The 216,864-nt window shown below is 60.2% G+C and carries 247 protein-coding genes, 2 tRNA genes, 4 pseudogenes, 1 CRISPR repeat array and 1 riboswitch (1 of these 255 only partly in view); of the genes and pseudogenes, 139 read left to right on the plus strand and 114 right to left on the minus strand.

Features of this window, described 5'->3' with window-relative positions; translation table 11 throughout:
• Positions 1-263 precede the first annotated feature (263 nt).
• The 4 genes from CAER_RS0103255 to CAER_RS0103270 are packed head-to-tail and all read left to right on the plus strand — an operon-like array spanning position 264 to position 3,398.
• A complete protein-coding gene (locus CAER_RS0103255; protein ID WP_154667629.1) occupies positions 264-1,046 on the plus strand; it encodes a hypothetical protein in 783 nt (260 codons plus the stop codon).
• A gap of 60 nt (positions 1,047-1,106) precedes the next feature.
• Positions 1,107-2,153 (plus strand): hypothetical protein, encoded by a 1,047-nt coding sequence (locus CAER_RS0103260; RefSeq protein WP_154667630.1) that lies wholly within the window; start codon positions 1,107-1,109, stop codon positions 2,151-2,153.
• A 13-nt stretch (positions 2,154-2,166) separates the two neighbouring features.
• Positions 2,167-2,817 (plus strand): hypothetical protein, encoded by a 651-nt coding sequence (locus CAER_RS28730; RefSeq protein ID WP_051357661.1) that lies wholly within the window; start codon positions 2,167-2,169, stop codon positions 2,815-2,817.
• 8 nt (positions 2,818-2,825) lie between these two features.
• Positions 2,826-3,398: a GNAT family N-acetyltransferase gene (locus tag CAER_RS0103270; RefSeq protein ID WP_154667631.1), complete on the plus strand. Its 573-nt coding sequence runs from the start codon at positions 2,826-2,828 to the stop codon at positions 3,396-3,398.
• A gap of 45 nt (positions 3,399-3,443) precedes the next feature.
• Here CAER_RS0103270 and CAER_RS0103275 read toward each other — a convergent pair whose 3' ends face one another.
• Genes CAER_RS0103275 through CAER_RS0103285 form a run of 3 tightly spaced genes read right to left on the minus strand, consistent with a single transcriptional unit; the run spans position 3,444 to position 6,243 of the window.
• The gene (locus tag CAER_RS0103275; RefSeq protein WP_027234072.1) at positions 3,444-4,508 is read right to left on the minus strand and encodes a hypothetical protein; all 1,065 of its coding nucleotides are present in this window, start codon (positions 4,506-4,508) and stop codon (positions 3,444-3,446) included.
• Positions 4,509-4,528: 20 nt separating this feature from the next.
• Positions 4,529-5,776: a thioredoxin fold domain-containing protein gene (locus CAER_RS28735; protein WP_027234073.1), complete on the minus strand. Its 1,248-nt coding sequence runs from the start codon at positions 5,774-5,776 to the stop codon at positions 4,529-4,531.
• A gap of 14 nt (positions 5,777-5,790) precedes the next feature.
• On the minus strand, positions 5,791-6,243 hold the full coding sequence (locus tag CAER_RS0103285) for a helix-turn-helix domain-containing protein (protein ID WP_084299366.1): 453 nt from the start codon (positions 6,241-6,243) through the stop codon (positions 5,791-5,793).
• A gap of 159 nt (positions 6,244-6,402) precedes the next feature.
• On the opposite strand from CAER_RS0103285, the gene CAER_RS0103290 reads away from it, so the two are divergent.
• Both CAER_RS0103290 and CAER_RS0103295 read left to right on the plus strand, forming a co-directional pair.
• Positions 6,403-6,588, plus strand: a complete 186-nt coding sequence (locus CAER_RS0103290; RefSeq protein ID WP_027234075.1) for a hypothetical protein — start codon at positions 6,403-6,405, stop codon at positions 6,586-6,588.
• 37 nt (positions 6,589-6,625) lie between these two features.
• On the plus strand, positions 6,626-7,420 hold the full coding sequence (locus CAER_RS0103295; protein WP_027234076.1) for a thymidylate synthase: 795 nt from the start codon (positions 6,626-6,628) through the stop codon (positions 7,418-7,420).
• Positions 7,421-7,474: 54 nt separating this feature from the next.
• Here the strand turns inward: CAER_RS0103295 and CAER_RS29520 are convergent, their stop codons facing one another.
• Complete coding sequence (locus tag CAER_RS29520) at positions 7,475-7,933, minus strand: hypothetical protein (protein WP_154667633.1); 459 nt, start codon at positions 7,931-7,933, stop codon at positions 7,475-7,477.
• Positions 7,934-8,091: 158 nt separating this feature from the next.
• On the opposite strand from CAER_RS29520, the gene CAER_RS0103305 reads away from it, so the two are divergent.
• Positions 8,092-8,487: a hypothetical protein gene (locus CAER_RS0103305; RefSeq protein ID WP_027234078.1), complete on the plus strand. Its 396-nt coding sequence runs from the start codon at positions 8,092-8,094 to the stop codon at positions 8,485-8,487.
• A 174-nt stretch (positions 8,488-8,661) separates the two neighbouring features.
• On the opposite strand, the gene CAER_RS0103310 is transcribed toward CAER_RS0103305, so the two are convergent.
• Entirely contained in the window at positions 8,662-9,705 is a 1,044-nt protein-coding gene (locus tag CAER_RS0103310; protein WP_027234079.1) for a hypothetical protein, read from the minus strand.
• Between the two features lie 341 nt (positions 9,706-10,046).
• On the opposite strand from CAER_RS0103310, the gene CAER_RS0103315 reads away from it, so the two are divergent.
• Positions 10,047-10,811 carry a hypothetical protein gene (locus CAER_RS0103315; RefSeq protein ID WP_027234080.1) on the plus strand — a complete coding sequence of 255 codons (765 nt, stop codon included), beginning with the start codon at positions 10,047-10,049 and terminating at the stop codon, positions 10,809-10,811.
• Between the two features lie 302 nt (positions 10,812-11,113).
• Here the strand turns inward: CAER_RS0103315 and CAER_RS27305 are convergent, their stop codons facing one another.
• From CAER_RS27305 to CAER_RS0103390, 15 genes are all read right to left on the minus strand, one after another.
• Complete coding sequence (locus CAER_RS27305) at positions 11,114-11,848, minus strand: DsbA family protein (protein ID WP_036796860.1); 735 nt, start codon at positions 11,846-11,848, stop codon at positions 11,114-11,116.
• A gap of 16 nt (positions 11,849-11,864) precedes the next feature.
• On the minus strand, positions 11,865-12,299 hold the full coding sequence (locus tag CAER_RS0103325) for a J domain-containing protein (RefSeq protein ID WP_161631052.1): 435 nt from the start codon (positions 12,297-12,299) through the stop codon (positions 11,865-11,867).
• A 58-nt stretch (positions 12,300-12,357) separates the two neighbouring features.
• The gene (locus CAER_RS0103330) at positions 12,358-13,539 is read right to left on the minus strand and encodes a TerD family protein (RefSeq protein ID WP_027234082.1); all 1,182 of its coding nucleotides are present in this window, start codon (positions 13,537-13,539) and stop codon (positions 12,358-12,360) included.
• 49 nt (positions 13,540-13,588) lie between these two features.
• A complete protein-coding gene (locus CAER_RS0103335; RefSeq protein ID WP_027234083.1) occupies positions 13,589-14,836 on the minus strand; it encodes a VWA domain-containing protein in 1,248 nt (415 codons plus the stop codon).
• 81 nt (positions 14,837-14,917) lie between these two features.
• Positions 14,918-15,442 carry a TerD family protein gene (locus CAER_RS0103340; RefSeq protein WP_027234084.1) on the minus strand — a complete coding sequence of 175 codons (525 nt, stop codon included), beginning with the start codon at positions 15,440-15,442 and terminating at the stop codon, positions 14,918-14,920.
• 97 nt (positions 15,443-15,539) lie between these two features.
• Complete coding sequence (locus CAER_RS0103345; protein ID WP_027234085.1) at positions 15,540-16,118, minus strand: TerD family protein; 579 nt, start codon at positions 16,116-16,118, stop codon at positions 15,540-15,542.
• Positions 16,119-16,198: 80 nt separating this feature from the next.
• Positions 16,199-16,780, minus strand: coding sequence for a TerD family protein (locus CAER_RS0103350; protein WP_027234086.1), 582 nt, complete (start codon positions 16,778-16,780; stop codon positions 16,199-16,201).
• A gap of 27 nt (positions 16,781-16,807) precedes the next feature.
• Positions 16,808-17,788, minus strand: coding sequence for a calcium/sodium antiporter (locus tag CAER_RS27310; RefSeq protein ID WP_051357663.1), 981 nt, complete (start codon positions 17,786-17,788; stop codon positions 16,808-16,810).
• 64 nt (positions 17,789-17,852) lie between these two features.
• The gene (locus tag CAER_RS0103360) at positions 17,853-18,302 is read right to left on the minus strand and encodes a tellurite resistance TerB family protein (RefSeq protein WP_027234087.1); all 450 of its coding nucleotides are present in this window, start codon (positions 18,300-18,302) and stop codon (positions 17,853-17,855) included.
• A 12-nt stretch (positions 18,303-18,314) separates the two neighbouring features.
• Positions 18,315-18,908 (minus strand): TerD family protein, encoded by a 594-nt coding sequence (locus CAER_RS0103365; RefSeq protein ID WP_027234088.1) that lies wholly within the window; start codon positions 18,906-18,908, stop codon positions 18,315-18,317.
• Positions 18,909-18,989: 81 nt separating this feature from the next.
• On the minus strand, positions 18,990-19,952 hold the full coding sequence (locus CAER_RS0103370; protein ID WP_084299371.1) for an HpcH/HpaI aldolase/citrate lyase family protein: 963 nt from the start codon (positions 19,950-19,952) through the stop codon (positions 18,990-18,992).
• A 1-nt stretch (position 19,953) separates the two neighbouring features.
• Entirely contained in the window at positions 19,954-21,075 is a 1,122-nt protein-coding gene (locus tag CAER_RS0103375) for a cysteine protease StiP domain-containing protein (protein WP_027234090.1), read from the minus strand.
• Positions 21,076-21,091: 16 nt separating this feature from the next.
• Positions 21,092-21,832 carry an HAD family hydrolase gene (locus CAER_RS0103380; protein WP_027234091.1) on the minus strand — a complete coding sequence of 247 codons (741 nt, stop codon included), beginning with the start codon at positions 21,830-21,832 and terminating at the stop codon, positions 21,092-21,094.
• The gene (locus CAER_RS0103385; RefSeq protein ID WP_051357664.1) at positions 21,829-23,067 is read right to left on the minus strand and encodes a phosphoribosyltransferase domain-containing protein; all 1,239 of its coding nucleotides are present in this window, start codon (positions 23,065-23,067) and stop codon (positions 21,829-21,831) included. Before CAER_RS0103385 ends, CAER_RS0103380 begins: the two co-directional genes overlap by 4 nt.
• A gap of 102 nt (positions 23,068-23,169) precedes the next feature.
• Positions 23,170-23,565, minus strand: coding sequence for a hypothetical protein (locus tag CAER_RS0103390; protein WP_027234093.1), 396 nt, complete (start codon positions 23,563-23,565; stop codon positions 23,170-23,172).
• A gap of 428 nt (positions 23,566-23,993) precedes the next feature.
• Here CAER_RS0103390 and CAER_RS0103395 point away from each other — a divergent pair, with 428 nt between their 5' ends.
• From CAER_RS0103395 to CAER_RS0103415, 5 genes are all read left to right on the plus strand, one after another.
• Positions 23,994-25,925: a DUF4139 domain-containing protein gene (locus tag CAER_RS0103395; RefSeq protein ID WP_027234094.1), complete on the plus strand. Its 1,932-nt coding sequence runs from the start codon at positions 23,994-23,996 to the stop codon at positions 25,923-25,925.
• 133 nt (positions 25,926-26,058) lie between these two features.
• Positions 26,059-26,319: a hypothetical protein gene (locus CAER_RS0103400; RefSeq protein ID WP_027234095.1), complete on the plus strand. Its 261-nt coding sequence runs from the start codon at positions 26,059-26,061 to the stop codon at positions 26,317-26,319.
• Entirely contained in the window at positions 26,319-26,924 is a 606-nt protein-coding gene (locus tag CAER_RS0103405) for a hypothetical protein (RefSeq protein WP_027234096.1), read from the plus strand. The genes CAER_RS0103400 and CAER_RS0103405 overlap by 1 nt, the downstream gene beginning before the upstream one ends.
• Positions 26,925-26,941: 17 nt before the next feature.
• A complete protein-coding gene (locus CAER_RS27315; RefSeq protein ID WP_051357665.1) occupies positions 26,942-27,835 on the plus strand; it encodes a metallophosphoesterase in 894 nt (297 codons plus the stop codon).
• Positions 27,832-28,701 (plus strand): ATP-grasp domain-containing protein, encoded by an 870-nt coding sequence (locus CAER_RS0103415; RefSeq protein WP_084299375.1) that lies wholly within the window; start codon positions 27,832-27,834, stop codon positions 28,699-28,701. The genes CAER_RS27315 and CAER_RS0103415 overlap by 4 nt, the downstream gene beginning before the upstream one ends.
• A gap of 15 nt (positions 28,702-28,716) precedes the next feature.
• Here the strand turns inward: CAER_RS0103415 and CAER_RS0103420 are convergent, their stop codons facing one another.
• From CAER_RS0103420 to CAER_RS0103430, 3 genes are all read right to left on the minus strand, one after another.
• Positions 28,717-29,403 (minus strand): hypothetical protein, encoded by a 687-nt coding sequence (locus tag CAER_RS0103420; protein WP_027234098.1) that lies wholly within the window; start codon positions 29,401-29,403, stop codon positions 28,717-28,719.
• Positions 29,404-29,518: 115 nt separating this feature from the next.
• The gene (locus CAER_RS30595) at positions 29,519-30,220 is read right to left on the minus strand and encodes a calcium-binding protein (RefSeq protein WP_051357666.1); all 702 of its coding nucleotides are present in this window, start codon (positions 30,218-30,220) and stop codon (positions 29,519-29,521) included.
• 157 nt (positions 30,221-30,377) lie between these two features.
• Entirely contained in the window at positions 30,378-30,938 is a 561-nt protein-coding gene (locus tag CAER_RS0103430; protein ID WP_027234099.1) for a hypothetical protein, read from the minus strand.
• 347 nt (positions 30,939-31,285) lie between these two features.
• Between CAER_RS0103430 and CAER_RS0103440 the strand changes: the two genes are divergently transcribed.
• The 4 genes from CAER_RS0103440 (at position 31,286) to CAER_RS27325 (ending at position 32,694) form a co-directional block, all read left to right on the plus strand.
• A tRNA-Glu gene (locus CAER_RS0103440) sits at positions 31,286-31,361 on the plus strand.
• A 2-nt stretch (positions 31,362-31,363) separates the two neighbouring features.
• A tRNA-Glu gene (locus tag CAER_RS0103445) sits at positions 31,364-31,438 on the plus strand.
• Positions 31,439-31,546: 108 nt separating this feature from the next.
• A complete protein-coding gene (locus CAER_RS0103450) occupies positions 31,547-31,804 on the plus strand; it encodes a hypothetical protein (protein ID WP_027234100.1) in 258 nt (85 codons plus the stop codon).
• Positions 31,805-31,827: 23 nt separating this feature from the next.
• Positions 31,828-32,694 carry a glutamate--tRNA ligase gene (locus CAER_RS27325; protein ID WP_051357667.1) on the plus strand — a complete coding sequence of 289 codons (867 nt, stop codon included), beginning with the start codon at positions 31,828-31,830 and terminating at the stop codon, positions 32,692-32,694.
• 80 nt (positions 32,695-32,774) lie between these two features.
• On the opposite strand, the gene CAER_RS0103460 is transcribed toward CAER_RS27325, so the two are convergent.
• From CAER_RS0103460 to CAER_RS0103470, 3 genes are read right to left on the minus strand one after another with little or no spacing between them, the layout of a single operon-like run.
• Positions 32,775-33,191 (minus strand): hypothetical protein, encoded by a 417-nt coding sequence (locus CAER_RS0103460; protein ID WP_154667634.1) that lies wholly within the window; start codon positions 33,189-33,191, stop codon positions 32,775-32,777.
• Between the two features lie 41 nt (positions 33,192-33,232).
• The gene (locus tag CAER_RS0103465; RefSeq protein ID WP_027234102.1) at positions 33,233-36,967 is read right to left on the minus strand and encodes an AAA family ATPase; all 3,735 of its coding nucleotides are present in this window, start codon (positions 36,965-36,967) and stop codon (positions 33,233-33,235) included.
• A 2-nt stretch (positions 36,968-36,969) separates the two neighbouring features.
• Positions 36,970-38,220: an exonuclease SbcCD subunit D gene (locus CAER_RS0103470; protein ID WP_245597323.1), complete on the minus strand. Its 1,251-nt coding sequence runs from the start codon at positions 38,218-38,220 to the stop codon at positions 36,970-36,972.
• A 177-nt stretch (positions 38,221-38,397) separates the two neighbouring features.
• On the opposite strand from CAER_RS0103470, the gene CAER_RS28745 reads away from it, so the two are divergent.
• Positions 38,398-38,799: a hypothetical protein gene (locus tag CAER_RS28745; RefSeq protein WP_027234104.1), complete on the plus strand. Its 402-nt coding sequence runs from the start codon at positions 38,398-38,400 to the stop codon at positions 38,797-38,799.
• Between the two features lie 91 nt (positions 38,800-38,890).
• Here CAER_RS28745 and CAER_RS0103480 read toward each other — a convergent pair whose 3' ends face one another.
• A complete protein-coding gene (locus CAER_RS0103480; RefSeq protein ID WP_027234105.1) occupies positions 38,891-40,006 on the minus strand; it encodes a hypothetical protein in 1,116 nt (371 codons plus the stop codon).
• Positions 40,007-40,127: 121 nt separating this feature from the next.
• Entirely contained in the window at positions 40,128-41,888 is a 1,761-nt protein-coding gene (locus CAER_RS0103485; RefSeq protein ID WP_027234106.1) for a hypothetical protein, read from the minus strand.
• 167 nt (positions 41,889-42,055) lie between these two features.
• On the opposite strand from CAER_RS0103485, the gene CAER_RS28750 reads away from it, so the two are divergent.
• Both CAER_RS28750 and CAER_RS0103495 read left to right on the plus strand, forming a co-directional pair.
• Entirely contained in the window at positions 42,056-42,622 is a 567-nt protein-coding gene (locus CAER_RS28750; protein ID WP_051357668.1) for a DUF3085 domain-containing protein, read from the plus strand.
• A 164-nt stretch (positions 42,623-42,786) separates the two neighbouring features.
• Complete coding sequence (locus tag CAER_RS0103495) at positions 42,787-43,707, plus strand: sigma-70 family RNA polymerase sigma factor (protein WP_084299381.1); 921 nt, start codon at positions 42,787-42,789, stop codon at positions 43,705-43,707.
• Between the two features lie 63 nt (positions 43,708-43,770).
• Here the strand turns inward: CAER_RS0103495 and CAER_RS0103500 are convergent, their stop codons facing one another.
• Positions 43,771-44,085 carry a hypothetical protein gene (locus tag CAER_RS0103500; RefSeq protein ID WP_027234108.1) on the minus strand — a complete coding sequence of 105 codons (315 nt, stop codon included), beginning with the start codon at positions 44,083-44,085 and terminating at the stop codon, positions 43,771-43,773.
• Between the two features lie 296 nt (positions 44,086-44,381).
• Here CAER_RS0103500 and CAER_RS28755 point away from each other — a divergent pair, with 296 nt between their 5' ends.
• A complete protein-coding gene (locus tag CAER_RS28755; protein WP_161631054.1) occupies positions 44,382-45,347 on the plus strand; it encodes a restriction endonuclease in 966 nt (321 codons plus the stop codon).
• Positions 45,348-45,350: 3 nt separating this feature from the next.
• Here the strand turns inward: CAER_RS28755 and CAER_RS0103510 are convergent, their stop codons facing one another.
• From CAER_RS0103510 to CAER_RS28760, 5 genes are all read right to left on the minus strand, one after another.
• Positions 45,351-45,680, minus strand: coding sequence for a hypothetical protein (locus tag CAER_RS0103510; protein WP_154667635.1), 330 nt, complete (start codon positions 45,678-45,680; stop codon positions 45,351-45,353).
• Between the two features lie 262 nt (positions 45,681-45,942).
• A complete protein-coding gene (locus tag CAER_RS0103515) occupies positions 45,943-46,686 on the minus strand; it encodes a hypothetical protein (RefSeq protein ID WP_154667636.1) in 744 nt (247 codons plus the stop codon).
• The gene (locus tag CAER_RS27345) at positions 46,676-47,293 is read right to left on the minus strand and encodes an NADAR family protein (RefSeq protein ID WP_051357670.1); all 618 of its coding nucleotides are present in this window, start codon (positions 47,291-47,293) and stop codon (positions 46,676-46,678) included. The genes CAER_RS0103515 and CAER_RS27345 overlap by 11 nt, the downstream gene beginning before the upstream one ends.
• A 3-nt stretch (positions 47,294-47,296) precedes the next feature.
• Complete coding sequence (locus CAER_RS0103525) at positions 47,297-47,941, minus strand: hypothetical protein (protein WP_154667637.1); 645 nt, start codon at positions 47,939-47,941, stop codon at positions 47,297-47,299.
• 11 nt (positions 47,942-47,952) lie between these two features.
• Positions 47,953-48,708 (minus strand): hypothetical protein, encoded by a 756-nt coding sequence (locus CAER_RS28760; RefSeq protein WP_051357671.1) that lies wholly within the window; start codon positions 48,706-48,708, stop codon positions 47,953-47,955.
• A gap of 124 nt (positions 48,709-48,832) precedes the next feature.
• Here CAER_RS28760 and CAER_RS0103535 point away from each other — a divergent pair, with 124 nt between their 5' ends.
• Both CAER_RS0103535 and CAER_RS30745 read left to right on the plus strand, forming a co-directional pair.
• Positions 48,833-49,321 carry a hypothetical protein gene (locus CAER_RS0103535; RefSeq protein ID WP_027234112.1) on the plus strand — a complete coding sequence of 163 codons (489 nt, stop codon included), beginning with the start codon at positions 48,833-48,835 and terminating at the stop codon, positions 49,319-49,321.
• A gap of 50 nt (positions 49,322-49,371) precedes the next feature.
• Positions 49,372-49,563: a WGR domain-containing protein gene (locus tag CAER_RS30745; RefSeq protein WP_409359723.1), complete on the plus strand. Its 192-nt coding sequence runs from the start codon at positions 49,372-49,374 to the stop codon at positions 49,561-49,563.
• A gap of 167 nt (positions 49,564-49,730) precedes the next feature.
• Here the strand turns inward: CAER_RS30745 and CAER_RS0103545 are convergent, their stop codons facing one another.
• The 4 genes from CAER_RS0103545 to CAER_RS0103560 all read right to left on the minus strand — a co-directional run bounded on the left by CAER_RS0103545 (position 49,731) and on the right by CAER_RS0103560 (position 53,238).
• Positions 49,731-50,249, minus strand: a complete 519-nt coding sequence (locus tag CAER_RS0103545) for a hypothetical protein (RefSeq protein WP_154667638.1) — start codon at positions 50,247-50,249, stop codon at positions 49,731-49,733.
• 97 nt (positions 50,250-50,346) lie between these two features.
• Positions 50,347-50,976, minus strand: coding sequence for a hypothetical protein (locus CAER_RS0103550; protein ID WP_027234115.1), 630 nt, complete (start codon positions 50,974-50,976; stop codon positions 50,347-50,349).
• A gap of 179 nt (positions 50,977-51,155) precedes the next feature.
• Positions 51,156-51,839, minus strand: coding sequence for an NUDIX hydrolase (locus CAER_RS0103555; RefSeq protein WP_027234116.1), 684 nt, complete (start codon positions 51,837-51,839; stop codon positions 51,156-51,158).
• 133 nt (positions 51,840-51,972) lie between these two features.
• Positions 51,973-53,238: a hypothetical protein gene (locus CAER_RS0103560; protein ID WP_027234117.1), complete on the minus strand. Its 1,266-nt coding sequence runs from the start codon at positions 53,236-53,238 to the stop codon at positions 51,973-51,975.
• 200 nt (positions 53,239-53,438) lie between these two features.
• Between CAER_RS0103560 and CAER_RS0103565 the strand changes: the two genes are divergently transcribed.
• Positions 53,439-55,622: an AAA family ATPase gene (locus CAER_RS0103565; protein ID WP_027234118.1), complete on the plus strand. Its 2,184-nt coding sequence runs from the start codon at positions 53,439-53,441 to the stop codon at positions 55,620-55,622.
• A gap of 44 nt (positions 55,623-55,666) precedes the next feature.
• Positions 55,667-56,071, plus strand: a complete 405-nt coding sequence (locus CAER_RS0103570) for an EF-hand domain-containing protein (RefSeq protein WP_027234119.1) — start codon at positions 55,667-55,669, stop codon at positions 56,069-56,071.
• 69 nt (positions 56,072-56,140) lie between these two features.
• On the opposite strand, the gene CAER_RS27355 is transcribed toward CAER_RS0103570, so the two are convergent.
• The 4 genes from CAER_RS27355 to CAER_RS0103590 all read right to left on the minus strand — a co-directional run bounded on the left by CAER_RS27355 (position 56,141) and on the right by CAER_RS0103590 (position 58,204).
• Positions 56,141-56,527, minus strand: coding sequence for an Ivy family c-type lysozyme inhibitor (locus tag CAER_RS27355; protein ID WP_161631055.1), 387 nt, complete (start codon positions 56,525-56,527; stop codon positions 56,141-56,143).
• A gap of 105 nt (positions 56,528-56,632) precedes the next feature.
• Complete coding sequence (locus CAER_RS0103580) at positions 56,633-57,343, minus strand: hypothetical protein (protein WP_027234120.1); 711 nt, start codon at positions 57,341-57,343, stop codon at positions 56,633-56,635.
• On the minus strand, positions 57,340-57,888 hold the full coding sequence (locus CAER_RS0103585) for a hypothetical protein (protein WP_027234121.1): 549 nt from the start codon (positions 57,886-57,888) through the stop codon (positions 57,340-57,342). Before CAER_RS0103585 ends, CAER_RS0103580 begins: the two co-directional genes overlap by 4 nt.
• 64 nt (positions 57,889-57,952) lie before the next feature.
• Positions 57,953-58,204 (minus strand): hypothetical protein, encoded by a 252-nt coding sequence (locus CAER_RS0103590; RefSeq protein WP_027234122.1) that lies wholly within the window; start codon positions 58,202-58,204, stop codon positions 57,953-57,955.
• A gap of 60 nt (positions 58,205-58,264) precedes the next feature.
• Between CAER_RS0103590 and CAER_RS0103595 the strand changes: the two genes are divergently transcribed.
• Entirely contained in the window at positions 58,265-60,034 is a 1,770-nt protein-coding gene (locus tag CAER_RS0103595) for an LPD5 domain-containing protein (protein ID WP_027234123.1), read from the plus strand.
• 52 nt (positions 60,035-60,086) lie between these two features.
• On the opposite strand, the gene CAER_RS0103600 is transcribed toward CAER_RS0103595, so the two are convergent.
• The 5 genes from CAER_RS0103600 to CAER_RS0103620 all read right to left on the minus strand — a co-directional run bounded on the left by CAER_RS0103600 (position 60,087) and on the right by CAER_RS0103620 (position 62,757).
• Positions 60,087-60,572 carry a hypothetical protein gene (locus CAER_RS0103600; protein WP_027234124.1) on the minus strand — a complete coding sequence of 162 codons (486 nt, stop codon included), beginning with the start codon at positions 60,570-60,572 and terminating at the stop codon, positions 60,087-60,089.
• 88 nt (positions 60,573-60,660) lie between these two features.
• Positions 60,661-61,074: a hypothetical protein gene (locus CAER_RS0103605; RefSeq protein ID WP_027234125.1), complete on the minus strand. Its 414-nt coding sequence runs from the start codon at positions 61,072-61,074 to the stop codon at positions 60,661-60,663.
• 17 nt (positions 61,075-61,091) lie between these two features.
• On the minus strand, positions 61,092-61,601 hold the full coding sequence (locus CAER_RS0103610; RefSeq protein WP_027234126.1) for a cysteine peptidase family C39 domain-containing protein: 510 nt from the start codon (positions 61,599-61,601) through the stop codon (positions 61,092-61,094).
• Between the two features lie 13 nt (positions 61,602-61,614).
• The gene (locus tag CAER_RS0103615) at positions 61,615-62,082 is read right to left on the minus strand and encodes a hypothetical protein (protein WP_027234127.1); all 468 of its coding nucleotides are present in this window, start codon (positions 62,080-62,082) and stop codon (positions 61,615-61,617) included.
• A 12-nt stretch (positions 62,083-62,094) separates the two neighbouring features.
• Positions 62,095-62,757, minus strand: coding sequence for a hypothetical protein (locus CAER_RS0103620; RefSeq protein ID WP_027234128.1), 663 nt, complete (start codon positions 62,755-62,757; stop codon positions 62,095-62,097).
• Between the two features lie 115 nt (positions 62,758-62,872).
• On the opposite strand from CAER_RS0103620, the gene CAER_RS0103625 reads away from it, so the two are divergent.
• Positions 62,873-63,142, plus strand: a complete 270-nt coding sequence (locus CAER_RS0103625; RefSeq protein ID WP_027234129.1) for a hypothetical protein — start codon at positions 62,873-62,875, stop codon at positions 63,140-63,142.
• Here the strand turns inward: CAER_RS0103625 and CAER_RS0103630 are convergent.
• On the minus strand, positions 63,098-64,381 hold the full coding sequence (locus CAER_RS0103630; protein ID WP_027234130.1) for an RNA-guided endonuclease InsQ/TnpB family protein: 1,284 nt from the start codon (positions 64,379-64,381) through the stop codon (positions 63,098-63,100). The two genes, CAER_RS0103625 and CAER_RS0103630, sit on opposite strands and share 45 nt — an antisense overlap.
• Positions 64,382-64,417: 36 nt before the next feature.
• Between CAER_RS0103630 and tnpA (CAER_RS0103635) the strand changes: the two genes are divergently transcribed.
• Positions 64,418-64,819 carry an IS200/IS605 family transposase gene (gene tnpA, locus CAER_RS0103635; RefSeq protein ID WP_154667744.1) on the plus strand — a complete coding sequence of 134 codons (402 nt, stop codon included), beginning with the start codon at positions 64,418-64,420 and terminating at the stop codon, positions 64,817-64,819.
• A 144-nt stretch (positions 64,820-64,963) separates the two neighbouring features.
• Here tnpA (CAER_RS0103635) and CAER_RS29525 read toward each other — a convergent pair whose 3' ends face one another.
• On the minus strand, positions 64,964-65,101 hold the full coding sequence (locus CAER_RS29525) for a hypothetical protein (RefSeq protein ID WP_154667639.1): 138 nt from the start codon (positions 65,099-65,101) through the stop codon (positions 64,964-64,966).
• A gap of 71 nt (positions 65,102-65,172) precedes the next feature.
• Between CAER_RS29525 and CAER_RS0103645 the strand changes: the two genes are divergently transcribed.
• Together CAER_RS0103645 and CAER_RS27360 are read left to right on the plus strand one after the other, a co-directional pair.
• On the plus strand, positions 65,173-65,895 hold the full coding sequence (locus CAER_RS0103645; RefSeq protein WP_027234131.1) for a LuxR family transcriptional regulator: 723 nt from the start codon (positions 65,173-65,175) through the stop codon (positions 65,893-65,895).
• Positions 65,896-66,000: 105 nt separating this feature from the next.
• Positions 66,001-66,639: an acyl-homoserine-lactone synthase gene (locus tag CAER_RS27360; RefSeq protein ID WP_051357672.1), complete on the plus strand. Its 639-nt coding sequence runs from the start codon at positions 66,001-66,003 to the stop codon at positions 66,637-66,639.
• A gap of 7 nt (positions 66,640-66,646) precedes the next feature.
• Here CAER_RS27360 and CAER_RS28765 read toward each other — a convergent pair whose 3' ends face one another.
• Positions 66,647-67,252, minus strand: a complete 606-nt coding sequence (locus tag CAER_RS28765; protein ID WP_051357673.1) for a hypothetical protein — start codon at positions 67,250-67,252, stop codon at positions 66,647-66,649.
• A gap of 206 nt (positions 67,253-67,458) precedes the next feature.
• Between CAER_RS28765 and CAER_RS0103660 the strand changes: the two genes are divergently transcribed.
• The gene (locus tag CAER_RS0103660; RefSeq protein WP_027234132.1) at positions 67,459-69,204 is read left to right on the plus strand and encodes an NAD+ synthase; all 1,746 of its coding nucleotides are present in this window, start codon (positions 67,459-67,461) and stop codon (positions 69,202-69,204) included.
• Positions 69,205-69,268: 64 nt separating this feature from the next.
• On the opposite strand, the gene CAER_RS0103665 is transcribed toward CAER_RS0103660, so the two are convergent.
• Positions 69,269-70,315, minus strand: a complete 1,047-nt coding sequence (locus CAER_RS0103665) for a hypothetical protein (RefSeq protein WP_027234133.1) — start codon at positions 70,313-70,315, stop codon at positions 69,269-69,271.
• A gap of 242 nt (positions 70,316-70,557) precedes the next feature.
• On the opposite strand from CAER_RS0103665, the gene CAER_RS29530 reads away from it, so the two are divergent.
• The 6 genes from CAER_RS29530 (at position 70,558) to CAER_RS27375 (ending at position 74,294) form a co-directional block, all read left to right on the plus strand.
• On the plus strand, positions 70,558-70,767 hold the full coding sequence (locus tag CAER_RS29530) for a hypothetical protein (RefSeq protein WP_154667640.1): 210 nt from the start codon (positions 70,558-70,560) through the stop codon (positions 70,765-70,767).
• Positions 70,768-70,861: 94 nt separating this feature from the next.
• Entirely contained in the window at positions 70,862-72,259 is a 1,398-nt protein-coding gene (locus tag CAER_RS0103675; RefSeq protein WP_245597324.1) for a nicotinate phosphoribosyltransferase, read from the plus strand.
• A complete protein-coding gene (locus CAER_RS0103680; protein ID WP_027234135.1) occupies positions 72,259-72,762 on the plus strand; it encodes a hypothetical protein in 504 nt (167 codons plus the stop codon). The genes CAER_RS0103675 and CAER_RS0103680 overlap by 1 nt, the downstream gene beginning before the upstream one ends.
• Positions 72,763-72,782: 20 nt before the next feature.
• Entirely contained in the window at positions 72,783-73,016 is a 234-nt protein-coding gene (locus tag CAER_RS0103685; protein WP_027234136.1) for a hypothetical protein, read from the plus strand.
• 142 nt (positions 73,017-73,158) lie between these two features.
• Positions 73,159-73,614, plus strand: a complete 456-nt coding sequence (locus tag CAER_RS27370; RefSeq protein WP_245597325.1) for a hypothetical protein — start codon at positions 73,159-73,161, stop codon at positions 73,612-73,614.
• 50 nt (positions 73,615-73,664) lie between these two features.
• Positions 73,665-74,294, plus strand: a complete 630-nt coding sequence (locus CAER_RS27375; protein WP_051357675.1) for an NUDIX domain-containing protein — start codon at positions 73,665-73,667, stop codon at positions 74,292-74,294.
• A gap of 129 nt (positions 74,295-74,423) precedes the next feature.
• On the opposite strand, the gene CAER_RS0103700 is transcribed toward CAER_RS27375, so the two are convergent.
• Positions 74,424-74,996 (minus strand): hypothetical protein, encoded by a 573-nt coding sequence (locus CAER_RS0103700; RefSeq protein WP_027234137.1) that lies wholly within the window; start codon positions 74,994-74,996, stop codon positions 74,424-74,426.
• 226 nt (positions 74,997-75,222) lie between these two features.
• Here CAER_RS0103700 and CAER_RS0103705 point away from each other — a divergent pair, with 226 nt between their 5' ends.
• Entirely contained in the window at positions 75,223-76,656 is a 1,434-nt protein-coding gene (locus tag CAER_RS0103705; protein ID WP_027234138.1) for a hypothetical protein, read from the plus strand.
• Between the two features lie 62 nt (positions 76,657-76,718).
• Here the strand turns inward: CAER_RS0103705 and CAER_RS0103710 are convergent, their stop codons facing one another.
• The 4 genes from CAER_RS0103710 to CAER_RS0103725 all read right to left on the minus strand — a co-directional run bounded on the left by CAER_RS0103710 (position 76,719) and on the right by CAER_RS0103725 (position 79,608).
• Complete coding sequence (locus tag CAER_RS0103710) at positions 76,719-77,030, minus strand: hypothetical protein (protein ID WP_154667641.1); 312 nt, start codon at positions 77,028-77,030, stop codon at positions 76,719-76,721.
• Positions 77,031-77,059: 29 nt separating this feature from the next.
• Positions 77,060-77,743 (minus strand): hypothetical protein, encoded by a 684-nt coding sequence (locus tag CAER_RS0103715; protein WP_027234140.1) that lies wholly within the window; start codon positions 77,741-77,743, stop codon positions 77,060-77,062.
• 41 nt (positions 77,744-77,784) lie between these two features.
• Positions 77,785-78,030, minus strand: coding sequence for a hypothetical protein (locus CAER_RS0103720; protein WP_027234141.1), 246 nt, complete (start codon positions 78,028-78,030; stop codon positions 77,785-77,787).
• A gap of 294 nt (positions 78,031-78,324) precedes the next feature.
• On the minus strand, positions 78,325-79,608 hold the full coding sequence (locus CAER_RS0103725; protein ID WP_084299387.1) for a WGR domain-containing protein: 1,284 nt from the start codon (positions 79,606-79,608) through the stop codon (positions 78,325-78,327).
• Between the two features lie 159 nt (positions 79,609-79,767).
• Here CAER_RS0103725 and CAER_RS0103730 point away from each other — a divergent pair, with 159 nt between their 5' ends.
• The 6 genes from CAER_RS0103730 to CAER_RS0103755 all read left to right on the plus strand — a co-directional run bounded on the left by CAER_RS0103730 (position 79,768) and on the right by CAER_RS0103755 (position 83,431).
• Positions 79,768-80,160, plus strand: a complete 393-nt coding sequence (locus tag CAER_RS0103730; RefSeq protein ID WP_027234143.1) for a hypothetical protein — start codon at positions 79,768-79,770, stop codon at positions 80,158-80,160.
• A gap of 100 nt (positions 80,161-80,260) precedes the next feature.
• Positions 80,261-81,046, plus strand: coding sequence for a hypothetical protein (locus CAER_RS0103735; RefSeq protein WP_027234144.1), 786 nt, complete (start codon positions 80,261-80,263; stop codon positions 81,044-81,046).
• Position 81,047: 1 nt separating this feature from the next.
• A complete protein-coding gene (locus CAER_RS0103740) occupies positions 81,048-81,554 on the plus strand; it encodes a hypothetical protein (protein ID WP_027234145.1) in 507 nt (168 codons plus the stop codon).
• Positions 81,555-81,591: 37 nt separating this feature from the next.
• Positions 81,592-82,206: a bifunctional nicotinamidase/pyrazinamidase gene (pncA, locus tag CAER_RS0103745; RefSeq protein ID WP_036796982.1), complete on the plus strand. Its 615-nt coding sequence runs from the start codon at positions 81,592-81,594 to the stop codon at positions 82,204-82,206.
• Positions 82,207-82,313: 107 nt separating this feature from the next.
• Positions 82,314-82,631 carry a hypothetical protein gene (locus tag CAER_RS27380; protein WP_051357676.1) on the plus strand — a complete coding sequence of 106 codons (318 nt, stop codon included), beginning with the start codon at positions 82,314-82,316 and terminating at the stop codon, positions 82,629-82,631.
• 125 nt (positions 82,632-82,756) lie between these two features.
• Positions 82,757-83,431, plus strand: a complete 675-nt coding sequence (locus tag CAER_RS0103755) for a hypothetical protein (RefSeq protein ID WP_027234147.1) — start codon at positions 82,757-82,759, stop codon at positions 83,429-83,431.
• A gap of 3 nt (positions 83,432-83,434) precedes the next feature.
• Here the strand turns inward: CAER_RS0103755 and CAER_RS0103760 are convergent, their stop codons facing one another.
• Positions 83,435-84,238 carry a hypothetical protein gene (locus CAER_RS0103760; protein WP_027234148.1) on the minus strand — a complete coding sequence of 268 codons (804 nt, stop codon included), beginning with the start codon at positions 84,236-84,238 and terminating at the stop codon, positions 83,435-83,437.
• Between the two features lie 30 nt (positions 84,239-84,268).
• Positions 84,269-85,300: a hypothetical protein gene (locus CAER_RS28770; RefSeq protein ID WP_051357677.1), complete on the minus strand. Its 1,032-nt coding sequence runs from the start codon at positions 85,298-85,300 to the stop codon at positions 84,269-84,271.
• Positions 85,301-85,400: 100 nt separating this feature from the next.
• Between CAER_RS28770 and CAER_RS0103770 the strand changes: the two genes are divergently transcribed.
• A complete protein-coding gene (locus CAER_RS0103770) occupies positions 85,401-86,264 on the plus strand; it encodes a cobaltochelatase CobT-related protein (RefSeq protein ID WP_027234149.1) in 864 nt (287 codons plus the stop codon).
• Positions 86,261-86,800 carry a hypothetical protein gene (locus CAER_RS0103775; RefSeq protein WP_154667642.1) on the plus strand — a complete coding sequence of 180 codons (540 nt, stop codon included), beginning with the start codon at positions 86,261-86,263 and terminating at the stop codon, positions 86,798-86,800. Before CAER_RS0103770 ends, CAER_RS0103775 begins: the two co-directional genes overlap by 4 nt.
• A 55-nt stretch (positions 86,801-86,855) precedes the next feature.
• Here CAER_RS0103775 and CAER_RS0103780 read toward each other — a convergent pair whose 3' ends face one another.
• Positions 86,856-87,182, minus strand: a complete 327-nt coding sequence (locus CAER_RS0103780; protein WP_154667643.1) for a hypothetical protein — start codon at positions 87,180-87,182, stop codon at positions 86,856-86,858.
• Between the two features lie 270 nt (positions 87,183-87,452).
• On the opposite strand from CAER_RS0103780, the gene CAER_RS0103785 reads away from it, so the two are divergent.
• Positions 87,453-87,737, plus strand: a complete 285-nt coding sequence (locus tag CAER_RS0103785) for an integration host factor subunit beta (protein WP_027234152.1) — start codon at positions 87,453-87,455, stop codon at positions 87,735-87,737.
• Here the strand turns inward: CAER_RS0103785 and CAER_RS0103790 are convergent.
• A complete protein-coding gene (locus CAER_RS0103790; protein WP_027234153.1) occupies positions 87,721-88,221 on the minus strand; it encodes a hypothetical protein in 501 nt (166 codons plus the stop codon). The two genes, CAER_RS0103785 and CAER_RS0103790, sit on opposite strands and share 17 nt — an antisense overlap.
• A gap of 150 nt (positions 88,222-88,371) precedes the next feature.
• Here CAER_RS0103790 and CAER_RS0103795 point away from each other — a divergent pair, with 150 nt between their 5' ends.
• Positions 88,372-88,824 (plus strand): hypothetical protein, encoded by a 453-nt coding sequence (locus CAER_RS0103795; RefSeq protein WP_027234154.1) that lies wholly within the window; start codon positions 88,372-88,374, stop codon positions 88,822-88,824.
• A gap of 28 nt (positions 88,825-88,852) precedes the next feature.
• On the opposite strand, the gene CAER_RS0103800 is transcribed toward CAER_RS0103795, so the two are convergent.
• The 3 genes from CAER_RS0103800 to CAER_RS27390 form a co-directional block, all read right to left on the minus strand.
• Entirely contained in the window at positions 88,853-89,257 is a 405-nt protein-coding gene (locus tag CAER_RS0103800) for a hypothetical protein (RefSeq protein ID WP_027234155.1), read from the minus strand.
• 66 nt (positions 89,258-89,323) lie between these two features.
• Complete coding sequence (locus CAER_RS0103805; protein WP_154667644.1) at positions 89,324-90,940, minus strand: hypothetical protein; 1,617 nt, start codon at positions 90,938-90,940, stop codon at positions 89,324-89,326.
• On the minus strand, positions 90,897-92,069 hold the full coding sequence (locus CAER_RS27390) for a DNA polymerase Y family protein (RefSeq protein ID WP_051357678.1): 1,173 nt from the start codon (positions 92,067-92,069) through the stop codon (positions 90,897-90,899). Before CAER_RS27390 ends, CAER_RS0103805 begins: the two co-directional genes overlap by 44 nt.
• A 104-nt stretch (positions 92,070-92,173) precedes the next feature.
• On the opposite strand from CAER_RS27390, the gene CAER_RS0103815 reads away from it, so the two are divergent.
• The 3 genes from CAER_RS0103815 (at position 92,174) to CAER_RS29535 (ending at position 93,477) form a co-directional block, all read left to right on the plus strand.
• Positions 92,174-92,485 (plus strand): hypothetical protein, encoded by a 312-nt coding sequence (locus tag CAER_RS0103815; RefSeq protein WP_027234158.1) that lies wholly within the window; start codon positions 92,174-92,176, stop codon positions 92,483-92,485.
• 85 nt (positions 92,486-92,570) lie between these two features.
• The gene (locus tag CAER_RS0103820) at positions 92,571-93,089 is read left to right on the plus strand and encodes an ATP-binding protein (RefSeq protein ID WP_027234159.1); all 519 of its coding nucleotides are present in this window, start codon (positions 92,571-92,573) and stop codon (positions 93,087-93,089) included.
• 34 nt (positions 93,090-93,123) lie between these two features.
• Entirely contained in the window at positions 93,124-93,477 is a 354-nt protein-coding gene (locus tag CAER_RS29535; RefSeq protein WP_154667645.1) for a hypothetical protein, read from the plus strand.
• Here CAER_RS29535 and CAER_RS0103825 read toward each other — a convergent pair.
• The gene (locus CAER_RS0103825; RefSeq protein WP_027234160.1) at positions 93,434-94,555 is read right to left on the minus strand and encodes a trypsin-like peptidase domain-containing protein; all 1,122 of its coding nucleotides are present in this window, start codon (positions 94,553-94,555) and stop codon (positions 93,434-93,436) included. The two genes, CAER_RS29535 and CAER_RS0103825, sit on opposite strands and share 44 nt — an antisense overlap.
• A gap of 105 nt (positions 94,556-94,660) precedes the next feature.
• On the minus strand, positions 94,661-95,302 hold the full coding sequence (locus CAER_RS0103830) for a hypothetical protein (protein ID WP_027234161.1): 642 nt from the start codon (positions 95,300-95,302) through the stop codon (positions 94,661-94,663).
• A 231-nt stretch (positions 95,303-95,533) separates the two neighbouring features.
• Here CAER_RS0103830 and CAER_RS0103835 point away from each other — a divergent pair, with 231 nt between their 5' ends.
• The 4 genes from CAER_RS0103835 to CAER_RS0103850 are packed head-to-tail and all read left to right on the plus strand — an operon-like array spanning position 95,534 to position 99,223.
• Positions 95,534-96,214: an IspD/TarI family cytidylyltransferase gene (locus tag CAER_RS0103835; protein ID WP_084299389.1), complete on the plus strand. Its 681-nt coding sequence runs from the start codon at positions 95,534-95,536 to the stop codon at positions 96,212-96,214.
• A 10-nt stretch (positions 96,215-96,224) separates the two neighbouring features.
• Positions 96,225-96,923, plus strand: coding sequence for an SDR family NAD(P)-dependent oxidoreductase (locus tag CAER_RS29130; RefSeq protein ID WP_245597326.1), 699 nt, complete (start codon positions 96,225-96,227; stop codon positions 96,921-96,923).
• Between the two features lie 14 nt (positions 96,924-96,937).
• A complete protein-coding gene (locus CAER_RS27400) occupies positions 96,938-98,077 on the plus strand; it encodes a hypothetical protein (RefSeq protein ID WP_051357679.1) in 1,140 nt (379 codons plus the stop codon).
• Positions 98,078-98,089: 12 nt separating this feature from the next.
• Positions 98,090-99,223 (plus strand): hypothetical protein, encoded by a 1,134-nt coding sequence (locus CAER_RS0103850; RefSeq protein ID WP_027234164.1) that lies wholly within the window; start codon positions 98,090-98,092, stop codon positions 99,221-99,223.
• 152 nt (positions 99,224-99,375) lie between these two features.
• Here CAER_RS0103850 and CAER_RS29990 read toward each other — a convergent pair whose 3' ends face one another.
• Entirely contained in the window at positions 99,376-99,822 is a 447-nt protein-coding gene (locus tag CAER_RS29990; RefSeq protein ID WP_161631058.1) for a hypothetical protein, read from the minus strand.
• On the opposite strand from CAER_RS29990, the gene CAER_RS29995 reads away from it, so the two are divergent.
• From CAER_RS29995 to CAER_RS27415, 11 genes are all read left to right on the plus strand, one after another.
• Positions 99,793-100,752: a CDP-glycerol glycerophosphotransferase family protein gene (locus tag CAER_RS29995; RefSeq protein WP_161631059.1), complete on the plus strand. Its 960-nt coding sequence runs from the start codon at positions 99,793-99,795 to the stop codon at positions 100,750-100,752. The two genes, CAER_RS29990 and CAER_RS29995, sit on opposite strands and share 30 nt — an antisense overlap.
• A complete protein-coding gene (locus CAER_RS29540; protein WP_161631060.1) occupies positions 100,635-101,846 on the plus strand; it encodes a capsule biosynthesis protein in 1,212 nt (403 codons plus the stop codon). Before CAER_RS29995 ends, CAER_RS29540 begins: the two co-directional genes overlap by 118 nt.
• A complete protein-coding gene (locus tag CAER_RS27410; RefSeq protein ID WP_051357681.1) occupies positions 101,843-102,616 on the plus strand; it encodes an ABC transporter permease in 774 nt (257 codons plus the stop codon). Before CAER_RS29540 ends, CAER_RS27410 begins: the two co-directional genes overlap by 4 nt.
• Entirely contained in the window at positions 102,613-103,266 is a 654-nt protein-coding gene (locus CAER_RS0103870) for an ABC transporter ATP-binding protein (protein ID WP_027234166.1), read from the plus strand. The genes CAER_RS27410 and CAER_RS0103870 overlap by 4 nt, the downstream gene beginning before the upstream one ends.
• A 142-nt stretch (positions 103,267-103,408) precedes the next feature.
• Complete coding sequence (locus CAER_RS0103875) at positions 103,409-103,690, plus strand: hypothetical protein (RefSeq protein ID WP_027234167.1); 282 nt, start codon at positions 103,409-103,411, stop codon at positions 103,688-103,690.
• Positions 103,687-104,349 (plus strand): HNH endonuclease signature motif containing protein, encoded by a 663-nt coding sequence (locus CAER_RS0103880; protein WP_027234168.1) that lies wholly within the window; start codon positions 103,687-103,689, stop codon positions 104,347-104,349. The genes CAER_RS0103875 and CAER_RS0103880 overlap by 4 nt, the downstream gene beginning before the upstream one ends.
• Positions 104,350-104,466: 117 nt before the next feature.
• Positions 104,467-104,973, plus strand: a complete 507-nt coding sequence (locus CAER_RS0103885; protein WP_027234169.1) for a hypothetical protein — start codon at positions 104,467-104,469, stop codon at positions 104,971-104,973.
• Positions 104,974-105,082: 109 nt separating this feature from the next.
• Positions 105,083-105,496: a hypothetical protein gene (locus tag CAER_RS0103890; protein WP_027234170.1), complete on the plus strand. Its 414-nt coding sequence runs from the start codon at positions 105,083-105,085 to the stop codon at positions 105,494-105,496.
• A complete protein-coding gene (locus CAER_RS0103895) occupies positions 105,496-105,759 on the plus strand; it encodes a hypothetical protein (protein WP_027234171.1) in 264 nt (87 codons plus the stop codon). Before CAER_RS0103890 ends, CAER_RS0103895 begins: the two co-directional genes overlap by 1 nt.
• 73 nt (positions 105,760-105,832) lie before the next feature.
• Positions 105,833-106,603, plus strand: coding sequence for a hypothetical protein (locus CAER_RS0103900; protein WP_027234172.1), 771 nt, complete (start codon positions 105,833-105,835; stop codon positions 106,601-106,603).
• A gap of 26 nt (positions 106,604-106,629) precedes the next feature.
• A complete protein-coding gene (locus tag CAER_RS27415) occupies positions 106,630-107,052 on the plus strand; it encodes a thermonuclease family protein (RefSeq protein ID WP_051357682.1) in 423 nt (140 codons plus the stop codon).
• 220 nt (positions 107,053-107,272) lie between these two features.
• On the opposite strand, the gene CAER_RS28775 is transcribed toward CAER_RS27415, so the two are convergent.
• Positions 107,273-108,220, minus strand: a complete 948-nt coding sequence (locus tag CAER_RS28775) for a lysozyme inhibitor LprI family protein (RefSeq protein WP_084299395.1) — start codon at positions 108,218-108,220, stop codon at positions 107,273-107,275.
• A gap of 487 nt (positions 108,221-108,707) precedes the next feature.
• Between CAER_RS28775 and CAER_RS0103920 the strand changes: the two genes are divergently transcribed.
• The 3 genes from CAER_RS0103920 to CAER_RS0103930 all read left to right on the plus strand — a co-directional run bounded on the left by CAER_RS0103920 (position 108,708) and on the right by CAER_RS0103930 (position 111,592).
• The gene (locus CAER_RS0103920) at positions 108,708-109,832 is read left to right on the plus strand and encodes a tyrosine-type recombinase/integrase (protein ID WP_027234173.1); all 1,125 of its coding nucleotides are present in this window, start codon (positions 108,708-108,710) and stop codon (positions 109,830-109,832) included.
• Between the two features lie 403 nt (positions 109,833-110,235).
• Positions 110,236-110,487, plus strand: a complete 252-nt coding sequence (locus CAER_RS0103925; protein ID WP_027234174.1) for a hypothetical protein — start codon at positions 110,236-110,238, stop codon at positions 110,485-110,487.
• Positions 110,474-111,592: a tyrosine-type recombinase/integrase gene (locus tag CAER_RS0103930; RefSeq protein ID WP_084299399.1), complete on the plus strand. Its 1,119-nt coding sequence runs from the start codon at positions 110,474-110,476 to the stop codon at positions 111,590-111,592. Before CAER_RS0103925 ends, CAER_RS0103930 begins: the two co-directional genes overlap by 14 nt.
• A gap of 561 nt (positions 111,593-112,153) precedes the next feature.
• Here CAER_RS0103930 and hmpA read toward each other — a convergent pair.
• On the minus strand, positions 112,154-113,344 hold the full coding sequence (hmpA, locus tag CAER_RS0103935) for an NO-inducible flavohemoprotein (protein ID WP_027234176.1): 1,191 nt from the start codon (positions 113,342-113,344) through the stop codon (positions 112,154-112,156).
• Between the two features lie 84 nt (positions 113,345-113,428).
• Between hmpA and CAER_RS0103940 the strand changes: the two genes are divergently transcribed.
• The 14 genes from CAER_RS0103940 (at position 113,429) to CAER_RS0104005 (ending at position 126,915) form a co-directional block, all read left to right on the plus strand.
• A complete protein-coding gene (locus CAER_RS0103940; RefSeq protein ID WP_209320181.1) occupies positions 113,429-113,926 on the plus strand; it encodes an RrF2 family transcriptional regulator in 498 nt (165 codons plus the stop codon).
• Between the two features lie 467 nt (positions 113,927-114,393).
• Positions 114,394-114,588, plus strand: coding sequence for a hypothetical protein (locus CAER_RS30835; RefSeq protein ID WP_457911919.1), 195 nt, complete (start codon positions 114,394-114,396; stop codon positions 114,586-114,588).
• Positions 114,589-114,869: 281 nt separating this feature from the next.
• Positions 114,870-115,175, plus strand: a complete 306-nt coding sequence (locus CAER_RS0103945; RefSeq protein WP_209320182.1) for a hypothetical protein — start codon at positions 114,870-114,872, stop codon at positions 115,173-115,175.
• On the plus strand, positions 115,172-115,702 hold the full coding sequence (locus CAER_RS0103950; RefSeq protein ID WP_027234179.1) for a plastocyanin/azurin family copper-binding protein: 531 nt from the start codon (positions 115,172-115,174) through the stop codon (positions 115,700-115,702). The genes CAER_RS0103945 and CAER_RS0103950 overlap by 4 nt, the downstream gene beginning before the upstream one ends.
• A complete protein-coding gene (locus CAER_RS29135; protein WP_027234180.1) occupies positions 115,699-116,400 on the plus strand; it encodes an RNA polymerase sigma factor in 702 nt (233 codons plus the stop codon). Before CAER_RS0103950 ends, CAER_RS29135 begins: the two co-directional genes overlap by 4 nt.
• A 238-nt stretch (positions 116,401-116,638) precedes the next feature.
• A complete protein-coding gene (locus CAER_RS29545) occupies positions 116,639-117,151 on the plus strand; it encodes a nuclear transport factor 2 family protein (RefSeq protein ID WP_154667647.1) in 513 nt (170 codons plus the stop codon).
• A 914-nt stretch (positions 117,152-118,065) separates the two neighbouring features.
• Positions 118,066-119,085, plus strand: a complete 1,020-nt coding sequence (gene folE2, locus CAER_RS27425; protein WP_084299403.1) for a GTP cyclohydrolase FolE2 — start codon at positions 118,066-118,068, stop codon at positions 119,083-119,085.
• A 105-nt stretch (positions 119,086-119,190) separates the two neighbouring features.
• Positions 119,191-120,546, plus strand: a complete 1,356-nt coding sequence (locus tag CAER_RS0103965; RefSeq protein ID WP_027234181.1) for a PepSY-associated TM helix domain-containing protein — start codon at positions 119,191-119,193, stop codon at positions 120,544-120,546.
• Between the two features lie 351 nt (positions 120,547-120,897).
• Positions 120,898-122,148, plus strand: a complete 1,251-nt coding sequence (locus tag CAER_RS0103975; RefSeq protein ID WP_027234182.1) for a Zn-dependent hydrolase — start codon at positions 120,898-120,900, stop codon at positions 122,146-122,148.
• Positions 122,145-122,402, plus strand: a complete 258-nt coding sequence (locus tag CAER_RS0103980; RefSeq protein WP_027234183.1) for a hypothetical protein — start codon at positions 122,145-122,147, stop codon at positions 122,400-122,402. Before CAER_RS0103975 ends, CAER_RS0103980 begins: the two co-directional genes overlap by 4 nt.
• Before the next feature lie 44 nt (positions 122,403-122,446).
• Positions 122,447-123,937 carry an NCS1 family nucleobase:cation symporter-1 gene (locus tag CAER_RS0103985; RefSeq protein ID WP_027234184.1) on the plus strand — a complete coding sequence of 497 codons (1,491 nt, stop codon included), beginning with the start codon at positions 122,447-122,449 and terminating at the stop codon, positions 123,935-123,937.
• Positions 123,938-124,770: 833 nt separating this feature from the next.
• Positions 124,771-125,178 carry a DUF488 domain-containing protein gene (locus CAER_RS0103995; protein ID WP_051357685.1) on the plus strand — a complete coding sequence of 136 codons (408 nt, stop codon included), beginning with the start codon at positions 124,771-124,773 and terminating at the stop codon, positions 125,176-125,178.
• The gene (locus CAER_RS0104000) at positions 125,175-126,203 is read left to right on the plus strand and encodes an NAD(P)H-dependent flavin oxidoreductase (protein WP_036796869.1); all 1,029 of its coding nucleotides are present in this window, start codon (positions 125,175-125,177) and stop codon (positions 126,201-126,203) included. The genes CAER_RS0103995 and CAER_RS0104000 overlap by 4 nt, the downstream gene beginning before the upstream one ends.
• A gap of 4 nt (positions 126,204-126,207) precedes the next feature.
• Positions 126,208-126,915 carry a 5-formyltetrahydrofolate cyclo-ligase gene (locus tag CAER_RS0104005; RefSeq protein ID WP_027234187.1) on the plus strand — a complete coding sequence of 236 codons (708 nt, stop codon included), beginning with the start codon at positions 126,208-126,210 and terminating at the stop codon, positions 126,913-126,915.
• A gap of 893 nt (positions 126,916-127,808) precedes the next feature.
• Here CAER_RS0104005 and CAER_RS0104010 read toward each other — a convergent pair.
• Positions 127,809-128,912 carry an HPP family protein gene (locus tag CAER_RS0104010; RefSeq protein WP_027234188.1) on the minus strand — a complete coding sequence of 368 codons (1,104 nt, stop codon included), beginning with the start codon at positions 128,910-128,912 and terminating at the stop codon, positions 127,809-127,811.
• Between the two features lie 566 nt (positions 128,913-129,478).
• Between CAER_RS0104010 and CAER_RS0104020 the strand changes: the two genes are divergently transcribed.
• From CAER_RS0104020 to tnpC, 4 genes are all read left to right on the plus strand, one after another.
• Entirely contained in the window at positions 129,479-129,895 is a 417-nt protein-coding gene (locus CAER_RS0104020; RefSeq protein WP_027234190.1) for an RrF2 family transcriptional regulator, read from the plus strand.
• A 377-nt stretch (positions 129,896-130,272) separates the two neighbouring features.
• Positions 130,273-130,680 carry an IS66-like element accessory protein TnpA gene (tnpA, locus tag CAER_RS0104025; protein WP_027234191.1) on the plus strand — a complete coding sequence of 136 codons (408 nt, stop codon included), beginning with the start codon at positions 130,273-130,275 and terminating at the stop codon, positions 130,678-130,680.
• Complete coding sequence (gene tnpB, locus CAER_RS0104030; protein ID WP_027234192.1) at positions 130,677-131,033, plus strand: IS66 family insertion sequence element accessory protein TnpB; 357 nt, start codon at positions 130,677-130,679, stop codon at positions 131,031-131,033. The genes tnpA (CAER_RS0104025) and tnpB overlap by 4 nt, the downstream gene beginning before the upstream one ends.
• 53 nt (positions 131,034-131,086) lie before the next feature.
• Positions 131,087-132,607, plus strand: coding sequence for an IS66 family transposase (gene tnpC / locus CAER_RS0104035; RefSeq protein ID WP_027234193.1), 1,521 nt, complete (start codon positions 131,087-131,089; stop codon positions 132,605-132,607).
• A gap of 861 nt (positions 132,608-133,468) precedes the next feature.
• On the opposite strand, the gene CAER_RS0104040 is transcribed toward tnpC, so the two are convergent.
• Positions 133,469-135,190 (minus strand): SulP family inorganic anion transporter, encoded by a 1,722-nt coding sequence (locus tag CAER_RS0104040; RefSeq protein ID WP_027234194.1) that lies wholly within the window; start codon positions 135,188-135,190, stop codon positions 133,469-133,471.
• 74 nt (positions 135,191-135,264) lie between these two features.
• Positions 135,265-135,525 (minus strand): helix-turn-helix domain-containing protein, encoded by a 261-nt coding sequence (locus CAER_RS0104045; protein WP_027234195.1) that lies wholly within the window; start codon positions 135,523-135,525, stop codon positions 135,265-135,267.
• Positions 135,526-135,691: 166 nt separating this feature from the next.
• Here CAER_RS0104045 and CAER_RS27430 point away from each other — a divergent pair.
• Positions 135,692-136,663, plus strand: a pseudogene (locus tag CAER_RS27430) (IS5 family transposase).
• 55 nt (positions 136,664-136,718) lie between these two features.
• Here CAER_RS27430 and CAER_RS29550 read toward each other — a convergent pair.
• From CAER_RS29550 to CAER_RS0104100, 10 genes and pseudogenes are all read right to left on the minus strand, one after another.
• Positions 136,719-136,883: pseudogene (locus CAER_RS29550) on the minus strand (tyrosine-type recombinase/integrase); the annotation flags it as partial.
• A 137-nt stretch (positions 136,884-137,020) separates the two neighbouring features.
• Positions 137,021-137,289: direct repeats of the CRISPR family, unit length 29 nt; unit sequence TCTTCTAAGCCGCCTACCCGGCGGTGAAC.
• Between the two features lie 130 nt (positions 137,290-137,419).
• Positions 137,420-140,473 (minus strand): CRISPR-associated endonuclease Cas3'', encoded by a 3,054-nt coding sequence (locus CAER_RS0104065; RefSeq protein WP_027234197.1) that lies wholly within the window; start codon positions 140,471-140,473, stop codon positions 137,420-137,422.
• Between the two features lie 6 nt (positions 140,474-140,479).
• Positions 140,480-140,704 (minus strand): annotated as a pseudogene (locus CAER_RS30750) (hypothetical protein); the annotation flags it as partial.
• The gene (cas1f, locus tag CAER_RS0104070) at positions 140,701-141,702 is read right to left on the minus strand and encodes a type I-F CRISPR-associated endonuclease Cas1f (RefSeq protein ID WP_027234198.1); all 1,002 of its coding nucleotides are present in this window, start codon (positions 141,700-141,702) and stop codon (positions 140,701-140,703) included. The pseudogene CAER_RS30750 and the gene cas1f, both read right to left, overlap by 4 nt.
• Entirely contained in the window at positions 141,695-142,375 is a 681-nt protein-coding gene (locus tag CAER_RS0104075) for a type I-F CRISPR-associated endoribonuclease Cas6/Csy4 (protein WP_027234199.1), read from the minus strand. The genes cas1f and CAER_RS0104075 overlap by 8 nt, the downstream gene beginning before the upstream one ends.
• 5 nt (positions 142,376-142,380) lie before the next feature.
• The gene (gene csy3, locus CAER_RS0104080; protein ID WP_027234200.1) at positions 142,381-143,460 is read right to left on the minus strand and encodes a type I-F CRISPR-associated protein Csy3; all 1,080 of its coding nucleotides are present in this window, start codon (positions 143,458-143,460) and stop codon (positions 142,381-142,383) included.
• Positions 143,460-144,287 (minus strand): type I-F CRISPR-associated protein Csy2, encoded by an 828-nt coding sequence (locus tag CAER_RS0104085; RefSeq protein WP_027234201.1) that lies wholly within the window; start codon positions 144,285-144,287, stop codon positions 143,460-143,462. The genes csy3 and CAER_RS0104085 overlap by 1 nt, the downstream gene beginning before the upstream one ends.
• The gene (locus CAER_RS0104090) at positions 144,287-145,411 is read right to left on the minus strand and encodes a hypothetical protein (protein WP_027234202.1); all 1,125 of its coding nucleotides are present in this window, start codon (positions 145,409-145,411) and stop codon (positions 144,287-144,289) included. The genes CAER_RS0104085 and CAER_RS0104090 overlap by 1 nt, the downstream gene beginning before the upstream one ends.
• 44 nt (positions 145,412-145,455) lie before the next feature.
• Positions 145,456-145,680: a hypothetical protein gene (locus CAER_RS0104095; RefSeq protein ID WP_027234203.1), complete on the minus strand. Its 225-nt coding sequence runs from the start codon at positions 145,678-145,680 to the stop codon at positions 145,456-145,458.
• 6 nt (positions 145,681-145,686) lie between these two features.
• The gene (locus CAER_RS0104100) at positions 145,687-146,475 is read right to left on the minus strand and encodes a hypothetical protein (RefSeq protein ID WP_027234204.1); all 789 of its coding nucleotides are present in this window, start codon (positions 146,473-146,475) and stop codon (positions 145,687-145,689) included.
• Positions 146,476-146,724: 249 nt separating this feature from the next.
• Between CAER_RS0104100 and CAER_RS0104105 the strand changes: the two genes are divergently transcribed.
• Positions 146,725-147,366 carry a hypothetical protein gene (locus CAER_RS0104105; RefSeq protein WP_027234205.1) on the plus strand — a complete coding sequence of 214 codons (642 nt, stop codon included), beginning with the start codon at positions 146,725-146,727 and terminating at the stop codon, positions 147,364-147,366.
• A 51-nt stretch (positions 147,367-147,417) separates the two neighbouring features.
• On the opposite strand, the gene CAER_RS0104110 is transcribed toward CAER_RS0104105, so the two are convergent.
• Positions 147,418-148,065 (minus strand): hypothetical protein, encoded by a 648-nt coding sequence (locus CAER_RS0104110; RefSeq protein WP_027234206.1) that lies wholly within the window; start codon positions 148,063-148,065, stop codon positions 147,418-147,420.
• 97 nt (positions 148,066-148,162) lie between these two features.
• Entirely contained in the window at positions 148,163-149,026 is an 864-nt protein-coding gene (locus CAER_RS0104115) for a hypothetical protein (protein WP_027234207.1), read from the minus strand.
• Between the two features lie 129 nt (positions 149,027-149,155).
• Here CAER_RS0104115 and ligA point away from each other — a divergent pair, with 129 nt between their 5' ends.
• The 4 genes from ligA to CAER_RS0104135 are packed head-to-tail and all read left to right on the plus strand — an operon-like array spanning position 149,156 to position 152,271.
• Entirely contained in the window at positions 149,156-151,228 is a 2,073-nt protein-coding gene (gene ligA, locus CAER_RS0104120) for an NAD-dependent DNA ligase LigA (RefSeq protein ID WP_051357686.1), read from the plus strand.
• A complete protein-coding gene (locus CAER_RS0104125) occupies positions 151,228-151,506 on the plus strand; it encodes a hypothetical protein (protein ID WP_027234209.1) in 279 nt (92 codons plus the stop codon). The genes ligA and CAER_RS0104125 overlap by 1 nt, the downstream gene beginning before the upstream one ends.
• A gap of 4 nt (positions 151,507-151,510) precedes the next feature.
• A complete protein-coding gene (locus tag CAER_RS29555; RefSeq protein WP_154667649.1) occupies positions 151,511-151,678 on the plus strand; it encodes a hypothetical protein in 168 nt (55 codons plus the stop codon).
• Positions 151,678-152,271 carry a hypothetical protein gene (locus tag CAER_RS0104135; protein ID WP_027234210.1) on the plus strand — a complete coding sequence of 198 codons (594 nt, stop codon included), beginning with the start codon at positions 151,678-151,680 and terminating at the stop codon, positions 152,269-152,271. Before CAER_RS29555 ends, CAER_RS0104135 begins: the two co-directional genes overlap by 1 nt.
• A 99-nt stretch (positions 152,272-152,370) precedes the next feature.
• Here CAER_RS0104135 and CAER_RS0104140 read toward each other — a convergent pair whose 3' ends face one another.
• Entirely contained in the window at positions 152,371-153,123 is a 753-nt protein-coding gene (locus CAER_RS0104140; protein WP_027234211.1) for an SEL1-like repeat protein, read from the minus strand.
• 355 nt (positions 153,124-153,478) lie between these two features.
• Here CAER_RS0104140 and CAER_RS0104145 point away from each other — a divergent pair, with 355 nt between their 5' ends.
• Together CAER_RS0104145 and CAER_RS29560 are read left to right on the plus strand one after the other, a co-directional pair.
• Entirely contained in the window at positions 153,479-154,519 is a 1,041-nt protein-coding gene (locus tag CAER_RS0104145) for a hypothetical protein (RefSeq protein WP_154667650.1), read from the plus strand.
• Between the two features lie 77 nt (positions 154,520-154,596).
• Positions 154,597-154,782, plus strand: coding sequence for a hypothetical protein (locus CAER_RS29560; protein WP_154667651.1), 186 nt, complete (start codon positions 154,597-154,599; stop codon positions 154,780-154,782).
• 17 nt (positions 154,783-154,799) lie between these two features.
• Here the strand turns inward: CAER_RS29560 and CAER_RS30295 are convergent, their stop codons facing one another.
• Together CAER_RS30295 and CAER_RS30470 are read right to left on the minus strand one after the other, a co-directional pair.
• Positions 154,800-155,438 (minus strand): RNA-guided endonuclease InsQ/TnpB family protein, encoded by a 639-nt coding sequence (locus tag CAER_RS30295; RefSeq protein WP_051357687.1) that lies wholly within the window; start codon positions 155,436-155,438, stop codon positions 154,800-154,802.
• A 394-nt stretch (positions 155,439-155,832) separates the two neighbouring features.
• Positions 155,833-155,901 (minus strand): annotated as a pseudogene (locus CAER_RS30470) (hypothetical protein); the annotation flags it as partial.
• Between CAER_RS30470 and tnpA (CAER_RS0104155) the strand changes: the two are divergent.
• From tnpA (CAER_RS0104155) to CAER_RS30600, 16 genes are all read left to right on the plus strand, one after another.
• A complete protein-coding gene (gene tnpA, locus CAER_RS0104155; protein WP_084299486.1) occupies positions 155,881-156,339 on the plus strand; it encodes an IS200/IS605 family transposase in 459 nt (152 codons plus the stop codon). The pseudogene CAER_RS30470 and the gene tnpA (CAER_RS0104155) overlap by 21 nt on opposite strands.
• Positions 156,340-156,893: 554 nt before the next feature.
• Entirely contained in the window at positions 156,894-157,661 is a 768-nt protein-coding gene (locus CAER_RS0104160) for a hypothetical protein (RefSeq protein WP_027234213.1), read from the plus strand.
• Positions 157,662-157,822: 161 nt separating this feature from the next.
• Positions 157,823-158,593: a DUF5983 family protein gene (locus CAER_RS0104165; protein WP_027234214.1), complete on the plus strand. Its 771-nt coding sequence runs from the start codon at positions 157,823-157,825 to the stop codon at positions 158,591-158,593.
• A 198-nt stretch (positions 158,594-158,791) separates the two neighbouring features.
• Entirely contained in the window at positions 158,792-160,357 is a 1,566-nt protein-coding gene (locus CAER_RS0104170; RefSeq protein ID WP_161631061.1) for a calcium-binding protein, read from the plus strand.
• Positions 160,358-160,386: 29 nt separating this feature from the next.
• A complete protein-coding gene (locus CAER_RS27440; RefSeq protein ID WP_051357688.1) occupies positions 160,387-161,421 on the plus strand; it encodes an ATP-grasp domain-containing protein in 1,035 nt (344 codons plus the stop codon).
• A gap of 499 nt (positions 161,422-161,920) precedes the next feature.
• Positions 161,921-162,508 (plus strand): LolA family protein, encoded by a 588-nt coding sequence (locus CAER_RS27445; protein ID WP_161631062.1) that lies wholly within the window; start codon positions 161,921-161,923, stop codon positions 162,506-162,508.
• A gap of 25 nt (positions 162,509-162,533) precedes the next feature.
• Complete coding sequence (locus CAER_RS0104185; RefSeq protein ID WP_027234216.1) at positions 162,534-165,512, plus strand: hypothetical protein; 2,979 nt, start codon at positions 162,534-162,536, stop codon at positions 165,510-165,512.
• A gap of 24 nt (positions 165,513-165,536) precedes the next feature.
• Positions 165,537-165,914 (plus strand): hypothetical protein, encoded by a 378-nt coding sequence (locus tag CAER_RS0104190; RefSeq protein ID WP_027234217.1) that lies wholly within the window; start codon positions 165,537-165,539, stop codon positions 165,912-165,914.
• A gap of 158 nt (positions 165,915-166,072) precedes the next feature.
• Positions 166,073-166,501: a hypothetical protein gene (locus CAER_RS0104195; RefSeq protein WP_027234218.1), complete on the plus strand. Its 429-nt coding sequence runs from the start codon at positions 166,073-166,075 to the stop codon at positions 166,499-166,501.
• 225 nt (positions 166,502-166,726) lie between these two features.
• Positions 166,727-167,419, plus strand: coding sequence for a M78 family metallopeptidase domain-containing protein (locus CAER_RS0104200; RefSeq protein WP_161631063.1), 693 nt, complete (start codon positions 166,727-166,729; stop codon positions 167,417-167,419).
• Positions 167,416-167,916 (plus strand): hypothetical protein, encoded by a 501-nt coding sequence (locus CAER_RS0104205; protein ID WP_027234220.1) that lies wholly within the window; start codon positions 167,416-167,418, stop codon positions 167,914-167,916. The genes CAER_RS0104200 and CAER_RS0104205 overlap by 4 nt, the downstream gene beginning before the upstream one ends.
• A 13-nt stretch (positions 167,917-167,929) precedes the next feature.
• Positions 167,930-169,096 carry a hypothetical protein gene (locus CAER_RS0104210; protein WP_027234221.1) on the plus strand — a complete coding sequence of 389 codons (1,167 nt, stop codon included), beginning with the start codon at positions 167,930-167,932 and terminating at the stop codon, positions 169,094-169,096.
• 36 nt (positions 169,097-169,132) lie between these two features.
• Positions 169,133-169,804 (plus strand): hypothetical protein, encoded by a 672-nt coding sequence (locus CAER_RS0104215; protein WP_027234222.1) that lies wholly within the window; start codon positions 169,133-169,135, stop codon positions 169,802-169,804.
• 222 nt (positions 169,805-170,026) lie between these two features.
• Complete coding sequence (locus CAER_RS0104220) at positions 170,027-170,266, plus strand: hypothetical protein (protein WP_154667653.1); 240 nt, start codon at positions 170,027-170,029, stop codon at positions 170,264-170,266.
• A 91-nt stretch (positions 170,267-170,357) separates the two neighbouring features.
• The gene (locus tag CAER_RS0104225; RefSeq protein WP_027234224.1) at positions 170,358-171,440 is read left to right on the plus strand and encodes a competence protein CoiA family protein; all 1,083 of its coding nucleotides are present in this window, start codon (positions 170,358-170,360) and stop codon (positions 171,438-171,440) included.
• Positions 171,441-171,598: 158 nt separating this feature from the next.
• Positions 171,599-176,281 (plus strand): calcium-binding protein, encoded by a 4,683-nt coding sequence (locus CAER_RS30600; RefSeq protein ID WP_027234225.1) that lies wholly within the window; start codon positions 171,599-171,601, stop codon positions 176,279-176,281.
• A 107-nt stretch (positions 176,282-176,388) separates the two neighbouring features.
• On the opposite strand, the gene CAER_RS0104235 is transcribed toward CAER_RS30600, so the two are convergent.
• Positions 176,389-176,937, minus strand: a complete 549-nt coding sequence (locus CAER_RS0104235) for a hypothetical protein (protein ID WP_209320185.1) — start codon at positions 176,935-176,937, stop codon at positions 176,389-176,391.
• A gap of 122 nt (positions 176,938-177,059) precedes the next feature.
• Here CAER_RS0104235 and CAER_RS0104240 point away from each other — a divergent pair, with 122 nt between their 5' ends.
• Positions 177,060-178,169, plus strand: coding sequence for an ATP-binding protein (locus CAER_RS0104240; protein WP_027234227.1), 1,110 nt, complete (start codon positions 177,060-177,062; stop codon positions 178,167-178,169).
• 38 nt (positions 178,170-178,207) lie between these two features.
• On the opposite strand, the gene CAER_RS28790 is transcribed toward CAER_RS0104240, so the two are convergent.
• Complete coding sequence (locus CAER_RS28790) at positions 178,208-179,293, minus strand: macro domain-containing protein (RefSeq protein WP_051357690.1); 1,086 nt, start codon at positions 179,291-179,293, stop codon at positions 178,208-178,210.
• Positions 179,294-179,535: 242 nt separating this feature from the next.
• Between CAER_RS28790 and CAER_RS0104250 the strand changes: the two genes are divergently transcribed.
• The 4 genes from CAER_RS0104250 (at position 179,536) to CAER_RS0104265 (ending at position 181,628) form a co-directional block, all read left to right on the plus strand.
• On the plus strand, positions 179,536-180,108 hold the full coding sequence (locus tag CAER_RS0104250; protein WP_027234228.1) for an RNA polymerase sigma factor: 573 nt from the start codon (positions 179,536-179,538) through the stop codon (positions 180,106-180,108).
• The gene (locus tag CAER_RS0104255; RefSeq protein WP_027234229.1) at positions 180,105-180,371 is read left to right on the plus strand and encodes a hypothetical protein; all 267 of its coding nucleotides are present in this window, start codon (positions 180,105-180,107) and stop codon (positions 180,369-180,371) included. The genes CAER_RS0104250 and CAER_RS0104255 overlap by 4 nt, the downstream gene beginning before the upstream one ends.
• Before the next feature lie 412 nt (positions 180,372-180,783).
• The gene (locus tag CAER_RS0104260) at positions 180,784-181,347 is read left to right on the plus strand and encodes a sigma-70 family RNA polymerase sigma factor (protein ID WP_027234230.1); all 564 of its coding nucleotides are present in this window, start codon (positions 180,784-180,786) and stop codon (positions 181,345-181,347) included.
• A 23-nt stretch (positions 181,348-181,370) separates the two neighbouring features.
• Positions 181,371-181,628 (plus strand): hypothetical protein, encoded by a 258-nt coding sequence (locus CAER_RS0104265; protein ID WP_027234231.1) that lies wholly within the window; start codon positions 181,371-181,373, stop codon positions 181,626-181,628.
• Between the two features lie 172 nt (positions 181,629-181,800).
• Here the strand turns inward: CAER_RS0104265 and CAER_RS0104270 are convergent, their stop codons facing one another.
• On the minus strand, positions 181,801-182,115 hold the full coding sequence (locus CAER_RS0104270) for a hypothetical protein (protein ID WP_154667657.1): 315 nt from the start codon (positions 182,113-182,115) through the stop codon (positions 181,801-181,803).
• A 187-nt stretch (positions 182,116-182,302) separates the two neighbouring features.
• Between CAER_RS0104270 and CAER_RS0104275 the strand changes: the two genes are divergently transcribed.
• Positions 182,303-182,995 (plus strand): hypothetical protein, encoded by a 693-nt coding sequence (locus CAER_RS0104275; protein WP_027234233.1) that lies wholly within the window; start codon positions 182,303-182,305, stop codon positions 182,993-182,995.
• Between the two features lie 51 nt (positions 182,996-183,046).
• On the plus strand, positions 183,047-184,099 hold the full coding sequence (locus tag CAER_RS0104280) for a hypothetical protein (protein WP_027234234.1): 1,053 nt from the start codon (positions 183,047-183,049) through the stop codon (positions 184,097-184,099).
• A 61-nt stretch (positions 184,100-184,160) separates the two neighbouring features.
• Here the strand turns inward: CAER_RS0104280 and CAER_RS0104285 are convergent, their stop codons facing one another.
• The 5 genes from CAER_RS0104285 to CAER_RS0104305 all read right to left on the minus strand — a co-directional run bounded on the left by CAER_RS0104285 (position 184,161) and on the right by CAER_RS0104305 (position 187,043).
• Complete coding sequence (locus CAER_RS0104285; RefSeq protein WP_027234235.1) at positions 184,161-184,568, minus strand: hypothetical protein; 408 nt, start codon at positions 184,566-184,568, stop codon at positions 184,161-184,163.
• An 82-nt stretch (positions 184,569-184,650) separates the two neighbouring features.
• Positions 184,651-185,109, minus strand: a complete 459-nt coding sequence (locus tag CAER_RS0104290) for a hypothetical protein (protein ID WP_027234236.1) — start codon at positions 185,107-185,109, stop codon at positions 184,651-184,653.
• A gap of 1 nt (position 185,110) precedes the next feature.
• Positions 185,111-185,668 (minus strand): hypothetical protein, encoded by a 558-nt coding sequence (locus CAER_RS0104295; RefSeq protein WP_027234237.1) that lies wholly within the window; start codon positions 185,666-185,668, stop codon positions 185,111-185,113.
• Positions 185,658-186,134, minus strand: a complete 477-nt coding sequence (locus CAER_RS29165; RefSeq protein ID WP_322786334.1) for a peptidyl-tRNA hydrolase — start codon at positions 186,132-186,134, stop codon at positions 185,658-185,660. Before CAER_RS29165 ends, CAER_RS0104295 begins: the two co-directional genes overlap by 11 nt.
• Positions 186,135-186,315: 181 nt before the next feature.
• Positions 186,316-186,439, minus strand: a riboswitch (SAM-I-IV-variant riboswitch).
• A 70-nt stretch (positions 186,440-186,509) separates the two neighbouring features.
• Positions 186,510-187,043 (minus strand): LabA-like NYN domain-containing protein, encoded by a 534-nt coding sequence (locus tag CAER_RS0104305; protein WP_027234239.1) that lies wholly within the window; start codon positions 187,041-187,043, stop codon positions 186,510-186,512.
• 156 nt (positions 187,044-187,199) lie between these two features.
• On the opposite strand from CAER_RS0104305, the gene CAER_RS27460 reads away from it, so the two are divergent.
• Both CAER_RS27460 and CAER_RS0104315 read left to right on the plus strand, forming a co-directional pair.
• Complete coding sequence (locus tag CAER_RS27460) at positions 187,200-187,925, plus strand: DNA-methyltransferase (protein WP_036796873.1); 726 nt, start codon at positions 187,200-187,202, stop codon at positions 187,923-187,925.
• A 37-nt stretch (positions 187,926-187,962) separates the two neighbouring features.
• Complete coding sequence (locus CAER_RS0104315) at positions 187,963-188,424, plus strand: hypothetical protein (RefSeq protein WP_027234240.1); 462 nt, start codon at positions 187,963-187,965, stop codon at positions 188,422-188,424.
• 14 nt (positions 188,425-188,438) lie between these two features.
• Here the strand turns inward: CAER_RS0104315 and CAER_RS0104320 are convergent, their stop codons facing one another.
• The 3 genes from CAER_RS0104320 to trpS form a co-directional block, all read right to left on the minus strand.
• Positions 188,439-189,236 carry an ABC transporter permease gene (locus CAER_RS0104320; RefSeq protein ID WP_154667658.1) on the minus strand — a complete coding sequence of 266 codons (798 nt, stop codon included), beginning with the start codon at positions 189,234-189,236 and terminating at the stop codon, positions 188,439-188,441.
• Positions 189,233-189,877 (minus strand): hypothetical protein, encoded by a 645-nt coding sequence (locus CAER_RS0104325; protein WP_027234242.1) that lies wholly within the window; start codon positions 189,875-189,877, stop codon positions 189,233-189,235. The genes CAER_RS0104320 and CAER_RS0104325 overlap by 4 nt, the downstream gene beginning before the upstream one ends.
• A 130-nt stretch (positions 189,878-190,007) precedes the next feature.
• A complete protein-coding gene (trpS, locus tag CAER_RS0104330; protein ID WP_027234243.1) occupies positions 190,008-191,024 on the minus strand; it encodes a tryptophan--tRNA ligase in 1,017 nt (338 codons plus the stop codon).
• Here trpS and CAER_RS29565 point away from each other — a divergent pair.
• Complete coding sequence (locus CAER_RS29565; protein WP_154667659.1) at positions 191,013-191,402, plus strand: hypothetical protein; 390 nt, start codon at positions 191,013-191,015, stop codon at positions 191,400-191,402. The genes trpS and CAER_RS29565 overlap by 12 nt on opposite strands.
• A gap of 111 nt (positions 191,403-191,513) precedes the next feature.
• Here CAER_RS29565 and CAER_RS0104340 read toward each other — a convergent pair whose 3' ends face one another.
• Positions 191,514-192,062 (minus strand): hypothetical protein, encoded by a 549-nt coding sequence (locus CAER_RS0104340; protein WP_027234245.1) that lies wholly within the window; start codon positions 192,060-192,062, stop codon positions 191,514-191,516.
• 183 nt (positions 192,063-192,245) lie between these two features.
• Here CAER_RS0104340 and CAER_RS0104345 point away from each other — a divergent pair, with 183 nt between their 5' ends.
• The 7 genes from CAER_RS0104345 (at position 192,246) to CAER_RS0104375 (ending at position 197,249) form a co-directional block, all read left to right on the plus strand.
• Positions 192,246-194,219 carry a PcfJ domain-containing protein gene (locus CAER_RS0104345; protein WP_154667660.1) on the plus strand — a complete coding sequence of 658 codons (1,974 nt, stop codon included), beginning with the start codon at positions 192,246-192,248 and terminating at the stop codon, positions 194,217-194,219.
• Between the two features lie 16 nt (positions 194,220-194,235).
• Positions 194,236-194,688 (plus strand): hypothetical protein, encoded by a 453-nt coding sequence (locus CAER_RS0104350; RefSeq protein WP_027234247.1) that lies wholly within the window; start codon positions 194,236-194,238, stop codon positions 194,686-194,688.
• Positions 194,689-194,764: 76 nt separating this feature from the next.
• Positions 194,765-195,244, plus strand: a complete 480-nt coding sequence (locus CAER_RS0104355) for a DUF6915 family protein (protein WP_027234248.1) — start codon at positions 194,765-194,767, stop codon at positions 195,242-195,244.
• 10 nt (positions 195,245-195,254) lie between these two features.
• Positions 195,255-195,686 carry a hypothetical protein gene (locus CAER_RS0104360; RefSeq protein WP_027234249.1) on the plus strand — a complete coding sequence of 144 codons (432 nt, stop codon included), beginning with the start codon at positions 195,255-195,257 and terminating at the stop codon, positions 195,684-195,686.
• Between the two features lie 38 nt (positions 195,687-195,724).
• Positions 195,725-195,985: a hypothetical protein gene (locus CAER_RS0104365; RefSeq protein ID WP_154667661.1), complete on the plus strand. Its 261-nt coding sequence runs from the start codon at positions 195,725-195,727 to the stop codon at positions 195,983-195,985.
• Positions 195,978-196,379 (plus strand): hypothetical protein, encoded by a 402-nt coding sequence (locus tag CAER_RS0104370; RefSeq protein ID WP_027234251.1) that lies wholly within the window; start codon positions 195,978-195,980, stop codon positions 196,377-196,379. Before CAER_RS0104365 ends, CAER_RS0104370 begins: the two co-directional genes overlap by 8 nt.
• Positions 196,380-196,463: 84 nt before the next feature.
• Positions 196,464-197,249, plus strand: coding sequence for a hypothetical protein (locus CAER_RS0104375; protein ID WP_154667662.1), 786 nt, complete (start codon positions 196,464-196,466; stop codon positions 197,247-197,249).
• Positions 197,250-197,329: 80 nt separating this feature from the next.
• Here the strand turns inward: CAER_RS0104375 and CAER_RS0104380 are convergent, their stop codons facing one another.
• The 7 genes from CAER_RS0104380 to CAER_RS27465 all read right to left on the minus strand — a co-directional run bounded on the left by CAER_RS0104380 (position 197,330) and on the right by CAER_RS27465 (position 200,961).
• Complete coding sequence (locus tag CAER_RS0104380) at positions 197,330-198,016, minus strand: hypothetical protein (RefSeq protein WP_027234253.1); 687 nt, start codon at positions 198,014-198,016, stop codon at positions 197,330-197,332.
• Positions 197,994-198,227 (minus strand): hypothetical protein, encoded by a 234-nt coding sequence (locus CAER_RS0104385; protein WP_154667663.1) that lies wholly within the window; start codon positions 198,225-198,227, stop codon positions 197,994-197,996. The genes CAER_RS0104380 and CAER_RS0104385 overlap by 23 nt, the downstream gene beginning before the upstream one ends.
• Positions 198,228-198,372: 145 nt before the next feature.
• Positions 198,373-198,828: an ImmA/IrrE family metallo-endopeptidase gene (locus CAER_RS0104390; RefSeq protein ID WP_209320186.1), complete on the minus strand. Its 456-nt coding sequence runs from the start codon at positions 198,826-198,828 to the stop codon at positions 198,373-198,375.
• Positions 198,829-198,991: 163 nt separating this feature from the next.
• Positions 198,992-199,534, minus strand: a complete 543-nt coding sequence (locus tag CAER_RS0104395; protein ID WP_027234256.1) for an ImmA/IrrE family metallo-endopeptidase — start codon at positions 199,532-199,534, stop codon at positions 198,992-198,994.
• A 4-nt stretch (positions 199,535-199,538) separates the two neighbouring features.
• A complete protein-coding gene (gene smpB / locus CAER_RS0104400; RefSeq protein ID WP_027234257.1) occupies positions 199,539-200,006 on the minus strand; it encodes an SsrA-binding protein SmpB in 468 nt (155 codons plus the stop codon).
• A gap of 44 nt (positions 200,007-200,050) precedes the next feature.
• Positions 200,051-200,416, minus strand: coding sequence for a hypothetical protein (locus CAER_RS0104405; protein WP_027234258.1), 366 nt, complete (start codon positions 200,414-200,416; stop codon positions 200,051-200,053).
• On the minus strand, positions 200,413-200,961 hold the full coding sequence (locus CAER_RS27465; RefSeq protein ID WP_036796876.1) for a ribonuclease H family protein: 549 nt from the start codon (positions 200,959-200,961) through the stop codon (positions 200,413-200,415). The genes CAER_RS0104405 and CAER_RS27465 overlap by 4 nt, the downstream gene beginning before the upstream one ends.
• A gap of 230 nt (positions 200,962-201,191) precedes the next feature.
• On the opposite strand from CAER_RS27465, the gene CAER_RS30605 reads away from it, so the two are divergent.
• The 3 genes from CAER_RS30605 to CAER_RS0104425 are packed head-to-tail and all read left to right on the plus strand — an operon-like array spanning position 201,192 to position 202,329.
• Positions 201,192-201,392 carry a hypothetical protein gene (locus CAER_RS30605; protein WP_027234259.1) on the plus strand — a complete coding sequence of 67 codons (201 nt, stop codon included), beginning with the start codon at positions 201,192-201,194 and terminating at the stop codon, positions 201,390-201,392.
• Positions 201,386-201,760 carry a hypothetical protein gene (locus tag CAER_RS28800; protein WP_027234260.1) on the plus strand — a complete coding sequence of 125 codons (375 nt, stop codon included), beginning with the start codon at positions 201,386-201,388 and terminating at the stop codon, positions 201,758-201,760. The genes CAER_RS30605 and CAER_RS28800 overlap by 7 nt, the downstream gene beginning before the upstream one ends.
• On the plus strand, positions 201,751-202,329 hold the full coding sequence (locus CAER_RS0104425; protein WP_027234261.1) for a hypothetical protein: 579 nt from the start codon (positions 201,751-201,753) through the stop codon (positions 202,327-202,329). Before CAER_RS28800 ends, CAER_RS0104425 begins: the two co-directional genes overlap by 10 nt.
• Before the next feature lies 1 nt (position 202,330).
• On the opposite strand, the gene CAER_RS0104430 is transcribed toward CAER_RS0104425, so the two are convergent.
• The gene (locus CAER_RS0104430; protein ID WP_027234262.1) at positions 202,331-202,585 is read right to left on the minus strand and encodes a hypothetical protein; all 255 of its coding nucleotides are present in this window, start codon (positions 202,583-202,585) and stop codon (positions 202,331-202,333) included.
• 43 nt (positions 202,586-202,628) lie between these two features.
• On the opposite strand from CAER_RS0104430, the gene thrS reads away from it, so the two are divergent.
• Positions 202,629-203,822 (plus strand): threonine--tRNA ligase, encoded by a 1,194-nt coding sequence (gene thrS, locus CAER_RS27475; RefSeq protein ID WP_051357691.1) that lies wholly within the window; start codon positions 202,629-202,631, stop codon positions 203,820-203,822.
• A 4-nt stretch (positions 203,823-203,826) separates the two neighbouring features.
• On the opposite strand, the gene CAER_RS0104440 is transcribed toward thrS, so the two are convergent.
• Complete coding sequence (locus CAER_RS0104440) at positions 203,827-205,257, minus strand: hypothetical protein (protein ID WP_027234263.1); 1,431 nt, start codon at positions 205,255-205,257, stop codon at positions 203,827-203,829.
• A 69-nt stretch (positions 205,258-205,326) separates the two neighbouring features.
• Here CAER_RS0104440 and CAER_RS0104445 point away from each other — a divergent pair, with 69 nt between their 5' ends.
• From CAER_RS0104445 to CAER_RS30615, 3 genes are read left to right on the plus strand one after another with little or no spacing between them, the layout of a single operon-like run.
• Positions 205,327-206,226 carry a type IV toxin-antitoxin system AbiEi family antitoxin domain-containing protein gene (locus tag CAER_RS0104445; protein ID WP_161631065.1) on the plus strand — a complete coding sequence of 300 codons (900 nt, stop codon included), beginning with the start codon at positions 205,327-205,329 and terminating at the stop codon, positions 206,224-206,226.
• On the plus strand, positions 206,210-206,533 hold the full coding sequence (locus CAER_RS30610) for a nucleotidyl transferase AbiEii/AbiGii toxin family protein (RefSeq protein WP_281172269.1): 324 nt from the start codon (positions 206,210-206,212) through the stop codon (positions 206,531-206,533). The genes CAER_RS0104445 and CAER_RS30610 overlap by 17 nt, the downstream gene beginning before the upstream one ends.
• A 19-nt stretch (positions 206,534-206,552) precedes the next feature.
• Complete coding sequence (locus tag CAER_RS30615) at positions 206,553-207,044, plus strand: nucleotidyl transferase AbiEii/AbiGii toxin family protein (RefSeq protein ID WP_281172271.1); 492 nt, start codon at positions 206,553-206,555, stop codon at positions 207,042-207,044.
• Between the two features lie 174 nt (positions 207,045-207,218).
• Here the strand turns inward: CAER_RS30615 and CAER_RS0104455 are convergent, their stop codons facing one another.
• Positions 207,219-208,703, minus strand: coding sequence for a hypothetical protein (locus CAER_RS0104455; protein ID WP_154667664.1), 1,485 nt, complete (start codon positions 208,701-208,703; stop codon positions 207,219-207,221).
• Positions 208,704-208,877: 174 nt separating this feature from the next.
• Between CAER_RS0104455 and CAER_RS0104460 the strand changes: the two genes are divergently transcribed.
• Positions 208,878-209,576, plus strand: a complete 699-nt coding sequence (locus CAER_RS0104460) for a hypothetical protein (protein WP_027234266.1) — start codon at positions 208,878-208,880, stop codon at positions 209,574-209,576.
• 36 nt (positions 209,577-209,612) lie between these two features.
• On the opposite strand, the gene CAER_RS0104465 is transcribed toward CAER_RS0104460, so the two are convergent.
• The 6 genes from CAER_RS0104465 to CAER_RS0104490 form a co-directional block, all read right to left on the minus strand.
• Complete coding sequence (locus tag CAER_RS0104465) at positions 209,613-210,050, minus strand: hypothetical protein (RefSeq protein ID WP_154667665.1); 438 nt, start codon at positions 210,048-210,050, stop codon at positions 209,613-209,615.
• Positions 210,051-210,059: 9 nt separating this feature from the next.
• Positions 210,060-210,845, minus strand: coding sequence for a hypothetical protein (locus CAER_RS0104470; RefSeq protein WP_027234268.1), 786 nt, complete (start codon positions 210,843-210,845; stop codon positions 210,060-210,062).
• A 68-nt stretch (positions 210,846-210,913) separates the two neighbouring features.
• Entirely contained in the window at positions 210,914-211,702 is a 789-nt protein-coding gene (locus CAER_RS0104475) for a hypothetical protein (RefSeq protein ID WP_027234269.1), read from the minus strand.
• A gap of 24 nt (positions 211,703-211,726) precedes the next feature.
• Positions 211,727-212,119 (minus strand): hypothetical protein, encoded by a 393-nt coding sequence (locus CAER_RS0104480; protein WP_027234270.1) that lies wholly within the window; start codon positions 212,117-212,119, stop codon positions 211,727-211,729.
• Between the two features lie 4 nt (positions 212,120-212,123).
• Positions 212,124-213,146, minus strand: coding sequence for a hypothetical protein (locus CAER_RS0104485; RefSeq protein ID WP_027234271.1), 1,023 nt, complete (start codon positions 213,144-213,146; stop codon positions 212,124-212,126).
• Positions 213,147-213,259: 113 nt separating this feature from the next.
• Positions 213,260-214,702 carry a DNA-directed RNA polymerase subunit alpha C-terminal domain-containing protein gene (locus CAER_RS0104490; protein ID WP_027234272.1) on the minus strand — a complete coding sequence of 481 codons (1,443 nt, stop codon included), beginning with the start codon at positions 214,700-214,702 and terminating at the stop codon, positions 213,260-213,262.
• Between the two features lie 276 nt (positions 214,703-214,978).
• Between CAER_RS0104490 and CAER_RS0104495 the strand changes: the two genes are divergently transcribed.
• The 3 genes from CAER_RS0104495 to CAER_RS0104505 all read left to right on the plus strand — a co-directional run.
• Positions 214,979-215,824: a hypothetical protein gene (locus CAER_RS0104495; protein ID WP_027234273.1), complete on the plus strand. Its 846-nt coding sequence runs from the start codon at positions 214,979-214,981 to the stop codon at positions 215,822-215,824.
• 69 nt (positions 215,825-215,893) lie between these two features.
• Positions 215,894-216,223, plus strand: coding sequence for a hypothetical protein (locus CAER_RS0104500; RefSeq protein WP_027234274.1), 330 nt, complete (start codon positions 215,894-215,896; stop codon positions 216,221-216,223).
• Positions 216,220-216,864 carry the 5' portion of a hypothetical protein gene (locus CAER_RS0104505; RefSeq protein ID WP_027234275.1) on the plus strand. Its footprint extends 39 nt past the window's final position, so the window shows 645 of its 684 coding nt (coding positions 1-645); it begins with the start codon at positions 216,220-216,222; its stop codon lies beyond the right edge, outside the window. The genes CAER_RS0104500 and CAER_RS0104505 overlap by 4 nt, the downstream gene beginning before the upstream one ends.

The raw sequence follows: 216,864 nt of genomic DNA on the forward strand, positions 1-216,864 counted from the left end.
CATGCCGCACACAAAGGTTTTATCCAGGTGGTCAAAAAAATCACTGAGCGTGAAACCTTTCCCGGATCGCCTTGTATGTAGATGCAAGTCACTTCTATCGGAGCAGAACAAAAATGAACAATTGTGAGGAGAGCCAGGTTACGGTTAGGCAGGTCGAAGATTTTATGCTGAAAGTCTGCCCCGCCTTAGCCCGTAAACGGCCGGGACATCTGGGCGATCTGCCCCGGATTGAAGACACCGTCTTCCTTCCGCTGCACCTTGATATGAAGCGGCGCAGGAAAGACGCTTTGCGGATCACATTCCGCAAGTCGGGCCCGGCGCTGTCCGCTGACAACACCCGCTTGATCCCGGCCGGGGACTATCGGATCCTGGTCTACGACACGATGCCTGAGGCTTTGGCGGCCTTGCGGGCCCTCGAAGCGATCGGAATGCTGGAATGCAGTGAGCGCTTCACCCTGGTTTCAGGCGAAGGGGTCATTCTGCTGCGCACGGCCAGCCCGGCCGCGGCCGATGATCTGGTGCCGCCGGGTATGCAGAGCATGGGCCGCGGCAGCTTCCAGTTCGGCGGCGATGGCGGAAACGTGACGATCAACATCATCGACAACCGCCTCAACCCGGTGGAGGAGGGGTTCGCCTGCACCCGCAGGCGCGAGGTATATGCTTCGATCTCCTACCCGAGCGCGGAAGTCATCCGGATTGCCAACAGCGCAGGCTTGATGGCGTCTGACCCCATCAGCCGGGGCAGGGTGCTTGCGCGGCTGGTTGAGGACAGCAGCGGCAGCCTCAACGCCTTGCGTCATTGCCAGCGCAGCCTGGAAAACATTCCGGGCGCACTTGTCGCCATGGCAGCGCTTTCGGTGGACAATGTGCTCGACCAGTTTGACGAGATGCTGGAAGGCCTCGAGAACGAGATGAGCCAGCCGCCGGAGGAGGACCTCCATGATCTGGTTGTGGCGCAAGCCAAAAAGGCGTCCGCCGGAGTCGAGGGGGTTGCCCGGGATATTGCGTGGAGCGCGCTCCACAAGAACATGACAAAACCTGCCTGATTACCGCGGTTTTTTTCATTGCTTGCCGGTAGACTGCTCTGGAAATCTACGAGGTGCGCAGTGAAACATGAGATGATAAATGGGCGGATCGATACTCTGTTCGGCCGCCACCCCGAGCGGCAGGCATTGTTCATGGCCGGAAGCGTGGTTGCGTCGACTTACTTCGGCGCCCCGCTCCCCGAAGTCATCATGATGGCGCAGGATGGCTTGGCCTATGCGATTTCCCATACACCGCTGGCCCCGTCCGTCGAGGCCATCAATGCCTATTTTGATGGCGGCCTGACGTGGCTGAGCGCCACGGGCACCAGTATTGGTGACTGGCTGCAGAGTGTCGGAGGTGACATCGGCCACCGCTGCTCGCAGATCCTGCAAACCATGCGGACCTATCTCGGGGACAAGGCAGAAGTTGCGAAAAACGCTTTCTCTGTTATGTCCTCCAAGGGGGCGGAGGCGGCCTCGCACTGGCACGCGACAATCCGCAATGCCATTACCGAGGACCCGGGCGGTGCGGTCGAAAAGGCCGGGAAGGCGCTGGTCATGGCAACGGAAGCCTTTGGTGTCTTCATGGGGCTGAAAGAGGCCTATGGCTGGGCCGCGCAAAAGCTTCTGGGCAAGAAAGAAGCGGCAAATGCCAGCCCTCCGGCACCGGTGACCAACGTGCATGTCAACATCGCCGTCAGCAACGCCGATGATGCAGGTGCGGCAATCGAGCAGCTGTCGCAAAAGATCACCAGCGGGGCGATCAGCGAAGAGGCTGTGCGCAATTGCGGCCGTGCGGCGTTTGCTGCAGGCCCGGGCGCCGCAGGGCCGGCGACCCCGGAGCTGTCGGAAGACATGGAGCTGGCCAACAGTTCCCAGGTGATCTGGGTGTCCCGCGAGTTCAATAAGCGCCTGCGGGAAGGTGTCATGAAGTCCATGGCAAACTCAGACGCTCCTGAGGCGCAGGAGATGATCCAGACGTCGCTGAGGTCTGCGCGCCGGCCGATCCATGCCATCGAGGGCGGATTGATCCTCAGCGTGAACCCGCGCGGGGATCTGCGTGTGCATCCCGCAGTGTCTGCGAAAATGAAAAGCGCGAATACCGAATGCGCGATGACCCTCAATTGACGGAAGCTGAACCATGAAAGATATCATCATCGGCCTCAAGGGCGGGCGCGGCGTCGGAAAATCTAAGGTTGCTGATCACTTGGTGAAGAACCACGGTTTCAGCCGGGTTCACCCTTTTGATGGCGGCAAAGCGGCCTCGCGCGCCTATTTCATGCATATCGGCGCCAGCGAGGAGGAAGCCTGGCGGATGACGGATGGCGATCTGAAGGATGTCCCATCCCCATTGCTGCCGATCATAGCGAACCCCGAGCACGTGATCCCCGGCAAGTGCGAACTGGGTGACCATTACATGCCGCGGTTTTTCATGGAAAAATTCGGCAAGTGCATGGGCATTGAAATGGGGCCTGAATTCACGATCGGCATGGAGCTGCGGCGGCATCTTGGAAAGAATCCCGGCGAACAGAAACGGCTGGTTGTGGAATCCATCGTCTATGAAGCTCCGGAACTGCGCGCGCTTGGCGGCAAGATCATCGAAGTGCAGCGCGAGATCGAGGGGGTTGAGCGCCCGGCCGGGATGGAAACGGACAAGTTCGTTTCCGCGGTCGGCACTGACCACGTTTTTGATAACTGCAGCGCTGATCTCGCCACGATGAGGGCGGAGTTTGATGCGCTGCTGCAGGAGATTTTCGAGCTCGAAGAGCCCGAGCCAGTGATGGCCCTATGACCTCACCGATGAGCGACGCCGATCTGCTCGTTTTTCTTGAAGAGACCTTTGGCGGCCTGAATGAAACGGATTTTCTGACCGGGCCCGGCTTTTCGGAGCAGGATTTGGACATCGACCCTGTTTTTGCAAAGCCTTGGGGGGATGTTCTCCAGGACGCTATGACCGACCTCGGGATCCCTGATACAGGGCTTCTGAGGGACTGGGCGATTGAGACACTGCAAAGGCGGCCAGGTGTGCAAAGCCTCATGGCCGTTTACGGCGTTGCGATCTGCGAGGCCGCGGACAGCAGCGGCTTCGTCATCGGGGTCGCAGCGATTGACCTTCGCCCCGGGGAAGAGACGATCGCCGGCCTCTACACCGGATGCCAGCTTGGCGTTTGCGATGCCTGGCGCCGCAGGGGGATCGGATCACACCTGGTAAAGGAACGCTTCCTCATGGACGGGGCGCTCCCCACCTGGAGCCTGGACAGCCCCGCATATTCGCCAGGCGGTCGTGCGGCGCATCTTTCCGGTTACAATCTTCTGCATGGCGAGCTGACCCGGCTCAGGCAGCCGGACACCGATTGCCGCTTCAGCCTTTAGGGTCCTGGCTAAGAAAAAGGCCCCGGAAACCCGGGGCCCTTTCCTCTATTCCTCTGCCTTGCCCTCGCCCGGCCCATCCTCAGGCGCTGCTGCGGCGGCGGGCTGAAGCCGGACAGTGGGCGGCAATGCGCTCTTCAGCTGCTCCACACTTGGAACGCCCGAGATGTAGCGCGGGCCCTCTTCTGTATCGAAGATGTAGAACGGAAGCTGCGGGATGGCGGCCGCTTCTGCCAGCTGGTAGTTGCGATCCAGGCCGGCCTGGATGACGTCCGGCAGATCATGGGGCTTCGCCGACGGAAAATCATCATCGGTTTCCATGCTCATGGCCAGGAAGGTTCCGGCCGGATCTTCCGAGGCAATGATCCCGGCGATCGTGTTGAGGGCATTTTCATCCACCATGGACAGCATCATCACGCGCAGCTGCAGCTCACCTGCCTTCACCTTCTCGCGCAGCAGGTCCGTGGAAGCGCGGCAGGGTTCGCAGGCCGGATCCGTGAATACATAGGCAACCGGTGCATCCGGATTGCCGACCTGCATCCAAAAGCTTCCGCGGGCCGCGTCCAGCAGTGAAACCTCTTCAGGCCCTGCGGCATCAATGCCTTCGAGCCATTCTTCGATGGCGGTGTTGAAGGCGGCTTCGTCCTCAACGCCGCGCAGGACCTCAATCAGCTGGCCAATGGCAATTTTGCGCTCCGCTTCCGGCAGCGCTGACAGCTTTTCCTCCACCGTTGGCGCATGCGCCTCGGGAATGGAAATGGAGGGGCCGTGGAGCTTTTCGATCATCCGGCGGATGCCGGAGTTCTCGACCTCCTTGAGATCAGGATGCAGGGCCTTGCCTTCCGCATCAAAGACAAAGCCGGCGACAAGATCACCGGTTTCGGGATCCTGCAGATACATCATGGTTGAGCCTTCGGCCTTCCAGGCATTCATCCCGGCAACCGGATCTGTCGGGGTGAGGCCCGGGATGCCATCAAAGGCATTCGGTGCCGTCACCTCGCTTTCGACGGCGACTGCGGTATGCGGCGGTGTGAAGATCAAAAGCCCCGCGCCGAGCGCGGTGACCATCATCGCCGCAGTCTTGAGACCGATGAGGGGGTGAAAGTGCTTCATGTCCGTCGTCCTTTCCACAATCACTTACGGGGCGCGGTGCCGCTGTAGGCATCCGGCAAAGCGTCGGAGAAGTGATCCGGCTGGGGCACACCTGACAGGAATTTCGGCCCATCGCTGGTCTCGTACGCGAAGAAGGGAACGCCTGGCAGGCCGTTGTCAAAGATCATGCCATAGTTGACCCGGACGCCTTCCGCCAGTTCCGCCGGAATGTCATCCTCGTTGGCCCTTGGCAGCCCGGAAGCGCCGCGTTGGGCGTATTCGAGCTCGTGCTCCAGGAAGGTGCCAACCGGGTCTTGCGAGGTGAGAATGGAGGCGATCTTGCCGTAGGACGCGCGCGACAGTACCGGCGCCAGCAGGACGCGCAGCTGCAGCGAGCCGTCGTCGAGCTTGGGTTTCAGGTTGTGGATTGCTTTCGCGCAGTAGGGGCACATCGGATCGATGAAGACGTAGGCCACCGGCGCAGAGGTTTCGCCAATCGCAAACCAGAAGCCATCTTCGCGCATGGCCTGCAGAAGCATTTCACCATCGGTTTGGGGGGAGGCCGACGCCTCGACAGCTGCTGGCGCTTCCTCACGCGCAATGGTCGCGACCGGGGAGGGCGCGGGTTCGGCCGCGGGGGTCACCTGCACGGCTGCGCTGGCGCCGATGGCGGAGCTGTTCTGGAGGGCAGGGCGGGGCGGTTCCGCGGGCGCTTCGGTGGAGAGCTCCTTCAAGGCTTTGCCCGCCGCGGCCGCCGCGGCCGCATTGCCTTCGATTTCAGCTTGCCACTCCAGGATCAGCAGCTTGAATTCCTCCGGGCTTTGCGCGCGGTCCATGCGGGCAACCAGGTCGGCCACAAGCTCATGTTTTTTCGCATCATCGACATTGACCAGAGCCGCGCCGGCGCCATTCATGACATCAGCAATGATGTTGCCTTCCTGGACAGAAGGCTTTTGCGCAATCGGAACCGGCGCCGATTGGGATCGTGGCTTCGGCTGGCGCAGAAACTCCGGCAAATGATCCTCGCTGACCTCTTTGAAATTGATGACGGGCGCGTCGCCGCTGAGGTCGTAGACCATGCCGTTGATGAAGGTCTTGCCATCCGGGGACATCAGCCAGACACCGTCGGAACCGGAAACCTCATAGGCCGTCATTCCTTCAACAGAACCCTTGAGCTGGAAATCCAGCGCGCTGGCCGCCTGCTGGGCATGCACAGCGCTGGCCGATGCCGCAATGACGGTCGCAGAGAGGAGGGCGCCGCGCGCCCCGAGTTTGATTTTCGCAATCACGATATGTGCTCCTGTCAGGCGCTGCCGTCGGCGCTGGCGTTGATGAAGGCGGCAATATCCGCCCGGCTGGGCTCGTATCCGGCGTTGCCGGTGAGAGCTTTGAACAAGTCGGGATCCGAATGCGCCAGGACGAGACCGGCAAGATCCTTCTCGCTGACACCATAGTGCGGCGCCAGGCCGACGATGACTTCGCCGGGCGGGTAGCATGTGGTTTCATACTGGGACAGTTTGCGCGGCGAGGTCACCCCGGCAAGGTTTGCGGCCTGTGCCAGTGTCAGCGAGGCGCCGTTGCGCAGTTCACGCATGCGGTTGCCAAAATGCTTGCGCCGCAGAATACGCCGGGCAGTTTCTACGGGGTCACGCTCCGGGCGGCCGCGGGCCTGCACGCGGTAGTCCTGATCAGCCGTGGGATTGGCGGTAACGCAATCCACTATTGCGGCATTCTTGCTGGCGGTCATTGATGTCATCACTTCTTAGTTTGTGTTTCCGGTTGCCAGGCAGGTGGCTCGTTTTCCCGAGAATGCGGTCTTGTCGCCGCTCTGTGCAGTATGCGCGGTAAAATTTAATGTTGTCTATCGTTTTTCGCAAACATATTATCGGATCTGCACAGAAAATTTGGAGCGGCCATGAGCACAAACTACCTCGCGAAGGCGAAAAAGCAGCAGAAGGCCCGGCCTGGAGGCCTGGCCGAACGCGCCCGCTTCTATGCCAAGATTGCGCTGTCCGTGTTTGCGGTCGGCGTTTTGGTGGCGGTCGGACTGCTAGCATTGGAAATCTCCACGCCGGGCATGGCCTGGTATGTTTACGAATAGGCCCGAAGCGGGCTGATCGAATTTCAGGAACCAGATTATGAAGCAATACCTCAATGCTCTGAGCGAGATCCTTGAGACCGGCACGCCGTCCACAGACCGCACCGGCACTGGAACAATTTCGCTGTTCGGCATGCAGTCCCGCTACCGCCTGGCAGACGGATTCCCGCTGGTGACCACCAAGAAGCTCCACCTGAAGTCCATTATTCATGAGCTGCTGTGGTTTCTCTCCGGGAACACCAATATTGGCTACCTCAAAGAGAACGGCGTCTCGATCTGGGATGAATGGGCGGATGAGAATGGCGATCTGGGACCGGTCTACGGGGCGCAGTGGCGCCAATGGCCGGGTGGTGAGCGCGGCACGATCGATCAGATCGAAAAGCTCGTGGACGACATCAGGAATACACCTGACAGCCGCCGGCTGATCGTCACCGCTTGGAACCCGGCAGACATCGGCCGGATGGCCCTGCCGCCGTGCCATACTCTCTGGCAGGTCCGGATTGCTGCGGGCAAGCTCCACCTGCAGTTGTATCAGCGCAGCGGTGACATGCTGCTCGGAATTCCTTTTAATTCAGCAAGTTATGCGCTTTTGACGCATATGCTTGCACATGTGACCGGCTATGAGCCGGGCGACTTCATTCACACGATCGGCGATGCCCACATCTATTCGAACCACATCGAGCAGGTGAAGCTGCAGCTGAGCCGCGAGCCGCGCCCGGCGCCGCGGCTGAAGATCAAACGGCAGGTGAATTCAATTTTCGACTTCCGCTTCGAAGACTTTGAAATCGAGGGGTATGACCCTCATCCGGCGATCAAGGCTCCGGTGGCGGTCTAAGGCTGCCGCCAGAGAGTTATGACCCCATGAGCTGGCCGGAAACGTGCAGCCGGCTCATGGGGAAGGCGCAGCCTGCTGTGCATCCTTGGATGCAGAAACGAGTTTTTCCATACGTTCATGGCGCTTGCGCAAGGTCTTGTTGAGAGAGCCTTTGTTCGGGAAGAACAGCCGATCCCACTCTCTGCCGAAGTAGATGTCGAGGTAGGACTTTGCCTCCTCAAACCGCTTGTGCCGGACAAGCCCGCCGGTCAGCCGATTGAGCCAGTAGGGCGCCTGGAAGAAATTATGCAGACCGGGAAAGGCCGGGTCGAATTCCAGCCATTTGTCGACATAGACCTTGGATATTTCCATCACGCGATCCGCGTCCCGAGCGCGAATGGCTTCCGCGTAGCCAAGATCCTCAAGAAGTTTTGCCATCTTAGAAGCAAAAGGCTTCTGGCGTTTGTAATCCGTAAGCTTCGCGCCCGAATAGCCGTGGCTGTATGCTGACAAGCTCCCTAAGGGTTCATGCATGATAAGCTACCTCCATGACGGGCAGGAAACCCTTTAACGCACTGTTTGTAAATGGGATATTGCCGTGGCAGTCCGACCCGCCATTAAGGGGCCTCATGGCCAGTCGCGCCTTTTTCGCGGCAAGGAGCTATCCTTGCCGATGAAATGGAGGCCTGGCTATGATGAATCCGCCGTATGATGGTAAGCAGCGCCGCGCTGCCAAAGACTGGCGCTGGGTGACTGCCCGGCGCCAGGAAGTCCGGCTTGGCGACATGGATGATCGCCATCTCCAAAACCTGGCGTCTTTCATCGAGCGCAGGATTGCCCAGATGGATGAGCGGATTGCCATGGAGCAAACCTATCAGCAGGGGAAGTGGTCGGAAGGGTTTTCAGGCGCGGAGCGCCTAAAATACAGGTTCGAGGACACGCTGGAGCATATCCGCATCGAAACCGATACCCGCCAGCGTATCGCCGCCGGTGAAGAGGTGGAGATCGCTCCGCAGCTGGTGCAGGCGGAAGTCGAGCAGCCGCGGCCGGAGCCGTACCGGGACCTGGATCCGGAGATCCCGTTTTGACCTGACGCGCATCCCGGCGCCGGATGCCCTGTAAGAACCGTTATGTTAAATTACTGCCGTCCTGGGGGACGTGGTGCTCCGCAAGGGCCCGCAAGCGGGAAATGGCCCGGATCCTGTTCGGATCCGGGCCATCTATTCTTTGAAGTGAGAGAGGTTTGGAGGGGTGGCGCCCGGTTAGAAGCGCCAGGCGAAATTCACGCCGTATTGGGTGTCATCGAAGAAGCTGTCAGAGCTGTCGATCATGGAAACGCTTGCCGAAACGGTCAGCTTTTTGCTGATCTGATGGCGGACGCCCAGGCTGGTGATGGTCTCCGAAAGCTCCCGGCCCATCCACATTCCGCCTTCGTTTTCCTGCAGGCTCACAGAGACGGAGCTGGGACGGTCAAAGGCGAGAAAGCCCAGGCCGGCAAAGGCGCGGTAGCGCATGGCCTTAACGCCGGAGACGCTCTCGCCAACCTGAACGCCCAGGTTCACGGCAAAGGGGCCCGGGATCGCGGAGGAGACGGACAGGCTGCCGATTTTCTGGTTGTAGATCGTGGTATTCAGGTGGCGATTGAGAAGGACAGAAGCCGAGATCTCGTGAACGCCGACGCTGGAAGACACGATGTGGCTCATGCCCACGCGTGCGCCGACCCGCTTGCTCTCACCAAGTTCATACCCGTGGTAGCTGGCATCGACGCATGCGTTGGCATAGGTCGAGTAGCTGACCATGTGCTCGATGCAGGCGGTGCCGCCCAGAGACGTTTTGACCATGTCATGCTCCGGTGCGTAGCCGATGGAGCCGCCGGCACGCAGGTCCAGGGCGGTGGAGTTGCCAAGCGCAACCCGTGCCCGGCCGGAGCCGCTGACACCAAGAACCAGACCGCCGACGGCCCGGTAGTCTTCCCCGATGGTGAACGGGATACCCGCTACGGTGAAGCTGTCGCTGGCAAAGCCGCCATTGATGTTGCTGTCATGGGTCATGATCGGAGAGAACTGGAAGCTGGCACCGCTGACACTGCCGGGCTGGCCGCGCAGCCCCATGCGGGTCAGGACCTTCTCGCGTGCCGCACGCGCCTGGGCCGGAAGGCCCTTGTAAGACAGGACGTGAACCATCATCCGCTCCGAGCCTGCAAGGCGGATTGCGTCCAGCTGCTCGCCAAGCCGCACCTGCGCAGCGGCGGGTGCCGCGGCCAGAGAGGAAAGAAGAGCAAGAACTGCAGAGGCGCGCTTCATCATGATCAGAACCTTGTGACGCTGTATGTGAAAAGTCTTTCTGGGGTCAATTTGGCAGTTATGCGAAAAACAGTCAACGGAAAAACTATTACCTAAGCCGAGTTTTTCGCAAACCCGCCGGCAAGAATATCTGCAGGCGCTCGCGCGGCGCGCGTGCATGATCTATCTGTCTGGTATGACGCAGTTATATTAAGGGCCTCCAGGCGTCCCCTCAAATCTGGCGGGCTGTGTAAAATTTTTTCGCAAATCTGCTTTTGACCTCTTGCTTAGGAAAAACTTTGCGAATAAGTTAGTGGCAGAAACAACGAATGGCCCTGAGCCGACACCTACCGGAGACACGAAAAATGAACACCATCACCATCAAAAGCGTTGCAGTTCTCGGCCTGATGTCCCTGGCAGCTTGCGGCGGCGGCTCGGGCAGCACCGGCGGCTCCCCTGTCACTCCGCCCCCGGCAGCGACCGCACCTGCATCCAACTCCTCGGCTGACCTGCTGGACTACGTCGTTGACGGCGGCGCGGTTGTCTACAACCAGCACACCAACGAGAACAACATGACCCGCCTGCAGCGCTCCGAGGTGGTGAACGGCGAGCGCCACACCGTGACCGTGGACCGGCTGGCTGACGGCACCTACGGTCTGATCCAGTACGTCAAAGGCGACGAGGCGACCCTCTACACCATGGACGATGGTCTGGTGGCGTCGACCGATGTCCCGGACGGCCAGTTCAACGGCGCTTTCGAGGTCTCCTACACCGTGGATGGCGGCTCGACCTGGAACATCGGTTCGGGTGAGGCATCTGTGACCCTCGATACCGCGACCGGCCAGGCGCACTTCGGCGGCATGGCAACCGATCGCTCCGTTGCGACCGGCGACTTCAACTCGGTGGAATACTACTCGACCGCAAACCTCGTGAACGGTGAGTTCTCCGACAATGCGGCAAGCGTGATCTACCGCGAGGATGGCGCCTCTGTGAGCACCCACACCGGCACCATCGACGGCATCGTTGTCGGCTCGGGTGACGACGCAGGGGTTATCGGTCTGGTCGGCGGCACCGATGGCGACTTCCAGGCGAACGGTGGCTTCACTCTCTCCCCCTACACTCCGGATTAATCACCGGGGAACCCAATCAGGAACAAGGGGCGCGATAATTCGCGCCCCTTTTTTGCATCGAGCGCCGGGTACGCCGGCATTCCGCGCCCCGCGCCATTGCATCCAAGCCATGAAGAACCCGGACCATCGCAGCTGCGTGCGCTGGAATGAGGCTAAAAGATCAGTATTGCCGCGCACGGAGCGAACGGCAGAACCTCCCTTGACCACTCCCCCACCCTCTCTCTTCTTCAAAGAATGAAGGTCCGGATCCGATCAGGAATCCGGACCGCGGCCCGCACAGCGGGCCCCGGCGAAGCCGTCAATCAATCCTGGCGCGCCTGCGCGATCAGCGTTGTGAAATCCTCTGCGCCCAAGGCGCCGGGAACGACTTCATCCCCGACCACCAGGAAGGGCGTTCCGGTAATGCCGATGCGCTCCGCCAGGCGCATGGTCTGCGCCAGCTCAGCCGTGACTTCGGCGCTGTCCATTGCCAGGGACAGCTCGTCGAAATCATACCCCTGCCCGGCCGCGTGGTCGTGGAACCAGGCGGAATCAAACTGACCCGCAGCGTCATAGAGCGCATCGTGGACCTTATGGTAGGCCTCCGCCCCGTGAAGCGCATTTACCGCCAGGGCGTAGCGCGCCGCAGTCTGTGAGGCAGCGCCCAGGATGGGCCATTCCTTGATGATGACTTTCACGCCCGGGTCGGCCGCCAGAACAGAGCGCAGTGCGGCATTCGTATTGCGGCAATGACCGCAGCGGTAATCGGCAAACTCGACGACAGTCACGTCGCCCTCTGCATTGCCGATGACCGGCGAGTCCGGATCGTTGAACAGCTCGGCGTGCGCCGCGCCGACCGCAGCGGTCATCTCGTTCAGCTGGTCGATCTTGCGGTTCTGCTCATACGCCTGGAGGGCTTCCACCACGACTTCCGGGTTCTCAAGCAGATAGGAGCGGATGAACTCGCCCGCCAGCGGCATGGTCGCCGCATTGTACTGGGCCGCCAGGGGCGATGCCGACAGCGCCGCCAGGGCGGCCGCGGCAAAAAGGGTCTTCATGTCATTTTCCTTTCTATTATTCGCATATTCTGGTGAGGAGAGCATATGCCTCCTGGACGACCCGGAATGTTTCCGGGTTTCCTCCGGCGTCCGGATGAGCCTGTTTGATGGCTCTCCGGTATGCCGCGCGCAGGACTTCGCGGGATATCGGGCGCAACGGATCGATGCTCAGCACCCTGCAAGCCTGCATTTCGGATTTCGGCCGGTTTACCCGGACCGGATCCTCATCATCGGCCAGGTCAGCAGACCCGTCCGGGGTTTGGTGCAGGCATGCGGCCAGGCCTTCCGACAGGCCCCATATGTTGGCCTCGAGATGCTGGATATGAGTGCGCAGCTCCCGGTTCTCGCGGCGCAGATCGGCATTGCTCTCGATCCATCTCAGCAGCGACCGAGCAGACCACAGGAGCCCGGATGCGCCTGCCAGCCCTATAGCTCCCGCGATCATATCCACCTGCATCACCTGCTCTGTTCAAGAGGCCCGCGCGCTTGCGCGGGCCCGGGGTACAGCGTTACTTCCGGCCGGCAACCCAGTTCATGCCCCAGCCATAGTGCGCATCCATGTACCTGTGGGAGGAGAAGAATTTCACCTCCCGCTTCACCTTGATCTGGCCGCCATGGTTCTCCAGCAGCGCAACGGCGCACATTCCGTCCTGCGAGCCGAATTCATTCATCCGCACCTCGATTTCGGGCTGATCCGGGATGAACAGCCGCACGACCCCGTCCGTCTGGCGCCAGTCCGGCACCCCGTCATAAATGAAGGCGAACAGAAGAATGCGATTGAACTCCGGCCATTGCTGACCGTTGATCTCCAGCCACTCACCATCAGCAACCGCACCGGTCCGGTCGTCGCCCTTGAGGCGGACATACGGCGCATAGGTGAAATCCCCGAAGGAGTTGCCAAGCGCCTGGACGCAGAACTTGTTCCCGTAGCGGTCCTCAACGAGGGCGCCCAGGTCGAGGTCGACTTGCTGGCTGCCAAACAGGCCGCCCATGATACCGCGCGCCGGAGGGCGTTGCTGCCAGTTGAGGTTGCAGCGGATTGTGCCGAAGCGGCCGTCCGGCTTCTTGAGGGAAACCGTTGCCTTCTCCTTGGTCAGGGAGACTTTGCTGAGCGAAACGGTAGGAGCGGCAGGCGGTGGCACCGGCGCGGGCTTTACCGCAGGCGCCGGGGAGGATGGAGCGCCCGCCACATCCACGCCAAGATGCGTTGCCAGCGCCGGGAGGCCGCCATTGAAACCTTGCCCCAGCATGCGCAGCTTCCACTGCCCGTTGCGCTGGTACAGCTCAGCCAGCATGAGTGCCGTTTCGGTCATTCCGGTGCAGGGGATTTGCCCGGAGAGGCCGGTTTCGCAAGAGACGGTAATGCCGGGGATGCGCCCGAAGGATGCCCGGTTTTCATAAATGGTCGCGGCAAAGATGATTTTTTCAACGCCCCGCGGCAGCCGGTGCAGATCGAACGAGAAGACGCTCTGGCCTGCACGTCCGCTTTCGGGCAGAAATTCGACGGCGCCGCCGGCAACGCGCGGCTGGCCATAAAAGCACATATCCCCATCACCGCGCACTTTTCCATCCTGCCCGACCAGGAAGGCGGAGACATCGATCTCTGCTCCCGGAATCGTGCCGGTTTCGAACTGGATCCGGGAAGCAAGCGCCCCGAGAGGGGCATTGGCCCCCGGCGTCAAAGATTGCATGGTATAGACCTCTTGAGCAGCTGCCCGGCCACGCGGGCCGGGCGTGAAATCAAAGGATCGACTGGTTTTCCGCCGCGGCGATCCAATCGGCATATTCCTCCATCATCAGGTCGAACATTTCCGCGTCGCTCGGCGCCGCCGGATCCCGCAGGGAAAAGGCGTCGGCATTGTCCACGACCCGTCCATCGAGATCATCGAGGTTGGTCAGGAACTCGAACCGCTTCCGGTCGAACAGGCCGCCGCCGGACTGGATTGCCATGAACTTCCAGAAGAGCGGCTCAGCCGAAGCCGCGCGGATTTCGCGGATGGTCTTGGCTTTGTCGTCCGTGCCGCCGTCGGTGACGAACATCACGTATACGGGAAGGCCTTCAGGGTTGTTCTGGGCGTAGAACGCCCGGACACGCGCAATGGCGTCGCCATACCGGGTTCCGCCTTCCAGCGGGTACTCAGCGCGGATGCGGCTTACGGTGCCTTGGTAGGTGTCGATGCCCACGGAGCCGAAGTCATGAACCTTGCGCCCGAACAGGAAAACGTCGATTTCCCCATCGTCATCCATCCTGTAGCCAAGAGCCATCACGCGCCGGACAAGCGTGTCGATCTTGCCCGAGCGGTACAGGGAGTTCATCGAGCCGGAAATATCAAGCACCAGGGCGACTTTGGCGCGGTCCCTTGAGACACCCTTCTTCTCGAGCGAGACGCCGACCTGCTTGACCAATGAAACCAGTCCTGGATCCTTCTTCTCCAGGCTGACCATTTTCTTCTCCAGAGAAACTGAGGCAGCTGCGGCAGCTGCGGCAGGAGCTTCCTCCTGAGCCACCTCGATCCCGAAGTGCGTGGCAAGGGCAGCCAGGCCGCCATTGAAGCCCTGGCTGACATTGCGGATCTTCCAGCCGCCTCCCCGCCGGTAGATCTCTGCGAGGATCAGGGCCGCTTCACTCCTGCCGGCCGGGTCGATCGGCAGGGCAATGCCGTCACCTGCCTGGATGCTGAAGGCGGGAACCTGGGCGAAGGTTGCTCCCGCGCCATCGAGGGTTGCGGTGATCACAATCTTCTCGACGTCCGCCGGGATCCGCGCCGGATCGACATGGATCACGGCCTCGCCGCTGGCCTGCCGAAGTTTCAGAGCGCCATTGGCGATGTCGGGCTGATTGAAGAACAGCATATCGCCATCCCCGCGCACCTTGCCGCCGGAATAGGTCATGAGGGCGGTCACGTCGATGCTTGCGGGAAGGCCAATGCGCAGATCGGCCGGCGTGTCCGGGAATGGCGCATTGGCGCCCATGGAAAGTGAGGTCATGTCGGCCTTCCTTCGATGTGTCATGTGTTCAGAGATGGCGGCAGTGCCGGTGCGCAGGCTGGGCATTGGCCGCTCGGGGCATCACAGCTGTGGCGAATGCAGACGGACCGGCGGTGTGGTCTCGAGCCCCAGACCATAGGTTTGGTTCAGGCTTTCGATGCCATGCTTGAAGCCTTCCATCCTGATCTTGAACCGGATTTCGCCTTTGCGCCGGTAGATCTCTCCGAGGATCAGGGAGCGCTCGTATTCGCCGGTGAAGGGAATGTCCGCAGTGTAGGCTTTCTCATCATCTGCGATTTCGATCGCATCCTTGCCTGCAGCGGAGATGAACCCGGACCAGGCCGAAAGGCACAGGAGCATTCGCTCGGTACCATGAGGGATGTCCTCCGGGCGGACCTGGACCACCGGCTCAGCGCTCGCAGGTTTAGCGAGGGTGAGGCCAGGCAGACCGGTCCGGCCATAATAGGCTGCAGCCGCCGCAGGAACTGCCTTCCCATCGGATCCAAGCGCGATCGCGTGGATGATATAGCCCTGCTGCGGGATCTTGACCCGGATCAGTGTTGCTTGTGCTGACAGGGTGATGTTCTGTCCTGGAACGAGTTTCATGCTGACTCCTGAAGGGTTCCGGTTCCCTTTCCAGAAGCCGCGGGCATGCACGGCTTCGGGAAAGGGCCCGCGGTGTGCGCGGGCCCCGGCTCCGGCCTTAGCCGATGTTCACGCCATGTGCGGTGGCCAGCGGCGCCAGGCCGCCTGCGAAGCCCTGTTCGATGGCCTTGAACTTCCACTCGTCGCCCTTGCGGTACAGCTCGCCGAAGATCATCGCGGTTTCCATCGAAGCGTCTTCGCTCAGATCGAAACGGGCCAGCTCGGCACCGCCGTCCTGGTTCTCGATGCGCATGAAGGCGTTGGACACCTGGCCGAAGGTCTGGCCGTTCTGTTCCGCCTCGTGGATGGTCACGCCGAAGACCAGCTTCTCGATATCGGCCGGGACTTTCGACAGGTCGACCTTGACCTGCTCATCATCACCGTCGCCATCGCCGGTGCGGTTGTCGCCGAGGTGCTCGATGGCGCCATCCAGGCCGGTCTTGTTGCCGTAGAAGATGAAGTCCGCATCCGAGCGGACCTTGCCGTCAGCGCCGACGGCGAAAACGGAGGCGTCCAGGTCGAAGTCTTTGCCATCGGTTGCGCGGGCGTCCCAGCCCAGGCCGACGAGGATGGCGGTCAGGCCGGGTGCTTCTTTGGTCAGGGAAACGTTGCCGCCTTTGGAGAGCGATACTGCCATGGGAATGTCCTTTCAGAACGGTTGTGTTGCAGGTGTTTTCGTGGTTGACCCCGCCCGGTCCGCCCGGGCGGGGCGCAGGCTTATGCGGAGGCGTCGATGCCGAACTGGCGGCACATGGTCAGCAGGCCGCCGGCAAAGCCCTGGCCGACTGCTTTGAACTTCCAGTCGCCGTTGTGGCGGTAGACCTCGCCAAAAATCATGGCGGTTTCGGTCGAGTAGTCCTCCGAAAGATCGTAGCGGGCGACCTCCGCATTGGAGTCGCGGTTGACAACCCGCATGAAGGCGCCGCCGACCTGGCCGAACGACTGGCGGCGCTGTTCGGCGTCGTGGATGGTGACGGTGACGATCAGGCGCTGGATGTCTGCCGGGACTTTCGACAGGTCGATGTTGATCACCTCATCATCGCCCTCACCCTCGCCGGTACGGTTGTCGCCGGTATGCTCGATGGAGCCGCAAGGGGAGGTCAGCTGCTTGTAGAAGATGAAGTCTTCCGGGCCGCGGACTTTGCCGGTGCCGTTCACCATGAACAGCGATGCGTCCAGATCGAATTCCTGGCCATCAGTGGCGCGCGGGTCCCAGCCCAGGCCGACCAGCAGGCGGGTCAGCGACGGGTCGGTCTTGCTCAGGGAGATATTGCTGCCCTTGGAGAGAGAGATTGTCATGGAAAAGACCTTTCGTATTTTCGCAGATTAGATGGCTGCCAGCAGGGTGCCTGCAGCCGGGGTGAAGTATTGCCAGCCAATGAAGGCCAGATAGGAGGCGAGCATCACGGCGCCTGCCCGCTTGCTGATCCGGCCGCGGGCCAGGAGGAAGAAGGCGAAGATCAGGGTCACCGCGATCACGACGGGCAGATCGAAGCCCAGGAAGCCGCTATCCATCACCAGAGGCTTCGCGATGGCGCTGAAAGCCAGGACCGAGAAGATGTTGAAGATGTTGGAGCCGACGATGCCGCCAACGATCATTTCGGAGTGGCCCTTGCGTGCCGCGGCGATACAGGCCGTCAGCTCCGGCAAAGAGGTGCCGAAAGCGATCACTGTCATGCCGATCACGGATTCCGGAACACCCAGCGCCATACCGCCCGCAACCGCGCCCTGTACGAGGATCTCGGAGCCGATCAGCAAGGTGGTGATCCCGGCCACGACCATCAGGTAGGGGTTTGCACCCTCATCCTCGCCATCCTCGTCGTCTTCAACTTCGATCTTGGATGCGCGCCACTGATAGAGGATGTAGATCACGATCGTCGCAACCATTGCGCCGCCCGCCCAGCGGGGCAGAATGCCGTAGATCATTGCCGGGACCAGCGTTGCGGTTGCCAGCAGCATGACCATGGCATCAACCCGCACATCCTTGCGGTCGATCAGGATCGGGGCAATGATCGCCGAGAGCCCCAATACCATCAGCACATTCGCGATGTTCGAACCGATCACATTGCCAACGGAGATGCCAGGATACCCGGACAGATTGGCATTGATGGAGGTGAAGAGCTCCGGCGCGGAAGTGCCGAAGGCCACGATTGTCGCCGCGATGAAAAGCTTGGACAGGCCGGACCGTTCTGCAATGGCAGAGGCGGAATCGACAGTCCAGTCCCCGCCCTTGCACAGAAGCCAAACGCCAAAACCGATGGCGCCGAGCGCAACCATGGCCATTTGGTAGGTTTCGAGGCTATGCATTTTGTGAAAATTCCTTACATTTTCGCAAAGTGTGCCCGAGGCGGGAATGCCTCGGGCGAGGCGTTTACAGCTCGAAATCGCCCGGGTTCAGCCCCAGGTCGACGGCGATCATGCGGCCAACAGCCTTTTCGTCATCGTCGAAATTGCCATCAGCGCCGCCGATGATGCAGGCCACACGGACCAGCATGCGGGCCTGTTCTTCCTTGCCCTTGATCCGGCCGATGATCTTCAGCGCCTCTGCACGGCCGATCTCGACGTCAAATTCGAATTTTTTCACGATGCTTTCGAAGAAAGCGATCACATCGCCCATGTCAAAGTGCTTCAGCTCGTCGGTGTTCTCGATGACGCCGATCATCTTGCGCTTCTCATCGCTCGAGATTTCGCCGTCCGCCGCCGCCATCAGAGCACCGGCTGCCACACAGGCCTCCATGAACTCACGGTTGCGGTACTTCGACATCTCGGCCACCAGAGCGGAGCGCGCGTTTTCGGTGGTGTTTTTCAGCCAACCCAGCATAACAGCCCCCTCTTACGCGTAGCGCACTGCAGCATCCGCGAGATCGCGGACGGTGCGGCCATTTGCGATTTCGCCGATCGCGGTCATCGACCACTCGCCGCCCTTGCGCGACAGCGCTGCCATGACGACGCCGGTGTGCGAGCCCTTTTCTGCCAGCACGAACTTGCACAGCTCTTTGTTGCCGTTCTGGTCGACGAGACGGCATTCGGCGTTCTCGACCTCGTTGAAGGTCTGGCCGGTGAAGCTGTTCACGGTGAAGACCAAGCTCACGGCATTTGCAGGCAGAGCGGCCAGGTCAACCGAGATTACTTCGTCGTCGCCGTCGCCATCACCGGTGCGGTTATCGCCGGAATGGCGAATGGCGCCGCCCATGCCGTTCAGCTGGCGGAACCAGACCGTGTCCAGCGCATTGCCGTTGGCGTCGAAAACGATGACCGAAGCGTCCAGGTCAATGTCACCACCGCCGGCAGCGGCGCCCAGTACGCGGCTGAAGAAGCCGGTCTTCTGCGGCCGTGCGGCATCCCAGCCCAGGCCCATGTAGACCTTGCTCAGGCCGGTTTCCTTGGAGAGGGACAGCGCCTGACCCTTCGAGAGAGAGATCGTCATTATGGTCTCCTGTTAAGTTCACCCTGAACATATTGTTTTTCGCAAAGTGCTTGCAAGCGAAAATGCGAAAAAAAGAAAAAATTATACAGCGACAGCTTCGCGGCCGTGTCCGGACGTGACCGCCTCGAGCTCCGGCTGCTCGTAAACACCCCATGTCTTTGCCCGGGACAGAATCCGGCGGGCCCAGAGGGAATGGGTGGCGGGTTCGCACATGACGCCATGGATCTGAAAGACCGCCGCGGATGCATCGTCGAGAATGGCCTTGGCCATGTGCAGATCCTCACGGCTCACCTTGAGCATCTCGTGAATGATGTCGATCTGAGCCGGATGGATCGCGGTCTTGCCGATGAACCCCCGCAGCACATCCTGCTCAACCTCGCGGATCAATGTCTTGGTGTCATGGATGATATCAAAGACCGGTGCCGCCACCGGAAGGCCGCGCGCCATCATTTGGGAACCCATCATGGAGAGGACGTATGACAGCGGTCCCTCGTAGGAGGTCATGCCGGGCGTGCGGCGCAGGCCGAGACAGTTCAGAAGGTCATTGCCGCCAAGCCTGACAGCCATGACCCGGTCCAGACCTTCGCTGGCGAACATGTCAGCCACTGAAGACACGTATCCCGGATCGAAATACTCCGCGGTCTCCAGGGTCGGCATGATCAGTGTCTCATGATCCCTGGCCAGCTCGAACCATCCGGGCCCGCTTTTCAAAGTCATCTTGGGCACGATCATCCCGCTCACCGTGGAGAAGCCCTCCATTTCAGAGATCAGATGGGCCATGCCGAGATTGCGGGGACGCACAAAAACCATCGTTTTCTGGTGGCGGGCGCCATTTTCGGATCGGGTTTTCAAATGCGAGCGCAGGCCATTCAGCCCCCGCTCAACATCGTTTTCATGCAGCGCATCTTCCAGGCAGATGACCACGGATCCGGCGCCATTCAGGTCTTCACCTGCGAAGACCCGTTTCGCATGCGGATTTGTTGCTGGCATGTAGAGCGTGGCGCCCAGGCCGGCGGCGCGGGTATGCAGTTCGTCGGAGTGCATATCAGCTAACCTTGGAGATCACGGTAACGGCTCGGTACGGGCCGGTGAGATCCGGACGTACGGAATAGTCAACGCCACCCTCCTTGCACAGGTGGATCAGTGCCTGCAGATCCGGGTCCGCTTCACTGGAAACCAGTACGTGATGGGGCTTGCGGCGCAGGACGGCACGAGTGGCCTCAGCGATGCCCGGCTTCACCCTGTTCGGGTTCTCCGTCTGGTAGATCTCCATGATCCGGGTCACGGCTGACGCGGAGTCCAGCGTGAGCGCATTGGAGGTGCCGCTGGATTGATCCTGGCACACTGCTTCAGCCAGCGCTGCACCTTGCTGCTGGCGCATCAGGCCGTGGATGTCATCGACGAACCTGGCCGAGTAGTCGATGTCCTGGAGATGATCCACGGGGATGCAGCCGTGAAAGTCGTTTTCGCCAACGACGTCGGCATTCAGGATCGAGCGGGAGATCAGGCCCGAGATATTGGCGCCGAGAATGCCGGAGGGGATCAGCCAGTCATCGTTCGAGCCGGCAATATCTGCCATGCCGCAGGGATCTGCGAGCACGACAAGGACAGGGCGCCGGCCGGTGTTTTCGGTCCAGGTGTGGCGCAACTCGCGCGTGATGGCGCCCTTGCCGGTCCAGCCATCAACGAACAGGATGCCGTCCGGGTCGCGCTTGCCCATAACATAGCGCATGGCGTTCATGTCGATGCCGCGATCCCGGATGATGGAGATCCCAAAGTGCGCGCTGTCCACGCCAAGATCGCGTAAGGCCCGATGCAGCAGAACGCCCAGAGGCGCACCCGCCCGGACAAGCGAGCAGAGGGTCACCTGCGCGGGAAGGCTTCCTTCCTCAACGCCTGCGCGGATCTCCCTGGCGATAGCCATCACTTCGGCGGCGATACGTTCGCGGCCTCGCTGCCAGGCATCTTCGAAAATGCTCAGGTAGCGCTGATCGGGCCGGGCCTCTTCGGAGATCATTTCGGAATAGTGGCGGCGGCCCGACTGAATGGCCGCCTCCTTCTCATCGATGCCGGTCGGCCGCATCTGCACCGGTTTCAGCAGGAAGTCGACGTCATCCTTGGCGTAGCTTCCTGAAAAAGGCACTCGGGTTGAAGAATTGTCAAACATGGTCAAACCTCCAGGTTCACGAAAAAAGCTTTTTGGAATTCTGAGTGTTGTTGGGGACCAGCATCATCGAGCAGAGCTCCATGAAGGGAAGGTCCGCCAGAGAGTCCCCTGCTCCGACCGTCGGGCGGTTCTGCAGGTCTTCACGGATGCTGAGAAGATATTGCACGGCAGACTTTTTAGAGACGCCGCCAGGGACAAACGCGAGATTATTACCGTTGCGATGCACCTGGACGTCAGAGAACTGGAAGCTCTCCTTGAAGAGCTTCTCTGCTGTTCTGAGGTTCAAATCGACGCCCAACTGGGTTTCGTCGTTTGATTTCACCGTCATCCCCAGCATGATGCCTTTGTGCATGTGCTGGTGGATACGGATGTTGATTGGGGCTTTTTCCAGCTCCTCGATCGCCCTTGCAAGGGTGGCTGCTGCCTTTTCGCATTTTTTGGCAATTGCTTCGGACCATGCCAGATCCTCAGAGCCATCCGGAGCGAGGATCATCGCACCGTTCGATACGATTGCGCCCTCCCGGAAGGAATCGAGATGCACCCGGTTGAACGCATCCAGGCTGCGCGCAGTCACAGGAAGAAGCGTGGCGCCGCTGGAGAGCCAGGCAAGGAGCGCCTGGCGATGGCTGCACATGTAACTGTGATTGCCATTTTTGGCAGTTGTCACACGCTGAAGGGTCTTCGGATCCCTGTCCGGGTAGCTCTTCAAGGTGGTGAAGATCGTGTCGTCGAGGTCTGCAAGAATAACGGGGGTCATGCGCAGAGTTTCCCTTTATTGAACTGGTGGATGCGCCCGGCGGGCGTCATGACGGCGAAGGTCGAAAGATATTCGCGCAAAGGCTCTGCGAGGCCGGAGAGGTCCTCGCTTTCATTCAGCAGAACAATCCGCCCCCAGGCCTGCGGATCGACATTGTGGAGATACATCGGCACACCGATCCCGTAATGATCCGGGAAGATGGCTTTACGCGTGATGGTTTCCCCAAGCAGAACCGGGGAGCGCGTGGTGGCGAGGAACGAGGCCTGATAGCCGCCCTCTTCGAGCATTTCAGCGACCCGGAACGGCTGCCAAACGTATTCACCCGTTCCGATAATGAGAACGCTGCCGCATTGATCGGCAGAGGGGAGCCATCGCATCAGCGCATCGGTTTCGGGCGAGGTGCCCCCCATGATCCCAGCCCGCCAGCTGCCGGCGGAGGCATCGATCCGGGCATCCTTGATCTTGTCCTTGGAGGCCGGAATGGTCTGTTCAGCCGCGCCCGCAGCTGGCGACCAGCTCCAACGCCCCTCGACCAGGCTCACGCTGCGGACGTCAGTTTGCTGGCAGAAGGGCAATTCGGAGATTGATTTTCGCACTTCTCCCGCAGACCAGTCTGTGAGGGTGACCAGGCAAATCCTTTCAAACGTCCGGCCAGCCGCTGCCAGAGCGGCGAGCAGGTTTGCGAAGGTTTTCCCTGTGGTGGTCTCATCATCGACAAGAACCAGGGTCGGCGCATTGAATGCCACATCCCGGATCTCAGGATCCTCGGGGACCAGGACGTTATGTGCGGTGGCATGGGAATGGTCTTCACTGAACCCAGCCCAGACGGGGCGGCCTTCCGGGTGGCGCGTTGTCGGCAGATAGGCCGCACGGCCTTCCAGCATGTGAGACTGCCGAAGAGCGTCGTAGACCCCCGCCCCCAGCCCCACTGCGGTTTCGGCGTATCCCATGACAAGAACGTCGCGGGCGGTGTCGATCTGCTGTGCAGCTTCCTGGGCCAGTGCCTGAAGGATATGCCGATGGCTGGCGGCCGGCACCGGGATGTGGCGCCCCAGGACCGTGGAGACGAACAGAAAAGCGCGCTTGGGGTTCTGGCGCTCAGCCATTTTGATGATGCCGGTGACGTCAGCTTTGCTGGTGGTCACGTCGAGCGTCATGGTGCCGCGCGACAGCGGGAAAATGTGGCGCTGAGGCAAAGTCTGCGTGTCAGCAATGGATCTTGTTTGGAAAGACATCAACCGCCCCTTTGAGGAAAAAGATTTTCGCATAATTGCCCGGCCCGGTGGGGATGGCAAGACAAAAATGCGAAAAAGTGACGGCTGGATGTGTTCGGGCGGTCAGATCTCGAAGGCCATCTCGTCCTCGGGCGTCACCAGGATTGCACCGGCCGGGGCTAGCTCACCGTCAGCCAGCCGTGACGGCTCCCTCCCGTAGCTGTACTCCAGGCTGCGCTGAACATCATCTTCGATGATTTCCCAGATCAGGACCTCAATTTCATCAGCATTCAAAGCCTGTCCATGCTCTCCGGTGACATGAAGGGGCTTGCCCTCCTGGTCGGTGAGGCGAACGCTGTCAGCGATCAGGTCGCACGTTGACGGATGACGCATGAGCGTCACCTGGATCTCCAGGCCATCGATCCCGTCCGGGCGGAAAACATCCACCTCAGACGCTGGGTTGACCCTTGTCTCGGTGAAAGAAAAATCAGCAGACCTGATGTCGGATTCACGTGTCATCTGGGGCTCCTTTGGAAGGTCCCCGGATCATAGCGGAATTTGAGAAAAAATAAAAACGCGAGCCTGCGTATCGGCGTATCACGGTGGTATCGTCCCGTTGATACCAGCTAAGCCCCTTATTTCTCTATATTTATTTATCTATGTATCACTGTAACAAGATATAGATAGATATATATAGAAGAAGAGTCCCACAGAGAGTCTTATCTCCCTATAGACATTCGCCCGCCGTTTCGGCTGTTTCACTGTTACATCCAGAAATGTCTCAGTGAATTCAGCATGTTAAGTGAAACACGGGTGGTGAAACAGGGCGTTTCACCAAGCCGCTTCCGTCAGTTGAGGCGTTCTGGAGGCTCTGCATTTGCGAAAATAGTTGCCAATCCTGGCCCTCGTGACGCATGTTATGCGAGAAATAGAGCTGAAGGGTCAAAATGCTGAAATTCTCCAACATGGCTGTTGCCGCTCTGATGGCAGCCGCTTCGACGGCAGCTGCGGGCGATGCGCCAATTCAGGCTGTGACGCTGTTTGATGCCGGTGTGGCAGATATCAAGAGAGCGGCTGGAGAGGAGCAAAGCCTCACTCTGAAGGTGCCCTTGAAAGATGTGAACGATGTCCTGAAATCCCTTGTTGTGCAAGGGAGCGGCGCGGGTGCCGCACGTATCGTTCTCGATGGGTCATCTCCGATCGAAGATGCCTTCACTACGCTGCCCGTCAGTCCGGCTGACATCCAGAATATCGAGCGATTGCTTAAGGCCTTGCCGGGCACGCGTGTCAGCGTGACGGATCCGTCCGGCGTCACTGGCGGGCGTGTTCTTGGGGTGTCGCCTGCCGGGAATTGCACGCAAGGCGAATGCCATGCGAGCTTGCACCTGATCACGGACGAGGGCGATGTCGCGCGCATTCCCCTGGCGGCGGATGTGCGGGTCAAGATCCTCGATGGCGCTGTCCGCGAGGCACTCAGCACGGGAGTGGCGGCGGTTGCAGGCGCTTCCCGGCAGAAAGTCAAAGAAATCACTCTCGAGCTGACAGATCCGAAACCGGATACAACCATCAGCTACGTGGTGCCTGCGCCGATCTGGAAGACTGCGTACCGCAGCGTTCTAGGCGCAGAGGGGGAGGTCTCGCTTCAGGCATGGGCAGTCATCGAAAATGCGACCGGTGAGGATTGGTCGGACATCAGTCTGACGCTCAGCTCCGGCGCCCCCAAGACCCTTCAATCCGACCTGCATTCGCGGAAGTGGGCTGTGCGGGACCGGTATGAGAATGAAGATGGCGGCCCAGTCTTTGCCAAAGCCGCCAGGATGGAAGCATTTTCTGCCGACAGCATGGGCTTTGCAGCAGGGATGGCCCCGGAGCTGATGGCGGCCGAGGTAAGCGCCGCAGGCCATGAGGGCGCCCTTGCAACACGTTTCACGTTCCCTGATCTGATCGATCTGCCGTCCGGCAAGATGATGTCGGTTCCGTTTATCGCCGGGAGCATGGACGGGCATCACTATTCGGTATGGACCGGAGGCGCCGGAGAGCGCAAAGGCGCTCCCGAACTTCAGCTCGTGGTCACCAATGATCTGCCGGTCCGGTTGCCGCCCGGCATTATGACGATTCACGATGCTGAGACCGGTTATGCGGGGGATGCGGCATTCCCGATGATTGCGCCGGGCGCTACCGGCTCAGTGGCCTTCGGCATAGATCAGAAGACCGAAGTATCGGAGGTCGCCGGACTGGAAACGCGCGAGGCGGGCCTTGTCGTCTCTGGCGGCACCGTGCTGCTGAAAGACGTTGCGGTGCGCAGCACCCGCTACCTTGTGACGGCCCCGAAGCAAGAGAGCCGTGAGCTGCTCATCGAGCACCCCCTCCAGCACGGCGCGACCCCGTCCGTCTCCGCATCGGGTGCCGTTCACTCTGTGGAGCCCGACAACTCCCGACCGGGATGGGTCATGATCCGAGTTGAGCTTCCCGCGGGAGAGGCGCACGAGATTTCAGTTGAGGAGCAGCTGCCGCGGGAGGCGCTTCACAGGCTGAGCGATGTTACCCCGGCAGAGATTCTGGACTGGATGGCCTGGCAGGGTCTGAAGCGTGCTCAGCATGAAGTCCTGGCCAGGGCGCTCGACATCAAAACGCTTCTGGAGGAGCTCCAAGGGAAACGGGAGGCGCTTCTTGAGAAGCGCGGCGCGGCCATCGAAGATCAGCGGCGCAGCCGGGATATGCTCAGTGTCCTGGTCCGTGGCAGCATGGAGCACAGCAGCTTCCTGGAGACCCTCATGGAGGCGGAAAACCAGATCAACATGTTGTCAGGAAGCCTGCGGTCCGTCGATGAGGCCATGGAGAAGGTCCGGTCCGAGCTGGAGAGTTTGGGTGAAGCCTGATTGAAAATGCACTTCCTGCCTTGGGATTTTCCACATATTTCCTTAGGCAGGGAGTGTGAGAAAAAATAAAACAAGACTACCATTGCGTGAAATCCGTTACCCGGATGAGTGAAGTATCCTGGAGAAGAGACTGATGAGCAAGACACCCACCCCGATCCAGCTCCGCGTTCTCGAGCGGCTGATGGCTACGGTCGCCGCGGAGGCGTATATGACGGTCCCGCAATTCAAAGACATTGCCACGTCAAAAAAGCTCAAGGAAGAGTGGGCCATTACGCCCCTGAAGGCACTTGAGAAGCTCAAGATGGTCGAGCGGACGCCGGTCAAGGCGGGTAAAGCCTCCACCTGGCGGATCACCACGCTCGGCGTCTCCGCGGTTATGGAGAGCCGGGCCTGATGCCGGCGGGGACGCCGGAATGGACGCGCCTGCCGGGAACCGCTTTGTGGTCTGCGGCGCAGGAGCGCCATGCCCTGGAAGGCTGGCGCCGGTACCACGACTTCAATCATCCTCATGTGATGTATGACCGCGCGGCAAAGCTTTTCGGTTTTCCCTATTGCGTCTCTCTGGACAGATCTATTGCTACGCACGATGTAATTGTTGACACGGATCAGCCAGAGCGGGACTCTGAAGCCTGGCTGCAATCGCACCTGGAGCAGCCGGACAGGCTTGCAGGCAAGTTGATTTTCAGCACCATTGAGCACCGGCCGTGCGAAGATAACCGGCTCATCCTGCTGGATTTGGGCGGGTTTCTGGATCCGCAGGTCATGCGTGAAGAGACGGAACAGGTCCGTCAGGAAATGGAAGCGCGGCACGGCTGGGATCTTGCGGCATGCAGGGAGAAGGCGAGCGGCTACCTGGCTGGGCTTGAGCAGCGGTTGCGGGACGGGGTCCAGAATGAGCATGTCCCTTCCGGCGACAAGGGGTACCTCCTGGGGATCGCTGATGGCGTCGGGGAAACGGTGTCAGAGCTTCGTTCCAGCATTGAAATCCATCTCTTCTGAAAAGGCAGGCAAACACCATGGCGCGATTTCTTTTCTGGAGCGATCTCCACTGTGAGTTTGAGCCTTTCGAGGTGCCGCTTCCGGCCGAAGCACCCGGTGCGGGCAGCGATGCGCCTGCGCGATCTGATATCGACGGGATCCTCATTGCTGGCGATACGGATGTGAAGGGCCGGCACATCGATCTGGCGGAAGAGGTCTGGGATATCTGGCGCTGCCCGATCCTCATGATCGATGGCAACCATGAGCCGTATGGCGCCAAGAGGATCCAGAAGCTTTGGGCGCTGGAAGATCAGCGCATTGCCGAGAGGCGTTCGAAAGGCGTTGATGTCGAGATCCTCCGGGGAACATCCCGGACGATCGGCGACACCCGGATTATCGGGGCCACGCTCTGGACGGATCTGCAGCTCTATCCGGATCGGGCTGTTGGTGCAGAGCGTGCCGTTGCATCCACGATGAATGACTACAGCAGGGTCCGGTTCTTCGACGAGAGGACCGGGATTTACCGCAAGATGCTCCCCGGCGACACGAGGGCCATGCATTTGCAGGAAAAGGCCCGGATCTTCGAGCTTCTCGCCCAGCCATTTGATGGGCGCACCATCGTTATGACCCACCACCTTCCGGTCAAACAGATGCTGAACCCCAAGCGCCGCGAGGAGGCCGACATCATCTCAGCAGCCTATGCGTCCGACCTTGCATCTGAAATCGAGCCGTTCCCGGTCGACGCCTGGATTTGCGGGCACAGCCACGATGCTGTGGAGTATCTCCTTTCCGGTCAGGAGCGCGACATCCGTTTTCTGCGCAATATTCGCGGCTACCCCGGACAGGGCGCGGGCTTCGAGCCGCTGCGCATCCTGGACAGCAATGCGCCCAGGATGGCCAATGAACCTGAAACGGAAGACCTCATGCCATGAAAATGCCTATGGTTCCGGCCAGGCGCGCCGGCCCGGTCCATATGATCTTCCAGGAAGAATTGTTGCGGGGGCTCGATCCGGTTCCGGGGGTCAGCTCTTCCGGCGCTGCAGCGCTCGTCTTCAGCACCTCCGGGAACTGGAGGGCTGATCTTGACCGGCTTGACGCGGAGCTCTCCCCGGAAAGCCCGCTGGATCCCATGTCCGGAACCCGGGTCGCAGTGTTCGGATCCCTGGAGGTTGCCGCATATGTGCGCCGCAACTGCGGCCATCTGGCGACGGGCATCCTTCAGGATGAAGACCACTTGTCCGTACAGACGTTTTCCGGACTTATGCCCCGGGAGTGGCTTCTGAACCGGGAAACCATCCTGCTGCCATTCGGACAGGCCGCAAGCCGGGAGGATCAGCTCAGAGCGCTGTTCGGGGAGAGGCTGTTCATGCGCCCGGCATCCTCACGCAAGGACTTCTCCGGCACAGTCTTTGATATCTCGGATCTGGCGCAGGAGCTTTCCGCGCAGCGCCAGATTCACAATGTCCACGGAGATGCCCTCGTCGCTTTTGACAGAGCGCAGGCTATCGCGCCGCACGAATACCGCTTCTGGCTCATGAGCGGCGAGGTCCTGACCTGCGCGGCCTATTCTTTCGAGGCCGATGCGCCCGCGCCCCCATGCCCTCAGGCGGTTCAAAGCCTGGCTTCGAAGGTTGCCGGGCATGTTGAAGTCTGGGCCGACCCGGTGGTCGCGGATTTTGTCATGGATGAGAATGGCGTGCCGCGGCTTGTGGAGCTGAATGGCTTCACATCCTCAGGCTTCTACCCGGGCGCCGACTTTGGCGCGATCGCCCGGGGATTGGACAGGCTGCTTCTTTGAAGCCCGAAGGAGCCGTTACCACGGTGACAGGTGGTCAGCCTCTGCAGTCAGCTCCGCCAGGCGGCGCCTTTCACCCTTGGTCATGCGCACGGGTTTGCACTGGGTGGCCACCAGGTTCTCCGGTGAGATCTCGGCCTCCCTGCCCTGCGCGTCGAACCAGCTGCCGTGGCCGGTGCCCGTCAGACGCGCGCCTGCAGGCACAGGCTCCCCATCGGTGAATTCGAAGCAGGCGCTGCGAATGATTACCGTTCCGGGGCGGCTGAGCCTGCGCGTGAATGCGGCCCTTTCCTGATCCAGCAGCAGCTCAGTGCGTTCAACTGAGCCTGCCTTCCTGGCAAGGCGGCGGGAGAGGATGAAGTGGTCCATTGAGCCGGGCGTGCCGGAAAGCGCGCCGCCGTAGGTCTTACGGGCCCGCTCGGCCAGCAGTGCGGGCGCTTTTTCCGGGAGGCCATGAATAGCCGGATTCCGCCGCACCAGGGACAAACCGGCAAGGGCGTTGTGAAAACGAGGGATCCCTGGCCGCTTGGCGGCGGTGTCGTTGGTCAGCTTCCGGGACAGCTTGCCGATCAGCTCCTCGATCTCCTCGCCGTGAAACAGCCTGTTCCCATCAGACCAGCGGCCGCGGTGCCGCGCTTTGCGCAGATCGTTCATAAGCAGCCTGGCCGCCAGTTTCCGCTCTTTGCGGGTCATCAATTTGGACATGCTTCACTCCTTGGGTGCTGGAGCAAGAATAGCCGGGATATGTGAAAACGAAGATCCGGAATTGGAAAATCCTGCCCCTCTCGGGGCAGGATGTTGATAGATATGCCGGCGCGGATCAGCCGGCGAGAATGAAGTTGTCCACGGTCATCAAGTCGAGATGCGCACCTTCGAGGAAGACCGAGGCGCCCTCGTATTCGAACATCACACCGGAAGAGGTCTGGGTCAGGTGTTCAGTAACGTCGCCAAAGGAGTCGAGGCGCGTGAAGGCCGAAATGTCAAGCACATCAGCCTCCTGAGTGCCTTCCGAGACCACGGAGAAGTCCGTGATGATGTCAGCCCCGTCGTTGGGGCCGAATACGAAGGTATCAGCGCCGCTGCCGCCGGTCAGAACATCGTTGCCGCGGCCGCCCTTCAGGATGTCATCGCCGCTGCCCCCATCGAGGGTGTCCCGACCTGCACCGCCGAACAACTGGTCGCGGCCCTCCCCGCCGAGCAAAATGTCTTCTCCGTTGCCGCCGCGAAGCTTGTCGCGCCCGGCACCGCCATGCAACTCGTCGTTGCCATCATTGCCATAGATCACATCGGCGCCATCTCCGCCAAAGACCTGGTCATGACCGCGGCCCGCTTTGATCACATCAGCGCCCTGCCCGCCCTCGATCGTGTCATTCCCGGCGCCCGCATCGACGGTATCATTGCCTTCCTCGGCGAAGATCATATCGTCAACTTCGGTTCCGAAGATCCTTTCGCCCTCGGGCGTGCCGACCTGGAACTGGACTGCATCCTCTTCGTTCGGGGTCATCTCAATATCTTTCGCCATTCGCTCATGCCTTTCTGCGTTTCGTAGTCCGGCTCTCGTTTCCGGGCGCGCTGGCTGCCCGGAAATCATGTCCGCCTATACATTTGGGCAGTGCGAAAAACATTGCAATGTTTTGCAGGCTGATCCAGCTGAGGGAGCTTGGCACGGCTCGTTTTGTTCAGGCGCCGATCGCAGAGCGCGCTTTGAACATCTTGTCCGGGATGCCATGCGGGTGTTCTCCAAACAGCCTCTCCATATCCCGTTGGACCTGCTCGGCGTCGACATCCCGCCCCATGAGATTTCTCTGGGTTCTGGCAAGGAACCCGGACGCCTTCGGGCCGATTGTCCCGACCCGGATGCCGCGGACGATCGTCCGCTCATCGACCAGAACGAAGTTGAGGTTGAGGCGCTCTCCCTCATTGACCGCAACCATGCCTGCGCCGTCCTGGGCGCGGGCAATAACCGGGGACCACAGCAAGTCGAAGGAAAAGCCGCGGAATTTCGGGCTGAACAGCAGGAAGCTGCCAAAATCGCCAAGGCGGACCGTTGCCTGCTTGTTGAAATCGCGCAGTTCGCGCTTTCTGGGCTGATCGAGCCGCATCAGGATCATGTTGAGGTCGAAGAACAATCCGCCACTCATCCCGGCGGGCTGGCTGGCAATGGCCAGACCCATTTCCAGGGGCAGCGGCTGACCGGTTGCAAGCAGGGTGGGTTTGAATTCTTGGTTTAAGGGGGCCATGGCCTCCTCCTGTTCCGGGAATATACAATCACTTGCAGCTCGCGCCCCACCACTACAATCAGAGCTTAGGCATGAGTTCAAGGATTATCCGGAATATCACTTGGTAAATCGCAAAAATCGGCGGGCTTCGCATTTGTGCGAAAAAGAGATTGACGAAGCGTTTTCCTTTGTCTACCTTGGCCGAAAGTTGACTGTGAAGCTGGAGCTTGCACGCCATGAAATATGAACGCGAACAGATGGGCATCGTGTAACGCGCGGACAGAGATCCAGCACGCGACCGATGCCCTGCACCCGCCCCTTGAGGCGGGTTTTTTGATGCCCGGGCGCTGACAGCTCTGCGCCCATTCGTCCGCATAGTTCAACTGGTCAGAATCCAGGACTTTCACTCTTGGGATAGGGGTTCGAGACCCCTTGCGGATGCCAATGGCGCCTTCGTCTAGTGGTTAGGACGTCTGGTTTTCAACCAGGAAACACGGGTTCGATCCCCGTAGGCGCTGCCATACCAGAGGCTTCTTATGCTGCAAAAGTTACTCAGAGCGGTCCGGGGCAAGCCCGCACGCCCGCAAGATCCAGGCCGCTGGCCGGAGCCCGGCAAGTCGGATGTGTGGATGCGCCAGAAGCTTGACTATCTGAGCGCAAGCGGTCCGGAAACCGCGGCACTGCTGTTTGATATTTCAAGCGGCGACTACCTGCCAGGGACCATCCATGCCGGATCGTTTTTTGGCCCTGAGGAGCTTGCCTCCTACCGCCGCCTGAAGACGGAGAACCCGGAACTTGTCAAGCTGGCCAGGCAGAATGCCTCGCCATACAGCCGCTCCGTGATCTGTGATCCGGAAGACCTCCCGGACCATCCGCTCCTCCCCTGATATCAAGAATGGCGCTACCCGAAATGACACCCGCATACACCACCCGCATCGCCCCCTCTCCAACGGGGGATTTCCATATTGGAACGGCACGCACCGCCTATTTCAACTGGCTCGCGGCCCGAGCCTCCGGCGGCCGGTTCATCCTGCGGATCGATGACACCGACCTGGCCCGCAACAATGACGCATCAGTGGATGTCATCCACGATTGCCTGGATTGGCTTGGTCTCATTCCGGATGCGGTCCACCGGCAGTCCGATCGGCTGGATCTGTATCACGGCATTGCCGGGAATCTGATCTCGGCCGGGCGCGCAGTTCGCGCCGATAATGGAGCGATCCTGCTTGCGGATGGTGCCGCAGGCGATTGGCACGACCTCATTTCCGGCAATCAGGCGCCAAGCGGCAAGGTGCAGGATCTGGCGCGGAACCAGGTGCTGATCAAGGCGGATGGGATGCCGGTCTATCACTTCGCGTCGGTGGTGGATGATGCGGATATGGGGATCAACCTGGTGCTGCGTGGAATTGACCATATGACGAACACCTTCCGGCACACGGCAATCTATGACGCGCTCGGCCATCCCCTGCCCCATTTCGCACACCTGGGCCTGATCACTCTGGGCGGCAAGAAGATGTCGAAGCGAGATGCGGCAGCAAGTCTGCTGTCCTATCGCGATGCCGGCGTTGATCGGGATGCCATGCTGAACTTCCTCCTGAGGATGGGATGGGGGCCGTCTTGCGACGACAGGTCCATGGCTCTGATTGATCGCGATCGCGCGACAGGGCTCTTCCTGCAGTCCGGGAAGATGCGTGCAAGCCCGGCCGCGTTTGATCCGCAAAAGCTTGCAAGCTTCGATCGGAAGTACAAGGCGAAGGCGCAGCGGCCCTCACGCTGACGGTCTTTGGTTCCCAGGACCCGCAGAAGCATGGCCCGGAAGCTGCGGCGAAACGAAACCGGAAACCGAAATTCGCACACTCAGGGGGTCAAGTCCGGGCTTGCCGGTGCAGGGAGTTCCGGGATGGCCGTGCCGAGATGGTCCCGGAACATCCCGGAATATTCCGCATCGAGGCCGTCCCAGCCGTAAGCCGCGCATGCGGATAGCTGTCCGGTCTCCTCATCCATGGCGATGTCGCCGACGCTGGTGGAACGCGCAGGTGTAGATACGGCAAGAATATTCGCACCTTCGGTCCAATCCGCATCAATGTGATTGGTAAGCGGGAACAGCTGATGAATGTCCGGGGACTGTACCCGGGCCACCTCCCGGTACAGGCCGAGGCGCACCGCCTCCTCAACGCGGCCCATCATAGCCTGGAAGCGGGCTTCCATGGCGCTGCTTGACGGAGCCATGGGCTCATTGGGGTGGTCGAGATGGAACAGGCGATATACTGGCATTTCTTTCTCCGAATGCATTCTGCGCACTAGATGCTGGCCGCTCATGCGGCCAGCCCGACTTCCACAAGGCTTTTCCCGCTACCGGTGCGGCGCACCTGGACCTGCACGGGGATCCTGTCCTTCATGGCCTCGACGTGAGAAATGACGCCGATGGTGCGGCCCTGGCTTTGCAGCGCTTCAAGCGCCTCGATGGCAATGTCGAGAGAGTCCGCATCAAGGCTTCCAAAGCCCTCGTCGATGAAGAGCGTGGCTGCAATTGCGCCCTGCCGCCCCAGGCCCGACAGAGCCAGAGCCAGGGAGAGGGAGATAAGGAAGCGTTCACCGCCCGAGAGGGAGCGGGTCGATCTGATCTCATCCCCCATGTCATGATCGATGACATGCAGCGCGAGGTCTTCACCGCCCTGGATCAGCTCATAACGGGGTTTGAGCAGGGCGAGATGCGTGTTGGCGCGCTCCACAAGCACAGACAGGGTCACGAGCTGGGCGATGCGGGCGAATTTGTTGCCGCTGCTTGAGCCGACCGCCGCGTTCACCGGGATCCAGGTATCGCATTCGGCCTTCTGCTTCTCGATGTCGCGCAGCAGTCCCTGAAGGCGGGTTCTGGCAAGGTCATCCGTTTCCAGGCGGCCCTGGATCAGGCCGATCCGGGCGCGGCGCTCAGTCTGCCCCTTCTCTTCCGCAGCCATTCTGGCCGAAACATCCTCTTTGGAGATCGCTGGCAGGCCGGCGGCCATAAGGCGCTCGTGATCCGCTTTACGCTCCTGAAGCGCCGATGACGTCCGGGTCACACGGTCATCCGTGTCGCGAAGTTTCGCGCGAAGTGCGCTCACCTCAGCATGGCCCAAAGCGAGGATCTCAGAGAGGGTCTCCGGGGATAGCGCAGCATCACGAAGCTCTCCGGAAAGGGCCGCCTCCGCGGCTGTCAGCGCGGCCTCTGCTTCCGACACGGTTTCCTGCGCCGTTTCGGCCTTCTGCCGGGCGGCGGCCTCCTGTCCCAACGCGGAAGTCAGAGCCTGATCGTCCTCCTCCTTGCGTTTGGCTGCATCCAGGCGCGCTGCATTGATCCGGCTCCGGTGCGTATTGGTTGGCTCACCGTCCAAGAGACCGGAACGCTCCCGGACAAGCCCATCCCGGACACCCGAGCGTTCGGAAACTGTGGCACCCGCCCGCTTCCGGGCCGCCTCGGCGCCCGCCTTCTCGCTCTCAGCCGAAGAGATTTCCGGAACAAGATCCGTCAAAGCCGCCCTGGTCCGTTCAACGATCCCGGTTTGGGTCGTCCACCATTCGCACAGGCGGGTGAGCTTGCGCATCATTTCATCCGGATCCGTGTCCAGATCCTCCGGGGTGGTGCGGGCGGCGGCAAGAGCTGGCGCGATCTCATCAGTGATCTCGCTAAGGCGTGCGCCCAGGGCTTCGACCCTCTGCGCTGAGAGGGCCTTTTCCTGATCTGCCAGTGCAGCTGCTTCTTTGCGGCCTTCCCGGATAGTGCTCCGCTCTTCGATTTCAGAATTGAGCCGGTTTCGCTCCTTGGCGCGCTGGTCGAGTGCAGCACGCAATGCGCTGGCCTCTCGAACAAGGGCGCTGATTTCCTGGCCGCGCGCTTGAAGCTTTACGTCGACTTCCGACAGTGCGGGGCCTGCACCCACCGGTTCTTCCGGGATGAGGCTGGAAATTCCGGCGACAGCTTCGCGTTCCCGGATGATACTGAATTCTGACCGGATGCTGGCAATCGTCCCCCGGCAGCTTTCCGCGTCCTTGCCGGCATGTGCCCTCTGGGCTTCAAAGCCGGCAAGCCGGGATTGTGCCGAAGACAGATCTTTGGAGGCCGTTTCGAGCGCCTTGCGATGGCCTTCAAGCTCACGGCGCATCCCGGAAGCAAGCTCCGCCAGCGCTTCATCTGCGCTCAAGGGGTGGTCCGGGGAGCCACAGACCGGGCACGGTTCCCCATCTTCAAGATGAACACGGAGCTGGGCGGCTGCATTGGAGGCGGCCGCTTCCGCCCTCTCGGTCGGCTGAGAGAGCGCCCGGATGGCAGCTTCCTCAGCGCTGATGCGGCCTTTGGCAACCGCAGCGTCCTTTTCGGCCTGGGCATAACCGGCCTCGGCGGCCTCCCGGGAAGCCTCTGCTTCCTTCAGGCGCGCCTGAGCCTGATCCGCAGAGCGCGTGTGGCTGCGCAGTTCGCTCACCGCGCCCTGAGCCTGTGTCAGCCGGGCCATCCGGTCCTGAGGGTCATCCTTCTCGATATCCTGAAGGCGCTGGCTGTCAGCGGCATCTTTCCCGGACAGCTCGGTGATGCGGTTGCGCGCCTGCCGGTCCGCCTCGTCGAGTTTTTCGATCTCCTTGCGTGCCTTTTCGGCTGCCTGTCCCGCCTTGTCGTTCAGGAGCTGCTGCTCGGCGCGGTCCTTTGAGACCTTCGCGCGGGCATCGATCCGCGCGCGCACCTCATCCCAGCGGGATGCCAGTCTTTCCAGTCCCGGGAATTTGGCCAGCCCCTCTTCAGCGGATGCCAAAGCGTTCTGATGGGATGTCCGTGATTCTTGCAGCTGCGCTGCTTTCCTGGTGGCCAGCCTGAGGGCCTCATCCGCTTCCCGGAGCGCATCTTGCGCGCGGCTCAGCTCCTCGCCAGCTGTTGCGATCTTGCTGTCGAGGGCAGTCGCCTGATCCCAGAGGGGAGCGAAGGCTTTGAATTCTGCCTCCATTTTGGCGGCCTGATGCCCGGAAGCCTGAGCCGCGTCGCGCGCCTTCAGGGCGGCAGCTGACCGGGCTTGCAGCGCCTCATTGGCCTGGCTCAGGGAAAGCGCGGCCTGTTTGGTCTGCTGCCGGGCGTTCACGGCCCGGTCGTATGCCGGACGGATCGGCAATGCGATGTCGATCTGCTGCAGGAAGGAGCGTTCGGAGGCGGCGGCCTCCTGATCCTGAAGAGCCGCGCTATGAGCTGCGGCGGCCTCTTTCAACCGGGCCTCGGCAGCCTCGGCATCCTTGTACTTCTGAAGATCGGCAGCAAGCGCTTTGAGAGTGGCGTCTGCTTTACCGATCTCCCGGGTCAGCTGCCCGCTTTCCAGGCGGAGAGCTTCGCGCTCCTCGTCCGAGAGCGTGCTGTGTTCACCTTGCCGCGCCTTGAGCCTCTCCAAAGCTTCCCGCGCCTCACCTTCCCGGGCATAGATCCGCTTCGAGATCTCGCGGTAGATCCCGGTCCCGGTGACCTTTTCCAGAAGGGCGGCACGATCTGCGGTGTCGGCACGCAGGAAGGCGTCGAAATCGCCTTGGGCGAGCAGGCCGCTGCGGCGGAACTCATCGTATTGCAGGCCTGTCAGGCGCACCACTTCGTCATTGACCGCATTGATCTGAGAGGCCAGCAGCTGGCCGTCCGAAAGCCGGGTCAGGCTGCGTTCAGGTTTCTGCAGGCGCCCATCGGCTTTGTTGCGCGCGCGACGGATGCCCCATGTCGCCCGGTAGGCTGCGCCATCCGCGGCAATGAATTCGACTTCCGCATATCCAGATGCAGCGCCCCGGCGGAGCACGCCGCGCGGGTCGCGGGCCTTGATGGTTTCCCCGGACGCATCGGGCACGTCATCATTGATGCCGGAAGAGCTCAGCCGGGGGCATTCCCCGTACAGCGCCAGGCACATGGCATCCAGGATGGTTGATTTGCCTGCACCGGTCTCGCCAGTGATGGCAAAGAGGCCCGCTGACCGGAGCGGTTCATCGCGCAGGTCGATCTTGAATTGATCGGCCAGGCTGGCGAGATTGCGCCCGCTGATGGACAGGATCTGCATGCTCAAACCTCCGCCGCAGCATCCCGGAACGCTGCGAGATGCCGCGCCTCGGGGTCGGTGTCATTGATTTTCCGGAAAGCTTCGATGAAGAGCTTCTCAGGAGTCGTGTCCTGAAGGGAGGCAACCTTCACAACAGGTGCATCATTTGCAACATCGCGCTGCACTTTCAGCCCGGCCGTCCGTACCGGATACCCGGAAAGAACCGCTTCGGCTTCTGCAAGAATGACCGAGGCGGGGCCATCCGCCGACAATGTCCCATAGACAAAGGGCTGCAGATCCGCAGGCGTCTCCGGGTCAAGGTCCAAAGCATCAAGTGCGACCCGGAATTCATCGAGGGACATGTTGCCGGTTGCGGGCAGGCGGTAGAATTCTGCCGGTCGCGGAATTTCGACATGGCGCCATTCCACATTGCCATCAGCAAGATCAATCAGGGTTACCCCGTGGCGGTAACGGATCTCTGCGGCGGAAAGCGGAAAACAGGAGCCGGAATACCGGATCCGTCCGCCGTCGAGCGATTGGGGGCCGTGCAGATGGCCCAAGGCAACATATGCGATGTCTTCATCGAAGACATCGATCGGCAGCGCGTGTTCGCCGCCGATCAGGATGCGCCGTTCTGCGCCCTCGCTTTCCTCGCCGCCAATGCACGTCAGATGCCCCATCGCGATGATGGGAAGATCCCCGGCAGCGGCGCGGGCAGCCGCGGCCATTTGCCGGTGAAGGCTGCGCGCGGCATCAACAATTGGAGATCGGCCCGGGTCGGAGTCCGCAAATGAGAGCCCCGGCATATCCGCGGCGCGAAGGAACGGCACCGCCATGACCACAGCGGCCGGAGCCCCGTCCGGGCCCGGCACCTCGATGATGTGGCGCTGCAGGTCGACGTCTTCATCCTGGCGGCGGACCGTACCGATGACCTTGGTGCCCTGCCCGGACAAAATGGCCTCCGGGGCCTCGAGACGGCCTGCGGGATCGTGGTTTCCCGATGTCATGATGATCAGGAGGTCCGGTCGCCGCCTGCGGAACTCTGCCAGTGCATCGAAGAGGATCTTCTGGCTTTCCCCGGAAGGATTGATGCCATCGTAGATGTCCCCGGAAACGAGGAGCACATCAACCTGCTCTTCCTCGATGATCCGGGCCAGGCGTTCAAAGAACACCCTGTGCTCGCCATCGCGCGCCCACCCATTCAAGCTGTGTCCCAAGTGCCAGTCAGCCGTGTGCAGAAACCGCAATTCATCCTCCGAAGCAGTCCCGGACAACCTCCGGGGGAATTGTCTCAATCCGCTCCCGGAGGGTACGAAATAGTTTTTCGCTTATCAAGATGTTCTTTTCGCCATAAGGGCAGGTTTCGAAATGTGGATAAGTTATTCGGGAATGTTTAAGATTTTCGCATTCCGGTTATCCTTGCCGAAGCCGAAATTCTGAAAGCACATATCATGAAATTCACTGCCCTGAGCGCGAGCGCCCTTCTCTTTGCGATTGCGGCCTGCTCAACCTCGAAACAGATGGACATCCCGGATGGGATGGATGATCTGGTTGAGTATGCGACCGAAACATTTGGACCGAAAGATTCCGGGGACATCTCGGACGTCTTCGGTAAGGCGACCAGTCCCAACAACCCCTATGGCGGCCGCAGGATCCCCGCGGGCTACTCTGGCGATTATCATCCTGCCCCTGGGAATGGCGTCTACTGGACGTCCCCGGAAGGATGCACTTATTCCCGGACCCAGGCACCCGGATACGAGCCGGAGTGGTATCTCGTCCTCAACCCCCATCACATCGGCAAGCCCAATGCGCACGCGCAGTGCGCTAACACGGTGCGGGAAATGCGGGGCTGAAGCCCCTGATCCGGCATATTGCCGGTCCGTGCGGCGAGATGCCTGAATGCATCAGGCGCAGCGCCCCGGGCATGCCCGGGACGCTGAAGACTTACATGCTGAGGCCGGCCGAGGCGTAGCCGGGCTCCTCGGGCTCCGGTTTATAGCTCAGGCGATCCATCCGGCAGTCGCTTTCCGGGATGTCAGTCCGCAGGCCCTTGTATGTGGGCTGATAGATCGCGCCGCCTTTGAAGGCGTAGAGGTACTTGACGTCGATCAGGCTGCCCTTGGGAGGAATGCCGGCGTTCGCGGGGATCGTCACGTTCCCTACAGCCGTCCAGTTGCTGTCGTCATCCAGCAGCTCAAGCCCGACCGAGCGCTTGCCCGGCCGCGAGTCTCCCACGCGGCAGGTCACGTCCTTCCAGAATTTGACCTTCAGCACTTGCCCGCCGGAACTGGGCTTGCCCGGGGTATCGAGGCTGTCGCGGTGGCGCAGGATGAAGCCTTCAGCCTTGCGCTCCTGCAATTCCGGGAGATGCATCGCGAAGAACTCGCGCGCCGGGACCGGAATTTCCACCTGAAGCATTTCGTCCAGCCCGGCCGCCGCGATTTGCTCCTTGAGACTCTCCAGAAGGGCGGCGCGCTGGCTGAATGTTGCTTGAGGCGGCAGGTCCGGGTGGCGCTTGATATCGAAGATGACCAGTTTCGACCCAAGATCTTCCGCATCAACAGCGATCGGGAAACCCAGTGCTTCATGCAGAGCCTTGAAGGCGTCATCAATGGGGGACTGAACGCCAACAGCAATGCCGCTGCGGTTCGAATAGACTGCAGATCCGGCATCACAGCTAGCCCCGCGGCGTTCCCCGTCGTGCTTTTCCTGGACGAGCCACTCGTCGCCGAGCTCCAGTGCGTCTTCGAGCGAAATTTCATTTGAAAGCTGCGCCTGGAAGTCCGTCTTTTCGCCGGCGAACTCGCTGGAAGAGAAGCTCACCCCGTCTTCATGTTCTGTGTAACCGCCTTTGATTTTGCTTTTCACGAGTTTTTCGTAGATGGGCAAGGCCGCCTCATACGGCAGGCCTTCTCCCTTGTTTTGGAGCTTGAGAGGTTTGCCGCGGCGCCCGTTATGGGCGTGGACCGCCCATGCTCCATCCTTTTCGAAGAGGTCAACGTTGTAGACCTTGTCCGAACTGCCCTCGGTTTTGTACAGCTTGACGCTTTTGCTTTCCATGACTCACTCCGATTTTCGCAAACTCAACGTAGAGGATCGAAGCGATAATGTGAAAATATTTTCGCGTTCAGCCCTGATCCCTTTCCGCGGCCGCCAGATGCGAGCGGCCGGACCAGGTCAGCTAGATTTGCCCCAGGCGGTCCAAGTTGAATTGCACGATTGACTGGCGCGTGAGGATGCCGTCCTCAAGCCAGCCGCGCTCCGAGCCGCATCTGGACTCGAGCAGGACGAGATCGCGGATCTCCGACGGGTCAATCGGTTCAGAAGAATTGCGGTCCAGCCTGTATTGGAAGCCCATCAGGTACTTGAGAGCCTCTGCCACCTCCCCGCGGGAGGCGGTTGGGCTTTGGATTACGCCCCGAACATAGAGCAGCATCTTGAGGCGGTCCTCGAACGCAGGTTTGCAGGAGCGCGCAATCAGGAGCGGATAGAGCTGCAGGCTCGTGTTCGTGTAAGCATTGAGTTTCTGGGCGATGACTTTGATGTCATTCCCTCTTGGCACCTTGTTGATGTACTTTCGTGCGCCGGCGATTAGAGCAGGTGTGCTTATGGATAGGCTCGCGGCGATCGCGTCCACTTCAAGTTCGCTGATGCCGGAGGTGCCGTCCATCCACTTCTTGACCAGCTCGAGGGGGACGTTCAGCTTGGCGTCGGATGCAAGTTTGTCCCTCAAGGTCTTTGCTAGAGCGGCTCTCCCCGGTCCCTCTAGCTGGAGCCGTTCCACAGCGGCCCGCTTGATGCGCTTACTGATGCCGGGGTCGGCTTGCGGAATCAAAATGCTTTCCAAAATGCCGCTGAATTCCTCAGGCTTTCTAAGGTTCGTCAATGCGCTGCGCTTTCTGGGTTTGGGAGGGGGGTCGGCCCTTTGGAGGCCGCGCATATTGATGATAGCGCTGCGCGTTTCCTGATCAGCATCCAGCGCCCGCAATATGGCGTTAAGGCTGGAGGTGTTGGGGCGCAAAAGCCCTTTGAACCATTTTCCGAGAGCGTGATCTGAGGCCTTTATACCCTGCTCCTGCAGCCGGGGCTTCAACCATTCGTACAAGCCGGTTCCGTATGGGAGGCCTTCTGTATCGAGTAGTGTTTTGATCAGCCTCATCGCGAGCCTGCGGTGTCGGCCCGCGACTTTCTCTGGAATAGCCCAATCCGGTGTGGAGCCCAGCAACCAGGAGATTTGCACCACGAGTGTCCATCTCATCTTCTCCGGGTTCCTCATTGCTGAGGCCAGGGAAGTGGGCGTTGCGGGCTCACCTGGCGCTCCTTGCAGTGCGTCCGCCAGGTTCATGATGAAACGCTTTCCTCGAATTGGGCCGCAAATCGGAGCCAGATCTTTTGCCTGGGGGGTGTCGGTCAACTGCATGGAGCCGTCGAACGCTGCCTTCCCACGGGATGCGCGGGTGTCTTTCCGGAATTGCCTTTGGTGCAGATAGCCCTTGAAGGTCGGCAGGTGTTTGGCCAGGACCCGACAGGTCTCTGCCCGCGGCGGGTTGTCGCCTGAGAACAATCCTGCGATCTTATTTCTGTTGCTGGGAACGCCTTCGCTCTCCATGATTTTGGCAAGCCAGGCCACAGGGCTTTCGGTCAGCTCCCCCTTCACATTGCTGATGTCGGTCAGGATTGCGCGAGCCCCGCTCTGCCATTTCGGCCCGATCCCCATCATCCCCAGAAGGGGCTTGGGGTATTCCCCTATCAGCATGCCCAGATGAATGCCCAATGGAGCCGGAAGAGGCAGCTCGCCGGCAAGGTGCCGCTCGATCCTCTCAACACTTGTGGTGTTGCCCGGCAGAGGCTTCATGAGCTTGTGAAGCTCCGTTGCGGCCTCCCTCTCATTCAGGGAGGGGAAATGGCTGTCTATGAGTGTCTGGAGCCCGGTTTGAGCCATTTGATCCCCCTGTGGATGAATTGACCGAGCCAATCGCAAATGAGGCTCCGAAATGCAAGGACGAGAAGCTGCGCGCCGGGACCGGGAATGGAAGCTGATGTCCGTTGTTTGCCGCGCTTCGCATTTTCGCCGCATGCTGGAACACTGCCTGAAAATTGGAGGATCCGATGGACCTGATTTTCGAAGCTGAACATGTTGCCGCGCTCCTGAGCGCCTCGCTGCGTTCATCCGCAAGGCTGCCTTGCCTGTCACAAATGATGAACCCGGATCTTTGGCGGCAGGATCTGGATCCGTCCCGGATCAGGCTCCTGCGCCAAGAGCTTGAAACGCTCGGCGTGGTCTTGAGTGTGAGCGCCGATGATATCGACCCGAGCCGGATAGAACCGGGTTTGTGGCTGGTGGGAGGAGAAGGCGTTTATCTGATGTCCAATGCGCCCATCGAAGATCTGCGCGCCAAAGGAATCCAGCACACCGCATACGCGGAGGGCTGCGACCCCGGACTGGTCTCTCCTGGGGAATGGATCCGAATGAAGCGGGCCACATTCGGGGGAGATGATGGCGTCGAGTTCTTGTCGTCAGCTTCAGTGTCTGCCGGACTTCCCAAGGCCGGAAAGTATCGGCTGTTGATCACGCCCGAGACGATGATCCTGCCAGTTCTGCCCAAGGAGCGGCGCATGAGCCTCCCGGAGGCGGGCATGGAGACATGCGACGCAGTTGGCGTTCCGGATCTTTAATCTTGCAGCATGCGGCCCGCCTGCCGATCGCAGCTGAAAGCCTGCTCATCTAACAGAATTGTACTAGGGATCGCGCAGGCCCGGCCCCTTACGTTCTTGCGGAGACCGCCGGAAAATGCGAAAAAGTGAGCAAGGGCCGGCAGATCCGGCCAAGAGGATTGACGATGACATCAATGAATGCGGTTGCCGCGTGTAAAGCTAAGCCTGTAGGTCGTGGTGGACCGAAAGATGGCTTGCTGAGCCAGGAGGAGGAAGCCAGGCTGGCCTTGGCTTGGCAAAAGCACAAGGATTATGAGGCCCGCCAGCGCCTTGTCCTGGCCTTCGATCGCTTCCTGAGCAGCGAAGTTTCCGCATTTCTGCGAAAAATGCCCGTGGACAAGGCTATTGCAATGAAGGGGGACCTGAAAAGCGAAGCCGCCATTGGAATGATGAAGGCGGCCGACAAGTTTAACCCGGACAAAGGGTTCCGCTTCTCGACGTATGCCCGCTGGTGGGTCCGCGCTGCGATGCAGGACTACATCATCTCGCAGCACAGCCTCGTGCGGATTGGCGGCTCGGGGCGCCTGCGCATGCTTTTCTTTAATCTGAGAAAAGTCATGAAAGCGATCGAGGCCAAGCATGAGAAAATCGGCGAGCGGCTGACCAACGATGCTCTTTCGCGCCTTGCCGCCGAGAAGCTGGGCGTCCCCGAGGATTTTGTGATTGCGTATGGTGCGCGGATTCTCGGCAGCGACGTCAGCCTGAACGTTCCGCTGAAAACCTCCAGCGAAGACGGGGGCGGCGGCGATTGGATGGATTTCCTGGAGGATGAGGCGCCTGACGCTGAAGCTGAGCTGATCAGCAGTAACTCTGGAAAGGTTGCCAGCGACCTCATCGAAACCGCATTGCTCAGCCTTTCTGAGCGGGAGCGGGACGTGATCCGCCAGCGCAAGCTTCAGGAGGAGCGGCCGTCGACGCTCGAAGAACTCAGCGTGCAGTATGGTCTTTCCCGTGAGCGGATCCGGCAGATCGAGGTGAGAGCTCTCGAGAAGATGAAGCGCGCAATCAAATCGGCCGGGCCCAGTTATCAGGATTTCGTGCCTTGAATTACAGGAGGCGGACATGAGCTGTCCGCCCTCGGAGCAGGCAGCGGCCCGACTTCCGCCGCCCTACTGCAGCTTGTCGAACATCTCAATGATGGCGCTGCTGTCAGCCCTTGCAGAAAAGCCAGGCGCCTTGTCCGGAAGCCGCTTCAGTTTCCCTGAGGCCAGTCCGGAGCGAATGCAATTATCGCAGACAAGCGTCCCGTTTGCCGGAGGCTTGCCGGTAAACGCCAGAACCTCCATATCCGCCACTTCAGACCCGTAGTGCCCCACCAGGAGGTCTTCGGTCACTTCGGCCGCACAGCCGCGGCCTTGCGTGTTGTCCCGCGAGAAAATTACGGGATAAGACTTGCTGCACAAGCCGCATTTCACGGAACTCATCGTCCACCTCAATACTTCATCGTCCCCCATAGTCGCATAGAAACACAGCGCGGTGGAGTTTTATTTTTCGCAAATTGCGCCGGACGTCTTTACAGTAATGTTTTTCGCAAATATTCTAGCCTCATCTGCCCAGGCAGACTGCCTCCTAATCCCCAACTGACCCGGACAGTGTCCGGGTCATTTTTCCAGAGGCACTAATTGATTGCATCAAGGGGGCCAGGCTCCCGATGGAGAGTGGCATGGCGCAGCTGGAGAAATCCGCGGCTACAGGTCTTTCAAAATTGCGCCGCGTCTGGATGGTCAGGCTTGACAGGACAGCTGCGGCGGAAGCTCAGGCGCTTGAGACCGGGCTTGTTGTTTTTGACGCGGGCGTGCGCGCAGACCTGTCTGATCATCTCGAATTTGCCGATATCCTCGAAGAGGTCGCTGAGGCAAATCCTGGCGAGAGCCTGCGGCGGCAAGAAGCCTCGGCGCGGCAGCTCCATCTCCTGTTGCATGACATCCAGGCCGGGGACCTTGCAATCTCCCCGCTGCGCACCAGCGGACGGCTGGCAGTGGGCGTCTTCCGCGGCGACACCGGAGTTGACCGGGACGGCAGGCCGGGCCGTATGGTTCAATGGCTGCGCAAGGATGTTCCCAGAAATCAGCTGATGCATGACCTTCTTTACTCGCTGGGCGCAAAGCAGAAGGTCTGTGAAATTGCGCGCAATGACGCGGCCAGGCGCATTGAGGCGGTTCTGGGCGGGAACGCAGATCCTGGCCCGGAAGGGGCTGGAGGGCTTCTGCCGGATGACCCGGATGAGCTGGAGAGCCTACTGCGCCAGAGGGTCATGTCCCGCATGGGTGTGGTGTTCAGCGGGCACGCCCTGGCCGATCTCATCGGCGAAATTCTGAAAGTGCGCGGGTATCAGGTTCGGGTCTCGCCGCCCGGGCCGGATGGCGGCGTGGACATCTATGCAGGGAAAGGCGACCTGGGAGGTGACAGCCGCCTGATTGTCCAGGTCAAATCCGGAGATCAGACGGCCGGGCATGAAACCCTGCAGCGCCTTGAGGGCGCTATGCGTGCGGCAAAGGCGCAGCAGGGGCTCCTGGTCAGCTGGGGCGGCTTTACCCGTCAGGTCGCCGCGCGCAGCGAACAGCTCTGGTATGAGGTCCGCATGTGGTCGGCCGCTGACGTTATGGATGAGTTCGTCGATTGCTATGACCGGCTGCCCCTGCACATCCGCGATACCATGCCCCTGCGCAAGGCTTGGCTCACGTGATGGTCAGTAGCTCAGCTCTTCGGTCTTCGACGGAATCCGGATGATCTGCTGCGCCTTGCGGCTCGCCAGAACCTCCCTGAACTCACCGATGAGGTCATGCATGAACATGGGGCTGAAGGACCTGATCGGCACGTTGTGGCGCAGGCAGGTCGACGTCTCGATGTAATCGAGATTGTAATCATTCATGCCAATAGACGCCTGGCGGCTGGGGTCCATCCCTACGCGCATGCATTCCTCGATCGGAACCGGCATCCGGTTGTCATGCTCGCGTGCCGTTTTGGTGGTGATCGGCAGGAGAAGGACGGCCGGCCCATCCTCGGTCTCTTCGCGCATCAGAACAACGCATGGCCTCAGCTTGTCGGACCGCGTATGACCGCGGGCGCTTTGCCATGACCAAAGGAATGGGTAGATGATCAAATCCCCTTCTGCGAGATCCATCCGGCTCTTGATCGCACCGTTCCGGTTCTTTCCGGGCTCACAGTGTGCGTCTTGTTTCCTGATTTGCTCCGTCATGATGAATCCTTGGTGGACAGTGCGACAATGATAGCCCCCGTTCTAAAAATAGAAAAACAATAGTAAGCGAAAAAGTGAACATCTAACTTACAAGTATTCGATTTTCATTGTCATTTTCCAGAAGGAGTCTGTGAAGGGCGATACGTTGCGCGCGCTGCTCTTCCTGGGCGCTTTCAATGTCATCCAAATTCCGGATTTTGGAAAATCGCTTCAACGTTGCCGCCTGAAATCCACGGCAAGCTTCCGCTGAAGCTTCCGGGAGAGCCCGCAGAGGTTTCATGTTGTGGCGCGCCAGCGCAGAAGCCCATTGGGAAAAGCGCCCGCAGAGGCAGGCAACCGTGCCGGCCGTTACGGTCGCTGAAGCGATGGTCTCAGCCAGCGCGTCTTTGGCGCCTGCCGCCACGAGGTACAAGGTTAGCGTTTCCGCCTCCTCCAAGGTGTAGCGATGGAGATTGATCAGCGAGGAGGTCAGCAGCGGCAGGTTAGCGCCCCTGCCCTCCTGAACCGCCTTCACACCGTCATGGTAGAAGTGGCGCCAATCCTCCGATGTGATCGCATCGGCCGCCTGGAGGCGGTCGGTCAGCTCTGTGAGCAAGTGCTGTGCCCGGGAGACATGGGTGAAAGGGTCGCCCAATGCTTCCGTTATACCCTGAACGCGAGCGGATCCAAGGGCAAGCGCCATGCGGAGGGCCTCGCCATGGGCATCGCGGGGTCTGTCCTCAAGAAGTTGGAGGCACCTTTTCTCATACTGTGCAGCTGATGCTTCTCCGAAAATCGGACCGTCCACTTGCAGCATATCCGAATTTTTCTCCTTTTCAGAGGTCAAGCGATGTCTGCCAGCCTTTAGCCGAATTGATGCGAGGAACATCCACCACTTCGATTTTCCGGTCAAGGAGCCTGTAGTCCGGGATCTCGGGAGGAGCAACAGTCAGAACGCAGAAATCAGGGTCATTTCGCAATTCCAGGCGATGCCCCATGTGAAGCCGCCCAAGGGCATTCACACCGCGCAGCCGTCCGGAGCCAATTGGCTTCGCGCCCCAGAAATCATCACGCAGCGATTTCTCCACGATGGGCATGTCTGCGCTTTGGTCATAAAGCGGCTGCAGGCGAACCGCATTGAAGGCGTGCCGCAACTGAATGCAATGCCGCATGATGGGGATGTTGACCCGATGCCAGTCCTCCCGGGTCTGCGAGATGAACTCGTAGGCTTTCCGCTTGGCCTTGATGGGAGACTTCACCGCCAGGATCTGCTCTTGAATGTCAGGACGGTGCGGAAAGCGCATGGCCTGGTAGTGATGCTCGCTCGACAAAACCGCAACATCACCGATCTGAAATCCATAGCCTGAGGCCATGTTGGAGAAGGGGCCGAACGTATCGCGGACGCGATGGAAGACAGCGCATTCGGCTTCGGAATACTCACGGATGCTCAGCATTTTTCACATCACCGGTTGAGGTTCCGGGGCCGCCTCGGCGGACCTCGAAATGAAGGCCGAGAGCGCGTCCCTATCGATGCCGGAGAAGAGCGCCCCCTCGAAATCCCTGTAGATGGGCGTGAGGGTAGCCAAGTGGCTCTCCAGCTGCAAAAGGACCTGCTTTGGCTTGCTGACCTCATATGCCATCTCCCGAAGTCCGGGAAAATCAATTGTGAACTCAGCCATGAACTCATCGGGCTGTGGTGAGCCCTCGCAGAATGCATCGGCGTCAAAGGCTGGCCAGGCGGCAAGGATCGGCATCATGCGCTCCATCAGCCCGGCCTGATCCGCCTGCTTTTGCCCCCTGAACATCCGGCCGAAGATTCCGCGCTGCTCAGCGCCGGCAGACCTGGAGAGCGAAGCCAGAAACACGGCGGGATCCGCATCCGGCAGCACACCCGCCATGGCCAGGGTGCGCGCCGCGGTGAGCTGCACGCCAAAGGCGAGCCTGCGCTCGGCGTCGGACAAGGCGGACAGATGCGGCCGGTTGTCCGTGGTGCGAAGGAAGCCGGTGCGCAAGCCATTGACCCTTTGCAAGACCTTCAGGCTCACATGGCGCAATGTTTGCTGATCGATAGTGTCGAAAGGGTCAGTCGCCGGGAATACCATTTCCATCTCCTTCACATGCCGGGGTAATCAAATGCGGGTTTTCGCTTTTCCATGAGATCGAGGTGTGCGCGCGCCTGGTCGGCGTGCCGCTCGAGCAGCTGTGAGATCCCTGGATCCCGCGCAGGAAGATGTTCAACGCAATGCAGGAACATCTCGAAGAATTCCTGCCGCGCCTGACGGGCATTCAGGCCCCGGATACGGACGCCCAGCTCGGTCAGCGCAGGGTCCTCTTTCCAGATCAGATCCTTGCCCGCACTGCGGGCCGGTTCGCAGATCGCCGCGTCGCGCTCGTCCAGCCGGATCCTGCGGTCGATCAGCTTTATCTGGATTTTCTGAATGTCCACATTCTTCGGGGACAGCCCGAAGGCTTCAATGATCACCGCCTGGGAGCGGTCCTCATAAGTGCGGAATGCCGGCATCAGCTCCTTGAGAGGTGTTGCCATATCCCCGAAGTAGGCTTCCGAGGCGTCGTGCAGCAGCAGGGCAAGCGCATCCTCCCGCATCACGATCAGGCCGTTCTCGATGGCCCATTGCGTCATAAGAACGGAGTGCTCGGAAACGGAAAGGAAATCGCACTCCTCGACCAGCTGGCCATTGTACCTGCAGCATCGTGACAGCCCGGCGCCGATATCGCGAATGGACACATCGCGCGGCGATGGATGCTTGATAGACCACATGCCGCCGGTCGATGTCGCTAGCCAGGGGCCGCGATCCGCCACAGGCAGCGATGTGATGTCGTCGAAGGGATCCGGATTATGGATGCTCATAGCATTTTCCTTTCCCTCAGATTTTATGAGGGAGATGCGAAAAAATCACACAAGGAAAGAAATTTGGGTTTTTCCGGCAATCTGTATATTCTCCCGAAGAACGAAATCCGGAGATTGCCGCACCATGCTGACCGGTCGTGATTGCGATGTTGGGCAGCTCGAAGAACTGCTGGCGGGGCAGCTGGAGGCTGGCTCCCTCGGGATTGGTGCGTTCCGCGATGGGAGTGACGCGGCCGATCCGCTTGCATGGGCGGTCCAGGCCCGGAAGCTGCTGGGGGACCGGGTCAGGATTTACGGGTTCTGGTGCTTTGAAAACCCGGCTGCAACGGTCATGGGGGAGCTTCGCGAGCGCCATGATTTTGCGGTCATAGACCGGAAATGGATTCTGGATCTTTGGGTGCGCCGCTTCTACTCCGGGGAAGGATCCGGATGGGTGGATCTCGATGATGAAGAAGGATACGCCGCGGCGCAGGCGCTCTACGGGGACCCGGAGACCTGGGAGCGCGATCTGGATATGGAATACCGTGCAGATCATCAGATCGGTCCGGGGCATACTCCGATGCCCACCGGGCTGTCAGGCTCTGAAGGCATGGATGCAGAATTCTCAGCTTGACGGGGGAGAGTTCCGCATTCCATGATTCAACCATGGATTTTCCAAGCGACATGCTCTTGTACCGGGTGAACCCTGAGAGAAAAGAACGACGGTTCTATCGTCTCAGGATTTTGCGGAGCCTGTTTGGTGAACCCCAGCTCATGCGGGAGTGGGGGCGCATTGGGCAGCCCGGACGGATCCTCTTTGAAACATTCAGGTATCCGGACCAGGCGGAAATGGCATTCTGTGTTCTGGCTCGGTAAAAGCTCAGACGCGGATACCGCCGCATCTTTGCGCATTCGCCACATGCGAAAGCGGAGCCATCCCGCTTCCGCCCTGGGAGCAGGGCCTTCGACATCATCGAAGATCCGCTTTCCAGCATTTTGCTATCTGAGAGCGCCGGACCTGCGCATGAGCGTCTTGTGTCAGGCTATGCAGCTTCACCTGATGCAAGATGAAGCTCAATTTCCGGTATCGGCTGCAGGTGCAGTTCCTGGCCGACCAGGATGGTCTTCAGGTGACGCATCAATGGCAGGGCATCCTCTTCAGACAGTTCCTGCTCGCCATTGAGCGGAAACACGATGACCTGGTCGCTGAGCGCCATATCGGAGGCCAGCTTGCCGCTCTCTTCCCGGAGTGCGAATTGCAGCTGATCAATGTCCAGAAATGCAGGTTCCTGCCAATGCGCAGCCAGCGCCGCCGTATGCCCTGACCCATCCGTTTGGGCAAACCAAGTGACGGGCGAAGAAATCGCACCGGAATGGATTTTCCGCACTGTTCGGCTCAATCCGAACCGCAGCCGAAGCTGCGGGCTGAAGCGGATCCGGTGCCAGTTCCCGGAAACCGTTCCATCGAGCTGCAGAGTGCGGCTGCTGAGGGCGGGAGCCGGGCTGGCGCCTGCAGGACGCTCCCTTATCTCCCGAGGCAGGTGAATGACCTCACCGTCCATTGTTTCGGATACCTCCTGCCTTCGGCTGGCTGACTTGCGACCAATATGCAATTTCGCAAATTCAGCGGCAACCGGCCGGCAGGGGGCTGGAAGCTGTTTATCGGCTTCCGCCCCAGGTTATCCACATTCCTGCGTAGAGCCCTTGCGGCGGCGCGGGGCGGGCGCCATCAGGGCGCCGCGGCTCCATGGCCTGGCGGTAGCGTTCTGCCGTCAGCGGATTAACCAGGGTGATTGAGCTGACCTGAGGATGATCGTTCAGGACCTTGAAGAAATCCGGATCCTTTCGGATTTCCCTGCTGAAGCCGCGGCCGCCACCGATTGGATAGCGCATGGACACAAAATCATCGCCTTGCTCGTTGAGGCTGGAGTATTCAGGCTGGCCAAATCTTTTCTGCGGGAAAATTCGGCCCATGTGTCTGGCCATCAGCGCCTCCAGCCCCTTGTCCCCGAAGATCAGGCCGTAGTCCTTAACGGGGAACTCATCCGGATCAAAGAATAGAAGAATTTCATGAACCGGGTCTTCATCTGTAGCCCCGTCATACCACTCCGGAGTGCGCCGCTCGTATAGAACCGGTGTAATCTCGATCGATGTGACACCATGAGCGCGGAGCGTCTCCTGGTTTGCATATGGCGGATACCCGATGGAATAGAGCGGCGCCGTAAGTGGAGCCAGCTCGAAAAAAATCAGATCGTCTGGGCTTGCGGGATAATTTTCCGGGAACAACATGAGTGTGATTTCGCCATTGATTGAGGTCCTCCTTACGATCAAACAGGAGCACCATCAAGAAGCTTGATCAGTTAGTTAAATTCTTGTTGTCATGTTAATGACCAAATGCACCAGGATACCTCGCATTCTGGCATCCAGTTGGAAGCATTGCCTGTTTTTTAGGCGAGCATCTTTCAGATTCAGACCTGGGTGAGTGTGCGGTGAAAGGTGCGCGCCCGGTCTGTGACCCGGTAGAGCACCGATGGCTTCTTATGGCCTGGCATGATCCGGGACTCGCCGGTTTCCTCGATGAAGCCGAGATCCAGAACTTTGCGCCGGAACGAAGCGGAGTTGATTTCCTCACCGGAGATGATCTCGTAGACCTGATGCAGCTGTGCGAGCGAGAAGCCATCCTGCAGCAAGCTGGCCGGAAGAGAGGAGTATGCCCCCTTCCCTCGCAGCCTCTGAAGGGCCGCAGCGATGATCTCATCATGCCGGAATGCGGCGGCCGCCTTCAGAGCTTCCTCAACCGGAAACAGGGACACATGCGCCTGGTCCAGATCTTCGAGCTCCTCATGCGGCACGAGTGCGAGATGGGAGACCGACAGCGACCAGCCTCTGGGGTCCCTGGAGGCGCCGGAGAACACTCCGAGCTGTTCCAGGTGATAGGGCGGCATGCCGACCTTATCGCGCAGCACGCGGTGCGCGGCGGCCTCGACGGTCTCATCCTCGTTGGTCCGGACCCAGCCTCCGGGTAAAGCCCAGGATCCTTTGAAAGGATCTTGTTCGCGCTTCAGGAGCAGAACGCACAGCTGGCCGGAGGAGATGGTCAGCAGGACAACGTCGACTGTGGTGATTGGGTAGATGATGTCCGGGTCGTTCATTCGGTGGCTCCTGTTCTTGGGATCAGGATCGCAGATAAAATCGCATTGTGCAACTTGATAAATGCCGCGTGCGAAGCCGGGCAAAGAAAAAGCCCCGCGTGAGCGGGGCTTTAGATTTTCGCAAGTTGGCTGCTTAGCCTTCGAGAACCGGGTCCTCGTCATCGCCGCCGATATCGAAGTCGAAGTCGATATCGCCGTTGGCGTCATAGCGCATGTCGCGCAGCTGCGCGCGCAGTGCTTCCAGCTCTTCGTCGCTCGGAACGTCGGCTTCCGAGAAGGACACGAGCTCCGGCGCGGTATCGAAGTCGTTCACGCGGGTTTCGCTGTCCCAGGCATAGAGAACCGCACCAGCCTGGTCTGCCACCATCAGCATATCAGCGCCATCGCGGCTGAAGACCTTGGCGGAGAAGTCGTAACCCGGCATGCGGCTCTTCAGCAGCTTGCGGCATTTCTCCACCGCGGAGGTGCCCCATTCCTTGTCTTCGAAACGGCGCAGGTCCTGCAGCACGGTGTTGGCGTCACGCGGGCCAAGGCGGCGGGCCTGGATTTCATGCGGCGGCAGAGTGGTGAACGGCTGGAATGCCAGGTTCATCAGGTCCTGGTTGGGCATGATGGCGGCCATCTGGGCCTGGTTGATGCCCTCGCCGGGATAGCGCAGATCTTCCAGGGCGGCCTCCACGCGCTCAGTGCCATGCTCGCGCTCGGCCTGGGGGGCCTCTGCGGCGTTGGCTTCCAGCTTCGCGATTTCCGCGCGCAGGGCGTGAGCTTCCTTGGCCTTGGCCAGCTCAGCATCAGTCAGGTTGTGGCGGGTCGCATCGCCAACCTTGAGCTCGTTCAGGGCCGCCAGGGATTTGCCTGCCGCGCCGGTAAATTCGTTGCCATATTCGACACTCAGGCGGGACTTCATGCAGTCCACCAGGTCGGGCAGCTTGGCGAAGGCGCCGTCGGCGAAGCGCGGCTTCACGGGCGTGAACTGTTCATCTTCATCAATTTCGTTGCGCGCGACGGCCGCACGGTGCGCCTTTTCGGCGGCACGGTTGGTCTCAGCCAGTTCAGCGCGGTTCTGCTTGTCATCCTTGACCAGCGCGGAGAGGCGGACGATGGCGTCCCCCATGTCGCCGGCGGGCACGGCCATATCTTCGCCGTCGCTCTTGCGGATCATGATCTTCAGATCATTGTCTGCCATCGGGTCCAGCACTTCGCCACGGAAGCCGCCGTTCTCGCCGCGCCAGGTGACGATCATATCGCCGGCAACGAGGTGCTTTCCGGTTTTCGCATCAGCGGCGCTCTTGTATTCGCTCAGAACGTTCTCGCTGATGGGCAGAAGTTTGGCGGGGTTGCCTTCGTAGGTGGCATTCAGGCCTTTCTCGTTAAGGGCCTTCTTCAGGTCGATGGACATGGATCTCTCCTCGGTTCTTCGTTCATGGTGGAGCCTATGAGCAACGACTGAAAAACCAAAATGGGAATTCCGCAGCACATTGCTCAGCTGTTGTAATACTTTTTCGCATAGGCGGCAATCGAAAATGCGAAAAACTGATTTCCATTCACCGTCTGCAGTTCTAGTATGAGGGAAATGTATTGCTCGAAATTGGATTGCGCATGAATGACCACAACCGAAAGCTGGCGCTTGCCATGGACGCAGGAGCCGCGCCCGAAGCGGCAGCTGGGCTCGAGGCGGTGATCGCTGATCTCGACCGTGCGGCGCCTGAGGGCGGGCTGGATACCTATATCGACCTGGCTTGCCGCATTTTGGATCGCTGCATGCTCAATGCAACGGCACGGGAAGTCATTGCGAATGGAATCCAGAACATTGACGTGTACTTCCGCGGCGGTTTCCTCAGCGATGCGCTCTCCGAGCTTGCTGAAGACGCCACTGAATTCTGGGGTGGCCAGGAAGAAAACCCCAAGAGGAAGGGCAGCTCACGGGATCGGCGCAGCAGCCGGGATGAGATCCTCTTCCTGACCGAGGTCCGTACCCGGCTTTTGGATATGCTCGCGCAGATGCCGGAAAGCGAATTCAAGCGGCGCAGCCTGGCGAATGCGGATGTGATCGCGGATGTTTTCGGGTTGCGCGACTATGAGGCGCGCATGCTCTATATCCTTCATGCCGCAACAGAGATGAGCCCCATCGCTAAGGTGGTCAACAACCTGACGTCTGATGTCAGCATCCGGGAAGCGGCGCTATGCGCTTTCATCGATGCAGACCGCAGTAGCGTAAAGGAGCTTCTCAACGGCCGCAGTCTGAGCGTGCGGCGTGGGGTGCTGATCCTGGACCCGGATTATTCCGGGTTTACTGATCAATTTGAGCTGCGGCCGCCCATTCGCATCCATATGGGCAGTGAGGACTTGGAGCCTGAAGAGCTTCGCGCGGGGCTTCTGCCCAAAGCGCAGGCGGCGAGCATCTCCCTGAGTAATGCCCCTCATCTGCAAGCGGATGCCGATCTTTGCATCCGCGCCCTGAAGGGCGCAAAGGCGGCTGGTACGCGGAACGTCTCCATCCTTCTCTATGGGCCTCCGGGCACGGGCAAGACCGAGTTGAGCCGCATCATTCTTGCGGAGGCGGGCTATCAGGCCTTTGCTGTCGCCGAGGAGGAGGATGGCGCGGATCTCGACCGGGAAGCGCGGATTGGCGATCTGCTCATGGCGCATGCATTGCTGGAGAATGATCCGGATGCGGCATGCGTCTTCGATGAAATGGAGGATCTCACCGTGCGCCGGACCGGTGAGGGCAGCAAGATTGTTCTGAACCGGTTTCTGGATGATGCCAAGGTGCCGACGGTCTTCGTTGCCAATGACCTCGACATGATCCCGGACTATTTGCTCCGGCGGATGATGCTGGTTCTGGAGGTCCCTGTTCCGCCTGTGCAGATCCAGCGCAGCATCCTGAAAAGCCTGGCTTGCGAAGCGGCTATTGAAGTTGAAGATGGCGACATCGCCCGCATGCAGGGGGTTGCTGATGTTGTCCCGGCAGTGGCCAGGTCCGCCGTAAAGGCCGCCAGCCTGGCTGGCGGAGGTGCCCGGGATCTTGAGAGAGCCTACCTCAACCTCAATAGCGCTCTGACCGGCCGCCGCCTGAAATCCCCGCGCAGAGCCGCGCAAGATATCTACCGTCCGGAGTTTTCCGAGACCGACATCCCGCTTGCGGGTTTCGTTGAAAAGCTGCGCGGGCGCGGCGCGATCAGAGCGAGCTTCCTGTTCTTCGGAGCCGCGGGAACCGGCAAAAGTGCCGGGGCGCGGCATATTGCTGATGCAATGGGAGTGAAGGTGATCGAGAAACGGGGGTCGGATCTCCTGGGGGCTTATGTGGGGGAAAGCGAAAAATTGATCCGATCGGCCTTTGAAGAGGCCCGGGATGAACGGGCTGCGCTGGTCTTCGACGAGATCGACAGTCTGCTGAGCGATCGCTCTGATCATGGCCGAAGCTGGGAAACCAGTCAGGTCAATGAGTTCCTGAAAGCGCTGGAAGATCATGATGCGCCGGTCTTTGGATGCACCAACCTGCGCGACCGGATGGACAAGGCGGCAATGCGCCGGTTCCTCTTCCATGTGGAATTCAAGACCTTGCCCGGCGAGAAGGCGGCTGCCTGTTTCACCCATTATCTGGGGCTGCCGGCGCCGGACGCGATTGCGAGCCTCTCCGGCCTCACGCCGGCCCATTTCGGCCTGGTGAAGGCGCGCTGCGAGATGATGGGCATCGAAAGCCCCGCTGAAATGGTCCGGATGCTGGAAAAGGAGGCCGTGGACTTCGGCGGCGGCCGCAAGATCGGTTTCCAGGCCGCCTAGCGGCCGCGTAATCCGGCCTATCTGAATTGAACTGTGGAGGTCTCATGACGTTTAAAAAGAGGATCGCGCTCTTCGCCGCCGCGCTGGCAGTTTGCCCCGTTTGGGTGGCAGCTGAAGGCATCCCGGACTTTGCAAGCCTCGATCGCAATCGGGACGGGGCGCTGACCCTGGCCGAAGCGCGGCATTTCATGGACACAAGAACGCTCGAAGCGGATTTCAACAGGAGCGGTAAGCTCGATCCCAAGGAGCTGTCCCGTGCTGCCGCGCATATGAATGAGCGGCAGGCGGCGGACTACATCGAGCTGCTGGACACCGATGGTGACAATCAGCTGGACTACGATGAGATCGCCCAGGATCTTCCGATGATCTTCCAGGCCGCAGATCTGGATAGAAGCGGCAGCCTCTCTTCAGAGGAATATGCCGAGGCAGTAGCCCGCTTCGGCCGATAGCGCTGGGAAGCAATAGAAAAGGGCTCCGGCAGCATGCACGGAGCCCTTTTTTGTTCTATCTGCCTGCTCTCAACCCTGAGCGCGCAGCACTTTCTCGATCTCGGCCGGAGGCTCGCCGAACACCTGGTCATCCGTCTTTGTGCCGAACAGGCGGACATAGACCACGCCATCTTCCCCGATCATCATCCCGATCCGCTTCATGGCGCACTCATGCGGCCGGCAGGTCTCGTAATACTCGTAGGACTGATCCTTCAGGGTCAGTGTGATGGGCTTGCCTTCAACGCCGCCCCTTTCGAGCACAAAATCAACCCAAGCGGGCTGCTCGCCCAAAAGCTCAGTCACCCGTTCCCGAACGCCATCCTGCGCCAGAGCGCCATGAAAGCGCAGCTCGTCGGCCTGTGCCGCGGCTGTCAGGCCGATGGAGAACGCAATTGCGCAAATGGCGTGGCGGATCATATGAGGCTCCTGGTCCGTGTTTTGCTCTTTGCCAGAAATTAGGCCGCCTTCGGCGCGCACACAAGATGATGTGAAAAATTTTTTCCACATCCCTTCATTTTGCGCTCATGCGCCGGGTGCGGCGAGATCTCCGCTGGACGGCTCAGCGGGCTCTGGCGGATACACCATGTCACGGAAAGCTGCCGGGTTATCACGGCGGAGCGCCTCCATTTCGGCGCACAAGGTCAGAAGCCAGCCCTGCCCCGTAATCTCGCCGGGACGCCCGGTGGCACAGCATCTGTTTTCTGAGGCCGTCTCCGCCCATGCTGCAATGGCGTGAATATCATCGATGAAGTCATCCGGTCCCGAGGCGGACACGTAAAAGCGCAGGGTTCCGAATTTCTCCTTGGTTTGGGAGATGCACACATGCGCATCCTCCTCCAAGGACAGCCGGGCCGCGATCCCCCCGCAGGCGCGCTCAATGACACGGGTCCATCCCGCGGGGAGGCCATATACCTGATTGGGCTGTTCCACCCCGGCTTCCCGCAATACGTTGATCGCAGCATCAATGCGGCGATGGTATTCCTCGGCGGTCATGTCTTCCGGTTCTGGCAGCACCGGCTCAGCAATTTCTCCGGAAAAGCCTGCCAGGCTCCATCCCGGAACCCGAACCCGGTTCAGAGCATTCACCAGCTGCTGCACCTGGCCCGCGCCGGTATCGCCCTTGCCGGCCTCGGCAAGATCCAGGCTCCCACCGCTTTCGTGGGTGAATGCGCCGCGGTAACGCATCCGGAAGGGGCGCATGATCTCTTCACGCCGCTGGCACGCATCGTTCATGGCGACATGCCTTCCTCAAGCGCTTCCTCGACTTCCAGCAGCCGCGCCTTCGGCTTGCCATGCGGATAATCAAACCCGTCCATTACCTGCTCGATAATCGATTCCAGGGCGCTGCCGTGATAGAAGATGCAGCGTTCGCCCGTGAATTTGCGATCCTGGTCGTAGTCCTGATCCGCGCCGATCTGGACCACGGCTTCGATTTCAGCCTCGACGCTGCCGTAAGCATGCGCGGCATGGAAAAGTTCCAGCAGGCCCTCGGCGCTGTCAGCTGCGAAACGCTCATCTGGGCCATGGTGTCCCGGACGAACGATGTAGTCGCCGTCGATGCGCGCGCCGACGGTAGCCAGGGCGTCCTTGAAGCTCTTCCGGGGCAGGAAGACGGTGCCCTGGCGCAGGAGGTGCCGCTTTTCGTCACCGCCAACATTGGTTTCCGGGATGCATTCGATGATTTCCGCAGAAAAATCCCCGCCCTCATCAATTTCCGGGTTCCGCACATAGGCGGCCCCGTTCTCAGGTTTGATGTCCCCTGTGTGTACCCACTGCATGCGGCAACTCCCATTATGTTCCGGATATTCTTAGCAGCAGCGAACGAGAATTCGCATGCCCTGGTCAGCGCATCGCTGCTTGCAGCTGAGCAATGCGCTTCCGGAAATCCGCCAGCTTGCGCAATTCCCAAACCTCGCGATCCGTGCCGGGCTCCATCTGCGCAATGTCTTCAGCGGTCTCATCCCCGGTAAGGCCGGTCGTGCCTGAGAGGTTGTTGTAGTCATACTCGAAATGCTCCTCGAGCTCCTCCAGCAGGGCGGGAAGGTCTTCAAAGCCGGCGGGGACGCCTTTCAAGGGCGCTGCTGTCACGGTCATCAATTATCTAATCAGTTTTTCGCATATTCACGTTAGCATCTCAGAAGTGAAACGCAAAGAATGGGGTGGGTGATGATCGAGGATTTTGGCGAAAAAATTGATGGCGCGGCCAAGGATCGGTGGAGCCGGTACCGCATCCGTCTGAGCGCGATTGAGGATCGCGCCATCCTCGATCACACGTTTTCGGAAGTCTTCCCGGAGCCCAACTACCAGGCTCTGGAGAGGGATGGTGTTGATCGCACTGTCCTGGCCTTCATCCGCGCGGCACGGGACAGTATCCCGGCCAAACCCCGGGCAACCCGGAACAATAAGCACCGCCTGGTCAGTTGGGGGAACACGGTGCTGTCATTGCGCAGGTTCTCCCGGCAGCTCCTGAACGGAGAGGTTGGTCCCGAGGCCCTTGAGGACGCATTGCAGCGCAGCGGGCTGAAAACGGCCTCGCTGCTGGGCAAGATCCGCGCTTACGAGCGCCTCGGTCACGGCACCTCCCTGAAGCCATATGTGATTGGCAACAGTGTCTACAGGCGGCTTGACGGTATTGCCTTTGATCCGCCGCAACGGCGCTGGACGATCGAGAACCGGAAGAACCAGTTCTTTGCACAAGGAGGCACGCTCGATGAGGTGATCGGCAGTCTCGGACAGCATGTCGCTGATCAGGACCCTGCGCCAACAGCGGCTTCCAGCCAGGCCAAGCATTTCAAAATCTACACCTACCGCAACGGAGGCGGCCGGGTCTGGCTTGGGCGTAAGCTCGCAGGGAAGCTGATCGATATCATTTCCTTCGACACCACCGCCCAGGCCCGTAAGTACAAGCTCAATAATCTTGAAGAGCTGGTCCAGCGCTATGAGGACCTCAAGAAGACACCGGGAGAGCGTGCCGCCTCCAACCGTGACAGGCGGGGCGCCGACCACCGCAGCGGCCGTGACGTGACACCAGGAGAGTTTTCGGCAACGTTTGGGTTCCGCGGCGTCCAGTTCGGCAATTATGTTGAGGGGCCGCGCCGTCAGCAGGATCTGAACGATGCATTCGATGCCCTGATGGACCTCTCTGAGGTCCTGGGGTGTCAGCCTTCCGCGCTGTCGCTGGACGGGCGTCTTGGGCTTGCCTTCGGCGCTCGGGGAACCGGCGGCGTCGGGGCTGCTGCCGCACATTACGAGCCCCTGCAGACGGTGATCAATCTCACCAAGTCCAAGGGAGCAGGCTCTCTTGCCCACGAGTGGTTTCATGCTCTCGACAATATGGTGGGCCGCAAGCGCGGAGCGGCCACCTATTTCGGCACCGGCCTTGAGCAGGGATGCTCTGCGGGGCTCACCTATGAAGACCGGGCACCGGTCGAGGCGCTGGCCAGGCTGGGGGCGGATCTCGCTTCCGCCCCAATGGCGGAGCGAGCAAAGACGGCTGACCGGTACAGGTCGACGCGGTATTACAGTCTTCCCTACGAGATCAGTGCGAGGGCATTTGAGGCGTGGGTCTGCGACCGGCTGGGCCGGACCGGTTCCCACAATGACTACCTGGCAAACATCCTCCCCGAAGAGGTTTTCGACGCAGAGGCGCGTCTGCTCGGTTTGCCGGACAGCCGCTATCCATATCCCCGGCGGTCGGAGATGGCAGAGATTTCTCGCGTCTTCGATAGCGCATTCGGTCCCGAGGGGGCCATCGCGCAGCTGCTGGGCGGTCTGGATGTTGTGGAGTTTTCCGGTTCCGGGCAGAACAGCATCAAAGGCGTCCGGGAAACGGAGGGGGCTTTGGCGCATAACCCGGAGGCGGAAGACGCTGTCCGGGAAGATGAGCTTGAGATCAGCGAAGACGACGATCTCGTGTTTGGCTAAGCGGCCGTTCGGTCTGCCGCTGGAGCCATTCCGGGTTCTTGTCCGGTCGCTATCAGGCGATCCGGAGCGCCCTTTGCGCTGGCAGCGCCACGGGGAGGCTGCGGCTGATATTCTGCCGGCGGCCGTCCCGGTGCAGAATGTCCCGGGTTTCCACCCAGGTCACATAGCGCCCGTCATGAACAGCGGTCGCTTCTGATACGATCATGCGGTCCGGGTCCGGGCACCAATGGCCATTGATGCGGCATGCCGCTCCTGGCCGGACAGTTTCCAGGATGAAACCATCGAGATCGCTGCGGGAAGATTCCAGCCCCTCCGCGTCGAGAAGATAGCCGGTAACGCCCTCCCCCTGTGCTGAGAGCATGATGCCCTCAGGGGTTTGAGAGACAATGCCTTGCGAGCCCTCTGCGCCCGGCCGGATGCCCCATTTATCCATGGCCAGGTAAAGCATGCCGACGCCGTCAGCATTGAAGGGGCCGGCACGCAGCCGGCCGTCCGGGTAGGTCCCAAAACCAGGCACATAACGTAGAACAAGACCCATCAGATACTCCTTATCCGGGAATGCCTTCAGGTAGCATGTTCTCTTTATGTTCTCAATCCTGCAAATCAGGCCTGAACGGAAATTCCGGCTAGAGCTCGGGGTGCTCAATTTCCAAGGGTTGGAGTTCGATAGGCCCAACTGGGTACCCATCAAGAGTGACGGTTCCGTCCTTTTCCACCCGGATGCGGGAGATGTCATCTGCATCCCCATACCCCTCACTCGTGATGGTGATGGTCCCGGAAGCCACACTTCCCGCCTGATTGGCCTTCTCCGTAAAGGCCGCGATTCCCGATGCGAAGCTGCTGAGATCGAATGGCTCGTCCATCCCGGGACGCCAGGAGGCATCATTGTCGAACCAGCCCGCCTCCGGTGACGCTTCCCAGCCCTGGAGCACGGAGGTGACATGCTCCTGCTGCAGCCAGCTTTGAATTTCAGGCAGCGCGGCGGGGGTGAGAGCCGGGGTAATCTGCAGGCGTCCGGTGATGTAGCGATGATAGCTCATAGAGGTGTCCTTCGTCCTTATAGCAGCGGTCCGGTCTCTTCCGGACTTTCTTGGATCGTTGCGCGCATCAGCTCCGGGTGTGCGGATGGATCCCTTGGGATGATGATGCAGTCGTAATCCCGGGCGCCCCAGGCCGCTCGGGTGTCCTCCCGGCTCCAGATGACATTTCCGGCCACAGGGCAGGCAATGCTGTACCCTGCCGGCGTCACTGCGTGAGCAGTAACCCAGTGCTTGATGCCGCCGAGCAGGGTCCGGAGCATGACTGCATTCCCGTCCTCCAGGGCCGCATCAAGAAAGCCTGGCGCTCTGCGCTCTTCAGAGGCCGGGTGGGTGTAGGAGACGCCGAGCGCTTTCAGACCCCTTTTCATGGCGACATCCGTCGTGCCCGTGTAGGGGTTGGTTCCGCAAAACTCCGCAATTTCCTCTGTCGACGGGGCGTTGTCTATCAGGGCGTCGAGAACGGCGCCGAGGCAGCTTGGTCCGCAGGTGATGCCATCGGGCTGATATCGGACCTGAAAATCTTGCATTTGATTGGAACTCCTAAAGGGCGAACTCGGGTTCTGCGGCATGTTCCTTGAGGGCTGCAGGATCATAGCGGGGCTGCAAATAGGTTCTGATGGCGCCTGCAGCTTTCGGAATGGCCTCAGCCATCTGCCTTTCAAACCACTCCTTGAAGCCAGGCCCGCCGTCGGCCAGGTGGAGCAGGAAGCTCATGTATTCAGCCTGATCCGCTGATTGCGCAATATGCGCGCTCTCGACCGTGAACGCCGGCCGGTTCGCGAGATAGGTTTCGAGAATATCGGCTTCCGTGCGAAACCCGCTGGCATCAAAGGCGCGCCCGTCCGGAGCCTCGACCCAGGAATGCGCTGGATGTGGCAGCGTGGCGTAGTTCGTGCGCAAGGCGGTCAGGGTCTTGATAGGCCAGCCCAGCTCGCAATGGAGGGCAATTGCCATCGCGTAGCACTGGCCATAGCAGTAGATCTTTTCAATTTTCTCATCACGCTCCATTTGCTCGGCCCCTCACATTGCCGGCTCCGGATCTGAAGACAGATCCCGCATCTCGAGCGCATGCCAGGTCATCACGTTCCGGATGTTGCGGGCCCGCTCCAAGACGGGCTTGAAACCTTCCAGCTTCACCTGGATCAGCCCATTGCCGTCATGCGCGGTCCGATAGCCTGTGAATGCGGCCCCCGATGTACCTGTCATCAGGCGTTCAGCCAGGCTCCGCTCCACCCCATTCAGACGCCTGACGGCGGTCTCAAGACTGATCGCATGGTCCAGATGGCGAGGGCGGATCGGTCCGCGGCGGGTTTTGTTGGGGGCAAAGAGCCGGACGGCCTCATTTTCGATCAGCGCCTGAATGGGCCCGGTAATCCGGGCATGGATCTCCGGGCTGTCTTCCCCGCTGAGGAAAGCATTCCAGCTGTCCAGGAAATCAATCTGGCGGCCTTCGACCTCTACGGGTCCGCCCAAATGATCCGCATCGCGCAATTCCTGCATATCCAAAACCATGGCGGCCCGGATGCCCTTCATGCCTGGGTGGCGCTCCATCACGGAAAGGTATTCAGCAATGGCCGAAGCCGGGCTCGCGCCATGCTCTCGCACAAAAATGTCGAATTCATCTGCGGGCACATAGCTCGTGTAGAGCCGCAGGGGGTGTGTTTCGACTGTTCTGTGCAGCATGATCTTTCTCCAGGCAGCTTTCTGAAATTCTGCTAGGGCTCAGGGAAAACGCCAAGTAATTATGTTTTTCGCATTTTGCTGAACGGTTTTTATCCCTCCACAGCTTTTCAATGCGGTGCAGCATCGCCTGGCGGTCTTCATCATCCCCGCCCTGCACCAGGATCGGGAGCATGCGGAAGCGGCGCTTGCGATCATATCCCGCAGCAATCACAACTGCCCCTCCCTGCTCCGGAGCAAATGCAAAGACTTCGAATTCGCCGGCGCCGTCGGGCAGGACAATGGTCTTGCCATTGTTCGGGAAATTAACATCTTCCCCGCCCTGAAGGACGGGGATTTCCCATCAAACGGCAGCGGCATCGAGCTGCTGCCGTTTGAGTCGAGTTGACGCTTCGCAGGCGGCCAGTGCCGAAGCCTCCACGTCCAGCAACGGGGTGCTCCCCCGCCGGTAACTTTCCGGGTTCAGAGCCCGGTCCAGGATATTGCGTGCCGCATTCGTGTCGGCATTGGTTTCGGAACCGCAGGCGGTGCAGGCGAAGAGGGCTTGGCTTTCGCGGCTCCTCGCATCCACATGGCCGCAGGCGGCGCAGGTCTGACTGGTGTATGCGGCCGGGACCTTGATCAGGACCCCGCCCGTCTCCTCGAGCTTGTATCCGAGCATGCGCTCCAGCGCATGCCAGCCGATGCCCAGGATGGACCGGTTCAGGCCGGACTTTTGGGAGACATTGCGCCCCGGGGCCTCACGGGTCCCGCGCGCAGAGCGCGTCATGGACCGGATATTGAGGTCCTCGATGGCCACGAGGCCAAACCGGCCCGCCAGGTCGCGGCTGAGAACATGCGCCGCATGGGCCCGGATCCGCGCCAGTTTACCCTTCAGCTTTGCCAACCGGGCGCGAGAGGCCGCGTAGCGGCGCGATCCGCGCTTGCCGCGCGAGAGCTTCTTCTGGGCGCGGCGCAGGGCGCGCTCCAGACCCGGGACGGTGCCGGGCAGGCGGATCATCTCGCCGGTCGAAAGCGCATAAGGCACGGCAACGCCGCGATCAACGCCTACGGCCTCGGACGGCACCGGCCGCTCCGCGATCTCACAGCGCACCGCGATCGAGATCTGCCAGCCCCCGCCGGGGCGGCGGCTGATCGTGGCGTTGCGGATATCAATCGATCCATCCTTTTTCGCACGCAGCTTGCGCGTGTCGCGGTACCGCACCCATCCTATCTTGGGAATGCGGACCTCGGACCATCTCCGGTTCAGGCGCCGGACCGCGATTTCGCGCCCGGCCTGCCGGAAGTTGTCGTCCTGCCCCTTCTTGCGCTTGCGCGGATATCCTGCGCGGCCCTCGAAGAAGTTGGCATAGGCCCGGTCCAGATCGATCAGGGCCTGATTTTGCGCGGTCTGGCTGACCGCGGTGATCCATGGTTCCAATGCGCGAAGCTCGGCGAGCTCACGCGACAGCCGCTTGGCGCCGAAGACGCGCGGTGCGCCGCCTGCATAGGGCTTGCCGCCCCAGGTGCGGCGCTGCTCCAGGGCCAGGTTGTAGACGAGGCGCACAACACCAGCCGTCTGCGAGAGCAGATGATCCTGCTCCTGCGACGGGCAAAGGGTGTAGACATGGCCTCTGATAACTTCCATATTCGCAAACTAGAACTTGGCCTGAGGCACGTCAATATGGAATACCGAACCGGCAGACATGTCGTCTGCAGTCTGAACCTGCACTTGGTCTTTGTGACCAAATACCGCCGCGGCGTCCTGGACAAGGATGCGCATGAGCGCCTGCGCACCGCCTTCAGCAAGGTTGCGGCCGATTTCGGGGCGAAGCTCGTGGAATGCGACGGCGAAGACGATCACGTCCACCTGCTGGTGGAGTACCCGGCCACGGTCCAGATCTCGAAGCTGGTCAACTCGTTGAAGGGGGTTGGGTCGCGGCTGCTGCTCCGCGACCGGGAAGATCTACGGCGCCTGAGCCGGAAGGGGCTCTGGTCGCCGAGCTATTTTGCCGCCAGCTGCGGAGGCGCACCCATCGAGACTATTCGATCCTATGTGCGCAATCAGCGCACGCCGGCGGCATAAAGCGGCCCTATCCCTCCCCCACCTGAAGGAAGGGGCTTCCCGGGCGTTTGGTGATTTTCGGGCCGAGCGTATCTGGAAGTGATCTGTACAGTGCGGCGCCGATTACTGCTTTTCCAGCCAGGAGCCCGGCAATTATGAGCGGGTTCATATTTTCCCCTTGTCATTCACGATGATTTTTCGCATAACAATATCAGAATTTTTTTCCGGATTGGCAATGACTTTAGTATCGATTATTGCCGCTGCGTCGCTTTCAAATTTTGCGATCCGGACTTGATTGAACATGGTTCAGCCCCGGGATAACAATCCTGCGCGACAAGGCGGCCATGCCGGGACAAGGCAGTAGGTGAAAAAAAATGAAAAGACTGGCAAAATTTTCTGAAGACCTCCAGCAGTGCAAGCAGGCCGAGGATGTCTTTCAGCTCATGCAGAATTATGCAAAATCGATTGGCTTTGAATACTCCGCTTTCGGGCAGGTTGCCAACAACCCTGCAAGTGACGCAACTACCGTCAAGCACTATGGCATGGTGAATTACCCGGCAGCATGGGTTGAGCAGTACGAGTCTCAGGGCCTGTATCGCGTGGACCCCATTGTTCAGCGCGGCCATGAGATCGACGAGCTTTTCATCTGGTCCAAGATGAAGGATAGCATCCAGCTGACCCGGGAGGAGGCTGGCGTCCTCTCCGCGGCTGTCGAGCATGGTCTCAACGACGGCATCACAATCCCACTGCACGGGCGTTCCGGGAAGCCTGGGCTCATCTGCTTTGCCACCTCCGATGAGCGGCCTCTCACGCCTGGCACGATCAATGAAGCTCACGCCATGGCGCTGCTGGCCTTTTCAAAGCTCGACAAGATGCTGATGGACGGCACGGCCGTTTCACGGCTGTCGAAGCGTCAGGTCGAATGCCTGTACTGGACCGCTATGGGCAAGTCGTCCAAGGCCATCGCTGACATCCTGGATCTCAAGGAAAACACTGTCACCTATCACATCAAGACCGCAATGAAGCATCTCGGAACCAAGAACCGGACGGTTGCGGTCTTGAAATGCATCACCGCGGGCGCTTTCCACATCGACTGACGGCCCGTCTGACCTGGAGCGCAGGCCTTTGAAGCTTGCGCTCCTAGCTTCTTTTTCGCATAAGCTCAACTCGCTAGATTCGGGTATGCGAAAAGGAATAAGAGATTGGCTATTCTGGAAGTCAGGTGGGCGAACGCTCACCTGTATGGTGATGCTTGGTACCAGCACCACCTGCTGCGCAAGAAGATTTTCGTTGAGCGTATGGGGTGGGACATACCAAGTGCCGATGGCGCTGAATATGACCAGTATGACACGCCGGCCAGCTGGTACATCCTTTGGAAAAATGACCAGGGCGTCGTGCAGGGATCTGTGCGGCTTGTGCCGACAACAATGCCGTATATGGCGCTGGATCTGTGGCCGGAGATGCTCGGCAACCACCGGCCGCGCGATGCTTCCATATGGGAAGCGACCAGGTTCTGCTGTGACCATGATCTTACAGCGCGGGAGCGGGCACGGGTCGTGTCCGGGCTCATCGAGGGATGCCAGCGGTTTGGCCTCAAGCGCGGCATAGATCACTTCATTGGTGTTATGCCGCTCATGATTTTCAAGCGGAGCCTGGAGGCTTCCGGTTGCGAGTACCAGCTGCTCGGAGAGGTCAAGAAGATTGGCAGATTTGAAACCGGCGCCGCAAAACTCAAGGTAAGTGCGAAAATCCTTAATCGGGTTCGGGTGATCGCCCTGTCGAATGAGATCCGCTACCTTGAGAAGATGCGCGCTGACGAAAGTGTTGCTGAAATGGCGTAAAGCCGGGCTACAGGATGGGCTGGCCGGGGACGTCATAGGCCGCATCACCCAGAGTGCGGCGGGGCGCTCTGAGGCGCTCGAAAATCTCCTGCCAGCCCGGAGGATCCCTGAAGGTCTCGCGCGCCTTGTGCGAGACCTCCTCAAAGCCGCGGCCGACGCGCAAAACGGAGAAGAACGCCGGATCCGGCTTGACGCCGATGCGCCAGAGATTGACCCTGTCCGCATCCCAGCAGGCACCGATGGCCGGATCCTCGCTAACGAAGCCCTTTTCATGATCCTCGCAAGCCGTTTTCAGTTTGGAAATTTCGGTTCGCGATAGCATGGCGGGCAATGACTTCAGGCGCCCGATGGCATTGGCCGCCCGGGCGCCATGCTCCTCATCCCAGCCGTCGTCGATGCGCTGGAAGTCGTGGATGAGGCCGAAAGCAACGACCAGGCGGCGGTTCACTCCCGCATCGGCATCGGCAATATCGAGTCCCGAGCTGGCCACTGCGCGCCAGTGAGCATCTCCATGCATGGGGCTGTCCGGCATGGTGGACAGGCTTTTGGCTTCGCTTAGCAAGCCCTCCCATTCTGCCCTGGCGGCTCTTGAGGCCCAGCCGATCTTTAGCATTGATGCTCTTCCTCTTTCTGACGGCTTGCGCACAGCTCGCCGGTCATTGACATCTGTGCGGAGCTTATCAGCACGCATTAAATTGCGCAATGCGATTTAATATTGACCCTGGAAGGCCCGCGCGCTAGCCTTCGGAGCAAGACGCCGGTTCAAAAACCGGACTTTCCGAAATATGAGGCTCTGCTCGAAGAGCTCAGGAGAATGAAATGACCCAGGACACGCTCCACATCGCACTCATCCAGGATAATCCCATCGTCGGCGATGTCGAAGGGAACGCGCGCCTCGCGCTCAAGCACCTTGAGGAAAATGGCGATGCGGATCTTGTCGTCTTCTCGGAGTGCTTTGTCTCCGGCTATCCGGTTGGGGACCTGGTGCTGCGGCCCGGCTTTATTGCGTCGGTCGAGGAGCAGATCGGGCGGATCCGGGCGGAAGTAATTGCGAAAAACGGCCCGTCGGTGCTGATTGGAGCACCTGCCGCGGGAACCGGCCTGCCCTACAATGCAGCATTTCTGATCGAGCCGAGCGGTGCGATGCGCATCGTGCGCAAGCGGGAGCTGCCCACGAACGACGTTTTCGATGAGCGCCGGACCTTCGCTGGCGCCGAAGGCAACCCCTCCCCTCTCTCATTCCGCGGCTTCAGCCTGGGCGTGCAGATCTGCGAAGACATGTGGCACGGCCAGGTCTCCCGGGCTCTGGCGGATGAACTCGCGGATGTCCTGCTGGTACTCAATGGCTCGCCGTACCAGCGCGGCAAGCAAGAGGTCCGCCTGCGCCATGCCGCGGCCCGGGTGCGGGCGACAGGCCTTCCGCTGCTGTATGTCAATCAGGTCAGCGGTCAGGACGAGCTTGTCTTTGATGGCGGAACATTCTCGATGAACACGGACGGGGCGGTGGCTGGCGGTTGCGCTTTCACTCCGACGGTCATGAAGGTTGTGCTGCGGCGGGAGCAGGATGGCAGCGTGCGTGTCGGCCTGGATGCTGAGCCGGAAGGGCCCCGCCACCCGGAAGACCCTATTGCGGCCGATTACAATGCCTGCGTGCTGGGCCTGAGGGATTATGTCGGCAAGACCGGCATGCCGCGCGTCTTCATCGGCGTCTCCGGCGGGCTGGATTCAGCCCTTGTCCTGGCCATGGCCGTTGATGCGATCGGTGCAGATCGGGTTATTGGCGTGATGATGCCCTCGCGGCACACCAGTCAGGCCAGCCTCGATCTCGCCGACGACCTGATGCGCCGGACCGGCGTTATCCGGGAGTGCATCAGCATCGATGAAGGGTTCGAAGTTGTCGACGCGGCGATGACGTCGGCTGCTAGCCGCCTTGCCGGCGTGCTCGGCATCGAGCCGGATCATGGCATCGGCCGCGAAAACGATCAGTCCCGCTTGCGCGGCCTGAAGCTCATGGACCTCACCAACCGCCTGGGCGGCATCGTGATCTCCACCGGCAACAAGTCAGAGCTGGCGGTTGGCTATTGCACGCTCTATGGCGATACCAACGGAGGCTTCAATCCGCTCAAGAGCGTCTACAAGAGCGACGCGTTTGCGATGGCGCGCTGGCGCAACGAGGCCGAAGCGGTTTTGGACGTGGAAAACCCCGTTGCCCACCCGATCCCGGATGAGATCATTGCCCGCCCGCCAAGCGCAGAGCTTGCAGAGGGCCAGACCGACCAGCAGTCACTGGGCGATTATGACCTGCTCGACTGTGTCCTCAGGCAGCTTGTGGAAGTGCGCGCCGGCGCCGCAGCGGCAGCACGGGAGCTTGAGCGCCAGTTCGGTGCAGAAGATGTCTGGAAGCGCAGCGGAGGCTATAGCGCCCTGTCTTACGCTGAGCGCATTGCCGGGCTGTTGCGGCGGGCGCAGTATAAGCGCGATCAGACCTGCCCGGGCGTGAAGCTGAATGAGGTCGATTTCGGCCTCGGCTTGAGGCTTCCGATCGCTGGCAGCTACAAGCTGTAGCCATGTTCTGCCTGGCCGCGGAAGCGGCCAGGCGCAAACCTGCAAGAGAGCGGACTCCCGGCGTTCAGCCCTCGGCGGGATCTTCGTTGTAAACCTCTTCAAAGATAAACATGTCCCGGATGATTTGCTTGTCCTTTTCCCGGATGGTCACGTTGTCGTAGTATTGGCGCCCGTTGAACCGGACGACCGTCTTCTTCGAGCTGGCAATTCTCTCAAGAAGCCGGCGCAGGTCATCATCGACACGCATATCGGCCCATTCCCAGATCTCGCTGTCATTGTCCCGCTTCCAGCTGGCGCCGCGCAGCGGGACGATCTTTCCGTCGATGTTGAAGCTGGCGCGCTCAACAAACAGCCAGGAGTCCGAGGTGTAGACCAGCCTCATGCGCAGCCAGACTTCGCCGTTCTTTTCCCCTGCATAGACGGACAGATAGGGGCGGGTGTCCATGTACCTCGGTTCGTTCGGATGCGTCAGCCAGGTTGTGCCGTTGAATTCGTCCGTTTCCCTTCTGAGCCTCTTGGCGATCGCTGCGCGCTTGCTGCGCACCGCCTGCTCGTACTGATGGGATTTCTGCTGATAAGCGGCATGGTCAGGCCGCAGCAGGGACAATGCCCGGTATCCATCGAAGTTGGCCTGGGCATTGCTTGCCGGCAGCGGCTTTACATAGGCCAGCACCAGCTCCTCAGCGGCCGCGCGCTGCTCGGCGGTCAGTTGATCAGCAAAGCTGTCCTTTAAAAGCGCCCGGGTGACTTTTTGCCCGTTCTTGTCCTGAAGCGCCTTCCGGAAGGAGTACGGCACCGTGCTCACCGTACCAGGCTGCGCTGCGCTGCTGGCGGCTGCTGCAGGTTCGGATTGAGCGCCGCTGTAAACGTCTATCCCCTCCCCCGCGGCGACGGCCTTGATGAAGGCATCATCCGGCAGGATGGCGAGCAAGGCGCGGGCAGTTTCCTGGCGCTCTGCGCGGTTTTTGTCGCTGAGAACTACCAGCCGCTCCATCAGCATGAGGCGGGCTTGAAGTTGCTGTTCCGGCGGGAGGTCGGCAGTCTTGCCGTCAAGAACGTCCGAAAGCTGGTCGCGGCTGCCAGCTTCAAGCGCTCGGGTGATCGCATTCATATCAGCAGGTTCGGAGGCGGCTGCGGATGCGGATGCGCAAAGTAGAAGCGCCAATGCGGAAAGTTTTGTTGGAGATCTCATCGTTCGGCCATGCTCGCTATAGAAATACAAGCGGGAATAGAGAGGAACGACGCGTCTTCTTCAAGAACGGAAGCGGATCCCGTTCCCGGGCGTGGCTTTCCAGCCAGCCCAGCAGCCTTCCTGCCTGGGGCGCGGGCCCGAGGGGCAGGAAGGAGCCATGTATGGCAAAGGCTTACTTCGCCGGCCCGGCGGCTTCAGCGTCCTTCCCGGCAGCTTTCTGTTTTGCCGCTTCGGCCGCCTTGGCTTCCTGCTCCCGGATCCAGCGGTTTTCTTCAGCCTTGGCGCGATCGTTCAAGCTGTTCGACATATTTGATCTCCAATTTGCGAAAATTCCTGGAGAGAGTAGCATCGGCCATTTTGATCGGCAATGAGAAAACAAATTCGCAGAGTGAAAGGTATTAAAGTGCAATGTGCAATTTAATCTTGCCTGGCCCGTCATGGCGATGTAGAAAGGAGTCAAAGCTGATGTTCCCGGCACGCACCGGGCAAATTGAGGAGAACGAGATGAGCGTCGACATTGCACAACGGGTTCACAACCACAATTTTCGCATCGACCCGGTGGTCCGCTCGCTGCTCGACACCGATTTCTACAAGCTGCTGATGACCTATTTCATCTGGTGCAACTACCCGGATGTGTCCGTCACCTTTTCTGTGAAAAATAGAACGAAATCCGTGCGGCTGCCGGAATCCATTTCGGAGAACGAGCTGCGCGAACAGCTCGATCACGTCAGGAGCCTGCAGTTCACCGAAAGCGAGCTGATCTGGCTGCAAGGCGCCCGCTTCTATGGCCAGCGCAATATTTTCCCGGGCGAGTTCATTGATGCCCTTCGCACAATGCGGCTGCCCGAATACCAGCTGCGCCAGGAAGGCGGCGAGTTCATTCTCGACTTTACCGGCCCCTGGTGGATGGTCTCCCATTGGGAGATCCCGGCCCTTTCGATCATCAACGAGCTGCGCGCCCGCTCCGCAATGGCGGACATGAGCGCTTACCAGCTGCGGGTTCTCTATTCCAACGCGACTTCGAAGCTGGTGCGCAAGCTCAAGGATCTGCGCGGCGCAGGCGTGCCGCGGATCGCCGAGTTCGGAACGCGCCGCCGCCACAGCTGGCTGTGGCAGGACTTCGTCATCAAGGCGATGCGTGAGGAGCTTGGCGGGAATTTCCTGGGCACCTCGAATGCGCTGCATGCGATGCGCCACGGCATTGAGGCTATTGGCACCAATGCGCATGAGCTGCCGATGACCATCGCTGCTCTTGCCCGCCTGGAGACCCAGGGCAGTGAGGATGCGAGCGTTGCGCGCGATGCGCTGTTCGAAAGCCAGTACGAGGTTCTGCGGCAGTGGCAGCAGACCTTCATCGGCAACCTCCTGGTGGCACTGCCCGATACGTTCGGATCGACCCAATTCCTGAAGAATGCCGGAGAAAATTTCCCGGAGATCGCTGCTTGGAAAGGCTTCCGGGAAGACAGTAAGGATCCCTTCGTCGGCGGTGAGGAGAAAATCGCGTTCTGGAAGGAGATCGGGCAGGATCCGCGCCAGAAAAGCCAGCTGTTTTCCGATGGCCTGGATGTTGACCAGATGATCGCGCTCCACGAGGCGTTTGGCGGCCGGATCCTCGACGGTTACGGCTGGGGGACCATGGCGACCAACGATTTCCGCGGCTGCGATCCCCGCGGTCTGGATTTACTGGATCCGATTTCCGTGGTGTGCAAGGTGAGCTATGTCATGCGCAGCGGGCGCGGCGGCATCTCCGCGGTGAAACTGTCGGACAACTACGAGAAAGCCACCGGCTCGGAGCGTGAAATCGCCTACTACCGTGAAGTATTCGGGGCTGAGGGCGTCGCAAACGCGCCGGTGATCGTCTGATGGCGGGGCGGAAGAAAGCGCCCGCCAGCACGCCGGTTTCGCCGGTCTTGCAAGGCTTGGTCGATCAGGTGCCGGTCACGCCGGCGCTGATGGACCGTCTGATCGAGCGGATCAACAATCAGACGGTGATCCGCGCCGCGGCCCAGTCAGATGTGACGCAGGAAGTGGCTCTGCTTGCGGCGCTGCTCCACCTGCGTGAGCGTGAAAGCCTTCTTACGGCCCTGGTGGAGGATCTGGAACAGGCTTTGCCCGGCGACAAACGGACCTACAGGGCTCTGAGGCGGCGGGTGGATGAAGCGCTCCCTGACCCTGACCCTGAAACCCAGGCTGACGGCCTGGAGCCTGACCTGACGAGCGCGGAAGCCGCGGATTTCGAAAGCTGGCTCTTCATGCAGTCGAATGTCATGCATCTGCAGCCGGTGCCTTTAATGCTGCGCTCCTGGCGCGCGGATGAGGAATGGCGCAATCGAACGCACGAAAAGCCTTACAGGTCAAAAGCCTGAATTCTGGATGGAGGTTGAGCATGCCGGACTTTAACCGGGTCAAATTCTGCAGGGATGGCCGAGTTCTGATCACCGGCTCCCCGGCCGTTGCGGTTGCGCGCTGGGAAAAGAATCCGCGCGAGGGCTGGGATATTTCCTGCGTGCTGCCAGGCATGGAGGACAGGTCCATCAATGCGCTGCCGAGGACCAGTGCAAACAGCACGATCATGGGCTGGTACTCGGCCCATATGGAAACCGCTGGCGGGAAGAAGTAGAGCGTTAACCCTGTAGTGCCTATCTGACCGCAATGTATTTGAGAACCTTTGTCATTTTGGGAGAAGCGTCATGTTTGGACTCGGCAAAAAGGATGCCCAGGGAAATCAGAAGCGGATCGAGCACCGCGGCAAGCACGTCCGGGTGTCCCGGACCGGCGGCGCGTCGGTGCGCGCGCAAAAGAAGGTCGGCGGCGTCACCCTGACTGCAAACAGCAAGCATGGCATCCGCGCCTCGAAGAAAATCGCTCCTGGCACCCGGGTCGCCATTCAGCGCGGACGTTTCCAGCTGCTCGGCCGCTGGTCGAAAGGCCCCTTCAATTTCAACTTGTCAAAGTCGGGCGCATCCGTCTCCGCAAAGAACCGGCGCGGCTCTTTCAATTTCAGCAATCCGAAGCGCTCTTCCTTCAAGGTGGCCGGCGTGCAATTTCGAGGTCAGAAGGCGGCTCAGTTCCAGCTTTTCTACATGATGTACCGGATCACTGTCTTTTTTGCGGCCGTGGCCCTTTGGCTGATCGCTTTCCCGTTTGTCCTGCTGTTCGACTTGATGCGCCTGATCTTCCGCCGCCGGCGGCAGGTGCAAGAAGGGGAAGCTGGCTGAAATTTTCGCCAGGTGATGGCATGGTAGCCTGAAAGTTTCCGGAGGAAAAAATGAGCCGCAAGGTTGAAGTTCTCGGGCGCGAGCGCGTCTATGACGGCTTTTTCAAGGTCGACGCATGGCGCTTGCGCCAAACGGCGGAAGGCCGTGAATTCGAATTCTCACGGCTCAATTTCGAGCGCGGTCATGCTGCCGCAGTGCTCCTCTATGACCCAGAGGCCGACAGCGTGATGTGTGTCGAGGAGTTCCGGATCGGCATGCTGGCGGCTGGCTTTGAGGGCGATGCATGTTTCAGCCTGGGGCCTGTGGCGGGCATGATTGACGCTGGCGAAACCCCACGCGGCGCGGCCATCCGTGAAGCCCACGAGGAGGCCGGTGTCGAGATCGAGGATCGCGATATCCTGGCGGAGTTCACGACCCTCCCCTCCCCCGGCGGTTCCAGCGAGACGGTGACGATGCTCCTGGCGCGCGCAGATCTGAGCGGGCTCAAGGATGCCGTCTACGGCGAGGCGGGTGAGGCCGAACAGACCTGGCGCCGGGTGCTGCCGCGGGAAGAGGTGCTTGCGCGCGTCGAGCGCGAGCCATCGGCCGGTCACCTCAGCGTTCTGATGATGAAGCTGGAACTCTTGCGGCTGCGCGGCGTGCTGTGCGAACCTGCGGCGCAAAACGGCCCGGAAATGTAAGGAGTGCCGACGGCACGTCAATCAGGATACGGTAGCGCTCCAGCGCCGGATGCAGAACTCTGGATCGAGAGGGACGCGCGGGCACCGGCCGGCGGCAGCCAGCCGGATACGGATTCTCCGCAGTCAGGGTTATGACCCGATAAAGACGTCCATCGTGTAGCGGCCGTTGTCCAGCCGGTAGATCTCGATCTGCTCAACCGCAAGGTCTGCGATACCGTGCCCCCAGATCCCGAAGATCCCCTGTGTTTGCGGCCGGTTCAGGATGACGAGCTCCCCGAACTGCTGAGACGCCGGCGCAGGGTCTTCCCCTTCTTCGGACAAGTAGATCCCCTGATAGGCTTCCCGGATGACCTCCAGGAGCTTTGCTGCAGAGAACCCCTCGTCAGGACCGCCAGAAACATGCACAAGGGCTGCGTTGTTCATAGGGTAGTCCAGAAGGAAGCTGAACTCTGCCGGCATCACACCGGGTGCAAACATGTCCCGTTCGCCGACGGTGTCCTCGTAGGCGCCATGTGCGCCAAGACCTTCCTTGGAGAAGGCCAGCATCGGTCTATTGTCATCCTGCGCCTCTTCACCCTCTTCGCCGGGCCGGAAAGCTTCCAAGGGAGCCAGAAGGTTAATGGTATCGAGTTTAATCGCCCCCTTGCGGTTTGACAGGGCTTGATGCTCTTCGCTCGTTGCGACGGAAAGTTCGATCTTCATTGGACATCTCCTTGTGCCCATTTCGCGCGCTGCGCCTCGGGACCGTGCAGGGCTGAACCGCCCTGGACAGAAGCTTGCAGTACCTTGGAGGTAAGCCTGGTTACAACAGGATTTGCAACCCCGTCCGGGTCTGCAGGTATCGCTTCTTTCCCATGAGACTGGTATTTTGCGAAAAACGGATGTCGTGGCGACTGAGCAGCTGGCCGGTCGAGCTTGGAGAAACGAAATGACAGCAGAACGCCCCACCTGGAAGGTTGAAGACCTGACCCTTACCGGGTCATTCCCGGCGCGGTCGATTGATCCGGATGCCGCCATGGAGGCGGCTTTGGCCTACAAGATCTCTCATGATCGCCTGAATGACGTGACGGCGCTTGTGAAGGCCGCCATGGGCTATTTCATTGAGGCCTCGCAGGATGCCCTGGTTGAGCTGGCATGCAAGGCAACGGCTGGCTCCCTGCGCGCGCCGGACGGCTGGGAGCTTGAAGTGCTGCCGCAGCGAAACGGTCAGAGCGCAGATCTGCTTCTGCGGTCAGCGGTTGCGGGCGGATGGCATATTGGCTTGCGCACGGCAAAGGAGTTTACCGGCGGCGCACATGCGCGCCTTGAGGAGCTCAACCAGGAGATCGATCGGGATCTGGATGCTCTGGGCCTGACCGGGAAGGAAAAGATCCTTCGGCGCATTTTCCCCAAGGGTGACCTGACGCCGGCGGAAAAAGCCTATGCAGCGCTCGAAGCCGATCCCGAAAGCTACCGCGGCCTGCAGCCCGGCGATCGTTTTTCCCGTTTGACGATGAATGCCTTCACGCTCAAAGGGCCCCCTGCAGGGGTGGAGGATTTCAGCCGTCTTGATGAGATCCTGAAGGCTGATCCGGACAAGGATTACCTGTATGGAAATCATGTCCAAGCCGTCCCGGAGCTATCATTATCGGACGAAAGACGGGAACTCCTCAGCTCAAATTCCCTGAACATCGTTCATGGATCCGCAGAGGTGGCGTTGTTGGTGTTGTCCAGGCTGCTGAGCGAAAACGGTCTTGCAGACATCGTCAAAGCGCGGAGCGACGAGCTGAGCCTGAAGGGCTGGCGCTGCTACGACAGCTCCCCCGGCGGCGCGGAGATCATGGATGCTGCCACGGCCGCGGTCTACCGCTCCGGAGGACTGTTTGACGAGCGCGTTCTGGAGCGGGTCTCCCGCTTTTCCCGGGGCATTGCGGCACATGATGTGAACCTTCGCGCGCCGGACTTTATGAGCCTTGCTGCTGGACTGGTGAAGCACGGCTATACCAGCCCCGAAAGGCAGTTTGAGGCAAATGATGGCAAACACGTTGGCTATGCGCGCGAAGAGGTTTTTGGCTTCTCGGTGGAAGTGAAAACGCAGCGAGGCATGTACCGGGTGGATCTGCATATCGAGGATGGTGAGATGATGCGCATCTGCGCCTTCCGGGAGAGTGGCGGCGTTGCCCGCCCGGTTGGCCGGTTCGTGCGGGGTGCGGATGGCTTTGAGGAGGATTACGCGGGCCGTCGCACCGGCGGGCCCGCAGTAGCCTATCACATCAGTAAGGTGATGGACATGAACGGGATCATCGCCGCGCTTTCGACCCTCAGCTGTGTCCTGGATATGGAATATCCGGAGGCCGAGGCCGGAGACCTTCCGGCTCCGTGAAAGCTGAAGAAGCGAGCCGTTTGAGCGGCTCGCTTCTATCTCCACCCTCAGGGCATCCCGGCTTACGCCGTGATCCCAGGCCAGCGCCCTGCCCCGTCCTCGAAGGCTTCCTTGATCTGATCGATCGTCAGCTGGGAGACCGGTGCGGCATTGATGTCTTGGATTTGCCCAATCAGGGTGTCCGCAGTGGCCTGACCAAAGGCTCGGGCCAACTGCTCCCGCAGCATGGAGGGCGCAGCTCCCATGAAGACCGGAGCAACCGCATAGTGCTGCAGCAGCGGCAATGCAATTTCGATGTCCCGGCTGGACGCTTGGTTCAGCTGCGCGCGCAAATCTGCAACCTCGGCTTCGAGGCTGCAGATCTTTTCGGTCAAGATGCGTTCAGTGACCCCGTTCATGCTGATCAGAACCGCCAGGACAGGCCGACACGCAGGTAGGGCACGACGTCCAGGTCTTCCAGGTCCGACGCCAGATCAGAAATCTCGCTGTCGACCTGCGCCTGCGTGAAGGTGCCGGTCGGGTCGCTGGCCGAGACCTTGAAGCCATCACCGAACAGAGCGCCGGCGTCCATCGAGAAGGACAGCCTGCGCGAGACCTGCTTATCGAAGCCGATCGCCACGGCGGGCATGAAATCGGTGCGGGATTCAACGCTTGCGTTCAGGCGGGAGGTGATGCCGCCGATCTCAACATCGCTGGAAGAGAGCGTGCCGGAGATATCGGTCATGAAGCCGCCGCCCGAGAGGCGGAACGCCCCGCCGAAGGGGTGGTAGTCCAGCCAGACACCGGTGCCGCCCATCTCGAAATCACCGCTGTAGGTCTCGCCGCGGCTTTCTTCTTCGTGGTTCACGCTGAATTCCGCGATGTTGCCGCGCATAGCGAACTTTTCGGTGAATGCATAGCGCGCTTCGAGGCTCGGGCCGAAGACACTGACGCCGAGCCCGATCGAGAACGGAGACACGTCCCGGCCGGTCTGAGCGGAAATGCTGGCCGCGGCAATGTTGGAGGCGCTCAGCGGCACGAACTCCGCCTCCGCCAGAGCGGGTGTGGCGAACGCCAATGCGGCAGCAAAGATGATGGAGCGTTTCATAAGGGGGTCCTTAGGTAGATGTGGAATTTCGGAACCGGGTGTCAGCGCGCGAGCGAGACGCGGCCCTCTTCCAGGCGGTCATTGATGTCTGCCAGGGCCTGACGGATCTGTGCTTCCCCTGCCGGGAAATTGACGGTCGAGCGGTTCTCGTTGAACCAGATGCGGGTCGACACCAGGAACGGGACAGCGCCCGTTTTCACGGCGGGCCGTTCTGCGAATACAACCGCACGGGTTCCGCTGATCCGGATGGGCGCGGTGTCGCCATTGCCATCGGCTTCGAGGGTCACATTGCTGCGCGCGATGGCCTTGGCCGCACGGGAAATCTCCCCTTTGCCAGCCCGGCCGTTGTCCGACGAGTAGAAGAGCAGGATGGTATCACCGGCCGGCTCCGCATCCGGATGGCCATAGTCCGCGGTGCGGCCAGTTCCGGCCAGGCCCTGCAGTTCGTTCGCAACCCGCAGGGCTGCCTCCGCGCGCTCTGCGCTCGCAACCGGGTGGCGGCGGCCGGTGACGTCCTGCAGGGACAGGGCGGGGGCGACTTCCGCGGCAAAATGCTTTCAGTGTTTCATTTTTCGCATTCCTTATGCTTCGAATTCGACGAGGTATTTCAGTTTGGCCTGAGAGGTCCGGTAGACGATCATTTCATTGTTGCGCACGATGTCCTTCCCGCCGCGGGCAAAGACGGAGTCGTAGCCCTTAGGGGGCTTCACACTCGAACCGGTCCGGTCCGGATGCCAGGGCGCCCCCATGGCCACATCGGCGAGGAACATGTAGCACCGGCTGTCCCGCGACCCGCCGTCCCAGTAGCCATAGGCGTAGTTCAGCGACTTGGTGGATTGGTCAGAGAAATACAGACCGTCGCCGAACATGCGGCCGGTGACATGAATCGATCCCCTCGATTTCGGGATGATGAGACCGCTCTTGAGGATCGAGAGAAGGTTGTGAGCCCGGGTGCCATGCCAGAGCTCCATCACGCCGCCCAGCTTGGCGCCGTCGGCATCGTAGTCCCGGTCCATGGCCCCAAGAGAGACATCGAAAATACGCGCTGGCTTCAGCCGGTGCGATGCATGCATCGACTGGCGGCCCTGCTTGTAGAACTCCATGACGCGTTTGCGGACAGCCGGATCGTCATTGATGGACATCGAGACGTCAAAGATCTTCTCTGCAGGCTTCTTGCTGCCGCCTTCGGCCTCCCGCATGCGCTGCTGTGCGGTTTCGATAGAAGCTTCCAGCTGATCCAGCAGCGCACCCTGCTGGGTCAGGCTTTCCAGGCCGGTGATAAAATCACGGTGCCAGCCACGCTTGGATCCAACCTTCTGCGGAACGAGCATCAGGTACTCTTCCAGCGGCTTCATGAAGTTTGGCGTGTCGAAGTCCTGGCGCTCGACATAGGGCGTGAAGCCCTCAAGGAGCGCGCGCGCCTGAGCGATGTTTTGCGCGGTTACGACGCCGAGCGGTGTGGTAATCACCCCGGTCGTCAGGTCCACATCCATCTGGCCGCCGGAGGCGGCGATGATCTGGTGGCGATTGATTTTCGCAAGTTCGCGAACAAGTTCGGCAACAACCGCGTTGCCTTGGCCGATCTGTTCTTCAGCGGCTGACACAAGCTCGGATCCGTTCACCGCATTGCTGGCACTCGGGGCGCCAACGATCTCGATCTGCCGGTACCCCTTGCGCTCCTTCTCATTGATCTTGCGCTGAAACAACGCATCACCGCTTCCCAGGCTGCGGGTTTGACCTTTTGACCCGACCCGCCCATTGCGGGTGGTGACCATCCCGGACGCATCCTTGGTGATTTCCCAGAATTTGTTGTTGTTCGCACGGGTATCGGTGAGGACGTACATCCTCTTATCAACAGCGCTCATCAGCAATCCGTAATCTCAATCTACATTTTTCGCACAAGCTACCACCGAAGCTTGAGCTGCGCAAAAGGAAATGCGAAAAAATGAGATGGTAGGCATCAAATGCTCAATATTTTCCGGCCAGGGGAGCAAACTGCCTGAAGAACATCGTGGAGAGATCAAATGAAGACCAACGGCATCAACATCGTTCTTCTGGAGCGGTGCTTTCATCCTCTGACCGGCGCTTTCCCGGACAGCCACAAGCTTGATGATCCATTGGATGCGGGGCAGATCCAGATGCTTCGGACCGCTGTCGATCGGATGATGGAGCACATTTCTGAGGAGGCGCGAGAGGTCGCCGCGGTGCTTGGCGGAGAAGATCATCCCGTTCCAAGCCAAATCGACACCGGCACCGCACGGAGGCTGTCCCGTCTGATTTCATACCTCTGGGAGAAGACGCCGGATGAAGAGCGCAGGCAGCTGTCGGATTGGTTCCGCTGCTTCAACAACAGCCCCAGCCGCAGGCATCCTGCCCCCGAAAAGCCCGAAAGTGCATGCTGCGGCACATCCTTCTGACCACCCGGCGTTATTAAATTGCATTGCGCAATTTATTATTGCCTTCCGCTGCTGATGCCAGTAACCTGCTCATCAATCAGGCCGGACAAGGAGACCCTGAATGACCGCTGAAATCGATCCACGTATTGGCCAGGACCGGGTTGGGCTGTTTCTGACGCGCGGTCAGATTGAGCATGCCGGTAAGACCGCAGTCTACGCTCAGATGCTCACCGACAATTCCCGGAACACAATCTGCTACGGCAGCTCCGAGAAATTCGGAGTCCTCGGCAATCCGCTGAACCCGGACCAGAAGCGGCGGGCGATCCAGGGTCTTTGGGGGGCGGATGCCTTTGAACTCGTTTTCCTGGAAGACATCGGCGCCACGAACAACCTCACCGACTGGGCGGACTACGTGTTCCAGGCGATTGGAGAGTCCGGGAAGGCCGAGCCGACGGATCTCTATGCGGGATCCATCAATGATGCGCGCTGGTATGAGGCGCATTTTGCCTCTCTGAATGGCGCCCCGAGTTATCGCCGAGGCCTGTTCGACGTTTGGGAAAATCCGGAATCTGGGAAGCGTATTCACATCCTGGACCGCGAAAAACATATCCGGATTTCGTCTTCGGATGTGCGCAGCATGATCGAGCGCCGAGATCCGGCATGGCGGGATCATGTGCCGGCCAAGCTGTGGGCATTCTATGAGTGGGAGTATCCCGGACACCTCCGCACAGCCATCCCGCTCGACGGCGCCCCTGAAGACTGGCCTGACCTTGATGCCTGCCCGGCAGGAACCAAGGGCATCCGGGTTGCGGATAGGGACGGCACCAAGGAGGTGCTGATCTTGCGCGCTGATGGCAAATGGCGGCCGCGCACCGCGGCGGAAAGCGGCAAGAGCCTGGGAGACTGAGATGGCGAAAATGCTGACCGTGAACCAGAAGGCCGTGCTCCAGAAGCTGTCCGGAGTATCAGAGGGACTGTGCAGCCGGGACTTCGCCGCCATTGCCACCGTCCAGCACGGCCGCTGGGAGTGGGCTCAACCTATCCTGAAGGCGCTCGAGGCGCGCGGCTTCGTCCAGCGCGTTGGCCGCAAGACCGCCAGGGGGCAGGCCTGGCAGATCACGGCGGCAGGCCGGGCGGCGGCCAGCACCGAGATCCCGGCTCGTCCGGTTTCCGGGAAGCTGAGCATGACCATGGAGAATGAGATCCTGGCGACCGGCAGGTCGCAAGCGAAGGGTATCCCCTACACGCGCTGCATGCACCGGTCCACCCATCAGGCGCTCGAAGCGCGCGGCCTGGTGACCATCGTTCAGAGGCCCGATAGCTGGCGCGAAATTCGTCTGACGCAGGCAGGCGTTGAGGCATTCCAAACGCTGACCGGCGAGCCGCTCGAGATCCCCGTCGAAATCGATGCCTGAGGCTCCATACCAACCGAAATTCTGAAAGGATATGATGATGCCCATTACCCCGAAACCGACCGACCTCCTTTGCTTGATCGACATCCAGAACGACTTCTTGCCAGGCGGAGCTCTCGCTGTGCCGGATGGGGATGAGATCCTCCCGCAGGCGCATATGCTGGCCATGCAATTCGACAATGTGGTGCTGACCCAGGACTGGCATCCGATCGATCACAAGAGCTTCGCGGCCGAACATGAGGGGTGTGAACCCTTCGAGGTGATCGAGGTGGACTATGGCCAGCAGGTTCTCTGGCCGGTGCATTGCGTGCAGGGCACGACGGGGGCGGAGATCGCCCTGGCGCCATCGGTTCTGGACAAGGCCCAGGCGATCTTCCGCAAGGGCTTTCGTCCGGGCATCGACAGCTACAGCGCATTCCTGGAGAACGACGGCACCACGCCGACCGGCCTCGCCGGCTTCATGCGGGAGCGCGGCTTGACCCGCGCCGTGTTCGCGGGCCTGGCGCTGGACTATTGCGTAGGCTTCTCTGCCCTTGATGCGCGCAAGCTTGGCTTTGAGGCAGCCGTGGACCTAGGCTCCTGCCGTGGCATCGCGGATGCATCGATCGCGGAGCGCATGGCCGAAATGAAGGCGGCCGGTGTCGAGCTGATCTGAAATCGCAGCTGAGCAGCATGCAGTCCGCGTTGACCGGATCTGGCCATTTTGGCTAGGCTTGAAGAGCGAGTCCGCCCTGCGGCTCGCTCTTACTGCAGGAGGCTGAAATGCATCCCGATCTTCAGTTGCGCCGCTCCGTTCTTCTAAAGGCAAGCCTGCGCTTCGAGAGAGCAGAAGCGGACTGGCGCGGCGCGGTCGCAAAGGCATCCGAACTTGTCCCGCAGGCGCATCGCCACAGCTATTGGAGCATCGGCGACCCTGGGTCTCGCGTCCGTGAACTGTACAACCGGCGGGACAGAGCCCTGAATATGCTTTCTGTTGCCGTGCTGAAGCTTGAAGCGGCGCGCCGCCGTCTGCGTGAGCGGCAGGCGGATCGAGGGCCGCGCACTGTCCTGCTGCTGGCGGGACGGCGCGAAAGCTTCTGAGGGTCTTCTTCCGGAGCCAGCTGGTGGCGTTTTATGCTGCCCGCTTGAACGCTGCGCCCCCCACCGCGGCTAGGTATTTTCAACCGCCAGAAATATTGTCGGCCTGGGCAGCAAGGAGATGCGTCATGTCGACCGGAATGGAATGCGAGATTATCGAGCTGGAAGAGGATGGCCGCAGTTTCTATATCCTCGAATCCGGATCCGGGTTCCGCATGTCCGATTGGCTGGACAGCTACCCGCATGTCGGCGGGCCCTTCCCGGATCCGGATGCGGCCTGGGCTGCGCTCAGCGAGCGGCACGCCAATCCAGGTGGCTACTCAATTGAGACTATGACCGTGGATGAGCTGCTGACCGACCCGGTGCGCAGCGCGCTCATTTCCAAGGCGCTGGGACGGCCCCTTGAGCGGTCGGCGCCACCGGAAACTCCGGTGGAGGTTGCTCATATCCTGTTCAGCGGATGGAACCGGCTGGTTTTCCCAGGCGCATCTATCCAAAGGACATTCCCTGAGAATTCCGAGCGCCACCCGGAGGATCGCGTCCGGGAACCGGCGCAGTTCGATGTGACGCTTGAAGGCGGCCTGTCCGGTGAAATCCTGATCAGCGCGATGCGCAATGCGACAGGCACAGATTTCCGGATGGATGTTCCGGATGAGAGCTGGAAGCATCACGAAGGCCTCAGGCCGCTGATCGCCTGGATGATTGAGCGAACCCGGAAGATTTATCCGGAAGATGAAATCAGCATCCGCAAAGAGATCGCCGCCCCCGAAGGGCCGGCGCATGATCCCGGGTTCGAACCCTGAAGTTCAGAAGCCAGGAGCCAAGCCCTCAGTTTCGGGGGATGGTTCCGGCGGCGCGGCCCGCCCCATTTCCTCTTGGAGGGGCAGCATCGTGGAAACCTTCGGTGAGAGGCCCACGGCGGCGATCTTATCAGCCAGATAGGTGCCGCGGATTTCGAGCGGCAGCTGAAAAGGATCATCTTTGAATGGATTGCTCTCCTGGATGATCTTCATGCGCATCCGGGCGATATATTCCATCTCATCCGAATAGTAGATCCGGCTGCCTTCCCGGAAGCCTATGGTTTCCGGGCTTGCTTCTCCAGACAATGCCAGATGGCTCTCCGGGTGTATCGTCCGGCCATTCTTGCGATGCCATTCGCTATCCTTGCGGTGAAACTTTTCGTCGAGATACTTGCTCGCTTCGTAGTGAAGGCTCGACAACGTGGCGCCAACAGCTTGGCCCAGCCTGTCCTTCAACTGTCCAAGCAGAGTATCCTTAGCGTCAATACTCATCTTGACCGCCTCGGCTGCTACGTCGCCATAGTTTTCCTTCAGGTAACTCTCATAGGCCTTCTTAAACGCTTCCTGAGGAACGCCGTTTGCATGTGCGCTTATGAAGGTGTCAGAGATCTTCACGACCGCTTCCGTACCGCTCATGATGGCGCGCGACATTTCCAAATCCGAGGCGCCTGTGACGCACTTTGGGAGCGCCTCGTAGAGCGTCTCCAGCGCAGTATAGGTGCCCGGAAAATGTTCCCGCATGCCATAGCCGTCGGACTTGCGGTGCCAAAAGGTCTCCCATAGTCCGGGCTGCCGTCGCTCTGGTGTCATTATGTCGATCCTTCTTTCAATATAGCCGCTTTACGGCATCACGGGCGCCCAGTCGCCCTCCTTGGCGGACAGGTCCACAGCGGGCACGTAACCCTGATCCCGCGCCCAGTCGCAGATCTTCCGGTGCGCTGACAGGTGCGCGGCATAACCCGCCGGCGAAAAGCCGTTCCCCAGAAGCGCTTGGGTGGGCGAGCCGCCCAGGAGATCCGCGGCCGCGTTGATCATCAGGGATGAGCGCCCTGCCCCGCGGGCATCCTCGTCCATCCAGGACTCGCCGCCGAGATAGAAACCTCGCGCCATCCCGCAATCGTCAAACAGGCCGATATTGGCGGCCAGACCCAAATCATCAATCCAGCGGGCCTCCCAGCCATCCTGGTCGCGGGCCAGCACCGGCATATCGTCCCCGCGCTCGTCAAGCATGTCCCAGAGGCTGGCGTAGCCTTCCTCCCCTGCATCAATCGCGAAATGGGGGAGAACGCTGGCCGGACCCACGAATTCCAAGGGATCCATTTCCCAAGGGTCCAGGCTTTGCGAGACCAGGCCTACACTGACCAGCATGACCTGCGCTGGGTCCAGAATGATCCAGCTCCTCGATCCCGGATCCTCGTGATTGTTGGTGTAGGCGATCCCGTCCCATCCCGCATCCAGCAGCGTTCTGGCAAGCATCTCCTCTCCTTCCCCCACCGCGTCCGCTGCCAGGATCTCGCCGCGGCGCGCCGCTACTGCGGCATCGGCGCTTGAGAAGGCAATGAGGTTCAGGAGGGATGGCACATCGTGATTGCCATGCATGTCACTGAGGTGCAGCGGGTTGCGAATATCGAGATGCGCAGAGAACATCCGGGCACCCTCCTGCTCGAAAATTCGGGCTTTGGCGGCCGTGCGTGTGCCGAAATGGCTGAGGGGCGCAATATCCGCGGCGGCGAAGCCATGTTCACGCGTTGCATGATGAACCAGTTGCAGAGCATCGTTGAGGCCGCGCACTTCGGTATATGCGAGGCGCTTACGCTTCGGCTGGCGCGTGTTGATTTCCAGATTGACCGGCACTTGGACCTCCTGTGTCACTCAAGAACAGGATTTCAGGCCGCGCCGAAAATGCGAAAAACATTTCACAGTTTCCGGCGGAAACTCTACAATGAGGGGAAACAGATCGGAGTAGTCCCCCATGACCGAGGCCCCAGCTGAGCAGTACCGCGTTTACACAAAGGCGCACGACCGGGTTGTCCGGGCAACCGACCTGGCTTCAGACCCAGCAGAAGCGGACGCCGCGGCGGAGTTCTTGCGAAACAGGAAGCCGCTGACCCAGACACACCATGCATCCAAGCATGCGCATCCGGCCCGGATTTTGCTGGATCTCTCCGGCTCCATGCGCGGGGAGCTCATCCGTTCGACATGCCAGGCCCTGCAGGGGCTGGGAGACCGTCTTCAGGCTTCTGGCGTGCCCTTTGAGGTCCTCGGCTTCACGACCTTGGGCTGGAAGGGCGGCCAATCCCGGAAGGACTGGCTCAATGATGGACGGCCGAAAAATCCGGGACGCCTTAGCGACCTTCTCCATGTGATCTTCAAGACCATGGAGGATGACTGGGGAGACTGCCGCGACAGTATCGCTATCGCCATGAACGCGAAGCTTCTGAAAGAGAACATCGACGGCGAAGCGGTGGAGTGGGCCATGTCGCGCGCCCAATCCGATCCGGATGAGGCCGTGCTTGTGATGATTTCCGATGGCGTTCCGTGGTGCAATGCCACCTTGGGCTTCAACCCCTCGGGTATCCTGGCGGACCATATGGCTGCCACGATGCAAGGTCTCCAAGATGACGGGGTTGCATTCCGCCGGGTATGCCTTGATGGCGCGCCGGGCAGGGAGCACCTGCGTGGCCCAGCTGGCAGGGATGTGTTTGTCGACCTCCAGGAGGGGTGGAACGGCCAAGCTATTTTTGATGCGTTGACCACCGCAGTTGACGGCGCTCAGGCTGAACTGCATGAGAAGCAGTCGCCGGATGCCGAGAGCAGTCAGGCCCTATGCCCGTGAAGGGCATTCGGGCGGCTGCCGCCACGGGCGCGCATTTGCCGCTCCATGAGCAGCTGGTCTACACCGATGGCTATTGCGATGCTTTTGCCGCAGCGCTCCTGCAGCGTTATCCGGGAAAGCTGACAGCGTGCGAGCTGGTAGTTTCGGATGCGAGGTATGCGAAAAAGCTGGACTACCCTGCGGATTCCCGCATCCCGGCTCATGTCTTCTGTATGGATGCGGAGGGGTGGGTCATCGACGGCGAAGGCCGCCGGCCGGTCTTGGAGATGATGCGGAGCTTCGGCGTCCCAAAGGGATACCGGCACGAAATCTTGGCCAAAACGCCCGGCTTAACCCCGCAGACCGGGCCCTGGGATGCGATCGCTCATGCGCTTGATCTCATGGAAGCACAGGGCTGGCCTGATGATCCCGCCGCCATCCCGCGGGCGGATGCCCGCCTGGCGCGCAACTTCCGCCAGGCACGAAAGGAACAGCAGGCCGCAATGGCGGAGCGGAATGCACTTCCGGCCGGCGGTGAAGCCGCTTTGGAATTCTGACCATCGCGACTTGCAACAATCCGGAACCCATCTGCGCCCCTGAGCGCCCTTGTGCTCAGAGTTCCATTCCCGCGGCCTGGTCGATCTCATCAAAAATGGGCTTCAGCTTCTCCATCCGCTTTTGCAGCGCGGCCTCATCCGCCAGTTTCACTGCGCGGTCCATTGCGGCGTCGACAATCTGGAGAATTTTCTCCGCCCGGCTCTCAAAGCCAAGCTCGAACCGGACCTTCTGGGTGGCGGCTTCATGATTGATTTCCAGCGTGACGACCTGTTCCCGACCGACAGAGATCTTCGCCTCGATTTTGTCCTCATCCGCCATGAAGCCCATGTCGACCGCGGTGAAATTTTCAGGCAGGGCCTTGGACAGGAAGTGCGCGCTCACGGTCCTGAGCTTTGCCAGAACCCTTACTTCCAGATTCTTGCGCCTCTGATCATCTAGGCTGTTCAAGGCGGCGTCTCCCGGTTGTTTCATCCCGTCTCTCCATTATGTGGAACGCTGGAGGAAGCCTACACGGGATGGGCGAAAATCGCTGCCGGGTATCCAGCGGGCCCAGTTTGAAATAATTTCAGCCAGAACTGCACGGATTTTTTATTGAATACACCGCGCGCCGATATCATAGGCTTCCAGGATTCCAACTGAAGGAGACTGCGAATGGTTCGCTCGGACCTGATCGACATCATTGCCGCTGAAAACCCTCATTTAACCCTTCAGGAAGCGGAGCGCGCCGTGGTCGCCGTCTTCACCGAGATCACCGCGGCGATGGAGGCCGGCGGACGCGTGGAGCTTCGAGGGTTCGGCATCTTCAGTGTCCGTGAACGGGAAGCAAGGGAGGGGCGCAATCCGCGCACCGGAGAACCGGTCGATGTGGAGCGCAAGCACGCCCCCTTCTTCAAGGTCGGGAAGCAGCTGCACAAGCGCCTTAACGGCGACGCATGACGGGCCGGTACCGCACAATATCTTCCTTGCCCCCTGTATGCGCCCAATCGAGCTGATGAGCTTCAGCCACCAGCCATTCGACGGCATCCGGTCCGCGGCGGCAGACCTCGACAATCTGCTCCGGATCAAGGTCACCGGGCGGAAAGTTCTCTTCTGACGCGTGATGCCGCCACGGCCGCAAGGCGATGAAGGGCAAGTCACCGACAGGTTCCACCCCGCGCATGAAATGAGCCATCTCAAAGGGCAGCCCGGCCAGCCGCGTCCTGGCCGCCTCGACTGCCTTTGCGATCGCTTCGTCCACAGTGTCGCCAATTGCGGATGCGATACGTTCGATGCCCGCGCGCTCCGGCAGTTCGAACGAAATCACTGCGGTCGGACAAACCGGCTCGGTCAGCACATGATCGACACGCAAGACGATGTCGGACCCGTAGAGACCCCAAGGCGCAAGCGACGCCCATTCCTTGAAAGTGTTTTCGCAGGCCATTTTGATACCGAATATGATTTTTCGCAAATCTAGCACCGCCCCCTGCGACGTGCAATCGCAATCGCCAGAGTTGCAACGCGATACCGATCATGCAAGCTGATTTCATGCCGCCGCATGCGGCACCGACCATTCTCAATTCCGGGTTCCCAAATGGACTTCAACACATACAAAACCGAAAGTCTGGAGCGCATCCTCGCCGATCAGCGCTACACCGAGTATCACGCCGAAATTGACGAGATCTTGGGGGCGCGGGAAGGCCACCTTCACGTTTCACGTGCGCTCGAATTGCTGACCGGCGTCGCCAAGTCCGGAGAGACCATCAACTACAAGCCGTTCTTTGAAGACTGCGTGGGCGGAGATGTCCAATGGGATCACACCAAGATGTCCCAGGTGTCGCAGTTCCTGGGCAGGCTCACGGTCCATTGCAACGAGCATGGCTTGCCGATACTCTCTTCGCTGGTCGTAAATGCGCAGTCCGGCCAATGCGGCGAGGGGTTCTTCAAGGAACTTCTGAAACTGGAGCTGGCCTCCTCGACAGAAGACCCGGCCGCAGCGGCGCAAAAGCATCGTGAGGCATGCTGGGCCTGGGCCGCCAAGCTCTAGGCGCCACCAGCGTTTTGGGCCTGCGCAGTCACGGCGCGGGCCACTCCCTGCCCGACCAGAGCACATAGCCGATACGCTCGACCCGGTAATGGCTGCCCGGCGCGCCCGCCTCCGGCGGTGTTTCAAGCAGCGGCCCCTCCGGCCCCTCGGCCACGACCTTTTCGGGCCAGAATTGATCGTCATAGAGCGTGACCAGGATCATGCCGGTCTCCGGCTTTACCTGGGGTGCGTGGCGGACCAGAAGGAGATCATCTTCCCGGAACAGCCCGGTTGCATCCTCCTCCATGCGGATCAGCATGTCACCGTCCTGCAGCTGGGGCAGAAGCGGATGCGCAAGCTCCTCAGAGCTGAACCTGCGCTCAGGCCGGCCGCCGGGCTTGTCATGCGGCAGCAGGGGGACCTGAAAAGATGCGTTTTGCGAATTCTGTGTCATCGGACGCAGATATTGCTGTGCTAAGCGGGAATGTTCAAGCTGGTTTTCCGGAGTGCCGAGCCTTCCTTAAGGTTCCAGAATATCCGGGTCGTGATCTGGAACCTCCAGCGCAACGGTCTCGACCAGGTACTCCGGGTTAAAGCAAACCGGATCAGGTGAGAGAAGCAAGCCGGGGTGACCGCCGCGGAGCGCTCCACGAAGGCCGGAATCGTCGAAAGCCTTCGCAAACCGTTCGATGGCCCGGCCGTGCGGGATGTAGAGATGGAGCGTTTCCGGCACCTCCGCGAAGCGGAAAACATGCCGGAAATCGCCCTCCTCCTCCCTGCTGAGCGCTGCCTCCACCCCGCTCTCATCGAGGTCGGAGTGTTCGAGAAAGAGCCGTTTGAGCGCGTCCCGCGGCGCAATTATCATATCGTCGATCCCGGAGCCTTCGAGGAATTCCAGGCTCGGGTCCTCGATGGTGAAATAGCCGGACAGGTAATCCGCGTCCCCCTCCTCTTCCAATTCCCGTGCATCCTCCGGGCTGATCGTATTGCCGTAGTTGGCCAAGATAATCCGATCAGATTTGCGCTCCCGGATCGGCAAGGGGAAGAAGCCACCTTGATGAATGGCCATGACCCCGGTCTGTGCCTGAGTCTGTCTGGCAAACTCCAAGGCGCCAGCGTCTGCGTTGAAGTTATCAGGGAGGTTCATGCTGTCGATGTGAGCAGCATTGATCGCCTGAGCCAATGGCTCCCTCAAATCACGGGATGAGACAATGCAGAGGTCTCCGCCGGTCGAAATCTCCATGTGGACGACATCCGGCGGGCGGACACTCAGATCAAGCGGCTTTAGATCGTAGTCATCCTCTGCGCGCGCCGTATGCAGAACCATTCTCCAGCCGATCAGGCAGGGCGTAAGCTCCTCACCTGTCGAATGGTCGAGTGCCCGCGCCATGGCGCCGGCGCCGGGGCTGGTCTGCTCCGAGAACCCCTTGGCAATTTCCGCATTCAGATGCTCTGCCAGGATTTCCAGTTCATCGTTCTGGAGCCTTCCGGCCGCTGCTGATTGCATCTCGGCCTCAATATGTTCACGCAGGATCCACGGGATCTCAGCGGGCAACTCCCCCGTCTCTACAAAGCGGTTCCAGCTGTCCGCAAAACGCACCCTGCCGGGTTCGATCCCGATCTGTTCCAGCCGCCCCTCTGCCTGGCGGCAAAGCAGTTCACCCAGCGCAGCGCGCATCCAAGGGGACTGGCCGAGCATCTCGCGCCGAGGCACACGGACGCCGAACTTCCCGACGCAGGGGGTCAGGTCTGCGGCCGAGATCAGCCCGCGCTCAGGTGCGCATCCGGCCATAGCCGCATCATATCCGGGCCCTTTCTGAAGGCCCTCGGATCCAATCACCAACGCCCCGGCCGCGACCAGCCGATCAAGCACCGCTTTGCCGGGCTTGCTCGTTTCATTGAGACTGCCGCTCAGAAGGGTATCAATCCGGTTCAGGCGCATTTGGATGTCGCGCCGTTTGACGCCGATATTCCTGGCAGCCCAAATCAAGACCTGATGATTGGCAATGTCCTTGGCGCGCACGTCAGCCTCCAGTTCTATTTTCGCAAACCTTAGGCATACCTGCCGAAAAGACCAACCTGCAGGGGCCGTTTCAACCGCGTTCGAAGAACCCCGGATGCGGCTGATTATCGCCATAGCGGATCGTCCCGGCGCCAAACCGGCGGTTGATGCTGTCGGCCGCGACAGCGGCTTTTTCCTGCGGGCTGCGTTCTGCGGCCTGGACGCCGCTGAGCAGGTCCCCGCTGCGATCGCAGAGCAGCTGCACATCGCTCAGCTGCACGCCGATGGACAACAGCGTCTGCCCGCGGATCGCGGGCCAGGCGGAGCGCCAGAGCGTTCGGTTGATCCGCAGGAAGCCCAGCGTATCCTGTGCGGGCGCGCATTTGACCGACCGCGACCAGCCGGACCGGTCGGCGATCGAAATCTGCAGGGCAAACCGTCCGGCGACCCTGCCCTCTTCGCGCAGCCGTGCCGCCGCCTTCTCGATCAGCCATCTCGAAACGAGATATGCCTCCTCGGGCGCGCGGAATTCCGGCGCCAGCACCTTGGAGTTCCCAAAGCCGCCGCGGCTTGAGGGCTGGAGCGGAATATCCATGCCTTGAAGCATCCGGACGAACCGCTCGCCCTCGACTGAATTCCAGATCCGCCGGGCATGCCGGGGGTCCAGCGCGACGAGATCCGGAATGCTGCGCACGCCAGCCTTTTCAAGCCGTGCGCCCATCCCCCTGGAAATCCCAGGGAGATCATCCAGGGACAGGTGCGCAAGGGCTTGCGGCATGTTTTCCTGGGATAGCCAGCGGAAGCCGTCCGGCTTTTCCAGCTTGCCAGCGATCTTGGCCAGCAGGTGATTGGGGCCGATGCCCGCGCTGAAACGCAGGCACTCCCCGACCTCCCCGGCAACCGCCCGCTTCATGCGCATGACCAGATCGCGCGCGCCCTCCAGTTCCGTGGCCGGACCGGACAGGATCAGCTGAAACTCATCAACGGACCGGATGCGCTCCAGCTCTGCGAACCGGTCCAGAACCTCGGCCACGGCAAGGTTATAGCGCACATAAAGGCGATGACGGCTCGGGCGGAACTGAATGTCAGGGCAGAGCTGGCGCGCCTCGGCCACCCGCGTGCCTGTCTTGACGCCGAAGGCCTTGGCTTCATACGACGCGGCAACACAGGAGCCCTTCTCATTTTCCATCGCGGTTATGGCAACCGGCCGCCCGCGCAGCGCCGGGTCAAGCTGCTGCTCAACGCTCGCGAAGAACGAGTTCATATCGATGTACAGAGTTCTGAAGGTCACAAGGCCCCCGAAGAATCATTGCTAGCCGGATCTCACTTGTTCTACATCTGTTCTCCCCAATTCAAGGAGGGAAATCCATGGACAGAAACCGGCAGCTTTCCAATGTCGCCTTCGGCGGCGCCTGGTCGGAGGCCATCCCGCGGCGGGAGCGCATGGCACACTCCATCTCCCTGGTGCAGGAGGCAGCACAGCGCACCGTCGAAGAAGATCTGCGCCTCGACCCGGGCTTGGAGGCAGCGCTTCAGGATCTATGTGCGCTCCACCCGAAAGGGGCACAGCTTGGCGCCTCTTGGGCGCGGGCCCTGGCACATCCGGAGCCCGCAATACGGCAGCGTGAGCTGACGCGGCTGGCCGCGGCTTTTTCCGCCTGGCTCTCCCCGGAAAAGTGACCCCAGCACCGGCCCGGGCGCCTCGCCTTCTCTTTTTCGCATACTCGGATTATCCTGAACGGGAATACCGAATGGGAAAACCGAGATGCATTTCATCATGCTGATTGGCTGCTCCGGCAGCGGAAAATCCACCATCGCCGAGGACATCCGCGCCAGGAACCCCAGCGCGGTGATCATTTCATCCGACCAGATCATTGAGGACTTCGCTCAGGCGGAGGGGATCAGTTACCAGGAGGCCTACCCTGCGCAGGCTGACAATGCCCGGGATATCTGCGAGCAAACCGCGGTGCGCGCGTTTGAACGCGGCCTGGATGTGATCTGGGATCAAACCAACCTCCAGCGGTCGGTCCGGGAGAAGCGTTTGGCCATGGTGCCGGACGGATACACCAAGATCGCGGTCTGCCTTCATGGCGGGCTGGCTGCGCATCGATCACGGATCCTGGCCCGCGCGTCAGCTGGCGGCCGGGACATCCCGCGCGAGGTGTCCAAAAGGCAGATTTCGGATATGGAAATGCCCGACTTCGATGAAGGCTTTGATCGCATCATGGCCCAAGAAGTGACGATGCCGGAGCCTGCTGCGGAGTTGTCCTGTGCGGTCGCATGACCCGCTGCGGCGTGCGCAGTCCATCTCGGCAACCATGCGTGATTTGAAGCCCATCCCGACAGCGGTGATCCGGGATGGCGAGCAGGCCGTTCTGGTCATTTTCGGAAAGGATAAGCGCCTGCTCGGCGCTGGCCTCCCCGCCACGGGGGTATTGCGCCTCGTTGCCGGGCGCGGCCGGGATGCGATCTTCCTGCAGCCTGCGCAAGGCGGTCAGTGGCGCCTCAGGATCGATCCGGAAGCGGAGCTGGATCTCAGAACAGCTGCCGCTCTCAGTCTGGCGCATGCATCGACGTCAGGCCTCAGCATGCTTCTTCAGAACATCTCTATCGCATGGCCGCCAGGTCTCAGGTCGCAGGACCTGCCGGGTCGGCCGCGGCATCGTAGCTGAACATCTGAACGACCTGCGGATCGAAGCTGGCCGAAACCGGATAGTTCGGCAGCGATGTCACTGTCACGGTCTCAGAGCGCAACTCGCTGTCGGGATAACCCGAGACCGCCCCGTAGAAGGCGTGGTCCTGCTCCCGGATCGACACATCGCCCGCACCCAGCGCCTGCAGCAGATCCGTTTGCACGATTGGGGTTGCGATCCCGAGCCCGCCCTTCATCCGCGCAGCGCGATTTTCTTCAGACACAATGGTTTTCGCATCCTCGAAAGATGTGCCCACATCGAAGGGGTCTCCATCCGCATCGGTTCGCGCGGCGGCCCGTTCCAGGAATTCCGAACCCCCCGGACCGATCTCAGCATCGCTGAGATGGTAGGCTGCATTCAACACGCCCACCACCCGGCCCTCGCCATCAAGGATCGCTGAGCCGGACGCGCCCTGGTTCAGCAATTGCGTAGCATGCCCGGCCGTCACCATCATCAGCTCTCCGGGCTGCACTGGGGCAATCTCGCGCCCCCAGCTGTTCCAGCTGGCTTTGACCTCCGGCGTCGCATAATGCACCGGTGTCAGGACCGCCACATCCATGGCAAGAGATTCCACGGTCATGCTGCTGCCATCAATCCCTTCATGCCCGATGAGTTCGGGCTGCAGGACCGCAAGAGCCTGGCCGCTGTGGGAATAGGCCAGAATCTCCACCAGCTCTCCGCCTGACGGATCCCAGATCCGCGTGACATGGCCCGCCGTGAGAACCTTCGCATCCCCATCCTGGTGGCTGATGATGGTTCCTGTCCCGGACCGGACAGTGCCATTGTCATACCAGGCCATCAGGAAGACGCTTGCGGGATCCGCAGCATGCCCGTCCGCGGCCCGGTCTTCCCCCGCCGGCATGGCCTTATGGGTTGCAACAACCGCATCCTGGATTGTCTGTGCGATCTCGCCGCTCAGGGCCGCCCTGGCCGCATCCGTCAGCACGGGCACAGCCGCCTCAAAAGGGTCGGCCTGCGCAACCGATGTGGAAATCGCGAGGCCGAGCAGCGCCATGCGGCCGGCATCGATGGAGCGTGCGTGCAGTTTTACTGGCAAGGCTTTACCCTTCTTTCAGTGATGCGGTCAGCTGCGGTGAAATATGCGAAAACAGCTACCCATTTACCCAATAGACGGGCCGCGCTGGCGGGCCCGGTTGACGTCTCATGCCGGCTCGGGGAGACTCTCTTCTTTCAGGTTTGTCTGCAGGCTCTCGTACAGCTCCGGCGCCACCGTCACGCCAAAACGCTCCAGAGCCAGGAGCGCGCATTCCAGGACCTCCGGGTTTGTCAGTTTTTCGCAATGCGCCGCATCACCCGGCAGACCGAGGATCTCCCGCAGCAGGACGCCCGTTCCCTCGCCATGAAGATCACGCAGCGTATTCGTTTCCCCTGACAATGCCACCGCAACGCGATCCGTGATCCTGACGAACTCCGGGCCGGAAGCCTCAGACAGGTTCGTGGCGGAAAGCCTCAGGCCTTCGAGCGCCTGGTCGATTGCCTTTTCAGTGCGCTTGCCGGCGAGCGCAATGCTGACCTGGTCGCGATCGCGGGACAGGCCGGTGTTCAATACCCAGTTGCGTTCCAGATACCGCCGCGCGCGCTGCGGATACGTGGCCGCCTTGGTGAGCTTGCGCATCTTCACGGGATCCGCCTCATCGCAGTCAGCGGTCATCGTGATCTGCGCCTGGGAGAGATCGATGATCTGATCTGCCGTGAAATGTGCCTTCTCCGCGATGGCGCCGCGCCAGATCTGGCCAAGCCAGATTGCCTGGGTCATGCGCGGGTTCGTGCGTTCGGTGATCATGTGTTTGTCCTGACTTCACTGTTCTGTTTTCGCAATCCTATCCAAGCTAAAGGAAAACCGGAAACGCCAATGAGACGGCCCGCGCCGCAGGTCAATTGACCGGATGCGAAGCCGGGGCAGCGGCCGGACAGAAAAATGTGGATATGCGAAAAAAATTACGATTCACATGGTGACAGATTTGTGACGCACAGCTAGTATGCGAAAAACTCAAATCCCTCGGACTATCGATTGATGCAAAAGCAAGTCTCGTTTCTCCTGCTCTCGGGCGGGATAGGCTCCCGCTCGCGGCACTACGAGCCCAAACAGTTTTACAAGATCAACGGCCTGGAAATGCTGTGCTATTCGCTCATGCTGGCCAATGCCCATGAGCGCATCACTGAGATCATCACCAACGCGCCAGCTGGCTTCGAGGAGAGGACACGCGTCCTTTGTGAGAAGTACGCCCCGGCAAAATCTGCGAAAATCCTACAGTGCGGCGACACCCGGCAGGAAAGCGTCCGGATCCTGGCATCGGCGGCGCAAGGGGATGCGGTAATCCTGCATGAAGCGGCCCGGCCGATGATCAGCAGGGCCATGATCGACGAGCTTCTGGCCTCCAACGAGCCGAATGCGGGCCTGTTCTCCGCGGTTCCGTTTTCGATGTGCTCGGTCGATCTGGACACTGGCATGGTTGCAAGGGATGTGCCGCGCAAGGACGTCTTCAACATCCAGCTGCCGCAGAAATTTGACCGTTCCACGCTGCTGTCGGCCCATCAGGCCGCGGCTGATGCTGGCCGGGAATTCACCGAAGACGCCATCCTCGTCAAGGAAATGACCGGTGCGAACGTGCGCGCGATTGCCGGGCACGGACAGAATATCAAAGTCACCTCTCCGGAAGACTTTGGCCTCGTTGAAAAGCTTCTTCAGAACTAAGGGAACCCCAATGAAAACCATCATGATCACCGGCGCATCTCGCGGCATCGGCTTTGCAACCGCAAAAGCCTTCGCTGAAATGGATGCGGATTTTGACAACATCATCCTGGTCGCGCGCGACGCGGACCGCCTGCATTGCGCCGGGGAAGAAGTTTCCCGCATCGCCGGCAACAAGGCCGTCATTCTGATTGAAGCGGACCTGGGCGTTCCCGGTTTCCAGAAGGAACTGTTCGACCGCATCGAGGCCGAGGGCCTGACCGTCACCACGATCGTGAACAACGCCGGTTATACCGCGCCCTGCCCGTTCAACGAGATCACCGATGAAGATCTCGACCTGACAATGCAGATCAACGTCAAGGCGCCGATCCTGATCGTGCGCGAGGCGCGCCGCCGCGGCCATAAGCTGGACTTCATCGTGAACATCGCCTCGACCGCCGGCCTGAACGGGCGTCCGGAATGGGCCGCCTATTCCGCCTCCAAGGCTGCCATCCTGGCCGCATCGGAATCCATGGGGGAAGAATTCCGCAAGGACGGCACTGAAGTCCTGCGCATTTCGCCCGGCCGCTGTGCAACCGATCTGCGCAAGACCCTGGCGCCGGATGAAGATCCGTCGACCATCATGCAGCCGGAAGAGGTTGCGCATGGCCTGCGCTACATGCTGTCCGCACAGGGCAAGATCGTGCGCCATCAGAACGTGGTCTTCCGCTAAGCTGGATTGAGGACATGACACAGGTTTCTGCGGCTGTTTATATCGACAGCCCGATCCGCGCGGCTGCAAAGCAGATGGTGCCCTTCTATCATCAGGGGGTCTTCCATTCTGTCCGCACCCCGATGCTCATGCGCAAGCGCATTGGCAACGGTTTCGGCTTCGCTCAGGCCAAGCGGTTCGCAGGCGTGGACATCCGGATGGTTGACGGCCAAACTGCGAAAAAGCTTCCTGTCAAAAAGGGTGGCGCGGTCTTCTACGGCTTCAACAGCCAGGGAAACCTGCACACGGTTGCGAACCGCAGCTATCGTCATGTCCTCGTCCTTCACGGTGAATCCAACAAGCGCGCCTCCGCCCGGCCGGCGGCGCGTCTCTACGACCATGTCTGCCTGGCAGGCGGCCTGGCTCTGGACCGCTATTTGCGGGCTGGCATTTTCCGGGAGAGCGACGCGGACACCGACCGGCTGATCCGCGTTGGAGATACCTTCGTGCAATCGCTGGACGGCTACCGGGTGGACCCGGAACATGGGGACACGCTCCTCTATGCGCCGACCTGGGAGGGTTATGGCGGCGAGATCAACAACTATTGCTCCATCGGCATCGGTGGCCTTGAGCTGGCCCGGCGCGCCGCTTGGCTTCGCGGTTGTGAGCATATCGTCGTTCGCCCGCACCCCTATCTCGGCCTGCTCAATCCGCGCCTGATCTGCCAGTTCATCGAAGGTCTGCGGACCGTGTCCCTGAAATGGCCGGTCAGCGTCGACCTGCGGGATGCCAATGCTGCGGTGCGGGCGGCCGTGCAGGCTCTGGCGCTCGTAAATCCCCGGATCGGCGTCTACGCGCAAGACAGCGCGCGTATTGCCCTGTGCGTCAGTGATATTTCCGCGATCGAAGCAATTTGCCTGAAGGAGCGGCTCCCGAACTTCACGCTTCTGCGGAATTTCAACGTCACTTCCGCGGTCAAGCCCTTCTACGACCGGAAGTCTGCAGGCTGCATGGGGGAGCTGGACGAGAAACTGCCCGCCTACCTCAGTGATCCTGAGGCCGTCGACGCTGCGCACCGGGAGGCAAGTTTTTCGGTCTCCCACCCCGACTTCCGGTCTCCCGATGGCGCGACACGTTTCAAGCGCCTGATGAGCATTGTTGCCCCGCTGGTTTGAGGACGTCAAAGCATGTCTAAATTGCCCTTCTTCGAAAGGCTTTTCCTTCTGATCCCGGTTATCACATATGTGCCGGCCGTCGTGTACGGGGCCTTCATGACCGCTGCTCTTGCCCCCGTTCCTGAGAAAGGCGACCTTGTCAGCCTCCTCTTGCCCGGCGCCGGCTGGGCGATCGCAGGGGGTATTGCCCTTTGGGGGATCCTTCCGCGCAAGCTCATCCTTGGGTCGAAAACCTTGTCCGGCCCGGCCCTCCTGCTGTTTGAAACGCTGCGCGCACTGGCGGTGGCCGCGCCCCTGTTCCCCTTCGCATTCGCGCGCCCGGCAGCCGCGCTGGCCGCCATTGCCGCCACCGCATCGCTTACCTGGGGTCTGCGGGCCGCCGCCCAAAGCATGTTCACCCTCCGCGGCCGGATGCGGAAGCAGCCCTACGCGCGCCGCGATGACGAAAAGCCGCTCAACACGCTGCGCAAGCTGAATTCGCTGCTCATCGTGGCCAATGCAGCGATCGTGGCTGTCAGCCCGGCGTGGCTGGCGTCCGGCGGGCCCTCCCCGCTTTGGCTCTTGCCTTCGGCGGGCGTGTTTGCGGCCATCAGCCTTATGCTCCTGCTGCTGTCGCATCATGCCCTGCGAAGCGGTTTGGAGGCGGCTTTCAGCCGCCATATGGATGATTTCCTGAGGCACTGCACCACCGCGCGCATCAAGGATGCCATTCACTACGCTGGCGGCTCCATCAAGGACGTCCAATCCACCGCGGCAAAGCTTAAAACGCTGGGGCGCCCCGTTGTGGTCCTGGCGAGGGACATCTCTTCGTACAAGCGTGCAAATGATGCCGGGCTGAAGACCTACCTGGTGCGTGCGCTTGCGGATCTGGATGCCTTCGTGCTGCCTTCACTGGAACGGATGCATTACACCGCAAACACCCAGCGTGCGGGCCATGTGGTTCGCTTCGGATGGGTCAGCCATATTCTCCACCTGAAGTTCCTGCCCGCCTCCGTTCGCGGCCTGCCCGGCTACCTGGCCATGTATGATGCCATCGCCTGCACGGCACGGCCAAACCCCCTGCAGCAGATGAAGGCCCGCGAAAGCGGCCTGGATCTGATCGAACCGCACCAAGCCGCCGTCTACCGGAAGGTTCAGCCATGCTGATCATTATTCTTGCCGCCGTTACCCTCGTTTCGAGTGTCGTGAGTCCTCTTCTCTTTCAGCGCCGGATCCCGGTCTCAACGCTGTGCATCCCCGACCGGCGGGCGCGGTGCATCGCAGCCGCTTTGCCCTGGGCTCTTGCCGTGGTGTGCGCCTCAGCGGCCGGTGCGGCTTGGTTCGTTCAATCCGTTCCTCTGGCCGCGATGGCGGCCCTCTGCGCAACGGTGCCTGCGATCATTGCGCTGACCGTGGCATCCGGACCGCCCCGGATCCCGGCCTCGGTTCAGGATCTTCAGGATGCGGTTGCCGGGCTGGACGCGCCCTCGATTGCCTTCCATTTCTCGGATGCGGGGCTGGAAACGCCGACCCACGTCGATATGTGGATTGATGCCCTCGATGCATCCGGCGTCTCCTGGTACGTCATTTGCCGGGAGAAGCGGCATCATGACTGGTTCCGCAAAACCGGCCGCGCCAAATCGGTACATGCCGCGGACCGCTCCGCGCTCCGCTGGGCGGTTGCGCCCGGCGTAAGGGCCATCCTCTATGCCAACAATGCGCAGAAGAACCGGGAAATGCTCGAGGAGCGCGAGGATCTGGTTCATGTTCAGATGCTGCATGGCGACTCCGACAAGCCGCCCTCCTATTCGCCGCTGACCCGCAACTTCGACCAGGTGTTCGTCTCCGGTCAGATGGGCGAGGACCGCTATGCGAGGAACGGCGTGTTCATCCCGCCGTCGAAATTCGTCCATGTCGGCCGCCCCCAATCCGCGCTGATGCAGAGGGGCAAGCGCGGCCCGGTGAAGACCGCGGTCTATATGCCCACCTGGCTCGGCCAATATGAGGATACGAAATTCTCCTCGCTGGAACGGGCAGCAGAGATCATTGAGCGTTTCGGCGAATGCGCCCCGGGGGTCACCCTCATTTTCAAACCGCACCCGCTCAGCTTCAAGCACCCAAGCTGGCCGCGCATCGAAAAGGATGTCCGTGCAGCGTTGCGCAAATTCGGCGGTGAGTTTGCGGCCCCGGATCTCACAGCTTTCGAGGCCTATGAGATGGCGGATGTCCTGCTCACTGACATCTCCTCGACCGTTATCGACTTCCTTTTTACGGACCGGCCACAGATCCTGTTCCTGCCCGAGGGCTTTGAGTTGGACGAGCTGCGCTATCCTTCCCTGGCGGCAGCCGGGCAGGTTGATCCGGACCTCTCAAATCTGGATGCGAAAATTTTTGACGCAATCGGTCCGGACCGCCTTGCGAAAGCGAGAAAAGAAATGCGAGAATATGCATTCGGGGCAGACGCCGGCAGTGAGGACAGCCGATTTTCTGAAGCTATCCGCGCATTGGCCTGCGCGCCATCCATGGCGATCCTGTCCGAAAGTGACTTAGACCAAGAGACATTGAAGGAGGCGCACCGGTGCTCGACGCCCAAAAGGAAAGCGGCCTCGCGCTGGCAGAAAGCGAAAAATCAATCCCCGGCGGCAAAGTCCGCGCGGCTGATCCGGTTGCGCGCAAAAAGGCGCGGCGCCGTCTGAGGCCGGGAGCCGCGGCCTGGTCTTTTCTGATTGTGGTCGCGCTGCCGGTCTTGCTGTCGGCTGTCTACAATGTCCTGGCAACGGAGCGCTTCTCTGCGCATGCGAGCTTCGTCGTGCGTAGCGCCTCCAGCGGCCAGTCTGGCGGAGACATGCTGGACACGATCACGGGTTCGGTGTCCTCGGGCTCCACCAAGTCGGATTCCTACATCGTGCGCCGCTTCATTGAATCTGCCGATCTTGTGCGCCTCGTCGATGAGAGGTTCGGGCTGGAGAAGCTCTTTGGCCCGGATCGCGCAGACCTGGTTCAGCGGTTGCAACCGTGGTCCCTATTCGAGGACAAGATTGACTACTGGAACCGGCGCGCTTTCAGCACCTATGACAACACGTCCGGCATCCTGACCCTCGAGGTCCAGGCATACTCGGCCACTGATGCCCGTGATGTGGCGGACTTCGTGATGTCTGAGATTTCCAGCCTCGTGAACGGTCTGTCCCATCAGGCCCGGGAAACCTCCTACGCCTATGCGCTTCAGGATCTGCAGGAGGCGGAGAATGAGCTGCGCAAGGCCCAGCAGCGCCTCAAGCACTTCCGGGTGGCCAACAACATCGCCAACCCCGACAGCAGTGCCGAGCGGGATGATCTTCTGATTTACGAGCTCAATAAGGAGATTGCCGAAGAAAAGGTGGCTCTGGACGTGCTGCAGCAGAATGTTGCGAAGCCTGGCCCGAATGCGGAGGTCCTGCGCAAGCGGATCGATGCGCTCACCCGGCGCCGTGATGCGCTGCGGGAAGAGATCGGCAGCCAGGATGGCGGAACCGCTATCACGGCAGAGGTCATGAGCGACTTCGACGAACTGCGGCTGTCGGTGGAGATTGCCAAGACGCGCTATGTGAGCATGCTGGATGCGATGGAAAGCGCCCGGCGGGATGCCGAGCACCAGCAGCGCTATCTGGCCATCTTCTCGCGCCCCTACGCCGCGGATCAGGCCGAATACCCGCGCCGGATCATCAATGTGGTTCTGACGCTGATTGCATCGATCCTGCTTTGGGCGATCGGCCGCTTCATCATCCAGATGATCCGGGATCACCGCCAATGATCACCCGCCGGGAACTGCGCATCAACCGCCAGGTCATCTGGGCCCTGCTGCTGCGGGAGTCGCGGATGGCGTTCGGAACCTCCCATTGGGGGTATCTCTGGGCCGCGCTGCAGCCTGCCGTGACGCTGACCTTTCTGATCGTGGTTTTCGTGATGATCGGCCGGCATGCCCCCTTCGGAGACTCCCTGGCGCTGTTTTTTGCCACCAGCGTTTTGTGCCTGGAGTATTTCCAGAAGCTGTCCGTCAGCCTCATGCGGGCGTTCAGCTCGAACGCTTCCCTCTTTGCGTATCCGCCGGTTCAGGCGCTGGATACGGTCTTTGCGCGCTATTTGCTGGTCAGCTCCGTCTATGTCCTGGTCTGGGCTGGCTTTCACACGGCGCTCATCGCCACCGGCTACGGCGAAGCCCCCCGGCGCCCTGAACTGGTCATCGGCGGCTTCATGATCGTCGGGATGATCGGCCTGGCTATCGGCATGATCAATGCGGTTATCTACCGGTTCACGACCTCCTGGCAGCATGTGGAGAAGGTTTGGGGGCGGCCGCTCTTTTTCCTGTCCGGCACCTTCTATGTCCCCTCTGCCCTCCCGCCTGAGGCCGTCAGAATTCTGGAGTGGAACCCGATCCTGCATGCTGTGGAGCTGGTGCGCATGGGTTTCTGGCCCCATTACCACAGCGAAATCTTCAGCCCGGCCTACTGCGCGGCGTTCTGCATGACCGCCATTGCGCTGGCCTTTCTGATCGAACGCAGCACAAGGAAGATCCGCAAATGATCCGGTTTTCCAACCTCTCCCGCCATTACGACACCAAGGTCGGCCGCAAGCAGGTGCTGGACCGGGTCAATGCGGTTTTCGAGGACGGGCAGAACTATGCGATCATGGGGCCGAACGGCGCTGGCAAGTCGACCCTGATGCGTCTGATTTCAGGGGCTGACATGCCCAGCTCCGGCCGGATCGACCGCGATGAGATCGTCTCCTGGCCGCTTGGCTTTTACGGCGGCTTCAACGGGACGATGACGGGCCGGGAAAACGTGGCCTTCGTGGCCCGCATCTACGGCCAGGATCCGCGGCGCGTGCTGCAGGAGGCAGAGGCTTTTGCCGAGATCGGCAAGAGCATCGCCCTGCCCGTTTCGACGTATTCCACCGGCATGCGCCAGCGCCTCGCGTTCGGCCTGTCGCTGGCGATCCGCTTTGACACCTATCTCATTGATGAGATCACGGCGGTTGGTGACGCCCGGTTCAAAAAGAAATGCGCCGAGGCGCTGTCGGCCCGGCTTGAGACCTCGCGGGTGATCATGATCTCCCACACCATTTCCACCATCCAGAAATACTGCCAGCGCGGCATGCTGCTGTGGCAGGGTTCGCTTTACGAATACGATGACACGGAAGCGCTGATTGCGGATTACAAGAAATTCTGCAGCTGAGAATATTTGCGAATAACTATTGCCATTCTTTCGGGATGCGGTAATCTCTGAGGAGGAGCCAGCGATGCCCTGATGCATTGCGCAGGCCCGGCCGGGATGCCGGTTTGATTGTCGAAATCGAAAATCAAACGAGGTTCCCCTCATGAAAAACAAGCTTCAGGATTTGAACGACCACCTGTTCGCGCAGCTCGAGCGGCTTTCCGAAGAGGGGCTGTCAGCGGAGGCCATTGAGGCTGAGAGCAAGCGCGCCCGCGCCATCGTCGATGTCTCGGACCAGATCGTCAACATCGCGGACATGAAGATCCAGGCCGCGCGGCTCTATGCCAATCATGGGGACCGCATCCTCCCGCATTTGCCTCAGATCGGCTCCGCCGGACCGAAGCAGCTGAAGAACATCACACCGGATGGGGAGGGCGCGCAATGAAGGGCACCCCCTGGAGCTGGTCGGAAGAGGAGCTGGCCTGGATCAAGGCAAATGCGGCCATGCCCCGCCGTGAGCTGCATGCTCAGTTCGTGGAGAAGTTCGACCGGCCGGAGATCAGCTATGATACGCTGCGGGGTCTGTGCAAGCGCAAGCGGTGGATGACCGGACGCGATGGCCGGTACACCCCCGGCCGGACCCCGGACAACAAAGGCAAGAAGATGCCGTTCAATCCCAACAGCGCACGGACCCGGTTCAAGAAGGGGCAGACCCCGCACAACAAGGCCAGCATCGGGGATGAGCGGGTGCGCGATGATGGCTACATCGAAATCTGCGTTGCCGAAACGAACCCGTACACCGGGTCCGCACAGCGGTTTGTTGCCAAACACCGGGTGAACTGGGAGCGCGAGAACGGCCCGGTGCCGGAGGGCTACGTTTTGAAATGCCTGGACGGTGACAAGACCAATACCGATGCCTCGAACTGGGAGGCTATTCCGGCAGGGCTTCTCCCGCGCCTGTCCGGGCGCTGGACCATGCATTACGACAGCGCGGATCCGGAACTGAAGCCGGTTCTGATGAACACGGCCAAGCTGAAGCACGTCGTGCGGGAGCGAGAGAAAGGGCGGCCGGTGCCCAAGCTGACACTCAAGCGGGAAAGCTGAGGGGTCGCCCTGCCGCTGCGCGCTGGACATAAACGGGTGCTGGCATTCTGGACACGCAGCCGGACTCTTTTGAACCGGGTTAATTCCGGTTCAAGAGAATTGCGCTAGGCTGTTGACATGAAAAGCCATCTTTTCCTGCTCCTCACCGTAACCGCAGCGCTTTCCGCGGCGCCGGCGCTATGCGGTGAAGGCCGCTACCTTGGCGTGATCATCGGTTCTGAGCATTTCGGCAATGACAGTCTCAATGACTTCAATCCCGGCCTGACGCTTGGCAAGCGGTGGGATGCGCGCTGGGATAGCGGCGAATACCATGTCGAGGGCGGCGTCTTCTACAACAGTTATGAGGAGGCCTCCCCTCTCCTGCTCGCGGGCGTTTCGACCCGCCTGGTCCGGGCGGGCCGCGGTGAAATCCGCGTCGGAGCGAGCGCCGGCATTGCCTATTACGATGAGCTGTCCGGCAGCCTGAAGGACCGTTACGGCCTTCCCAGTGTCGGCGGTTTCATCCCGGTGGCTGTGCTGGGCGCGTCCTATCGCATTTCGCCCGTTGAGATCCGGCTGACCACCCTGCCGCCGGACACGGATACGGAAGCGGTTTTGAACCTCTCGATCGCGTTTGATTTCTGATTGTGCAGCGCTGATTTTGCGCCGCCCCGCTGCCGGAGCGCTTCAAATATGAATTGCAATTTGCCTGCAAGGTACTACCAAAAGGGTTTGAGACACCTGGAGGATATTCATGGGCAATGATCTTGAGAAAAAGGGCGCCAATGACGACCTCATCTCTCTGGATGGATCATCAGGACAGATAGATCTCTCCGGCCTGTCGGCAGAAGCCAAAGAAGAGCTGAAAAAATACGCCCTTCGGAAGAAGATCGATTTGGCCCATTCCGTGAATGAAACACAGCGCGATCTGCAGGCAACATCCGCCGCCGTGGACAACATGGCGGACGCCACGCGGAGAATGTCTGAATCCGGCGATGCCGTGACGATCCGGCAGTCGATCGAGAACAGCGTTGGAAAGACCGAGATCCTCATGGGCAATACGGAAGAAGCAAAGCGGGGCGATGTCGACAAAGACAACAAGACTTGGATGTATGCCGTTGGCGGTGTGGCCATCCTGCTGATTGTCGCGTCCATGCTCGGCAGCTGATGTCCAAGACCGTGTACTTGAAGGCCGGCGATACGCCGGAAAGCGTGGTGGCCCGCCACTTCTCTGCCTATTCATCCACCGAAAAGAGCCGCCTCCGAAAGGAAGTGGCCGATTTGCTTCAGCACGGGTCTCTGATCGCCGCCCAGGGCGGGTCCTTCAAGAGCAAACGCACCGTCCAGCTGCCAGAGCGGACCGTCTTCCTGGATGCCCGCTTTGGTGCGCTGGGGCTGATGGACCGGCTCACACTGTTTCTGAGAGCTTGAAATGGCAAGGCGTCACTATCGCAGCAGCTACGGCCGCCAGTATCCCCGCAGGAGCTACGGGCAAGAGGCCGCGATGCGGCACATCAAAGAGGCGGAAGCTCTATCCAAGCGCCTGGGCGGCATGGACGAAGAGGTGAAATCCTTCTTCTTCAATCTCGACCCGGCACGCCGATCTGATGTCCTCAGGCGATATGGAAAAAAGTTTGGCCAGGACAAGGAAGATTATGCGCGTGAGGCTTTCCCGTATTGGAAATCCGGGGAGCGGCGCATGAGTGGCCTGGTCGCCGGGCGCCTTTTCGATTTGCTGCCGCCGATTATGCCGATGGATCTCAAGCTGAATATCGTTGAGGGGCTGTTTGAAAGCGCGGGCCGGAAGAGGGAGGACTATGTTCTGGTTCCGATGGAGGCGGAGCCCCACGAGATCGTGGCATTCGTTGACCGGACCTGTTTTGGCTACCTTGCGGATGTCGGGATCGACGAGACGGTGAAGGAGCAGTTTGACTGGCTGTCAGGTGAAGATGCGGATGTTGCCGAGAAGCTGTTCAAGCATGCCATGCAGGTAACTTACGATGCAAAGAAGGCCGCATCGGAAGCCATGCTGTCCCAGCTTGATCAGGAGCTGTACGAGCACGGCGACACCATTCAGGAAATCACTTCTACGATCCAGCTGCGGCAGCACCAGGTTCATATCAAGCGCACCGAAGCGGTCGAAGAACCTCGCACCGTGGACCGCCTTACGTTTAACCGCGGCGGGCATGAGCCGGAAAGCGCGTGGGATCGCATTAGCCCCGTGTTCTGGTGGGTTGCCGGCGGGCTGCTGTTTTTGCTGCTGTTATCGCTATGAGGCGGCGTGAGAAACAGCGCCTCGCCATGCTGCTGGGACCGGGCGCCCTTCTTTTGGCAGGCTGGCTTTTTGCGGGGCAGGCGATCGCGCCCCCGCCGGAGCGGCCGGACCCGGATCGCATGGTGATGCTCGCCTCTCAGATCCGTGTGGTTGACGGAGACACGATCGAGTACGCCGGCCGCAAGTACAGGCTGACCGGTTACGACACCCCGGAAACCCATTTCTCAGAATGCAGCTCTGAAAAGGCGCTTGGCGACAGGGCCACGCGCCGCTTGCGTCAGCTGATTGACGAGGCAAAGTCTGTGAGGCTTGAACCGGAACGGGGCACGGATCGCTACGGCAGAGGGCTGGGAAAGCTTCTGATCGATGGTCGGGATGCCGGTGATCTGCTGATCAATGAGGGTTTGGCCAGGCCGTACTGGGGCGGAAAGCGCCAGGGCTGGTGCTGATCCACGGTCGTGCGCTGCAGGCTTCCGGACGCGGATTGAAGAGGGCACTTGCGGCCATTAACGTGACCTTGTCTTTCTCCGAGCTACCATTTGCATGCCTCGGCACGTCTGGGGCTGCGGTCCGTGTTAACGAGTGCTGATTCAGTTGGTTATGCGGACCGCATTTCGCTTTGTTAAAGAACTCTCAGGCAATCAGCCCCACAGAAACGGGCGTGAGTGCTCAAGATGTCCCCTCCTGAATGAGGGCATAAATCCGCTCTTCATTGAAACGGTGGAGACACAATGCGCCAGCCCGTGATGCCCTGTAATCTGCTTGGCTCGGTATCAACCGGCCGCATTGCGCATTGCGTTCCTCGATCCACAGCCGCTGCTCTGCCCGTATGCGCTGTTTGGAAGCAGGATTCGCCTTTCTGGCAGCGTCATAGACGCGCCCCAGGATGCTGTCGCTCAACATAAGCTCTTTGTCAGCACACAAGAGTTGTTCGACTGAGGTTGCAGCCTTTGCACAGTCGAAGCTCGGACCAAACGGTCTTGGACGCACATTTGACCCCATTGTATAAATCACGCCATCGACGCACGCCTTCTGGCCGAAGATCGGCTTGGGATCCCCAGGTCCGCGATAGAAACCAAAACAGCGCGCACCGATCTCTCCCATCCACTTCATTTCACTCGGCCCGTAGAGGTCAGAGTACATATCCAGGGTGCCGTATGGAAAGCCTCGCTCGACGGCTATCTGGGCAATTTCCTCATTGCAGATTTCATGACGAGCACCAGCCGCAGAACAGGAATGGATCCCCAGAAGTGAGCCAGGCGAGAGTGTAGAATACTCACCAGCAGGAAATAGGATCTGGGCACATGCAGAAGCGCAATCCCCAATACCCACCACAGAAAAGCCAAACGCGTCAATTTTGTCTGCAAGCTCGAGCGCAGCAATCACCCCTCCGCCCGGGCTCGTAATACCAAGGACCTTCGATGAAGGGGGCGTGGCTGCTATCGTCGCCACAAACCGATCCGCGTCCCCGGCTTCGACCGGACCGGACGCATAGATCATGGTTTTGCCTGGTTCCCCAGGAACGCTGATCCTCTTAAAGGACATAGCCTCCGCAGGCTGAACCCAGACTGCGAAAAATGTGATCAATGAAAAACAACGCAAGAATGCAACCGGCATAAGGCGTGTCCTTAACAGGAGCGTATTATTTGCGATCACTCTTCACGAAGACCAAGTAGGGGTCAATTGCAAGCGATGGGGTGGACGCGCCTCCCGGCGGTGAACCACGGGCAAGAGGCCGCGATGCGGCACATCAGCTTCTAACGCATGACACCACGTTGAAAATGCGCCATAATTCTGTAAACCGACCTGAAATTCGCAGTCACAGATCAATGACTTAGCGGGCGCTCTGTAAACTAGGCAATCGTACCAAGAGAACACTCGGAAAGTACACCCATATTTCAATGCCATTTTCACCCCATGCACAGCGCCCGAGTTGCTCGGCAGAATTTTCTCTGTTCGCCGGAAAGAGCCATAATAATAAGTATTCTGCCTGCAGGTTGCCCAATCGATCGACCTTATTCCGGTCCCATTCTGGCGCCCAGGTGTGGGACGGCCGCGTGGGGCATTTTCGTGGGATAAAAATGTGGGGTGCGGAGGGAGGCGCGTGAAATCTCCGGACCGGCCGAAGAAGCTGAGCCTTGCCTTTGTTAGAAACGTCGCCACGCCGGGGAGGTATTACGACAGAGACGGGCTGATTCTTGTGGTGAGCGCAGGAGGGGCGAAACGCTGGGTCCAGCGTCTCACCATAGGTGGCCGGCGGCGCGATATCGGATTGGGGTCCGCATACCGGATCACCCCTGCCGCCGCGCGGCGCATTGCTGCGAAAAACCGGCTGCTGGCTCGGGCGGGGGAACACCCTCTCGCGGCGCCTGCCGTATCGAGAGGATCTCAGGAGGCGAGGCCGCAGACGCTGGCGCGCTTCGTGCTGAACCGCTTCCGCCGGCGGAAGGCGGAAGAAAAAGGGGCGAAGGCAGCGCGAGAGGAGTACGGCTTGATGCGCAACCATATCCATCCGATTATCGGACGGCGGCCTGTTGCGGACCTAACCTCCGCCGAAATCCGGGATGCGCTTGAGAAAGTGCGGAAGGTAAATCCGAACGTGGCAAAGGCTGCCCGGACCCGTCTGATCGAAATCCTGGACGAAGCGGTCCGGGACGGCTTTAGAAAGGACAACCCGGCCGATCACCCGGAAACCCGTGTTCTGCCAGCACCGAAACGCACAACCGCGGAGGGCGACAAGAGGAAGGCACGAGTTCTGGCGGAACTGCCATCCCTTCTTCAGGTGCTCGAAGCCAGTCCGCGGCGGCCAAGTTTGCTGCGGCTGATCCGGTTCAACCTCCTGACGCTGCGGGCGCCGCAGGAATGCCGCCTGGCACGGTGGGAACAGATCGATTTGCAGGCCAGGCTGTGGCGTTTCCCGAAGATGCAGGCCGAGGGCGGGGCGGTCGTCGAATTCGGCCTATTGGACGCTCACATCGCTATTCTGGAGGAGGCACGGCAGATTGCTAAGGGCGGCGGAACCGGTTGGGTGTTCTACAACCCTCAGAACATCGGCGCGCCCTACAAGGCCAATGCCTCATACAAGGCGATGCGCGACCTGGAGTTTGACATTCAAGTCCTGGACTTCAGGCGCGCCCACGAGTACCTCAATCGCACAGCCTCACACGAGCAATCCGATTTAGAGGCATGGTTGGCTTACCTGCAGTCTGCGCCGACCATTTCCAGCTGAGTCAGGTGAGCATTTTCTTCCCCCGCGGCCGGTCCTGGCCGGAAACGGTGACGGGGTATTCATAGCAGATTTGCGGAACTTTTTTGCTGCGGAGCTTGAATGCGCGTCGAGCCCCCCTTATTTTCACTTCTGCCCTTACGGCATTTGATTTGCACATCCGTCGCAAGACGGCCAATCAAACCGCCATCGCGCGATTCTCCCGCGATGCAACAAGGGCGATATCATGAACCGCTATTTCCGTGCATGCTGTGAAGAGCCCTGTTCCGGTGCCCTGATACGTGTGGCTGCTGTCCGCCGTCCTGGCGGGGCGCGGCCGAGCTGATCAGCCCGTAGAGCTTCCCTGCTCCCTGATAGCTCGCATTGCGACCCGCCAGGTTTTCGTCAAGAAAATCAGGAGTTGCCAATGAGCACCATCCATGAACTCAAGTCCGTTTCGCGGGCCCAGCAATCCGCTGCCAAATCGGCCGCGCCCCGTGCGGCCAGGGTGACCGATGCACAGCTGAAGCAGGCTTTGCGCAATGCGCACGCCGCCGGCTTGACTATTTACGCTTTCACCATCGAGGGTGGCACCATCCGTGTGCAGACCCGTCCGGAAGCGTCCGCCGACGCCATTCACCAAACTGACGCGGAGGCTTGGTTCGATGCCCGCACCTAAGCGTAAACCTCAGTTCCGCATGAGCCCCTGCAAAGGTGTCCACCGCGTACGAAAGACGCTGGCAGATGGCTCCTACGCAGAATACCACTATGCTTGGCGTGGTGGTCCGTTGTTCTGGAGTCATGAAAGTACCTGCCGGCGCGATGGAATCGAATACATCGAAGCCTGGCAAAGGGCCTGCCAGGCCAAGCGCGATGTCCGGGGGCGTTTTCAGGAAATCATCAACGAGTTCACCGGCTCCTCCGAATTCACCCGCCTTGCGCCGCGGACCCGCCGAGATCACTTGCACAACATTTCCCGCAGTGGCGGGATCGAGGCCGAATTCGGCGCTGCGCCAATCATGGCGTTCGAAAGCGCCCGGATCCGGCGGGAGGTCATGCGCTGGCGCGATAAGAACTCGGACGGGGTGGGCAACAACATGATGGCGACGATCCAGCGGATCGTTTCCTTTGCCTATGACCGCGGGCTCTTGCAGAACCATCACCTCTTGAAGGTGAAAAAGCGAAAGCGGCGCAGCCACGCGCACATCATCTGGACACAGGAGGAAATCGATTATTTCGTCGAGAAAGCTCCCGCCTATGTCGGCCGGATCCTGATCGCGGCGGTGGAGACTGGCTTCCGGCCCGGAGACCTTCAGGCGTTTAAAAAATCGGATATCGAGCACCAGAGAAACGGCAACGCCCGTGCGATGATCCTCACCAGAAAAAGCGGCAGGACCAGCTACGCTACCGTTCCGGTAACCCCTAGGCTGCAAGCGCTGATCGACGAACTCCCAACCGATCAGGAGCACATCATCGTGGGCGCACGCGGAGAGCCAATTCAGGCAACGAACGTCATGGGGCGGAATATCTCTCAGTGGCGTGACAAACTGGGGATCCGTAGGGAACTGAGGCTATATGATGCCCGGGGCACTGCGGTGACTAGGCTCGTCCGGGCCGGTTGCAGTATCGGGGAACTGGCCGCGCATATGGGATGGAAAATTCAGCACGCAGCAAACATGCTGGACATCTATGCGGCCTTGGATCCCGATATGACGGACGGCATCCTCGACAAAGTGAAAAGGCAGCAGCGCTTGACCCATGACGAGGAGGGCGGCGAAAGTTGAACATGCGGCCGCGGCGCTGCGTTTGCGAGGGGGCCATTCACTGAAAAAACTTTGCGCACTGCCAGGGCAGCAGAACAACTCTTCTTCACTAAGGTCAAGCGCAGTCATGAAACCAGCCCGGGAAACAAGGCGACTTGCCTCTGAGGATCAGCGCAAACTCTCGCTTCCTCCTTCAAGCGTGAAACTCTCGCAAGAACGGCCGGACCTCGGACCGGCCGTTCTTGCGGATTGCGGCGAATGCCCCGACAGAGCCCATTGCGGAAGCGCCAAGTTTGTTCTGCGCGCGCAGGCAGCACGCAAACCTGCTGCGTCGCTGCGAAACCATTGCTGCATTGCAGAGGGGAATGCAGTCACTCAGGCAGCTTGCAGCAAGTCTGAAGCGCCACCATATGGATTGAGCTGTTTATTGAACTTCTGATAGCCATTCGCCACCTTGGTCACGGCCAACCGCGATGCAGGTGCGGTTGGCTTCGTGTCACAAGGCTATCGACGATCGTGTGGTCCACCCGATACGGTTTTCCCGGCCGGGAAGACCGTTCTTCTTGTGCTGGTCTATTGCTGCTACGCGGCGTCCAGTTCCTGCGCTGGCCCGAAAAACTCGTAGAAGATACGGTTCTCGTCGACGCCGGCCGCCCTTAAGCCGTTCACAGCCATCACCATGAATCCCTTTGGACCGCATATGTAGTAATCAGCCTGATCTGTATTGGTGTTTCGGGCCAGCCACTCCGGAGTGATGCGGCCTTCCACATCGAAGTTCGCTTCTACCCGGTCTTCGGAACTGGGATCCTCAAAAAATGTGACACACCGGCGGGACAGGGATTGTGCGATATCAGGCAGGACGTGATGCCTGCTGTTTTGCGTGGCATGCAGGTAGGTCGCAGATCGATTGTTTGCGGCCAGAACCTCAAGCATTGAAATCATCGGCGTCAGCCCGACACCGGCCGACAACAGGACAACCTCAGCCTCCTGGCCGCTTTTCAGGAAAAACTCTCCAGCCGGTGCAGCAACATTGACCATAGTGCCTTCGACTGCCTGCTCATGCAGCCAGGTGCTGGCCAGGCCGCCTTTCTGATGCTTGACCGTGATCCGGTAGAACTCGTTCGATGGCCCCGAGGAAATCGAATAATTGCGGCGCAGCTTGCCTGCTCCGGGCACCTCAAAATCGAAAGACAGATATTGCCCCGGCTTGTGCTTCAGCACGGGCTTACCGTCGACGGGTTTCAGGATGAATGACATCACGTCAGCACTCTCCTGGGTCCGCCTGTCGATCCGGAATTCCCGCCAGCCGCGCCAACCGCCCTCGGCCGCGGCGGTGTCCTGGTAAAGCTGTTCTTCTCGGCCAATCAGGATATTGGCCAGGAACCAATAGGCTTCGCCCCAGGCGCGGATCACCTCTTCGGTCGCCGCATCTTTAAGAACTGCCTTGATCGCGCCCAACAGGGCGCTGGCGACATGATCATAATGGCGGGGTTCGATTTGCAGGCTCACATGCTTGTTTGCAATACGCTCCACCGCTGCGGCCATCGCCTGGAGGTTTTCGATGTTCTGGGCATAGGCCAGAATCGCGTTGGTCAATGCTGCGTGCTGCGGGGAGTCGCCGTTCTGGTGCGACTGGTTGAACAGTGTGCGGATTTCCGGATCGGCCAGCAGCCTGTCGTACATTTCTGCTACGATCTCGCGCCCATGCTGCGACAGAGCCGGAACAGTCGCCTTTACGGTGTCGATAGTGGTTTGGCTGAGTGGCTGTGTCATTGCACGCTCCTGATTTGTCGTACGGCAGACCTGCGGCCTGCATCGCGAGTTTCACCGCCTGAAACATTCAGGCTGGATGCATGTATGACTGCAGGATTGAAAGATGCAACCCAAATGAATATTAAAAGCGTGATCGGAGCCCGCATGAAGCTGAACCTGACAACAGATTACGCGTTGAGAATTCTTATTTTTCTGGCGTCCAAACCCGAAGAGCTGCACTCGATTGAGACATTGAGCCGCATCTACCGTCTGCCGCACAGCTCTTTGATGAAGATCGTCAGCGAATTGGCCCGGCAAGGCTACGTCACGAGCGTTCGCGGCCGCTACGGCGGCATCAAGCTCGGACAGGCGGCCAGCGAAATCAATGTGGGGCAAGTCGTCCGGATCATGGAAGAAAGCTTCGAAGTTGCCAATTGCGCAGAATGCCTGATACAGCCCCAATGCGGGCTCCGAGGGGTCTTTGCCGAAGCGGTCAATGCGTTTCTAAGCGTCCTCGACCGCAGCACTGTCGCCGACCTGATCAGAAACAAAGCGGATCTGGTTCCATTGCTGACTTTGTCAAAGGCGGCGGATAATCCGTAACAGGCCCTTTGAATTGTGAAGAGAACTCGACTTGTGCAAGGACCGATGCAAGGGAGTGAACAGGCTGGATGTTTTCAGCGCCCTTAGACAATAGGTTTATTGATTTTCTGAGCAATACTAGCCGCAACCCCCTTCGTTTAGGGAGGGGGCAAGGCCCTTTCTTATCCCTTCGTTTTCTCTTTTCCCTGCGCCTCGCGCGCTTGGCGGCGCCGTGGAAGTCGCGATCGGGCATGTTCTGGTTCTCGACATACTCTTTGATGACATCGAGCGGCGCATCGCCGCAGGAAACGACACAGTAGGACGGCGACTAGAAGGCCCCGCGCCAAAGAACGCGCGTAAAGGCCATGACGGCCTAAGCTCGCGGAACCGTCGAGGACCCTGAGCGCAATGTTGCAGCCAAGTCCGGTTCAATCCGATCGATCCTCGACAAAGGCTGGGGCGAGAGGCGCCACTAGGTTTCCTACAAACTGTCCTGGGCCGGGGGCCGCCTCGTCGAGGTGGATCTGCGGAACACATCGCGCACTTGCGGGTACTGCAGTCACGTCGATACGGGAAGCCCCCTCCTTCAAGTGGGGGGACTTCACGACCTGAGTACACAGCGGTCATTCCCAGACTTGCCGACTTTTGCTCCGCTCCGTGGCCGGATTTTATGCCGCCTTTGACACGCTCCCGGGGCTGACTAGGGCAAATTGCCGATCGAAGTCCAAACCGCCCGCCCAAGAGAGTCCAAAATCAAAAAGTAAAAACCGTGGGAACCTTTTGGGCTGACCGGCATCTAACAGGCAGGTGACCAAGAAGGCGCCTCTCATTACTAAGAAAAGGACTACCCATGTTTAGGAACACGCTGACAATCTCAAGTCTGATGGTTGCCTTGGGCACTGCTTCGTATGCCGAAGACGCAACGACGCTGCACCAATCCCCTCCTGGAGATCCTTATGTGCAAGTGAGCGACGTTCTGCCCTTGCCTGAGTTTCTGCCAGGAATGGGAACATTGTTCGTGAACCCTCAAACGCTGCCCGCGGGTCCATTCCTAGCTTATGACCATGATGGAAAGTTGTCCGCAACTATTTACATGACCCCGTTGGAGGATCTCCAAAACGGCACCTCTTTCGACAATCTTGGCCTAGGTTCCGAAGCGGTGAAATCAGTCGACATCTACTACAACGCCGGCCATCCCGGTGTCGAAAAGCCGCACGCGCATATTGCTCTCTTTCATGATGACGGAGCCAAGGAGCGGCTGGCAGAATGACTTTCAAAAGACGCAATGTCATTTGGCTCGGAGGCGGCATAGTTGCCGCCCTCGGGTCACCCGGCCTTTTGCTGGCCAAGCAAGTCGTAACGGTAGAGATGCGTGGAACGGCACGCGGTGAGAAAATATGGTTCGATCCAATCGGATTGTCAGTTTCCCCGGGCACAACGGTTCGCTTTATCAACAAGGACCCCGGAAACAGCCATACCGCCACGGCGTATCATCCGGACCTGTTCGGGAGGGAGAGGCGTATTCCGGCATTAGCTCAACCTTGGGACAGCGATTTCTTGCTTCCAGGGGATAGTTTCGATGTAACTCTCGATGTGCCAGGCGTCTATGACTACTACTGTATCCCGCATGAAATGGCGGCTATGGTGGGGCGTATTGTCGTAGGTTCACCGAATGACGCTAAGTGGTCTGGAGTAGCAGACGAAGCAAGTGACATTTCGGCAGAGGTGCTAGCCGCCTTTCCAAAAGTAGAGACCATCCTCAATCTGGGGAACGTACGCGTGGAGGGAACACAATGACGCTCCGACACCACCGCTATACAAAAGAAGCCATAGGTTCTGTCACTCCAGAAGCCGAACTTGTTCTGGCTGCACGTCACGGTAGTGAACATGCTATAAGAGAGCTTATTCGGCGGCTGAACCCAAGGCTGTTCCGGGTTGCCCGGGGGATTGTTTCTTCAGATGCTGAAGCTGAAGAAATTGTGCAGGAAACCTACCTCGCTGCATTTTCAAAGATTGAAAGTTTTCGCGGTCAGTCTCGGTTTTCCACTTGGGTTACCCGCATCGCATTAAACGCTGCGCGAACGCATTGCCGTCGTGACCGATCTGCTGAGGAGTATGATACCGTGAGCGAAACCAATACCCCCCAAGTATTGGAGCTGTTTCCGAACCAGTCTGAACTGCCGGAAGCAGCTCTCGGTAGGGCGCAGCTCCGTGGACTTCTGGAGAACTCCGTAGCCTGCCTGCCATCGGAGTTGCGCCTACCATTCCTCCTGCGAGAAGTGGAGGGCATGACTATATCTGAAATATCAGATGAGCTTGAGCTCAATAAAGTAACCGTCAAGACGAGGTTGTTTAGAGCGCGACGCCGTCTGCGCTCAGCCTTGGAAAACAGCGTCTCGGGCGGATTTGACGCAATCTTTCCGTTCGACGGGCAGAGATGCGCGAGAATGGCCGACAGGGTCATTCTTAGTCTGCGGGAAAATAAATTCATATAGGGGCCTGTCGAAGAAACTGTTCATGAATTACAGATATCAGCTGGCTTCTCAAAGTGAACCCACAACAAGCTGCACACCCTGAAGCTTGTATTTGAATAGGAAGCATTAGCGGATAATATCAGCAATGAATAGCTCAGCCTTTAATATTGAAGGCTACTTTCAGAGTCTTCCTCAAGATTTCTTTCTTTAATTATTCATCTGCGGCGGTAGTCTTGGGTAGCAATAGAAGGGCTGGAAAATGCACGAAAGTGACTTCAACAATAACACGATCATTCAAATGCCGCTTTGCGATCAGAAGAAGGCGTCTGGCATTGTGCGTGCATTTTATAGAGATGTGTTCGAAAATAACAATAGAAAAGCTTTGCGTAGGTACTTTTCTCCAGACGCAGTATTCGGGGGAGCTATTGGTGACTTGGTTAATTCAAGAAGTGAGCTTCTTGAAGCTGCGGATGTCCTCATGTCACTGTTCGAAGTGAAACCAAAAGTATCAATAAATATCAAAATAGATATCGAGGAATGGGTTGCTGCGACAACCATTATTGAGGCTACTTCTAAAGGATCAGAACTCCCCTTGCTTATCCGGGGGCAACTAATCGCGAGAGTGAAAAACCAGCAAATTGTAGAATGGCACTCTAGCACAGATTATCTGTCACTTTTTGAGCAGTTGGGTCAAATCCCGAGAGACTGCCTGCCAATATTGACGACCGGTGCAAATCTTATGTGGAAAGGCTGGGCAGGAGGGCGCACCTGAAAACTAGGTCAAATTGCGGCCAGGCGGATTGGACAAGCATCGCGTCGATGACCGACGCGTCTTGAACGGGATTACTTTTGCCGGTCAAAATGGCTTGGACAGTCCGGGACCGCATGCTGCATACTGGCCGCGGAGCTGTCTTCTTTTACTGTGGAAGCACTGGCGAAAAGACTTCATTCGCCCAAATGACGGTTGGGTTGGCCTTCTGTCACAGTCCAGAAACACCCCAACGATCGACGCCAATTACCTGAAGGCCCATCGAGAATAAGGGCGTGGGCGACAGATCGGTCGGCCAACGGCGGAATGAACAGAAATTTTACGCGATTTGCGGAAACCCAGTCCGCCCGCACAGCCTGTTTAGCACCGCCGGGCGGGTCAGCAAATACGCATTCCACGGCCGGTGCCAAGAGTCTTCCTGTCAGCCATTACCCCTTCAGCTTTACTCATTCACTGGCTATGAATTCAGATCCTGGGAGACGCCATGGCTCTCCAGAATGACTGCAAAGACACTTCAAATCAGACACAGGGGCGATTTTTGGGAACCTTTTGCCCATTTTTGCACCTAATGGCTAGGTGTCAACGAAGCTCACCTGATGAAGCAGCAAGAAGGAATTTGGAATTGACCGTGCGACAAGTGCGTATGTCGGCCGCTCGCAATAACCGATGCAAACTGGCTATCACGAACCCAGAAGGTGACAGAAAAACTGAAATCCGCGATGGCCGGAACGAGGGGCTGCAAGAAGTGCTTCATCGTATGAAACCCCAGCACTCTTGCGGACAGACCCCGTTGAGGGGCGAGTTAGAAAAGAAGCACTGGGACAGACCCGAGGTTATATCCAATTTTGGTGGAACAAGTTGCGGCCCAATGATCGGAAGCGTCATTGACGCATCAAAGGCTTGCGAGGTGCTTTGAAATGGTAGCACTTCATTGTTTTTCGCCTGTGCTCTATGAGGACTCAAGCGAAGTGGTCGACATCAAAGCCGAAGGACAGGAATATCCTTTGCTCAATCGAGATTACCCAAAGAAATTTCGCCCGGATGCGACCTATCTAGCTTCAATGCCTGATCTACAGAACGGCCCAGCCGCCTTAATCAGTGGTGCGCGCCGCAAGCTGCAGCATGTGGGCATTTCCAATTTTCGCCTGCCGCTGCGTTTCAAGTGCCGAGACAAGTCCGAGGTGACCTTGCCGGTCTCGGTAAGCGGAACCGTAAGTCTGGAGGCCTGCAAAAAGGGCATCAATATGTCCCGCATCATGCGCAGTTTCTACCAACATGCAGATAGGCTCTTCGACTTTGACACAATGGGTGCGGTGCTGGACGACTATCTATTCGACCTGGAGACCGGGGACGCGAGGCTGCAGCTTCGGTTCTCCTATCCGCTCAGGATGCCGTCTTTAAGATCCGGGCTGGAAGGTTACCAATATTATGAGATCGCTATGGAATTGGCAGAATTGCAAACAAGGCGTCAAAGATTTGTGCATCTCGACTATGTCTATTCCTCGACGTGTCCATGTTCATTGGAACTGAGTGAGCATGCGCGGCGGGTGCGCGGACAATTGGCGACACCGCATTCGCAACGCTCAGTTGCCAGGCTATCTGTCGAAGTGGTCGGCAGCGAGCGCTTGTGGATTGAGGATCTAATCGACATGGCCCGCATTGCCGTGCCGACTGAAACTCAGGCCATGGTTAAGCGTGAAGACGAACAAGCTTTTGCCGAGCTCAACGCCGCTAATCCGATTTTCGTTGAGGATGCGGCGCGGCTCTTCTGCGAACAGTTTCAAAATGATTCAAGGATTGGAGATTTTCGTATCATTGCAAGCCACCAGGAAAGCCTGCACAGCCATGATGCGGTAAGCGTTCTTACTGCAGGAGAGAGCTTTGTCTCGGCAAGCCTTGATCCTCAGTTGTTCGGAACGTTGTCACACCCTTCTTAGATGGCATCGAACACTTAGCGATGTGTCCAAGAGAGAATTTAAGCTCAGAGCTGTTCCGGAATGCTCTGAGTATCCCCCTTCCGAGACTATAAATGGAAACGGAATATGTTAAATGACATCCAAGGCAGGAGCAACTCTGCGCTCTACCGCGCAATCTGGCGCTGGCATTTCATTGCCGGCCTTGTGGTTCTTCCCTTCATCCTACTTTTGGCCGTAACTGGCGCCATTTACCTATTCAAGGATGAAATTAACGACACCGCCCATAGGAATCTACGGTTTGTCGAGCCGGCCGAGTCTATCACACTGACGCCCTCGCAGATCACCAAGGCTGCGATCGCCTCCCACCCTGGCGAGTTGAAGGCCTACACCGCACCCTCAGCCAAGGACCGCAGCGCCGAGGTAGATATACTTGGTGTAGATGGGTTGAAAGATACGGTGTACGTCGACCCCTACAGCGGCACCGTGCTGGGAAGCCTTTGGGATGGAGGACCCGCAGGCAGCCCCGCAATGTATGTGGTGCGCAAGCTTCATTCATTGGAATATGTTGGCTGGTTTGGCAACCGGGTAATCGAGGCCGCGGCGGGCTGGATGGTGGTACTGGTGATTACGGGAATTTACCTGTGGTGGCCGCGCGGCCGAAAGGTCGGCACCTTCTCGATAAAGGCAAAGCAGGGCCGACCATGGTGGCGCGACATGCACGCGGTGACCGGACTCTATGCCGGCGCCGTTATTGTTTTCATGGCCATGACCGGGTTGCCCTGGTCTTCGGTTTGGGGCGGAAAGTTTTACGACTATGCTTATTCCTTCGGGCTTGGCATACCTGATGGCTACTGGTCGGATTTACCTGTCTCATCACAGCCTATGTCGGATGCTGTCGATCACGCACCCTGGATTATGCAAAATCAACCGCTCCCGCTATCGGGCGCCGAGACGGGCTTACCCAGGACACTTGATGCCGTGGCGACCACGGTGGAGGCAATGGGCATCGCCCCAGGCTATACCGTAAGCCTACCCGCCGGGCGGACTGGAGTATTCACCGCGTCCGTCTACCCCGACGACATCGACTTCGAACGGGTAATCCATCTGGATCAGTACTCAGGCGAGGTTCTATATGACGCTGGTCTGGCGGATCTCGGGACGCTGGGGCGCTGGTCGGAATGGGGGATAAGTGTTCACATGGGGCAGGAATTTGGTCTGGTTAACCAGATAGTTCTGCTGTCGGCCTGCGTGGCGATGGTCATGCTATGCATCTCAGGTGCGGCAATGTGGTGGAAACGTCGTCCTGCCGGCACACTTGGCCTGCCTCAGGTGCCAGCTGATTGGAGCATTCCGCGCAATCTGCTACTAGTCGCCATTGCCCTAGGAATCTTCTTTCCGCTCGTGGGGCTGTCTATGCTGGCGATGGCAGGCGTTGAATGGGCGATTTACCTGTCGAGCCGCCGCCCGCAAAGGGCACGCTGAACAAAGCGCACGTTGGGTCAACTCTTCTCAGGCATGGAGATTCCCAATCCAGGTTTTGGAGACGCTCCTTTGGAATTCATGGTAGCACGCATCGGCCAGAAGAAGTGCCACTAAGCTCATTGGGACTATTCAAGCAGTATGGTCGACGGAAGGTTTTCACAAAGACCTTTCGGGAAAGGGCTGTAATAACACGCCACTGGCAACAGCATGGCCGTGTCTCGTGTGGTGACCATCGGGAGACAGGAAATCGACGAGCTGCACAGCATCCTCATGGAATCATTCAACGCGTAAAGACCTGCCCCTGCGTTGCGATCTTGGGCGCGCGGGGCAAGGCCAAACAGGTAGAAAGACATGAAAGACGTGCAAAGCAATGCCCGCATCAACGGCAGCCGCCTGTGGGGTACGCTGATGGAGATGGCGTTGAAGGGCCCCGGTCTGCGCGGCGGCTGCAACCGCCAGACGCTGACCGACGCCGACAAGGAAGGCCGCGACCTGTTCAAGCGCTGGTGCGAAGAGGCCGGGATGACGGTGGGCGTCGACAGCATGGGCAACATGTTTGCCCGCCTGGAAGGCGCCGAGCCGGATCTGGATCCGGTGATGATGGGCAGCCATCTGGATACCCAGCCCACAGGCGGAAAGTACGACGGGGTGCTGGGCGTGCTGGCGGGCCTCGAGGTCGTGCGCTCGATCCGCGATCAGGGGATCACCCCGCGCCGCCCCATCGTGGTGGTGAACTGGACCAACGAGGAAGGCACGCGGTTTGCGCCCGCAATGCTGTCCTCCGGCGTCTTTGCCGGTGTGCATACCCAAGAGTGGGCCTACGCCCGCGAAGATGCAGAGGGCAAGACATTCGGCGCGGAACTGGCGCGCATCGGCTATGTCGGCGACGAACCCGTAGGCAACCGCAAGATGCACGCGATGTTCGAGCTGCATATCGAGCAGGGTCCGATCCTGGAGGCCGAGGGCAAGGACATCGGCGTGGTCACCCACGGCCAGGGCCTGAACTGGCTTCAGGTGACGCTGACAGGGCAGGATGCCCACACCGGCTCCACCCCGATGCCGATGCGCCGCAACGCAGGCCTGGGGGCTGCGCGGATCACCGATCTGGTGCATGAGATCGCCATGAGCCACCTGCCTGACGCCGTCGGTGCCGTGGGCCACTGCGATTACTACCCCAACAGCCGCAACATCGTGCCGGGCAAGGTGGTCTTCACCATCGACTTCCGCTCCCCCAGCTTTGACACCCAAACCGATATGGAACGGCGCCTGCGCGAAGGCGCCGCCAAGATCGCCGAAGAACTGGAGCTGGCTCTCGAGATCGAACAGGTCGGCCATTTCGACCCCGTCACCTTTGATGAGGGCTGCGTCGCTGCCGTGCGCCGCGCGGCAGAGAAGCTCGGCTATTCGCACCGTAACATCATCTCCGGCGCGGGCCACGATGCCTGCTGGATCAACAAGGTAACCCCGACCGCCATGGTGATGTGCCCCTGCGTCGACGGTCTCAGCCACAATGAAGACGAGGAAATCACCCTTAGGTGGGCTATGGCGGGAACCGATGTACTGCTGCATGCCGTTCTGGAAACGGCAGAAATCGTGGAGTGAAAACAATAACGACCAGAACCGAGATCGAGGGCGAAACCGACGCCGCTGCTAACCGCAGCTCCGCCTCCGCCGTCGCCATCGATGACAGCAAGATCGTGCAGATGGATATCAATTTGAACGGCGCCAAGGCGCTGTCCAAGTCAAAAAAGACCACCGCGCCGCGGCAGGTCGTGCGCTCGGCTAAAAAAACTGCCGGCCTACGTCTGAACAAACCCCCGGCAAAAGCCGGAGGCTTTCACATCCGCTGCCCTTAGGAGGATGGGGCGGCAGCAAGTCAAAGACAGGGAGGAAACTGGAAATGGCTTATATAATCACCGGATATACCGGGCCCGGCGCCCAGTCGGCGCAGCAGATTGATCTGACCGGGATCGACCCGGAGCTGTACAACGAGGACCAGCTGCCCACCACCGCAGAACAGCGGACCTGGGACTGGCTGGCGATTGCCGCGCTTTGGGTCGGCATGGTGGTCTGCATTCCGACCTACCTATTGGCATCCTATCTGATCGGCTCTGGCATGAGCTGGGATCAGGCGGTGCTGACCATCCTGGCCGCCAACGCCATCGTGCTGATCCCGATGGTGCTGGTCGGCCACGCGGGCACCAAATACGGCATCCCCTTCCCGGTGCTCTTGCGCTCCTCCTTCGGCCCCACCGGCGCCAAGATCCCCGCCGTCGCGCGCGGCATCGTCGCCTGCGGCTGGTTCGGCATCCAGACCTGGGTCGGCGGCTCGGCGATCTTCGTGATCCTCAATACACTCACCGGCGGCGCGCTGGCGGGTGAGCCGCTAGCTGTCCTCGGCATCAACGCGGGTGAGTTCATTTGTTTCCTCGCCTTCTGGGGGCTGCATCTCTACTTCATCGCCAACGGCACCGAGTCGATCCGCTGGCTGGAAACCTATGCGGCCCCGTTCCTGCTGGCGATGGGTCTGGCGCTCTTGGGTTGGGCCTATGTCAACGCCGGCGGCTTCGGCGAGATGCTGTCTACCCCCAGCGCCTTTGACCCCGGCCAGCCCAAGGAAGGCCAGTTCTGGGTGGTGTTCTGGCCCAGCCTGACCGGCATGATTGGCTATTGGGCGACGCTGGCGCTGAACATCCCCGACTTCACCCGCCACGCCAAAAGCCAGAAGGATCAGCTGCTCGGCCAGATGGTCGGCCTGCCGATCCCGATGGCGCTGTTTGCCTTCATCGCTTCCGCCGTGACCTCGGCCACCGTGGTGATTTTCGGCGAAGCGATCTGGGATCCGATCCAGCTCTCCGAGAAGATGGGTGGCCTGTCGGTGATCATCGCGCTGTTCGCGCTGATCGTGGCAACGCTGACCACCAACCTCGCCGCCAATGTGGTGGCGCCTGCGCACGGCTTTGCCAATCTCGCGCCCAGCAAGATCAACCTCAAGCGCGGCGGTTACATCACCGCGGGCATCGGCATCGCCATGTTCCCCTGGGTGCTGGTCAACCACATCGTCGGCTGGCTGATCGCCTATTCGGCGCTCCTGGGCCCGATCGCGGGCGTGATGCTGGCGGACTACTACCTGCTGCGCAAGACTAAGCTGGAAGTCGCTGACCTGTTCAAGCTGCACGGCATCTATTCCGGCAGGAACGGCACCAACTGGGCCGGTGTCTGGGCGCTGGTGATCGGCATCCTGCCGAACCTGCCGGGCTTCCTTGCCGGTGTCGGCCTTTCCGCGGGCACCTCGGACTTCTTTGCCACGATCTACACATATGCCTGGTTCGTGGGCCTCTTCGTGGCCGGCGCCGCCTATCTGGTGCTGTCGAAGATCCTCAACAAGTAGCTGTCGGCCGGGGCGGCACTGGCCGCCCCGGTCTCCCTTTCAGACCAGCGGAGCACACATGCCCAAAGCCTATTGGATTGCCCACTTCGCCAAGACAAACCTTGGCTCATGCAAGCTCCTTGATGAAGGAGTTGTTCAAGAGACTCGACGACCGCATGCCGGCTAGCTAACCCGCATTTACTGGAGTTGTGCTCCAAGTCTCAAAAATTGTTTCATCGCCAAAATCGGTAGAGGTGGTAGGGCTCGATTTCATACAATTCTTAAATTGGCAATTGAAATACCTATTTATGAAGTGTAGCATGATTCCGGAGTGCAAATCCTTGTGGCTGCCATGACAGCCGCTTCGAATGTTAACGATGTTCCTCGGTACGAACTTGACCGCAGAAGTCGCGACCCAAGCGAAAGTGACCGTGGAATTGCTTAACAGGCTGGTGCAAAGCTTGTTCGAAAATGTTCGCGCGGTTGCAGTGTTTGCTCCAAATTTGTCCCCTCGGATCTCGGACTGAAATCCGCATTGGACGGTGAACTCCTGCTGGTCCTCAGTCGTCCTGATTATCGACCGCAACCACGTGAGCCGAAACACTCTGTCCGACCGTGCTCTGCTCAAAGGACAATGACATGACGAAACCGAATTCCCCCGCAAGATCTCCCCGATCTCAATGGCTACTTCGAAGCTGGTTGACCTGTGAGCCACTGCCCCCAATGACCCGAACGGCAGGACTGTCAAAAAAGGTGGAGACCATCCATGTCAGGCAGGCGTCATGGCGCCAGGACACCTCAGTTGAAAAGGTAATAGAGGCGGTATTGGCCGCTGCTGAAATGAGGAGCAACTGATGCAGCCGGCAAGACAGACAGTTCCCGAAGACCTCGCCGCGCGGATCCGAATCAAACGGGTCTATCGCGCGGCACGTGTGTCGGACGGCAAGCGGATACTGGTTGACCGGGTCTGGCCCCGCGGTGTGGCGAAGGACCGTGCCCGGCTGTCACTCTGGTGCAAAGAGATCGCACCAAGCAATGAGTTGCGTCTCTGGTTCCACGACCACCCCGAACAGTGGCAGACGTTCTGCACGCGGTATCAGGTGGAACTGGGTGTTCATGAAAATCTGGTCCGTAACCTTGCCAGATATGCATGCGATGGCGTTGTTACGCTGCTTTATGCTTCGAAGAACGAGGCGGAAAACAACGCCATCGTTTTGCGCGATTACCTGCGCCGATGGCTGCGACGGGAGGACCAGAGATGACGGAACAGCGAGGAGACCCGCTACACACACCACTTTGTGACCTGCTGGGATGCGACAAACCCGTGCTGCTGGCCGGTATGGGGGGCGTTTCCCGTTGGGAACTGGCCGCCACAGTGGCCAACGCGGGCGGATACGGGATTCTGGGCATGGTGCGCGAAGACCCTGCCCTGATTGCCGCTGAGGTTACCGCGCTGAGGGCAGCCACCGATCGGCCCTTTGCTGTTAATTTGATCCCGGCGGCGACGACCCCGGCGCTGCTCGACGCCCAGATCGCCTGCTGCCTCAATCTTGGCGTTTCGGCTTTCAGCTTCTTTTGGGACGTGATGCCGGACGTGGTGAGCCGCGTCAAACGTGCGGGTTGCCTTGTCCTGCACCAGGTCGGCACGGTCAAGGCAGCGCGGAACGCTGAAGATGCCGGGGCGGATGTCATCATCGCGCAGGGCGTCGAGGCGGGCGGCCATGTCCACGGGCGGCACTCGGCCTTCGGATTGGCCCAGCAGATCCTTGCACAGACCGAACTGCCAGTCGTCGTCTCGGGTGGGATCACTACGGGCCAGGGGCTCGCTGCCGCACTGGCAATCGGAGCCGATGGCGTTCAATGCGGAACGGCCTTTCTGTCGACCGAAGAATCCTTCGCCCACCCGTATCACAAGACCCGCATATTGGAGGCCACGGGCGATGACACTGTGTTGACAGATGTCTTCGTTCTGAATTGGCCGAAAGGCGCGGCGGTGCGGGTGATCGCCAACAGCGTAACCGACGGGTTGGACGGTCATTACCTGGGCCACGATCCTGACAATTTGCCGCGAACGCCCATTGCCTTCGACGGCAATCAGCTGCGCCTGCGGTTCAGCACGGATTCACCTCTACGGACCACGACCGGCGACCTTGAGGCGATGGCGCTCTATGCAGGTCAGGGTGCGGGTGCCATCAACGATATCTCACCGGCCTCCACCCGTCTGGCCAATATGGTTGCGCAGGCCCGGCAAATCCTGAAGCCACAATTCGGAAAGAATTCAAGGTGATTTCATGAACAACAGATTCAAGAACTTCCGCTGCCAAAGCGGCTTTTCCTCACCACCATGCTATGCCGCCGAAATCACACCTGACTATTTTGATCCTCTGGCCGTCGATCCCGAACAGGTGCGCGATGTTGCCCGCTGGCGCAAGGCCGAACGCATCCGCTTGCGAAATGCGCGTCTAGCGCTTCCTGTGGTGGAACACAAGGAAATCAGTGAAGCGCTATCCGGGCATTTACGACAGGTGTTGAAAGATCGCTTTGGCGGAGCGCAGGGAATGGCCTTTTCCGCCTATTGGCCGATAAAGGGCGAACCCGACCTGCGCCCGTTAATGGCCGAGCTTCACGAGGCAGGTGTGACCGTCTCCCTGCCGCTGGTCGAAACCAGGGCGGCCCCGCTCACGTTCCGCCGCTGGTCTCCTGAAACGCGCATGGTACGCGGCGATTGGAACATTCCCGTCCCACCACCGGACTCACCCGTAGCCACACCCGAAATTGCGCTTGCCCCCCTCGTCGGCTGGACCGCGGAGCGCTATCGCCTCGGGTATGGAGGGGGATATTTCGACCGGACGCTGGCTTCACTCTCTCCGAAGCCCTTTGTAATCGGTATCGGTTTCGAGTCTGCGCAAATAGCGACCATTTACCCCCAACCCCATGACATCACCCTTGATCTTGTTTTGACCGAGGCCGGGATCCGGTCTGACCACGCAGCAGCATGAGCAGCTTCGTAGCACAGATGTGCATCTGGCGAAGATCCGCATTTCTGAAATTCGGGCTCTGGCTCTTATTTTCCTGCTCCTCGGAACAGCGGACACCTCGCCGTTGCGGAAATACTGTCGTTCGGAAAATCGTATCATTGACTAGCGCTATCAGCCATACATTGCACAGACTGAAACTAAGTCTGTGTGGAACCAAAAAGGTTTCCCTACTGCAAGGATTGCGCTCCGCTCATTCTTTAACTCGGTTCAGGGGCACGTTGACTATTTATTGGCTGCCGAGCCTAAAATCTGAAGCCCTTAGGCATCGGTCTGGGGCGCAAATGCTTTTCGTTTCCCCGGTGAGAATGTGGACACGCAGGCGCCAGAAAACCGCAGGATCATTTGAAGCCCTGATGCCACCATTTTTTGATTTGCGGAGGGCGCGATGCTAGGGTTACGGAAAACTTGGACACTGGCCTGTAAAGTCATTGAGACCCCGTTCGGGACATTGACGCTCGTAGTGGCAACCGCTGCTCTTGTCTTTGTTCTGACAAAGGGGGAGCCTGATAACGCTGCGAAGCGCGGAAATAGCAAGGCCTCGTCAGCTGCCGAGCTGACTTTCTTCCTGAATAATTGCATGTCAATGCTTGAAGAATTCACGACAGAGAACGGCTTGTCGAATACTGAGGCTATATCTGGTGATTATTGTGCCAAATTGCGGACATTGAAGTATGCAGGGAATACGGGCCAGCTCAGGGACTTTGATTTCTTTCCTCTAATTGGATCGAGGTCCTCACGAGAATAGGCTGTCCACGAAGTGAAGAAAAAAGCGATGATCAGCGGCGGAAGTCACTCTCAAGTAATCAAGTTCGGACAGGGCCGCCTATTCTGCTATAGACGACTTGGCTTCAACTTCACACAGCGACACGGTTTTGCGCTCCTTGCAAAAGCAGGCCGATAATGTCGGAGCGGGTGAGAATGCCCACTAGGCGGCCTTCATTGGTTATAGGCACGGTTTGCACCCCCTGTGCGGCGAGCCGGTTCAGGAGAGCCCCAACTGGAAGGTCATGAGGGACCGTGCCTACTGGAGGGAGCATCACATTCTTTGCCATCAATTTGGCTGCGCGTGCAGGGTGGAACTTGCGGCCGGCATCCCGCATCAGCGCATCTATCAGATCATTTTGCAGAATGAGGCCAACGAATATCCCTTTGGCGTCCACAACAGGGAGGCACTTGATGGAATGGTCGCGGAACAATTTTGCAACTTGCGTCACAGGTGTATCAGGGAGGACGGTAATCAAGTTCTGCGTCATAATGCTGCCGCACGTCACACCTTCAAACCGATGCTGTGCCGCTTCCTCTTCAGCAGCAGCCAACAGGCGTGCGAGGTCCGCAACACCAATGTTGGTCGCTTGGCGGAAGCGCTGCAGCAATTCTTCCAGCTCATCATTGCTCAGTCCCAAGCGGATCTCCTGAGTCTGTATGGGTGCTTGTACGGACTGGCGGAACGGGTATTTGCGGCCGGTTATCCGGTTGTATAAGATACCAGCCATTACTAGGGCGGCTGTCAAGACACTAACCGGCGCAAGCGCGAAGGCGAAACCCGCATCAAGAATTGGCGCCGGGTCCAGTGCGGCCAGCAGCGCTATAGCTCCTCCAGGGGGATGTAGTGCTCTCGCAAACATCATAGCGGTTATAGCGGCGGCGACAGCGAGAGGTGGCCCCCAGGCCAACGGTGCGGTTTGCAAAACCGCAACCGCCGCCATGGCGGAAACCGCATTGCCGCCGATGGCTGACCAGGGTTGAGCCAGAGGTGAGTTCGGAACGGCAAAAACCAGAACTGCTGAAGCCCCCAAAGGGGCGAGAAGGGCGATTGGCACACCAGCGATCGTCGGCCAGGCAAGTGCAAACATCGCGCAAGCGCATAGCCCAGCAACGGCACCGCCCGAGGCGCGCAGGGTTTCTCGAATCTGAGCCGGTGGCAGCGCCGGGGACATGTTGCGCAAGAGGTTTTTCATTGGCCACATCGTTCTAATCGCTCAGAAATGAATCGTACGCCGGCAGCCTGCGCATAAAATAGGCAGAATTAAAACATCTTATCAGGTAGCAAAGCCGATGCAGTCGACAGCTTGGCGCGATGGTGTTCTTCTTCTGGCGTAACACCCCGACGGCTGTTCCCCTCGTACTGGATTGTCGGAAAATCCGTACGTGCAGAAGATATGCTGAGCCGCGTTTCATCCTTGTTTGCCAATTTTAAGGGGCGCGTGCGCTTGCGAAGCGCCAAGCTAACAGAGGTCATGTCCCGCGGCGAGAGGTATTTCCGTGTAGTTAAGGGAGCGATGAGGCCAAACCTTCAGGTTGGAACAGAGCCGGTAAACGAACACTGTCCGCCGATGGGTGCGGTCAACGTTTTGGCATTCGAACACAGCAAGCTCCGTAAATTGGTCCGCGGCCACATCCAACTATGAGCACACATCACTTGCGAATGATGTGAGTATATCAGCCGGGATGACCTGCTTCTGCCATTGAGCCTGCGCACCGTAATTAGTACACTAAATACTTATTCAGACCGAAGGAAAGCCGCATGCGTCTTACATCTTTCACAGACTATGGCCTTCGAATGCTGATGAGGATGGCGAGCCAGCCAGGGCAAGGGTACTCGACGGCCGATCTGGCTGAGGAGTTCCGCCTTTCTCGGAATCACCTGACGAAGATCATGCAGCGGCTGGCGCGGGCAGGAATTGTCGAAACCCGGCGTGGGGCCGGTGGCGGCGCCTATTTACGTATCCCCGCGGAAGACATCCGCCTGGGTGATATTGTTGCGCTGCTTGAACAAGGGCAGGCGCTGGTCGAATGTTTTGGTGACGGAGGAGGCGATTGCACGATTGATGGCAGCTGCCGTCTGAAAGCCCGGTTGCGTAGAGCTGAGAGAGCATTCTTGGAAGACCTGAATCAAACAACACTTGCGGATATCGCACTACCGGCTCGCACCACAGCGTGAGGGCGCAAAACGGGCAAGTATATCCTCGCGTCGTGTCGTCGGGCAAAATTGTTCTCCGAAAAGCGCCGTGACCACCATGTAAAAAAGGCAGCCGTGGTCGCGAGAACGGTTTCGGATGCTCAGGTCTGCATCCTCTTATAGGCGCATCGAAGCATCGGCCCAGGAACAAAGGACGGCTGATCGGCAAGAAACGACGTTTCTCCCAAAACAAATCTGCGCCATCCTCAACCGGCTAGAGCGTGCGGGAAATTTAAGGAACTGGCGCTACTTTATCTCGCGATCTACAACAAGCGTATGCGTCCGTTGAAACTGCTCTGACGGTGTCGGTCTGCTGCCGATAATGTCCATGATCGATAGTGGACATCTTGAGGCACTCCATGGCGGGAAAGAAAGGGCAGAAGAAGCGGTTCTGGTCTGACGAGGAGAAACGTAGGATCTGTGGGCAGGCACGCGCGCCTGGCGTTTCCGTGGCGCAGGTCGCACGTCGCTATGCGATGAATTCGAACCTGCTCTTCACATGGCTGAGGGATCCGCGTTTCGCGTCGGCCGACCACGAAATCTCCAGTGATCCCGGGGATGGCGATCTCTTCCTGCCGGTTGAAATCACCGAATTTGCCACCGAGCCTGACCCGCGAGCTGACCTTGCCGGGACATCGCGTTCGACAGATGCCCGTGTTCTCGCGCAGCGGGTCGATATAACGCTCTCGGACGGGCGACGGGTCGTGGTGGAAGGGCCAACGGCATTGTCGGCGGTTCTCGGGCTGGTGAAGGGCCTGATGGCATGATCCCGGTCCCGAGCAATACGCGGGTCTGGCTGGCTGCCGGGGTCACGGACATGCGACGGGGGTTCAATACGCTCGCGGCGCAGGCCGAGAAGACGCTCGAGGAGGACCCGTATTCCGGCCACCTGTTTGTGTTCCGCGGGCGCCGGGGCGATCTGTTGAAAATCATATGGTGGGACGCGCAAGGCGCATGCCTATTCTCGAAACGCCTGGAGCGCGGGCGCTTCGTCTGGCCTGCCGCCAAGGACGGCAAGGTTAGTCTCAGCCCATCGCAATTGTCGATGCTTCTGGAAGGCATTGACTGGCGCATGCCGCAGAAGACGTGGCGCCCTCTTACCACCGGCAATTTGCCATAGAATCCAACATCATAATCTTCACTTGCGCGCGGCTAACCGGTATAAATCCAGCAATGCCGGAGACGCCTCAATCCCTTCCTTCCGATCCCGATGAGCTCCGCGCCCTCGCGGCGCAGCTGCGCGATCTGGCCAAGTCCCAGGCATTGAAGATTGAGCAGCTCGAACACCAGCTGGCCGGTCATCGCAAGGCGCGGTTCGGAGCCAAGTCGGAAAGCTTGGATCAACTGGCATTCGACCTTCACGAGGACGCCGAGATCGCCACAGCCGCTGCGGCCCAGCAGGAGGAATCCAGTCAGGGCGGTGGGAAGGCCGATGCGGGAAAGCGCAAGCACAGCCGTGCCCCGCTGCCCGACCACCTGGAGCGGCAGTCCGAGGTCCTATCCCCGGGCGAGACCTGTTCCGACTGCGGCGGACCCTTGCGGGCCCTTGGCGAGGATGTGACGCAAGAGCTGGAATACATTCCGGGGCGGTTCGTGGTCCGCGAAATCGTGCGCCCGCGCATGGCCTGCAAATGCTGCGAGACATTCGTGCAAGCGCCGCTGCCGAGCCGCCCGATCGAGCGCGGGCGCGCTGGCCCCGGTCTGTTGGCGCATGTGTTGGTCGGCAAGTATTGTGATCATCTGCCGCTCTACCGGCAGTCCGAAATTTACGCCCGCGAGAAGGTAAATCTCCACCGGTCGACGCTGACTGATTGGGTTGGGCGATCGACGGCACTCTTGGCACCTCTGGCCGACCACATCGGCAAGCTGGTAGCGGCCGGGCCCGCGCTCTTCGCCGATGATACCCCCGTCAAGATGCAGACCGGGGGCAAGACGGGCAAAGCCCAGACCGCGCGGATGTGGAGTTATGTCCGGGACGAGCGGCCATGGTGCGGCCAGGCCCCGCCCTGCGCGTGGTACCAGTTCAGCGTGGATCGCAAAGGCAAACATCCCGCCGCACATCTCGCGGCGTACAAGGGCACCGTACATGCCGACGGGTTCACCGGCTTCAACGGGTTGTTCGGCGAGGGTTTGGCCAGCGAGCAAGCCTGCATGGTGCATGTGCGGCGCAAGTTCGTGGATGTCTTTGAACGAAACGGCTCCACCATCGCGAAGGAAACCATCGAACGGATCTCCAGGCTCTATGCCGTCGAAAAAGATGCACGGTACAAGCCGCCCGAAGAACGTGTCGCCCTGCGACAGACCAGGGCCAAGCCCATCTTCGACGACCTGGAGGCCTGGCTAAAGAGCCAACTGCCGAAAATCTCGGGGAAAACCAAACTGGCTGAGGCCATCCGGTATGCGCTCAGCCGCATGCCCAAGGCACGGGCCTATCTGGAAAACGGCCAGTTGGAATTGGACAACAACATCTGCGAGCGGTCAATCAGGCCGCTGACTCTCGGGCGGAAGAATTATCTGTTCATGGGGTCCGAAGGCGGCGGCAAGGCCGCGGCGATTGCCTACACTCTCATCGAGACAGCCCGCATGAACCGCGTCGATCCGGAAGCTTGGCTGACTTGGGTGCTAACCCACATCGCCGATCACAAGATCAACCGCATCGACGAACTTGCGCCCTGGAATTGGCAGCCAACTTGATGTCAACGGCGGTCACGCCGGACGGATACCAACAAGCTACGCTGCTGCAATCTGGAGTGACCTAGATTGTCTGCCAAGACCGTGTCCGCGAGCGTGTTTCCATCAGCCAGAGCAAGACAAATCGCACAGCGCAACTCGAAGCCTCTGCAGGCGTACGTGGTTCCATCTTGAGTTGGGTCTGTTGCCCGGAAATACTCGACTTCACCATTTTATTCCCCCGAGAAGTTTTCACGGCCGACCGCATGTATCGAAACGGCTATACGCGCGACCTGTTCTGGGTTGGGTATCTGCAAATGGCCAGGGTCCGGGTGGATACGGCACACACTCGCCTCGGCGTTCAAGGCTGCACAGATCTACCGCAGGGCCGACAGCCTGCTCGCGTTCTAGTATCTGTTGGACCACACCGAGGTAGACGAAACAGAGAGATATTTGGGCGTCGAACTCGAAGAAACGGTGAGCTTTGCCGGGAAGATCGAAGTTTAGGTGGCGGGCGACCGGTTTCGGCAGTTCGCTTTCCCTGACCAGTCATGCCTCCGGAAGCCGGATGCTGCAATGCACACTAATGCCCTCAACACACAGCCAACTTGCCTTTCTTCCAACATTATCCTGGGCCTGTTGCTGGCTTGATTGCACGCTCCCAGATCCGGGTGCGGCAGATCCGTTCGGCGGGCCGCACCAGCCCGTCGTGTTCCATTCGTCGCAGGAGGTGCAAGATCCCGCTGTTGCTCATCCCAAGGGCGTCCCGCAGTTCCGCCTGCGTCCGCGGGCGCTCAAGGGCCTCCAGGATATAGCGTCGCCGCGCCTCGGCCTTGCCTTTTTGACGACGTGCCGGGCGACGTGTTTCGCTGCCGGGCCCTGGCATCAGGCTACCTCCTGATCGCTGGTGGCGTCTTCGCGCAGCAGATCCAGAGCTTCTTCAACCGTGGCAGCATAGTGGACCAGCGGACGCTTCAGGCCATGGGTCACAAATACACGCTGGATGTCTCGGGACGCCCCGGTAAGCCAAACCGCGACACCTTGCTTCTGAGCTTTTTGGGCAAGCCCTTCAATCATGTTGGCGCCGGTCGAGTCGAGGAAGGGCACGGAGGAGAAGTCGATGATCAGCGCCTTGTGGCTGACTTGGATGCGGTCGAGTACAGAGCCGATGGAGGCGGCCGCGCCGAAGAAAAGCGCACCGGTGATCCGGTAGATGACCACGTCGGGGTCCGCGGCCCGCTCTTCATCATATTCTCCGCGCGGGTGCGCTGTGTCGGCCTCGTCTCGGCTTACGAAGGCACCGTCTGTGGTAACGTCTGTTGTCCGGCTCATGCGATGAATGAATAAAACCGACCCGAGCGCGAAACCGGTGACGATGGCCTCTGTCAGATCGCGGAGTATGGTCAGGAAGAACGTGGCGCCCAACACTGTCGCCTCACCCCATCCCGAGCGGACGAGGATGGTGACGGCTGGCTTCTCGATCATGTTCCAGGCAACGACGGCCAGAACGCCTGCGAGTGCGGCCAGCGGGATGTAGGAGGCGAGCGGCGCGGCTGCGAACATGAACAGAAGCAGGAATGCGGCATGCAGCATCCCCGCGAAGGGGCCATGCGCCCCGGCCCGCACATTGGTTGCGGTGCGCGCGATGGTGCCGGTCACACAGAAGCCCCCGAAAAGCGAAGACCCTATGTTGGCCGCGCCCTGAGCGACAAGTTCACAGTTTGAGCGATGTCTGCGGCCGGTCATGCCGTCTGCGACAACAGCGGACAGAAGCGACTCGATGGCGCCCAGCAAGGTGAAGGAGATGGCAGCAGGGAGGACTGCGAGGATGCCGTCCTTGGAGAGCGGCGGCAGGCGCGGTGCTGGAAGCGACGAGGGAATGCCGCCGAACCTGGAGCCGATGGTCTGCACGGGCAGCGCGAGAAATGCCGTGGCGGCGGCGGCCAGGGCGACGACGATCAGCATGCCTGGCCAGTGCGGGCGCCAGCGCCGCAGGCCAAGAATGGCGGCCACTGTCGCCGCGGAAACGCCAAGCGCAGCAGGAGTCAGGCTCGACCTGGATGCCCAGAGCGCCGGAAACTTCTCCAGCAGTTCACCAGGTTCATGTTCCAGCGTCAGGCCGAACATCTCCTTGACCTGGCTGGTGAAGATGATGACCCCGATCCCGGCGGTGAACCCGACCGTAACCGGGAATGGAATGAACTTGATGAAGGTCCCCAGCCGCAGAAATCCGGCGGCTGCCATCATCAGACCCGACAGGAATGTTGCAAGGATCATCCCCTCCATCCCATGCTGGCTGACGGTGGCAGCGACCAGCACGATGAAAGCTCCCGCCGGGCCACCGATCTGGAAGCGCGATCCGCCAAGCAGGGAAACCAGGAAACCGCCGGCGATGGCGGTGTACAGGCCTTGTGCCGGGGTCGCGCCGGACGCGATGGCGATGGCCATCGACAGCGGCAGCGCGACAATGGCGACAGTCAATCCGGCAATGGCGTCCGCGCGCAGCTGTGCCAGACCGTACCCCTCGTGCAGAACGGTGGCGAGTTTCGGTGTGAAGAGTTCAGCAAAGCTCGGAGCGCTGCTCTGTCTGGTGGTCTGGTCATTCATCTGTGGCCGCACCTTGGAGGGTTGCGGCGGCATCGTCGGCTGGGTGTCGGCGGTCGCCGTCGCGGGTTGAGGGATCAATGTTTAGGCGGAGGTGCCTTCAGTCGCACACCGCGTCCGCCCGCGGTGCTGGCGGAGCCTTCTCCGATGAGCTGGACGCCGGCCAGTTCAAGCGCCGCGACCACCTTAGTGAGACTCTCTACGACGCCACGGACATTGCCGCTGCTGGCCTCCATGCGCTGGATCGTCGGCACGGACAACCCCGCCAGCTCGGCCAGGGTTTTCTGATCGATACCGATCAGGGCACGCGCCGCGCGCATTTGAGGGCCAGTGATCATAAGGCATATCCAGTATCTTATAAAGGATGGTTAAAGCGTGGATATTGATATGTCAAATATCATTCTTGCCCCCATGCGCCACTGTATTGGAGGTCCGCAGGGCATTGTTGCAGAACTCTCTCGTTGGAGGATTCACAACACGAATCCATGGGATTAAACGGATGGCATGAGCAAGCCAAAGCCCGCCCGCTACCGTACGACGAACTGGTCCGCCTACAACGCTGCGCTTCGCAAGCGCGGGTCTTTGCTGATCTGGCAGGACAAGAAGATGGCCTGGTACGCGCCGCATGAGGGCCGCCCTGGGCGCCCGCCGGTGTTCTCGAATGCGGCGATCCAGTTCTGCCTATCGATCAAGGCGCTATTCAAGCTGCCGCTCAGACAGACCGCCGGGATGGTCGCCAGTCTGCTGCGGCTCGCGGGGCTGGACTGGCCCGTTCCCGACTATTCGACCTTGAGCCGAAGACAGAAGACCCTGAAGGTGCAGATCCCTTATCGCCGTGCAGACGGGCCGCTGAACCTGCTTATCGACAGCACCGGCATCAAGTTTCTCGGAGATGGAGAGTGGCAAGCCCGCAAGCACGGTGTTCAGCGACGCCGCCAATCACTGCCCGGCAGTTGATTGCAAAGCAATCAATGAGAGGGGCGCAAGGTCCATCTGGCCATGGATACCGCCACATCCGACATCCGCGCGGTTGAGTTCACCTCCAGCCGGGAAGGCGACAGACCCGTCCTGCCAGAACTTCTGAACCAGCTCCCGGACGACGAAGACATCGGCACCGTGACCGCAGATGGCGCCGACGGCACCCGCCGCTGCCACAGTGCCATCATCGCACGCCGTGGCACGGCTATCATCCCGATCCGCAAGAATGGCCGAGCCAGGAAGGAGGATTGCCCAGCCGCCCGGGCTCGCAACGAAACCCTGCGCGCCACACGTCACCACGGCCGGGCGTTCTGGAAACGATGGACGGGATACCACGCCCGCAGCCGCGCTGAAGCCAGGATGCGCTGCCTCAAGTCTTTCGGCGAGCGCATCGCCGCGAGAGACCCAGATAGCCAAACCGCTGAAATCCACATCCGCGTCGCACTCATCAACCGCTTCAATGCCCTTGGCACCGCCGAGATCGTCCGCGTGGCCTGAACCTGAGGGGGGAAGGGGAAGTCACGCCTCAAGACGCCTTTCTGCAACAATGCCTCTTGGTGACCACATGCGCGTAGCGGGCGGTGGTGTTGAGCTTGGCGTGGCCCAGCAAGACCTGGATGATCCGCACATCCGTCCCCGCCTCCAGCAGATGCGTCGCGAAGCTATGGCGGAGCGTGTGCAGTGTTGCGGGCTTGTCGATCCCTGCCATGTGTTCTGCGGGGGAGGGTTTTGTAAACCGGGCTGTAAACCGGCGGTTCCAGGGCATGCTGCAGTCCCGGCGCGGCTCAGAGAAGTCCAATGATTTCAATGAGAAGGATTGGCTGGGGTGGTAGGATTCGAACCTACGGTACACGGTACCAAAAGCCGCCTACCCGGCGGTGAACCTCCCTTTCTGCGCAAACTGCCAACGGGCGTTCTTCTAAGCCGCCTACCCGGCGGTGAACATATCGTGTTCGTGAATCGCAGACGGTAGCTTCTTCTAAGCCGCCTACCCGGCGGTGAACGAGCGCTGGCGGCGTCAGCGGCATCGCCCTGTCTTCTAAGCCGCCTACCCGGCGGTGAACTTGATGACCGGTGGCTTGATATCGTGCAGGTTCTTCTAAGCCGCCTACCCGGCGGTGAACCCTTGCCAGAACCATGATACCCCAGCAATTACAATCAGTTAAGCCAAATCATGTTCCGAACCCCTCTTTCCCACCCAAACCGCTAAGCTATTGATTTCATTGCTCTTCAGGAAGCTCCGCAAAAAGATGGTCAGGAAACAGCCTGAATCAGGCCAAGGGTCTCGTGGTAGGCCAGTTCCGGATCTTCCGCAGCCTCACGATCCCGCACCTCGATATCCACGCACAACAGCTGACGCGTCCGCGCCGCGGTGATATCCGCATCCCCCAGCGCGGACTGCCAGGCGCGCTCCGTACTGCCGTGAAAGAGGCTGTTGCGCAGCGGCGGCAGTCCCGCGATCGTATCCGCCGACACGTCATTGAGCAGCGGATCCCACCGGCCGGGAAGACGGTCCCAAGACCATGACAGAGCGGAGAAATCCTCCCCCTTCTGCCAGGCCACGATCTTCATCGACGTGTTGCGCCGGAAACGGCGCAGCCTGGAGTGGCGGCAGCCATGGCGCGCAAGGCGGCTCGAGGTCCAGCCCGTCAGGCTTTCCGCCGCGCACCGGCCGCCCAGAAAGCCCTCAAAAAGCGCGTCTTCCGCCACCGGCAAGGGCTGGCCCGCTGCGGGCGCCAGAACCATGCGCGCATCAATCGCGCCGGGCGCCCCCAGGAGCTGCCGCGTCTGCCGCCCCTCCGCCCCGAACCCCACCAGGTTGATGCGCCGCACGCCGGTCTCCCCGGGCAAACGCGTCTCCACCCCCGGCATGGCCAGAAGACCGCCCTCATCCAAGGTGACCAGCGGCGCCTGAAGGAGCGCGACATTCGGAGCCGCGGCCTCTCCGGGCCGGTGCCGGCGCACCCGGCCCGCCGCCTGAACCACGGAGCGCGTGCTGGACGGATCCAAAATCGCATAGTCAAAATCAAGGTCGTTCCCGGTCTCGATGACCGGCGAGCACACCAGCACGATCTCGATGTCCCGGACGCCTAACGCCCGGGCGCGCTCAAAGAGCCCCTCGCTGAGGCACAAGCCCCGCAGGCCCGCATGCGGATCCTCCCCTTTACGGGTCAGCGCGCGCTTCAGCTGATCCTCGATCCAGCCCCGGCCCAGCCGCGTAAAGCGCGAGTGCAGGCAGATCACGGCGCGGATGCGCCCCTCTGCGGGATCCGGAAGCCCCATTGCAAGCCGGGCCGTATGGCTGATCCGGGTTGCCCGCACGAAGCCCGCAGACAGCCGGAAGCCGTCGACCTCCACAGCATGACGATCATGCATGCGGCTGCAGCAGTCCGACACGGCCGCAGGAAGATCCTCGAGGCGGTCGAAGCTGAGCAGCTCCGCCATGCGGCGCGCCGGGGCCGCGGCAAGAGCCGCCAGAACCGCCTCGCGCGTCCGGGCAAGGCAGCGCGCAAAGTCGATGCCCTCATCCGTCCCGGCAAGGCTGCCAGGCGCGTCCGAAGTGCAAAGCGCATGCACATGGTCGCGCAGGCCGAAGGCTTTTGCATGCGCCGACCAGCCAGCACGATATGCCGCATAAAGCGCCTGGGCGATGCGCGGGGTGACCGTCGCCGACATGATAATCAGGCGCCGGCCCGCCACGCCGGTCTGGTAGGCAAGCCTGCCAACCACGGCGAGGTCTTCTGGCGAATACTGATCGACCTCATCCAGAACCAGGTCAGATGTGGCAACACGCAGCGTGGCCGCTAGATGCCGGGCGCGCTCAGGGGAGGCGGAGCCTATGACGTTGTCGATCGTGGCGCACAGGATCGGGCAGGACGCGAGCTTCCTTAGCTTGGAGCCCCGGTTCCGCCGGAACGCCCCGTCCCGCTCCGCCAGCAGATCGACAAATGCCGGAACATTCCGATCCACGTCATGGGTCAGGCCGAGCAGCCAATCATCTTCGCCCTCCGCGCCGTCTTCCGGAATTTCGGACCCGGCCCCGATCACGTCGATCGGATCCAGCCCGCCCAGCATGTCCCCGGAACCGGTCTCAACCTTTTTTGCATCACGGAACGCAATCGGCGGCGAGCCGACCATGACCGAGACGTCACGCTCACTGAAGCCCAGATCCCCGATATACTCCTTCCCGGATTGCGTCGCCAGAACCCGGAGGCCAAGCCCCAAAGTAAAGCGCAGGCTGCGCCGCTCCGGCACCGCATCCGCAAAGGCGGCCGCGGCCAGGATGGACGGCGCGGCGCGGGTCTTCCCCGTGCCGGTGCCCGCCATGAGGCAGGCGAAGAACCCGCCCTCGCCGGAGGCAGCGAGCGCCGCGGCCCGCGCTGCGGCCTGACCCTGCCAGCCGAAGCGGCCCGCAGAGGAAGGGTATCGGATGGATTTTGGAACCTCGGATTCAAGCAGACCCGGATAGCTGAGCCGGGAAGAGACCATCGCGTCAAAGGAGGATCTCGCCGCATCGACCACCCGCTCGACATGCCTGTGAAGGCTGTCAGCGGCATGACGGCCGTCCTGGGTGGTGTTTGCGATATGCCCCCGGCCGCCATCGCGGGACTTTTCTTTCCGGGCGGAGGCGAAGTGGTCGGCAAGCATCAGCGATGTCCGCCCGTAAAGGTCCAGCACGTCCAGAACCGGATCCGGCTCCGTGATCTTGCCCAGCTCCCGCTGCAGGCGCGGGATCCACCCCTGCTCGTGCCAGAATGGCAGCCCGTCGGCCACCTGAAGGGCATCCGCCGGCAAGTCCGCATCCAGGTTCATATGATGGTCGGATCGGATCGCTGCAAAATCCTCGGTTAGCATTGGCTGGCGATGATGACCCAGAATAAGCAGCCCGACGGCCTCGGCAAAGCCCCCCTGATCGAGGAAGGAAAAGGGAACCGCAACCCCGTCCTGCGCCGCCCGCGCCGCGGCATGGGCCTCACCCCCGCGGCGCGCCGCGGCAGACATCGCTTGGTCAATGGCCGCAGCGTCGATCGCCTTCAGGCGGCCGTCCATGCAAAGCTCATCCCAGGCAAGTGCCGAGATCATTTCGTGGCGCACCGCGTCAGGAACCGTCTCCCGGCCCGCGATCGCCGCGCGCAGCTTATCCTGAAAGAGCCGGGTGGCCTTCCCGAGGTCATGAAACATGGCCGCGATGCGGATGATCGCCCGCATGGTGGCGGCGGTTCCGCTGACCGGCTGCCGGCAGGCGGCCCGTCCATGCGTCGCAATCGGCGCCTGGCCGTTTTCATCGAAGCGCTTCCGGCTTCCCACCCTGAACAGGACCCTGTCTTCCCGCTCCGACCGGCCAAAGCCATGAACGGCAACGGATGTGGCCCGGGTCGCAGTGCTCTTGAGGTCCCTGGAGATCCTGTCGAGGCACTGATTAGATGCGTGGCCGCGCCAAGTGCGATCCCCGATCCTCATGAGGTAGCGATCGAGAACCCAGGCCGACTTCGCACGGGATCTGCCCGTCGAGCGGCAAACCGCAACCACCTCTCTCATCGCGCACTCCCCGGATTGTTCGTATGGCCCGTCAGCTCCCTGGGGAGCGTATCTTCCATGACGCCGATCAGATGCTTGAGGATCTTCCGGTTTCGGAAATTGTCCATCACCTTGGCACGGAAGACCTTCTCCAGATCCCCTTTCAGCCGGCCTTTGGCCGCCGCGAAGGCATAAGGGAGGATGATCGCCTCCTTCACCGTATCGGCCAGGTCGAACACAAGCCCGCCGGACCGCGTTTTGCCGTGCATCACCGGCATATGCGGCGGGATGCCCAAAGCCCACAAGGCAGCGCCCGCATAGCCGTAGGCCAGGTAATTGCCGTGATCGATGCAGCCATTGGCCAGGTCCTGGGGTGCCTGACCGGCGCGGATCTGCCTGCCCTCGCCCGGCGCCCGGGTGAATCCGCCGGATTTAGCAAGCCCGGCCGAGCGCGCGAACGCCGCATAGAGCGCCTTGGCATAATCCCCCTCGTGCCCAAGCAGGGCCTGGATGTCGCGCGCATTTTCAATGCCCTTGCGAAATCTTGAGATTGCGGAGGTCAGCGTACGCTCGTCCAGATCCAGAAGCTCTTCGCCGAGGTCCAAGCCGATCTTGGACATGAAATCGCATCTCGCCCGCATCAAGGATTTCGCCATCTTCAGGCTTTCATCCGGTTGCGCGTATGCCGTGAGCATGCGCCGGAAATGCGCGGTGCCCGAATAGCTGGTGAGGGCGCCATAGAAGAGCGGCGCGCCATCCGTTCCGGTAAACGCCACGAAGACGCCCTCCTCGGAAAGCAAGCGGGCCGCCTCTTGGGTGATCGAGGTTCCCTGCCCCAGGAACAGGATGGCCAGGTTCGCATAGGGCACCGAGTAGTCTTTTCGCAGCTCATCCTGTGCGATGCGGTAGATCACCCGGCCATGATCCGCATGCACCCGCGCACGCTCAAGCCAGATCGCCTGCTCGCGATGGGTCACAAGCAGGCGTGGCGCATTCCGGGTTCCGCGGGTCTCACTCATGCGGCTCAGGTGCGGCTGGCAGGACGGAAAGCCCGGTCAGGGTGGACAGCCCGTAGCTGTTCACATGCACAGGCGAGCCGGTCCAAACGGCCTTGCCGGCCAGGAAGCTGATCTTGCGTCCCGCTTTCAACGTCACGAAACCGCCCCCCATGAACCCTTCCGGCTTCACGGGACGGGCCGCAGGGGCTTCACGGCCTGCTGCCGAACCGCGTGTCGCTGCGATATGGGCGGCACGACGGGCATCACGCCGGGCCTGACGGGCTGATCCGGCCGCGCTTCCCTTCTCAGGGGACCGGTCCCGGACAAGGTATGTGCCCATTGCCCCGGCTTCGAAATCGACCTCCCGCAGCCGCGCCGAGAACATGTCCCGCCGCTGAAGCTTGGACAGACCCTCATCCTCGACAACCGCCGAAAGGATGGCCTCGCTGCCAAGGAGAGTGATCGTGCTGCCAAGCGCCTGATACCCGCGGGCGCCGGACGCGGCCGGCAGCGAGATGGCCGCAAAATCCTGTGGAGAAGAGTGCCGGTTTGCGCGATGAACAGCGCCGAAGACTGCACGCAGAATATCCGGCCCCGCCCCCAGATCGAGCACTTCGCGATAGGGGCGGATGCGGACCTTGAAGGCGGGATCGCAATGTCCCGCCCCGGCCGCCAGGGAAGTGGCGCTCGTCATCGTGTTCAGTCCTTCTTCTCGCTGTCTGCCTTGCCGTCAGCTTTGCCTTCGGACATGCCGAACACGCCGCCGCGCAGCAGGTTGGCGAAGAAGAAATGCGTGTTCCCGCTCATTTCCTCCGCCGGGCGCTCCAGGTCCGCAAAGATCTCGGAATCCTTCTTCATGATGTCGTAGAAGTTCGCCGCGTCGCCTTTCTTCAGCGGCCGCAGGACCGCGCCGGTCTCCTGAACGCCGCCATAGGGGTTGACGGCAATGGCGCCGTTTTCCGCATCCCCATGCCAATCGTCGATGTGGCGCAGAGCGGCGCCGATTTTCTGGGAGTGAATGGAGGCCTGAGGCACGCGACCCCGCACTGTCGCGCAGGGGATGGAGGCATAGACCCGGCCCTTGTTTCCGAGGGCGCCAGCCACCTCGCTGCGCAGGTATTCCTGCGACGGCCAGACTTCAGCACCGCCGGGCAGAACCGACTGCCACTCCACCTCAATGTCCACCGCGCGCTCGCAAAAGCCTTTGGCCACCGCGTCAATCAGGGCATCGAGGTGTTCAGCCCCCTCGATGACCGCAGCTGCCATCTCGTCGCGGCTCTGCGGATCCCGGAGGCTCAGCATCAGCGGATCTGCCACGATCTTCAGGTCGGCCAGCTTGACAATGATTTTCGCATCATCGGACTGCAGGCGGTTGCGCCACGCAAAGCGGCCGTTGAGGATGTTCCAGACATAGCGCTCAGCGAGGAATGCAAAGCCGCCTTTGCCTGCATATTCACGGGCCGCCTGGCAGAATGCGGCCGCCACGTCACTGTTGTCAGAGGCATGCGGCTGCATCACCGAGGGCATCACACGCAGGCCGAACGTGATCGACAGCCGGCCAAATCCCGAGGGGATTGAGGCGCTGTCGACAGTCTGGGGGTTGCTCTTGCCCTCGTTCTTCTTGGCATTTGCCTCGGAGATCTGTCCCCGCACACCCTTCTCCACCACCTCGATCGGGGTGCGCGCGCCGTCGTCTTTCAGCGCCCAAAGCAGCGCTTCTGTGATCTGGACCGAGCGGGAAAATGCCAGCATGCGGGTGACGAGTTTTGGGTTGGACATCAGTTAGATCCTTGCGTTTCAGGGTTGTAGGACGGATGGGCCGTGATGTGATTTCCGGCAGCCGACCAGCGCCAGAACAGGTTGGAGAATTCAGCCTCATAGTGATCGCGAATGGCCGGGTTTCTGACTGACACAAGCTCGCCGACCCCGACACCGGGCTCAGCGAAGACGTGCGGCGTGTGAGCGTCGCGGGCGTTCTTGGGGATCGGATTGGCTCCCGGCCGGGTGATCATGCGGTATCCGATGGCAAGCGGAACGCGATACCCTGGCGCAGGATCCTCATCCGTGGCGCGCTTCAAAAGGCAGGCTTTGACCTTCCCAAAGCTTCCCGGCTCCCCAAACGCCGTGACACCCTGCATATCGGGCCGCAGCCCCGGGATCACTGCGCGCCCCCGCGGGCATTTGCGCAGCCCCGCGCCATCAGGCGCCATTAACGACACGCTGACAGGCTTCGATCTGCAGGCCGGAAAGATGCTGCCGCCTGCCAGGCGGCGCCCTTCGGCGGCAACCCGGATGTCATCGGTATTCCGGATCTCCGGAAGATCCAGGACCAGGCTGAACACGACGTGGCCATGAAGATCCTCTGCGGTCTCTACCGGCGCAAACCTTCTTCCTTTTTTCGCATATTCCGGGCGGGTTCGTCCGAGCGAAGGGCTGACCTCATGCAGCACCGGCAAGACCCGGGCCTGCCAGCGGTCAAAACCCAGATCATTGAAGATGACACCCGCAAGACCCAGGAATGCCGTCGGACTGGGCAGGCCGGCCGCATAATCATTCTGGATCAGGTTCACCCGCGATGCCGACATATTGGAGATAAGGATCCGCATCAGGTCACCTTTTGCTTGAGAATTTTGCGGAACGTTTGATCCCCCAGGGCGGCACGCAGCCTTTCCCGGGCAACCTTTTCCCTCCGGTATCCGTTCAGGAGCAGGAGGCCGATATCGGTCTGTGGCATCTCGAAGTCCGGCTCCATTTCCCGGGCCGCATCCAGAGTCTCATCCAGCCAGGTAATCGCCTCATCAATGATCCAGGAGATCAGCCGCCGCATGCCGTGTTCCATCTCGGCGTTGAAGTAGCCCTTTCCGTTGGCATGCTCGGCCCTGGCGGTGTGGAGCTTGACCAGATGGTCCAGGCGGTCGCTGAGTTCATAGGAGGATGGAGCGGGCACCGGGCCGCCCTTGATCATACGCAGCAGCGCGGCTTCGTCCCGCATCATCGCGGGCGGCACGCTGCCATAGAAGCGCACCCGCGGCCCGCCGATGGCAACGGAGATGTTCTGCATCTTGGAGGACACATCCTGCCGCATCAGCCGGATCGGCTCCTTGACGCCCTTCTTGGGGATGACCTCAGCCTTGAAGCCATTGTAGGACTGCATCGGAGAGATTGGCGTCAGCTGCAGCTCACCCCCGTCCGGATCCGGAGCATAGACGATCGGAAAGTTCTGAGCCGGCAGGGTTGCAACCCCGGTCCGCTCTTCCTTCAATTTTTCGCAAATCGCCTCCAGGCTTTCCTTTGAGAACGCGGCCACGAAGGATGCCTCAATCTCAGGAGACAGGCCATCGGGCTGCATCACATGCTCCAGAAGGCTCCTGGCCTCCTCGGTCCCCTCAATAGCAACTGGCTGATAGAGGATCTTTGCGAACTTGCCGAAACGCGCATTCATGCTCGGGAAAAACTTCGGCGCCTGGTTGCTTCCGGCAATCGGGAACCGGAGGATATGGTCCTCCGCCTTCGGGTTCAGGAGCTTCAGGATATGCGTTCCGGAATTCTTGCAAACCTCCGCAAAGGCTGACGGGTTGTCGGCGATGCCGGCCGCCTCGCGCAGCTTCGCGTAAATCTCCGGGATCTGGTCCCGCTGAAACGGGTCGCTCGGAACGGAAAAAGACAGGGTGATTTTGCCCGCGCCTTTCTTTTCCGGGGACAGTGCGTCCGCATTCTCTACATCAGGCATCAACTGCCTCCACAATAATTTTCGCATTTCGACGGGAATTGCGCTCAGCCCCGCCCCGCTGTCACACGCGTGAAGATGCTCCGCATCACGCCCAGCTCGACAGCCTTCAGGTAGCTCTCAGGATCCGATGCCTTCCACCCCCGCGGCGAGAACCTGCCGCGCTGGTAGCGCTTCCTGGCGACCCGCGCGGCAGCCGCCAGCGCATCGACCAGGGTCAATTGGCTGGTGTAGGCCTGTCCGCGCAGGGCGAGCTCAACTTTGCGGGGCACCGGGGGTCACCCCACGAGCACGCTGATGACGACAAGCAGCAAGAGCATTCCGATCAGAGGCCACTTCATGCACTTGTCGGGCAGTTCCGTTTCAGACAGGCGGCACAGCCGGACCATAGTGCATTGGGAACCCTTGCCCTCTTCCGGGCCGTCAACCGCGGCCGCATCTTCTTCCGGCGGCGTGATGTCGACGATCTCCGGCAGGGTTTCTTTGCGGACAAATGGTTGCGGAGCCGCCTGCTCTGCGGGCGCGTCCTGCTCCTGCGGCTCGGCGTCAATGGCCGGTGCCTCCTGAGGATCCGCAGCCATTTCGGCCTCCGCCGCGGCTTCGCCAGGTGCCATCGCCAGGTCGCGCCCGGCTTCATCGTCACTTTCGTCAGCCAGTACGTCCGCACCGGACTCCTGCTGCTGCGCCTCGAAGATCGACTTCAGATCGCTGACAAGCTTTTTCACATCTTCGCCTGTCATATCGGCACGGACGACTTTGACCCGGCGCCCTTTCAGGTGTTCCCCGGCGGTCCGGAAAGCACGCAGCTCATCACCGGAAAAAATGGCTTCGATCCGCTTGCACTGGTCAGCGGTGCCGGCAGCGAGAATGCGGGTCGAAATTGGAGCCCCGTCCAAGAGGGCCACCTGAGACAGCTTGACCATCTCCGAAACCATTTCATGCTGATGCGCAACGGCGGCTCGCGGTGCGTAGTCCCGCACATGCAGCACCATCTCTTCGCCGACCATCGAGGCGCAAACGCCTGTAATGCTATTGCCGGCGCCGATCCGCGCGGCGGCCAGGAACACTGTGCCGTGAGGACGGCCAGCCAGAAGTCCGGCAAGCGCGTCACACTGCACACCACAAAACTGGTGTGTTGTCATATCTGTCGTCCAATCTAAATCAACGCTCACTTTTTCGCATATTCACGGAGGGAAAGCAATCATTCAAAAAATCGATTTTTGCTGCATCCTGAAACAGTCATTTTCCGCCAGCAGGAATACTTCTTTTGTGTTTTCGCATATCCATTTTAGCTTGTTGAGAGAAACGGAGGCATCATGACCGACATCATCACCCGGCAGCTCAGCAGCCTGCAGAAAATCAGCACCTTGATCGCGGCGGCCCGCGGCAGCGGCAACGCCATGCTGCGTGCGGACAAGGAATTCGGCCCCTACGCCAAGGCCGACGGTAAACTCAGCGAAGCAGACACGGCAGAGCTGGCTCAGGAGGTCGCGGACCTCTTGGAAAGCCTGCCCGGTTGTGCGTTGCCGCTGGTGGTTTCGGCTGATGCCGCACTGACGGAAGTGCGGCTGGCGGGTGTGCGGATCGACAATATCGGCATCGAGGAATCTCTTGCGGATTTTGCGATCCTCGAAACCGCCCTGCAGAACATCTCAGCTGGAGATGCGCAGCAATATCTCTTTGGCCCCGAAGGGCGGCTTCTGCCTCAAGCGGCGGATCAAATGATCATCGCACGCTCCCCGGCGGAAGCCGCTTTGAAATACGCCATGACCAAGATTGGTTTCACTGAGATCCAGTCTCTGGATCCTGCCTGCGCCGCCATCGATGCGGAGCGGACAGAAATGCGGACGCAGAGCGACTGGAAGAAGCTCGACACGCTTGCCCATCTGGAAGAGGGGTGCATTCACCTCAACGAGGTGCTCGCCAGCCGCGATGCTTCGCCCGAACCCTCGCTCTGAAAAGGCGACCAGGAATTGGCGCGCGCCCCGGCGCGCGCTTTCCATTCCGCCTCAGGCGGCGACCATCTCATGGGCCGCGTCTTCTTCCGCTTCCGGCCAGAACGCATACTGCACCATATCGCCCGGCATCAGAGCTTCCGCGTCAGGGAAGCGCGCTTTCAGGCGGGGCAGCTCACCAGCGGTCACCTTCCAGGCCGGACCAAGCGCTTCAACCGTCCTGCCGATGCCATCCGCATGGATTTCATCGCCGGCCTGAACGGTGCCAGCTGCGATGAGCGTCCGGAAACGATCGGCTTCCGCGACCTTCTCAGCAATGATGCGCGCCATCAGTTCGCGCTCTGCCGGGCTCAGGGCCTGCAATCGCGCTTTTGCGGCAGCAAGGGCCGCCTGCTGAGCCTGGATGCCTTTGCGGCTTGCGGCAAGCTTCAGCTGGGCGATCTCGAGCTCTTCGCAGCGCACACGGTGTTCTTGCAGACCCTCCCCGCGGCTTGCGGCCTCATCAAACCCTGCCGCCCGGTTCAGGCGCTGCAGGGCGCGCTCCGATACATCGGCGGGCAGGAGGTAAGCGGTTCCCTTATAGCTTGCGCCCAGCAGGCGCAGCTCAAGCCGGACCAGCTTCTGATGAGGCTCCGGCCGCACGAAGTATCGACCGGCAAAACGGCTGCCAGCTTTTCCGGTGATGAGATTGAGTTCCTGCATTCTCGCCTCCTGAATTACTTTTTCGCATATTACAGCGAGGGCGCGGAACTTCCAGATGTATTATTGCAACGCCGGAACCGGCCCCGCCCGGCACGCCTCAGAAAGCAAAGCCGATGCCTTCCGCGGACGCGGAGTCATACTCGGGTTCGTGCTCGGCCCGGAAGTTCTCAAGGACCGCATTGTAGCTCATCAGGATGCGCGCGCCCGGCCCGGCCTCCAGGTTCGAATAATGAGCGGAGACCTGGTTGCCGGCGAAGGGATCATCGTAGATCCCGGTTGCGGTGAGAAAGCCCGCCATGCTTTGCTGCGCCTCCTCGCCAAATGACGGAACCCCGGTATCCTGGCTGAATGCCTCGCGAAGCTGATCGTGCGCCACATCGCTCATCATGAGCTGGAAGATGGCCTCCCCGCGCCCTTCGCCCCCGATCTCCTCCGCTTTCGCGCGGGCCGACCAGAAGGCTTCATAGATGAGCTGGTCATTGGCATCGAGCCCGTAGACGTCAGCCGATGCAAGCGGCTCCACCGTGGCGACGGTCCAGCGCGGCGACTCGAGGACCTTCAACTGGTCAAGAAGGTCTGCGCGGCTCGTTTCGATGGCGGCCAGATATGCCTCGAGATTATCCGTTCCGTAGATCCCGGCCGAAGCCCGGTCGTAGCCATCCTCGTAAACCGGAGCCAGAGCGAGAGACAGCTGGGCATCCCTGGCCTCTTCGATCCTGGCGAGCCGTTCGTCATAGGCTGACATTTCGACACCCTGATCCGCCAGACCATCACGGATACCAAGGGCATGTTCGGCAAAAACGACCTTGCCCGGCGTATCGAGGACGCCCTTCAGCACCCTGCTTGCCTCCAAAACATGTGAGATCGCAGTGTGCGCCGCAAAGGTGCATACGGCGCCAAAGGTCAAACACGCGATCGCTTTCCTGGCGCGCTTGGCGCTGGGGCTTCCCTGGTCGCTCATGAAATCCACTCCTTGTTTTGAGGAATGATCCTCAGTTGTCTCGAAAATTGAAACTGGTATCTGTTTTTCGCATTGCCTCGCCTGATCCTCGCTGTTACTTTTTCGCAAATTCTTTTTCCAGAGGTTTCCATGTCCGTCACTGAACGCCACGCTGAGCTCGCCGGCCTGATCGAGCAGGCCAACACCGACTATCACACGCATGATGCTCCGCGCGTTGACGATGCTGTCTATGACGGCTGGAAGCGGGAGCTGCTTGAGATCGAAGCGCTCCACCCCGAGCTGGCGACACCGTCCAGCCCCAGCCAGAAAGTCGGCGCGGCCCCTTCGGCAGCTTTCGGTGAAATCCGCCATGTTGTTCCCATGCTGTCGCTCGGCAATGCTTTCACCGAAGAGGACGTGGAAGGCTTCCGGACCGCCACCGCTGAGGCGGATGCCTATGTCGCTGAGCCGAAGATTGACGGGCTTGCGCTGTCCTTGCGCTACGAAGGCGGCAAACTGGTCCATGCGGCAACCCGCGGCGATGGGGAGACCGGCGAGGATGTCACGCGCAATGCGCTGACGATCGCCGATATCCCCCAGCAGCTTCCCGCGTCCGCGCCCCGGGTTCTTGAGGTCCGCGGCGAAGTCTACATGTCGCATGCGGTCTTCAAAGAGCTGAATGAGGCGGCCCGGAATGGGCAAGGGTCTCGCGTGTTTGCCAACCCCCGCAACGCCGCGGCCGGGTCGCTGCGCCAGCAGGATGCGGAAGTCACGCGCGCGCGCAAGCTCTCCTTCTTCGCCTATGGCTGGGGAGATGTCTCCGAGCAGCTTGCCAGCTCGCATTTCGATGCCATGCAGCGGATCGCCGGCTTGGGCTTCAAGGTGAACCCGCTGATGAAGCGGTGCTCCGGCAGCGCCGACCTGGTTTCCCACTACGAGCAGATCCTCACAGCCCGCGCCGATCTGGGCTACGACATTGACGGCGTAGTCTACAAGGTCGACAGCCTGGAGCTTCAGGGCGCGCTCGGCTTCCGCTCGACGACGCCCCGCTGGGCGGTTGCGCATAAATTTCCGGCCGAGCGGGCATGGACACGGCTTGAGGCCATTGAGATCCAGGTCGGCCGGACCGGCGCGCTGTCTCCCGTGGCCCGGCTGGCACCGGTGACTGTGGGCGGCGTTGTCGTATCCAATGCAACTCTGCACAACCTCGACTACATCCAGGGCCGGGATTCCAGCGGCGAGATGATCCGGGGCGGCATCGACATCCGTGCTGGTGATTTCGTGGAAGTTTACCGGGCCGGTGACGTGATCCCGAAGGTCGGCAATGTGGATGTCTCCAAGCGCCCGGATGATGCGGTCAGCTTTGCCTTCCCCGCCACCTGCCCCGAATGCGGCAGTCCGGTGCGCAAAGAGGGCTCGCGCCATATTTGCACCGGTGGCATGGTCTGCCCGGCGCAGGGTCGCGAACGCCTGCGGCACCTGGTGTCCCGGGCGGCTTTGGATATCGACGGCTTCGGCGAAAAGCAGGTCGAATTCTTCTGGGACTGCATCGAGCTGCCGGTACGCGAAGCCTCGGATATTTTCACGTTGTCCGAGCGGGATGCTCTGTGCCGTGTACCGGGGCAAAGCTGGCTTGCCTCCCAGCCCGGATGGGGCGCTGCGTCGGTGCGCAAACTCTTCGATGCCATTGATGTGTCCCAAAGCGCGGAACTTGACCGGTTCATTTACGCCTTGGGTATTCCGCATGTCGGTGAAAGCACCGCTGCGCTCCTGGCGCGGCACTACCTCAGCTGGAATGCCTTTGCATTGGCTTGCGAGCAGATGGCCGCCGGGGATACGGCGGAGGCCGAAAGCCTGCAGAAGATCGATGGGATCGGAGATGCGGTGGTTGGCGCGCTGCGGGCGGCATTCTCGCATGGGGAGGGTCTTTCGGCCATCAAGCGCCTCGCGGGCCTGATGATCATTGCCGATATGAAGGCGCCGGTGGTGTCCGGCAGTGCGGTTGCGGGCCTCACCGTGGTTTTCACCGGCAAGCTGGTCAAGATGTCCCGCTCGGACGCCAAGAAACAGGCGGAAGCAGCGGGCGCGAAGGTGGCAGGGTCGGTTTCGGCAAAAACCGATATCCTCATCGCCGGTCCGGGTGCTGGCTCCAAAGAGGACAAGGCGCGCGGCCTGGGCGTCAAGGTGATCGGTGAAGAGGCGTGGCTGGAGATGGTGGGCTGATGCCGCAGCCCGCCCTTCCCGGCGTGCTTCCCTGGCACCCGGCTGAACTGCTGAGCTGGCCGGAAACCATTCTGGCCGGCGGGCAGCGCTGGACGCGACAGACCGCTTTTTGCGACGAGACCGTTCTCGGTGCAGAGGCGGTCCTGACCGTGCAGGACCCGCAGGGGCGCACCCTCTACCGCGGCACAGATGAGGCGGCTGCTGATGCCGCTGTCAAAGCCGATATTCTTGCCAGGTTTGCAGCTGGCGACCTTCAAGCCCCGAACGGGAAAGGATGACCTCATGGTTGCAAGCAACCCGGAAAACCAAGCAGTCACGCGGCCCGGCCCGGCCGGAATTCTGGCAGGCTGCGCCAGACGCCTGAAGACATGGCTGGTCGGGAACGGGCCTTTCCCGGTGGAGCATGTGACCGTCCGCATTCGGCCAGCCAGCGATGAGGGGGTCGATTGATGCGGAGATCCAAGCTGATCTCTTTGGTGGTTTCGGCGGCTGCAGTTGTCGCGTTCATGGCTGTCGCCTGTGCCGTCTACCTGGCAATCTACATCTCAAACACCATCATTCTGGCGGCGGATGCATATTCTCACGCCTGGATGGGCACATCCCTGAAATCCAACGCGCTTTCTGTGCTTCTTCCCCTGTTCCTGGTCATTCTTGGCGCCTACGGCATCGTTCGCCTGTGCTCCAACACCTATGAGAACCTGAAGCAGGACAGTGAATCGCGTAATCGCAAGCGGCTTGAGGCCGAAATGGACCGCCGCGCCAAGCAGGAGGATTTCCTGCAAGAAATGCGCGGCCAGCTCCGCGCGTGGCGCCGCCGGCACGGGATCGCCCCGCACATTGAAACCCGGCTTGTCTTTGTGCGCCTGATGGACCCGGAGCTTGGCCGGCCGCGCCTGCGCCCGGTTGTTCAGGCAATGATCGACGGCAAGAGTATCGATCTCGATGCTGACCGCGGCGATCTCCGGGAGGCATGTCAGCGCATCGAAATGGACCTGATCCCGAACACCTCGTTCTGCACCGACAGCATCAGCATGAAAGGCTGATCCTCAAGGATAAAATCGTGCCGGTAATTACTCCTGCAAGGTCCTAATTCAACCTGGATGCCACGCCCGGCTGCGTGGCGCGCCGCGAGCGGCCGGGCTTCATTCCTGATAGAATTCGATGGGTGGAAGGTCGCACTGATCGATTAGGCTGTGTGCTTTGCAGATTATCCCTGCAACCGAAAAGCGAATGAACATCGCTGTTTCATCTCTCATCCCACGTAAATCGACACATTCCTTCATAGTCATCGCCATTTTTGCCTGGCAATTCAGGGGGACCTCAGGGGCTGGGTCATCCGGCTCCCTCAGTGACGCCAACTCGTCCCCCTCCTTCGTTTGGAAACCTATGCTTTCCATGAACTCGTCGGCTTTTTCACTGACGTCCATCAGGTCCACAAATTCCTTCACGACGTAGAGATACGCGCTTCCGGCCGAGCCCATTCTAAGGAGCAGATCCATCGATATGGCATTGATCAGGATCAGCGGCACCGTGCCGTCACCAACCATGCCTAGGCAAGTCGAAAGCCCTGATCCCTCCTCCGGTTTAAAACCCTGAAACTGTTCATAGATCGCATAATATCGAGCAGCTCCTTCATGTCCAAGCTCTGCAGCACGCCGCATGAGCTGCGGAGCTTCGGGAAGCATAAGCCGTTCGCCGTGCCCCTGCGAGTACAGCAAGGCTAGGTTGTAGATGGCTGAGGGGTGGTCCTCTTCCAGCAACTCTGAAAACACGCCGATTGCTTTGTCGATGAGGCCTACCTGCAGGAAGCCAACTCCGGAGTTATACCTATCTGCTATGGCGCTCGAATTTCCGTACGAGACGCTGCCCCCAATTGTCTTCTTTTTCCAGAACACTTGTCATTCCCCGAAACACCTATTCTTCCGAAAAGACTTCGCCTGCATCCTTCAGCGCAAGTCAAGCCACGACCGCAGGTTGCGACACTCATTTCTTCGAGCACACCGGCATCCCGTCGCAAACCACTTTCCATCCTGAGGATCGTATTTCGGGTTATGGATATCATCTCGCGCGCTACTGAGGCTGATTTCGCGAGCTAGTTTGCTCATGGGCCACCTGAGAGATTTCCCCGCCCCTAAATGCAACCACGTCTATGTGGACAACCTGCACGGCTTTCTTTTCGCATTTTCGCAGCCGCTCTATCCTTTGCTGAACTCCTGCCCGGCAGGGCACATTTCAGCAAAGGATTACTCGATGCCCAAATCCCGTGACGCGCGCCTGAGCGGCACCCAATCGGCCCTGATCAAGCGGTGCCGGTCTCTCAAATCCACCAAGGCCAAAGTAGAACTTGCTGACGCGGATCTCGCGGGGGTGATCGGTTTCCTCGAAAGGGATCTGGGCAAGCCGGGGGCCATCTCTGCGCTTCCGGATGGCGCGCGGCCGGGGCGGTCGTATTACGAAACGCCGCCCTCGATGCCGGAGTTTTCCAAGCCGGAACGCGCCAAGGTGAATTTGCCGGAAATCTTCCAGCAGGCCGCCCAGGAAATCGAGGACTTCGAGCGGGCCTTCGAATGTCTTTGCGAAATTCATAAACGACGTGTGAAATTCGCCCAGATCCGCAAAACCCAGCCGCTGCCCCAAATCGATGAGCTTGCGCCCCGCGGCATGCTGGAGTTCGGCCTGGCCTCGCCGGAAGCCGTGGCCGTTCTGCTGCGTCTGCGCAAACACCTCTACGACATCGACAACCGCGCCGCTCAGGAGACCGCATTCCTGTTCATGAAGATCGCCGCCAATGCGATGGGCGGGACGCGCCACTCCAGCCGGACCTCCCCCATCCGGCGCAGCACCGGAAACCGCCAGCGGCGGCCGGTCGACTTCATCGTCGGCAACAGCGCCTACGATTTCAAATGCCGCATGACCGAAGCGCCGAGCCGCCGGGCGCGCTTCCATGATGAGCTGCTCTTTCCGAGAGACTGCAGTGCCTCCGGTTACCGTCCGGTTCTGCTGGCGCTGCATAAGCTGGAAGGGGAACGGTCCGAACAGCTTCTTGACGCCTACCAGCGCTACGGCGGCGCGGCGTATACCGGCGAAGACGCATGGCGCCACCTGAAAGAAAGCTCCGGCCCGATGATGTCGATGTTCCTCGGGCACTATGTCCTTGGCCGCATCAGCATGATCAGCCAAGCGGCTGAAGGCCCGATGGACATGAAGATCACGATCCGCGACGGCTACATCAAGTACAGCATCACGGGCGCCAATGGCAAAACCGACAGGATCCGCATTCCCCGCTCCTGATTTGCGAATTTGATTGCTGCATTCAGTCTTGCACATCGGTCTCCCTTTGGGCCATTGCCGCCAAAAGGGAGACACGCATGACGGTAATTTCTCCAGACGGACTTCTGGTTCAACTGAATGAAGACATCTGCCGGGAGCTGGCGCCCGGCTCTGCAATCCTATGCGAAGCGGGCGAAGATGGGCTTCCGGTTGTCAGGAATGACGCCGTGGAGATCTGGTTCGAAGGCAATGTCCATGACGCTTTAACATCTTCCCCGCCCTGAAGGACGAGGATTTCCCATCAAACGGCAGCGGCATCGAGCTGCTGCCGTTTGAGTCGAGTTGACGCTTCGCAGGCGGCCAGTGCCGAAGCCTCCACGTCCAGCAACGGGGTGTTCCCCCGCCGGTAGCGGTCCGGGTTCAGGGCCCGGTCCAGGATATTACGTGCCGCATTCGTGTCGGCATTGGCCTCGGAGCCGCAGGCGGTGCAGGCGAAGAGGGCTTGGCTTTCGCGGCTCCTCGCATCCACATGGCCGCAAGCGGCGCAGGTCTGACTGGTGTATGCGGCCGGGACCTTGACCAGGACCCCGCCCGTTTCCTCGAGCTTGTATCCGAGCATGCGCTCCAGCGCATGCCAGCCGATACCCAGGATAGACCGGTTCAGGCCGGACTTCTGGGCGACATTGCGCCCCGGGGCCTCGCGCGTCCCGCGTGCAGAGCGCGTCATGGACCGGATCTTGAGGTCCTCAATGGCCACGAGACCGAACCGGCCCGCCAGGTCGCGGCTGAGAACATGCGCCGCATGGGCCCGGATCCGCGCCTGCTTGCCCTTCAGCTTTGCCAGCCGGGCGCGAGCGGCCGCATAGCGGCGCGATCGAGATCTGCCAGCCCCCGCCGGCGCGGCGGCTGATCGTGGCATTGCGGATATCAATTGATACATCCTTTTTCGCACGCAGCTTGCGCGTGTCGCGGTACCGCACCCATCCGATCTTGGGAATGCGGACCTCGGACCATTTCCGGTTCAGGCGCCGGACCGCGATTTCGCGCCCGGCCTGCCGGAAGTTGTCGTCCTGCCCCTTCTTGCGCTTGCGCGGATAGCCTGCGCGGCCCTCGAAGAAGTTGGCATAGGCCCGGTCCAGATCGATCAGGGCCTGATTTTGCGCGGTCTGGCTGACCGCGGCGATCCACGGCTCCGATGCGCGAAGCTCGGCGAGCTCGCGCGACAGCCGCTTGGCGCCGAAGACGCGCGGTGCGCCGCCGGCATAGGGCTTGCCTCCCCAGGTCCGGCGCTGCTCCAGGGCCAGGTTGTAGACGAGGCGCGCGACACCTGCCGTCTGCGAGAGCAGATGATCCTGCTCCTGCGACGGGTAAAGGGTGTAGACATGGCCCCTGATAATTTCCATAGTCGCAAACTAAAACTTGGCCTGAGGCACGTCAATCTGGAATACCGAACCGGCAGACATGTCGTCTGCAGCCTGAACCTGCACTTGGTCTTTGTGACCAAGTACCGCCGCGGCGTCCTGGACAAGGACGCGCATGAGCGCCTGCGCACCGCCTTCAGCAAGGTCGCGGCCGATTTCGGGGCGAAGCTCGTGGAGTGCGACGGCGAGGACGATCACGTCCACCTGCTGGTGGAGTACCCGGCCACGGTCCAGATCTCGAAGCTGGTCAACTCGTTGAAGGGGGTTGGGTCGCGGCTGCTGCTCCGCGACCGGGAAGATCTACGGCGTCTGAGCCGGAAGGGGCTCTGGTCGCCGAGCTATTTTGCCGCCAGCTGCGGAGGCGCACCCATCGATACTATTCGATCCTATGTGCGCAATCAGCGCACGCCGGCGGCATAAAGCGGCCCTATCCCTCCCCCACCTGAAGGAAGGGGCTTCCCGGGCGATTGGTGACGGGCGGATCATCATCGGCCCCAGTGATGGCGCGATGAGAATGTACGGGCCGGACGATCCTCGTCTTTTGCCGCTGGTAAGCAGTTTCGATGATCACACCCGCCGCATCATCTCCGGTGTCGGGACCCCGGCAACAACGCTTGGCGAGCCATCCCAGCATTAATTCAGGCAGCGCGGGCCCGCCCTGCGCTGCACTCACAGGCGCCGCTTTCCGGCGATCGCCTGCCCGCCCCTCAAATTTTGCGAATTTCCTATTGCGCAACTGAACCGAGGCGTCTACCAAGGGTCCATATTAGATTTTCACATTCTGGCACGGGCAGTCTTCAGCCCTCCAGCCGCGGCCCGCCCCTGCATGAAACCGGGACCGTCCGCACCGGGAAATCTGCCAGATACCACGCCGCTTTTGCGGCCGGGCAGGACCGGACAGCTGGAGAGAATGACCCGGGTCAGGCGACCACGGAGCGATCCAAGTGATTCAAGAACGTCTCTCTCCCGCAAAAATGCGAAAACTCGAAGCGGTCCAAGCTGCCAGGCGCATCCACGACGCCATTGAGGACCGCCATGCCACAGCTGGCAAAGGCCAAATCAGGATCGACGCCCGCACACGCACAGGGCGGGTGCGCGGGCTGCGCGCCCTGGCATCTGATGCCGGCCCCTGCTCGCTGGGCGCGGCGCATGATGCGTCCTGCCGGATCGGCCACTGGGCATATCTCTCCACGATGAATTCGCGATCTCTCTACAAGGGGATTGGGGTGGTCGCCAACGCCATCAATTTCGAAACCCGACCAGCCCGCGACGAGGCGGGGTTTGCGGTTGAAAGCGGCCTCGAAGTCTTGATTGATCTCCATATCCTGAAACGCCTTGCCCTGCGCGCCGGAGCGCCGGACGCAGAAAGCCAGATCGCGATGCTGCGCCCGGTGATTGCCTGGTGCGCCGCGGCCAATCAGTGCGGCATTACCGGCCGCTTCATCGTCCCGACTGCGGACGGGCTGTATTTCTGCCGCCGCGAAGAGCTGCCTGATATCGAAGGCCGCACTGACGGCCAGCTCGCAGCCAGGGTTGTCACATTCTACAGCTTTGACGAAATGCGAAATTCCCACAAGGAAAGCTGGGCGCGCCTGCGGGACGCCGGCATTCTGGACAACACGCCGAGCTATCCCAGGCTGGCGGGTGCGGGAAAAGCGGAGCTGGTGCAGCTTTGCGCGATGGCGGGCGAAGATCTTCTCATCCGCACAGCCTTGGAAGCGAAGTCATCACGGAAAATCTAACCCGAGCATTTGCGAATAACTTGATTATCTATCTGTAAATCATATATGAAGCTGCAAGCGACTGACTCTCTGAGCTTCGCGTCTTCGTGGTGGTGGGGCACGGCTTAATCGCCGTGCCCATTCGCATTTGCGAATTTGCTTATTGTCTTTTCCTCTGTTGCATGCTGCTCTATGGCATCGAACAGGAAAAGGACCAGCGCATGAAGCTCAATCGTATCCCCGTAATCGACCTGTCCACCGGACATCTCACGGTTCACACCCGTGACTGGATGAGCCGCAAGGCTGATGAGGGCCGCCTCGGCTTCATGGAGCGGGATGAGGGCTTCTTCCTCTCAACGACCCATGCCCGTGATGAAGACTTCACAGCGCAGGATGATCCGCAGCTGCCGCCGGACCTTCACCTTTGCCTCTCGATGGCGGCCGCCAACGATGTGCAATACGTTCTCTTTGACCGGGATGCGGATGCCCAGCCCGGCCTGCCTTTCTATGAAGAGCGCATGGAAACCTATGTCGAAAACGGAGCAACCTACCCTGTACAGCCGCTCGATGCGGACCATGACTTCGACGGGATTGCAGGATTGGATCCTTCCCTGCAGACATGGACAGATGATGCAGGCGTCCGCAGGGCGGTGTACGGCTACGCGCCGCGCAGCCTTCAGCGCTCCCAGCTTCGCATCGAGAAAAACGGTCCCGTCCTGGAAGATGGCGAATACGAGGTCGACGGGGGCTGCTGGCTGACCCTCGGGAATGCGTCCATTCGCGTTTGCGAACCGGAAAACGATCCGGGGGCACTTCGCATTTCGGTTCTGCCGAAAGGCATGGAGGATGTCGGCCCCGAATTCGGTGCTCTTGATATTCTTCAGGAGGATCTGACCGAAGAAATCGAGAACAACAGGCGCGAGCAAGAGGCAGACGAGACCCCCTCTATCTGACCGCCCCCCTGCCCCCGCAGTGAACCGCCCGGCCGCATCCGCGGCCGGGCTTTCTTGTTCTGGCGCTCTGGAGCGCACCGTCCAGGCAGAGCCGGAGGGTCCGGGGTGGCCACCTGGAAACTGTGGACAACGTTGAACAGGAATTCGCGCGCTGCCCTGATTTGGTCATAATGCGAAAAACTGATGAAAGGCACAGCCATGAAGATTTTCCTGTTCCTCGCCAAATTCGGAACCATGATCGCCTATCTAATTTCAAAGTATGGCGACAAGGACGACAGCGCCGCCCCGGACGGCAATGATCATGACAATGGAGACCAGGGCGGCGGCGATCCGGGCCGGGGCGACGGCAGCTTTGAAAGCCGCGTTCCCGAAACCCCGGACGTTGACCCGGCCTCTATCAGCGGAGAGTACATCACCGGGACCTCGCAAGGCGAACGCCTCACCGGCGGTGCCGACGACGATGTGGTGATTGGCGGCGGCGGCCGGGACAAGATCATCACCGGGGGCGGCGATGATGTCGCCTGGGCTCTGGGCTCATCCGGGCTGACCGGCGTCTATACCCAAAGCGGCAATGACACTGTGGCCGCCTCGGTTCCGGGAAGCGGACAGGTCCATATCGGCACCGGAGATGGTGATGACCGGATCATTCTCGACATGACAAACGACTCCGGCCGCCAGGCATTCCACGTCTATACCGGGGCCGGTCAGGACCGGATCGAGTTTGAAAATCTTGCAGCGGTCAAGTCGCCCATCCTGGGCCGCATCGACGACTTCGACCCCTCTCGTGACACCCTTGTGTTCGAGGGTCAGGTTCTCGACCTGCATGACCTTCCTGACGGGATTGACGTCGTCTCCTACAATGGCCAGCAATGGCTCAGGTTTGAAGACAAGGCCATCTTTGCCCTTGAGGGCGCCCGGGAGGGCGGCACCGAACAGCACTTCACGCCAAATCCAGACGACATGTCGGCGCTTGAGGTGGTGCGCTACGCGGATCCACAGAACGCTGTCCCCCTTCACGAAGCGGATGGAGAGTCCGGCGCCTTCAACCGCATCGACGTGAACAGCACGCATGCCATGGGAACAAGCGGCGACGACTGGATGACGGACACGCAGGTCCATGGCTCCAACGCTTCCGGCGAACATGACCATGGCGGCTCAGGGAGCACTGAGGAAACCGCTTCGGTGCATTTCATGGCTGGCGCCGGCAACGATATCGTCGACGCAGGCAAGGGGGAGGATTCCATCTACGGGGGCCAGGGAAATGACTCGCTTGCAGGCGGTCTGGACGACGACCTCCTGTACGGCGAGGCCGGGAATGACCTCCTCTACGGCGGCACCGAGAATGACACGCTCGATGGCGGCTCGGGTGATGACCGGCTGTTCGGCGGCGCGGGCGATGATGTGCTGCGCGGCGGCAGCGGCCGGGATGAGATGACCGGCGGCGCGGGTCGGGATCAGTTCCTGATGGAAGATGGAGACCTGCAGAACTGGAACGATCTGATCGGCAGCCAGTCTGAGAAATACCTGCAGCTCGACATCATCGAGGACTTCCGCATCGGCGAAGACAAGATCGCCTTCAGTGAAGACCGCGGGATCACCCTTGAGGACCTTCGGGCCTACAAGGTCGAAGTCGAGGGGCGGGAGCTGTTCTGCATTGAGGTCCCTGAAACCGAGGAGCGTTTCCTGGTCAATGTGGCGGAGGCTGAAGACGGCAGCGAAGCTGATTGGACCGATCTCCTGGCGGAAGAAAACTTCGTCATGTAAGATATGCGAAAATTGATACGGATTTCAAAATGAACGTCTGGTATACGAAAGGGCTTTCCGTCACCGCACAGGCCATGAGGCTGGTGCGGGACGGGTTTGGCAGCAGCGCTTTCCTGATCGCCTCTCACGACAACCCGGCCGCACCGGTTCAAATGGCGGCCGACCATTTCCTGGTGGAACCTGAAGAGAGCGATGGTTACCCGGAATGGGTCTTGGAAAACGCCCAGGAAATGGATGTGGACCTGGTGATTGCACAGCGCTTTCCAGAGGCCATGTGGGCGTATCGGGATGCGTTCGAGAGCGCGGGCATCCGCCTGCACCTTCCAGCCGGTCCGGATGCGCTGCGGGTCCTCTGCCGGAAGGATCTGTTCTGCATGGATCTTGAAGGGCTGGGCCTGCCCGTGGCTGCGTTTGAAGTCTTCCGGTCCGGGCCTGAATTCGATGATGCGATGAGCATCATGAAGGAGGACGGCCTTGCCCCTGACGGGTTCTGCGTGAAGCCGGTTGAGGGGATCTACGGGTCCGGCTTCCGGATCCTCAAGGAAGAGGGTAGCGATCTGGACCGCCTCCTCCGCAACAGCTTCTTCGAGATGTCGACCCGCAGCTTCCGCCGCCTGCTCCCGGACGTCCCGGCCGGCGAAGACATGATGCTTATGCGCTTCCTGCCGGGCGTCGAACGTTCGGTTGATTTCCTCTCCAGAGACGGGGAGATGCTTGCCGGCGCTGCGCGGGTCAAGCAGGGCAGCACCCAGCATATCGAGATGGAGGGCGAGGCGCTTGAGCTGGCCCGAGCCCTGGCCCGGGAATATGGCCTGAACGGTATCTGCAATATGCAGACCCGCGAGGATGCCGATGGGCGGCAATTTATCCTCGAGGTCAATCCGCGGATGTCAGGCGGTCTGCCGATGACCAGCCTGTGCGGCCTCAACCTCCCGGCCTGGGATGTTGCCCTGGCGCTGGATCTGCGCCCCGCGGGGGAAATCCCTCAGCTGCCCGGCGGCCAGACCGTCTGCATGGAAGCCAGCCCGATCCTTCTTCCCTCATCGTCCGGCGGCCCTTGCTGATCGGAAAACTGGCGCTTCTGCGCACCTCTCCAGCGGCGGCCGGCTTGCAAGCTTGGCCGCCGTTCTCTTGAATTTCAGAACAGATCCTTATTATTCCATGCGTTTGCAGCTGAAGCATTGCGTAAATTTCACCTCATAGGGTGAATTGCATAGAGGCTCGATAAATCCCCAGGGCCGCTCAGCGGCGCGCCCGCATCTCTGACATGGCCGGGGTTGGCGTCCTGGTTTCTCATCGCGGCACGATCACTGAGCAGCGCCCTGCGGCCCTCAGAACCCGTCTGGCGGGCGAAGGGGATCGAAAAACTATCGGGCATATTACTCAGTCCGATAATATGGGACAGGGAAGGCTTTGACCGTTTATCGAGCAAGGCTCCATCAGCCCATGGAGCCGCCCGACAGCCCAATCAGAGGGTCGTGTGAAAAGCGGTTTTGCGAAAAACTATATTGCATCCCAGCCCTCAAGCACGCTAATCTGAATGCGAAAAAGAAAGGGTATCACATGTACACTCGTCTTCGCGCCGCGCTCCTCGCACTCCCCTTGGTACTGGCAGCGGGCAGCGCCCAGGCTGAGGCCGGCATCGCGGATGTTTCGGCGTGGTTCAACAGCTGGAGCACCCTGAGCTCCCCATTCGTTCAGGTGAACGATGATGGCACCACCTCCAAGGGCATGCTCTACATGAAGCGCCCTGGCAAGATGCGCATCGACTATGAAGACCAGGATGCCAAGCTGATCGTGGGAGCCGGATCGATTGCGATCTACGATGGCACGCGCCGGTCGCGCCCGCCCGAGGTCTATCCCCTGAAGCGCACTCCGCTCTGGCAAATCCTCCGCCCGGCTGTCGATCTGACCAAGAGCTCTTCGGTGCGCCGCGTCACCCGCGCCAAGGGCGGGCTGATCAGTGTGCGCGTGTACGACCCGAAACATCCTGAAGCCGGAGAGCTTGATCTTCACTTCGCCGACCGGAAAGGAAACGCCTTCCTCACCGGTTGGACCTCCTACCCCCAGTCCGGGGAAGTCGTGAAGGTCCGGCTGACCGCCCCTCGCATCGGGGTCAGCCTGAAAAACTCGCTCTTCAGCCGTCACTGACCGCATACCGAACCGGAGATCTGCCATGCTCCCCGCCCCCGCCACTCAATCCGCTCGACTGAACCGCAGTGAGCAGCAGATCCAGCCCGGCAGCTGGTGGCGTCTCACCGACCCGGCGCACAGCATCATGAAGAACCCCTGGCAAGCCGGGGCTGGCCTGCCGGATCACGGGCTTGTCCTTCTGGTGGAGGAGGTCCGCGTCATTGACGGGGATCTGCATACCATCGTCCTGCATGCGCATCCTGGCTGGAGCAGCCGGGATGGGGTGAAGGTCCTGGCCGCCGACTTCCTGGCCGCTTTCGCGCATGAGCCCGAGGGGGAAGCGCTGCGCGCCGCGGAAATGGCTTTGCTGATGGACCGGATCTCCGAAATGGGTAAGGCCGTCTCGAACATCCCCGCAGATCACCTGCTTCTTCAGGATGCGAAAACCGAAGCCAATGAACAGGCCGCATCCCCTGCCCCGGCGGCGGGCACGGGAACAGTTCCGGCTGTGCTTCTGCCGGGCGGCGATGTGACCGCGGCCCAGATGCGGCTGGAGCAGGAAATCAGCATCATGCGTCTGCGGCAGAACTGGATCGAGGCGCGCCAGTCGGAAATGAAAGACGGCTGGAAGCTGGTGACCGGCTATCAGACCGAGCGCGCCGCGGCCTCCATGGCGGCGATTTCCGCGCGCACCGCGCAGGTCTCCTCCATGCTGGAGAAGGTCCACTCGATGAGCCTCTGGCTGGGCGAGGGTGTCACCACTGAGGTGCTCGTGGAGGGCGTGTCGGCCGATGCGGATCAGCCGCTCCACCTCATGCAGCGGATGCTCTACCTGGACGAAGAAATTCACACCCACTCGATGCTCGAAACCGGCTTCACGGCGGACAATATGAGCGACCTGGGCTCCCTTTTGGAACAGAACCCGGCGCTGGTGGAGCGCATGCTTCCGCACCCCCGCTCCGTGGTCATCACCCGGGTTCGCCGCAATTCGCGCGAGATGCCCTTCCCGGAGTCCTGGGAGGAAATCTTCGCCCAGATCGAGAAGAAGGAAGCCGATAAGCTCATCCAGGTCCTCATCCGCGACGGCGGCCGGGTCCTGATGATCACCGCGGATGCGGAGACCTCCAAGGCCGAGCGCCTCTTCCCGTCCCGCGCTGAGATCGACGGGATCTTTACCCAGAACGACGGCTACGACTGGAACAGCCGCGCATACAAGATGCGCTCGATCACCCCGCATGACATCGAGTATTCGGACAAGCGCTCCGAGCATGACAAGCGCGCGTTGTTCTACCGCCGTTTCCTGCTGATCCTGTGGGGTGCTCAGGAGCGCGAACAGGTGTTCGGGCCTTTCATTCCGGCAGGCAGCAACTGGCTGGAGGCCACCGTACACAATGAATACTTCCGCTTCGTCCATGATGAGGAGGATGTGCTCGGTGACGGCCGGCCGGACGTGCTGTCCTGGATCGCCGCCCGCAATGCCAGGATTGCACCTGGCTCTCAGGTGCTTGTGCAGGGCATGCGCGCAATGAACATCGAAAGCGCCCCGACTTGCTTCAAGCAGGAGAGCTGCGAGTCCCGGCCGCACAGGCTCTTTGAGCCGGTGAACGACTTCGACCTGGTGCAGGCGCAACGCTCAGCAGCAAGCCTGATTGCCCGGCTGCCCTGCGTGAAGCCGTTTGACCGTGACGCCAAACCCGTACAAAAACCGCTGCTCCTATGCGCTCCTGATAATCGGACCCCGGAAGAAGGCATTCTGTGTCTGGATGAGGTGACCGTCGCTGATCTGCGCTACTACATCGCCTCGCGCGTCAACCGGGAAAGCTATCTGAAGTGGCTGGGCCTCTTCCAGGCAGCTCTCCCCATCGTGGAGGCGCTGGAGGCCGCACAGCGTGCGCTGGCGGATGCGGCGATCGAAACCCGGCTGGTGAAGGAAGCGGATCGCGGTCTTGCGATGCTGGCGGCCCGCGCTCAGCTGCAAGCGATGCGCAGCCCGGCGATCACCGAAGCTGCCGCTCTGAAAACCGCGCGGATGGTCGAGCGCCTGCGCGCCGGGCCGCCGAAGGGTATGCCGGAGAGCGAGGTAATCACCCTTGACCATCTGGGGACATGGCGTGCGATCTGCCAGGATGAACGCATCCTGGACTCCGGTCTGCCAGTGCCGCTGCTGCGGCAGGTGAACTGCGGCAAGTCGGGGAAGGCCGTGGCGCGCAAGGAACAGCTGACCTCCTATTCGATGTCCCTCCCGTTGGGCCAGGTGATCGTGCAGGACAACCGCAAGCCGGACCGCATCGAGGAAATCTGGGAGCACTCGGCGCCCGGCCTGCGCGCGCCCAAGGACTGGATGACGGTTGAAAAATTCCTGGATGGCGAGCAGGACTGGCTGATCGAGAAGTTCTTCAAGACCTGGTCCCGGCCCGGCAGCTATGACTTGGAGCGGATCTTCCATCAGAGCGCACAGATCTCCCTGGAGCCCAAGCGCCAGTACGATCCCGCCGTCATTCTGCGGCCGCAGGTGGTACTTGGCGCCGCCATGGCCCCCAAGGCATCATTTGGTCATGCCAATGATTTCGCTGGCTTTGTGATCGTTGCGAATGCGGATCCCTGCGCGGCTGCGGTTCGCAGCCATGGCGAAGCCCATCTGGAGCGCTACGCGCATAGCGTCTTCGTCAACGGGGCTGCCAACTATGAGGACCTGCTTACGAAAGCCAGGAAGGCCAAGACCCTCTTCACCTTGTCGGCAATCCCGGTATCCGATGCGCTGCCCCTGTGCGCCCATATGACCGGAGATGCCACCGAGCGGCCGCACCCGGTCCTGCGCCCTCGTTCTGTGGAAATCACAGGCTGGCAATCAGGTGACCGGAAAACCCTCGAGCTGACCACTTTTGAGGAATTGCTGACCTGGCATGATATCCGGTCCGGCGTGTCAAAGGAGCTGGGGGAGCGGCTGACAGAGGCCACCCCGAGGGCGCGCCGCTTCATCGCGCCGGCGGCCGAAGCGTTCCTGGAAGCCTCGGGCTTCTAAATCCCCGCAATCAGGAGATAGACCATGTATGACAACCTCGGAGATAATCCTGTTTTCCGTGTAAACGGGATCAGCCTGGAACGGATGCGTCACGCGATGAAGCTGGCGTCCGGCTTCCCGGCTCATGGCTACAAGATCGACAAGGAGCGCGGCTGGCTGGTCTTCATGAAATACAGCAGCGCACCAGACATGACCGCCTTTCCGGTTCCGCTGGAAGCGGACCGGTGCGCCGAGATCGCCTTCGACTGGCTGCAGGCGCAGACTTACCCGGCGCAGCCAGACCACGATGGCGACAACAAGGAAGGCTGGCTGCTTTGGAATGACGGGTGGGGGCAGGTCGATGGCCACGGCTACCATTCGTTCGCCGCCGTGCGCCCGACATGGATCATGTTCGGGAAGTGAACCCGGGAACCTCCGGAGCCGAATGAGGAAATCGAGCGGTTCGTGTTCGGCTTCCTTATTGCTGACAAGTTTCGCTGTAGAAGTCGCGGGAGAGTCCGCCCCCTGATTATCGGCGGCCATGCATTCATTTAACGCACCAACGGATATGGAGCCCATCCATGAGCGAACTTGGAGACCAGCTTGAGCTGGAACGCCAGAGAATCTTCTTCCGCCGCTTTGCGATCCTGGTGGATCAACGGGGCGACATTAAGCCGCCGGATGACCGGAAGTTCATCTCTGAAATGATCGAGAAGATCACTGCCGCCAAGGGGAATTTTGCCCCGAGCATCGAAGAATTCACTAAGGCCAGCGTCATCGAGGACAGCCTCAAGAAAGCCGATAGGGACTACACGGCTCTCACGGAGCGCTACCTGGCTGAGGCGGAACCGATCATCAAGAATGGCGTGCTGCCGTCAGGCCGCCTGAGCGCTCTCATTGAGCTGGTCGATGCCGCCGCAGAGAAGCCGTTAAGCCCGCAGCAAGTCGATCTTCTGCAGTACCTCATCCTTGAAGCGAAGTGGATCAAAGGTGAAGACCTCGACGAATGAAGGTCATCCAGGCCGCTCCTGAAATCGATGAGGGGATGCAATGATTGCATCCCCTCTCGTCGGTAGGATGCCCTTGCGGGCGCCGGTCATTGCCGTTTCTGCCGATAAATCTAATCCGCCGGCAGAGGGCTGTCAAATTGGAAGTCCGATTTTCTTTTTCACATGCACACTGGTGCGGCTCCACCGCTTGCTGCAGGCCGCCTCGTGCGCAGAACAACTCCGCCATTGACGCTCGCCATCGGAAGAGTTTTGCGAATTTTGCAAGTTCGTTTATCGATTTTCGACGCCCTGCCCTACGCTCTGACGGCAAAGAACGCCCGCAACGATGCAAGGAGTCGGATTATGGCGGATTTCAAACCAATCCTCTTCAAGGCCCCCGAGCCGGTCGGCTTGAGCCGCGACGCCATTGAAGCGCTGGCGGAAGGTGTCACCGCCAAGATGAATGTGGACTACGACGACTTTTACTGGTTCGAGAACCTGATCAAGAACATGGGCGGCCGGATTGATGTGGCGACCGGCAGCGCTTCGGGTCTGATGATCGAAGTCTTGGGAAGCGGCGACTTCACGCTGTACAGGTCCCCCTTGGGGAGCCTCACCAATGATCGGGCTCTCCTTGCCACAAGTCTGGGTCACTACGTCCTGCACGCACCGGCTGCTCTTGAGAGCGACCCGAGCTATGGGATGCGCTCGCCCAGCCACCCTGATCATCCGCACGCGCCGCCGCGGGAGGCACGCTATGAGGCGATTGAGTTCGCCGCCGGTTTGCTGATGCCTGCAGCGGCGTTCAGCGCGACTTGGGAGGAAGGCGGGCCTGCTGCCTGCCAGAAGAAATTCAAGACCCTGAAATCCTGGACGATGGCCCGCGCCCGGCGCCTTAACCTGTCCGCAGATACTGCCGAGCCGGAAATGGCGCCATGAGCGAGCGGATCTACCATGGGTCGACCCAATTGTTTGACCGTTTCTCGCTTCGTGATGCGGGCCGCCTGAGCGGCGCGAGCAATGGCGCGCTTGGCGTCTGGGTCACACCGGAGATTGGAATTGCCTCCGCCTTCACACGAGATGGCTCGGGTTCTGCCCAGGATGTCGTTGGCTATGTTTACGAGCTGGCCGCGCCCGAAGGTGAAATCGCCCGGCTGCCCTTGAAGTGGCTGCTCGAGCAGCACGACATTGCGCAAGGCATTGCAGAGGATCACGGCATTGATGCTGTAATCGCCCATTACGACCGGATCCGCCGGGACTACCTCGCCAAAGGCTACGGGCAAATCTGGATCATGGAGCGGGATGGCAGCGCCCCGACGCACATCTATCTGGATCCGGAAAGCGTTGAGATCAGCCAAACCTTCGAAATTGATCATGATGGCGTGGTGTCGCCGCTTACGGACCGCAACGAAGCGGAACCCGAGCTATCGATCTGACAGGGATGCGAATATGGAACTTTTGGACGGCAAAACCGAAGTGATGTTCTCATTCTTCGAAGTTATTGAAGAAGGCTCATCTACCTACAGGACGCGGGAGCATGCCATGGATGCGGTCGTGCCGGCGTCTTATCTCGTTGAAATGGCCCGGCGGCACTCCATCACCGATCTCAAGATGATCGAAGATGGCACACGGTATTTCGAAAGGGAAGTTACCGCAGGTCCTCCCGCAGCGACCGGGAAAAAGAGGCTGAAACGCCTGATGATTACCGAGGTGGAAGGGCGCAGGCCCGAGCCGCAGGATTACCTTCGGCTGGCGGAAATGATTGGACTCGATCGGGGGCAGGAGCTGCTTGACAGCATGCGCCTGGCGGAAGCCGATGCAATCTATGCGGCCGCTGATTTCGGACCTTGGAAGGTCGAGGGCTTCTCCGACTGGCAGGACAGCGGCGCGGATGCCTTCGAGGGATATGTCGCCCTGAAAGACCGGACTGGCGCGACAAGGAACATGGATATCCGCATCACCTTCAAAGAGGGGTCCAGCATGTCGCTGCGCGGCGCATTGGAGTTCGAGCTTCCCCCTGGTCCGGATGGGCGCAGCCTGTCTTCGGCGGATGCCCGCAATGCCATCGGCCGCATGCCCGAGGATATGGCCCTGGACCGGGCTGGTCTCGAAGAGCTCTACAGCCAGGGCGAATGCCATGTCTTTGCGGCGGCCTGCCACCTGACGCATGGCGGCGATTTCCTGGTCGCCTACGATCAGGAGAAGATCCACTTCGAGACGGAAGACGATGAAATCTATGAGGTCCTGCATGTCTTTGCCCGCCTGGAAGGGCCGCAAGGACCTGTCCTGCGGGACATCTTTGGGGATCGTCCGGATGATGAGGCGGCGCTCGCCGATGAGGTGGCGGATCGCTTCGGAACGTCCTCACGTGATGTGACCTTTGAGGCTGTTGATGCGCACGAGCTGCTGGCCATGATTGACGATGAGGAGGCGTTCCTGGCCGACGCACTGAGCATCGATCCGCCAGAGAGCGTCATGGACCACGATGAACGCCCGCTCCAGCGGGTGTTCCCTTCGGATCTCGCCAATGCGCTTGCTCTTGAGGATGTGACCGCGGCGCCTGGTGTGCGGGCTGAGCCGATGGCTGTATCCGAACCGGAGGCGCCAGGTTTCTGAGCCGCCTCGACATGCTGATCTGAAAAGGAGACCCCAATGGGCCGCATGAATTACGAAACGCTTCTTGATAAACTGGAGACTGCGAAAAGCGGCAGCATTGATCTCGATGAGATGATCTGGGCCGCCCTGGGGAAGCATGACTGGCCGCTGCCGCACTACGATGAAGACACCTTCTGGAAGTGCCGCAATGAGAGCGACCGGGCGGCGCGCATGTCGACCGATGCCAGCTCGATCGGGAAATGGCTGGAGAATGAATGGCCGGACCATCGCATCGAAACGGTCTTCACGGAAGGCCGGGCCCGGATCGACGTCACCATCCGCGTCTCTGAAACCCTGGTCAAAAACCGGTTCCGCGGCCCGCTCGCCCTGAGCGATATGGCGCGCGGCTTCGCGATCGCGGCGATCGGCGCGCATGCAATGGCGGAATCCCTTCAGCAGAAGATCTGGAAGCACAACATCGAGGCGGTCAGGAAGAAACTGGCGCCCTGGGAGAAGTGGGATATCGTCAAGGTCGGCGATTACCATCACGCGGTGGATCACAAGAACCGCCTTCTGGGCTCCGGCGTCGGCCAGGCCAGCAAAGTTCACGACTGCAAACACCGGATCGGTGCCCTTGATGTCCTGGTCCGCATGCGCGAGCGCTATGAGGAGGTGTTTGCGGATCCGGAGCCCGACAACCGCTCGACCTCTGACGGCCCTGGCCTGTGAGCACGATGTGGCTGCCATTGCCGGACATTGCCCGGCACGCGAACCCGCTTCTCGATCCACCCTGGCCGGATTTGCTGGTGTGCGTCGATGAGCGGATGATGAAGGAGGCGTACTGCGACCTGATTGCCGGAAGAGCGGACCCGGATGCCTTCTGCCGCCCTCTGTCCGACCAGCAGTTTCCTGGATGGAAGGTGCCACGCCGGCCGGGTTGCCTGGCTGGCCATGAACGGATGGCCGGATACGATCTCGATCGACGCCACAGACCTCACCCGCGGCCTCTGGCCGGTCACCGATGGAAATCACCGCCTGGCAGCCGCGCTGCTGCGCGGTGACACGCATATCGAAGCGGAGATCGGCGGCTTTGAAATCGACATCCTGGCGCATTTCGGGGATGAGGCTGCGTGGGCGGTTTTCGACTCTGAGGCATGCACCGATGACGCGCTCTACGGAATGACCTGTTAGACAGGCCCTCCTCTTCTCCGCGAGCTATGGCCCCTGGTGCTGATCCCGATGGTTGTGCCGGGTGCGTGAAGCTGTCAGCATGCTCATCGTTATGAGAAACCGTTTTGCAATAAGCGCAGCTGGCTATCTGATAGATGCTGAAAATCTGACCACGGCGAACCGCGGTCAGGAGGGCCCATATACCTGTCCGGGCTGCGGCGCCGCGATGATTACGGCAATGGGCGCAGTCATGCGGCCGCATTTTCGCCATGCCGCAGGCAGCATCTGCGCGCGGGAGACATATCTGCACGGGGCCGCCAAGGTTGCCTTCAAGACCGCCTTCGACCGTGCCCTGTCCGAAGGGAGGCCGTACCTTGTCAGGCGGGAGGGGCGGAAGATTTGCGGCAATTCGATCGGGAAGCCTGACGGGCCATGCATTCTCGGACCCGCGGTCCAGGAGCACGACCTGACGCGCTGGTTCCAGAGCGCCTCGCTCGAGGCGGGCATTCAGGGCTTTGTGGCCGATGTGCTTCAGGAGGGGAAGCAGGGCCAGATGCTGATCGAGATTGCCGTCTCCCACCGGTGCAGCCCGGAAAAGATCGCCTCTGGCCTGCGTATCATTGAAGCGGATATCTTTGGCGATGGCGACATCCTGCGGCTGATGAAGGGTCTCGCTCTGAACTGCAATCAGCCGGGAGGCTTTGTGCCGGCCCGCAGCTACGGCATCAAGGCCATTGCGGATCAGGAGACCAGCGGCTGCGGAAGAGGCTGCCAAATTCAGGGAATCCGTTTCGCCGTTACGCGCGCGGGCAAGCTCATCTCGAAGCCCGGCTGGTACCGCACGCTTTGCAGCTGGCCGTCCTTCCCTGTCCTGGGGCGCCTCGACAGTTTCGGGCCGTCCGCTGGGAGAAGGCATGCCCGGGACCTCTCTGAAGTCGCGGCCTTCTTCCGGTACCGCAAGAAGATCGATGTGAAGTCCTGCCTGCTCTGCAGCAGGCACATCATGCGGGACAATGAGGATGATGCGGGTCCGGTTTACTGCTTTGAGCGCGGGAAAGCCCAGAGGCACACCGAGGCCGCGGCCTGCCCGGATTTCGCCCCCTACCCCGATGATGCCGCACGGCTTCGGGCCTTGGCCCGGGATATGCGTCATGGGGAGGGCAGCTGGGGGGAGGATGACTCGCTGCTCGAATGATGGCGCCTGCCAGATGCCGGATACGCCAGTGCCGAATGCTATCAATTTTTGGCATCCGCTGCATTCGGGGCACTTGCGCAAAGCCAAGTCACAGCTTAGTTTTTTCGCAATTCTGATTGAAAATCATTGAAACTTGCAATTTGCGATGGGGGACTCGGATGGGTCAGGAGTTTGAGGCGCGCGATGATCACTTTGTGATCGATGATATCTCCATGTTCACTTGGGGTAATTACATCAGCCTCGTCGGTGAAGATGGACGTGATCCGAACTTCAATATTTTGGCAAATGATGATCTCCCGGAAGAGAGCGGCACCTTCCGCATCGGGATTAGCAATGTCAGCATAAACGGCGAAACACCTGAAGACTACTACCATCATGGTAGCCCGCCACATTCGTACAGCTACGTCCATGTCACTCACGGCTTGGCCGAAGACATGGACGAGTTCCCAATGCCGGATGCGCTGACAATGCTTGAGCTTTGGAGCGGTGCAGTCGATGGCAGGTTCGTTCATGAATTCGATCAGTCGCTTGCCAGCACTTTTGAGGTAACGAGTTCTCTGAATTTCAGACTTGAGTTCGATTATTCAGTCGAAAATGATGACTTCTCGTCCTTTGCCCATGTGACCATTGACGTCGATCTGAGCAATGCGGACCCTGTTCCTGATCCGAATATCGCGGCTGAATTTTTTACGACCGGCGATGGCGTGTTTTCGCTTGTGGAAGCCTACGGGGAACTCCCTCAAGGTGTTTGGTTCGAACCGTTCAGGTTGTCCGTTTCAGGTCAATCGGCTCCGAGCGATTACGATTGGGAGTTCGACCCTGAAACGGGAAACGTGACCATTGATCCAAGCCAGTTCGCACATATCGCGCCTGGCGAGACTCTTGAACTGACACTGACGTATTACATTAATGATCCTGTCCGATATTCCGTTCGCGAGGTCAGCATTACGGTCACCGGCCGGGCGCCCGACATCCATTCGGGCGACGATGGCATTGCCGAAGGCACTGACGACGGCGAGGACGTCTATGGCGGCGAAGGCGATGACACCATCTCCGCGGGCGGCGGCGACGATGATGTGTCAGCGGGGAACGGGTCCGATGTCCTGGACGGCGGTGAAGGCGCGGACAGTCTTGACGGCGGCGCCGGCAATGACACGCTCTCCGGCGGCGACGGGGATGACCGGCTTGAAGGTGGCGAGGGCAACGACGTTCTGGAGGGCGGTGAAGGTCTTGATACCTACGTCCTGGCGCCGGGATCCGGGGAAGACCGGATCATCGATGACGGCGGCGTCATCGAGATGCTTGCAGACATCCCGGACGAATACCTGCTGATGACCCTTTACGAGGTGAACGGCAAGACGGAGCTGCACATCGATCTTCTGGACGAGGATGGCAACAAGACCGGCGACCGGCTGATCATCGAGAACTTCAACAACACCAGCGGCGGGCCGTCCGGGGGCAGTATCATTGACTGGGTAATCACCCCTCCTGGTGGAGGCGACCAGCCGATGCCGCCACCCAATCGGGTTTATATCGTTGACCCTGACCTGGGTGGCGATCTGGTGATCGGGCCAGGCCCGAAACCGAACCCGGACCCGGGCGGAACTCCTGTTCCGCGCCCCTCGGTGGATGTCACAATCATCGACTTCGATGCCTCGGACCTGCGCTTCATGCGGGATGCCGACAGTCCTGACGACCTGATGGTCTATTTCCGGGATCGGCCGGACATCTCGCTTCGCGTCGAAGAGCACTTCGATGAGGACGGTGCAACCATCCCGGCCGTGAAGGGGATCAAATTCCATGACGGCGAGACGCTCTCTCTGGAGAGCGACCTGCTCCTTGAGGGCACAGAAGAAGACGAGGTGATCCGGGCCTCTTATCATGAAGATCTGCTGATCGGCGGCGGCGGGGACGATGTGTTCCAAGGAACCGGAATGGAGCTCCATTGGGACCGGGTGGCTGATATTTCAGGGCGAGACGCTATCGAGGTGATCGATCTGTCATTCACGTATGAGAGCGTCACCATCTCAGAAGAGGGGCAGCTACTGATTGACGCGGATCTTGACGGGTTCCTCGATGTAGAAATGAGGCTTGACGGTTATCTCGGCCAGGAACTGGTAGTTACCGAGATTGAAGGCGGCGGGACCCGGATAGAGTTTATCCCCCTCCCCCCATCGCTTTCTGGGGATAGCATTGCCGTCGCAGGTGGTGCTCGAATTGACCTGACGCGGATTTTCGACATCGAAGATTCCGAGGATCAAATCTCCCACATCGAAGTACGTGCCTCATTGCACGGGGTAGATTTGTCGGACCTGACGCGCGAAAAGTATGATGCATTGGATTGGGGTGAAGGCGCCCCTACATATGATGACTTTCTGAACTCTCTTCAGACTTTCCAAATTACCAATAACGGCGTGACGTTGAGTACGGAGCCGACAGTCCTGACTGTGGATGAGTTCAAGGATTTCGAATTCGTCAACATTGGTCACTGGCTGAACCCTGGAACCTATGATGAAGAAAAGTGGGCGATCAACTACAAAGATCAGCCATTTTCAAGTTACCTCGCCTTCGATGCAAGAATTACCGATAGAGATGGAAACACTTCCGACTGGGCGAATGCCGCAGTTTTTACGGACGAGTATTCTATCAACAAGGAAGACCATAAAAAGCTCGACGTAGGCGGGTTTAAGGACGTCAATAGCATCTTTTCAATTCTTGTGTCCGGACCGTTAGGCGAGATCTCCAAACTGATCCCTGATCACGAGATCGAATATGCCGATAAATTCCTGAAGGCAGTCTTCAAGCATACTGGAGACTTGACGACTTCTATTGGGGGGATCCTTGATGTCGCCTCCGCAGCGCAGCTGCGTGCGGAGCGCCCAGACAAGACTGACCGCCAACATTTCAGCGAAAAATGGGCGATGATTACCGAGTCCGTAATCGGTTTGATCTCGACGGTTGCATCCTCTGCCCTTGCAGCTACGGGAATTGGCGTTGTCGGAGCAGTCATTGTCAACGTTGCCATTGGCACCTTCAACTTGCTCCTGGGTAAATCAAAATTCGTTGAATACCTTATGAACAAGGTATTTGAAAACCGTCACAATGAAGATCCAACCGATTTCCCTTCGGAAATCGCAGCCCCTGAATTCGTTGATATCCTCAATGAGGTTGCTGATGAGGCGAAAGAGGCTGGCGAAACGCAAACAAAGGTTATGGCGGAAGATGACAACTTCCGTCCAGAACATGCAGTGGTTTCTGAAGAAAATCTTTTCACCATGAGCGATGAGCAGCTCAATGACCTCTCCAATTACAAGAAGATACTACTGATTGGCGATCTCGATTTGCGGGAAGCTGGGCCCGGACAACTCATTGTGCGTAGCCGGACCCCAAATGGACCGAGCGTCACTCTGGAGGATTTTGCTCAAGAGGACGTTGAGCAGTTCACCTCCATAGGCGAATATACTGAGTACAGAATGGAGAACAGATCACCGCGTGATCAGTGGGAAATCTGGGTCCGTGCCGCAGACAATCAAGCGGACTACGAAGCGCGCGACCACGACGATCTCCTGATCGGCAGCCGCGGCGATGACCACATGACTCTGCGCGGCGGGAATGATGAGGTCTACGGCGCCGAGGGCGGCGACAGCTTCGTGATCGACGGAACGGGCACCGCGGAAAGCGATAGCTTCCGGTTTGTCGACCTGAACTTCGACGAAGGCGATCGCATCACCCTCCGGGGCTTCGGAACCGAACATGTCATTGGTTCGCGGGAGGAGCTGCAGATCTTCATTGACGCCGGTTATGCGGAGGCAATTGACTGGGAGGATGAGAGCGGGGACATCGATGTCACCTTCAGGGGTCTCGATGAGAACCTGTCCGACCTGCCGCCGGATGAGGTCGTTGACCCAGATCCAGTTGACCCCGACCCGGTGGACCCGGACCCTGTTGACCCGGTGGACCCCGTCGATCCCGTGGACCCGGACCCTGTTGATCCGGTCGATCCCGTCGATCCGGTTGACCCCGACCCGGTCGATCCCATCGATCCGGATCCGGTTGACCCGGACCCCGTCGACCCGGTCGAGCCGATCACCGGCGGTGATGATGGCGGCCTGATCTCCGGGACGGACGGCGATGACCGCATCATCGGCGGCACCGGGCATGACGCGGCCATGGGCGGCGCCGGGAATGACGAGATCGATACCGGTGACGGCTATGACCTGGTGCGCGGAGGGAACGGCGACGACTCCATCGCCGGCGGCCGGGGCTTTGACCACCTGTTCGGCGATGATGGCGCAGACTTGCTCCAGGGCGGTGAGGGTATCGACCGGCTGTCCGGCGGAACCGGCAATGACACCCTGCACGGCGGCTCCGGCCACGACTGGCTGGACGGCGGGTCCGGGAACGACAGCATGTCCGGCGGCTCCGGCTGGGATCAGCTCTTCGGCGGATCCGGAAACGACATCCTGGATGGCGGGGCCTACAACGACCTTCTCGTGGGCGGCACTGGCAATGATCGCCTCCTGGGAGGCACCGGCCGGGATTTGCTGCAAGGCGGAGAGGGTAATGACACCCTCGATGGAGGCGCTGGCAATGACAGGATGTCCGGCGGCGCCGGGGCGGATACCTTCATGTTCCAGGAAGGCTCCGGCAGCGATACGGTTTACGGGTTCGATATCCAAGAAGACCTGCTGCAGTTCTCCGGCAGCCCGGATGGCTATGAAGGTCTCCGGATTGCCAGCGGCACCGGCGGGATCACGGTTTCCGGGTTTGACGATGCGGGCAGCGAGATCTTCCTGTCCGGTGTCCACCTGATCGATGAGGACCGGTTCATCTTCACCTGATCGAGTTGGCCATGCGGGTGTAATATCCCGCATGGCCGCCGGGTACTCCGGAGTACCCCGGCTTGGAGTACCGGCGCCATGCGAGAGGCCGGACAGTCCGCTTCCGGCTATTTCGCGCCGCGGCGCCCAAGACGAGGCCGGGAGAAATCCCAGAGGGCGTCCTCTGCATCCTGGACGACCGTATTTGGAACGCCATCGGCCGGGGCCTGCAGCTCAACACGCAGCACATGGTCCTCCGGCAAGCACCAGCGGCGCAGGTGCAGCGCATAGGTCGCGTCACTGGCCCGCTGCAGGTGCTCCCTGAGCCGGTCCGCGATCTTCAGCGAGCTTCCGACGTAGATCGTGCGCCCTTGATGCTCTGGAATAAGCCGCGGCAGGCTGTAGCTCACATTTGGCTGCACCCGCCCGAATTCGGCAAGCAAGGCATCCGCCCCGGCCTGGGTGGCCGCCGAGATCCTGTAGATGGCGCGCCCGTAAACCTCGACATGTTCCGAGCTTCGAAGCCACTTTTGGATCGCCCCCCTGCCAAGCCCGGCCTTCAATTCCCGCATCGTAAAGTCCCGGGACACAATGGGCCCGAACCGGGCATGCGGCAGCGCTTCCGCGCGCGCCCGAAGAGCATCCCCGCCCTGGCGCAAAATATCTTGATTTATCATATGGAAAACTCCGATGCTGGCGAACCCGGACCCTATAGTCCGAGCGCAGAATGCGGAAGGGGTATTCCAAAGTATCCTCGATAGGAGTACGGTACTCCTTGATGGAGTACCAAGGAGCACTCATGGCTGAAACTCTTTTCGTTCCCCGCCCTGCAGTTGCTGAAGGCATCGCGGCTCTGCTGAACCCGGACCCTCTCTTCGGGGAGATCTCCGGGTTGTTCCTGGCCGCGCCGCGGCGGACCGGGAAAAGCACCTTCCTGCGCCGGGATCTGCTGCCGCTCCTTGAAGACCGGGGCATGCTGCCGCTTTATGTCGACCTTTGGGCGGACAAGGGCACCGACCCCGGAAAGCTGATCACCGCCAGGATCGCCCGCGCGCTGGAGGAGCACGACGGTCTGATCGCCAAAATCCGGCGCAAGACCCCTTTCAGCGCCATTGGCGCTCTGGGCTTCCGGGTTGATCTGAAATCCTCCGGGACATGGGAGGGCACCATCCCGGATGCGCTCTCTCTCCTGATGGAAGCGACCGGCCAGGATGTCGCGGTGATTATCGACGAAGCTCAGCACAGCCTGGTTTCAGACGAGGGGCGCAATGCGATGTATGCGCTGAAAGCGGCTCGCGATGCGATCAACCAATCCCGGATGCCTGGCCACCTCTACCTGATCATGACCGGCTCTCACCGGGACAAGCTGTCTGCCCTGGTCCATGATCACCAGGCGCCCTTCTTCGGCGCCTCAATCCGGGATTTCCCGCCCCTGGGTCCGGAATACACCCAGGCCATTACCGATCATCTGAACAGCCGGCTCTCCGAGACTGCCAGGCTGGACGCTTCGGTGATCGAAGCTGCCTTTGACAAGCTTGGGCGGCGCCCGGAGCGTCTGAATGCCTGCCTGCGCGACCTGTTCCTCGACGTTGATTTCGGGGAGGCGGCGCTGGAGCGGCTAGTCGACGCCCGGATTGCCGCGGCCAAGGCGCAGCTCCTCTCCGAGATCGCATCCCTGTCTCCGCTGCAGCAGGGCATCCTGAAGCTGATGGCAGAGCAAGGGATCGACTTCGCCCCATTTTCCGAACCCTCACGCGAACGTCTGGGAACACCCGAAAATCCCGCAAGCAAGGGCGGCATCCAGAAAGCCCTGGAAGCGCTGCGCGACAAGGGTCTGATCTGGCGTCCCGGAATCGGCCAATATGTCCTGGAAAGTGCCGAGCTGGCGCTCGCCCTGCAGGGCAGCTGAAGGGCCTGTCTGCCCTGCAGCTGCCGGACAGGGGCTATTCAGGCGGGAGCGAGATCGCTGCTGGCTTCAAGCTCCTTGATCCCGCGGCTGATCCGGAAGGCCGAAATAAGCTCGCGGGCCATATCCCGCACTTCGACCGCCGAGATCCCGGAAAGTTCCGGCCTGCCGAGGTCGATCACCGGGATGCCCGTTGAGTTGGCGAGCCGGATGGCCTGACCGGTGCCGCCGCCCGCTTTGCCGCCTGGCGTCCAGCAGATCACGACGTTCGTCGGGATCCGGAAATCCTCACCGAAGATCTGGTTGCCGTTCCGGGACATGAGCTTCAACGTGTAGTGCCGCTTGTCATTGGGGTTGTTGGGATCCGGGGTCAAAGCTTCCGGGAAGGCGTGGAAGTTCCGGGCCAGACGCTCGAAGACCGGGCTGCTCTTCACAATTCCATCCGGGATATGCGCCTTCGCTTTGGGCAGGAAGATCTCCATTCCGCCAGCATCGACTTCCCGGGCCCCATTCCAGAAGGCGCTGTCCGCACCCACCGCCCCGCCGGACCGAAGGCGTGCGCCATCCTCGGTCATGAGGGCGCCAATCTCGCTCATCAGCTTCTGAACCCCCGCGGGAGTTTTTCGGGAGCCGACCCCGGCAAAGAAGACCGGATCGTGAAAGCCATCCATCTGCTCATGCGACACCTCGATCTCCACACCCGCCTCAATGGCGCGGTGCAGGTAGATGCGCATCATCTGCTGAACACGCCGCGCGTCCAGGCCGCCATTCCCGCAGCCAGGCATCGACATGGCCACGGACCGGTACCCGCGATCGCTGTCGGCCAGCAGACGGTTCATGTAGACGAGCCCGGAGCCGATCCAGTCATAGCGTGAGGCCGCGCACCAGTTCTGCTTTGTGGCGAGGTTCAGCACCGTCTGCCTGTCGTTCACCTTGATCAGCTGGAAGGTTCCCGGCTGCAGCCGGGTGTCCGAGCAGGCCTGCTTGTAGGGGGCCATTATTTTCGGGAAAGCCTTCTTCATGTCGAGCGCAAGCCCCTTCCCCATCACCCCGACGGTGTTCACCGTGTTGACCAGGACGTCTCTTTGCGAATTTTGGATTTTCAGGTTTGGTGTACAGATGAGCATGAAGTGTTCCTTTCAGGCCCCCATTCTCCGTTTTTCGCAAGAAAACCGCCACATCTCCCGGAATCAGACGTGCGGGCACACGAGCTGCAGGGGTTTGGTTCCAAACAATTTTAACTAATTTTCGAGGGTTGCTGAAATGTTACGCCTAAAATGCAATTTAACTCGCGCTCCTTGATCCTCCGGTTGAATGGTTGTCTGAAGCGCTCGCCGATATGGCATGATCGAAACCGCGGGAGCTTCATATGTCGCCGAGCCGAAAGGATGATACGCTCGCCCCCCTTCTCGAGGGGGTCGCCCGCGGGAACCGCAAGGATTTCCGGGAGCTTTATGATCGGACCCGGCGGTTCGTGTTCACCCGGATTCTGAGGCTGATCGGCGATCAATCTGAAGCGGAAGAGCTCCTCCAGGAGACCTACGTCCGCATTTGGAAGAATGCATCCAGCTTCGACCGCTCGCGCGGCCGTGCAATTACCTGGATTTCCGCCCTGGCCCGCAATCTCACGATCAACCGGATCCGGTCGGCGGCATTCCGTGCGTCTACCCTGCAACAACCCATTGAATTTGAGAAAGACATTATCGACCAGGGTACCGACGTTGAGTTATCGATGATCAATGTCCAGCGCGATGCTGAAATTTCCAAACAGGTGCAGTCGCTGCGCCCCCAGTATAGGCAAGTCCTGGAGATGAGCTATGTCCAGGGGCTCACCTATCCGGAAATATCCGAGACGTTAGGTATTCCGGTCAATACCTTGAAGACTTGGATCAGGCGCGCGATCATTGAAGTGCGTAACGGTATTGAGGGTGACCAGGAATGATCTCTGATATCAAGATCATCGAGAGCCTGCTCGGACTGGACAATCCGGACGAGCGGGCACAGCTCCTCAATGACATCGTCAAGGAGCCGAAGTACCGCGACTTCTATTTGAGATGCGCGGAGATCCTGGACGCGGCTTTTCCAATCGAGCCCACGCACTTGGAAGATGTTCCTGATCCTGAAGATGTACTCAGAAGAATAGAAGAACGAATAGATGCCGGGGATTTCAAAGAGCCCCCAATTGATACAGAACAGAAATCTTGAAGACCGCATATCTCTACGCCAGGCGCACTCTTTTCTTGCGTTCCCGTAGAGAAAACACGGGATGCTTTATGCTACCGGCGGCTGCATGCCTATCCCAATGAAGAGCACAGGCGCCCCTTCGCTGACAACCGGGGCTCGCGTCTTGACAGTCGGCTGACACGTCCAAGTCCACGCGAACGTAGCGAAATCATTACGCTTCTGTAGAGATACCACCGGCGCTCCCCCTCTATTCCCGCTTCACCAGCGGCGAATGACGAATTCCTCTCGGCTGAATCCGGCGCGGGCAGGCCTTTTAGGCTTGCAACAGAAATCCTATGTGATTTTCTTGATCACCCTAATCCCCCCAAATATGGGGGGAGGAAAACAACAGGATGAGGGTTTATGAGGGCCAGCATTTTGATTGGAGCAAACCATGAGCCAGCCGGCAGAGCCATCGATCAGCAAGCTACTTGCCGAAACCGGCCAGGGTTCGCGAAGCGCCTTGCGCGAACTCTACAGGCTGACCAGCCCGGAGCTCTACGGCCGGATCCTGACCATTCTCCGCGACCCTCAAGCCAGCAGGGATGTGCTAGAAGACACCTACCTTCGCGTCTGGCAGACCGCGCATCTCTTTGATCCGGAAGATCATGGGGCGAAAGCGATGCTCAACACCTTGGCCCGGACACGGGCCGTGAATCGCCTCCGCGAGGACAAGACGCTCCGCACAGTTGCGCGCGGGACGCAACATCGCGCATTGGCGGAAACTCTCCGACAAGAAGAGAGCGGGAAGCAGGAACCCGCCGGACAGGATTTCATCCGGGAGGTCTCTTCTTGCATCGACGGTATGGGTCAGGAATATCGTGAAATTATGTGCTTGGCGTATACGCGTGCGCTGGAGTATGCGGAGATTTCCAATGTGACCGGGTTCACACAAGACCAGGTCAAATCGAAGATCCGTGAAGCGCTTGAAGTGCTTCGCGATACCCTCCGCAAGTGAGGGCCAAGACGTGAGGTGAACTCGTGGACATCGAGACCGACATTCAAATTGCAGAGTGTGTGCTCGGTGTAAGTGAAGACTTGGACAGAAACAGGGTCTACGCTGAAATCAAAAGCTGCCCGGAAATGTCGGATCGGTACAGCCGGTGGATTGAGGCTCTCGACGCTTTGATGGAAGACGGATCTGATGACGAAGGCCCGGAGCCGCCCGACGTCTTCGCCGAAATCGAGGCACGGATAGATGACTGCGAAGCAGACCTCCCCTGGGCCATCTCCGCATAGCTGCGATCGCCCGGCATCTCATCGCAAACAGAATGAAAAGGCTACGTTTCTGAGCAGATGGGTGATGCGACACACCAAGAATGTTCATATGCCCAAAGGTAAATCCCCCCAACTTTGCAGATGAAGGGCCCGCTGGGATCCAGAGGACGTGTTGCGCGGAATTTCCGCCTGCTTACGCCGCACCCGGCGACGGAGAAATCTCGGCGGGCTCCAGGCCAGCGCTCAGTGCCTCGTACAGTCGGCCAGACATGCCGTCGTGCAACCGGGTGAAATGGTTATCGAAAGCGAAGTACATGGCGGCCACTTCCTTGGTGTCCTGCATTCGCCCGATCAAAATATCACCCTCGTTGGCCAGATGCAGAATGTCACGAGTGTTTTCCACCGGCCCGTGGCGGAAGTTTCCATCTGAAACCTCGCCGGCTGGTCCGAGCATCCACATCATCGGACCTTTGCCCATGCGATCCCAGTTCGGTTTTTCGGTCTTCATATTTCTCTCCGTCATATAAAACATGCCGAGCAGCCCGGCCTGAGAATGTCACACTTTGCTTTTCGCAGACTGCCCCGAAAAAACCAAGCAACAGCCGGAGGATGTCCTGAGAGAACCTCCCCAACCTTGCCACCTGGGCGAACCCGGAATAGAAAATCTGCAGGGTATCGCCTGGCGGAGAGTTGTGATGCGGGATGATGAGGGCTTTCTGAGCCTCTTGGACGACGGGAACCGTGATCCTGCCCGCGGGCGGGTGACGCATCCGTTCGGCGAACGCATCCTCGCCCTTGGCGTCGATCGGTTTGGCAGCGAATACGGGCAGATCGTCGAGGGCCTGGCACGCGCGGCAAGCGAGATGATTGCAATGGTGGTGCCTGAGAGCCTGGTGAAAGACTGGATTTCGGGTGCGGCACACCCCTCTAAGGATGAGATGGACCTGATCTGCCGGGCACTGCATTGCGATCGAGATGATCTCCCCTTTTCCGGCTATGCGATCTACGGAAAGCCGGACCGCGGCCGCGATGCCGGCGGCAGGGTTCGCAGAGCTCTCGAGGCGGCCCGCGCCATGCGGGATATGTCCGGTTGCGGCTGCAGCCCGGAGCTGCTGGCGGCGGATCGGTTTGCGGAGCGGCTCAAGATGGCATTGATCTTCCTCGGGCGCCTTCAGGAAAAGGACCCGGCGGACTGGGACACAATCTTCCCGCATATCAGGTACCTCATCGGCCCCCGCGCGGAGCGGATCCGGGAAGGGCTTTTCGATGGGAAGATGCCCGAGGATCCGGTCCTCGAGGAGATTGCCAAAAGGAGCGGAGTGGAAGCCTGCTTCCTCGCCGGCCGCGCCTGGTCGGAGCATTCCTTCGTGCTGATGAAGATTTCCTGAGGCCTCGAGTTCGATAAATCCATTCTTTTCAAGTGAGTTACAGGGCGGGTCATGCTGGATTTCACCGATCGAATTGACGAAGACATGATTGTCGACGGGGCCAAACGCGTGGCGCTTGCCAGGAAGCAAGCCGCAACCAGTGATCCGCGCGCCGGCCTGATGACGACGTGGCGCCAGCAGAACCGATACTGGGGGCTGAGGACGATCCTTTTTGAACATGCCACCGGGGTCCCTTACGGCGAAGTCATCGCGGCGCTGCTGGAAAATCCCGTCCGGGGCAATGACCCGACCAACGAAGAGGCCGCCCGGACCCGGGCAATCCGGGATTTGTCGGACGCCAGCATGCGCGGACGGGACATCCCCGAGCTTGTATTCGAGAACTGGTCACGGTGGTCCTTTTTCCCGGACATCATCCGGGACGTGTTCGAGGTTGACCCCGAGGAAATGCGGATTGCTGTCGAAGCTTTCGACAACGCCATCGCCCGGGCGGTCATCGACTATGAGCCAAAATATCAGGAGCGGATCGAAGAGGTAACACGCCGCTGGCGCGAAGCGTACAACAAGCAGCCCATCAGAGCTCCTGAAGTAGACATACAGCAGCCCGCAGCCCCCAGTGAGCTTCCGGATATCTACCGTCTGAGCGCGCACTGGAGCGGCGCAGGCGCTGAGCTGCGGTTCGCGGCCACATCCGATGATCTCCGCGGGCATCAGGAACTGCTCCACCCCATTCTCAGCGGCATCTGGAAGCTGCTCATTCCCTGGTCTGCCAGAGGCGGCATGTCGGCAGATTACCGGGCGGGTACGCTTTCGGTGAAAGTGGATTCCGGCCAGCTGGACGAGCTGATGGCCTCAACCTCAATTCTTTCGGAAGGCATCTGGAAGATCCTGGACCTCGATCGGGATCTAACGCCTCTCCTGTCTGAAACAAAGGCCATCTCCATTCTCCAGGTATCCAGAGACGAGTTCCGGGAGCTCGCGGACATCGGGGAAATCTCTCCGTGGCGCACGCTCCGGCTCAAATCCGGCCCCGCGGCCGGCAAGGAGTTCATGGGCTATACGCCCCTGGACATTCTGGAGCTGAGAGACCGGCTGCACGCGGGCTGATCAGACGCCTTCTTCAGCCGGTCATTCCGGCTGAAGGAAAGACGCGCCTCGCAGCATGCCATCACGCGGCCTGGGCCGCCCGCCGCGCCGCGGCCTGCCCGGCGGACCAGACCTTGCCCGCGCGCCTGACCTCGATGAGCTTCGTGATCGTCCGCTTGTGGGTGTCGCGCCGCGTCTGCGCAATCTCATTCCCGCCCGGCATACGCATGGCCTTCGCAAGCTCGCGCTGCTCTGCCGCAAAGAACCGGATGTGCTCTTTCAGCAGTGCGCGGAAAGCCAGGTACGCCTCCTTGCTGCTCAGGGAAAGCGTCTCCCCGAAGAAGACCTCCGGCGCCTCCTGCAGATGCGTCCACGCCAGGAGCAGGCCGCGGCCGTCGCTCATGTTGGCGCAAAGGCGGCGGAAAACATCCGCGCAGGCCGCATCGGCCGCGATCGGCTGGAGCATCAGGGTTTTCTTTTCAGTGGTCATGGGTCTCATCCTTTGAGATTGGGTTATCTGTACATGTTTCTGATTTTCGCTAACCGGAGAGCCCGGTTAACGCAGGGCGCTATCAGGGTTGCGCCGTCAGCCGCGCCAGACGGCGCTGCAGGTTGCCGATCTCGCGAAGGCGCTCGCTCTCACGCTTCCCGGCCGCCTTCTCCGCCAGGCGCTCAACCTCTTGCGCCATCATCGCCTGGCGCTCTTCAGGCCCGGCAAAGAGCCATGCGGCCGGAAGCTTGTGCTGCTCGCTGTCGGCGCACCCCATGCAGGACGTATCCTGCTCGATGGAGATGAACTCGTTGCCGAGAGACCAGTCCTTGACGCCATATGCGGGATGCATGCCCGAGGCTTTGCACCACGCATGGAAAAGCTCCGACACCCGTTCATCCGCCCATTCCTGAGCAGAGATGGTCAGCTCGAAGTTCTCGGCCGTCACCGGACGCATGCCGCGGCCGCCGCAGGTTCCGCAGGCCGGAGTTTCCTCCGCGTTGAAGCCGCCGCAGGCCGGGCAGTCAGAAAAATCGCTCATCTCACACCTCCGCCCGGGCAATGGCCGCCTCGACAAGCCGATCCAGGCGCGCATCAGCCTCTTCCAGCTGAAGCTTGGAAGCGGGCAGACGGCCGTCTTTCATGTCGCGCACATCCCGAACCGCGCTGGCCAGCTGCTGCAGAAGGGCCTCGGCGCGGCTGCCGGCCGGGCGCGCATCCGCCGCCCACGCCCGCGCATAGGCGAGCACGCCAAGCAGAGCATTGAACCGCAAACGGTGGTGGTCGATCAGCCTCGCAGTCGCCGGGTCGCCGCAGCCGCCATTGACCTTCTGCCCCTGGCGGAAGGCCAGCTTCAGATGATGAAGCAGGCGTCCGGTTTCCCGCAGCACCACGCGCAGCTCGCGGCGCAGCTCCCGGTACCCGCCCCACCCGGTGACACCAAGCGAAGCCATGAAGTTGCTCGCCTCCCGGCGCGGGATCTCATCAGCGCAAGCGTGCGCCATGCCGGCGAGCTGCCCGACCGAGATGCAACCGGCATGATTCAACAGCTTCTGAAGTTCGTACTTGCTGTTGGCTTTCGTTTTGACATCACTGTTCATCAAAGTTCTCCTTGGTTTTCCGATGATCAAAGGATTGCGCAGCCCCACGGGCCCCGCCCGTCCACATCGGCAGACGGCGAAGGCACTTGGGAGTATCTCTGCGGGTAAAGGGTCCGGCGCCGATCGCGGTCAGGACTGGGCTGCCATCAAAATGCGGCGGCTCGATATGATCTTGATCGATGATACGGACATAGGGGATGCCAGCCGCGTCAAGCTTGCTGGCGAGCAGCTCGAGACGGTCCTCAGAGCCGCCATCGAGACAGACTTTCGTGCCCGGCCGAAGGCTGGCATAGCCCTCGGCGTTTGCACGCAGTTCGGTATTGCCGTGAGACAAGGAAGAGAGAAGCGTATCGACATAGGCATGACCCGCTTGAGCGTTGGACTTGCCTTCCGACATGATCAGGTCGCCGCGCAGGACCGCATAGAGACGCAGTGTCTCGTCCGGGGCAACTTTCTCAGCAGGGATCTACTGGATGCGCTTCATCGTCTTTCCTTTCACATGCCCCCTCAGGGGCGAATTGGTAGACTAACGGGAGTCGAACCCGCCTGGCGTGGACGTTAGGGCGCCCTGCTGTTCCCGCGACTTAGTCCAAAGTGCCGAGGCTTGCGCCCAAGCAAGAATTCCGGTGCGAGGCTGATGCCTCTCAATGTGACCCTTGGATTGGCGGCCGTAGGGGGCTGCGGCCATCTTGCCCGCATCGTCTCTTTCGAGGAACCACCTTACCGGGCCTGGCAGGTTGGCGGGGAGCGTGTCCCCTCGTGATGCAGGATCAGATTATGCAAACGGCCGCAGCCCGTCAATCCTTCTAGCGTACTTTTTTTCGCACTTTTTGCCGCGACCTCAGTCGTCGCGTTTGCGGGCGATCAAATCGGCAAGATCCGACAGCTCGATGAAGTTGTCCGCCTGGCGGCGCAGATCATCAGATACCATCGGCGGCTCGGACCTTGTGGTCGACACAACGGTTACGCGGCAGCCCTGCGCCTGCAGGGCGCTGACCAAGGCGCGAAAATCGCCGTCGCCGGAGAACAGCACGACATGATCCACATGCGGTGCGACCATCATCGCATCAGTGGCGATCTCGACCGCGATGGAGCCCTTTTTCTTCTTGCGGCCAAGGGGATCGGTGTATTCCCGGAACGTCTTCGTCACCACGTTGAAGCCATTATACTGCAGCCAGTCGGTCAGGGGCTTCAGGGGCAGGAAGTCGTCCTGCTCGCTCACACAGGTGTAGTAGCTCGCCCGCAGCATCTTGCCGCGGCGCATGAACTCCTCCCGCAGCAGCTTGTAATTGATCTCGAAGCCGAGCGCCTTCGCGGCGCCGTGCAGGTTCACACCGTCAATCAGCAAAGCAATGCGATCATCTTTGTAAAACATCCTGGGGACCTTTTTCATTTTTTGGTTCGTCTTTTTGGGGATCAGCCCCTCCAGGAAATCTATGTGGAAAACCGTTGAGGGTGAATGCCTTAATTCTGTTTTTCGCATATTCGGACGCCTATCATGTGGACAACAGCACAAGCGGCCGGAGATCCAATGCTAACCTTTGAAACCATAGGCCCCTGCACGCTTTACCTCGGCGATGCGCGGGAAGTTCTCCGGAACTTGCCGGAAAAGGCGGATCTCGTTGTGACCGACCCGCCCTACAAGCTGACAAGGGGCGGCAAGAACGCGCAAGTCATGTCTGGCATCTTTGCGTCCAACCAATACGACAATTCCGGCACGCTCATGGAAGTCGTGCCCTGGGAAGAGATGGCGGCGCCGATCTTCGCAGCCTGCCGTGATCACTGCGACGCGTACATCATGGCCAATGACAAGAACGTCTTCGATGCCCATGCCGCCTTCATTAGCGCGGGCTGGAAGCTGCACAACCTTCTGACCTGGAAGAAGGGCGCCCCGACCAGGAACAGGTGGTACATGAAAAACCTGGAGTTCACCCTGTACCTCTGGAAGGGTCGCGCGGCGACGATCAACATGCCGGGATCGACACAGGATTTCGACTGCCCGCGGCCCAAGAACCGGTTTCACAGGACCCAGAAGCCGGTCCGGCTGCTGGATCATTACATCCGGAACTCGTCAAACCCGGGCGAACTTGTGCTCGACCCGTTTGCCGGTTCTGCCTCTACCCTGGTTGCCGCAATGCGCGCCGGGCGCCGGGCGGTGGGGATCGAGCTCAATCCTGTCTGGTTCGAGAAATCCTGCGAGCGGCTGCACGCGGAATGGGCCGCTATCTGCCAGGGGCTGGAAATGGCGGCCGAGTGATCTCTTCCCGGACGATATTTGTGAAAAGCAATCCCTCATGACTGACAGAAGCCCGCAACCAGGCCCGTTCGGCTCCTATTGGGTCGATGGCATTCTGGACCACCCCAGCGGCGATCCGAAGATGGACGCCCTGCAGCAGGATGCGGCCTATCGCGCCGAGCGGTCGATGGCCGATATTGAGAACCGGCTGCGCAAAGCCTCCAGCGGAGGCTTTGCGCCATCCGATCTGCGCGGCCTCGCCGCCAGTCTCCTCACGATCGCCGCCCTGAAGCTGCACCGCGAATTCAATCCCGTGGCACATGAATGCTTGATGAGCCACTGTGTGGGGGCTCATCCGGATCTCGAAAAGGTACGGGAGGGGCTGCGGCAGAGAGAAGAGCGGATCCTGCAGGAGAGCATCGCAAAAGATGAGGAAATCCGACGGCTCCAAAGCCGCGTCACGTTCCTTGCCCGCGGGATTCTTCTGCTCTGCGTCGTGCTGGCGATCATCCTGATCTGACCGCCAGCCGGGGATCAGGGCTTGCCCGGACCGGCTGATGCCGCCCCCTGCCCTGCGCTGCTGTTTCTTGCCAGCAGCCCAACGACAAGCAGGACCCCGGTCGCGGCAGCGGGGTACCACATATTTGAGAACCAGGGCGAATAGTTCAGAAAAGCAAAGCCCCGCGCTTGGTCAATCAGGTGGAACAGGGGATTCCATTTGAAATAGACCAGCACATGCGCTGGCAGCATGTTGGCAACGAACATCTGGCCGGATCCGATCATGTTGAACCGGCTGTATGCCTGGGCCGCCAGAGCGGACAGCCGTGGGAAGACACCCTTTGCGGACAGGAATATGAGCCCGGCGCCGGCGCCTGACAGCCAGCAGAGGATGAAGGCGCTTGCCAGACCTGCCGCATCATCGATGCTGAAGCTCTTGATGAAAACGTGATACGCCCCTGCCACGATGGCGATCGAATACGCCTGGACATAGAGGCAAGCCAATGCGGATGCCGCGAGCCCCGGGTGAGCCGCATCATCCTGCGCTCCTGTCCGCCCACCAGACAAGACAGCCCCCATGGCACGGATGTGCAGATTGAACATGCAGACGCCCGTGATGAGGTAGATCAGCAGATCACCCCGGACCATCGCAGTGCCAAACCCGGTGAGGATCGAGAAGAGGTAGAAGACCCCGACCAGGATGAGGGTCTGGGCAACGTTTGCAGCGATGCTCAGCAGCAGGTGATCATTCCCTCGCGCAACTTCTGCCGCGGTGGCATTGTGGAGACGGCCAGCTGCCCTGACCGCCCCCATCCAAACTCCGGACAGGCTCATCTGCCCTCGGCTGTCCGCCATTTCTTTTTCGCAGACCCGTAGCGCGCCGCGGGAAGCGCCGGCATGGCGGGCTCGACCGGCAATCCGTCGATGGTGCGGCCGGTCTCCGCTTCGTAGTTCTTCTGCAGCGAGTTGTTGTAAATCACACCGCAAACGACGCCCAGGACCAGGGCGGGAGCAACAGCGGCACCCGAGATGGTTGCGATGTTGGCGCAAGCGGCCAAGGTGCCGACGGCTTCAACGCTGACGTTTGCACGGGCGGGGGTTGCGCCGCCAGACACGATCAGCTTCTTCAGGCCATACTTCGCCGGGAGGGCAAGGAGCGGCACCGCATCGCCGAAGGGAGCGAAAATCGGGTTCGCCTCCTCTGCCACGTTGGTCCACAAGCCATAGGCGGTGGTTGCCGAGTCCGCATAGTCGCCAAATCCCAGGCGCACCCTGTCGAGCCGGTGCTCAACCCTGGCACCCTCTACAGGTTTCGCCGATGCCGACTGGCGCGCTTCCGGCGCCTCAGGCGGGACAACCGCCTGGTAGGTTCCGGACGGCGCGGAGCGGGCTGCCGTCTTGGCAGGTTCATTTTTCGCACATGCGGAAAGCGCAAGAGCCGCAACGCAGCTCAGCGTGACAATGCTTGATTTCATTTTTCGCAATCTCTTCGTGGTGGTTCTCCCCAAACGGTATTGCGAAAAATCCAAGCCAGCAACGCGCCGGAGCCCGCGCCCGCATCAAGGATGTGGACAACGGGCCCGTCCGGTCCAGAAAGCCGCTGTTCTAGGCAAGCCCGAAGGCCCGGCGCACCCGCGAATGCTGGGGCTGGACCGTTTCTCTTGCCGCCGCAGTCCCCGCTTCCAGGATTTTCCGGATTTCTCCGGCTTCGCTTGCCAGCATCTTGCGCCGGGCACGGATTGGAGCCAGGAGATCCTGCAGCACCGCCTCAGCGCGCCGCTTCAGCACCATGTCGCCCAAGCCGCCCGCCCGGTACCGCTCCTTGAGATCCGCCACCGCCTCCGGCTCAAGGTCGAATGCATCCAGCATCGCAAAGACCACATTCCCCTCAACCTTGCCGGGGTCGCTGACGCGCAAGTGCCCATGGTCGGTGTACATGGCAAACACCTTGCGGCGGATATCGTCCGGCTCGTCGGACAGCATGATGGCGTTTCCGGCGCTCTTGCTCATCTTGCGGCGGCCATCAATGCCTGGCAGGCGGGGCGCATGCGACTGCAGCAGTTCGGCCCGCGGGAGCACCTCCTCGCCTGCCATCCGGTTGATGCGCATCGCGATTTCATTGGACAGCTCGACAAGCGGCGCCTGGTCGGCCCCGGCAGGAACCAGATCGGCGCAAAATGCGGTGATATCTGCCGCTTGCGAGACCGGATAACACAGGAACCCCGCTGGCAGGCTATCACCAAATCCCCGCGCTTCGATTTCAGATTTGATCGTCGGGTTGCGAAGGAGCCGTGAGACCGGAACAAGATTCATGTAGAGCGTGCTCAGCTCTGCCAGCTCAGGAATGCCGCTTTGCAGGGCAATTGTGGTCTGCGCCGGGTCGATCCCGGCCGCCAGGTAGTCGAGCGCCAGTTCGAGCACGTTGCTGCTCACCTTCGCTGGATTGCCCGCGTTATCCGTCAGCGCCTGGAGATCCGCGATAAGGATCGTTTGCCGGTTTCTCACCTGCAGCTGAACCCGCCCCGCCAGCGTGCCGGCCAGATGGCCGATGTGCAGCGGGCCGGTTGGCCGGTCACCGGTGAGAATGCGATGCCCCGAGAGGCCGTGTGTATGATCGAACATCATGTTCATCCTTTGAAAGGGATGCCGCATGCCGCAGGAGATGTTCGGGGATCATTGGACCGGCCGCCGCTCGCGCGTCATGCGGCCATCCGGGTCCTTGAAGTTTGGAAACAGGAAAAGGCCGCCTCAGAGGGGCAGCCACCAGAATGCAGGGGAGTATGCGCTCATCTTTTCCATAACCTGGATCTACAGCATCATCCTGATTTTCGCAATGAACGTTTTGTTTTTTCTTTTCATTTTTTCTTTGCTCTGATCCCGGCCACAGGCCGAGACCAAGGAGGCCCTGCCGGGCCTCATCTTCTTTTCTTCTTTTCCCGTCAGGAGGTGTGCTGCCTTGAACTGTATCGGAGCTGGCGGCCGAAGAATGTCTTGATGTAGGTTTCGATCTGAGGGCGGCTCCCCGGCCAATTCCGGCCCCAGTCGGACAGCCGGAATGGCAGATCTGCTTCATGGCACCGCGGATCGATAAGCTCCAAGAACTCTGAGCTACTAATCTCTGGGATCGCGAAAGAAAGAATGAGGATCCCGCCGGTCAATTTCGGCGTCATCCAGAGCGGCCGGACCCGCATCCCGTCCCTCCAGCTCCGCCTTCAGGCGAGCCGTCTGCCGGCGCAACTCTTCGTTCTCCCGCTCCAGCGAGCTGACCCAATCCTTGATGGCCTGACGCTCGCGCCGGAATTGGCCGTAGGTCGTGATCACCTGAACTTTGTCCGGGTCTTCAGCAATTCCAAGCGGAAGCAATGTCCGGTAGATCCTGTCCTTCAGGATCTGATCCCTGACCAGGGCGGAAACGGGCGGCTTGCCTTGCCGCGCCTCCGCCTTCCCGGCAGCGCGACCTGGCTGGCTCTCTGACCGCACGGGCCTCGCAGTCTCGACATCAATCAGGATTTCCCTGGCAATGCCAATGACATCCCCGGCCTGTATCCGGTGCTTTTGAGCAATGCGCTGAACGTCCTGCGAGCGGACCTTGTTCTCCACTGCCGCTGTACGCAGGCTTGTTGCGACAGCGCGGGATTGTTTGACGGGAATCTGGCTCATGCCAACTCCTGGAAATACTTTATGAGCGCCCCATAAAGCAAAGATCCCCGATCTCCAATCGCAAACCTTCAATCCGCGCCTTTCTCGCGAATTCATGCTTCCCGACGATGCCAGCGCCATGATGCTTTTGTTTTTTCGCACACACCCCGTAGCTTCGGAAATTGAACAACGCCGGGGATTATCATGTCGTCAAACCTGATTCAGCTGAAGTCAGAAGCCCTTTCAAACCTGCAAAGCCTCACCCTGACCAGGGGTGAAAACCCAATGCTATGCGAATTCATTGTTCATTCTCCGGCTTTGGGCGTCTCCTCTGGCGTCCTGCTTAACCTGGAGGAAAGTGATCTCCAATCCATTGCTGCGACAGTCGATCGAGCAGCTGGTGAGGCGGCACAGACGGGTCAAGACTTCCATGAAACCCTGCCCTACCACCTGGTCTCGACCGCCCTGCCCTATGCGCTGCTTTCCGAGCTGCTGACGGGCGTTGCGAGCCAAGCTCCGGAAGACTACCCCGAAGACCAGGTTGAAGCACTGCAATCCGTGGCGCTCAGCGCTTTGACCAGCACCGCGCTTGAGATCATGAAGCGGCTTCCGGATATTGGCGCATCCCACCTGAATGAAACGCTCAACTTCCTCACGTCCGGTGACATTGAGGCGCGAAGCCAAGCCCTCATCTCATACCCGATGATGGCCGAAAAGCTCGTAACAAACCGCAAGTTCCGGGCGATCATCGACGCACGATCAGAACTTGGGCCGGTCATCGCTGACGAGCTTGGGCTGACAGCCGCACAGATGCGGGTCTATTCCCGCTTCGAACGCGCAATCTCAGACCTGACCTTTGACCCCGGCAATCCCAATGGCGCCACGCCGGTCAAACGTCGATGCGTGACCCGCTTCGGCCATGCGACCTCCATGAACAACATTCAAAGCATTGCGGTTCAGGCAGCACAGCGCATCCGCTTCGACCAGCTGCCCGCAGGTGCTGACGCGGACGACCACGTACGGGTCTTGGAAGTCCTGGACTTCACAGATACCGCATTGGATTTCGAGAAAACCCTCGATGTCGGCCCCGCTCCTTTTGACCGCATCTTCCGGCGCATCTCCGCCACCGATTGGGGGTCCGCCAAGTCTCGGCTGAGGGACCAGAAATCAAAAATGTGGGACACTCATGACTACCTGCGCAACACGGCAAGGTATCTCACCAGTGCCATCCTTGCCCAAAAGCTGCAGGACGCCGAAGGGATTGACATGCACCGCATCAGCAGCACTGCCCACCAGCTGCTCAGCGAAGAAGAACTGCACGCAGATGATGCTGTCTACCTGTCGACTTTTGCGGACCGCATTCAAGAAAAAGCCTGGATGACTTGCCGTTCAGTCCTGCAGGTGATCGGAGAACACGCGAGCCTGAAGACCATCGCTGAAGCGGATGCCCGCTGGCACCATACACATGGTCAGATCGACAATGAGATGATGGCGATCCAGCAGAATATCGAATGGGCGCCGCTTCTGGATGAGATCCAAGTCGGCTCGCTTGTTGCGAAAGAGCTGTCCAGCACCGACGCTCTGATCCAGCAGGGGCGCCGCGAAAACCATTGCGTCGGCTCCTATTCCCGTCATGTGCTGGACGCGAACCATCAAGCCCTGATGCTGCTGTTTTCGATCGAGAGCCCTGACGGCCGGATTCTTTCCACTGCCGAGCTGACTGGCCAGAAAATGCAAATCCAGCCGGACGGTCCCGGCTACAGCTGGCAAGTGACCCAGCACAAGGCAAAGAATAATGCCTCCCCATCCCGCGAGGCTGAGGCCGCGGCGGAGGCGTTGCGCACCCGCCTGGAAGACCTCAGCGCTGAAGAAGTGCAGACCTATGCTGACCGTATCTCCACCAACCAGGGCAACCTCAAGGAGAAGCTGTCCCGTTTGGTCAACGCTTGCGGCGCCAATATCTGCGAGACGGATATGCCCGAGCGCACAATGCAGCTGATCGCGCCGCTGCTGCCAAAATCATTGCGCGGGCTCAGCGCCGCCGATTGGGCCGAAGCCGCCATTCCGCACGACCAGGACACCAAGATCCTGCCCAGGCTGGATGAATGCATCAGCAAACTCAGCTCAGACCTGGCTGCGCTCGAACCTGCACGCGAAACCGAACCTAGCTGCCCGTAATTGAAAGGTGCCGAACATGACTCAAGAAGATAACCCCCAGGAAGTGACCTCGTCCTCCATCGAGCCCTGGCTCGCCGCCATCCTTCATAAGTTTGAAGTCACCACCATCGAGGCAAGCTTCTCGGGAAGCGGCGACGAAGGCCACATGGATGATCTGATCCTCACTCTGCGTGAAGGGGCGGAAGGAACGGAAGACTCTGTTTGGAAAGCCCTCAAAGAGCTGAAGGTCCGCAGCGCTGAATCGTACCGCAAATCCCTCTGCGACATTCTGGAAGAGAAGGTCGAGAAGGATGCCGACCCGGTCGGCAACTACAGCGACAACGAGGGCGGCTCCGTCTTCCTGACGATCGCGATCTCGGAGGATGCCGCGGAGGTAATCTACACCGATTACACGCCTGGCTCATATGATGACGAGTATGACGATGAGGAAGAACCGGAATATGAGGATGATTTCGATCCGGGCACCTGAATCCACAAACAGGGTGCCTGCATCGATTGCAGCGCCTTTGCGAATTTGCGAATATCTCTCCAATTAAGGAGCGCCCATGTCACACCCGTACCACCATGCCCAGTCATCGGCCCGCAAATATGGCGGGACGCCGGAAGACTACCTTGCAATCCATTCCTGGTTCGACGGCTCGAAAAGCCAGATGGCCAACTTCCGTCACCGCGCACTGCGCCATCATGCCTTCGGCATCTTCGAGATGGAGGCGCAGTTCGGGCCGACCCTTGTGAACTCTGACGGCAAGACCATTCCAACCAGGTTTATCGGCGAGCAGCATGTGCGGGAAGACTGCGGCGGGATCATTCCTTCCGCCCAGGACTGGCTGCGCGGCATCCCCTCAAAGCCATGGATGAATGTGGGCCGCCTGGCCGACGATTTCGTTCGGGTGCCGGCGGGCGATGCGCCGGATCTGAGCCTTGAGGCCTGGCGCGCGGCGGTCGCTGCCGGCGAGACGACCCTGGGTCACAAGGAATGGTCCGAGCGCATCGAAATGATGACATGCGAAACCGCAGGCGAATGAAGGAAAGCCCATGAGCACAGACAAGATCCGCGCGCCCGAACCGACAGAGCTCGAAGCAATCGAGGCCCGCCGCATTACCCATGTCGAGAACTCCCTGAAAAAGGCACTTCCGGAAAGCTTGCAGGGTGAACCTGAGATTGAGAAGGCTCTCAGCGGGCTGGCCCAGGCAGCAATTGAATCGGTGGATCGGTTCCCTGAAGATGGTTGGCCATTTGAGGCAGATCTGAACACTGCCCCGGGTGAGCTCCACCCATCGACTGCGCGAAGCATCGAGGAGATCGATGCGGCCGTATTCAGCGGGGACGCCTTCCACGCGACGGAAAGCCATCTTTTCCTTGCCGCTCATGTGCAGCGCTGGTCGAAAGCGCTCCGGCTTCTGCGGGAAGACGATTACCATAACCGGCCGCAAGACCCGGATGACGATGAGGGTTTGTCGCCATGAGTGCCGCCGCGCAGCCCTGCGCCCCTGACGGCCGGCCCATGACCCAGCGTGAAATCCAGATCTGGAATGATGCGGTCGCGGCCTGCCGGCAGGCCGCCATGACGGCCGTAGACCAAATGGAGGCCGAAGCGGCAGATGGCATGCCGAACCCCGCACGCATCGTCGTGCGCGACGTCAGCAACCAGCTGATGCCGGGCGATGAACGCAGGGTGCTGCCGCAAGACATGCAGGACCGGCTCCTTGAAGCCTTCGGCCGCATCAACACCACCCCTTCAGAGGAAAGCAAGACAGATGAATGACGACCGCACCCCCTACTACAGGTTCGATGATGCCACCGGGCAGCTCTTCTTTCATGCGGGCGGCGCCAGGACAATTGCGGGCGACATCGATCTCGCACTGGCCTGGACAACAGACGAATGGAGCGGCGGCTGCCTGCACAAGCACGGGCCCGCGGAAATGGTCGAGCTGCGCGCAGTGGAGATCCGTGAAATCGATCCCAGTATCCAGGTCGCGATCATCCCATGGGAAGCAATCCGGCACCCGGAAGCGGGCCCCAAGATCCTTGAGGAGGTCAACGCCTGCATTGCGATTTCCGGTCGGGTCAGGGACTTCGATGTCCGGCTTGGCGAAATTGCGGCATCGCATGAGGTCGAGGTCTTCCCGCGCGACACCGCCTCCGCACCATCTCTCTGACAGGAGCGCTGAAACGCCATGCAGATCCACTACAATATCTCTCCTCTTCACCAGATGGAGCCAGATATACGGCTCGCGGACTCAATGCTCTACGCAGCCCTGAAGAGCGAGCTGGGTGACCGCATCGAGATCTTCAGCTCCTTGCAAGATTTCAAGGAGGACGGACCCCTCTGGGGGATGGACCACTATGACAGGCCCGATGTCTTGCGCCGCCGGGCAGCCGCCTATCGCGACCCGGCCGTGCTGGCAGCCATCGAGGGCGTTATCGTACCCGCCCGCGAGGCGGGCGCGGTCATGGACGAGATCAGTGCGCGCGGCATCTCCCCGGCCATGCGCAGCGTGGCTGACCCGATCGGGCAGTATTACATCCCGGGCGCGGGCGGTCAGTTTGACAAGCTGAAGGACAGGATCCGTGTGAAATCGGAAGACGAAGACGTCCTGATCCACCCGGCCCCGGAAACCCTTCACGAGCGCCGCTACATGATCGTGGCAGGCGAGATTGCGGCGGAAGGGCCCTGCCACTATTGCAGCGAGACCCCTGCCCTGCTGCTGGACCCCGCAAACCGGAACCGGTCAGCAAGAAACTTCTGGGAGAAACTGGAAGACGCGGACCCTCATCACCTGGAGCTGCAGCGCGCAGCTGTTGAAGATCTTCTGGCAAGATACCCCATGACCTCAGGGGCGATCGACGTGGGGATTGCGCAGGAGCCTTCGACCGGCCCCAGGGCGCTTGTTGGGCAGGTCTGGGCAGCAGCACCCGGCGGCGCTCTTCCGCTTTTTGCTGATCCGATCGCCTATGCCGGGAAGATTGCAGCGCATCTCCATGTTCTGGAGCCCGCATTCGCTCAGGGTCCGGACATGGAGATCTGAGCGTCCGCACAGCCGCGTCTCCATTCTCTTGCAGCGAAGTGCAGAGTGCCGTTTCGCGGCACTCAATCACCCGGCCGGACTTATCCCGGGCCCCGGCCCCAATCGGCGAAAGCGGCCGCTTCCAATTGCGGCGCCCTGCGGCGGGCGCGCGCAACCAGCTCGCCTTCGATAGCGCCCTGCGCCTCGATCAGCGCATCCATCCAGGATTGGGTGAAGCTTTCCTGCAGCCGCATAGACATATTTTCGCGTTCCAGCCGGCGCGCCAGGATCTCGAACGTGTCCTGCTCCTCGAGGATCGATTGATAGAGAGCATCAAGCCCATCCCGTGACAGCTCGGCCAATTCCGGATTGCCAGCGATCTGCCCCGGATCCTGCCACTTCAGAGAGGCCCACTCAGGGCTGCGTTTGGCGGGCCGCTCGGCCGCGCCGCGCACCTTCCTGATGGCATCCTCGACCCGGGATTTCCGCTCATTTCGGAAGCCGTAGAAATCGTGCTTCTTGAGCGCGCAAAGACGGATTGTACTCTCTTCAGGATACATGGTGAAGAGGATGATCTTGCCGGGCAGATGCTTGTGCAGAATACCCGCCCAGCCCTTCTTGTCGCCGATGAAAGCCTTATCGCCCCCCGGATCTCCGCGAGATACCGCCTGGATCATCTCCGCAATACCCTTGCGGATCGCCCAGTAGTTTGGCGTTTTTCGCAAGCCCGCCAGATCTTTCCAGAAAAGGTCGGAGACCTCGACCTTAGTGATCTTCCTGTTTTGCATCAGACCCCGCCTCATCGCCATCCTGGGGCTGATCCGCGAGCATCTGCGAGACGAAGTCATCCGGCTGGAGGGTATCAGCCACCGGCGCAGCCGCGGCCGCATCCCGGCTGGCATCGAGGAGCTCACGGTCAAACCGGCGCGCGCTAACGCCCGACTGGACCTTCATCCGGTCACGCATTTCGCGGAACTTCTGGGTGTCGAGAAAGCTCATGATGACCTCCATGCCTGATGTCATCTGCAAATATACCGATCGCAGTGCCACCCCGCAAGATATGCGAATAATTTTTTCCGTTTTCCGTTTCAACCTTTCATGACACCCTAATCAAGGCGGGAGAAAACCAGAAGCATACCCAATGTCAGCGCGGCAGGAGAGCCTCCGGGCCCGGCTCGTATCGCGGATCCATCGCCCGCGAAATTTCTGCGGTTTCAGGTTCGATTCCAAGACGTCGCAAACGGGCCCTCGCCCAGTCAGCTGTCACAGCGAAGTGGTCCGAAACGGTTTCGATCCCGCCAGCCGCCCAGGCCGTTCGCACTTCGCTCTCAGGCATCAAGAACGCCGCCGCGAACCATTGCGCCTCACGGCGGCAGCGCATCAGCATCTCATCCGAACGGTCCAAATGCCTGGGCACGGACATGCCAGAGCCCGGATTGGCAGCACGGACCTTTGGCCAATGCAACAGGCGATGGCCGATTTCGATTGCCATCACGCCATGATTTTCGCAAGCGCTTCGGAATGAGCTGAGGAAGACGGTGAATGTTCCGTCCGGATTCACTAGGAGGCCATGCGGGTATTTGCCGGCGATGTCGGCCATTTGCGTGCGGCTGCCATTCCTGGCCAGCAATGCCTTCAAGTCAAAGCCGCTGCCGATCTGAACGCCCGCCCGCACGCGTTCCGCAAAGGCTTCAATGCCGGCGCGGCCGACCCCCGCGGGTACCGGCCGCATGTAGCGGCACCTGGCAGGGTTTTGACGCCCGTCAGCTTGCATACTTGAGCAGGCGCGTCATCCGCACCTCAGCTCGCATTATGGTTACGCCGAACGTGTCTGCAACCGCATTGGCTCCCCCTTTCTGAAATACCTCGCGAGCAAGCGCTGCCGGCATGAGAAACGCGTCCGCAAAAAAACGCGCCTCCTGCCGGCTACGGATCAGCCCCTCGTCAGCATCATCAATGCGTACCGGGATACGCATGCCCGCATCAGGATGAACATCCCGGACCCTCTGCCAATGCAGGACAATATGGCCGAATTCCACCGCCATCGTTGTGTTTGAGCAGCGCGCAGGCCGGTGCGTGGAGAAGCATACTTCAAAGCTCCCATCCGGTTCGACCCGAAGGGCATGCGGCCAGTGATCCTCGAAGTCGATCCGCCGCACCTGGCCGCCGCGCGTGGAGATAAGCTCGTCCAGATCGTATCCGGTCTGGACGCCAGTCTCGATGCGAATGCGCTCCGCAAGCGCCTCGATCTCGGACCGGGCCATGCCGGTTTCGATTGGGCGCAGATATTCGGTAGCCGAGGTCATATGCTCAACCCGCCTGCTTCAACAGGCGCGCCTTCTCCCGCCCCCAGTCGCGCTTGGCGGAGGTTTCGCGCTTGTCCGCTTTGTTCTTGCCCTTTGCCAGGCCGATCTTCAGCTTGGCGACCCCCTTTTCATTGAAGTAGAGGGTAAGCGGCACGATCGTCATGCCCTGGCGCTGGGTGGCGGCCCAGAACCGCGCGATCTCGCGCTTGGACACCAGGAGCTTCCGGCGGCGGCGCTCCTCAAAAGCACCGAAGGTGCCCGACTGGCCGTAGGGGGCGATATAGCCATTCACCAGCCACAGTTCGCCCTCCTCCACAGCCGCATAGCTGTCGGAGATATTGGCGCCGCCCTGGCGCAGGCTTTTCACCTCGGGGCCGGTCAGCACGATACCGGCCTCCAGGTCGCTGTCGATATGGTAGTCGAAACGCGCCCGGCGGTTTTCAGCGATGATATTCTTGCTCTGCCTTGTCATCTCGACTCTCCTTTTTCGCAATCCAGTCTGCCAATGCTACCTTTTCAGGCATCAACCTTGTCTTCGGGCGCACCCTCGCCATCAGGCAGTTCGATGGATTCGCAGAAATGCTTCATACCCCGATACATCCCGATGATGAGTGGGATCTCGATCAATGCAGAGAGCACGCCAATGCCGAAACACGCCAAAAGCGAGGTGAGATCGTCTTTCCATGCAACACCAAGAGCAAAGACCTCGTTCCACACATAACCTTGAGCCACAAGGAAGGCGAAAGCGAACACGGGGCTATAGAGCCCAAATAGCACGGCGAAAACCAAGACACGGCGCAGGAATACAAAACCATCATCAGGAGCAGCTTTGTATCCAAACATTGCCGCCCGATAGATCAAGGTATTCTCTTCAATCTTCACGACTTTCCTACCTTACACTTTGATTTTCCCAAATATTCTTCACGGGCGGCCTGCACCATCTGATCGACGTGCTCATTGGCAAAATCGCCCGCGTGTCCACGCTGCCAGTCATTGCGGAAGCTGAAGCCCATTTCCTCCAGCTGCGCCTTCAGATGATCCAGCTCCATCATCAATTCCTGGTTTTTCACCGGCTTGCCGTCCGCCTTGCGCCAGCCGCGGCGCTTCCAGCCCGGAATCCAGTCAAAGAAGGCGTTCAGCGTATACTGGCTGTCCAGGCGCAGCCGGATCTCACAGGGCGACATCCGGCCCGCTTCCGCAAGGCTGCAGATCATGCAGAGCGCCCGGTCAAGTGCGGTCACCTCCATGATGTTGTTGGTCGAGTGCTCCGCGGTGCCCGCCATCTCTACCGCTCTACCGCTTGCGTCGAGCAGCTCGCTCCCCTTAACGGCCTCACCATCGTAGATCGCAAAGGCCCAGCCGCCGAGGCCCGGGTTCGGAGAGCATCCGCCATCGGATGCGATCGTGATGAAAGTTGCCTGAGCCATGAATGTTTTCCTTTTTTCGCAATGTGCGTTCTATCAGCTCGGCCGCACCCGGGCAACTCTATATTTTTTCGCATATCGCAATCGCGTGTGCTTAGAGCTGCGCAACATCAAAGCCATATCGGCTCAAGTTGAAATTTGTGGTATGCTTCTCGCTCAAGACGAGTGTTGGGGGTTTAGTATGAACACGCAGACGGATAACGACAGCATCCCGAGACCGGCAAGCGGGGGCGGTGAAGCCGGGTCAGGCGGCGCCGGTAGTGGTTCAGGCGGGGATCATGGAGGCGCCGGTGGTGGTTCAGGCGGTGGAGGCGCCGGTGGTGGTTCAGGCGGTGGAGGCGGGGATCATGGGGGCAACGGTGGCGGCAATGGCGGCCAGGCGCCGGATCCAGGACCTGCAATTTCCCAGGCCCAGTGGGTCAGCAATTTGCTGACAGCAGGTCTGCTGGCAGCTGCGGTCTGGGGCTTGTGGGACACTTCAACCCAGATCGAGGAAACCGGTGATCAGATTGCCGGGTCCACGCTTTACCAGGTGGCCCGCGATGGGCGGGAACTGATGAGACAGGTCAGAAAGGGCGACGCCGAGGATGCGGATGTTCTGAGCTACTTCCATGCGACCTACCTTCTGCATGAACGGGACGTTCTGGACGAAGATGGCTGGATCCCGCTGAGGCGATCCTACTGTTATTACATCAAGGGGTCAGAAACTGCGCGCGCATATCTCGCAAAGTACAAGGACAGGTATGACCCCGACTTCATCAGCTTTTCATCAGAATATGAAGGAGGTGCGACATGCGCCTGATCGCAGCCTGCCTCGCAATAGCACTGACCATGAGCCCCGCAGCCCAAGCAGGGCCGTACTTTAATCCACCTGCTGATAGCTCCGAAGAAACCCGCAATGCGCTGAATTCGATAGAAAGGATCCTGAACCAAGCGCGCAAGTTTGTGATCGATTTGCTGGATCAATGGGAAAGCGATCCAGGACAGGCCGATGACAACGCAAAACAGGCCGCAGAACTCCTCAGATCGGCGCAAGAAAACCTTGCGGAGTTCACCTTGCCGGAAGGAGAAGACTTCAACCTGGATTACGAGCCGGATTCAGAGCTGGCCCGCAGTGTCTTGCTGCAGTTCGAAGCCCTTGTATCGCAATTCCCCGGCGTCGAACGACCAAGGTCATATTCTGAACTCCTGAACGCGTCCGCGGCTGTCATCGGGGCCTATGCCAGCGCCTTGGAAGAGCTCTCGCCGGATGACATCCGGGATCCGGGCGCAATCTGGCGTAATGCACGGGAAGTTCTTCGGGCAGATAACCTGGTTACGCTATTCGGCTCCGGCGCCAGCCTCCTGGCAAACCCGGAATACACGCAATAAATCACTGCCGCGGGCCGTCCGCCACTGGGCGGCCTGCACGGCATTCCAGGTTCACGCAGCAATCAAAATGCGAATTTTCAATTCCCTTGTTGCAAACCGAATTGCGACCCCGTAGGCTGCGCGCCATGATGAAGATGAACGCACACACAACAGCGACCACCACCACGCCATTCAGGCGGGTTCTCTGGTCGTGAGCTGAACGCATCTCCCTCACCCAAACCCCGCCGGGCAGCCGCGCGGGGTTTTGTTTTGCCATGCGGCCGTCCGGCTTCCCAATTCCCGGAACAAGGACACCGAAAATGGAACTCGAAGATCACCGCATGCTCGCCAAGCGCTTGGACCTCTATCACATTGAGGAGAACGCGCCGGGCATGGTCTACTGGCATCCGGCCGGCTGGCGGATCTACCGCGCCCTTGAAGATTTCATCCGCGCAAAGATGCAGGCCGCGGGCTATGAGGAGGTGCGCAGCCCCGCCCTTCTACCCCGCGAGCTCTGGGAGCAATCCGGACATTGGGAGAAGTTCGGCGAGAACATGTTCTCTCTGCCGCGCCCGGAGGGCCGGGACCTCGCATTGAAGCCGATGAGCTGCCCGGGCCACCTGCAGATCTTCAATTCCAAGCGCCGCTCCTGGCGGGATCTCCCCGCACGCTATGCGGAATTCGGGATTTGCCACCGCGATGAGCCCTCCGGCTCGATGCACGGGCTTATGCGCTCGCGCGGCTTCGAGCAGGACGACGCCCATGTGATCTGCCGGCCCGAACAGGTGGAGGCGGAAGTGGCCCGTTTCGTGCGCCTCCTGAAGGAGGTCTATGAGGTGCTCGGCTTCCCGGAATTCGACGTCGCACTCAGTCTCAGGCCGGAACAGCGGGCTGGCAGCGAGGCGGACTGGGATGCATCCGAAGCCCAGCTGCTCTCAGCCGCACGCGCCGCGGGGCTGGAGCCCGGCATCCTGCCGGGAGAAGGCGCCTTTTATGGGCCCAAGCTGGAATTCGCACTGCGCGACCTGCAGGGCCGATCCTGGCAATGCGGCACCATCCAGCTCGACATGGTCCTGCCAGGCCGCCTGGAGGCGCGCTACGTCGGCGAGGACAGCGCTCTGCATGTTCCGGTTATGCTGCACCACGCGGTCCTGGGCAGCATGGGCCGCTTCATCGGCATCATGCTGGAACACCACCGCGGCCGCCTGCCCTTCTGGCTGGCACCGGAACAGGTTGCGATCCTTCCGATCTCGGACGCACAGGCTGAAGCGGCCGAGGCGGCCCATGCCGCAATGCGCGGCGCCGGGCTGCGGCCGGTCATGCTGAACGGGGGCGAAAGCCTGCAGCGGCGCCTGGTCGAGGCGCATGAGCGGCTGATCCCGGTGCATGCCGTCATCGGAAAGCGGGAGGCTGAAGCGGGACAGGTCATGCTGCAGGATTCCAGCGGCAAGCGGGCAATGCCGCTTGCAGACGCGCTGTCCAAGCTGCGGGAGGGCCTTTATTATCTGGCATGATTTCCTATAGATACATAGGAAAGGCGACACTATCACATACGTGTTCCGGCGCCGGAGGCTCACAATTGAGCTTGCGCATGCTGCTCATCATGTGAGGGTCGGACCCCAGATCGAGTTTGTGGTCCGCCAGCACAAACCACAGGTCTTCGCTTTTCCGGCCGACTGCCCGGTCAAGCGCTTCAAGTCCCTGCTGATGGCGGGTCGTTGATGCCAGGTTTGGCACGTGAAGGTGATAACGGCCCGCTTCCAGAGGAACGGCCTCGGCCGCTCGCGACATGATCTCCAGATCGGCGGCAGCTTTTGCCTCATCCCCTTTGGCATGTTGCAGAAGGAGATCAAAGAGCGCAGCCTTCGGTACGCCGAAAATGTAGCTTCGCTCCATTCCCATACCGGCATATCCAAGCAGATCCGGATGCTCGGACTGCAGGCGTTCGATGGTATCCCAGTCGTAATCATCCTCGATGTCCGCCTTTTGAAGAAAGGCGGACATCGATGCCTCCTCTTCAGGGCTTATTCCGCGGCCGCGCAGAGCCTCCAGGATGCTGCCGGCCTCAGATGTCTGATCATGATCGACCGCAGCGCTGAGCACCCCGTCCCTCAGCAGCATGGTCACGCGGGTGTCCCCCGCGGGGACGTGGAAGATTCCAGCGCCATGCAGGTAGTAGCTGTTGCGCGCCATCAGCTGATGCAAGTCATTGATGTAGAGCGGATCGTGCTCTTCAAGGTCCGAGAAGAACTTGCCTGCCGCGCCGCCCGGGTGTTCGATCTGGTTGAAGAACAGGAAGTCACCGCCAGGGTGATCGATCTCGTAGTGGAAGACGGCCGCATTGGTGCCAGTCTTCGCCGATGCCGTTTCGGGAAAGGAGAAATGGTCCGGCTTCAGTCCGATCCGGATGAAGGCAACCTCGCCCGTATCGCCTTGGCGGTCCGAAATATCGAGCAGTGGAGCCACCGGATCTTGCAGCAGCCCGGTGACGATATGCACCACATCCTCCGCGCTGGTTTCAGCCTCATGCAGCGGGATGGCCTCCTGGCTGATCCGCGCGCGGCCGAACAGCAGGTATTTTGCGGACCAGTCTGAATTCCTGTTTCCCGGCTGCAGCATCTTCTCGAGATAGGGTACGAGGTACGCGCGGACATCCTCATCGGGGCTGTCTTTCGCTTTGCGCAAGCTTTTCTCCAGCTTGGCTCGGCCGTCGCACTCATTGCGGGCGGCACGCACCCCCTCTCCGGCTGCCAAGGCGTGCAGGAACCCAAGCCTGAGCGAGGGCGGAAGGTCCGGGTTCTGCTCTGGCAGGCGCATACCCTGATCCATCCGCAGCTGCATCATCAGGGTGCAAAAGTCGTCATCATCCGCAAGCGCCACGATCGGCGCAATCTCTGCTGGCTTCCAGGCCAGGATCTGATGGGCACGTTCGGCAAGTGTTTGCAGCATGGGTCTCTCCTACTTGCGCCGATCCTAAGGAGGATATGCGAAAACAGGAACCTTCAAGCCAAATCGCATATGCGTTCTTTCGGCCTCAGCATTCCTGAATCGCTTGACTTAGTTTACGAGACGCCAATACTGTACCCTGAAATGAAACAGAATTCACCCAGCGCAAACCAAGTGGCTGCCGCGCTCCCCTTGGGCGCAATTGTTGATAGCGGTTGGCTCGGCAGCCGCGGATTGAGCAGGAAGCAGCAATCGAACCTGGAGCAGGCGAACATGCTTCGCCGGCTGGCGCCCGGCATCTATCAGCGGCCGATTATGGACTTTCTGCAGGACGAAACTGACCCTTACACGCTGCTCCTGTCTCTTCAGAATCTTCATGGCGCCGCGGCGCATATCGGCGGCAGCGGAGCCTTGAGCATTCAGGGCCTGAGCCACTACTTGCCACTTGGCGGCAAGATGCCCATCACGGTTTATATCGACCAGCCATCCCCCTGGATGAAGCGGGTGCCGGTAGCGCCCCCGATCAAGTGGCAAAAGCCATCGCTCATCAATGGCGATCTGGGCATTGTCGATCTTGACCCGCTGCAGTACCGGCTCTTCACCCCAAATCCCGCCTGGAGGCTTAAAACCTCCGGTCCGGAACGCGCAATCATGGAACTGATCGAAGATCTGCCGAATGGCACCAGCTTTCACCTGGTCGACACCACCTTCCAGTCCCTGTCTAACCTGCGCCCCAGGCTGGTCAGCAGCCTGCTGAAGAGCTGCAAGAGCGTCAAAGCCAAGCGGCTCTTCATGATCTTTGCCGAGCGCCACCAGCACTCTTGGCTAAAGCATATCAAGCTGGACGAGGTCGACTTCGGGTCCGGGAAGCGATCGCTGGTCGCCGGCGGGCGGCTGGAACCCAAGTACCAGCTGACGCTGCCCGAGGAATACGTCCGGAACGAGGAAGACTATGATGGACCCGAGATATAAAGCACAAGTGCAGCTGCTTGTTAACGTCCTGCCAGCAGTGGCAAGCGTTGACGTCTTTGCGCTGAAAGGCGGCACCGCTATCAACCTTTTTCATTTTGACCTCCCACGCCTCTCTGTTGACATCGACCTCACCTATTTGCCGGTGCAGAACAGAAATGAGAGCCTGAGAGGAATCTCAGATGGGCTAGGCAAGATCATAGAGGAGGTCGAGACCCTGAGGCAGCCGGGCTTGTCGGTTTCACGCATCCTGGGGGGGCGATGCGGAGAACACAAGGCTTTTGATTTCGGCCGGCTCTTCAACAGTTAAGATCGAAACCTCGCCGGTCATGCGCGGCACAATTCATGAACCGGAAGCGAAAGTCGTAACAGACACCGTGGAGAGAGAATTTGGATTTGCAGAAATCCAGGTCGTGGACAAGCGTGATCTGTTTGCTGGCAAAATGGTCGCCGCCTGTGACCGCCAGCATCCGAGGGACCTTTTCGACATGGGAAAACTCATGCAGGAGGAGGCTATCAGCGATGAGCTCATGAATACCTTCCTGGCCTATGCCTGCCTTTCCGGCCGCCCCCTTCATGAGATCCTGTTCCCAAACAAGATCGACCTGGTGGAGGCTTATGAGAAAGAATTCAACGGTATGACGTCCGATCCCGTGGAGCTGGATGAGCTGATCTCCGCCCGCGACGACTTGTTTCAAGTGATCCAGTCGAAGATTGATGAAAAACGCCTGGGGGCGCTGAAGAGCGTCCTGCGCCTTGAACCTGACCTGGGGGCGATTGGGATGGAGCGGGTGATCGAGCTCCCGGCTTTCAAGTGGTAAATGATTAACCTCACAAAGCTTCAGAAGACCTCTGAAGAAAAGTTCGCGTACCAGGAGCAGGCCCTTATTGAGGCCGTCGATCAGTTCCAAAGCATGAACTTCGCGAAACCCAAATAGAGCAGGCCACCCAAAGCCCTTGCCTGCCGGCAGCTTCGGGTGGCCTGATGAGTGCCACTACCTGGTGCAGGCGGCCTTGAAGATGACCACCCCTGTAAACGGGCTGTTCCCGGCTTTTGAGACCTTCATTGAGAAGACCTCCCCCTCTCCCGCAATCGGGAAGACCGCCTGCTGCTGCAAGTAGCTTGTATAGTTGTCCCCGTGAGTGCTGATCCTTCCTGGAGACATTTCTTTCGCGGTCCCATTCAGAGACCAGAAGTTCAGGTAGCCCTCCTTGTTGAATGGCATGCGGTGGTGGTGCCGGTAACCAAAATCGCCCGTGTAGTCCAAGCCATCCACGTAAACATAGTCGAATGCGCTTCCATCGGCGGCATTTCGAACGGTCTTGTTGTAATCCCGCCTGAACTTTCCGCCAGAGAAGCTGTACCGCGCAAACTGAACGCGCTCCTGAGACATCCCTGTGAAGGCACTTGTGGTGAACAGAAGCGCTTTGCCGTTCCCAGAAAGACCAATTTCGCCGGCCAGCCATTCATACCCCTGACCGTTGTGTCCCGCGTTGGGGGCAGCCTGATAGGCCCAGATTGTCTGTATCAGATTCCACGAGCCGGATGATTTCCTGTAGACAGCAACCGCCCTCTGCCCGGTCACATTGGTATCAATGATCCGGACCGTGACAACATTCCCCTGCTCGTTTACGGACATCCCCCCTGCCCGCATGTCATATATCCCCACATCACTTTCGGCCTGAGGGCTGACGTCTTTGCCATCAATGTACTTCTCCAGCGACCAGTTCCCATTGGCCGGGGTCGACATGATGTAGTAGCCCTTGCTGTGACCGCCGGACCCAAACACACCAGTTGACCCATCCGCGCTGACAACCAAATGCCCCCAGACCTTGCCATTCTCTTTTGGCAGGAAGGAGGCTTGCCCACCGCCTGTTCGCTTCCAACCGGAGCCGCCATAGCGATAAGTGTCATGCCCGGAATCCAGCCCCAGGACTCTCAACTCCCGGCTGTCCCCAGTAAATGCCATGCTGCTCACGCCACCCCTGTTCCCTGCGGGCAAGCTGAAAGACTTTTCCACCGCGAAATTTCCGCTGCTGTTCCGCTTGAGAAAACGCAAGGTGTTACTGCCGCCCTCATGGACCGCCGCGATATACTCACCGCTCGGCGAGATTGCGTGATAGGTGTAGCCGACGAGCATTTGCGCCTCAACGTAGTTGCGATCATCCGGCGCGCAGCTGCATTCCTCAATCACGAGGTTTGCATGCTCATTTCGAAGGAAAGAGTTTTGGCCAACGGCCCATTCCGTGCTGGACCGTACCGGGATCATCACGGTGCTTTGCCCCTGGTTCTTGACGATCTTGCAGAAACCATGCCGGTCGATCCGCTCAGACTGCTGACGCGCGATGGACACCGTACCGTCCTGACTTGCCGCGGCGGCAGCGCCTGCGGAAAGCGCAAATATCAGCGCCCCCGAATCATTGAAAACAACCTCATCTCCACCTCCAAACATGAGAAATCCGCATTTTCTACAACTCATAGTAGCGCAGTTTGCGAAAATCTAAACATCGTGGCGATTTTAAGCACCACTTCCTTAGCGTCAACCTGTGCTCATCATGCTGAATTCCGATGCCTGGCAGGATGTGAATTTCCCTTTTGAAATATGCGAATTTCTATTATCCTGATGTCAAATTAACTCATGAGAATGTGTGGAATGCCTGACTGGATCGTGCCCGAAGCCATCGAAATCCCGTGGAAGACTTTTGCTGGAGGCGAGCGCCTCTGGGAGGTGGCCATGGGGGATGACTGGAAATTTTCCTATTTCGTCCTGAAGCACCCCCACACCGGGAAGTGGGTGAGCAACCTCAACGAAGGGGTGGACCATGACGCACCTGCCGGTGCGGTCTTGGAGGTGGGGCAGCATTTCACGCGCTGCATCAACCGCTGCCTCGCCTCGCGCCCCTTGGAGGAGTTCCTGGACGATCTGAAGCCCGATCTTGTCAGGGTCATGGGCAGCGAGCGGACGGCCGCGGCAACTGAGGCTCTGGCGGCCGAGGCGGCCGGCGCGGCCAGTTTCCGGGTTCGGGAGTTGCCCTGGCTCATGACGCGCGCCGGCAACATGATCACACGCGGCGGCGATGAGTTCCCTTGGCCATTTACCTACTTGGCCGTTCGGAAGGCCGATCACTGGAAGCTCGACGATGGCGAGCCGCGGGCAACGCGCTCAGAGGCGCAGCTGGACGCGCAGCGCCATTTCGAAGCGCGGATCTCCCGGCTCACCACCGGCCCGCTGGAGCACGAAATGCGCGGCCAGCTGATCGAAGCGGCCAAGGAGGGGCCTGATGCATTTGTGAGCCTGTTCTCAACCGTCTACCGGCTGAACTGCAGCACGCCGGAACCCCAGCCAATGTAAAAACGAAGGCCCGGCGGAATTGCCGCCAGGCCGCCTTCAGGGTTCCGGACTGCTCTCTGCACTGAGAGGCTCAACCAGGCGTCGACCAGGAGGGTTATCCTGGGTGTCAAGGGCATCCCATAGATCAATGGCACGCACAGGCATGCCGCTGTATTTTGCGGCGATCACGTGATGGTACCCGTCAATCAGGAACTCGTTCATCAAGACGACAACGAAGGTTTCATCGAAATGCCTTCTTCTGGCGCCAACGATCAGGGCGTCCCTATTGCTGGCCGCCTCCTCGTAGTGATCCAAAACACTGCATCCGCCCGCATTTGCCCAAGGGGCGCGTATCAGACCAAGACTTGATACGGGAACAGATCCCACGGTGAAAGAAGCGTTGAGCGTCTTGGCATTTGCGAACTGGCTCATGACCTCAGCCCCTCCCGCAAGCTCCTCTGCGGTGAAAATATCGGACAGCATCACCTCGGTCATCATACAGCCTCAGAAGCTAGGAGCCGGTTCCGGCTCACCTGCGGCCGTGAATTCGCGCTCACGCAGAACAGTCCCGTCAAAAGCCTGAATGCTCAGCGCATCGAAATCCAGCCTCTCAGGCCAGGAGCGCAACAAACGCGCGACGCATTTGTCTTCATCAGTCACCTCCTCATCCAGTCGCATGGCGGAGGACACGCGAAACAGCTCCTCAAGCTCCCCTTCATTCTCCGAGTAGCGCAGCACCCGATCGTGGTCGCCGTAGGTGCCGATCAGCTGCGCACCAGGCAGCGGCGGGCGATCATCCAGCTCCGTCCGCTCCGGAAAGCTGCCCGGAAGGACTGTGTCCATAGCCACGGCGATCGCACAGCCCCGGTCCCGAAACTCAAGCAGGAGTTCGATCGCCAGCCTCACCTCAAGGGGGCCGTCGGCCGCGCGCGAAAAGCGTTCGTGGTCGATGATCAGGCGCACCACATCATGCAGTCTTTGATCATCCGCGCCTTCCAGCCAGGTCAGCGGATCCGGACTTTCCCCGGGCTTGGCGATCTCCGAAGGACGCAGATCCACCAAGGGGTCAAGGCGCCTGGCCAGTGCCGGAATGCAGCGGTAAATGGTCCACTCTTCGGTGCTCCACGGCACGTCCCCCTTGAAGAGACCGCTATCGGCGAGGGTTCGGCAGGCCTGGAGAAGCTCCTGGGCCATCTCTTTGCGCCCAAGCTCCTGGAAGGCCGCGGTGCGTTCCCTCTTCCTGCGCATTTCGGCGCGGGTTTTCGGTGAGAGAATTTTTCGAAAGTCCATGTGTCGCGCCCTCTTGATGCCTCGATTGCGGAAAGTGGTTCAGAAAAGATCCATTTGCCGCGCCGCCGTTACATGGCGGGCGCGGGCTCGGGCTCGGCGGTGAATTCGCGCTCACGCAGAACGGTGCCGTCATACGCCTGAATGCTGAGCGTCTCGAAGTCGAGCTTGCTGATGGAGATCCTCCGCATACGCTGTGCATAGGCCTCATCCTCTTCGGACAGCTCCTCGCCCAAGCGCAAGGACTCGGCCACCCGGAAACCCTGCTCAAGCTCAGCTTCCGCCTCGGCGTATTGGATCACCTGGTCATAGCCACTGGAATAGGAGGCAATCAGCTGCACACCAGGCAGCGGCTCGCGCTCATCCGCCTCCGTCCGTTCTGGAAAGCTGCCCGGAATGACCGTATCCATTGCCACGGCGATATCGCAGCCCTGCGAGCGGGGATCGAGCAAAGCGTCGGCTGCAGCCTTCACCGCCTCGGGGCCGTCGTAGGCGCGCCGGAAGCTGGCGTTTGCGATGATCGATTTGATCGAGCTCAGCAACTTTTCATCATCGCCATCTTCGATCCAGGTGAGCGGGTCACGCTTCTCCTCAGGTTTGGCGATCTCGTCGGCACGCAGCTCGAGCGCCGGATCCAGCCGCTTGGCCAGTGCCGGAATGCAGCGGTAGATCGCCCATTCATCATAGCTCCAGTCAGGCGAGCCATGGAAAAGGCCGCTGTCAGCCAGCGCGCGGCTCGAAGCAATGAGCGATGCGGCCATGCCGGCGCGGTCCTGTGCCTGGAACGCCATGCGCCGCTCTCGGCGCTCCTGAATTTCCATCCGGGATTTCGGGGAGATAATTTTGCGGAAGTCTACCATGAGGACACCCTCTTTCTTTGATTTTCACATGCCCAAACCGGGCGTCTCTTCGTTTCCTGGCTCCCGGCCGAGCATCGCAGCCGCCTTCTCGTGGATCTGACGGCCGAGATCGTCATTGGCCATTGCAAAGCGCTCCATGATGGCCTCCAGCTCCTCCTCGCTAAACCGCGGAGCAGCAGGTTTTGGCGGGTAGATGCGGGCCATGATCTTCTGTTGCTCGCTGTATGGAGGCGCAGATCTCTGGCGATACTTCATCATCTCGTCTGAATGCTTAAACGTCAGCTCGATCCCGGAAACGCCCTCATCAACAAGACGCGCCTCAATATGGCGGGACACCCGCAGCTCATCATCCCAGTCCCAGATATTGTCCGGCCAGATATCCCGCGCCGTCAGGCGCCGGTTGTGCAGCGCAACCATGCGATCACTCCGGAACCAGCAGGGGCGCCTGCTCGGCAACCTCTGGCTCAAACTCCATATCGGCGAGCATGTCAGTCTCGATGTAGCTCTCGTAGGACCAGTCATTCTCCTGATCATCCATATCCAGGAACGGGTCCCCGCCGTGCCGCCACAAGATCCGGCCCGAGGACATCGTGGTCTCCTCCCAGTCCTGCGCATCGCATTTGATGAGATGCGGAGCGATCCGGAACATGGCCTTCTCCAGCGCAGGATGCACCTTCAGCATCTCGCTTTCATAGCGCATGGACATCGCCATGCCCGTGTCGCCGCAGTCGAAATCCACGACCAGGCTGCGGCCGAACTGGCTCATGGCCGCCCCCATGGCCTGGAAAAGCTCCGAGGGCGTGTGAACGTCGAGCATCAAGGCCATTTCGCGTTCGACAGCCTGGTATTTCTCGCGCTTCACTTTCGCTTCCGCGAAGATCAGATCGACCTCCGCCTCGGACACCCGCCGGAAGCCATCAGGAATTTCCGGACCGGTCCCTTCCGGGAACCACTTGATGCTGCTGATCTTCGGATCCTTCAGGACCTCCTCAAAGTCCGGCGCCGAGACGATAACATTGTCCAGCTCGCCATCCGGGCGCACTGTCCAGCAGAAGCCGAAGGCGCGCAGCGCAGCCAGGGAACGGGTCGATTGCTGGCCGTCTTTTTCGAATGTCACCGAGCGGGCCAGGCCAAATTCACGCGACAGCATCTCCTCCGGATGATCCGGGAAATCAATGGCATCGATACGCGCCTGATCTACTGTGTTGGCAACCTTCGGGCGGCTGAAGCCTTTGGCCTGAGGCTGGATCCAGCCCTCCGGCTGATTGCGCCGCGGGAATGAAAAGCCAGTGGGCCGCTCAAAAGGAAATCCCATCGGGCTGACCGCACCAAATTCCCGTCCAATCGCGCCATAAGCTTTCATGCCGGCCAGAAACTGCGTGCGCCACTGCTCCATCAGCTCCTTGGGGCGGCCTTCTTCAGCAATAAGAAAAACCCTGTTCATTATGTGATCCTCGATATCTCTGGCGTGGTGTGCGTGTTTAAGGAACGATGCTCACTAAGTGCGAAAATGGCAATTGCCGCATTGCGTGTATCTGCCGCCTTATCCTTTTCGATCTAGGGTGTCGGCATCTCTGTTTCCGCCTGATCCCGCGGCGGAGCTGGCTGCGGTGGATGGTTCATCCACTCCCTGGATGCGGTAATGAGACCGCGGGGTACAGAAACCTGCTTGCCGTCTTCAAGAACCGTGCATTTAGCCTTGGGAAGCCAGAGCCGTTCTCCGTCAGAGAACTCCACCAGCAGCCCCTTGCCGCTCCTGCTTACACCCAAGGCTGTCCCGGTCTTCCTGGCCACGCCGGCCAGTTCAAAGAGCAGCCCGCTGCGGGCTGAGCGCAGCTCTGCAATAGTCTCCCGGCCGACGCCCTTGAGGCGGGCTGCTTCGGCAAAGTCGAGGTCGATGAGCTTCCGGTTCGTGTCGATATTGAGGGCCTCCAGCACCTTCAGTGCGCGAGGACTGAGCTCGCCGGCATCACCAATAAACTGAACGTCTTCCCCCGCTTCAGGGGCGAGCATACCCTCGTCTTCGTAATCCGCGCCGTGACGGGACTTCATCAAATCCGTACGAGCCGCACGGATGGACTCGATTGTTCGACGCCCAATCCCATCCACGCGCGCCAATGCGCCGAAATTGATCGATGCCAACCCGTCATCGCTGCTCACCTTGAGGGCGGACAGAGCTTTTGCCGCACGCCACTTCAGCCCGTGACGGAAAGCAAGCCGCACAGAGCCCGGGTCGATATTGCTCCGACTGTCCATGCTTGGCCCGCGCATCCCGGCCAATAGACGATCCTGGGCAGCCCGGATGTCGTTAAAGGCCGCCTTTTGACGGCGTGAGTATTTTGGCACCCGGGCTGCAGCCGCTTCCAGATCAATGCTTTGCAGGTCTTCAAGCGTTCCAACGCCAGCCCGTACAAGCATTTCAATGGCGTCTTTCCTCAAACCGGCCTTAGCCGCGACCTTCCGCGCCTGGCTCAGGCGTTTTGCCTGTTCCAGCTGATCTGAGGACGACATTGCCATGCGCACCCGCGCCCGGCGGATGAGATCCATGGTTTTCGCCCCGACCGCTGGCATTTGAGCCAGCGCCTCGAGGTCGGCAGCCGCGAAACTCCGGTCAGATCGCACACCGGCATCGCGCAGAGCCGAAACGGCCCGCCCATTCAGGCGGTGCCGCCTGGCAAATTCCGCCTCATCAAATTCTGCCTCATCGCTCAGTGAGAAGTCATTTCTCGCATCCTCATCCTGATGCCTCTCAGCACCGGCGGGCAGCTCTAATGTCAGAGCGTCTGAATACCCGGAACCATGCCGGGATTTCAGCATGCGGGTGCGGGCTGTCCGGATTTCATGAATCGTTCCGTCCCCAATGGAGCGGAGCCTTTTGAGACGCGAGACGTCGATCGCTTCCAGGTCATCGTCATTCATGACTCCGATAGCGCTCAGCGCGCGCTCGGCCCGGCCTCCGAGGCCGTAACGCAATGCAAGAGGTGTTCGCTTTTTCGTCATGCATCAAATCTCCTTATGCGTGCAGCCTAAGCGCAACGCCTGAAAGCACGAAGGCGGCATTCGCCGGCGTGAGGCCGCTGCGCACCTCCGCTCGTCCGGCCCAGTTCCATACAGATCGGCTTTGCGTTCAATCTCGCATTTGCGAAAAAATTATTCAATTGGCATTTTCGCTTGCGAAGTGCGAAAAAGTGTTCGATGCTTCCTGCAGGCTTCACCTGCCTGCCGGTCCCCGCCTTATGGCGCGCGCGAAATGTGAAGACACAAAGGCCAGCATCCATGCACCAGTCTCTTGCCCACCGGGACCAGATCAAGACAGACGAATTGGAGCATCCGATGATCAAGTCCCAGCCCGGGAAGCTTACCCTGTCCAACGCTGCCATCAAAGCGGCTGCCAAAGCGCTCAAAACCGAGACACCCCGCGCCGCAGTTATGACCGCCCTGCGCGCAGACGCACCCGGGCACCCGATGGAGCTGACAGACATGGACGGGGTTGCCCGCCCGGTGCCCCACGGTGTGACGCGCGTGCGGGCCCGCCCGGGTCAAGGCGCGCTGGAGGCCTGCATTGCCCTGGCGCAATCAGCACTCAGCCGGGGCCGCGCAGTGACTTGGGCAGGCCCCGCTCCAGTCAAGAACGGCGTGCCGCTCATCGACCCCAAGGCGGTAATCCACTGCCCCACAGGTTCAATCGCTGATCCTGATCCGGAAACCGTTGTCTTTGCGGACCGCGCCGGCATTGCGTCCCGCCCCGAACTCTCCGTCTTGGCGGAGCTGGTCAAGGCATGCCCGCACGCCTCCCTGGTCATTATCGACCGCATGACCCCTCACGGGATTTACCTGGCCTCCGGGCAAGAGGAAGGCACCGTCATCACCCTGATGGAAGGGTCGGCGGTTCAGCCGAAAGGGATCTACACGCAGATTGGCGAGGGCACTATGCCCTTCCGGTCCGCCTGCTTGTCAGAAAGGCACGGCCTGGCCCCTGCTTGCCACCCGGACGCGGTGGAGAAGATGATCTCCCGTCTCACTGCGCAACCGATCCCGGAAACTCACACCGAACGTCTCGAAATGGTGTCCCGCGCTTTCGGGTACCGCTCCTGGCATGCCGCGCAGGGGCGCACGGCATAATATGCGAATATTCTATCTCTTTTCGAAATTCCGGCCGATCCTGTCCGCACGCTAATATGGAGAACCCTCATGTCCCAAGCCGCCATTCAGACGCTCATCGCGCAGATCAAGGCAGTGGCCGCCGCGCAGCCTGATCCGGCGAACTTCCTCAAAGACCTTCAGGCCGGCATCGAGGAGATCCCGGGCGCCAATGTCGCTTTCTGCACCCGGGATCTGACCTGGCTCGACGGCTACCTTGAAGACCGCGGCGACATCAGCGCCGAAGACCGGCAGCATGCGCTGTTCAGCGCCTCATCGCGGCACGAGGAGGGTTACGCAAGTCAGGATGGCATCTCGGCGACCATGGATCTGTGGCTGGATCAGCACTACCCGGTTCAGGACCAGGCGGTTGAGCCATGAAGACGATCTTCATCGAGCGCCAACTGGAGGCCGGCATTGCGGACTCTTTCAGGAGGTTTGCCGAATTACTTGGCATCCGCCCTGAGATGTGCCCCCACGTTACGCTGATCTACTCCAATACCCGGGTCGATCACACAAACCCCGCCTTCGCTCTGCGCAAAAATCCAATCACGATCACCCCCAAGGATCTGTCCTTCGACCGCTTTGGAGACTGCATCGTCCTTTGTTTCACAAGCCCAGAAATCTCTGCGCGTCACGCCGAGCTACGGGCGGCTGGGGCAAGTTGGGATTATCCTGACTTCAACGCTCACATCACTATTGGCCATGCCTCCCCAGACCAGCCGGTCAAGCTCCCCGACAATCCGTTTCTAAACGGGCCGATCGGACTCATGCCCGAGACGATGAAGCTGGTGGGCCCGGACAAGGCAGGTCCTGCGCCTGAAATTGCCCGCTACGGCTATCAGCTGGACAATATTGCGACCTTTCTGGATCGCGCATCTGAAACGACCATCTCCGCCTACCGGCAGAACTGCGTCGGGAACGGAGACGGCGAGTTCATCATTTGGGACCCGTTGGATGGCAACCAGGGGTTCATGGTCTGCGGCCCCGAAATTGCGGACCTTAACCGAGAGTTTCTCAGC

The sequence above is a fragment of the Leisingera caerulea DSM 24564 genome (assembly GCF_000473325.1).
Taxonomy (GTDB): Bacteria; Pseudomonadota; Alphaproteobacteria; order Rhodobacterales; family Rhodobacteraceae; genus Leisingera; species Leisingera caerulea.

What these genes read in the sequence shown, in the direction of transcription:
- CAER_RS0104195 (WP_027234218.1), top strand. Translation starts at nt 166,073, where the DNA reads ATGAGCGAACTTGGAGACCAGCTTGAGCTGGAACGCCAGAGAATCTTC.
- CAER_RS0103390 (WP_027234093.1), bottom strand. Translation starts at nt 23,565, where the DNA reads ATGACACGTGAATCCGACATCAGGTCTGCTGATTTTTCTTTCACCGAG.
- CAER_RS0104280 (WP_027234234.1), top strand. Translation starts at nt 183,047, where the DNA reads ATGCTGGATTTCACCGATCGAATTGACGAAGACATGATTGTCGACGGG.
- CAER_RS0103715 (WP_027234140.1), bottom strand. Translation starts at nt 77,743, where the DNA reads ATGAAACGCTCCATCATCTTTGCTGCCGCATTGGCGTTCGCCACACCC.
- CAER_RS0103305 (WP_027234078.1), top strand. Translation starts at nt 8,092, where the DNA reads ATGATGAATCCGCCGTATGATGGTAAGCAGCGCCGCGCTGCCAAAGAC.
- CAER_RS0103430 (WP_027234099.1), bottom strand. Translation starts at nt 30,938, where the DNA reads ATGGCCCCCTTAAACCAAGAATTCAAACCCACCCTGCTTGCAACCGGT.
- CAER_RS0103685 (WP_027234136.1), top strand. Translation starts at nt 72,783, where the DNA reads ATGCCGGACTTTAACCGGGTCAAATTCTGCAGGGATGGCCGAGTTCTG.
- CAER_RS0103605 (WP_027234125.1), bottom strand. Translation starts at nt 61,074, where the DNA reads ATGAGCTATCATCGCTACATCACCGGACGCCTGCAGATTACCCCGGCT.
- CAER_RS0104020 (WP_027234190.1), top strand. Translation starts at nt 129,479, where the DNA reads ATGCGTCTTACATCTTTCACAGACTATGGCCTTCGAATGCTGATGAGG.
- CAER_RS28790 (WP_051357690.1), bottom strand. Translation starts at nt 179,293, where the DNA reads ATGCTCATCTGTACACCAAACCTGAAAATCCAAAATTCGCAAAGAGAC.
- CAER_RS28760 (WP_051357671.1), bottom strand. Translation starts at nt 48,708, where the DNA reads ATGAGCATCCATAATCCGGATCCCTTCGACGACATCACATCGCTGCCT.
- CAER_RS0103735 (WP_027234144.1), top strand. Translation starts at nt 80,261, where the DNA reads ATGACCGCTGAAATCGATCCACGTATTGGCCAGGACCGGGTTGGGCTG.
- CAER_RS0103500 (WP_027234108.1), bottom strand. Translation starts at nt 44,085, where the DNA reads ATGAGTTCCGTGAAATGCGGCTTGTGCAGCAAGTCTTATCCCGTAATT.
- CAER_RS27400 (WP_051357679.1), top strand. Translation starts at nt 96,938, where the DNA reads ATGACACAGGTTTCTGCGGCTGTTTATATCGACAGCCCGATCCGCGCG.
- CAER_RS0103645 (WP_027234131.1), top strand. Translation starts at nt 65,173, where the DNA reads ATGAAAAGACTGGCAAAATTTTCTGAAGACCTCCAGCAGTGCAAGCAG.
- CAER_RS0104040 (WP_027234194.1), bottom strand. Translation starts at nt 135,190, where the DNA reads ATGAATGACCAGACCACCAGACAGAGCAGCGCTCCGAGCTTTGCTGAA.
- CAER_RS0104355 (WP_027234248.1), top strand. Translation starts at nt 194,765, where the DNA reads ATGTCACACCCGTACCACCATGCCCAGTCATCGGCCCGCAAATATGGC.
- CAER_RS29520 (WP_154667633.1), bottom strand. Translation starts at nt 7,933, where the DNA reads ATGCATGAACCCTTAGGGAGCTTGTCAGCATACAGCCACGGCTATTCG.
- CAER_RS0103570 (WP_027234119.1), top strand. Translation starts at nt 55,667, where the DNA reads ATGACGTTTAAAAAGAGGATCGCGCTCTTCGCCGCCGCGCTGGCAGTT.
- CAER_RS0103485 (WP_027234106.1), bottom strand. Translation starts at nt 41,888, where the DNA reads ATGGCTCAAACCGGGCTCCAGACACTCATAGACAGCCATTTCCCCTCC.
- folE2 (WP_084299403.1), top strand. Translation starts at nt 118,066, where the DNA reads ATGGTAGCACTTCATTGTTTTTCGCCTGTGCTCTATGAGGACTCAAGC.
- CAER_RS0104390 (WP_209320186.1), bottom strand. Translation starts at nt 198,828, where the DNA reads ATGGCCGACATCGCCGGCAAATACCCGCATGGCCTCCTAGTGAATCCG.
- CAER_RS30610 (WP_281172269.1), top strand. Translation starts at nt 206,210, where the DNA reads ATGGACCCGAGATATAAAGCACAAGTGCAGCTGCTTGTTAACGTCCTG.
- CAER_RS27375 (WP_051357675.1), top strand. Translation starts at nt 73,665, where the DNA reads ATGAGCCGCAAGGTTGAAGTTCTCGGGCGCGAGCGCGTCTATGACGGC.
- CAER_RS0104365 (WP_154667661.1), top strand. Translation starts at nt 195,725, where the DNA reads ATGACCCAGCGTGAAATCCAGATCTGGAATGATGCGGTCGCGGCCTGC.
- CAER_RS0104460 (WP_027234266.1), top strand. Translation starts at nt 208,878, where the DNA reads ATGCCTGACTGGATCGTGCCCGAAGCCATCGAAATCCCGTGGAAGACT.
- CAER_RS0104345 (WP_154667660.1), top strand. Translation starts at nt 192,246, where the DNA reads ATGTCGTCAAACCTGATTCAGCTGAAGTCAGAAGCCCTTTCAAACCTG.
- CAER_RS0104500 (WP_027234274.1), top strand. Translation starts at nt 215,894, where the DNA reads ATGTCCCAAGCCGCCATTCAGACGCTCATCGCGCAGATCAAGGCAGTG.
- CAER_RS29525 (WP_154667639.1), bottom strand. Translation starts at nt 65,101, where the DNA reads ATGTTCAATCAAGTCCGGATCGCAAAATTTGAAAGCGACGCAGCGGCA.
- CAER_RS0103755 (WP_027234147.1), top strand. Translation starts at nt 82,757, where the DNA reads ATGTCGACCGGAATGGAATGCGAGATTATCGAGCTGGAAGAGGATGGC.
- CAER_RS0104370 (WP_027234251.1), top strand. Translation starts at nt 195,978, where the DNA reads ATGAATGACGACCGCACCCCCTACTACAGGTTCGATGATGCCACCGGG.
- CAER_RS0104085 (WP_027234201.1), bottom strand. Translation starts at nt 144,287, where the DNA reads ATGCGGATCCTTATCTCCAATATGTCGGCATCGCGGGTGAACCTGATC.
- pncA (WP_036796982.1), top strand. Translation starts at nt 81,592, where the DNA reads ATGCCCATTACCCCGAAACCGACCGACCTCCTTTGCTTGATCGACATC.
- CAER_RS29535 (WP_154667645.1), top strand. Translation starts at nt 93,124, where the DNA reads ATGCGTGATTTGAAGCCCATCCCGACAGCGGTGATCCGGGATGGCGAG.
- CAER_RS0104160 (WP_027234213.1), top strand. Translation starts at nt 156,894, where the DNA reads ATGCGAAAACTCGAAGCGGTCCAAGCTGCCAGGCGCATCCACGACGCC.
- CAER_RS0103360 (WP_027234087.1), bottom strand. Translation starts at nt 18,302, where the DNA reads ATGCTGGGTTGGCTGAAAAACACCACCGAAAACGCGCGCTCCGCTCTG.
- CAER_RS27345 (WP_051357670.1), bottom strand. Translation starts at nt 47,293, where the DNA reads ATGCTGAGCATCCGTGAGTATTCCGAAGCCGAATGCGCTGTCTTCCAT.
- CAER_RS0103270 (WP_154667631.1), top strand. Translation starts at nt 2,826, where the DNA reads ATGAGCGACGCCGATCTGCTCGTTTTTCTTGAAGAGACCTTTGGCGGC.
- CAER_RS0104135 (WP_027234210.1), top strand. Translation starts at nt 151,678, where the DNA reads ATGCGGAGATCCAAGCTGATCTCTTTGGTGGTTTCGGCGGCTGCAGTT.
- CAER_RS27390 (WP_051357678.1), bottom strand. Translation starts at nt 92,069, where the DNA reads ATGAACTCGTTCTTCGCGAGCGTTGAGCAGCAGCTTGACCCGGCGCTG.
- CAER_RS0103295 (WP_027234076.1), top strand. Translation starts at nt 6,626, where the DNA reads ATGAAGCAATACCTCAATGCTCTGAGCGAGATCCTTGAGACCGGCACG.
- CAER_RS0103760 (WP_027234148.1), bottom strand. Translation starts at nt 84,238, where the DNA reads ATGACACCAGAGCGACGGCAGCCCGGACTATGGGAGACCTTTTGGCAC.
- CAER_RS0103545 (WP_154667638.1), bottom strand. Translation starts at nt 50,249, where the DNA reads ATGGACGGTGAGGTCATTCACCTGCCTCGGGAGATAAGGGAGCGTCCT.
- CAER_RS0103460 (WP_154667634.1), bottom strand. Translation starts at nt 33,191, where the DNA reads ATGCCAGTATATCGCCTGTTCCATCTCGACCACCCCAATGAGCCCATG.
- CAER_RS0103620 (WP_027234128.1), bottom strand. Translation starts at nt 62,757, where the DNA reads ATGCTGCACAGAACAGTCGAAACACACCCCCTGCGGCTCTACACGAGC.
- CAER_RS0103525 (WP_154667637.1), bottom strand. Translation starts at nt 47,941, where the DNA reads ATGGTATTCCCGGCGACTGACCCTTTCGACACTATCGATCAGCAAACA.
- CAER_RS0104485 (WP_027234271.1), bottom strand. Translation starts at nt 213,146, where the DNA reads ATGAACAGGGTTTTTCTTATTGCTGAAGAAGGCCGCCCCAAGGAGCTG.
- CAER_RS0103560 (WP_027234117.1), bottom strand. Translation starts at nt 53,238, where the DNA reads ATGTCCATCGACCTGAAGAAGGCCCTTAACGAGAAAGGCCTGAATGCC.
- CAER_RS0103580 (WP_027234120.1), bottom strand. Translation starts at nt 57,343, where the DNA reads ATGAACGATGCGTGCCAGCGGCGTGAAGAGATCATGCGCCCCTTCCGG.
- CAER_RS0104430 (WP_027234262.1), bottom strand. Translation starts at nt 202,585, where the DNA reads ATGGCAAAACAAAACCCCGCGCGGCTGCCCGGCGGGGTTTGGGTGAGG.
- CAER_RS0103890 (WP_027234170.1), top strand. Translation starts at nt 105,083, where the DNA reads ATGGGCAATGATCTTGAGAAAAAGGGCGCCAATGACGACCTCATCTCT.
- tnpB (WP_027234192.1), top strand. Translation starts at nt 130,677, where the DNA reads ATGATCCCGGTCCCGAGCAATACGCGGGTCTGGCTGGCTGCCGGGGTC.
- CAER_RS27445 (WP_161631062.1), top strand. Translation starts at nt 161,921, where the DNA reads ATGTACACTCGTCTTCGCGCCGCGCTCCTCGCACTCCCCTTGGTACTG.
- CAER_RS0103800 (WP_027234155.1), bottom strand. Translation starts at nt 89,257, where the DNA reads ATGACACAGAATTCGCAAAACGCATCTTTTCAGGTCCCCCTGCTGCCG.
- CAER_RS0104385 (WP_154667663.1), bottom strand. Translation starts at nt 198,227, where the DNA reads ATGAGCTTTCTCGACACCCAGAAGTTCCGCGAAATGCGTGACCGGATG.
- CAER_RS0104205 (WP_027234220.1), top strand. Translation starts at nt 167,416, where the DNA reads ATGAGCGAGCGGATCTACCATGGGTCGACCCAATTGTTTGACCGTTTC.
- CAER_RS0103725 (WP_084299387.1), bottom strand. Translation starts at nt 79,608, where the DNA reads ATGAGCGCTGTTGATAAGAGGATGTACGTCCTCACCGATACCCGTGCG.
- CAER_RS0104185 (WP_027234216.1), top strand. Translation starts at nt 162,534, where the DNA reads ATGCTCCCCGCCCCCGCCACTCAATCCGCTCGACTGAACCGCAGTGAG.
- CAER_RS0104190 (WP_027234217.1), top strand. Translation starts at nt 165,537, where the DNA reads ATGTATGACAACCTCGGAGATAATCCTGTTTTCCGTGTAAACGGGATC.
- CAER_RS0104470 (WP_027234268.1), bottom strand. Translation starts at nt 210,845, where the DNA reads ATGGACTTTCGAAAAATTCTCTCACCGAAAACCCGCGCCGAAATGCGC.
- CAER_RS0104285 (WP_027234235.1), bottom strand. Translation starts at nt 184,568, where the DNA reads ATGACCACTGAAAAGAAAACCCTGATGCTCCAGCCGATCGCGGCCGAT.
- CAER_RS0103565 (WP_027234118.1), top strand. Translation starts at nt 53,439, where the DNA reads ATGAATGACCACAACCGAAAGCTGGCGCTTGCCATGGACGCAGGAGCC.
- CAER_RS27315 (WP_051357665.1), top strand. Translation starts at nt 26,942, where the DNA reads ATGGCGCGATTTCTTTTCTGGAGCGATCTCCACTGTGAGTTTGAGCCT.
- CAER_RS0104380 (WP_027234253.1), bottom strand. Translation starts at nt 198,016, where the DNA reads ATGCAAAACAGGAAGATCACTAAGGTCGAGGTCTCCGACCTTTTCTGG.
- CAER_RS0104105 (WP_027234205.1), top strand. Translation starts at nt 146,725, where the DNA reads ATGACCGACATCATCACCCGGCAGCTCAGCAGCCTGCAGAAAATCAGC.
- CAER_RS0104395 (WP_027234256.1), bottom strand. Translation starts at nt 199,534, where the DNA reads ATGACCTCGGCTACCGAATATCTGCGCCCAATCGAAACCGGCATGGCC.
- CAER_RS29545 (WP_154667647.1), top strand. Translation starts at nt 116,639, where the DNA reads ATGCACGAAAGTGACTTCAACAATAACACGATCATTCAAATGCCGCTT.
- CAER_RS0103790 (WP_027234153.1), bottom strand. Translation starts at nt 88,221, where the DNA reads ATGGCCTGCGAAAACACTTTCAAGGAATGGGCGTCGCTTGCGCCTTGG.
- CAER_RS0103450 (WP_027234100.1), top strand. Translation starts at nt 31,547, where the DNA reads ATGCGCCAGAAGCTTGACTATCTGAGCGCAAGCGGTCCGGAAACCGCG.
- hmpA (WP_027234176.1), bottom strand. Translation starts at nt 113,344, where the DNA reads ATGACACAGCCACTCAGCCAAACCACTATCGACACCGTAAAGGCGACT.
- CAER_RS0103495 (WP_084299381.1), top strand. Translation starts at nt 42,787, where the DNA reads ATGACATCAATGAATGCGGTTGCCGCGTGTAAAGCTAAGCCTGTAGGT.
- CAER_RS27415 (WP_051357682.1), top strand. Translation starts at nt 106,630, where the DNA reads ATGCTGCTGGGACCGGGCGCCCTTCTTTTGGCAGGCTGGCTTTTTGCG.
- CAER_RS0104290 (WP_027234236.1), bottom strand. Translation starts at nt 185,109, where the DNA reads ATGAGCGATTTTTCTGACTGCCCGGCCTGCGGCGGCTTCAACGCGGAG.
- CAER_RS0104295 (WP_027234237.1), bottom strand. Translation starts at nt 185,668, where the DNA reads ATGAACAGTGATGTCAAAACGAAAGCCAACAGCAAGTACGAACTTCAG.
- CAER_RS0104165 (WP_027234214.1), top strand. Translation starts at nt 157,823, where the DNA reads ATGCTGCTCTATGGCATCGAACAGGAAAAGGACCAGCGCATGAAGCTC.
- CAER_RS0104475 (WP_027234269.1), bottom strand. Translation starts at nt 211,702, where the DNA reads ATGGTAGACTTCCGCAAAATTATCTCCCCGAAATCCCGGATGGAAATT.
- CAER_RS0103395 (WP_027234094.1), top strand. Translation starts at nt 23,994, where the DNA reads ATGCTGAAATTCTCCAACATGGCTGTTGCCGCTCTGATGGCAGCCGCT.
- CAER_RS0103385 (WP_051357664.1), bottom strand. Translation starts at nt 23,067, where the DNA reads ATGTCTTTCCAAACAAGATCCATTGCTGACACGCAGACTTTGCCTCAG.
- CAER_RS0103615 (WP_027234127.1), bottom strand. Translation starts at nt 62,082, where the DNA reads ATGGAGCGTGATGAGAAAATTGAAAAGATCTACTGCTATGGCCAGTGC.
- CAER_RS0104210 (WP_027234221.1), top strand. Translation starts at nt 167,930, where the DNA reads ATGGAACTTTTGGACGGCAAAACCGAAGTGATGTTCTCATTCTTCGAA.
- CAER_RS0103290 (WP_027234075.1), top strand. Translation starts at nt 6,403, where the DNA reads ATGAGCACAAACTACCTCGCGAAGGCGAAAAAGCAGCAGAAGGCCCGG.
- CAER_RS0103830 (WP_027234161.1), bottom strand. Translation starts at nt 95,302, where the DNA reads ATGATCACCGAACGCACGAACCCGCGCATGACCCAGGCAATCTGGCTT.
- CAER_RS0104170 (WP_161631061.1), top strand. Translation starts at nt 158,792, where the DNA reads ATGAAGATTTTCCTGTTCCTCGCCAAATTCGGAACCATGATCGCCTAT.
- CAER_RS0103870 (WP_027234166.1), top strand. Translation starts at nt 102,613, where the DNA reads ATGATCCGGTTTTCCAACCTCTCCCGCCATTACGACACCAAGGTCGGC.
- CAER_RS28750 (WP_051357668.1), top strand. Translation starts at nt 42,056, where the DNA reads ATGGACCTGATTTTCGAAGCTGAACATGTTGCCGCGCTCCTGAGCGCC.
- CAER_RS0103630 (WP_027234130.1), bottom strand. Translation starts at nt 64,381, where the DNA reads ATGGAAGTTATCAGAGGCCATGTCTACACCCTTTGCCCGTCGCAGGAG.
- CAER_RS0103900 (WP_027234172.1), top strand. Translation starts at nt 105,833, where the DNA reads ATGCGGCACATCAAAGAGGCGGAAGCTCTATCCAAGCGCCTGGGCGGC.
- CAER_RS28745 (WP_027234104.1), top strand. Translation starts at nt 38,398, where the DNA reads ATGAAATTCACTGCCCTGAGCGCGAGCGCCCTTCTCTTTGCGATTGCG.
- CAER_RS0104340 (WP_027234245.1), bottom strand. Translation starts at nt 192,062, where the DNA reads ATGAGCCAGATTCCCGTCAAACAATCCCGCGCTGTCGCAACAAGCCTG.
- CAER_RS0103675 (WP_245597324.1), top strand. Translation starts at nt 70,862, where the DNA reads ATGTTCCCGGCACGCACCGGGCAAATTGAGGAGAACGAGATGAGCGTC.
- tnpC (WP_027234193.1), top strand. Translation starts at nt 131,087, where the DNA reads ATGCCGGAGACGCCTCAATCCCTTCCTTCCGATCCCGATGAGCTCCGC.
- CAER_RS27355 (WP_161631055.1), bottom strand. Translation starts at nt 56,527, where the DNA reads ATGATCCGCCACGCCATTTGCGCAATTGCGTTCTCCATCGGCCTGACA.
- CAER_RS28730 (WP_051357661.1), top strand. Translation starts at nt 2,167, where the DNA reads ATGAAAGATATCATCATCGGCCTCAAGGGCGGGCGCGGCGTCGGAAAA.
- CAER_RS0103985 (WP_027234184.1), top strand. Translation starts at nt 122,447, where the DNA reads ATGGCTTATATAATCACCGGATATACCGGGCCCGGCGCCCAGTCGGCG.
- CAER_RS0103740 (WP_027234145.1), top strand. Translation starts at nt 81,048, where the DNA reads ATGGCGAAAATGCTGACCGTGAACCAGAAGGCCGTGCTCCAGAAGCTG.
- CAER_RS0103850 (WP_027234164.1), top strand. Translation starts at nt 98,090, where the DNA reads ATGTCTAAATTGCCCTTCTTCGAAAGGCTTTTCCTTCTGATCCCGGTT.
- CAER_RS0103335 (WP_027234083.1), bottom strand. Translation starts at nt 14,836, where the DNA reads ATGACCTCACTTTCCATGGGCGCCAATGCGCCATTCCCGGACACGCCG.
- CAER_RS0103340 (WP_027234084.1), bottom strand. Translation starts at nt 15,442, where the DNA reads ATGAAACTCGTTCCAGGACAGAACATCACCCTGTCAGCACAAGCAACA.
- CAER_RS0104325 (WP_027234242.1), bottom strand. Translation starts at nt 189,877, where the DNA reads ATGAAATCAAGCATTGTCACGCTGAGCTGCGTTGCGGCTCTTGCGCTT.
- CAER_RS0103880 (WP_027234168.1), top strand. Translation starts at nt 103,687, where the DNA reads ATGAAGGGCACCCCCTGGAGCTGGTCGGAAGAGGAGCTGGCCTGGATC.
- CAER_RS0103770 (WP_027234149.1), top strand. Translation starts at nt 85,401, where the DNA reads ATGACCGAGGCCCCAGCTGAGCAGTACCGCGTTTACACAAAGGCGCAC.
- CAER_RS0103375 (WP_027234090.1), bottom strand. Translation starts at nt 21,075, where the DNA reads ATGTTTGACAATTCTTCAACCCGAGTGCCTTTTTCAGGAAGCTACGCC.
- CAER_RS29555 (WP_154667649.1), top strand. Translation starts at nt 151,511, where the DNA reads ATGGTTGCAAGCAACCCGGAAAACCAAGCAGTCACGCGGCCCGGCCCG.
- CAER_RS0103285 (WP_084299366.1), bottom strand. Translation starts at nt 6,243, where the DNA reads ATGACATCAATGACCGCCAGCAAGAATGCCGCAATAGTGGATTGCGTT.
- CAER_RS29990 (WP_161631058.1), bottom strand. Translation starts at nt 99,822, where the DNA reads ATGAACCAGATCCTCGCGCTCCTCGAGCATTTCCCGGTTCTTCTGCGC.
- CAER_RS29135 (WP_027234180.1), top strand. Translation starts at nt 115,699, where the DNA reads ATGACGCTCCGACACCACCGCTATACAAAAGAAGCCATAGGTTCTGTC.
- CAER_RS0103405 (WP_027234096.1), top strand. Translation starts at nt 26,319, where the DNA reads ATGCCGGCGGGGACGCCGGAATGGACGCGCCTGCCGGGAACCGCTTTG.
- CAER_RS0103275 (WP_027234072.1), bottom strand. Translation starts at nt 4,508, where the DNA reads ATGAAGCACTTTCACCCCCTCATCGGTCTCAAGACTGCGGCGATGATG.
- CAER_RS0103420 (WP_027234098.1), bottom strand. Translation starts at nt 29,403, where the DNA reads ATGTCCAAATTGATGACCCGCAAAGAGCGGAAACTGGCGGCCAGGCTG.
- CAER_RS0103930 (WP_084299399.1), top strand. Translation starts at nt 110,474, where the DNA reads ATGCCCGCACCTAAGCGTAAACCTCAGTTCCGCATGAGCCCCTGCAAA.
- CAER_RS27440 (WP_051357688.1), top strand. Translation starts at nt 160,387, where the DNA reads ATGAACGTCTGGTATACGAAAGGGCTTTCCGTCACCGCACAGGCCATG.
- CAER_RS0104375 (WP_154667662.1), top strand. Translation starts at nt 196,464, where the DNA reads ATGCTCTACGCAGCCCTGAAGAGCGAGCTGGGTGACCGCATCGAGATC.
- CAER_RS0104220 (WP_154667653.1), top strand. Translation starts at nt 170,027, where the DNA reads ATGAACGGATGGCCGGATACGATCTCGATCGACGCCACAGACCTCACC.
- CAER_RS0103555 (WP_027234116.1), bottom strand. Translation starts at nt 51,839, where the DNA reads ATGAACGACCCGGACATCATCTACCCAATCACCACAGTCGACGTTGTC.
- CAER_RS0103665 (WP_027234133.1), bottom strand. Translation starts at nt 70,315, where the DNA reads ATGAATGCGATCACCCGAGCGCTTGAAGCTGGCAGCCGCGACCAGCTT.
- CAER_RS0104360 (WP_027234249.1), top strand. Translation starts at nt 195,255, where the DNA reads ATGAGCACAGACAAGATCCGCGCGCCCGAACCGACAGAGCTCGAAGCA.
- CAER_RS0103835 (WP_084299389.1), top strand. Translation starts at nt 95,534, where the DNA reads ATGCAAAAGCAAGTCTCGTTTCTCCTGCTCTCGGGCGGGATAGGCTCC.
- trpS (WP_027234243.1), bottom strand. Translation starts at nt 191,024, where the DNA reads ATGTTCGATCATACACACGGCCTCTCGGGGCATCGCATTCTCACCGGT.
- CAER_RS0103705 (WP_027234138.1), top strand. Translation starts at nt 75,223, where the DNA reads ATGACAGCAGAACGCCCCACCTGGAAGGTTGAAGACCTGACCCTTACC.
- CAER_RS0103610 (WP_027234126.1), bottom strand. Translation starts at nt 61,601, where the DNA reads ATGCAAGATTTTCAGGTCCGATATCAGCCCGATGGCATCACCTGCGGA.
- CAER_RS0104215 (WP_027234222.1), top strand. Translation starts at nt 169,133, where the DNA reads ATGGGCCGCATGAATTACGAAACGCTTCTTGATAAACTGGAGACTGCG.
- CAER_RS28765 (WP_051357673.1), bottom strand. Translation starts at nt 67,252, where the DNA reads ATGCTAAAGATCGGCTGGGCCTCAAGAGCCGCCAGGGCAGAATGGGAG.
- CAER_RS0104075 (WP_027234199.1), bottom strand. Translation starts at nt 142,375, where the DNA reads ATGACGAGCGCCACTTCCCTGGCGGCCGGGGCGGGACATTGCGATCCC.
- CAER_RS0103370 (WP_084299371.1), bottom strand. Translation starts at nt 19,952, where the DNA reads ATGCACTCCGACGAACTGCATACCCGCGCCGCCGGCCTGGGCGCCACG.
- CAER_RS0103785 (WP_027234152.1), top strand. Translation starts at nt 87,453, where the DNA reads ATGGTTCGCTCGGACCTGATCGACATCATTGCCGCTGAAAACCCTCAT.
- CAER_RS29560 (WP_154667651.1), top strand. Translation starts at nt 154,597, where the DNA reads ATGACGGTAATTTCTCCAGACGGACTTCTGGTTCAACTGAATGAAGAC.
- CAER_RS0104495 (WP_027234273.1), top strand. Translation starts at nt 214,979, where the DNA reads ATGCACCAGTCTCTTGCCCACCGGGACCAGATCAAGACAGACGAATTG.
- CAER_RS0104320 (WP_154667658.1), bottom strand. Translation starts at nt 189,236, where the DNA reads ATGAGCCTGTCCGGAGTTTGGATGGGGGCGGTCAGGGCAGCTGGCCGT.
- CAER_RS0104000 (WP_036796869.1), top strand. Translation starts at nt 125,175, where the DNA reads ATGACGGAACAGCGAGGAGACCCGCTACACACACCACTTTGTGACCTG.
- CAER_RS0103365 (WP_027234088.1), bottom strand. Translation starts at nt 18,908, where the DNA reads ATGACGATCTCTCTCTCGAAGGGTCAGGCGCTGTCCCTCTCCAAGGAA.
- CAER_RS27380 (WP_051357676.1), top strand. Translation starts at nt 82,314, where the DNA reads ATGCATCCCGATCTTCAGTTGCGCCGCTCCGTTCTTCTAAAGGCAAGC.
- CAER_RS0103400 (WP_027234095.1), top strand. Translation starts at nt 26,059, where the DNA reads ATGAGCAAGACACCCACCCCGATCCAGCTCCGCGTTCTCGAGCGGCTG.
- tnpA (WP_154667744.1), top strand. Translation starts at nt 64,418, where the DNA reads ATGGAATACCGAACCGGCAGACATGTCGTCTGCAGTCTGAACCTGCAC.
- CAER_RS0103415 (WP_084299375.1), top strand. Translation starts at nt 27,832, where the DNA reads ATGAAAATGCCTATGGTTCCGGCCAGGCGCGCCGGCCCGGTCCATATG.
- CAER_RS0103660 (WP_027234132.1), top strand. Translation starts at nt 67,459, where the DNA reads ATGACCCAGGACACGCTCCACATCGCACTCATCCAGGATAATCCCATC.
- CAER_RS0104465 (WP_154667665.1), bottom strand. Translation starts at nt 210,050, where the DNA reads ATGACCGAGGTGATGCTGTCCGATATTTTCACCGCAGAGGAGCTTGCG.
- CAER_RS0104490 (WP_027234272.1), bottom strand. Translation starts at nt 214,702, where the DNA reads ATGACGAAAAAGCGAACACCTCTTGCATTGCGTTACGGCCTCGGAGGC.
- CAER_RS0103875 (WP_027234167.1), top strand. Translation starts at nt 103,409, where the DNA reads ATGAAAAACAAGCTTCAGGATTTGAACGACCACCTGTTCGCGCAGCTC.
- ligA (WP_051357686.1), top strand. Translation starts at nt 149,156, where the DNA reads ATGTCCGTCACTGAACGCCACGCTGAGCTCGCCGGCCTGATCGAGCAG.
- CAER_RS0103550 (WP_027234115.1), bottom strand. Translation starts at nt 50,976, where the DNA reads ATGTTGTTCCCGGAAAATTATCCCGCAAGCCCAGACGATCTGATTTTT.
- CAER_RS30595 (WP_051357666.1), bottom strand. Translation starts at nt 30,220, where the DNA reads ATGGCGAAAGATATTGAGATGACCCCGAACGAAGAGGATGCAGTCCAG.
- CAER_RS0103535 (WP_027234112.1), top strand. Translation starts at nt 48,833, where the DNA reads ATGCTGACCGGTCGTGATTGCGATGTTGGGCAGCTCGAAGAACTGCTG.
- CAER_RS28775 (WP_084299395.1), bottom strand. Translation starts at nt 108,220, where the DNA reads ATGCCGGTTGCATTCTTGCGTTGTTTTTCATTGATCACATTTTTCGCA.
- CAER_RS0104260 (WP_027234230.1), top strand. Translation starts at nt 180,784, where the DNA reads ATGAGCCAGCCGGCAGAGCCATCGATCAGCAAGCTACTTGCCGAAACC.
- CAER_RS0103700 (WP_027234137.1), bottom strand. Translation starts at nt 74,996, where the DNA reads ATGAAGATCGAACTTTCCGTCGCAACGAGCGAAGAGCATCAAGCCCTG.
- CAER_RS29565 (WP_154667659.1), top strand. Translation starts at nt 191,013, where the DNA reads ATGATCGAACATCATGTTCATCCTTTGAAAGGGATGCCGCATGCCGCA.
- CAER_RS0104425 (WP_027234261.1), top strand. Translation starts at nt 201,751, where the DNA reads ATGCGCCTGATCGCAGCCTGCCTCGCAATAGCACTGACCATGAGCCCC.
- CAER_RS0104240 (WP_027234227.1), top strand. Translation starts at nt 177,060, where the DNA reads ATGGCTGAAACTCTTTTCGTTCCCCGCCCTGCAGTTGCTGAAGGCATC.
- tnpA (WP_084299486.1), top strand. Translation starts at nt 155,881, where the DNA reads ATGGCCCCTGATAATTTCCATAGTCGCAAACTAAAACTTGGCCTGAGG.
- CAER_RS0103590 (WP_027234122.1), bottom strand. Translation starts at nt 58,204, where the DNA reads ATGACCGTGACAGCAGCGCCCTTGAAAGGCGTCCCCGCCGGCTTTGAA.
- CAER_RS0104250 (WP_027234228.1), top strand. Translation starts at nt 179,536, where the DNA reads ATGTCGCCGAGCCGAAAGGATGATACGCTCGCCCCCCTTCTCGAGGGG.
- CAER_RS0104270 (WP_154667657.1), bottom strand. Translation starts at nt 182,115, where the DNA reads ATGAAGACCGAAAAACCGAACTGGGATCGCATGGGCAAAGGTCCGATG.
- CAER_RS0104480 (WP_027234270.1), bottom strand. Translation starts at nt 212,119, where the DNA reads ATGGTTGCGCTGCACAACCGGCGCCTGACGGCGCGGGATATCTGGCCG.
- CAER_RS0104255 (WP_027234229.1), top strand. Translation starts at nt 180,105, where the DNA reads ATGATCTCTGATATCAAGATCATCGAGAGCCTGCTCGGACTGGACAAT.
- CAER_RS0103315 (WP_027234080.1), top strand. Translation starts at nt 10,047, where the DNA reads ATGAACACCATCACCATCAAAAGCGTTGCAGTTCTCGGCCTGATGTCC.
- CAER_RS0104045 (WP_027234195.1), bottom strand. Translation starts at nt 135,525, where the DNA reads ATGATCACTGGCCCTCAAATGCGCGCGGCGCGTGCCCTGATCGGTATC.
- CAER_RS0104235 (WP_209320185.1), bottom strand. Translation starts at nt 176,937, where the DNA reads ATGATAAATCAAGATATTTTGCGCCAGGGCGGGGATGCTCTTCGGGCG.
- CAER_RS27310 (WP_051357663.1), bottom strand. Translation starts at nt 17,788, where the DNA reads ATGCATAGCCTCGAAACCTACCAAATGGCCATGGTTGCGCTCGGCGCC.
- CAER_RS0103950 (WP_027234179.1), top strand. Translation starts at nt 115,172, where the DNA reads ATGACTTTCAAAAGACGCAATGTCATTTGGCTCGGAGGCGGCATAGTT.
- csy3 (WP_027234200.1), bottom strand. Translation starts at nt 143,460, where the DNA reads ATGTCCAACCCAAAACTCGTCACCCGCATGCTGGCATTTTCCCGCTCG.
- CAER_RS27325 (WP_051357667.1), top strand. Translation starts at nt 31,828, where the DNA reads ATGACACCCGCATACACCACCCGCATCGCCCCCTCTCCAACGGGGGAT.
- CAER_RS29130 (WP_245597326.1), top strand. Translation starts at nt 96,225, where the DNA reads ATGAAAACCATCATGATCACCGGCGCATCTCGCGGCATCGGCTTTGCA.
- CAER_RS0104275 (WP_027234233.1), top strand. Translation starts at nt 182,303, where the DNA reads ATGCGGGATGATGAGGGCTTTCTGAGCCTCTTGGACGACGGGAACCGT.
- CAER_RS0103795 (WP_027234154.1), top strand. Translation starts at nt 88,372, where the DNA reads ATGGACTTCAACACATACAAAACCGAAAGTCTGGAGCGCATCCTCGCC.
- CAER_RS0103925 (WP_027234174.1), top strand. Translation starts at nt 110,236, where the DNA reads ATGAGCACCATCCATGAACTCAAGTCCGTTTCGCGGGCCCAGCAATCC.
- CAER_RS0104315 (WP_027234240.1), top strand. Translation starts at nt 187,963, where the DNA reads ATGACTGACAGAAGCCCGCAACCAGGCCCGTTCGGCTCCTATTGGGTC.
- CAER_RS0103805 (WP_154667644.1), bottom strand. Translation starts at nt 90,940, where the DNA reads ATGGCGATAATCAGCCGCATCCGGGGTTCTTCGAACGCGGTTGAAACG.
- CAER_RS30615 (WP_281172271.1), top strand. Translation starts at nt 206,553, where the DNA reads ATGCGCGGCACAATTCATGAACCGGAAGCGAAAGTCGTAACAGACACC.
- CAER_RS0103995 (WP_051357685.1), top strand. Translation starts at nt 124,771, where the DNA reads ATGCAGCCGGCAAGACAGACAGTTCCCGAAGACCTCGCCGCGCGGATC.
- CAER_RS0103815 (WP_027234158.1), top strand. Translation starts at nt 92,174, where the DNA reads ATGGACAGAAACCGGCAGCTTTCCAATGTCGCCTTCGGCGGCGCCTGG.
- CAER_RS0103465 (WP_027234102.1), bottom strand. Translation starts at nt 36,967, where the DNA reads ATGCAGATCCTGTCCATCAGCGGGCGCAATCTCGCCAGCCTGGCCGAT.
- CAER_RS0103330 (WP_027234082.1), bottom strand. Translation starts at nt 13,539, where the DNA reads ATGCAATCTTTGACGCCGGGGGCCAATGCCCCTCTCGGGGCGCTTGCT.
- CAER_RS0104445 (WP_161631065.1), top strand. Translation starts at nt 205,327, where the DNA reads ATGCGTTCTTTCGGCCTCAGCATTCCTGAATCGCTTGACTTAGTTTAC.
- CAER_RS0103730 (WP_027234143.1), top strand. Translation starts at nt 79,768, where the DNA reads ATGAAGACCAACGGCATCAACATCGTTCTTCTGGAGCGGTGCTTTCAT.
- CAER_RS0103595 (WP_027234123.1), top strand. Translation starts at nt 58,265, where the DNA reads ATGGGGTGGGTGATGATCGAGGATTTTGGCGAAAAAATTGATGGCGCG.
- CAER_RS0104305 (WP_027234239.1), bottom strand. Translation starts at nt 187,043, where the DNA reads ATGTTTTACAAAGATGATCGCATTGCTTTGCTGATTGACGGTGTGAAC.
- CAER_RS0103310 (WP_027234079.1), bottom strand. Translation starts at nt 9,705, where the DNA reads ATGATGAAGCGCGCCTCTGCAGTTCTTGCTCTTCTTTCCTCTCTGGCC.
- CAER_RS30600 (WP_027234225.1), top strand. Translation starts at nt 171,599, where the DNA reads ATGGGTCAGGAGTTTGAGGCGCGCGATGATCACTTTGTGATCGATGAT.
- CAER_RS0103940 (WP_209320181.1), top strand. Translation starts at nt 113,429, where the DNA reads ATGACTGCAGGATTGAAAGATGCAACCCAAATGAATATTAAAAGCGTG.
- CAER_RS28755 (WP_161631054.1), top strand. Translation starts at nt 44,382, where the DNA reads ATGGTCAGGCTTGACAGGACAGCTGCGGCGGAAGCTCAGGCGCTTGAG.
- CAER_RS29995 (WP_161631059.1), top strand. Translation starts at nt 99,793, where the DNA reads ATGCTCGAGGAGCGCGAGGATCTGGTTCATGTTCAGATGCTGCATGGC.
- CAER_RS0104125 (WP_027234209.1), top strand. Translation starts at nt 151,228, where the DNA reads ATGCCGCAGCCCGCCCTTCCCGGCGTGCTTCCCTGGCACCCGGCTGAA.
- CAER_RS0103975 (WP_027234182.1), top strand. Translation starts at nt 120,898, where the DNA reads ATGAAAGACGTGCAAAGCAATGCCCGCATCAACGGCAGCCGCCTGTGG.
- cas1f (WP_027234198.1), bottom strand. Translation starts at nt 141,702, where the DNA reads ATGAGTGAGACCCGCGGAACCCGGAATGCGCCACGCCTGCTTGTGACC.
- CAER_RS27410 (WP_051357681.1), top strand. Translation starts at nt 101,843, where the DNA reads ATGATCACCCGCCGGGAACTGCGCATCAACCGCCAGGTCATCTGGGCC.
- CAER_RS27305 (WP_036796860.1), bottom strand. Translation starts at nt 11,848, where the DNA reads ATGAAGACCCTTTTTGCCGCGGCCGCCCTGGCGGCGCTGTCGGCATCG.
- CAER_RS0103965 (WP_027234181.1), top strand. Translation starts at nt 119,191, where the DNA reads ATGTTAAATGACATCCAAGGCAGGAGCAACTCTGCGCTCTACCGCGCA.
- CAER_RS0104145 (WP_154667650.1), top strand. Translation starts at nt 153,479, where the DNA reads ATGCCCAAATCCCGTGACGCGCGCCTGAGCGGCACCCAATCGGCCCTG.
- CAER_RS30295 (WP_051357687.1), bottom strand. Translation starts at nt 155,438, where the DNA reads ATGTATCAATTGATATCCGCAATGCCACGATCAGCCGCCGCGCCGGCG.
- CAER_RS0104090 (WP_027234202.1), bottom strand. Translation starts at nt 145,411, where the DNA reads ATGCCTGATGTAGAGAATGCGGACGCACTGTCCCCGGAAAAGAAAGGC.
- CAER_RS0103255 (WP_154667629.1), top strand. Translation starts at nt 264, where the DNA reads ATGAAGCGGCGCAGGAAAGACGCTTTGCGGATCACATTCCGCAAGTCG.
- CAER_RS27460 (WP_036796873.1), top strand. Translation starts at nt 187,200, where the DNA reads ATGCTAACCTTTGAAACCATAGGCCCCTGCACGCTTTACCTCGGCGAT.
- CAER_RS27465 (WP_036796876.1), bottom strand. Translation starts at nt 200,961, where the DNA reads ATGGCTCAGGCAACTTTCATCACGATCGCATCCGATGGCGGATGCTCT.
- CAER_RS0104225 (WP_027234224.1), top strand. Translation starts at nt 170,358, where the DNA reads ATGAGAAACCGTTTTGCAATAAGCGCAGCTGGCTATCTGATAGATGCT.
- CAER_RS0103345 (WP_027234085.1), bottom strand. Translation starts at nt 16,118, where the DNA reads ATGGCAGTATCGCTCTCCAAAGGCGGCAACGTTTCCCTGACCAAAGAA.
- CAER_RS0103585 (WP_027234121.1), bottom strand. Translation starts at nt 57,888, where the DNA reads ATGCAGTGGGTACACACAGGGGACATCAAACCTGAGAACGGGGCCGCC.
- CAER_RS30745 (WP_409359723.1), top strand. Translation starts at nt 49,372, where the DNA reads ATGCTCTTGTACCGGGTGAACCCTGAGAGAAAAGAACGACGGTTCTAT.
- CAER_RS0104110 (WP_027234206.1), bottom strand. Translation starts at nt 148,065, where the DNA reads ATGCAGGAACTCAATCTCATCACCGGAAAAGCTGGCAGCCGTTTTGCC.
- CAER_RS0104455 (WP_154667664.1), bottom strand. Translation starts at nt 208,703, where the DNA reads ATGAGTTGTAGAAAATGCGGATTTCTCATGTTTGGAGGTGGAGATGAG.
- CAER_RS0104115 (WP_027234207.1), bottom strand. Translation starts at nt 149,026, where the DNA reads ATGAGCGACCAGGGAAGCCCCAGCGCCAAGCGCGCCAGGAAAGCGATC.
- CAER_RS0103680 (WP_027234135.1), top strand. Translation starts at nt 72,259, where the DNA reads ATGGCGGGGCGGAAGAAAGCGCCCGCCAGCACGCCGGTTTCGCCGGTC.
- CAER_RS0103600 (WP_027234124.1), bottom strand. Translation starts at nt 60,572, where the DNA reads ATGGGTCTTGTTCTACGTTATGTGCCTGGTTTTGGGACCTACCCGGAC.
- thrS (WP_051357691.1), top strand. Translation starts at nt 202,629, where the DNA reads ATGGAACTCGAAGATCACCGCATGCTCGCCAAGCGCTTGGACCTCTAT.
- CAER_RS0103380 (WP_027234091.1), bottom strand. Translation starts at nt 21,832, where the DNA reads ATGACCCCCGTTATTCTTGCAGACCTCGACGACACGATCTTCACCACC.
- CAER_RS29530 (WP_154667640.1), top strand. Translation starts at nt 70,558, where the DNA reads ATGGCAAAGGCTTACTTCGCCGGCCCGGCGGCTTCAGCGTCCTTCCCG.
- CAER_RS0103820 (WP_027234159.1), top strand. Translation starts at nt 92,571, where the DNA reads ATGCATTTCATCATGCTGATTGGCTGCTCCGGCAGCGGAAAATCCACC.
- CAER_RS0104005 (WP_027234187.1), top strand. Translation starts at nt 126,208, where the DNA reads ATGAACAACAGATTCAAGAACTTCCGCTGCCAAAGCGGCTTTTCCTCA.
- CAER_RS0103885 (WP_027234169.1), top strand. Translation starts at nt 104,467, where the DNA reads ATGAAAAGCCATCTTTTCCTGCTCCTCACCGTAACCGCAGCGCTTTCC.
- CAER_RS0103510 (WP_154667635.1), bottom strand. Translation starts at nt 45,680, where the DNA reads ATGCGCGAAGAGACCGAGGATGGGCCGGCCGTCCTTCTCCTGCCGATC.
- CAER_RS0103480 (WP_027234105.1), bottom strand. Translation starts at nt 40,006, where the DNA reads ATGGAAAGCAAAAGCGTCAAGCTGTACAAAACCGAGGGCAGTTCGGAC.
- CAER_RS0104350 (WP_027234247.1), top strand. Translation starts at nt 194,236, where the DNA reads ATGACTCAAGAAGATAACCCCCAGGAAGTGACCTCGTCCTCCATCGAG.
- CAER_RS0104440 (WP_027234263.1), bottom strand. Translation starts at nt 205,257, where the DNA reads ATGCTGCAAACACTTGCCGAACGTGCCCATCAGATCCTGGCCTGGAAG.
- CAER_RS0104010 (WP_027234188.1), bottom strand. Translation starts at nt 128,912, where the DNA reads ATGAAAAACCTCTTGCGCAACATGTCCCCGGCGCTGCCACCGGCTCAG.
- CAER_RS0103895 (WP_027234171.1), top strand. Translation starts at nt 105,496, where the DNA reads ATGTCCAAGACCGTGTACTTGAAGGCCGGCGATACGCCGGAAAGCGTG.
- CAER_RS0103350 (WP_027234086.1), bottom strand. Translation starts at nt 16,780, where the DNA reads ATGACAATCTCTCTCTCCAAGGGCAGCAATATCTCCCTGAGCAAGACC.
- tnpA (WP_027234191.1), top strand. Translation starts at nt 130,273, where the DNA reads ATGGCGGGAAAGAAAGGGCAGAAGAAGCGGTTCTGGTCTGACGAGGAG.
- smpB (WP_027234257.1), bottom strand. Translation starts at nt 200,006, where the DNA reads ATGACAAGGCAGAGCAAGAATATCATCGCTGAAAACCGCCGGGCGCGT.